Origin of the sequence: Streptosporangium carneum (genome assembly GCF_027922005.1) — a bacterium.
In the GTDB taxonomy this organism is placed as follows: domain Bacteria; phylum Actinomycetota; class Actinomycetes; order Streptosporangiales; family Streptosporangiaceae; genus Streptosporangium; species Streptosporangium carneum.
Genome location: NZ_BSEV01000007.1, coordinates 1 through 227679, shown reverse-complemented (window position 1 = coordinate 227679; position 227679 = coordinate 1). Strand labels below are relative to the sequence as shown.

The 227679-nt window shown below is 71.4% G+C and carries 212 protein-coding genes, 2 pseudogenes and 1 riboswitch (1 of these 215 only partly in view); of the genes and pseudogenes, 111 read left to right on the top strand and 103 right to left on the bottom strand.

What is annotated here, in order from left to right:
* Positions 1–1606 carry the 5' portion of a molybdopterin cofactor-binding domain-containing protein gene (locus PKF00_RS17965; protein WP_271218691.1) on the bottom strand. 638 nt of this gene lie to the left of the window's left edge, so only the first 1606 of its 2244 coding nucleotides appear in the window; it begins with the start codon at positions 1604–1606; its stop codon lies beyond the left edge, outside the window.
* A gap of 454 nt (positions 1607–2060) precedes the next feature.
* Here PKF00_RS17965 and PKF00_RS17960 point away from each other — a divergent pair.
* From PKF00_RS17960 to PKF00_RS17940, 5 genes and pseudogenes are all read left to right on the top strand, one after another.
* Positions 2061–2240: pseudogene (locus tag PKF00_RS17960) on the top strand (helix-turn-helix domain-containing protein); the annotation flags it as partial.
* Positions 2241–2477: 237 nt separating this feature from the next.
* Complete coding sequence (locus PKF00_RS17955) at positions 2478–3770, top strand: helix-turn-helix domain-containing protein (protein ID WP_271218690.1); 1293 nt, start codon at positions 2478–2480, stop codon at positions 3768–3770.
* 149 nt (positions 3771–3919) lie between these two features.
* Positions 3920–4561, top strand: a complete 642-nt coding sequence (locus PKF00_RS17950; protein WP_271218689.1) for a copper resistance CopC family protein — start codon at positions 3920–3922, stop codon at positions 4559–4561.
* Positions 4558–6597: a bifunctional copper resistance protein CopD/cytochrome c oxidase assembly protein gene (locus PKF00_RS17945; RefSeq protein ID WP_271218688.1), complete on the top strand. Its 2040-nt coding sequence runs from the start codon at positions 4558–4560 to the stop codon at positions 6595–6597. Before PKF00_RS17950 ends, PKF00_RS17945 begins: the two co-directional genes overlap by 4 nt.
* Positions 6598–6898: 301 nt before the next feature.
* Positions 6899–7306, top strand: a complete 408-nt coding sequence (locus PKF00_RS17940; protein ID WP_271218687.1) for a sensor histidine kinase — start codon at positions 6899–6901, stop codon at positions 7304–7306.
* Between the two features lie 26 nt (positions 7307–7332).
* On the opposite strand, the gene map is transcribed toward PKF00_RS17940, so the two are convergent.
* Complete coding sequence (gene map / locus PKF00_RS17935) at positions 7333–8181, bottom strand: type I methionyl aminopeptidase (protein ID WP_271218686.1); 849 nt, start codon at positions 8179–8181, stop codon at positions 7333–7335.
* A 45-nt stretch (positions 8182–8226) separates the two neighbouring features.
* On the opposite strand from map, the gene PKF00_RS17930 reads away from it, so the two are divergent.
* Positions 8227–8406: a hypothetical protein gene (locus tag PKF00_RS17930; protein WP_271218685.1), complete on the top strand. Its 180-nt coding sequence runs from the start codon at positions 8227–8229 to the stop codon at positions 8404–8406.
* 270 nt (positions 8407–8676) lie between these two features.
* Positions 8677–8835: a hypothetical protein gene (locus PKF00_RS17925; protein WP_271218684.1), complete on the top strand. Its 159-nt coding sequence runs from the start codon at positions 8677–8679 to the stop codon at positions 8833–8835.
* Between the two features lie 58 nt (positions 8836–8893).
* Here PKF00_RS17925 and PKF00_RS17920 read toward each other — a convergent pair whose 3' ends face one another.
* Positions 8894–9556: a cyclase family protein gene (locus PKF00_RS17920; protein WP_271218683.1), complete on the bottom strand. Its 663-nt coding sequence runs from the start codon at positions 9554–9556 to the stop codon at positions 8894–8896.
* Positions 9553–9822 (bottom strand): CBU_0592 family membrane protein, encoded by a 270-nt coding sequence (locus PKF00_RS17915; RefSeq protein ID WP_271218682.1) that lies wholly within the window; start codon positions 9820–9822, stop codon positions 9553–9555. Before PKF00_RS17915 ends, PKF00_RS17920 begins: the two co-directional genes overlap by 4 nt.
* 103 nt (positions 9823–9925) lie before the next feature.
* Here PKF00_RS17915 and PKF00_RS17910 point away from each other — a divergent pair, with 103 nt between their 5' ends.
* Positions 9926–10876 carry a LysR family transcriptional regulator gene (locus PKF00_RS17910; protein WP_271218681.1) on the top strand — a complete coding sequence of 317 codons (951 nt, stop codon included), beginning with the start codon at positions 9926–9928 and terminating at the stop codon, positions 10874–10876.
* A 129-nt stretch (positions 10877–11005) separates the two neighbouring features.
* Here PKF00_RS17910 and PKF00_RS17905 read toward each other — a convergent pair whose 3' ends face one another.
* Entirely contained in the window at positions 11006–11584 is a 579-nt protein-coding gene (locus PKF00_RS17905; RefSeq protein WP_271218680.1) for a hypothetical protein, read from the bottom strand.
* 122 nt (positions 11585–11706) lie between these two features.
* Here PKF00_RS17905 and npdG point away from each other — a divergent pair, with 122 nt between their 5' ends.
* A complete protein-coding gene (gene npdG, locus PKF00_RS17900) occupies positions 11707–12372 on the top strand; it encodes an NADPH-dependent F420 reductase (RefSeq protein ID WP_271218679.1) in 666 nt (221 codons plus the stop codon).
* A 119-nt stretch (positions 12373–12491) separates the two neighbouring features.
* Here npdG and PKF00_RS17895 read toward each other — a convergent pair whose 3' ends face one another.
* Genes PKF00_RS17895 through PKF00_RS17880 form a run of 4 tightly spaced genes read right to left on the bottom strand, consistent with a single transcriptional unit; the run spans position 12492 to position 15934 of the window.
* Entirely contained in the window at positions 12492–13097 is a 606-nt protein-coding gene (locus PKF00_RS17895; RefSeq protein WP_271218678.1) for a response regulator transcription factor, read from the bottom strand.
* Positions 13094–14194: a sensor histidine kinase gene (locus tag PKF00_RS17890; protein ID WP_271218677.1), complete on the bottom strand. Its 1101-nt coding sequence runs from the start codon at positions 14192–14194 to the stop codon at positions 13094–13096. Before PKF00_RS17890 ends, PKF00_RS17895 begins: the two co-directional genes overlap by 4 nt.
* 10 nt (positions 14195–14204) lie before the next feature.
* The gene (locus PKF00_RS17885; protein WP_271218676.1) at positions 14205–14981 is read right to left on the bottom strand and encodes an ABC transporter permease; all 777 of its coding nucleotides are present in this window, start codon (positions 14979–14981) and stop codon (positions 14205–14207) included.
* Positions 14978–15934, bottom strand: a complete 957-nt coding sequence (locus PKF00_RS17880; protein WP_271218675.1) for an ABC transporter ATP-binding protein — start codon at positions 15932–15934, stop codon at positions 14978–14980. Before PKF00_RS17880 ends, PKF00_RS17885 begins: the two co-directional genes overlap by 4 nt.
* A 196-nt stretch (positions 15935–16130) precedes the next feature.
* Here PKF00_RS17880 and PKF00_RS17875 point away from each other — a divergent pair, with 196 nt between their 5' ends.
* Together PKF00_RS17875 and PKF00_RS17870 are read left to right on the top strand one after the other, a co-directional pair.
* On the top strand, positions 16131–17303 hold the full coding sequence (locus PKF00_RS17875) for a trans-sulfuration enzyme family protein (RefSeq protein ID WP_271218674.1): 1173 nt from the start codon (positions 16131–16133) through the stop codon (positions 17301–17303).
* 97 nt (positions 17304–17400) lie between these two features.
* The gene (locus tag PKF00_RS17870) at positions 17401–18408 is read left to right on the top strand and encodes a DUF2278 family protein (RefSeq protein ID WP_271218673.1); all 1008 of its coding nucleotides are present in this window, start codon (positions 17401–17403) and stop codon (positions 18406–18408) included.
* Positions 18409–18496: 88 nt separating this feature from the next.
* Here PKF00_RS17870 and panB read toward each other — a convergent pair whose 3' ends face one another.
* Positions 18497–19378, bottom strand: a complete 882-nt coding sequence (gene panB / locus PKF00_RS17865) for a 3-methyl-2-oxobutanoate hydroxymethyltransferase (protein WP_271218672.1) — start codon at positions 19376–19378, stop codon at positions 18497–18499.
* A 162-nt stretch (positions 19379–19540) separates the two neighbouring features.
* Between panB and PKF00_RS17860 the strand changes: the two genes are divergently transcribed.
* From PKF00_RS17860 to PKF00_RS17850, 3 genes are all read left to right on the top strand, one after another.
* Positions 19541–20737, top strand: coding sequence for an MFS transporter (locus PKF00_RS17860; protein WP_271218671.1), 1197 nt, complete (start codon positions 19541–19543; stop codon positions 20735–20737).
* Positions 20738–20841: 104 nt separating this feature from the next.
* Positions 20842–22404: an MFS transporter gene (locus PKF00_RS17855; RefSeq protein WP_271218670.1), complete on the top strand. Its 1563-nt coding sequence runs from the start codon at positions 20842–20844 to the stop codon at positions 22402–22404.
* Between the two features lie 7 nt (positions 22405–22411).
* Positions 22412–23026, top strand: a complete 615-nt coding sequence (locus PKF00_RS17850; protein ID WP_271218669.1) for a TetR/AcrR family transcriptional regulator — start codon at positions 22412–22414, stop codon at positions 23024–23026.
* A 95-nt stretch (positions 23027–23121) separates the two neighbouring features.
* Here the strand turns inward: PKF00_RS17850 and PKF00_RS17845 are convergent, their stop codons facing one another.
* The 4 genes from PKF00_RS17845 to PKF00_RS17830 form a co-directional block, all read right to left on the bottom strand.
* The gene (locus tag PKF00_RS17845) at positions 23122–24054 is read right to left on the bottom strand and encodes an alpha/beta fold hydrolase (RefSeq protein WP_271218668.1); all 933 of its coding nucleotides are present in this window, start codon (positions 24052–24054) and stop codon (positions 23122–23124) included.
* A gap of 323 nt (positions 24055–24377) precedes the next feature.
* Positions 24378–24593 carry a DUF1918 domain-containing protein gene (locus PKF00_RS17840; RefSeq protein ID WP_271218667.1) on the bottom strand — a complete coding sequence of 72 codons (216 nt, stop codon included), beginning with the start codon at positions 24591–24593 and terminating at the stop codon, positions 24378–24380.
* Positions 24594–24876: 283 nt separating this feature from the next.
* Positions 24877–25095: a DUF397 domain-containing protein gene (locus PKF00_RS17835; protein ID WP_271218666.1), complete on the bottom strand. Its 219-nt coding sequence runs from the start codon at positions 25093–25095 to the stop codon at positions 24877–24879.
* The gene (locus tag PKF00_RS17830; RefSeq protein WP_271218665.1) at positions 25080–25901 is read right to left on the bottom strand and encodes a helix-turn-helix domain-containing protein; all 822 of its coding nucleotides are present in this window, start codon (positions 25899–25901) and stop codon (positions 25080–25082) included. Before PKF00_RS17830 ends, PKF00_RS17835 begins: the two co-directional genes overlap by 16 nt.
* 315 nt (positions 25902–26216) lie before the next feature.
* Between PKF00_RS17830 and PKF00_RS17825 the strand changes: the two genes are divergently transcribed.
* Both PKF00_RS17825 and PKF00_RS17820 read left to right on the top strand, forming a co-directional pair.
* Entirely contained in the window at positions 26217–27959 is a 1743-nt protein-coding gene (locus tag PKF00_RS17825; RefSeq protein ID WP_271218664.1) for a hypothetical protein, read from the top strand.
* 1 nt (position 27960) lies between these two features.
* On the top strand, positions 27961–28254 hold the full coding sequence (locus PKF00_RS17820; RefSeq protein WP_271218663.1) for a WXG100 family type VII secretion target: 294 nt from the start codon (positions 27961–27963) through the stop codon (positions 28252–28254).
* Here PKF00_RS17820 and PKF00_RS17815 read toward each other — a convergent pair whose 3' ends face one another.
* The 7 genes from PKF00_RS17815 to PKF00_RS17785 form a co-directional block, all read right to left on the bottom strand.
* Entirely contained in the window at positions 28255–28707 is a 453-nt protein-coding gene (locus PKF00_RS17815) for a hypothetical protein (RefSeq protein WP_271218662.1), read from the bottom strand.
* Positions 28708–28799: 92 nt separating this feature from the next.
* Positions 28800–30581 (bottom strand): NAD+ synthase, encoded by a 1782-nt coding sequence (locus PKF00_RS17810; RefSeq protein WP_271218661.1) that lies wholly within the window; start codon positions 30579–30581, stop codon positions 28800–28802.
* Between the two features lie 154 nt (positions 30582–30735).
* A complete protein-coding gene (locus PKF00_RS17805) occupies positions 30736–31635 on the bottom strand; it encodes a hypothetical protein (protein ID WP_271218660.1) in 900 nt (299 codons plus the stop codon).
* A gap of 60 nt (positions 31636–31695) precedes the next feature.
* A complete protein-coding gene (locus tag PKF00_RS17800; protein ID WP_271218659.1) occupies positions 31696–33882 on the bottom strand; it encodes a sensor histidine kinase in 2187 nt (728 codons plus the stop codon).
* Positions 33883–33890: 8 nt separating this feature from the next.
* Positions 33891–35357, bottom strand: coding sequence for a BTAD domain-containing putative transcriptional regulator (locus PKF00_RS17795; RefSeq protein WP_271218658.1), 1467 nt, complete (start codon positions 35355–35357; stop codon positions 33891–33893).
* An 85-nt stretch (positions 35358–35442) separates the two neighbouring features.
* Positions 35443–37422, bottom strand: a complete 1980-nt coding sequence (locus PKF00_RS17790; protein ID WP_271218657.1) for a sensor histidine kinase — start codon at positions 37420–37422, stop codon at positions 35443–35445.
* A gap of 85 nt (positions 37423–37507) precedes the next feature.
* A complete protein-coding gene (locus tag PKF00_RS17785) occupies positions 37508–38905 on the bottom strand; it encodes an MDR family MFS transporter (RefSeq protein WP_271218656.1) in 1398 nt (465 codons plus the stop codon).
* A 47-nt stretch (positions 38906–38952) separates the two neighbouring features.
* Between PKF00_RS17785 and PKF00_RS17780 the strand changes: the two genes are divergently transcribed.
* Positions 38953–39954, top strand: a complete 1002-nt coding sequence (locus PKF00_RS17780) for an ArsR/SmtB family transcription factor (protein WP_271218655.1) — start codon at positions 38953–38955, stop codon at positions 39952–39954.
* 261 nt (positions 39955–40215) lie between these two features.
* Here PKF00_RS17780 and PKF00_RS17775 read toward each other — a convergent pair whose 3' ends face one another.
* From PKF00_RS17775 to PKF00_RS17765, 3 genes are read right to left on the bottom strand one after another with little or no spacing between them, the layout of a single operon-like run.
* Positions 40216–41487, bottom strand: a complete 1272-nt coding sequence (locus tag PKF00_RS17775; protein ID WP_271218654.1) for a terpene synthase family protein — start codon at positions 41485–41487, stop codon at positions 40216–40218.
* The gene (locus PKF00_RS17770) at positions 41487–42032 is read right to left on the bottom strand and encodes an EF-hand domain-containing protein (RefSeq protein WP_271218653.1); all 546 of its coding nucleotides are present in this window, start codon (positions 42030–42032) and stop codon (positions 41487–41489) included. The genes PKF00_RS17775 and PKF00_RS17770 overlap by 1 nt, the downstream gene beginning before the upstream one ends.
* A gap of 35 nt (positions 42033–42067) precedes the next feature.
* Positions 42068–43105 (bottom strand): terpene synthase family protein, encoded by a 1038-nt coding sequence (locus PKF00_RS17765; protein WP_271218652.1) that lies wholly within the window; start codon positions 43103–43105, stop codon positions 42068–42070.
* 601 nt (positions 43106–43706) lie between these two features.
* On the opposite strand from PKF00_RS17765, the gene glnA2 reads away from it, so the two are divergent.
* The 6 genes from glnA2 to PKF00_RS17735 all read left to right on the top strand — a co-directional run bounded on the left by glnA2 (position 43707) and on the right by PKF00_RS17735 (position 52818).
* Positions 43707–45068 (top strand): gamma-glutamylpolyamine synthetase GlnA2, encoded by a 1362-nt coding sequence (glnA2, locus tag PKF00_RS17760; protein ID WP_271218812.1) that lies wholly within the window; start codon positions 43707–43709, stop codon positions 45066–45068.
* 438 nt (positions 45069–45506) lie between these two features.
* Positions 45507–46232: a hotdog fold domain-containing protein gene (locus PKF00_RS17755; protein WP_271218651.1), complete on the top strand. Its 726-nt coding sequence runs from the start codon at positions 45507–45509 to the stop codon at positions 46230–46232.
* Positions 46233–46391: 159 nt separating this feature from the next.
* Positions 46392–47093, top strand: a complete 702-nt coding sequence (locus PKF00_RS17750; RefSeq protein ID WP_271218650.1) for a type 1 glutamine amidotransferase — start codon at positions 46392–46394, stop codon at positions 47091–47093.
* 111 nt (positions 47094–47204) lie between these two features.
* Positions 47205–50174 (top strand): bifunctional [glutamine synthetase] adenylyltransferase/[glutamine synthetase]-adenylyl-L-tyrosine phosphorylase, encoded by a 2970-nt coding sequence (locus PKF00_RS17745; RefSeq protein WP_271218811.1) that lies wholly within the window; start codon positions 47205–47207, stop codon positions 50172–50174.
* 221 nt (positions 50175–50395) lie between these two features.
* Complete coding sequence (locus tag PKF00_RS17740; RefSeq protein WP_271218649.1) at positions 50396–51487, top strand: hypothetical protein; 1092 nt, start codon at positions 50396–50398, stop codon at positions 51485–51487.
* A 452-nt stretch (positions 51488–51939) separates the two neighbouring features.
* Positions 51940–52818: a TIGR03620 family F420-dependent LLM class oxidoreductase gene (locus PKF00_RS17735; protein WP_271218648.1), complete on the top strand. Its 879-nt coding sequence runs from the start codon at positions 51940–51942 to the stop codon at positions 52816–52818.
* A 130-nt stretch (positions 52819–52948) separates the two neighbouring features.
* On the opposite strand, the gene PKF00_RS17730 is transcribed toward PKF00_RS17735, so the two are convergent.
* Both PKF00_RS17730 and PKF00_RS17725 read right to left on the bottom strand, forming a co-directional pair.
* Positions 52949–53545 carry a C40 family peptidase gene (locus PKF00_RS17730; RefSeq protein ID WP_271218647.1) on the bottom strand — a complete coding sequence of 199 codons (597 nt, stop codon included), beginning with the start codon at positions 53543–53545 and terminating at the stop codon, positions 52949–52951.
* A gap of 112 nt (positions 53546–53657) precedes the next feature.
* Positions 53658–54866, bottom strand: coding sequence for a multidrug effflux MFS transporter (locus tag PKF00_RS17725; RefSeq protein ID WP_271218646.1), 1209 nt, complete (start codon positions 54864–54866; stop codon positions 53658–53660).
* Positions 54867–55353: 487 nt separating this feature from the next.
* Here PKF00_RS17725 and PKF00_RS17720 point away from each other — a divergent pair, with 487 nt between their 5' ends.
* The 4 genes from PKF00_RS17720 to PKF00_RS17705 all read left to right on the top strand — a co-directional run bounded on the left by PKF00_RS17720 (position 55354) and on the right by PKF00_RS17705 (position 60720).
* On the top strand, positions 55354–55785 hold the full coding sequence (locus PKF00_RS17720; RefSeq protein ID WP_271218645.1) for a GlcG/HbpS family heme-binding protein: 432 nt from the start codon (positions 55354–55356) through the stop codon (positions 55783–55785).
* A gap of 611 nt (positions 55786–56396) precedes the next feature.
* The gene (locus PKF00_RS17715; protein ID WP_271218644.1) at positions 56397–56849 is read left to right on the top strand and encodes a cytochrome P450 family protein; all 453 of its coding nucleotides are present in this window, start codon (positions 56397–56399) and stop codon (positions 56847–56849) included.
* Positions 56801–57625 (top strand): cytochrome P450, encoded by an 825-nt coding sequence (locus PKF00_RS17710; RefSeq protein ID WP_271218643.1) that lies wholly within the window; start codon positions 56801–56803, stop codon positions 57623–57625. The genes PKF00_RS17715 and PKF00_RS17710 overlap by 49 nt, the downstream gene beginning before the upstream one ends.
* Positions 57626–57924: 299 nt before the next feature.
* Positions 57925–60720 (top strand): AAA family ATPase, encoded by a 2796-nt coding sequence (locus tag PKF00_RS17705; protein ID WP_271218642.1) that lies wholly within the window; start codon positions 57925–57927, stop codon positions 60718–60720.
* A 44-nt stretch (positions 60721–60764) separates the two neighbouring features.
* Here the strand turns inward: PKF00_RS17705 and PKF00_RS17700 are convergent, their stop codons facing one another.
* Both PKF00_RS17700 and PKF00_RS17695 read right to left on the bottom strand, forming a co-directional pair.
* A complete protein-coding gene (locus tag PKF00_RS17700) occupies positions 60765–61484 on the bottom strand; it encodes an alpha/beta fold hydrolase (RefSeq protein ID WP_271218641.1) in 720 nt (239 codons plus the stop codon).
* Complete coding sequence (locus PKF00_RS17695; RefSeq protein WP_271218640.1) at positions 61481–62443, bottom strand: alpha/beta hydrolase; 963 nt, start codon at positions 62441–62443, stop codon at positions 61481–61483. Before PKF00_RS17695 ends, PKF00_RS17700 begins: the two co-directional genes overlap by 4 nt.
* A 369-nt stretch (positions 62444–62812) precedes the next feature.
* On the opposite strand from PKF00_RS17695, the gene PKF00_RS17690 reads away from it, so the two are divergent.
* The 5 genes from PKF00_RS17690 to PKF00_RS17670 all read left to right on the top strand — a co-directional run bounded on the left by PKF00_RS17690 (position 62813) and on the right by PKF00_RS17670 (position 68512).
* Complete coding sequence (locus PKF00_RS17690) at positions 62813–63472, top strand: sigma-70 family RNA polymerase sigma factor (protein ID WP_271218810.1); 660 nt, start codon at positions 62813–62815, stop codon at positions 63470–63472.
* Positions 63473–63731: 259 nt separating this feature from the next.
* A complete protein-coding gene (locus PKF00_RS17685) occupies positions 63732–66497 on the top strand; it encodes an ATP-binding protein (protein ID WP_271218639.1) in 2766 nt (921 codons plus the stop codon).
* A gap of 367 nt (positions 66498–66864) precedes the next feature.
* Complete coding sequence (locus tag PKF00_RS17680; RefSeq protein ID WP_271218638.1) at positions 66865–67632, top strand: SDR family oxidoreductase; 768 nt, start codon at positions 66865–66867, stop codon at positions 67630–67632.
* Between the two features lie 77 nt (positions 67633–67709).
* On the top strand, positions 67710–67880 hold the full coding sequence (locus PKF00_RS17675; RefSeq protein WP_271218637.1) for a hypothetical protein: 171 nt from the start codon (positions 67710–67712) through the stop codon (positions 67878–67880).
* Positions 67877–68512, top strand: a complete 636-nt coding sequence (locus PKF00_RS17670) for an SMI1/KNR4 family protein (protein WP_271218636.1) — start codon at positions 67877–67879, stop codon at positions 68510–68512. Before PKF00_RS17675 ends, PKF00_RS17670 begins: the two co-directional genes overlap by 4 nt.
* Before the next feature lie 299 nt (positions 68513–68811).
* On the opposite strand, the gene glnA is transcribed toward PKF00_RS17670, so the two are convergent.
* Positions 68812–70236, bottom strand: coding sequence for a type I glutamate--ammonia ligase (glnA, locus tag PKF00_RS17665; RefSeq protein WP_271218635.1), 1425 nt, complete (start codon positions 70234–70236; stop codon positions 68812–68814).
* Positions 70237–70549: 313 nt separating this feature from the next.
* On the bottom strand, positions 70550–71578 hold the full coding sequence (locus PKF00_RS17660; protein WP_271218634.1) for a hypothetical protein: 1029 nt from the start codon (positions 71576–71578) through the stop codon (positions 70550–70552).
* Positions 71579–71698: 120 nt separating this feature from the next.
* On the opposite strand from PKF00_RS17660, the gene PKF00_RS17655 reads away from it, so the two are divergent.
* Entirely contained in the window at positions 71699–72163 is a 465-nt protein-coding gene (locus tag PKF00_RS17655) for an RDD family protein (protein WP_271218633.1), read from the top strand.
* A 273-nt stretch (positions 72164–72436) separates the two neighbouring features.
* On the top strand, positions 72437–74920 hold the full coding sequence (locus PKF00_RS17650) for an alkaline phosphatase family protein (RefSeq protein WP_271218632.1): 2484 nt from the start codon (positions 72437–72439) through the stop codon (positions 74918–74920).
* A 419-nt stretch (positions 74921–75339) separates the two neighbouring features.
* Here PKF00_RS17650 and PKF00_RS17645 read toward each other — a convergent pair whose 3' ends face one another.
* From PKF00_RS17645 to PKF00_RS17605, 9 genes are all read right to left on the bottom strand, one after another.
* Positions 75340–76140 carry a class I SAM-dependent methyltransferase gene (locus PKF00_RS17645; protein WP_425582246.1) on the bottom strand — a complete coding sequence of 267 codons (801 nt, stop codon included), beginning with the start codon at positions 76138–76140 and terminating at the stop codon, positions 75340–75342.
* The gene (locus PKF00_RS17640) at positions 76137–76817 is read right to left on the bottom strand and encodes a DUF4191 domain-containing protein (RefSeq protein WP_271218630.1); all 681 of its coding nucleotides are present in this window, start codon (positions 76815–76817) and stop codon (positions 76137–76139) included. The genes PKF00_RS17645 and PKF00_RS17640 overlap by 4 nt, the downstream gene beginning before the upstream one ends.
* A gap of 203 nt (positions 76818–77020) precedes the next feature.
* A complete protein-coding gene (gene lipA / locus PKF00_RS17635) occupies positions 77021–77950 on the bottom strand; it encodes a lipoyl synthase (RefSeq protein WP_271218629.1) in 930 nt (309 codons plus the stop codon).
* A 386-nt stretch (positions 77951–78336) separates the two neighbouring features.
* Positions 78337–79014: a lipoyl(octanoyl) transferase LipB gene (gene lipB, locus PKF00_RS17630; RefSeq protein WP_271218628.1), complete on the bottom strand. Its 678-nt coding sequence runs from the start codon at positions 79012–79014 to the stop codon at positions 78337–78339.
* Between the two features lie 28 nt (positions 79015–79042).
* The gene (locus PKF00_RS17625) at positions 79043–79780 is read right to left on the bottom strand and encodes a Type 1 glutamine amidotransferase-like domain-containing protein (RefSeq protein WP_271218627.1); all 738 of its coding nucleotides are present in this window, start codon (positions 79778–79780) and stop codon (positions 79043–79045) included.
* Between the two features lie 37 nt (positions 79781–79817).
* Complete coding sequence (locus tag PKF00_RS17620) at positions 79818–80714, bottom strand: TIGR01777 family oxidoreductase (RefSeq protein ID WP_271218626.1); 897 nt, start codon at positions 80712–80714, stop codon at positions 79818–79820.
* A gap of 180 nt (positions 80715–80894) precedes the next feature.
* Entirely contained in the window at positions 80895–82355 is a 1461-nt protein-coding gene (gene sucB / locus PKF00_RS17615; protein WP_271218625.1) for a 2-oxoglutarate dehydrogenase, E2 component, dihydrolipoamide succinyltransferase, read from the bottom strand.
* Positions 82356–82391: 36 nt separating this feature from the next.
* On the bottom strand, positions 82392–83804 hold the full coding sequence (gene lpdA, locus PKF00_RS17610) for a dihydrolipoyl dehydrogenase (RefSeq protein ID WP_309298409.1): 1413 nt from the start codon (positions 83802–83804) through the stop codon (positions 82392–82394).
* Between the two features lie 174 nt (positions 83805–83978).
* Positions 83979–85466 (bottom strand): leucyl aminopeptidase, encoded by a 1488-nt coding sequence (locus PKF00_RS17605; protein WP_271218623.1) that lies wholly within the window; start codon positions 85464–85466, stop codon positions 83979–83981.
* A 127-nt stretch (positions 85467–85593) separates the two neighbouring features.
* On the opposite strand from PKF00_RS17605, the gene PKF00_RS17600 reads away from it, so the two are divergent.
* From PKF00_RS17600 to PKF00_RS17590, 3 genes are all read left to right on the top strand, one after another.
* A complete protein-coding gene (locus tag PKF00_RS17600) occupies positions 85594–85941 on the top strand; it encodes a GntR family transcriptional regulator (protein ID WP_271218622.1) in 348 nt (115 codons plus the stop codon).
* A 64-nt stretch (positions 85942–86005) separates the two neighbouring features.
* Positions 86006–86989, top strand: a complete 984-nt coding sequence (locus PKF00_RS17595; RefSeq protein ID WP_271218621.1) for a DUF1648 domain-containing protein — start codon at positions 86006–86008, stop codon at positions 86987–86989.
* Positions 86990–87126: 137 nt separating this feature from the next.
* Positions 87127–88062: a CPBP family intramembrane glutamic endopeptidase gene (locus PKF00_RS17590; RefSeq protein ID WP_271218620.1), complete on the top strand. Its 936-nt coding sequence runs from the start codon at positions 87127–87129 to the stop codon at positions 88060–88062.
* An 81-nt stretch (positions 88063–88143) separates the two neighbouring features.
* On the opposite strand, the gene PKF00_RS17585 is transcribed toward PKF00_RS17590, so the two are convergent.
* Entirely contained in the window at positions 88144–88992 is an 849-nt protein-coding gene (locus PKF00_RS17585; protein ID WP_271218619.1) for an adenosylcobinamide-GDP ribazoletransferase, read from the bottom strand.
* Between the two features lie 185 nt (positions 88993–89177).
* Complete coding sequence (locus PKF00_RS17580; RefSeq protein ID WP_271218618.1) at positions 89178–90374, bottom strand: bifunctional adenosylcobinamide kinase/adenosylcobinamide-phosphate guanylyltransferase; 1197 nt, start codon at positions 90372–90374, stop codon at positions 89178–89180.
* Positions 90375–90505: 131 nt separating this feature from the next.
* Between PKF00_RS17580 and PKF00_RS17575 the strand changes: the two genes are divergently transcribed.
* Positions 90506–90712 carry a hypothetical protein gene (locus PKF00_RS17575; protein WP_271218617.1) on the top strand — a complete coding sequence of 69 codons (207 nt, stop codon included), beginning with the start codon at positions 90506–90508 and terminating at the stop codon, positions 90710–90712.
* 122 nt (positions 90713–90834) lie between these two features.
* Here the strand turns inward: PKF00_RS17575 and PKF00_RS17570 are convergent, their stop codons facing one another.
* Positions 90835–91833, bottom strand: a complete 999-nt coding sequence (locus PKF00_RS17570) for an aldo/keto reductase family protein (RefSeq protein WP_271218616.1) — start codon at positions 91831–91833, stop codon at positions 90835–90837.
* Positions 91834–91889: 56 nt separating this feature from the next.
* Here PKF00_RS17570 and PKF00_RS17565 point away from each other — a divergent pair, with 56 nt between their 5' ends.
* Positions 91890–93260 (top strand): SMI1/KNR4 family protein, encoded by a 1371-nt coding sequence (locus PKF00_RS17565; protein WP_271218615.1) that lies wholly within the window; start codon positions 91890–91892, stop codon positions 93258–93260.
* 215 nt (positions 93261–93475) lie between these two features.
* Here the strand turns inward: PKF00_RS17565 and PKF00_RS17560 are convergent, their stop codons facing one another.
* The gene (locus PKF00_RS17560) at positions 93476–94084 is read right to left on the bottom strand and encodes a DUF3043 domain-containing protein (RefSeq protein ID WP_271218614.1); all 609 of its coding nucleotides are present in this window, start codon (positions 94082–94084) and stop codon (positions 93476–93478) included.
* Between the two features lie 146 nt (positions 94085–94230).
* Here PKF00_RS17560 and PKF00_RS17555 point away from each other — a divergent pair, with 146 nt between their 5' ends.
* The 8 genes from PKF00_RS17555 to PKF00_RS17520 all read left to right on the top strand — a co-directional run bounded on the left by PKF00_RS17555 (position 94231) and on the right by PKF00_RS17520 (position 102319).
* Complete coding sequence (locus PKF00_RS17555; RefSeq protein WP_271218613.1) at positions 94231–95034, top strand: PspA/IM30 family protein; 804 nt, start codon at positions 94231–94233, stop codon at positions 95032–95034.
* Positions 95031–95309, top strand: a complete 279-nt coding sequence (pspAA, locus tag PKF00_RS17550; protein ID WP_271218612.1) for a PspA-associated protein PspAA — start codon at positions 95031–95033, stop codon at positions 95307–95309. Before PKF00_RS17555 ends, pspAA begins: the two co-directional genes overlap by 4 nt.
* 9 nt (positions 95310–95318) lie before the next feature.
* The gene (gene htpX, locus PKF00_RS17545; RefSeq protein ID WP_271218611.1) at positions 95319–96221 is read left to right on the top strand and encodes a zinc metalloprotease HtpX; all 903 of its coding nucleotides are present in this window, start codon (positions 95319–95321) and stop codon (positions 96219–96221) included.
* A gap of 4 nt (positions 96222–96225) precedes the next feature.
* Positions 96226–96804, top strand: a complete 579-nt coding sequence (gene pspAB, locus PKF00_RS17540) for a PspA-associated protein PspAB (protein WP_271218610.1) — start codon at positions 96226–96228, stop codon at positions 96802–96804.
* A 3-nt stretch (positions 96805–96807) separates the two neighbouring features.
* On the top strand, positions 96808–98256 hold the full coding sequence (locus tag PKF00_RS17535) for an alpha/beta fold hydrolase (RefSeq protein WP_271218609.1): 1449 nt from the start codon (positions 96808–96810) through the stop codon (positions 98254–98256).
* A 166-nt stretch (positions 98257–98422) separates the two neighbouring features.
* The gene (locus tag PKF00_RS17530; protein ID WP_271218608.1) at positions 98423–100780 is read left to right on the top strand and encodes a serine/threonine protein kinase; all 2358 of its coding nucleotides are present in this window, start codon (positions 98423–98425) and stop codon (positions 100778–100780) included.
* Between the two features lies 1 nt (position 100781).
* Positions 100782–101531: a maleylpyruvate isomerase family mycothiol-dependent enzyme gene (locus tag PKF00_RS17525; protein WP_271218607.1), complete on the top strand. Its 750-nt coding sequence runs from the start codon at positions 100782–100784 to the stop codon at positions 101529–101531.
* Between the two features lie 68 nt (positions 101532–101599).
* Positions 101600–102319, top strand: coding sequence for an SIMPL domain-containing protein (locus PKF00_RS17520; protein ID WP_271218606.1), 720 nt, complete (start codon positions 101600–101602; stop codon positions 102317–102319).
* Between the two features lie 215 nt (positions 102320–102534).
* On the opposite strand, the gene nadA is transcribed toward PKF00_RS17520, so the two are convergent.
* Entirely contained in the window at positions 102535–103689 is a 1155-nt protein-coding gene (gene nadA / locus PKF00_RS17515; RefSeq protein WP_271218605.1) for a quinolinate synthase NadA, read from the bottom strand.
* Between the two features lie 192 nt (positions 103690–103881).
* Here nadA and erpA point away from each other — a divergent pair, with 192 nt between their 5' ends.
* Entirely contained in the window at positions 103882–104235 is a 354-nt protein-coding gene (gene erpA, locus PKF00_RS17510) for an iron-sulfur cluster insertion protein ErpA (RefSeq protein WP_271218604.1), read from the top strand.
* Between the two features lie 161 nt (positions 104236–104396).
* Positions 104397–105383, top strand: a complete 987-nt coding sequence (locus PKF00_RS17505; RefSeq protein WP_271218603.1) for a carbohydrate kinase family protein — start codon at positions 104397–104399, stop codon at positions 105381–105383.
* Between the two features lie 78 nt (positions 105384–105461).
* Here PKF00_RS17505 and PKF00_RS17500 read toward each other — a convergent pair whose 3' ends face one another.
* Positions 105462–105731 (bottom strand): sulfurtransferase TusA family protein, encoded by a 270-nt coding sequence (locus PKF00_RS17500; RefSeq protein ID WP_271218602.1) that lies wholly within the window; start codon positions 105729–105731, stop codon positions 105462–105464.
* 25 nt (positions 105732–105756) lie between these two features.
* A complete protein-coding gene (locus PKF00_RS17495) occupies positions 105757–106893 on the bottom strand; it encodes a cysteine desulfurase family protein (protein ID WP_271218601.1) in 1137 nt (378 codons plus the stop codon).
* A gap of 216 nt (positions 106894–107109) precedes the next feature.
* Here PKF00_RS17495 and ctaC point away from each other — a divergent pair, with 216 nt between their 5' ends.
* From ctaC to PKF00_RS17475, 4 genes are all read left to right on the top strand, one after another.
* Positions 107110–107859: an aa3-type cytochrome oxidase subunit II gene (gene ctaC, locus PKF00_RS17490; protein WP_271218600.1), complete on the top strand. Its 750-nt coding sequence runs from the start codon at positions 107110–107112 to the stop codon at positions 107857–107859.
* A gap of 65 nt (positions 107860–107924) precedes the next feature.
* Entirely contained in the window at positions 107925–109517 is a 1593-nt protein-coding gene (gene ctaD, locus PKF00_RS17485; RefSeq protein ID WP_271218599.1) for an aa3-type cytochrome oxidase subunit I, read from the top strand.
* Positions 109514–109909: a cytochrome c oxidase subunit 4 gene (locus PKF00_RS17480; RefSeq protein WP_271218598.1), complete on the top strand. Its 396-nt coding sequence runs from the start codon at positions 109514–109516 to the stop codon at positions 109907–109909. The genes ctaD and PKF00_RS17480 overlap by 4 nt, the downstream gene beginning before the upstream one ends.
* A 180-nt stretch (positions 109910–110089) precedes the next feature.
* On the top strand, positions 110090–111286 hold the full coding sequence (locus PKF00_RS17475) for a L,D-transpeptidase (protein WP_271218597.1): 1197 nt from the start codon (positions 110090–110092) through the stop codon (positions 111284–111286).
* Between the two features lie 311 nt (positions 111287–111597).
* On the opposite strand, the gene qcrB is transcribed toward PKF00_RS17475, so the two are convergent.
* Genes qcrB through ctaE form a run of 4 tightly spaced genes read right to left on the bottom strand, consistent with a single transcriptional unit; the run spans position 111598 to position 115796 of the window.
* Positions 111598–113244, bottom strand: coding sequence for a cytochrome bc1 complex cytochrome b subunit (gene qcrB / locus PKF00_RS17470; RefSeq protein ID WP_271218596.1), 1647 nt, complete (start codon positions 113242–113244; stop codon positions 111598–111600).
* Positions 113241–114353 carry a cytochrome bc1 complex Rieske iron-sulfur subunit gene (qcrA, locus tag PKF00_RS17465; RefSeq protein WP_271218595.1) on the bottom strand — a complete coding sequence of 371 codons (1113 nt, stop codon included), beginning with the start codon at positions 114351–114353 and terminating at the stop codon, positions 113241–113243. The genes qcrB and qcrA overlap by 4 nt, the downstream gene beginning before the upstream one ends.
* The gene (gene qcrC, locus PKF00_RS17460; protein WP_271218594.1) at positions 114350–115162 is read right to left on the bottom strand and encodes a cytochrome bc1 complex diheme cytochrome c subunit; all 813 of its coding nucleotides are present in this window, start codon (positions 115160–115162) and stop codon (positions 114350–114352) included. The genes qcrA and qcrC overlap by 4 nt, the downstream gene beginning before the upstream one ends.
* Positions 115163–115178: 16 nt before the next feature.
* On the bottom strand, positions 115179–115796 hold the full coding sequence (gene ctaE, locus PKF00_RS17455) for an aa3-type cytochrome oxidase subunit III (protein ID WP_184714835.1): 618 nt from the start codon (positions 115794–115796) through the stop codon (positions 115179–115181).
* A 195-nt stretch (positions 115797–115991) separates the two neighbouring features.
* On the opposite strand from ctaE, the gene PKF00_RS17450 reads away from it, so the two are divergent.
* From PKF00_RS17450 to PKF00_RS17440, 3 genes are all read left to right on the top strand, one after another.
* Positions 115992–116387: a response regulator gene (locus PKF00_RS17450; protein ID WP_271218809.1), complete on the top strand. Its 396-nt coding sequence runs from the start codon at positions 115992–115994 to the stop codon at positions 116385–116387.
* 39 nt (positions 116388–116426) lie between these two features.
* Complete coding sequence (trpD, locus tag PKF00_RS17445; RefSeq protein ID WP_271218593.1) at positions 116427–117473, top strand: anthranilate phosphoribosyltransferase; 1047 nt, start codon at positions 116427–116429, stop codon at positions 117471–117473.
* Positions 117474–117562: 89 nt separating this feature from the next.
* A complete protein-coding gene (locus PKF00_RS17440) occupies positions 117563–118387 on the top strand; it encodes a sensor histidine kinase (RefSeq protein WP_271218592.1) in 825 nt (274 codons plus the stop codon).
* 92 nt (positions 118388–118479) lie between these two features.
* On the opposite strand, the gene PKF00_RS17435 is transcribed toward PKF00_RS17440, so the two are convergent.
* From PKF00_RS17435 to PKF00_RS17425, 3 genes are all read right to left on the bottom strand, one after another.
* The gene (locus PKF00_RS17435; protein WP_271218591.1) at positions 118480–118767 is read right to left on the bottom strand and encodes an Lrp/AsnC family transcriptional regulator; all 288 of its coding nucleotides are present in this window, start codon (positions 118765–118767) and stop codon (positions 118480–118482) included.
* 46 nt (positions 118768–118813) lie between these two features.
* A complete protein-coding gene (locus PKF00_RS17430; protein WP_271218590.1) occupies positions 118814–120538 on the bottom strand; it encodes a DEDD exonuclease domain-containing protein in 1725 nt (574 codons plus the stop codon).
* A 175-nt stretch (positions 120539–120713) separates the two neighbouring features.
* Positions 120714–120932 (bottom strand): hypothetical protein, encoded by a 219-nt coding sequence (locus PKF00_RS17425; RefSeq protein WP_271218589.1) that lies wholly within the window; start codon positions 120930–120932, stop codon positions 120714–120716.
* A 108-nt stretch (positions 120933–121040) separates the two neighbouring features.
* Between PKF00_RS17425 and PKF00_RS17420 the strand changes: the two genes are divergently transcribed.
* The 5 genes from PKF00_RS17420 (at position 121041) to PKF00_RS17400 (ending at position 126407) form a co-directional block, all read left to right on the top strand.
* The gene (locus PKF00_RS17420; RefSeq protein ID WP_271218588.1) at positions 121041–122240 is read left to right on the top strand and encodes a sensor histidine kinase; all 1200 of its coding nucleotides are present in this window, start codon (positions 121041–121043) and stop codon (positions 122238–122240) included.
* Between the two features lie 136 nt (positions 122241–122376).
* A complete protein-coding gene (locus PKF00_RS17415) occupies positions 122377–123054 on the top strand; it encodes a response regulator (protein WP_271218587.1) in 678 nt (225 codons plus the stop codon).
* A 353-nt stretch (positions 123055–123407) separates the two neighbouring features.
* Entirely contained in the window at positions 123408–124670 is a 1263-nt protein-coding gene (locus PKF00_RS17410) for an NYN domain-containing protein (RefSeq protein WP_271218586.1), read from the top strand.
* A 46-nt stretch (positions 124671–124716) separates the two neighbouring features.
* Entirely contained in the window at positions 124717–125331 is a 615-nt protein-coding gene (locus PKF00_RS17405; protein ID WP_271218585.1) for a hypothetical protein, read from the top strand.
* Positions 125332–125459: 128 nt separating this feature from the next.
* The gene (locus tag PKF00_RS17400; RefSeq protein ID WP_271218584.1) at positions 125460–126407 is read left to right on the top strand and encodes a C40 family peptidase; all 948 of its coding nucleotides are present in this window, start codon (positions 125460–125462) and stop codon (positions 126405–126407) included.
* A 262-nt stretch (positions 126408–126669) separates the two neighbouring features.
* Here the strand turns inward: PKF00_RS17400 and PKF00_RS17395 are convergent, their stop codons facing one another.
* Positions 126670–127122, bottom strand: coding sequence for a MaoC family dehydratase (locus PKF00_RS17395; protein WP_271218583.1), 453 nt, complete (start codon positions 127120–127122; stop codon positions 126670–126672).
* A 383-nt stretch (positions 127123–127505) separates the two neighbouring features.
* Positions 127506–127665: riboswitch (cyclic di-AMP (ydaO/yuaA leader) on the top strand.
* Between the two features lie 37 nt (positions 127666–127702).
* Here PKF00_RS17395 and PKF00_RS17390 point away from each other — a divergent pair.
* The 4 genes from PKF00_RS17390 (at position 127703) to PKF00_RS17375 (ending at position 131781) form a co-directional block, all read left to right on the top strand.
* Positions 127703–128257, top strand: coding sequence for a C40 family peptidase (locus PKF00_RS17390; RefSeq protein ID WP_271218582.1), 555 nt, complete (start codon positions 127703–127705; stop codon positions 128255–128257).
* 316 nt (positions 128258–128573) lie between these two features.
* Entirely contained in the window at positions 128574–129359 is a 786-nt protein-coding gene (locus PKF00_RS17385; protein WP_271218581.1) for a hypothetical protein, read from the top strand.
* A complete protein-coding gene (locus PKF00_RS17380; protein ID WP_271218580.1) occupies positions 129356–130642 on the top strand; it encodes a M48 family metallopeptidase in 1287 nt (428 codons plus the stop codon). The genes PKF00_RS17385 and PKF00_RS17380 overlap by 4 nt, the downstream gene beginning before the upstream one ends.
* On the top strand, positions 130639–131781 hold the full coding sequence (locus PKF00_RS17375; RefSeq protein ID WP_271218579.1) for a glycosyltransferase family 4 protein: 1143 nt from the start codon (positions 130639–130641) through the stop codon (positions 131779–131781). Before PKF00_RS17380 ends, PKF00_RS17375 begins: the two co-directional genes overlap by 4 nt.
* A 105-nt stretch (positions 131782–131886) precedes the next feature.
* On the opposite strand, the gene PKF00_RS17370 is transcribed toward PKF00_RS17375, so the two are convergent.
* A complete protein-coding gene (locus tag PKF00_RS17370) occupies positions 131887–133692 on the bottom strand; it encodes an AMP-dependent synthetase/ligase (protein ID WP_271218578.1) in 1806 nt (601 codons plus the stop codon).
* Between the two features lie 205 nt (positions 133693–133897).
* Here PKF00_RS17370 and PKF00_RS17365 point away from each other — a divergent pair, with 205 nt between their 5' ends.
* The 6 genes from PKF00_RS17365 (at position 133898) to PKF00_RS17340 (ending at position 138961) form a co-directional block, all read left to right on the top strand.
* Positions 133898–134665, top strand: a complete 768-nt coding sequence (locus tag PKF00_RS17365; RefSeq protein ID WP_271218577.1) for a metallophosphoesterase family protein — start codon at positions 133898–133900, stop codon at positions 134663–134665.
* Between the two features lie 144 nt (positions 134666–134809).
* Positions 134810–135247, top strand: coding sequence for an SRPBCC family protein (locus PKF00_RS17360; RefSeq protein WP_271218576.1), 438 nt, complete (start codon positions 134810–134812; stop codon positions 135245–135247).
* Between the two features lie 114 nt (positions 135248–135361).
* The gene (locus PKF00_RS17355; RefSeq protein ID WP_271218575.1) at positions 135362–135820 is read left to right on the top strand and encodes a hypothetical protein; all 459 of its coding nucleotides are present in this window, start codon (positions 135362–135364) and stop codon (positions 135818–135820) included.
* Between the two features lie 22 nt (positions 135821–135842).
* Positions 135843–136787, top strand: coding sequence for an ROK family glucokinase (locus tag PKF00_RS17350; RefSeq protein WP_271218574.1), 945 nt, complete (start codon positions 135843–135845; stop codon positions 136785–136787).
* Between the two features lie 60 nt (positions 136788–136847).
* Complete coding sequence (locus tag PKF00_RS17345) at positions 136848–137531, top strand: endonuclease/exonuclease/phosphatase family protein (RefSeq protein ID WP_271218573.1); 684 nt, start codon at positions 136848–136850, stop codon at positions 137529–137531.
* A 302-nt stretch (positions 137532–137833) separates the two neighbouring features.
* Positions 137834–138961: a hypothetical protein gene (locus tag PKF00_RS17340; protein ID WP_271218572.1), complete on the top strand. Its 1128-nt coding sequence runs from the start codon at positions 137834–137836 to the stop codon at positions 138959–138961.
* A 23-nt stretch (positions 138962–138984) separates the two neighbouring features.
* Here the strand turns inward: PKF00_RS17340 and PKF00_RS17335 are convergent, their stop codons facing one another.
* Together PKF00_RS17335 and PKF00_RS17330 are read right to left on the bottom strand one after the other, a co-directional pair.
* Complete coding sequence (locus PKF00_RS17335) at positions 138985–139461, bottom strand: hypothetical protein (RefSeq protein ID WP_271218571.1); 477 nt, start codon at positions 139459–139461, stop codon at positions 138985–138987.
* 46 nt (positions 139462–139507) lie between these two features.
* Entirely contained in the window at positions 139508–140272 is a 765-nt protein-coding gene (locus PKF00_RS17330; RefSeq protein ID WP_271218570.1) for an alpha/beta hydrolase, read from the bottom strand.
* A gap of 149 nt (positions 140273–140421) precedes the next feature.
* Between PKF00_RS17330 and PKF00_RS17325 the strand changes: the two genes are divergently transcribed.
* Positions 140422–141129: a lysophospholipid acyltransferase family protein gene (locus PKF00_RS17325; RefSeq protein ID WP_271218569.1), complete on the top strand. Its 708-nt coding sequence runs from the start codon at positions 140422–140424 to the stop codon at positions 141127–141129.
* Between the two features lie 38 nt (positions 141130–141167).
* Here PKF00_RS17325 and crcB read toward each other — a convergent pair whose 3' ends face one another.
* From crcB to PKF00_RS17300, 5 genes are all read right to left on the bottom strand, one after another.
* On the bottom strand, positions 141168–141542 hold the full coding sequence (gene crcB / locus PKF00_RS17320; RefSeq protein WP_271218568.1) for a fluoride efflux transporter CrcB: 375 nt from the start codon (positions 141540–141542) through the stop codon (positions 141168–141170).
* The gene (locus PKF00_RS17315) at positions 141539–141883 is read right to left on the bottom strand and encodes a DUF190 domain-containing protein (protein WP_271218567.1); all 345 of its coding nucleotides are present in this window, start codon (positions 141881–141883) and stop codon (positions 141539–141541) included. The genes crcB and PKF00_RS17315 overlap by 4 nt, the downstream gene beginning before the upstream one ends.
* Positions 141880–142353 (bottom strand): fluoride efflux transporter FluC, encoded by a 474-nt coding sequence (locus tag PKF00_RS17310; RefSeq protein ID WP_271218566.1) that lies wholly within the window; start codon positions 142351–142353, stop codon positions 141880–141882. The genes PKF00_RS17315 and PKF00_RS17310 overlap by 4 nt, the downstream gene beginning before the upstream one ends.
* 296 nt (positions 142354–142649) lie before the next feature.
* The gene (locus tag PKF00_RS17305) at positions 142650–144530 is read right to left on the bottom strand and encodes an FUSC family protein (protein ID WP_271218565.1); all 1881 of its coding nucleotides are present in this window, start codon (positions 144528–144530) and stop codon (positions 142650–142652) included.
* A gap of 20 nt (positions 144531–144550) precedes the next feature.
* Positions 144551–145759, bottom strand: a complete 1209-nt coding sequence (locus PKF00_RS17300; protein WP_271218564.1) for an ammonium transporter — start codon at positions 145757–145759, stop codon at positions 144551–144553.
* Positions 145760–146041: 282 nt separating this feature from the next.
* On the opposite strand from PKF00_RS17300, the gene PKF00_RS17295 reads away from it, so the two are divergent.
* From PKF00_RS17295 to PKF00_RS17260, 8 genes are all read left to right on the top strand, one after another.
* On the top strand, positions 146042–146335 hold the full coding sequence (locus PKF00_RS17295; RefSeq protein ID WP_271218563.1) for an urea transporter: 294 nt from the start codon (positions 146042–146044) through the stop codon (positions 146333–146335).
* A gap of 73 nt (positions 146336–146408) precedes the next feature.
* Positions 146409–146714: an urease subunit gamma gene (gene ureA, locus PKF00_RS17290; RefSeq protein WP_271218562.1), complete on the top strand. Its 306-nt coding sequence runs from the start codon at positions 146409–146411 to the stop codon at positions 146712–146714.
* A 2-nt stretch (positions 146715–146716) separates the two neighbouring features.
* Positions 146717–147514, top strand: coding sequence for a sirohydrochlorin chelatase (locus PKF00_RS17285; RefSeq protein ID WP_271218561.1), 798 nt, complete (start codon positions 146717–146719; stop codon positions 147512–147514).
* A gap of 27 nt (positions 147515–147541) precedes the next feature.
* On the top strand, positions 147542–148255 hold the full coding sequence (locus tag PKF00_RS45200) for an urease subunit beta (protein WP_271218560.1): 714 nt from the start codon (positions 147542–147544) through the stop codon (positions 148253–148255).
* Positions 148256–148261: 6 nt separating this feature from the next.
* A complete protein-coding gene (gene ureC, locus PKF00_RS17275) occupies positions 148262–149986 on the top strand; it encodes an urease subunit alpha (RefSeq protein ID WP_271218559.1) in 1725 nt (574 codons plus the stop codon).
* A gap of 7 nt (positions 149987–149993) precedes the next feature.
* Positions 149994–150683 (top strand): urease accessory protein UreF, encoded by a 690-nt coding sequence (locus PKF00_RS17270; protein ID WP_271218558.1) that lies wholly within the window; start codon positions 149994–149996, stop codon positions 150681–150683.
* 27 nt (positions 150684–150710) lie between these two features.
* Positions 150711–151340 carry an urease accessory protein UreG gene (gene ureG / locus PKF00_RS17265; protein ID WP_271218557.1) on the top strand — a complete coding sequence of 210 codons (630 nt, stop codon included), beginning with the start codon at positions 150711–150713 and terminating at the stop codon, positions 151338–151340.
* A gap of 96 nt (positions 151341–151436) precedes the next feature.
* Positions 151437–152534, top strand: coding sequence for an urease accessory protein UreD (locus PKF00_RS17260; RefSeq protein WP_271218556.1), 1098 nt, complete (start codon positions 151437–151439; stop codon positions 152532–152534).
* Between the two features lie 38 nt (positions 152535–152572).
* Here PKF00_RS17260 and mmuM read toward each other — a convergent pair whose 3' ends face one another.
* The 5 genes from mmuM to PKF00_RS17235 all read right to left on the bottom strand — a co-directional run bounded on the left by mmuM (position 152573) and on the right by PKF00_RS17235 (position 159121).
* Positions 152573–153436 (bottom strand): homocysteine S-methyltransferase, encoded by an 864-nt coding sequence (gene mmuM, locus PKF00_RS17255; RefSeq protein WP_271218555.1) that lies wholly within the window; start codon positions 153434–153436, stop codon positions 152573–152575.
* A 267-nt stretch (positions 153437–153703) separates the two neighbouring features.
* Complete coding sequence (locus PKF00_RS17250; RefSeq protein ID WP_271218554.1) at positions 153704–153847, bottom strand: putative ATP-grasp target RiPP; 144 nt, start codon at positions 153845–153847, stop codon at positions 153704–153706.
* A gap of 352 nt (positions 153848–154199) precedes the next feature.
* Positions 154200–155831 (bottom strand): DUF885 domain-containing protein, encoded by a 1632-nt coding sequence (locus tag PKF00_RS17245; RefSeq protein ID WP_271218553.1) that lies wholly within the window; start codon positions 155829–155831, stop codon positions 154200–154202.
* 63 nt (positions 155832–155894) lie between these two features.
* A complete protein-coding gene (locus PKF00_RS17240) occupies positions 155895–158315 on the bottom strand; it encodes a VIT domain-containing protein (protein ID WP_271218552.1) in 2421 nt (806 codons plus the stop codon).
* Positions 158312–159121 carry a helix-turn-helix domain-containing protein gene (locus PKF00_RS17235; protein ID WP_271218551.1) on the bottom strand — a complete coding sequence of 270 codons (810 nt, stop codon included), beginning with the start codon at positions 159119–159121 and terminating at the stop codon, positions 158312–158314. Before PKF00_RS17235 ends, PKF00_RS17240 begins: the two co-directional genes overlap by 4 nt.
* A 114-nt stretch (positions 159122–159235) precedes the next feature.
* Here PKF00_RS17235 and PKF00_RS17230 point away from each other — a divergent pair, with 114 nt between their 5' ends.
* Entirely contained in the window at positions 159236–159703 is a 468-nt protein-coding gene (locus tag PKF00_RS17230; RefSeq protein WP_271218550.1) for a Dps family protein, read from the top strand.
* Between the two features lie 146 nt (positions 159704–159849).
* Here the strand turns inward: PKF00_RS17230 and PKF00_RS17225 are convergent, their stop codons facing one another.
* The 4 genes from PKF00_RS17225 to PKF00_RS17210 are packed head-to-tail and all read right to left on the bottom strand — an operon-like array spanning position 159850 to position 164662.
* On the bottom strand, positions 159850–160617 hold the full coding sequence (locus tag PKF00_RS17225; protein WP_271218549.1) for an SDR family NAD(P)-dependent oxidoreductase: 768 nt from the start codon (positions 160615–160617) through the stop codon (positions 159850–159852).
* The gene (locus tag PKF00_RS17220) at positions 160614–161429 is read right to left on the bottom strand and encodes an aldose 1-epimerase (RefSeq protein WP_271218548.1); all 816 of its coding nucleotides are present in this window, start codon (positions 161427–161429) and stop codon (positions 160614–160616) included. Before PKF00_RS17220 ends, PKF00_RS17225 begins: the two co-directional genes overlap by 4 nt.
* The gene (locus PKF00_RS17215) at positions 161426–163246 is read right to left on the bottom strand and encodes an ABC transporter permease (protein WP_271218547.1); all 1821 of its coding nucleotides are present in this window, start codon (positions 163244–163246) and stop codon (positions 161426–161428) included. The genes PKF00_RS17220 and PKF00_RS17215 overlap by 4 nt, the downstream gene beginning before the upstream one ends.
* Positions 163247–163261: 15 nt before the next feature.
* Entirely contained in the window at positions 163262–164662 is a 1401-nt protein-coding gene (locus PKF00_RS17210; RefSeq protein WP_271218546.1) for an extracellular solute-binding protein, read from the bottom strand.
* A 228-nt stretch (positions 164663–164890) separates the two neighbouring features.
* Here PKF00_RS17210 and PKF00_RS17205 point away from each other — a divergent pair, with 228 nt between their 5' ends.
* The 4 genes from PKF00_RS17205 (at position 164891) to PKF00_RS17190 (ending at position 169522) form a co-directional block, all read left to right on the top strand.
* Positions 164891–166114 carry an ROK family transcriptional regulator gene (locus PKF00_RS17205; protein ID WP_271218545.1) on the top strand — a complete coding sequence of 408 codons (1224 nt, stop codon included), beginning with the start codon at positions 164891–164893 and terminating at the stop codon, positions 166112–166114.
* 243 nt (positions 166115–166357) lie between these two features.
* Positions 166358–167497 carry an ROK family protein gene (locus PKF00_RS17200; protein ID WP_271218544.1) on the top strand — a complete coding sequence of 380 codons (1140 nt, stop codon included), beginning with the start codon at positions 166358–166360 and terminating at the stop codon, positions 167495–167497.
* 315 nt (positions 167498–167812) lie between these two features.
* Positions 167813–168742, top strand: a complete 930-nt coding sequence (locus PKF00_RS17195; RefSeq protein ID WP_271218543.1) for a CPBP family intramembrane glutamic endopeptidase — start codon at positions 167813–167815, stop codon at positions 168740–168742.
* Positions 168743–168919: 177 nt separating this feature from the next.
* Positions 168920–169522, top strand: coding sequence for a YbhB/YbcL family Raf kinase inhibitor-like protein (locus tag PKF00_RS17190; RefSeq protein ID WP_271218542.1), 603 nt, complete (start codon positions 168920–168922; stop codon positions 169520–169522).
* Positions 169523–169622: 100 nt separating this feature from the next.
* Here the strand turns inward: PKF00_RS17190 and PKF00_RS17185 are convergent, their stop codons facing one another.
* Positions 169623–169979: a hypothetical protein gene (locus PKF00_RS17185; protein WP_271218541.1), complete on the bottom strand. Its 357-nt coding sequence runs from the start codon at positions 169977–169979 to the stop codon at positions 169623–169625.
* Positions 169980–170208: 229 nt separating this feature from the next.
* Here PKF00_RS17185 and PKF00_RS17180 point away from each other — a divergent pair, with 229 nt between their 5' ends.
* Positions 170209–171084, top strand: coding sequence for a helix-turn-helix domain-containing protein (locus PKF00_RS17180; protein ID WP_271218540.1), 876 nt, complete (start codon positions 170209–170211; stop codon positions 171082–171084).
* Positions 171084–171311, top strand: coding sequence for a DUF397 domain-containing protein (locus PKF00_RS17175; protein WP_271218539.1), 228 nt, complete (start codon positions 171084–171086; stop codon positions 171309–171311). The genes PKF00_RS17180 and PKF00_RS17175 overlap by 1 nt, the downstream gene beginning before the upstream one ends.
* An 87-nt stretch (positions 171312–171398) precedes the next feature.
* Here the strand turns inward: PKF00_RS17175 and PKF00_RS17170 are convergent, their stop codons facing one another.
* Positions 171399–171980: a GNAT family N-acetyltransferase gene (locus tag PKF00_RS17170; RefSeq protein WP_271218538.1), complete on the bottom strand. Its 582-nt coding sequence runs from the start codon at positions 171978–171980 to the stop codon at positions 171399–171401.
* A gap of 322 nt (positions 171981–172302) precedes the next feature.
* On the opposite strand from PKF00_RS17170, the gene PKF00_RS17165 reads away from it, so the two are divergent.
* A complete protein-coding gene (locus PKF00_RS17165; protein ID WP_271218537.1) occupies positions 172303–172878 on the top strand; it encodes a hypothetical protein in 576 nt (191 codons plus the stop codon).
* Positions 172879–172947: 69 nt separating this feature from the next.
* Here PKF00_RS17165 and PKF00_RS17160 read toward each other — a convergent pair whose 3' ends face one another.
* From PKF00_RS17160 to PKF00_RS17115, 10 genes are all read right to left on the bottom strand, one after another.
* A complete protein-coding gene (locus PKF00_RS17160; protein WP_271218536.1) occupies positions 172948–174156 on the bottom strand; it encodes an MFS transporter in 1209 nt (402 codons plus the stop codon).
* Positions 174156–175166, bottom strand: a complete 1011-nt coding sequence (locus tag PKF00_RS17155; protein WP_271218535.1) for an ABC transporter substrate-binding protein — start codon at positions 175164–175166, stop codon at positions 174156–174158. The genes PKF00_RS17160 and PKF00_RS17155 overlap by 1 nt, the downstream gene beginning before the upstream one ends.
* Complete coding sequence (locus PKF00_RS17150) at positions 175163–175951, bottom strand: ABC transporter ATP-binding protein (RefSeq protein ID WP_271218534.1); 789 nt, start codon at positions 175949–175951, stop codon at positions 175163–175165. The genes PKF00_RS17155 and PKF00_RS17150 overlap by 4 nt, the downstream gene beginning before the upstream one ends.
* Positions 175951–176988 (bottom strand): FecCD family ABC transporter permease, encoded by a 1038-nt coding sequence (locus PKF00_RS17145; RefSeq protein ID WP_271218533.1) that lies wholly within the window; start codon positions 176986–176988, stop codon positions 175951–175953. The genes PKF00_RS17150 and PKF00_RS17145 overlap by 1 nt, the downstream gene beginning before the upstream one ends.
* Positions 176989–177000: 12 nt before the next feature.
* Positions 177001–178299 carry a YcaO-like family protein gene (locus tag PKF00_RS17140; protein WP_271218532.1) on the bottom strand — a complete coding sequence of 433 codons (1299 nt, stop codon included), beginning with the start codon at positions 178297–178299 and terminating at the stop codon, positions 177001–177003.
* A gap of 1 nt (position 178300) precedes the next feature.
* Positions 178301–179635 carry a YcaO-like family protein gene (locus tag PKF00_RS17135; protein ID WP_271218531.1) on the bottom strand — a complete coding sequence of 445 codons (1335 nt, stop codon included), beginning with the start codon at positions 179633–179635 and terminating at the stop codon, positions 178301–178303.
* Entirely contained in the window at positions 179632–181122 is a 1491-nt protein-coding gene (locus PKF00_RS17130) for a CocE/NonD family hydrolase (protein ID WP_271218530.1), read from the bottom strand. The genes PKF00_RS17135 and PKF00_RS17130 overlap by 4 nt, the downstream gene beginning before the upstream one ends.
* Entirely contained in the window at positions 181119–181880 is a 762-nt protein-coding gene (locus PKF00_RS17125) for a hypothetical protein (RefSeq protein ID WP_271218529.1), read from the bottom strand. The genes PKF00_RS17130 and PKF00_RS17125 overlap by 4 nt, the downstream gene beginning before the upstream one ends.
* A 90-nt stretch (positions 181881–181970) precedes the next feature.
* Complete coding sequence (locus PKF00_RS17120) at positions 181971–182162, bottom strand: streptamidine-related RiPP repeat protein (protein ID WP_271218528.1); 192 nt, start codon at positions 182160–182162, stop codon at positions 181971–181973.
* A 192-nt stretch (positions 182163–182354) separates the two neighbouring features.
* The gene (locus tag PKF00_RS17115) at positions 182355–182525 is read right to left on the bottom strand and encodes a hypothetical protein (protein ID WP_271218527.1); all 171 of its coding nucleotides are present in this window, start codon (positions 182523–182525) and stop codon (positions 182355–182357) included.
* Between the two features lie 475 nt (positions 182526–183000).
* Between PKF00_RS17115 and PKF00_RS17110 the strand changes: the two genes are divergently transcribed.
* Positions 183001–183453, top strand: a complete 453-nt coding sequence (locus PKF00_RS17110) for a hypothetical protein (RefSeq protein WP_271218526.1) — start codon at positions 183001–183003, stop codon at positions 183451–183453.
* Here PKF00_RS17110 and PKF00_RS17105 read toward each other — a convergent pair.
* Positions 183417–183986, bottom strand: coding sequence for an AAA family ATPase (locus PKF00_RS17105; RefSeq protein WP_271218525.1), 570 nt, complete (start codon positions 183984–183986; stop codon positions 183417–183419). The genes PKF00_RS17110 and PKF00_RS17105 overlap by 37 nt on opposite strands.
* Before the next feature lie 222 nt (positions 183987–184208).
* Positions 184209–187613 carry a P-loop NTPase fold protein gene (locus PKF00_RS17100; protein WP_271218524.1) on the bottom strand — a complete coding sequence of 1135 codons (3405 nt, stop codon included), beginning with the start codon at positions 187611–187613 and terminating at the stop codon, positions 184209–184211.
* A gap of 197 nt (positions 187614–187810) precedes the next feature.
* On the opposite strand from PKF00_RS17100, the gene PKF00_RS17095 reads away from it, so the two are divergent.
* Positions 187811–188944: an alkaline phosphatase PhoX gene (locus PKF00_RS17095; protein WP_271218523.1), complete on the top strand. Its 1134-nt coding sequence runs from the start codon at positions 187811–187813 to the stop codon at positions 188942–188944.
* Between the two features lie 60 nt (positions 188945–189004).
* On the opposite strand, the gene PKF00_RS17090 is transcribed toward PKF00_RS17095, so the two are convergent.
* The 5 genes from PKF00_RS17090 to PKF00_RS17070 all read right to left on the bottom strand — a co-directional run bounded on the left by PKF00_RS17090 (position 189005) and on the right by PKF00_RS17070 (position 194083).
* Complete coding sequence (locus PKF00_RS17090) at positions 189005–189847, bottom strand: ABC transporter ATP-binding protein (protein ID WP_271218522.1); 843 nt, start codon at positions 189845–189847, stop codon at positions 189005–189007.
* Positions 189848–189917: 70 nt separating this feature from the next.
* Positions 189918–190961 (bottom strand): taurine ABC transporter substrate-binding protein, encoded by a 1044-nt coding sequence (locus tag PKF00_RS17085; RefSeq protein WP_271218521.1) that lies wholly within the window; start codon positions 190959–190961, stop codon positions 189918–189920.
* Between the two features lie 71 nt (positions 190962–191032).
* Positions 191033–191902: an ABC transporter permease gene (locus tag PKF00_RS17080; protein WP_271218520.1), complete on the bottom strand. Its 870-nt coding sequence runs from the start codon at positions 191900–191902 to the stop codon at positions 191033–191035.
* Positions 191899–192981 (bottom strand): LLM class flavin-dependent oxidoreductase, encoded by a 1083-nt coding sequence (locus PKF00_RS17075; protein ID WP_271218808.1) that lies wholly within the window; start codon positions 192979–192981, stop codon positions 191899–191901. The genes PKF00_RS17080 and PKF00_RS17075 overlap by 4 nt, the downstream gene beginning before the upstream one ends.
* Before the next feature lie 202 nt (positions 192982–193183).
* Positions 193184–194083 carry a bifunctional helix-turn-helix transcriptional regulator/GNAT family N-acetyltransferase gene (locus PKF00_RS17070; protein WP_271218519.1) on the bottom strand — a complete coding sequence of 300 codons (900 nt, stop codon included), beginning with the start codon at positions 194081–194083 and terminating at the stop codon, positions 193184–193186.
* A 217-nt stretch (positions 194084–194300) separates the two neighbouring features.
* On the opposite strand from PKF00_RS17070, the gene PKF00_RS17065 reads away from it, so the two are divergent.
* Together PKF00_RS17065 and PKF00_RS17060 are read left to right on the top strand one after the other, a co-directional pair.
* On the top strand, positions 194301–195257 hold the full coding sequence (locus PKF00_RS17065; protein WP_271218518.1) for a lactonase family protein: 957 nt from the start codon (positions 194301–194303) through the stop codon (positions 195255–195257).
* A 58-nt stretch (positions 195258–195315) separates the two neighbouring features.
* Positions 195316–197016: a N,N-dimethylformamidase beta subunit family domain-containing protein gene (locus PKF00_RS17060; RefSeq protein ID WP_271218517.1), complete on the top strand. Its 1701-nt coding sequence runs from the start codon at positions 195316–195318 to the stop codon at positions 197014–197016.
* Between the two features lie 120 nt (positions 197017–197136).
* On the opposite strand, the gene glpK is transcribed toward PKF00_RS17060, so the two are convergent.
* The gene (gene glpK / locus PKF00_RS17055) at positions 197137–198606 is read right to left on the bottom strand and encodes a glycerol kinase GlpK (RefSeq protein ID WP_271218516.1); all 1470 of its coding nucleotides are present in this window, start codon (positions 198604–198606) and stop codon (positions 197137–197139) included.
* A 143-nt stretch (positions 198607–198749) separates the two neighbouring features.
* Here glpK and PKF00_RS17050 point away from each other — a divergent pair, with 143 nt between their 5' ends.
* Positions 198750–199775 (top strand): 6-phosphofructokinase, encoded by a 1026-nt coding sequence (locus PKF00_RS17050; RefSeq protein WP_271218515.1) that lies wholly within the window; start codon positions 198750–198752, stop codon positions 199773–199775.
* Positions 199776–200030: 255 nt separating this feature from the next.
* Here the strand turns inward: PKF00_RS17050 and PKF00_RS17045 are convergent, their stop codons facing one another.
* On the bottom strand, positions 200031–200834 hold the full coding sequence (locus PKF00_RS17045; protein WP_271218514.1) for an MHYT domain-containing protein: 804 nt from the start codon (positions 200832–200834) through the stop codon (positions 200031–200033).
* A 197-nt stretch (positions 200835–201031) separates the two neighbouring features.
* On the opposite strand from PKF00_RS17045, the gene macS reads away from it, so the two are divergent.
* From macS to thiI, 3 genes are all read left to right on the top strand, one after another.
* Complete coding sequence (gene macS / locus PKF00_RS17040; RefSeq protein ID WP_271218513.1) at positions 201032–202153, top strand: MacS family sensor histidine kinase; 1122 nt, start codon at positions 201032–201034, stop codon at positions 202151–202153.
* A gap of 18 nt (positions 202154–202171) precedes the next feature.
* Positions 202172–202801, top strand: a complete 630-nt coding sequence (locus PKF00_RS17035; RefSeq protein ID WP_271218807.1) for a response regulator — start codon at positions 202172–202174, stop codon at positions 202799–202801.
* A gap of 154 nt (positions 202802–202955) precedes the next feature.
* The gene (thiI, locus tag PKF00_RS17030; RefSeq protein ID WP_271218512.1) at positions 202956–204158 is read left to right on the top strand and encodes a tRNA uracil 4-sulfurtransferase ThiI; all 1203 of its coding nucleotides are present in this window, start codon (positions 202956–202958) and stop codon (positions 204156–204158) included.
* 116 nt (positions 204159–204274) lie between these two features.
* On the opposite strand, the gene PKF00_RS17025 is transcribed toward thiI, so the two are convergent.
* Both PKF00_RS17025 and aroF read right to left on the bottom strand, forming a co-directional pair.
* On the bottom strand, positions 204275–204559 hold the full coding sequence (locus tag PKF00_RS17025) for a YiaA/YiaB family inner membrane protein (RefSeq protein ID WP_271218511.1): 285 nt from the start codon (positions 204557–204559) through the stop codon (positions 204275–204277).
* 165 nt (positions 204560–204724) lie between these two features.
* Positions 204725–205762, bottom strand: coding sequence for a 3-deoxy-7-phosphoheptulonate synthase (gene aroF / locus PKF00_RS17020; RefSeq protein WP_271218510.1), 1038 nt, complete (start codon positions 205760–205762; stop codon positions 204725–204727).
* 378 nt (positions 205763–206140) lie between these two features.
* Between aroF and PKF00_RS17015 the strand changes: the two genes are divergently transcribed.
* From PKF00_RS17015 to PKF00_RS45195, 4 genes are all read left to right on the top strand, one after another.
* Positions 206141–206761 (top strand): sulfite oxidase-like oxidoreductase, encoded by a 621-nt coding sequence (locus tag PKF00_RS17015; RefSeq protein ID WP_271218509.1) that lies wholly within the window; start codon positions 206141–206143, stop codon positions 206759–206761.
* Positions 206762–206809: 48 nt separating this feature from the next.
* Complete coding sequence (locus PKF00_RS17010) at positions 206810–207991, top strand: histidine kinase (protein ID WP_271218508.1); 1182 nt, start codon at positions 206810–206812, stop codon at positions 207989–207991.
* A 78-nt stretch (positions 207992–208069) separates the two neighbouring features.
* Complete coding sequence (locus PKF00_RS17005; protein WP_271218507.1) at positions 208070–208828, top strand: LytR/AlgR family response regulator transcription factor; 759 nt, start codon at positions 208070–208072, stop codon at positions 208826–208828.
* 102 nt (positions 208829–208930) lie between these two features.
* On the top strand, positions 208931–209356 hold the full coding sequence (locus tag PKF00_RS45195; protein WP_271218506.1) for a ClpX C4-type zinc finger protein: 426 nt from the start codon (positions 208931–208933) through the stop codon (positions 209354–209356).
* 614 nt (positions 209357–209970) lie between these two features.
* Here the strand turns inward: PKF00_RS45195 and PKF00_RS16995 are convergent.
* Positions 209971–210810, bottom strand: coding sequence for a deoxyribonuclease IV (locus PKF00_RS16995; protein ID WP_271218505.1), 840 nt, complete (start codon positions 210808–210810; stop codon positions 209971–209973).
* A gap of 252 nt (positions 210811–211062) precedes the next feature.
* On the opposite strand from PKF00_RS16995, the gene PKF00_RS16990 reads away from it, so the two are divergent.
* The 6 genes from PKF00_RS16990 to PKF00_RS16965 all read left to right on the top strand — a co-directional run bounded on the left by PKF00_RS16990 (position 211063) and on the right by PKF00_RS16965 (position 215175).
* On the top strand, positions 211063–211185 hold the full coding sequence (locus PKF00_RS16990; protein ID WP_271218504.1) for a hypothetical protein: 123 nt from the start codon (positions 211063–211065) through the stop codon (positions 211183–211185).
* A complete protein-coding gene (gene uraH, locus PKF00_RS16985; protein WP_271218503.1) occupies positions 211182–211493 on the top strand; it encodes a hydroxyisourate hydrolase in 312 nt (103 codons plus the stop codon). Before PKF00_RS16990 ends, uraH begins: the two co-directional genes overlap by 4 nt.
* Positions 211494–211495: 2 nt before the next feature.
* Positions 211496–212386: a factor-independent urate hydroxylase gene (gene pucL / locus PKF00_RS16980; protein WP_271218502.1), complete on the top strand. Its 891-nt coding sequence runs from the start codon at positions 211496–211498 to the stop codon at positions 212384–212386.
* A 2-nt stretch (positions 212387–212388) separates the two neighbouring features.
* A complete protein-coding gene (locus tag PKF00_RS16975; RefSeq protein WP_271218501.1) occupies positions 212389–213318 on the top strand; it encodes an FAD binding domain-containing protein in 930 nt (309 codons plus the stop codon).
* Positions 213318–213794: a (2Fe-2S)-binding protein gene (locus PKF00_RS16970; RefSeq protein WP_271218500.1), complete on the top strand. Its 477-nt coding sequence runs from the start codon at positions 213318–213320 to the stop codon at positions 213792–213794. Before PKF00_RS16975 ends, PKF00_RS16970 begins: the two co-directional genes overlap by 1 nt.
* Before the next feature lie 190 nt (positions 213795–213984).
* Complete coding sequence (locus PKF00_RS16965) at positions 213985–215175, top strand: glycerate kinase (RefSeq protein WP_271218499.1); 1191 nt, start codon at positions 213985–213987, stop codon at positions 215173–215175.
* 199 nt (positions 215176–215374) lie between these two features.
* On the opposite strand, the gene pknB is transcribed toward PKF00_RS16965, so the two are convergent.
* The 4 genes from pknB to PKF00_RS16945 all read right to left on the bottom strand — a co-directional run bounded on the left by pknB (position 215375) and on the right by PKF00_RS16945 (position 219591).
* The gene (pknB, locus tag PKF00_RS16960; protein ID WP_271218498.1) at positions 215375–217318 is read right to left on the bottom strand and encodes a Stk1 family PASTA domain-containing Ser/Thr kinase; all 1944 of its coding nucleotides are present in this window, start codon (positions 217316–217318) and stop codon (positions 215375–215377) included.
* A 76-nt stretch (positions 217319–217394) separates the two neighbouring features.
* Complete coding sequence (locus PKF00_RS16955; RefSeq protein WP_271218497.1) at positions 217395–218153, bottom strand: thiazole synthase; 759 nt, start codon at positions 218151–218153, stop codon at positions 217395–217397.
* 5 nt (positions 218154–218158) lie between these two features.
* The gene (gene thiS, locus PKF00_RS16950) at positions 218159–218359 is read right to left on the bottom strand and encodes a sulfur carrier protein ThiS (RefSeq protein ID WP_271218496.1); all 201 of its coding nucleotides are present in this window, start codon (positions 218357–218359) and stop codon (positions 218159–218161) included.
* Positions 218356–219591, bottom strand: coding sequence for an FAD-dependent oxidoreductase (locus PKF00_RS16945; RefSeq protein ID WP_271218495.1), 1236 nt, complete (start codon positions 219589–219591; stop codon positions 218356–218358). The genes thiS and PKF00_RS16945 overlap by 4 nt, the downstream gene beginning before the upstream one ends.
* Before the next feature lie 335 nt (positions 219592–219926).
* Here PKF00_RS16945 and PKF00_RS16940 point away from each other — a divergent pair, with 335 nt between their 5' ends.
* From PKF00_RS16940 to thiE, 3 genes are read left to right on the top strand one after another with little or no spacing between them, the layout of a single operon-like run.
* On the top strand, positions 219927–221099 hold the full coding sequence (locus tag PKF00_RS16940) for an NAD(P)/FAD-dependent oxidoreductase (RefSeq protein WP_271218494.1): 1173 nt from the start codon (positions 219927–219929) through the stop codon (positions 221097–221099).
* 50 nt (positions 221100–221149) lie between these two features.
* On the top strand, positions 221150–221524 hold the full coding sequence (locus tag PKF00_RS16935; protein ID WP_271218493.1) for an Rv2175c family DNA-binding protein: 375 nt from the start codon (positions 221150–221152) through the stop codon (positions 221522–221524).
* Positions 221502–222146, top strand: a complete 645-nt coding sequence (gene thiE, locus PKF00_RS16930; RefSeq protein ID WP_271218492.1) for a thiamine phosphate synthase — start codon at positions 221502–221504, stop codon at positions 222144–222146. The genes PKF00_RS16935 and thiE overlap by 23 nt, the downstream gene beginning before the upstream one ends.
* Before the next feature lie 86 nt (positions 222147–222232).
* Here thiE and PKF00_RS16925 read toward each other — a convergent pair whose 3' ends face one another.
* A complete protein-coding gene (locus PKF00_RS16925; RefSeq protein ID WP_271218491.1) occupies positions 222233–223300 on the bottom strand; it encodes a polyprenyl synthetase family protein in 1068 nt (355 codons plus the stop codon).
* Positions 223301–223565: 265 nt separating this feature from the next.
* Between PKF00_RS16925 and metF the strand changes: the two genes are divergently transcribed.
* Positions 223566–224498, top strand: coding sequence for a methylenetetrahydrofolate reductase [NAD(P)H] (gene metF / locus PKF00_RS16920; protein WP_271218490.1), 933 nt, complete (start codon positions 223566–223568; stop codon positions 224496–224498).
* On the opposite strand, the gene PKF00_RS16915 is transcribed toward metF, so the two are convergent.
* Both PKF00_RS16915 and PKF00_RS16910 read right to left on the bottom strand, forming a co-directional pair.
* Complete coding sequence (locus tag PKF00_RS16915) at positions 224499–225065, bottom strand: GNAT family N-acetyltransferase (RefSeq protein WP_271218489.1); 567 nt, start codon at positions 225063–225065, stop codon at positions 224499–224501.
* Between the two features lie 235 nt (positions 225066–225300).
* Positions 225301–225780 (bottom strand): YbaK/EbsC family protein, encoded by a 480-nt coding sequence (locus PKF00_RS16910; RefSeq protein ID WP_271218488.1) that lies wholly within the window; start codon positions 225778–225780, stop codon positions 225301–225303.
* A 118-nt stretch (positions 225781–225898) separates the two neighbouring features.
* On the opposite strand from PKF00_RS16910, the gene PKF00_RS16905 reads away from it, so the two are divergent.
* Positions 225899–226684: a L,D-transpeptidase family protein gene (locus tag PKF00_RS16905; protein ID WP_271218487.1), complete on the top strand. Its 786-nt coding sequence runs from the start codon at positions 225899–225901 to the stop codon at positions 226682–226684.
* Position 226685: 1 nt separating this feature from the next.
* Here PKF00_RS16905 and PKF00_RS45190 read toward each other — a convergent pair.
* Positions 226686–227086, bottom strand: a pseudogene (locus PKF00_RS45190) (transposase); the annotation flags it as partial.
* Between the last annotated feature and the right edge of the window lie 593 nt (positions 227087–227679).

The window sequence follows — 227679 nt, the reverse complement described above, 5'->3', positions numbered from 1 at the left end:
CGTAGGACTGCCGGGAGGCCGAGGAGGACCCCGCGGAGCCGACCGTCGTGTCCGCCTGCGCGACCGTCACCCGGTCGACGCCCAGCTCGGTCCTGGCGATCTGCTCCTGGATCGTCACCAGCCCCTGGCCGACCTCGGCCGCCGCCGTGTGCACCAGGACGTGCGGCTCGCCGCCGAGCAGCTCCGCCCGCACCCTGGCGGTCGAGTAGTCGTCGAAGCCCTCGGAGAAGCAGATGTTCTTGATGCCGACGGCGTACCCGACGCCGCGCCGCACGCCCTCGCCCCTGGTGGTCTGCGCGACGCCGCCCGGCATGTCCAGTGGCCCTCCGCCCGAGGCGGCCGGCAGCGGTTGGGCGGCGAGCCCGCGCAGCATGCCGGCCAGCGGGGCGGGGGAGTCGACGACCTGCCCGGTGGCCAGCTTCGAGCCCTGGGAGACCGCGTTGCGGACGCGGATCTCGACGGGGGAGACGCCGCACGCCTCGGCGAGTCTGTCCATCTGCGACTCGTAGGCGTAGCAGGCCTGCACCGCGCCGAAACCGCGCATGGCGCCGCACGGCGGGTTGTTGGTGTAGACGCCGTAGGCGTCCAGGTGGATGTTGGGCACCTCGTAGGGGCCGACGCCGAGCGAGGCGGCGTTGCCGACCACGGCGGGGGAGGAGGAGCAGTAGGCGCCGCCGTCGAGCAGGATCTCCGCCCTGACGTAGAGCAGCCTGCCGTCCTCGGTCGCGCCGTGCTCGTAGCGCATCCTGGCCGGATGCCGGTGCACGTGGCCGAAGAACGACTCCTCGCGGTTGTAGACGATCTTCACGGGCCTGCCGGTGCGCAGCGCCAGCATGCAGGCGTGGACCTGCATGGACAGGTCCTCCCTCGCGCCGAACGCGCCGCCGACCCCGGCCAGCGTCAGGCGTACCCGCTCGGGTTCGAGTCCCAGGCACGGCGCGATCTGGTCGCGGTCGACGTGCAGCCACTGGGTGGCGACGAACAGGTCGACCCCGCCGTCCTCCGCGGGCACGGCGAGCCCCGACTCCGGGCCGAGGAAGGCCTGGTCCTGCATGCCGACCTCGTACTCCCCGGTGACGACCACGGGCGCCCCGAGGTCGGAGCCGACCCGGACCGGCTGGTGGCGCAGCACGTTGCCGCCCTCGTGGACGCTGGGGCACGAGGGGTCGAAGGCGGCCCTGCGCGGGTCGACGACCGCCTCGCGGACCTCGTAGTCGACCACGATCGCCCCGGCCGCCCGTCTGGCCCGCTCGGGATGGTCGGCGGCGACGAGCGCCACGGGCTCGCCCTGGTAACGGACCTGGTCGACGGCCAGCACCGGCTGGTGCCTGAGCTCGAGGCCGTAGAACTTCTCACCGGGGACGTCCTCGTGGGTGAGCGCCGCGAAGACGCCCGGCATGGCCAGCGCGGGGCCGACGTCGACGGAACGGATCCACGCCGACGGGTGCGGACTGCGCAGCGTCACCCCCCAGATCATGTCCGCGAGGTACAGGTCGGAGGAGTAGGCGAACTCACCCGTCACCTTCAGCGTCCCGTCGGGACGCGGCGCGTTCGCGCCGACTCCCCACTCGAGCCGCTGCCGCCAGGTCTGGACATCGCTCACCACAGCAGTACATCAGCCCAGGTCAGAGTGGGGAATGGTGGACACGGCCAAAGATGTGCCGAGCCTCACGGCGGTTCCTGCGGTCCTGCCAGGCAGCGGGTTCGGCCGGCCACACGGTGCGTGACCCGGTCCGGCGCGGGCCTGCGGCGGAGACCCGCAGGAAAGAGGCCGGGCCGGGATCCGAGCCGGAAGCCCACATCGCGTTCGAACGGGCCATGATGGAGGAGGAGGGGCGGGTCGGCGGCGGGCGCGAAGCCGGAGCCGCAGCGGAGAAACACGCGAGGAACCCGGATGAAGCTGGGCAGGGGGAGTCAAGAAAGGGCGCGGAGGGAGCGGTGCCGTCGGCTGAGGACACGACGGGCGAGACACCGGGGCCGGAGCGCGCGCCGGCGGTGGGGATGGCCGGAACCCGGGTTTCGATCGGGGGAGCGCGACGCCGGCGGGTTCGGCGGCGCCGGTGCGGACGCTCGGCGCGTTCCTCGGCCACGGCGGCTCCTGGAACGCCTGCGCCGAACGGCTGCACGCGCACGTCAACACGGCCCGCTACCGCATCCGCAGGGTGGACGAACTCACCGGACGGGATCTCTCCACGATGGCGGACCGTGTCGACCTGTTCCTTGCTTTACAGGCGCACTGACCCGCCCTTAGTCGGGATAGTTCCAGTTGGTCCTGTTCTCCAGGTTGTGCTGCAAAGAATACTGACTGGCAGGCTGTGAGGGGGCAGACGAATCGGCACTAGCGGTCGTAGCATTGCTCGTGGCTGCAAATGTGGCCGTAAATAGTACGGCGAGGGCAGACAAAGCGAGGCGTCGGCGCACGGGGGAGGCTCCTGTCGTGGGTTCTGCTGCTCGAACGATATCTTTCAAGGGGTAACGTGGCTGGTCAAGACTTGGTGGGGCAACGCATCAAGACCGTCCGTCGTCAACGGGGTCTTTCCCAGGCGCAACTCGCCCATCCGGAGCTGTCCGACAGTTATGTCTCTCTGATCGAGAGCGGCAAACGCACTCCCACCCCCGCCGTCCTCGAACTGCTGGCGGAGAAGCTCGACTGCTCCCTCACCTACCTGATCAACGGCGTGACCGCCGAGCAGATGCAGGAGATCGAGCTCGGCCTCGGATACGCCCGGCTGGCCATGGAGAACGGCGAGGTCGGCGAGGCGCGCACGCGCTACGCCGAGCTCCTCGCCGACAGCGGCCTGGCGGGCCTGCCCCAGTTGAGGCAGGACGCCGAGTACGGCCTGGCCCTGGCGACCGAGGCCTGTGGCGACCTGGACGGCGCGCTGGCCCTGCTGAACGGGCTCCGCGAGAACGACCCCGCCACGATGACCCCCGACCGTCACGTCGCCGTCGCCGTCGCGCTCTCGCGCTGCTACCGGGAGCAGGGGGATCTGGCCCAGGCGGTGAACGTCGTCGAGCAGATCCTCGGTGGAGCGGTCCGGCCGGCCTGGAACGACGGCCTGATGAGGCTGGGCGGCCAGCTGCTGGCCGCCTACATCGAGCGCGGCGACCTGCTGCGGGCCCGCCAGTTCTCCGACGAGCTGCTCGCCGCCGCCGAGGCGCTCGGCACCCCGCAGGCGCTCACTCTGGCGCACTGGGGCGCGGCCATCGTCCTGGTCGAGAACGGGCACGGCGACGAGGCGGTCGCCCATGTGGAGCGCGCGCTGGCCATCCAGTCCGAGTACGGCGACCCCCGCAGGCTGGCCACGCTCGGCGGCGACTACGCCCAGGTCATGCTGACCGCGCGGCCCATGCAGGCGGGCGCGTGGCGTGAGCTGCTGACGAAGGTGGAGAAGGAGCTGTCGGAGAGCTACGCCAACCCCATGGCCAAGATGCGCTGCGCGATGAACCTCGCCCGCGCCGAGCTGTTGCTCGGCAACCCCCACCGGGCCGGAGAGCACATCAAGGCCGTCTGCGACATGCTCGACGGGATGCCCAGGATGCTGCAGATGGAGGCGCGCCTCCTGTACGGCCAGACGTTGGCGGAGCTGCACGGCCAGGAGCAGGCCCTGCACGAGCTGGAGGCGGCGACCGAGGCCCTGGACCAGCTGCCCGCGACCAGATCCACCGCCCACTCGTGGCTGACGGCCGCGCGGGTCCTGGAGCGCATCGACGCGCCTGACCGCAGCGTGGACGCCTACAAGCGAGCCCTGGCCTGCGTGGGGCTGTAGAACCGTGTGCCACCCGCGGACCGGGCGCGCGGTCCGCGGGCGGGCACGAGGTGGGACGGCGTCCTCCCAGCGGCGCCGGGCACGTTCACGGCGTGATCGGGGCAGGGAGGTAGGGACCGCATGACGGCGTCGGTAGCCTTGAGGGTGCCATGAAGACTTCCCCTGTCGCGGTAGCTCTCGCGCTCCTCGCCGCCCTCGTCCTCGGTACGGCCTTCGCCTCGCCGGCCCTGGCCCACGACACGCTCAGAAGCAGCGACCCCGCGAAGGGGGCCAAGGTCGAGAGCCTCGACGAGGTGAAGCTGACCTTCAGCTCGAAGGTCCGCTTCCCGACCGTCGTCGTGCACACCTCCGACAACACCGCCTACCAGGACGGAAAGCCGTCCGTCGACGGGGAGGTGGTCACCCAGAAGCTCAAGGGCGACCTTCCGCCCGGCGGATACGTCATCGCCTACCGGGTGGTCTCCTCGGACGGCCACCCGATCGAGGGGGAGATCCCCTTCACCCTGGTCGGCTCGGACAAGCCCACCCCGGCCGAGAGCTCCTCCGAGGCCGGCACGGCTCCGCCCACCGAGTCCCCGGCGTCCCCGGCGTCTCCGTCGCCCTCCGCGTCCCCCGCCTCCACGGAGACCGCGGCGGACGCGTCCCCGGTCGGCCAGGCCCCGGCGGCCCAGGCGTCCGACGCCTCACAGTCATCGGGCGGCGTGCCCGGCTGGGTGTGGCTGGTGATCGGCGGGCTGACCGGCGTCGGCATCGGCCTGTTCTTCAGCCTGCGAAACAAGAAGAACCAGTGAACAGGCAGGAGCAGACGGCCAAGGCCGCGCTGGCCGAGCGCGAGGGGAACGGCAGGACGGCCAAGCTCGCGCTCGCGGCCGTCGCCGCCGCCGTCGCCGCCCTGGTGATCGCCATGATCGCCGGAGGTTCCGCGGCCCCGCGCGTCATTCCCGGCCTGCCCGACGAGGGCGCGCTCACCCGCTGGGGCCTGCCCCTGGCGAAGCTGGCGATGGACGTCGCGGGCGTGCTCACCGTGGGCACGCTGCTGGCCGCCACCGTCTTCCTGCCCAGCGACAAGGGCCTGCTGGGCAAGCCCGCGCTCGTCTACGTCAAGGCCGCCTCCTGGCTCGCGCTCGCCTGGGCCCTGGCGGCGGCCGCGACGATGGTCTTCAGCCTCTCCGACGCGCTCGGCATGCCCGTCCTCGACGTGCTCGGCGGCAACGAGCTCACCAGCTTCGCCAGCCAGGTCTCCCAGGGCATCGCGCTCACCCTCGTGGTGCTGTTCTCCGTGGCGATCGCGCTGTTCGCCCGGGGCGCGATCACCGTGGGCGCGAGCGGCGCGCTGCTGGTGCTGGCCCTGGCCACCCTGCTGCCTCCGGCGCTGACCGGGCACACCGCCTCCTCACCCAACCACGACCTCGCCACCACGGGCGTCGCGGTGCACCTGATCGTCCTCGCCCTGTGGGTCGGCGGTCTGGCCGCGCTCTGCGTCCACGCGCTGCGCGGCCAGTCCTCCCTGGAGATCGCCGCCACCAGGTTCTCCTCGATGGCCCTGTGGTGCTTCGTCGCCGTCGGACTGTCGGGCCTGTTCAGCGTCCTGGCGCGGCTCAGCTCGATCTCCGAGCTGTTCACCTCCGCCTACGGCCTGCTGCTGCTGGCCAAGACCGCGGCGTTCGCGCTGCTCGGCGTCTTCGGCTGGTGGCACAGGAAGCGCACGCTTCCCCAGCTCGCCGCCGGTGTGCCGAGGGCGTTCTTCCGGTTCGCCTCCTGCGAGATCCTCATCATGTTCGCGACCGTCGGCCTGGCCGTCGCGCTCGCCCGCACCGCCCCGCCTCCCGCCCTGCGGGTCGACCCCGTCTTCGACCTGCTCGGCTACCCCATGCCGCCGGAGATCTCCCTGGCCAACCTGGCCTCGCTGTGGTGGTTCGACCTGTTCTCGGGCACGCTCATCGCGCTGCTCGGCGGGTTCTACCTCGCCGGAGTCGTACGGCTCGCCAGGCGCGGCGACTCCTGGCCCGTCGGCCGTACCATCGCCTGGTTCACCGGCCTGCTGATCATGCTGCTCGCCACCCAGACCGGCGTCTCCCGCTACGCCAAGGTGCTGTTCAGCGCGCACATGGCCGAGCACATGACGCTGTCCATGCTGGTGCCGATCTTCCTGGTGCTCGGGGCCCCCGTCACCCTCGCGCTGCGCGCGCTCAAGCCCGCGGCCCGCAGGGGCGACCGAGGCCCCCGAGAGTGGCTGACCACGATCCTGCACAGCAGGTTCGTCCGGTTCGTCTCCCATCCGGCGATCGCCACCGCGATCTTCGTGGTCTCGACCTACGCGCTGTACTTCACCCCGCTGTTCACCTCCGCGATGGAGGAGCACCTCGGCCACATCGCCATGACGGTGCACTTCCTGCTCAGCGGCTGTCTGTTCTTCTGGGTGATCATCGGGGTGGACCCCGCCCCCCACAAGCTGCCGCACGTGGCCCGGCTGATCGTCCTGTTCGTCACGATGCCGTTCCACGCGTTCTTCGGGATCGCGCTGATGAGCATGGGAACCGTGCTCGCCTCCGAATGGTACGACCAGCTCGGCCGCACCTGGGGCGCCTCCGCGATCTCCGACCAGCAGACCGGCGGCGCCATCGCCTGGGGCTTCGGCGAGATCCCGACGCTGATCGTGCTGATCGCACTGGCCTTCCAGTGGTGGCGTGACGACGACCGCAAGGCCCGCAGGGCCGACCGCAGGGCCGACGCTCTCGCGGCCCGCACGGGCGGCACCGGCGACGTGCAGCTCGACGCCTACAACGACTACCTGGCCAAGCTCAGCAAGCGCGACCGCACCGAGTAACCCGTCCGGACCGCCGGGGCGTCCGGCGCGGCGGGCCGGGGCAGGCCCGGGATCCCGGGGGCGGGATCCCGTGGGGAGGCCGGATACCAGCGCCGGACGGCGAAGCCGAGTGGCCCCACCGCCACGCCCTCCTATCTTCCAGCCTCGCCGCGGCCACCTCCCGGTAACCTGTAAGGCAGGGGGTCTGGCATCACCGCAGCGGGTGCAGCGCCTGGTCGTCGCGCGCCACGCCCAGTCACGTACAGGTCACGTGTTCGGTCGGGGGGCCGGTGGCTGCCATCTGCGGCAGGAGGGTTGAGCAGTGGCCAAAGAACTCGACATGCGCGCGGGCCGCAGCCTTGCCCAGGCTCTCGAGGAGCATCTGACCGAGTGGGCGGAGAGCACCGGGATCGTGGTCGAGATCTGGGCGCTGCCCGGCCGCGACGTGCCTGCCAGGATCGCCAGGGCCGTCCTGGTGGCCTTGGGTGAGGCGTTGTCCAACGTCGAGCTGCACAGCAGGGCCCGCGTGGTCTCCGTGGCGGTGACCCTGGGGCCCACGGGGCTGCGCATGACGGTGAGCGACGACGGCGCGGGCTTCTCGGGACAGGCGGCGGGCCGGGGCGTCGCCGCCATGCGCGCCCACTTCGCCGACGTCGGCGGCACGCTCAGCGTCAACAGCGTCCCCGGAGAGGGGACGACCGTCACCGGCGCCGTCCCCCACGCGGGCTAGCCGGCCCCGCCGCCCGGGCGGCGGGGTCAGGGCGACGTCAGGATCTCGTGGCCGGTCTCCGTGACCAGGATGGTGTGCTCGAACTGGGCGGTCCGCTTGCGGTCCTTGGTCACGGCGGTCCAGCCGTCGGGCCAGATCTCGTAGTCGATCGTGCCGAGCGTCAGCATGGGCTCGATGGTGAAGGTCATACCGGGCTCCAGCGTGACCGACAGCGACGGGTCGTCGTAGTGCGGGACGATCAGCCCCGAGTGGAACGTGGTGCCGATGCCGTGACCGGTGAAGTCACGGACCACGCCGTAGCCGAACCGCTTGGCGTAGGCCTCGATGACGCGGCCCGCCACGTTGAGCTGGCGTCCCGGCGCGACGGCCTTGATGGCCCGGTTGGTGGCCTCGCGGGTGCGCTCGACCAGCAGCCTGGACTCCTCGTCCACCTCGCCGACCAGGAAGGTGGCGTCGGTGTCGCCGTGCACCCCGCCGATGAACGCGGTGATGTCGACGTTGACGATGTCGCCGTCGCGCAGCACGGTGTCGTCCGGGATGCCGTGACAGATCACCTCGTTGATCGAGGTGCACAGCGACTTGGGGTAACCCCGGTAGCCGAGCGTGCTGGGGTAGGCCCCGTGGTCGCAGAGGAACTCGTGGCCGATGCGGTCGAGCTCGTCGGTCGTGACGCCGGGCGCGACGTGCCTGCCGACCTCCTCCAGGGCTTGAGCGGCCAGCTTGCCCGCGACCCGCATCCGCTCGATGATCTCGGGCGTCTTGACGTCGGGCTCTCCGGTCTTCGGGGATTTCTTCCCGACGTACTCCGGCCGCTCGATGTGGGCAGGGACCTTGCGAATGGGCGAGATCCGCCCGGGCTGGAGCACTGTCGTCATGGTCCCCCAGTCTAGTTGCGCTTCTCACTGGGCAGGATTGCTCACATGAGCGATCAGTGGTGGTTCTGTCTGACCCATATGGCCGTCGAGCCCGACGAGGGCTGTCCCAACAAGGACCGGATGGGTCCCTACCCCACCCGCGAGGCCGCGGCCAACGCGCTGAAGACCGCGGCCGAGCGCAACGAGGCGTGGCGGGAGGAGGACAAGGCCTGGGACGGCGATTAGGCCCTGTCCCGTAGATCTTCAGTTGCCGACGGCGGGGCCGGCCGGTCGTGGGTGACGGCCGCCAGAGACGCCCCGCCCCGGCCGCCCGCCGCGCTGCGCCGTCGCCACGTCCTTCGAGGACGACGCGATCGACGGCGCGGCGAGAATCCCGCCGCCGGACATTCACCGGGCTGCTCCGACCTCACGGGGCGCCACGTCCTTCCACGCCGAGAAAGACCTGCCCCCAGAAGCCGGAGCACCTGTTTCCAACCGAATTCCCGTTACTCCCTGGTGCTCGATCCTGTCCGCCCCGACGGCGGATACGTCAAGGATCCGGTGCTGAACTTCGAATATCTCGCCGCCGGAGAGGTGGTGCCGGTACACGTGCACTCCGACGAGGAGGTCCCCGTCATCGACGAGGGCGAGGCGGAGGCCTTCCACGACGGGTAGTGGAAGCCGGTGGGGCTCCCCGCCGACGATCCGCGGGACAGGATTGGGGCGGGCGGCGTCAGCGGTCGTCCACGACCGCGTAGGCGCGGACCGGGAAGGTGCCCATGCCCGTGATCATCGGGGGAGCGGCGTGGAAGCGGAACCCGGTGTCGGGGAGCGCGGCCAGGCCGGTCATGTGCTCGACGATCGGGATCCCCGCGCCGAGCAGCAGCGTGTGCGCGGGGCGCTCGCCGCGCGGCGGGGTGTCGTCGATGTTCAGCGAGTCGATCCCGACGAGGGCCGCCCCCTGCTCGGTCAGCCACCGCGCCGCCTCGGGTTCGAGGTAGGGGTGGCCCTGGAAGTACGCCTCGGCGCCGAAGTGCCGGTCCCAGCCGGTCTGGACGAGCACGGCCCTGCCGCGCACGTCCAGACCGGCGAACCGGTCGAGCCCCACGGAGCGCAGCCCCTCGGCCCGCACGACCAGCCCCGGCAGGTCGGCGATCGCCTCGAGCGGCACCCCCGACAGGTCGGGTCCGGCCGGATAGCGGTGGTAGGGGGTGTCGAGGTAGGTGCCGGTGTTGGCGACCAGTTCGACGGTGCCGATGTGGAACTCGGTGCCGGGGGCGTAGACCTCGCGGGAGGCCTCCCGGCTCAGGTGCACCCCGAGCCGGGGGCCGGGAACGCCCGGATAGGTGCGCATGCCGTCGGTGATGCGGTGGCTCAGTTCGATCAGCCGGGTCACGGGAGGCTCACTGTCTTCTTTCTGTTGCGGGCCGTGACCGTCCTCGTGACGGCCACCAGGCCGATCACCCCCCAGACGACGTTGAGGATCGCCGAGGGCCAGGCGGAGTGGTAGGCCGTGTTGATCATCAGGGCGATCGCCCCGACAAGGTTGACGATCTGGTACGGCATGCCGTCCCCGGCCATCCGGGACGAGGACACCATGGCGTAGCCGTACAGCATGAGCGCGGCGCCGGCCCAGCCGAGGAGATCGACGAACAGGGACATCGGATCACCTTTCAGTTCGGAAAGCGCTCATGTCCTCATGGTCCTCAGTCATCACCCTGAAGCGCAAATAAAGTCTTCTAAAGAGGTGCGTAAGCTGAGCTGTATGGAAATCGATCCTCGGCGACTGCTGGTGCTTCACGAGGTCGCACGCCGCGGCGGGGTCATGCGCGCGGCCGAAGCCCTTCACCTGACCGCCTCCGCGGTCTCCCAGCAGCTCGCCCAGCTGGAACGGGAGGTGGGGCTGGCGCTCATCGACCGCTCGCAGCGGCGGGTCGCGCTCACCCCCGCGGGCCGGGTCCTGGCGGGATACGCCGAACGGGTCGAGGAGGAGCTCGGCGAGGCCAGACGGGAGCTGACCAGGTTCACCGAACTGCTGGCCGGGCCGGTGACGATCGCCGCGTTCCCCACGGCCATCCGGCACCTGGTGCTGCCCGCGTTGACGACGCTGGCCGAACGCCACCCCCAGGTCACGCCGCGCGTCCACGAGCTGTACGGCGCGCCCGCGCTGCAGGAGCTCCGGCTCGGCGGGGTCGACCTGGCCATCACCGAGCAGGACGCCGACAGGCCCGCCTCCGCGCAGTCGTCGACCGTCTCCCATCCCCTCTACGTGGACGAGTACCGCATCGTGGCGCCTCCGGGCTGGCCGGACGTCCCGCGCGACGTCACCGACCTGGGCGGCGTGCCCTGGATCGCGGGGCCGTCCGACCAGGCGTGCGGGCACGCGCTGAACAGGCTGGCCGCCCTGCACGGGTTCACCCCGCGCAGGGTCCACGTCATCGAGGAGTTCCCGCCGGCCCTCGCCATGGTCGCGGCGGGACACGGGGTGGCGATCGTTCCGTCGCTGGCCCTGCTGGAGCTTCCCGCGGGTGAGGTCGTGGTCACCGACATTCCGAGTGTCGGCGCTCGCAGCCTCAACGTCGTGACCCGCGTCAGCCGCGCCCGCTCCGGAGAGCCGGGCCCGGTGCAGGCCGTGGTCATCGCCGCGCTCAGGGAGGCGGCGGACGGCCTGGTGGCACGACTGGGGGAGCGCCGGCAGGCCCACGGCGCGGGGTGAGGCACGGTTGTCCGGCGTGTTCGGTGTGTCCGGCGTGTCCGTCAAGGGCCCGGCGCGGTGTCCCTCGCGTGTGTGCGCGGCGGGCGCGGGCGGACCGGCGCGCGGCGCCCGGCGGGCGTTCTCGCGGCGTCAGTCGGGGACCCGGGGGCCGCTGACCCGGTCCAGCAGCCGGGCCAGGCGGTCACGCAGACCCGGGCGCCGGTCGGTCTCGCCCGCCGCCAGGCTGATCAGGTGCTGGGCGCCGTCGAAGGAGAGCGGCCCCCGCTCGGGGATCGCCAGCGCGTCGTGGGCGAGGCCCTCGAGGTCGGGGTCGCCGCCGTCCAGCGCCAGGACGGTCGCCCCGACGCGCCGGGCGTCGCCCACCCGCTCCAGCAGGGGCTCGGGGGCCCGCTCCTCGGTCACGACGAACAGCGTCTCGCCCCGCCTGGCCTGCTCGATCCGTTCCAGCCCGACGCGCAGGTGCGCGGGCGCGTCGGGGGCGGGCGTCCAGCGCACCAGCGTCGGGGCGAGCTGCGGCAGCCCGGCGAGCCTGGCCTCGTCGCTCAGGTGCGCGGTCAGGTGCCAGGGCTCCTCCTGCGGGGTGCCGACCACCAGAAGCCCGCCCGGCGACCGCGTCGCGCGCAGGGCGAGGCCGAACTCACGGGTGCGCTCGATCCAGCCGGTCGAGGCCAGAATCTCACGCAGGAGTGCCACGGAGCGAGCGTCCATGACCCTCATGGTGCCTCAGTCACCCCGGGATGACTCGCGGAACGCGGCCCTGGCATCATCTGGACAGATGACAGGGCCGATCGAGTCCGGCCACACACGGCAGAAATGACGGGGAGCGATCAGTGAGCACTGACATTCCGGACGTAAGCGGAATCTCGATCGGAATCCTGGGCGGCACCGGTGACCAGGGCAAGGGACTGGCCAGGAGGTTCGCCCTCGCGGGGAACCCGGTGCTGATCGGCTCGCGCAGTGCCGAGCGCGCCCAGGAGGCGGCGGCGGGCATCGGCGAGGCGGTCCGGGGCGCGGACAACGCGACCGTGGCGGCCGAAGCCGACGTGGTGATCGTGGCGATCCCGTGGGACGGCCACAAGTCCACCCTCGAGTCCCTGCGCGCCGAACTGGCAGGGAAGATCGTCATCGACTGCGTGAACCCGCTGGGCTTCGACAAGCAGGGCGCGTACGCTCTGCCCGTCGAGGAGGGCAGCGCCGCCCAGCAGGCCGCGGCGGTCCTGCCGGACAGCCGGGTCGTCGCCGCCTTCCACCACGTCTCCGCCGTCCTGCTGCTGGACCCGGAGGTCGACGAGGTCGACCTGGACGTGCTCGTCCTCGGCGACGACCGCGAGGCCACCGACACCGTGCAGGCGCTGGCGGGCCGGATCGCCGGTGTCAGGGGTGTGTACGGCGGTCGCCTGCGCAACGCCCACCAGGTCGAGGCGCTGACCGCCAACCTCATCTCCGTCAACCGCCGCTACAAGGCCCACGCCGGATTCCGCGTCACCGACGTCTGACCCCGCGACCACCTCGGAGCCGGGCCCCGCACCGTCCTCGGCGCTCTCCGCGCCGAGGGCTCCCGGCGGGCCGGCCCCAGGGGCGGCGTCCGGCCCGGCGAGGACTCCGGGCGCGGTGTTCAGATCCAGCCCACGTCCTGGGCGATCCTGATGGCGTCGATCTTGTTGCGGGCGCCGGTCTTGGTGATCGCCCCGGTCAGGTAGTTGCGGACCGTTCCCGCCGACAGGTGCAGTCGCGCGGCGATCTCCTCCGCCGGGGCGCCCCGCGCGGCCTCCCTGAGCACGGTCGCCTCCCTGGGGGTCAGCGGGCTCGCGCCGTACTCGATGGCGGTGGCGACGAGCTCGGGGTCCAGCACCCGCAGTCCCTGGGCGGTGCGGCGGATCGCGTCCGCCAGGCGGTCGCCCGGGGCGTCCTTGACCAGGAACGCCTCGATGCCCTCCGTCAGCGCCCTGCGCACCTGACCCGGCTGGCCCATCGCGGTGAGCACCAGCACCCGGCAGGCGGGCAGCCGCTCCCGCAGCTCCACGGAGGCGGTGATGCCGTCGACGCCCGGCAGTTCGATGTCCAGCACCGCGACGTCCGGGCCGGTCCGCAGCGCCGCGGAGACGATCTCGTCGCCCCGGGTGACCTCGGCGACCACCTCGATGTCCGGCTCGAGCCGCAGCAACGCGACGAGCGCCGCCCTGATCATGTGCATGTCCTCGGCGAGCAGCACCCTGATCACGCGGGCACCTCCATCGCGAACCGGAAACCGCCGCCGTCCGTCCGCTCGGCGCTGACCACGCCGCCCAGGTCGGCCACCCGTTCCCGCAGCCCCGTCAGCCCGTTGCCGCCGGCCGAACCCCCGCGCGCCCGGTCGTTGACCAGTTCGAGCCGGACGACGCCCTCGCGTGCCGAGGTGCTGATCGAGCAGGTCGTCGCGTGGCTGTGCCGTACGACGTTGGTGACCCCCTCGCGCACCGCCCAGGCGAGCGCCTCGTCGACGGGGCGGGACACCGCGAGGTCGGCGAGGTTGGTCTGGCAGCTCACCCCCGAGGCCTCGAGGAGCGCGACCGCCCGGTGCACCTCCTCCGTCAGCGACATCTCCCGGTAGCCCCTGGCCACCTGCCGTACCTCCTGTGCCGCCTCCCTGGCCACGGCGGCCAGCTCGGCCAGCTCCGCCTTCGCCGCCTGCGGATCGCTCTCGACGAGCCTGCGCGCCAGGTCGCCCTTGAGCGCGACGGCGGTCAGGGTGCTGCCCAGGCCGTCGTGCAGGTCCCGCGAGATCCGCAGCCGTTCCCGCAGCACCGCGGCCTCCGCCAGCTCCGTCCTGGCCTGCTCCAGCTCCCTGCTGACGACGACCAGCCGCACCGCCCCGTAGATCACGCCGCCCGTCACCACGACCGTGACCAGGTTGTAGAGGGCCAGCGCGAGATTGCCGTCCGACACCAGGAGCCCGAGCCACACGTCGATCGCGCCGATCACCGCCACGACGGGGACGGCGAACCTCGCCCTCAGTCTGACGAGCACCGCCGCCGCCAGGATCGTCTGCATGCTCGACGCCCAGTTGTAGCCGACGAAGGGCGACAGCGAGGACAGCAACGGGACCGCCGCGTAGGTGACCGCGATCTGGACGATCAGGGCGACCGGGACGCCCCGCCGTTCCCTTCCGCGCAGCGCGTCCCGCAGCTGCAGGTGGTGCGGGACCAGGAAGGCGGCCGCGGCGACGGCCACCGACACGGCCTCCAGCGGGTTCCTGGTCAGGGCGAAGAGCGGGGCGGTGAAACCGATGGAGATGGTGTAGACGACGCCCACGGCCAGGCGCTGGGGGTTCATCCGCATGTCAGAGAATCTATGGCCTTCGGATTTCCCAGCGGAACCAGCGCGCGGTCGCCGCCAGCCCGACCGCCGCCCAGACGGCCAGCTTCAGCGCCGGCACGGCCGCCGCCTGGAGATCGCCGACGAGGCTGCCGTCCGCCGCGTAGGCCACACGGGCCACTTCGGCGACGGCGCTGCTCGGCAGCAGTTCGAAGACCGCTCTCACCCATTCGGGGGCCATCTGCAGGAGCGGGCCGAAGCCTCCCGCGCCGAACCCCGACAGGAGGAAGACCGGCATGCTCATGACGGCGGCGAGCTCGGCGCGCGGGACGGCCGCCGTGAACGCCGTGCCGAGCAGGCACAGCACGGCCGCGCCCGCGACCACGGCCAGCAGGTACAGCAGCGGGTCACGCGGCACCGGCAGGCTCGTCAGCGCGTACAACGCCACCGAGACCACGGCGGCCAGCCCGGTGCCCTGCACGACGAGGTTGGCGACCTCCCCGCCGAGGATGTCGCGGTCGGCCAGCCCGGTGGCCCGCATCCGCTTGAGCAGGAGCTGGTCGCGGCGGGCGGTGAGCGTGATCGTGATCTGGCCGAACGTCGCCAGGACGAGGACCATCGTGAGCACCCCCACATGCTGGTCCACGACGAAGTCCGGGCGCCCCGGCCGCAGCCTGTCCATCAGGAACGGCAGCCCGATGCCCAGGCCGAGGAACAGCCCCACGGAGGTGCTCTGCGCCGCGCGGTCCCGCCAGAACAGGCGGCCGCTGAAACGGGTGAGGACCGCCAGGTCGCGTGCGGACACGGTCACACCACCTCCCTTTCGTTCCTCTCGCCGGACTTCTCGCCGGACCTCTCGTCGTTCTTCTCGTCGGCGGACAGGTCGAGGAACAGGTCCTCGAGCGTCGCGGTACGGACCTCCAGGCCGCGCAGGCGCAGGCCGCGCTCTCCCGCCCAGCCAAGCAGGGTCTGGGCGGCCAGGTCGGGTTCGGTGACGCGGCACACGACGGTGCCGCCCTCCAGCGTGGCGCCGGGAACCGGCAGCTCCTCGACGCCGACCGACAGGGGAAGGTCGAAGGCGACCCGCCCCGTCTGGGCGGCCAGGGTCTCGGCCATGCCGCCGCCCGCGACGATCCGTCCCCGATCCATGATCGCCATGCTGGAGGCCAGCCGCTGGGCCTCCTCCAGGTAGTGCGTGGTGAGCAGGATCGTGGTGCCCTGCCGGGCGAGGTCCAGGATGACCTCCCAGGTCCTCCTGCGGGCCTCGGGATCCATCCCGGTCGTCGGCTCGTCGAGGAAGAGCACGTCGGGCCTGCTCAGGATGGCCAGCGCCAGGTCGAGGCGGCGCTTCTCCCCGCCGGAGAGCTGGCGCACCCTGGTGGCGGCCTTCGACCCCAGGGAGGTCAGTTCCAGCGCCTCGTCGCGTGGTCTGGGCGCGGCGACGAAGTCGCGCCACGCGTCCACGGTCTGCGCCACGGTCAGGTCGGGGAAGAACCCCGCCTCCTGCAGCATGATCCCGACGCTTCTGCGCACTCTGGCCCGATCCCTCACCGGGTCGAGGCCGAGCACGCGCACCGTTCCTCCGCCGGGGCCCCCGTCGGGCGCCTGGAAGCCCGCCAGCACCTCCATCGTCGTCGTCTTCCCCGCGCCGTTGCGCCCGAGCAGGGCGAAGATCTCCCCCTGCGGGACCTCGAACGAGATGTCCCTGACGGCCGTGAAGTCCCCGTAACTCTTTCTGAGTCCGTTCACCTGAATCGCTGCCATGCTTCGAGCATGGAGGCGCGCCACCCGCCCGGACAGTGAGGAATTCACAACCGTGCCCGGGAAGCGGGAGGGATGTGAGGCGTGCGGGGAAAAGGGGCGGGGCGGCGGTCGGCTTTCCGTCCGGCGTTCCCCGCGATGGGTCAAACTCGCGCGCCCCGGTCTGACAGATCCCCGGCGCGCCGGACATCCTTGACGCATGAGTGAACTTCGCCCGGAGACCCGTACCGTCCATCTTCCCCAACCTCCGCTGAACGGCAGCCGCCCCATCGCCGTGCCGATCTACCAGACCTCCGGCTTCGTCTTCGAGGACCCGGCCGTCTTCGCCGACGGGATGGGCCGCCCCGACGGCCCCTTCGTGTACGGCAGGCTCTCCAACCCGACGGTCCGCTCCCTGGAGGAGGCCGTCGCGGACCTCGAGGGCGGAGTGGGCGCGGTCGCCACCGCCTCGGGCATGGGGGCGATCAACTCCGTGCTGTTCGGCCTGCTCAAGCCGGGCGACCACCTGATCGCGCAGAAGCCCCTCTACGGCGGCACCGCCACGGCGATCAACGACCTGGTCCGGAGGTTCCAGATCGGGGTCTCCTACGTCCCCGAGGACGATCCGGCGGCGTTGCGCGCCGCCGTACGCCCGGAGACGAAGCTGGTCTACCTGGAGACCATCGCCAACCCGGTGGCGCAGGTCGCCGACCTGCCGGGGATGTGCGCGGCGGCCCGCGAGGCGGGGCTGGTCTCGGTGGTCGACAACACCTTCGCCTCGCCGATCCTGTGCCGTCCGCTGGAGCACGGAGCCGACATCGTGGTCCACTCGACGACCAAGTACCTGAGCGGGCACACCGACGTGCTCGGCGGCATCGCGGTCTTCGCCTCAGAGGAGCTCTACCGAACGGTGTGGCACTTCGCGGTCGAGCTGGGCGCCACCGCCGATCCGTTCGCCGCCTGGCTCACCCTCCGCGGCATCCAGACCCTGCCGCTGCGCATGGAACGCCACTGCTTCAACACCCGCGAGCTCGCCCTGCGCCTCGACAACCATCCCGCGGTCTCCGCGGTGCACTGGCCGGGGCTGCCGTCCCACCGTTCGCACCCGCTGGCGCGCAGGCTGCTGCCGGACTTCGGCGGGGTCTTCTCCTTCGACCTCGTCGGCGGGCGCGCCGCGGGGGAGAAGTTCATGAGCTCGGTACGGCTCGCGCTGCTCGCCCCCTCACTCGGCGGCGTCGAGACGCTCATCCTGCATCCGGCGACCACCTCCCACCGTTCGCTGACGGTCGAGGAACTCGCCCGGCACGGAATCGGCGAGGGCACGGTCCGGGTCGCGGTGGGCATCGAGCACATCGAGGATCTCTGGGCCGATTTCCAGCAGGCGCTTTCATGATTTTTCCCTGGACGCCCACAGATGGCGTGATCTAGATGCCACTGTGTAGTCCGAAAGGCTCAAGTCCGGAAAGTTGGTCTTTGCGGAAGGCGAACCGATGCCGCTGAAGAGCTACGGGGTCCTCGTGGGAAGAGCCGTCGACAGACGGCGCGAGGGGCGCACCGACAGCCCGCACTACCAGATCCACCTCGTCGACACGGCGGGCGTCTCCTACCGGGTCGCGGTCAACGTCGAGTCCCAGCAGGCGCCCTCCGAACTGCTCCAGTTCGCCGACGAGGATTTCAGGCACCCGCTCACCCAGGCCCTCCCACAGACCGCCGCGGGCTGGACGGGCCTGCCGTCCCGTCCCGGCGGCGCGGCGCTCGACTACATCCGGGGCAACCTGTTCGACCCGGCGGCGGTGCGCCCCCTCCCGCCCGACCTTCCGGGCGTCGACAACGACCTGGCGGACAAGCTCGACCACTACGTCCAGCGGGCCGTCGCCGACCCAGCCGCGCTCGTCTACGCCTTCGGCGAGCGGTGGGGGCCGGAGCCCGGCGTCCCCGACAAGATCTTCGGATTCCGGCCGGGCAACGGCGTCCACGACATCCATATGAACCAGGGCAACTCTGGACGTTTCCGCGGTGACGACGGCGTCTGGCAGGACGGCGGCCTGCTCATCCACTTCCCCTCGGAGTCACGCTGGATCGCGGTCTTCCTGGCCTTCCAGTCCCAGGCGTGGCACACCGACGACATCACGGGACACACCCTGGACGGCGCGCCGACGCGACCCGAGACGGGGCAGGAGAGGGTCCGCGTCGTCGCCGCGCTCGTCAACCCCGTGGGGCCCGCCCCCGAGCGCGAGGTCGTGACCCTGCTCAACGCCTCGGCGGAACCGGTGGACCTCACCGGCTGGCGGCTCGCGGACCGGGGCAAGAACGCCTTCCCGCTGCCCGCGGGCCCGCTCGCCCCCGGTGCCGTCCTCCAGGTCGCCGTCGGCGCCCCCCTCGCCCTCGCCAACGGCGGCGGCGCGATCACGCTGCTCGACGCCGCGGGGCTCAAGGTCCACGGCGTCTCCTACACCTCGGAGCAGGCCGCGAGGGAGGGGTGGACGGTCGTCTTCTGACCGGTCCCGTACGGCGCGCCGGCCGTGCCGTGACGTCCTGGAGATCCGGGGCGTCACGGCACGGGGGTCGCGCCGGCTGTCAGGGGTGTCAGTGGTAGCTGTGCTCGGCGGTGGGGAAGACGCCGGCCGTCACCTCGTCGGCGTAGGCGCGCACCGCCCTGTCCATCTCCCCGGCCAGGTCGAAGTACTTCTTGACGAACTTGGGCGGGTTGGGGTTCAGGCCCATCAGGTCCTGCCAGACGAGAACCTGGGCGTCGGTGGCGGGACCCGCGCCGATGCCGATGGTCGGAATGGACAGCGAGGCGGTGACCCGCTCCGCGAGGTCGGTGGGGACGCACTCCAGGACCACCGCGAAGGCCCCGGCGTACTCCAGGTCCTTGGCGTCCGCCATCAGCTCGTCGCCGGACTGGCCGCGCCCCTGCACCCGGTAGCCGCCGAAGGCGTTGACCGACTGGGGGGTCAGGCCCAGGTGGGCCATCACGGGGATGCCGGCCGAGACCAGGGTCTCGACCTGGGGCAGGACCCTGCGACCGCCCTCGAGCTTGACCGCGTGCGCACCCGCCTCCTTCATGAAGCGGGCCGCCGTCTCCAGAGCCTGCTGAGGCGAGGCCTGGTAGGAGCCGAACGGCAGGTCGGCGACCACCAGCGCGCGTGAGGAGCCGCGCACCACGGCCGCCGTCAGCGGCATGAGGTCGTCCACCGAGACCGGCAGCGTCGAGTCGTAGCCGTACACGACCATGGCGGCCGAGTCGCCGACGAGCAGCACCGGGATGCCCGCCTCGTCGAAGACCTTCGCGGTCATCGCGTCGTAGGCGGTGACCATCGGCCACTTCTCGCCCCGCTCCTTGGCGAGGGCGATGTCGCGGACGGTGATCCTTCGCCCGGCCTTGCCGCCGTAGAGAGCGGTCGGCGAGCCGGCGACGGAGAAGGTCGAGGCGGAGGTCACGGAAGAGGTAACGGAAGAGGGCATGGAAAGCCTCCAACAGAAGTCTCGAGGCGTCCCTGTGACGTCCCCGGACGGTTCTGATGATTGCACGCGTACGCCTCGTTAAACACCCCCGGTCCCGACCGTAATCCGGTGGCGGGCGTGTCAGTGCCATAGGACACAATGCATGCGGAGGTAAGTAATCAAATGGCAATCGAGCCTTACCGTCGCCTGCTGGCCATCCCTGGCGTACGGACGTTGCTGCTGGTGGGACTGGTCGCCAGGATTCCTGCGACGGCGACCGGCATCACGCTGACGCTGCACGTACTCGATGGTTTGGGACTCGATTACATCCAGGCGGGCCTGGCCGCGACGGCGAGCACGGTGGGGATGGCGGTCGGTTCGCCGCTGGCGGGCAGACTCGTCGACAAGCACGGCATGCGTCCGGTGCTCCTGGTGACCACCCTCGCGCAGCTCGCGTTCTGGTCGACGGCCTGGGCCCTGCCGTTCCCGGCGCTGCTGGCCGCCACGGCGCTGGCGGGGCTGTTGAGCCTGCCGGTGTTCAGCGTGATCAGGCAGTGCATCGCGGCGGCGGTCCCGCTCGAGCAGCGCAGGATGGGATTCTCCCTCGACTCCATGCTCATCGAGCTGTCCTACATGGCGGGCCCGGCCATCGGCGTGGCCGGGGTCACCATGCTCGGCAGCATGTGGACGATGTTCCTGGTCGCGGCGGGTCTCGTCGCCTCGGGCGTCGCGCTGCTCGTGCTGAACCCGCCGATCCGCTCCGAGGAGGAGCTGGAGGAGCCGCAGGAGAGGGTGCCGAGGCGCAGATGGCTGACCCCGGGTCTCGTCGGGCTGCTCGGCACCGTGTCCGCCGCGACCTTCGTGCTCACCACGACCGAGCTGTCCCTGCTGGCGACCATCAAGGACGCGGGCGACGTCGAATGGACGGGCCTGGCGATCGGAGTCTGGTGCGCCTACTCGCTGATCGGCGGTTTCGTGTACGGCGGGCTGTCCAGGGGCCTGTCCCCGCTGGTGCTGATCGGCGCGATGGGGGTGCTGACCATTCCGGTCGGTCTTGTCGGCGGCGACTGGCGATGGTTGATGGTGGCCCTCATCCCCGCGGGGGTGCTGTGCGCCCCGGGATTGTCGGCGACGGTTGATACGTTGAGTCGCTGGGTTCCCGCCGGGGCGCGGGGCGAGGCGATGGGCCTGCACGGCACGGCGTTGTTGGTGGGCGGAGCCGCCTCCGCGCCGATAGCGGGGGCGCTGATCGACTCCTACGGCCCCGGCTGGGCCTTCGCCGTGGCGGGCCTGGTCGGAGTGGTGATGGTGCTGGTCGCCCTGCCGTTCTGGCGGCGGACCGGCGGGTCGGTCGACGCACCGGTGTCGGCTTCGGTGTGAACTGACCGAAAACATCCGGCTAATACGAAACGCAACGGTTGCGTATCGTAAAGCGGTCCGATACGGTACTGTTTCGAAACTTTTGCGTATCGAAACGGGGTCTCATGGAACACCAGTCCGGCCACCCGAAACGGTGGCAGATCCTGGGAGTGCTGGTCTTCAGCCTCCTGGCGGTCGTGCTCGACAACACCATCCTCAACGTGGCGCTGAAGACGATCGCCGACCCGCAGGAGGGGCTGGGGGCCACCCAGAGCCAGCTCGAGTGGGCGATCAACTCCTACACCCTTGTCTTCGCCGGCCTGCTGTTCACCTTCGGAGTGATCGGTGACCGGACCGGGCGCAAGCGCATGCTGTTCATCGGCATGGCTCTCTTCGGTCTGGCCTCGCTGGCCAGCGCCTACGCCCAGGACCCGACACAGTTGATCGTCGCGCGGGCGTTCATGGGCGTCGGGGGCGCCGCGATCATGCCCGCCACTCTGGCGATCATCTCCAACGTCTTCCCGCCCGAGGAGCGCGGCAAGGCCATCGGCATGTGGGCGGCGGGCGTCGGCATCGCCGTGGCGATCGGCCCGATCACCGGCGGCCTGCTCATCGAGCACTTCTGGTGGGGCTCGGTCTTCCTGGTCAACCTGCCGATCGTGCTGGTCAGCATGGTGCTCATCGCGCTCGTCGTGCCCGAGTCGCGTGACCCCAAGCCCTCCAGGCTCGACCCGGTCGGCGTGCTCCTGTCCATCATCGGTCTCGTCGCGATCACCTACGGCATCATCAGGGGCGGTGAGCTGGCCACGGTCGCCAGCGCCGAGGTGCTGGTCCCGACGATCCTGGGAGTGGCCGTGCTGGCGGCCTTCATCTGGTACGAGCGTCGCATCGACCACCCGGCCTTCGACGTCCGCTACTTCTCCAACGCCCGCTTCTCCACCGCGGTCGGCATGATCGGCATCGTGTTCTTCGCGATGATGGGCGCGATGTTCTTCCTGATCTTCTACCTGCAGATCGTGCTGGGCTTCACCCCGATGCAGTCGGGCGCGCTGATGATCCCCTTCGCCGCGGCGCAGATCATCTTCGCCCCGCTCAGCCAGCAGATGGTCAGGCGTTTCGGCAGCAAGCTGAGCGCCACCGCGAGCATGGTCGTCGTGGCCGCGGCGCTGGCCTCGTACGCGTTCATGGACCAGAACACCCCGATCCTGGTGATCGAGATCGTCTTCTTCGTCCAGGGAGCGGCGATGGCCAACATCATGCCGCCCGCGACCACCACGATCATGGAGTCGCTGCCCAGGGAGAAGGCCGGCGTCGGCTCGGCCATGAGCAACACGGTCCGCCAGGTCGCGGGAGCGCTCGGCGTCGCCCTGCTCGGCTCGCTGCTGTCGGCGACCTACCGCGACGAGATCGCCCCCTCCTTGACCGCCCTGCCCGAGCAGCTCCAGCACCTCGCGGGCGAATCCCTGACCGGCACGCTCGGGGTCGCCAACGCCCTCGGCGAGCGCGGCGCCGCGCTCATCGAGCCCGCGAAGCACGCCTTCCTCGACGGCATGCACGTCACGGCGCTGGTCTCTGCGGCGTTCGCGCTCCTCGGAGCCCTGGTGGTGCTCAAGTGGCTGCCGGGAAAGAACGCCCCTGAGCCTGTCGTGGATCAGCACGTTGCCGACAGGGAACCGGCAGTAGTGTAGGGACACGATGACCACCACGGATGAGACGCAGGCGGCCCGCCCGGCGGGCCGCCCCCGCAGCGCCCGGGCAGAGAAGGCGATCATCGACGCGACTCTCGACCTGATCGGCGAGAGCACCAGCCTCGGTGAGATCTCGATCGAGGCGATCGCCTCCCGGGCCGGTGTCGGCAAGACGACCATTTATCGGCGGTGGTCCAACAAGGAAGACCTCCTCGTCGACGCCCTCGCCACGCTCAAGGCGCCGCTGCCCCCGCTGGCGGGCAGGTCGCTGCGCGAGGACATGATCGCCTGCGTGGAGGTCTTCCTGCACGAGGCGTGCGACGCGCGGGCGCGATGCGTGATGAACATCGCGATGAACGAGGTCGAGCGTCACCCCCGCCTGGTGCAGCGGATCCGCCAGGCGGCCATCGAGCCGCGCAGGGCGGTGCTGACCGGGCTGCTCCAGCGGGGCATCGCCAGCGGTGACCTCAGGGCCGACCTCGACGTGCCGGTCGCGCTCGCGGCCCTGATCGGCACCGTGGTCTGGTACGTCCGGGGCCTCGAACCCGACCACGGCCCGCTCCAGGAAGGCATCGCCGAACAGGTCGTCGACCACCTTCTGGTAGGTCTGGCCTCCCGCTAGGGCGTGTTTCCCGGCGTGGGGCCTCCAAGCCTCCCCCCGGGAGAAACGCCCTAACAAGCGGCTCGCGTGCTTTCGTGGCATTAGGGCGTCGGTGGTCATCCGGGGAGGCGGGCCTCCAGCTTGGCGGCGAGCCACGGGCGTAGCGTCGGCAGGACGTTGGCCGCCTGCATGGCCCACATGTGGTCGAGGCCGTCCATGACCTTCACGTCCCAGCCGAAGGCCTCCAGCTCCGCCCGTCGGCTCACGACCGGGCCCGCGATGCTCACGTGCACGTCGCCCCAGCGCTCGCCGTACTCGATCTCGTCCGCCGACCCCACGAAGCAGAGACGCGGGCAGCCGACGCGCGCCTGGGCGGCCCGGTCGTCGAACCCCTGCAACGCCTCGTACAGCGTGACGAACTGTCTGGTCTGCGGCTCCGTCAGCGTCATTTCCACCGTCGACCAGTCGATCTCCTCCGACGTCTCTGAGGATTCGGCGGATGTCCAGGAGGATCCGGTGGATGTCCAGGAGGTCTCGGCGGCCTGAGGGGAGACGGACATCTCGTAGGTCGCCATGGTCACGCGCAGCATCTCCTCGTACGGCCCGCCGAGCGGCGGAAAACCGCCCATGACGAGCGCTGAGAGGCGGTCGGTCCGGATCGCCAGTTGGAGGCCGCTCAGCGCCAGCCAGGAGTAACCGTAGTAGGCGAACCGGTCGGCCCCTGCGGCGTCGGCCACGGCGAGCAGGTCGGCGGTGATGTTGGCGGGCGTCAGGGTGTCGGGTTTGGGGAAGGCCAGGACGTGGCCTTCGTAGTCGAAGGCGACCACCCGGAAGGCGTCCTGGAGCCCCTCGATGAGGGAACGGCCCAGTGCCGGGTCGGCGCCCAACTTCCGTATCTCGTCGGCCTGCGGCCCTTCGGACGGTCGAGGGTTGACCGGAAGCAGCAGGGTGGGTCCTTCGCCGTGAACCTCCGCCTCGACCGTGCTTCCGTCATGCAGGGTCACCTTGAGCATCGAGATCATCTCCACTTCGACCGTTGGGGACGGCAACTCTATATGGTGTAAAGAGTTGATGCTCGAGAGAATACCTTATTGCGTAAAGAGTTGTACTCCCGATGTCTTCACCGGGCAGGACGTCGGTCCGCCTCGTGCGGGCCGACCTCGGCGCGGAGGGCAGGCGTCCGGGCAGGCGGGGCGTCACGGGAAGGCGGCCGCGGAACAGGCCAGGCCGGTTCAGGCGGCAGGGAGCGTGGCGTGGGACGCGGCAGGGATCACGGCGTGGGAGGCTCCGGAGGCCCCGGAGGTCACGGCCGGGTTCTCACGCGTCCGCCGCCGCCCCTCGAAGGGCGGCGGCGGATCCTCCGCTCGTCCGGTCAGGAAGTGGTGAGCGGGGTGTTCGTCTGGTCTCCGGCGACCACGTGCGCGTCCGGGCCGGGGAACACCATGGTCTCGTGCTCGTCATGCTCCCAGTGCACCATGTAGGGCGGGGAGCCGTCCTCGTGGACCAACTCCACGATCACGCCGATCCGGCGGGTCTCGCCGTGCCGAGTGCCCTCGACGACCAGCTTGTCGCCTACCGCTGCCTTCATCTGATTCCCCCCTCTTTCCTGGATTGCCGCGGACCGCGGTCGCCTGCGGCCGCCGTACTCGCGGTACCGCGTCGCGCCGCGCCCGGATGACCGCGCGGAGGGGTGACGTGGTCGGCTCATCGCCTCTCGGATCACCGCCGGCCGGCAGTTCAGCCCCCTCCCCGGCCGCCGGTGCGCCTCCCTGCGGTGATACCCACCCCGAGGAGGTCTAGCACGGGCGGGTGAGGAAGGTTCGGAGCCTCGGGATGGCACGGCCCCGGGTGACCGGGCCATCCCGACGGCCTCAGCTGTCGAACTCGCCGAGTTTGACGCCCTCGACGAAGGCGCTCCACCCGGAGGCGGTGAAGAGGAGCTTGGGGCCCTGAGGGTTCTTGGAGTCGCGTACCGCGCGGAGCGACCCGTGGCCGGAGGCGCTCACAAGGGCCACCTCGACGCAGTTGCCGCCGCTGGAGCCGCTCAGGGAGGACTTGTGCCAGGTCACGCCGGTCAGGTCTGCTGCCATTGCGTCATCACCTTCGCTATGAGGTCGGCACTGGCCCGCACGGGCAGGGCCGCCGAGCGGATCGTTTCGTATCGTCTGCAGATCATCGCCACGTCACGGGGGTGGTCGGTGACGTGTCCTACGGTGGCGGACTCCACGAACACACTATCCAAGCTGCCCTCGACGCCCGCAATGACGAAGGCTCCCTCCAAACCCGCTGTCACCGCCGCCCTCGCCGGGACGATCTGGACCGAGACCTGCCGCCTTTCCGAGGCGGTCTGCAAGGCGGCAAGCTGGTCGCGCATGATGCCGGGGCCACCGACGTCGCGGTGCAGGACTCCTTCGTCGATCATGCTCCACAGCAGGGTCTCACCCGCCAGCAGCTTCTGGCGCTCCAAGCGGGCGGTGAGCAGCTCCTCGACGCGCTCGTCGGTTACTCCTGGATCGGCTTCCAGGACCGCACGGGCGTAGCCGGGGGTCTGGAGCAGGCCGGGGATCAGCAACGGGTCCCAGCTCCGCAGGGTCTCCGCGTTCCGTTCGACGTCGATCCACGGGCGAAAGCGCGGCGGGAAGACGCCGTAGGCCAGCAACGGCCAGATCCGGGTGAGCGCGCCCTCGGCATTCAGTGCCTGGTCGCAGCGCTGGACGAAGTCGAGCGACGGGGTGCGCTGAGCTGTTTCGATCATGCTGATCAGGCCGATCGAGTAGGTGATCTGCCGACCGAGCTGGCCCTGTGACCACCCGATCTGCTCGCGTCTGCGGCGAAGCTCGGTGGCGAAGAAGGTGAGCGGGCTGGGGGCACCCTCTGGTTTGCGTGAGGGAGGCATCGCGAGCTCCTGTCCTGGACCGGGCGGCCGGAGGGGCGGCAGTCGAATCACTACGTAAAGTAACGGCGCGTAACTGCGGTAGGAGGCAGATCGCGAAGGTGTGCCAGAAAAAATGCGTCCCCTGACGGGCGATTCCAGCCGGAGCATATTAATCCGTCAGTCGCCACCCCTTTCTGTTAACACCTTCAACTGTGAAGAATGCGGGATAGGCTGTGAAAGCTTTGTTGCTCTGGCATCTCTATCCCGAGGGGACCGGGCGAAATGACGGAGTTCGTTGGCATTGATCCGGCCGGAGCCCGGCGTCTCATCAGTTCCATGGGCGACGCCGTACAGCGCGTTCGCACGCTGAAGCCCTTTCTGGCCGCCTCCATAGCCGAAGCCGGTCCGGACTGGCCCGCCGGCCCCGGCGCAGAGGTGCTCGACAGGGTCGGCAGGTTCCTCGACGAGGCACAGCGGGACCTGACCTGGCGAACGCAGACGATCGAGCGTGTCGAGAACGCCGCGTCGAAGGGTTTTCTGAAGACAGCCGAGTTCGCGTTCGGTGACGCGGCGGCGGCCCGGAGCGCGGGAACGGACGACGGAAAGCGGATCTTGGCGGTCTGGCAGGGCTACCTGAAAGATCCCAGTGTCCAGAACTGGGAGAAGGTCCAGGTGATGCTCAGGCAGGGGCAGGGCAAGACCGCCGACGCCGCCTATTCGGCGGGGCTGCTGACAACCCTGGGCACCGCCGCCTTCAGTGCGATCTTCGTCGCGGTGGGGGTGCGAAACCAGAACGACCCGCGTGGCTACAGCCCCGGGAACATGGACGGAGTCAGGAAGGACCTCGGTCCGCTGGCCGAGGCGTTCGCGTCGTCGGATGCCGCGGGAACTCTTCCCAAGGACCTGCGCGACCACGCGTTGAACGACCTCCCGATCGCGAACATGGCGGCACTGCTCGGACTGGCCCGTCAGTCCCGTGAGTTCGTCCTGAGGGCCGGAGCCAAACTGCTCCAGTACAGCGGATCGCGGGTGGCGGGAAAGGACTGGAACACCTACTGGCTGGTCAAGGCACTGAGCCAGGACGTGGGGGCCACCCAGCGGCTGCTCGCCACCCCTGACGACGCGGCACTGCTGCTGCGATCCGAGGTGGTGAACGGCCTCGAGGGCACGGACTTCGAGAAGCTGCTGGCCGTGGCCCTGGACAGGGCGCTGGCCCCAGGGGCGGGAGACGCGACTCTACGTCGTGATTCCTGGCTCACCGTCATCGACCTGTTCGGCAGGAAGAACTTCTGGCCTTCACTGACCCCCGGTCTCGCCGATGGGGAGTGGCTGTCGGCGTCGGCCCCCTCTCCGGTCGGCCAGGTGCTTGCCACGCACATCTCGCAGTACTTCCCCGAACTCATCGCTGTCTGGAACCGGGGACGTAATCTGCCGGGGCTCGGGGTGGGCGGGGGATGGCAGAAGCTCGACTCGGAAAGGATCTCGAGTTTCTTCGGAGCCTTGCTGCAGGGGCCTGGAACGCTGCCGCCGCTCAGGAAGGGGTACGGCGACTTCTTGCGAAAGCTCGACCTGGGAGAGAGTCATCCATTCGGTGACGCTCCGACCGAGGAGGCCAGGAAAGATCAGCGTGAGGTGTTCCATGGGAAGGTGATCAGTTCGGGGGCGTTGGCGTCGATGCTCTTCAGCGGTCTGCATGAAGCCGATCTGTCCGCTGAGGAAAAAGACAAGATCATCACAGAGCTTCTGCTTCTTCCGTTGGACGTGGTCAGTGCGGGAGCCGTCGAAACAGTGATCGACGCCGGTGTCGTCAAGGAGACGCTGATCGGAAAGGCGGCTGACATAGCCGAGAAAAACGGCCTGAAGGACACGGTTGAAGGCCTTCTCGACAAGGGGGATCCGGGAGAGGCGTCGGACTTGGTCGACGTCCTTGTCAACGCCCAGATATCCGCTTTCAATGCCTCCCGGCAGGCGCATGGGCATCCGCCCCTCGGAGAGTCCGATCTCCGGCAACTCAGGGATCTTTTCTACGGTCGCCTCGAACCCGTGCTGAAGAGCGCGCTCGAGGCGCGAGGAGGATGACGTGGCGGAGTCAGCCGAACTGCTGCGCCAGGCGGAGGGAAAGGAGTTGCTGGCTGATCGGTTCGAAGGTTACGTCCAGAACCTGGAGACCGTCTTCGAACGCATCAGAGTCGACACACCCGTTGACGGCCCCGTCTGGACGGGATCGGCCGCCCGGCGTTTCGAGAGCGACGCCGTTCAAAGGCGCTCGGATCTCACCCGGCTCGTCGAACAGTGTCGTGAGGCGGCGGGAAACCTGAGGCGGACCGCCTCGCGGCTCAGAGAGCAGGCTGACTTTTCCCGGACGCCACTGTGATCAGCGGCCTCCGGGCAGGCAGTCGGTCTTGCCGATGACTTCCACGTTCGGCTGGGATTCCTGAACGAGCACGATGAAAGTGATTCCCGGGTTCTGCTTGCGCAGAATGCTGACGACGCGGCCGGGGCGCGCCCAGCTGGCGTTCCGGTCCATCTCGTAGCCATTTTTTTTAATCTCGTCCAGCAGGAGAAGGCTGAACGACTCGACTCGCTGGGCCGGAGAACTCCGGCCCTCACTGCCGAAGTCGCTGCTGAGCTGATAAGAACGGAGTGCGGTTTCGTTCTTGGCGCAGCTCGCGAAGTCGCTGCCTCCCGTACCGGTCTGGTCGACTACTTTCTTGTTGGTCGCCGGGTAAAGGTGCTCGAGCTTCTTAGCGTCCTGAGCCAGCACCTGGGCCGCCTCGTCAAGGGTCGGGCCGCCGGTGGTGCAGGCGGTGGACAGCAGCAGTATCAACAGGGCACATCCCGCGATATGACGCACCCTGTCGACTCTACTGATCAATCATCTGGGCCGAAGCCCGATGCCCGAACCCTGACGAGGAAAGCTCAGGGCGTCTCGCGCCAGCGGTTGGTGATGGGGAGGCGGCGGTCGCGGCCGAAGTTCTTGGGGGTGATCTTGGGGCCCGGGGGGTACTGGCGGCGTTTGTACTCGGCCAGGTCGACCAGGCGGATGATCCGGGTGACCAGGGCAGGGTCGTGGCCCGCGGCGATCAGTTCGGCGGAGCCCATGTCCTTTTCCACGTAGTCGTCCAGAAGACGGTCCAGCACGTCGTACTCGGGCAGGGAGTCGGTGTCGCGCTGGTCGGGGCGCAGTTCCGCGCTCGGCTCCTTCTCGATGGAGTTCTCCGGGATCGGCGGCGTCGCGAAGCCGTACAGGAACTCGCCCGACCTGCCCGCCTGGGCGTTGCGCCAGCGGGACAGCTCCCAGACCAGGGTCTTGAGCACGTCCTTGATGGGGGCGAAGCCTCCGGCGGAGTCGCCGTAGAGGGTGGAGTAGCCGGTGGCCAGCTCGCTCTTGTTGCCGGTGGTCAGAACCAGGTGGCCGTGCTGGTTGGACAGGCCCATCAGGATCATGCCGCGTACCCGGGCCTGGAGGTTCTCCGCCGCCAGGCCGGACAGCTCGATCCCCTTCTCGAAGGCGTCGACGACGTCGGCGATCGGGACGACCCGGGCGTTGATCCCCTGCCGGTCGACCAGCTCCCTGGCGTCGCTCAGGGAGTGCTCGGAGGAGTATCGGGAGGGCATCAGCACCGCGTGCACCCGGTCGGGGCCGATCGCGTCGGAGGCGATCGTGGCGGTCAGCGCCGAGTCGATCCCGCCGGACAGGCCCAGGATGACCGACTGGAAGCCGTTCTTCCTCACGTAGTCGCGGACCGCGAGGACCAGGGCCGAGTAGACCTCCTCGGTGTCGTCGAGGTGCGCGGCGACCGAGGGGGGTTCGGGATCGTACGGCTCCACGGGGAAGACCGACAGCTCGACCCGCTCCACCGTGATCACTGACCCGTCCCCGGCCTCGACCTCGAAGACGCCGAGACCGCCGAAGCGGGCCTCGGGCAGTTCCAGGTCCGTGACCAGCAGTTCCTCCGCGAACTGCGCGGCCCGCGCGACCAGCTCGCCGGAGGCGGAGACGATGAGGGAGTCGCCGTCGAAGACCAGCTCGTCCTGCCCGCCGACCTGGTTGGCGTAGGCGAGGGCGCAGCCCGCCTCCCTGGCCCGCCGCGAGACCAGTGCGAGCCGCACGTCGTCCTTCTCCCGCTCGTACGGCGAGGCGTTCGGCACGACCAGCAGCCCGGCCCCGGCCTCCGCGACCACGGAGACGGGGCCGCCCTCCTGCCACAGGTCCTCGCAGACGGCGATCGCCACGTCGACCCCGTGAAGCCGGAAGATCGGCAGCCGGTCGCCGCGCACGAAGTAGCGGTACTCGTCGAAGACCCCGTAGTTCGGCAGGTGGTGCTTGGCGGTCCTGACGACCACCCGTCCCCGGTGGAGCAGGGCCGCCGCGTCCAGCGGGGCGCCCTTCGGCTGGCCGACGCGCGGCGCCCGGTTCGCCCGGTCGACGTAGCCGACGACGACCGGGGTCCCGCCCAGTCCCTCGTCGGCCAGCCGCTCGGCGAGGGCTTCGACGGCGGCGATCGACGCCTCGACGAACGAGGTCCGCAGCACCAGGTCCTCGACCGGGTATCCGGTCAGGGACATCTCGGTGAAGACCACCAGGTGCGCGCCGCGGTCGGCGGCGCGCCGGGTCCACTCGACGAGCTTGTCGGCGTTCGCCGCCAGGTCGCCGACCGCGGGATTGGTCTGAGCCAGGGCGATGCGCAGTTGAGCCACGTGCCCTACCTTATTTCGGCTCCCCGATCCGTCGTCGGCAGGGCGGAGCCGACTCCGGCGCGCGACGACGCCGGATCGGGGAGGCACGTGGCTCTGCGGCACCGCGGCCGCTCAGGCCCCGGGACGCCGTCGCACCGCGGCCGGGACCGGTCTGTCAGCCCAGGACGTTGAGCAGGCCGAGGTTCCTGGCCTGCGCGGGCTCGGGCACGCGCTGGCTCACCTTGAAGGTGTCGGGGTCGAGGACGACCCACGTGTTCTCCTTGGCGCCCCTGACCCGGACCACGAGGGTGCCGTCGTACAGGTAGCGGGCGCCGATCAGCGTGCCCCTGACCGGGATGGCGACCTTCCTGCCGGTCCTGGTGTCGTAGAGCGACGGGGTGAAGGCCAGGGGCCAGGAGCCGTCGCCGCCGGGGTCGTTCGCGCTGATCGCGTTCACCAGGACCCGGCTGCCGTCGGGCGACAGGCCGTCCACGTGGTTGACGAGCTTGATCCCGGGGACCTTCCGCGAGGCGTGGGTCCTGGTGTCCAGGAGGTGGACGCCCCTGGCGTCTCCGGCGTAGCCCGCGAGCGTCCTGCCGTCGGCCGACCAGGCGAGGTGGCAGACGCCGAGCGTCCTGCCCGCGGTGACCGGGACGCCGCCCTTCGCGCCGACCACGTTGACGGTCGCGGCCGTGGCCGTGCCCTTCACCACGTAGGCGATCCGCTTGCCGTCGGCGGTCCAGGCGGGGGTCAGGCAAGGGCTGCCGTAGGCGGCGTTCTTGGCGATCACCTTGTCCCCGCTCGCGCTCTTGACGTGCAGGCGGCTCTTGCCGTCGATCCAGGCGATCTTCGTGCCGTCGGGCGCGGCCGCGAACTGCGCGACGAAGCCGCCGCCGCCGGCGCTCAGCTTGCTCCAGCCGCCCTGGTGGGTCGTCACCTCGACTCCCGCGCCCTTGTAGCCGAAGTAGACGGCGCCCGGTGTGGTCGCCGCCCGGGACGAGGCCACTGCGGGAGAGGCGACGGCGGCGGTGGACACGGCGAGTGCGACGCCGACGGCCAAGGCCAAGTGCTTCACAACGAGCTCCTCAGATAAGTTCATCAACGCCTAGTTAGAAACCTGAAAGCCGCAGAAGGTTCACACCTGTCCGGCGGAAATCGGCAGGACGGCTTCGACCACCGTGCCGCCGCCGGGCGCGGAACCGATCACGCACGTCCCGCCGAGTTCGGCGGCGCGCTCCCTCATCGAGATGAGGCCGATGCCCGAACGCGGTCCCGCGGGCAGTCCGTGCCCGTCGTCCTGGACGCGCACCACCAGCGAGTCGCCACGCCGCAACGAGACCACCGCGGAGCGGGCGCCCGCGTGCTTGCGGATGTTGGTCAGCCCCTCCTGCGCGATCCGGTACGCGGCGACCTCGGCGGCGGCGGGCAGGTCGGACAGGTCTCCTTCGGTCTCAACGGCGACCCGGGGCGTGCCCTCGACGGCCAGTGCCCGCACCGCTCCCGCCAGGCCCAGTTCGTCGAGAGTCGGCGGGCGCAGGCCGTAGACCAGCTCCCTGATCTCCTGGCCGACCGCGTCCATGCCGCTGCGCAGCTCGGCCAGAAGCCGGTCGGCGGAGGCGGGGGCGGTGCGCAGGCTGATCCTGGCCATGTTGATCGACATCGCCATGTCGGTCAGCGCGTGACCGAGCCCGTCGTGCAGGTCCCGCCGCAGGCGGCGGCGTTCCTCCTCGCGGGCGGTCAGGATGCGCTCACGGGAGCGCTGCAGGTCGGCGGTCATCATCACGGCGTGCACCACGTCCGCCACGTACGGTGTGACCACGGCGATCAGGCGGTCGTTGTGGGCCGCGGCGAACCTGCGGGGGCCGGGGGAGCCGAGGAAGAGACGCCCGACCAGCTCGCCGTGCCAGATCAGCGGCACCACGCGGGGACTCGGGCCGAGCAGGCCGATCTCCACCCGCCTGGCGCCGGAGTCCCTCACCTCGACCGCGACGCCGGTGACGCCGAGGCCGTCCCTGATCGCGGCGGCGACGGAGGCGAGGGCGTTGGCGGGCTCGGTCTGGCCGACCTCCCTGGCCAGCCGGGCGGCCAGCGCTTCAGGATCGCCGTGCGTGCCGTACATGAGCCGGTCGACCCAGCGCCTCAGCATGTGCCGGAGCGGGTGGAAGAACACCCCGGCGAAGAGCGCGGCGGCCAGGCCGCCGACCCGGTCGTAGCCGGACAGGGCCAGCCCGGCGACCGCGCTCGCCCCGAAGTAGACGACGCTGACGGCGACGATCATCCCGGCGGCCACGAAGGCGCGGCTGATGACCGTGTCGATGCCGTACAGGCGGTAGCGCAGCACGGAGAAGGCGATGGCGACCGGGATCAGCCCGGTCGCGACGGTGGCCGCGGGCACCCAGTCGGCCCCGGCGAGCATGCAGGCGATGTAGATCGCGAACGCGCTCAGCGGCCAGGCGATCTGGCGGCGCGTCACCGGGTCGGCCCTGCGCAGGCGCAGCACCAGCGACAGCAGGGCCACGACGGCGAAGACCATCGTCAGCGACACGATGACCTGCTGCAGCTGCCGGTTGTAAGGGGCGAGCGCCTCGACCGCCAGCGGGTTGGGGATGATCCGGGCCAGCGGGTAGTTCTGCTGCGTCGGCGTCGGGCGCACGACCGTGCGGACCACCTCCACCGCCATCAGCACGAACGCCGCGACCACCACCGGACGCCAGCGCCTGGAGGGCAGCCGCCCGTCGGGGGAGTAGAGCGGCAGCAGGCTGGCCAGCAGCATGCCGCCGACGACCCAGCCGATCCCCGAGGCGTAGCGGTAGTACGCCGCGGCGGTCAGCGCGCCGTCGGCGCCCGAACGGAGCAGCATGGCGTGGCCGAAGACGTTGCTCGCGCATCCCATGCCGCCGAAGCACATCAGCCAGGCCGTGGCCGGGCGCGACCTGTGGGCGAGGAGGAAGGCTCCGACCAGCGTGAAGGTGAGACCGACCGCGTGGTCGGGGGTGAGCGGGGGGTCGGGGCTCCAGTCGGGAGGCAGGCCTCTGGCGATCAGGATCCCGGCCACGGTGAACCCGAACGCCGCGAGTGAGAGCACGACGACCGTCAGCCGCAGCGGGGAGGCCAGCAGGTCGCGCGCGACGGCCGCCGCCGGACGGGGCGGGACTCTCGCGCCCGCGCCCTCGTCCGGTGCGGAGGCGTTCTCCTCCGGTGCGGAGACGCCTTTCTCCGGCACGGAGACGTCCTCCTCCGGTACGGGGACGCCCTTCTCCGGTGCGGAGACGTCCTCGTCCGTGCCGGAGGAGCCCGCGCCCTTACCGGGCCGCGCCCGCATGGACATCGCTACCTGCCCACGTCACCGGGGTTGACCAGGCCCGATTCGTACGCCGCGACGACGAGCTGGGCCCGGTCGAACAGCCCCAGGTGGTCCAGGAGCTTGGTCACCGACTGCGCGACCGACTGCTCGGAGACCGACAGGGTGGCCGAGATCTGCCGGTTGGTGAGCCCGCGCGCGATCAGCTTCATCAGGTCCAGTTCCGTGTCGCCGAGACCCGCGAGCCCCGGGGGAGCCGAGGGGTTGGCGCGCCCGGCGAAGGCCGCGATCAGGCGGGTGGTGACCGCCGGATCGATCAGCGCGTCACCGGCCTGCGCCGCGCGCATCGCGGTGATGAGCTGCTCGGGGGCGGAGGTCTTGAGCACGAAGCCGCTCACCCCGGCCCGCAGCGCCGCGTAGAGGTTGTCGTCGGTGCCGAACGTGGTCATCATGATGACCTTCGGGGGCGCCTCGTCCGCCAGGATCCGCCGTGCGGCGGTCAGGCCGTCGAGACGGGGCATCTGGATGTCCATCAGCACCAGGTCGGGGGAGGTGTCGCGGACGACCGCGATCGCCTGCTCGCCGTCCTGCGCCTCGCCGACGAGGTGGAAGCCGGGCTCGCTGTCCAGCACGACCCGCAGTCCCGTGCGGACCAGCGCCTGGTCGTCGACCACCACGACGCGCAGCGTCGCGGGCTCGGCCGCCCGCGCGGGCGCGGTCTCCCGAGGGGGAGTCGCCTGGACGCGGAGGTCCAGGTGGGCGGCGTGCGAGAGCATGTCCGTCTCCAGGCGCTGGAGGGTGGCGCCCAGGTCGAGACCCAGCTCCTCGCGGAGCGTCGTCCTGGCCCGTCGGAGCGCTCCCAGCGCGTCTCCCTGCCTGCCGCTCCGGTAGAGCGCCAGGGCGAGCAGCCGCCAGGCCTCCTCCCGCAGCGGGTGGGCCGAGACGTGCGCCTCCAGGTCGGCGACCAGCGCGCCCGACTGCCCGAGCGCGAGTCCGGCGTCGGCGCGGCGCTCGACCGCGATCAGCCGCAGCTCCTCTAGGCGGCCCGCCTCGGTCACCGCCCACGGCAGGTCGGAGAACTCGGCCAGCGCGGGCCCGCGCCACAGCGCGAGGGCACGCTCGAGGCGTTCCCACACGGCGGCGGGCTCGCCCTCCGTCTTGACGGCGCTCTCGAACCTCCAGGCGTCCACCTGTTCGGCGTCGGCGCGCAGGGCGTATCCCGGCGGGGCCGAGACCAGCACCTCCGCCTCCTCCCTGGGGGCGCGCCCCGGCTCCAGGGCGCGCCGCAGCCGCGACACGTATCCCTGGATGGTGGACAGGGCCTGGGCGGGAGGTTCGCCCGGCCAGAGCTCGTCGATGAGTATGGTCACGGGAACGGCACGGCCGCCCGCCACGAGGAGACGGGCCAGCACGGCCATCTGGCGTTGACCGCCGAGGTCGAGCACCGCGTCGCCGTGACGAGCCTGGAACGGTCCGAGAGCGCGAAATGTCAGCATTGCAGGGGCAAGCGTAGAGCTGACTGAACTGACGTCATACGGCAATACCCACCATCGTTCGCGTGCTGTAAGAAATAATCGGCGGTCAGGTCTCTACATTCAAGTTCAACGGGAGCACCGCTTCGACCACCGTCCCGCCCTCGGGCGGGGAGGAGATCACGCATGTGCCGCCGAGCTCGGCGGCTCGCTCGCGCATCGACGCCAGTCCGACCCCGGAGCGCCTGTCGGCGGAGAGCCCCACCCCGTCGTCGCTCACCCGGATGTTCAGCTGCTCGTCCCCGCCGGGTTCCGGCGAGACCCGCTCCACCAAGACCCACACCACCTCGGCCCCCGCGTGCTTGCGGACGTTGGTGAGGGCCTCCTGGACGATCCGGTACGCCGCGACCTCGGCGGCGGCGGGCAGCCCGGCCAGCTCGCCGCGCACCTCTACCGTCACACCGGACCCGGCCATCGCGATGAGGGCCCCGGCCAGGCCGAGGTCGTCCAGGGCGGGCGGGCGCAGGCCGTAGACGAGGTGCCTGATGTCGCTGGTCACGGTGTCCATGCCGGAGCGCAGGTCGCTGAGCATGCGCTCGGCGGTCTCCGGGGAGGCGCGCAGCGAGTGCCTGGCCATGTTGATCGACATGGCCATCCCGCTGAGCGACTGACCGAGCCCGTCGTGCAGGTCTCTGCGCAGGCGGCGGCGCTCCTCCTCGCGGGTGGCGACGATCCGCTCCCGGGAGCGCCGCAGCGCGCCGACCAGCCTCACCGCGTGCGCGGCGTCCGCCACGTACGGTGTCAGCGCGGCGATGACCCGCCCGTTGTGCGCGGCGGGCAGCCGCCTGACCCCCGGCGGTCCGATCAGGAGGTTGCCGACGGGCTCGCCGTGCCAGACCAGCCTGACGTCGCGGACCGTCTCCCGAAGCTCTCCCACGGTCACATCGTCGGGCACGCCGTCCCGGAACCGCACGGCGACCCCGGTCACCGCCAGCCCCTCGCGGAGCACATCCAGCGCGGCGGTCAGGCCCCCCACGGGGTCGGTACGCTGCAGCCGGCGCCGCAGCCCCTCCGCCAGGGCCACGGGGTCGCCCTTGCTGCCGTAGAGCAGGTTGTCCGCGCCGCGCTGCAGCACCCGGCGCAGCGGGTGGAAGAACGCCCCGGCGCAGAGCGCGGCCACCAGGCCGCCGATCCGGTCCACGCCGGACAGGAACAGGCTGGAGGCCGCGCCGACCGCCACGTAGACGCCGCCGATCACACCGACCAGGCCCGCGCCGACCAGGGTCCGGGTGATCAGCGTGTCGATGCCGTAGAGCCGGTGACGCAGCACGGAGAGGGTGATCGCGGCGGGGATGAGCAGGATCGTGAACGAGGTCAGCCACCACAGCGGGTTGCCGATCACCCAGGGGATGATGACGGTGGCCATCGCCAGCAGCGGCCACAGGATCTGCCTGCGTTCCTCCGAGCTCGCCCGCCGGAACCGCACGGCCAGCGAGACGAACGCCAGGATCATGGCCGCGTTGGCGAGCTGTTCCAGCAGGAACTGGGCGCGCCAGCCGAACGATCCCTGGTAGGGCAGCCGCATGGGCAGGAACTCGGCGCGCAGCACGTCGACCGTCAGCACGACGACCGTGAACCAGATCAGCGGCCGCCAGCGGGGGGACGGCAGGCGGCCGTCGGGGTAGAGCAGCGGGAGCAGCACGCCCAGGTGCAGGATCGTGAGCTTCCAGCTCGCGCCGACGAGCAGCCAGATCTGCTCCGGAGCCTCGAACCGCCCGGTCTTCAGGCTCAGCATCGCGAGGTTCGCCGACAGGCTGTTCAGCGCCGAGCACAGCCCGCCGACGCAGAGCAGCCAGCCGATGACCAGCCGGGGCCGCTGGAACACCAGCAGGGCTCCGAAGATCGGGAACGCCGTGCCCGCGACGTCCTCGGGCGCGAACGGCAGCGGTGTGTACGAGGGCTGCGGCAGCTGCGCCGTGACCCAGATGTTGACGCACTCCATGGCGACCGAGACGGCGGCGATCAGCACCGCTGCGACCCGCGCCTGGACAGGCGTCACCGTCGGGAAAACCCGGCTCAGCCTGCGCATCGCCCCGGCCCTTTCATTTCGTACTTAAAGGGACCTTAACCGGCACGGACCGCAATCGAATCAACAAGCGTTTGAAGCGACATGTTCACCGGAGATTCACAGCGGTCCCTCCAGGTGACGACTCCCGCGCCGACGCCTCCGCGTGGACCGGCTCCTCCGTGCGCTCCGCCCCCTCCCCACGGGGCGACACTCCCGTCGGCGTCGGCGTCGGCGTCGGCGTCGGCGTCGGTGTCGGTGTCGTACGGCGGCGCAGCGCGGGGCCGATCGCCAGCAGGCCCACGGCGGCCACCAGGTCGACGGCGCCGACGACCGGCCAGAGCGCCCCCGGAGCGGTGTCGAGCAGCCAGGCGCCCAGGAGCGGGGCAAGCATGATCCCGCCCGACCAGGCGAAGCCGTACAGCCCCGAGTAGCGTCCGCGCAGACGGGGCGGGGCGAGCGCGGCCACGATGGCGCCCGCGATGCCCGCGGTGACGATCTCGCCCAGCGTCCACAGGACCACGGTCGCGGTGTACCCGGCGAGATCGGAGACGAAGGCCGTCAGCGCGAGGCCGACGCCGATGATCCCCATGCCCGCGGCGAGCACCGTGCCGTGGTCGCGCCTGCCGAACCAGTCGCCGGTCAGCGGTTGCAGGAGCACGATCAGGACGCCGTTGACGGCGACCACCAGGCCGTAGTCGGTGGTGGAGAACCCGTCGCGGGTCATGGCCAGCGGCAGGGTGCTGAACGCCTGCGCGTAGGCCAGGACGGACAGCAGGGTGATCAGGCAGAAGGCGACCATCAGCCGGTCCTCGAGCACGGCCGCGAAGCCGCCGCGTCCGCGCCGCCCCTCCCGGGCGGCAGGCGTCTCCGGCAGTGTCTCCGGCGGTGTCGTCGGCAGGGTCGTCGGCAGGGTCTCCGGCACCGCCCGCCACACCAGCAGGCCGAAGGCCAGCGAGGCGACGGCGTTGATCGCGAACATCCAGCCGTATCCGGCCCTGGCGAGCCAGCCGCCCGCGACCATCGCCACCGCGAATCCCAGGTTCATCGCCCAGAAGATCAGGCCGTAGGCGCGCGGCCGGTCCAGGGGCGAGACCAGGTCGGCCACCAGGGCGTTGGCCGCGGGACGGTAGACGTCCATGGCCAGACCCAGCGCGAACATGGTGAGGACGAGGGCGGGGAGCGAGGTCGCGTACCCCAGCGCGACCATGGTGACGGCGGTGGAGACCATGCCGCCGACCAGGGTGATCCGCCTGCCGAACCGGTCGGTCAGCCATCCGGCGAGGATCTGCGACAGCAGTGAGCCGACGCCGAACACCGCCATCACCGTCCCCGCCGCGGTGTACGACATGCCGCGCTCCTGCGTCAGGAACACGCCGATGAACGGCTGCACCATCATGCCGACCCGGTTGACCAGCGTGCCCGTCCACAGGGCCCAGAACGCCCTGGGCAGGCCGCCGACCTTTGAACGGAGGAAACCGGGAGGAACAGGATTAGTGCTCGTCATGAACCCAGGGTTGGACAGATGTTCGGTAACCAACCAATCTTTTAGTCGTGCCTAAAAAGAGTGGTCCGAGTACGCCCGAAAGGCCCGGCCGCATTGAGTGGATCTTCGCTCCGGACGACGTGGCCAGGATCCGGTTCGCGTTCTCCCCGATCGGGGAGCTGGTCGCGAGCCTGCGCGTGCTCCGCGACCCGGCCAGGCACTCCTTCCACCTGCCCTGGCTGCGCGCCGTACGGCCCCGGCTGGGCGGGATCGACCTGTCCGAGCTCTTCGCGCTCGTCCCGCTCCACGGCTACATCGTCGACTTCGCGACCCCGACACCCCAGACGCCGATGCCCGACTTCGCCACCGAGCTCGAGCGCGTACGGCGGACGCCCCCGGAGCGCGCGGCCAGGGAGGCGGCCCGCGTGGTCGGATCCGACCCGCGCGCCGTCGAACGGTTCGTGGCCGACCCCGAGGCGGGCGTCGAACGGTTCGCCGACACCCTGGAGCGTTACTGGAAGGCGGCCTTCGCCGAGTTCTGGCCCAGGGTCTACGGCCTGCTGGAGGCCGACGTGCTGCGGCGTTCCCGGCGGCTGGCGGCGGGCGGCGCCCGCGAGCTGTTCGCCGACCTCCACCAGAACGTGCGCTGGCTCGGTGACCGGCTCGTCGTCGCCAGGCGCTGGAGCCACTCGGCGCCGCTGGGCGGCGACGGACTGGTCCTTGTGCCGACGTCCTTCTCCTGGCCGGACGTGACCGTGATGGTCGCGCCGTACCAGCCGACGCTCATCTACCCGGTGACGGGGGCGGGCACGCTGTGGACCTCGGGCCCGCCGCCCGCTCCCGGAGCCCTGGCCGCGCTGATCGGCCGTACCAGGGCGCAGATCCTGATCGCCCTGGCCGACCCCGCGACCACCTCGGCGCTCGCCAGGCGGCTGGCCCTCACCCCCGGAGCGGTCAGCCAGCACCTGAGGGTCCTGGCCGACGGGGGGCTGGTGACCCGCCGCCGTCTCGGCCGCGAGGTCGTCTACCGCCGCACCCCGGTGGGGGACTCCCTGGTCTGCGCCGCGTGACCGCGCCCATGACGACGCGGCCCGTGATCGCGCCTCGTCACCGTGGTCCGTGACCGTGGCCCGTGAACGCGTTTTGTGACCGTGTCCCGTGTCCGTGTCCCGTGTCCGTGTCCCGTGATCGCGGGCCTCATGACGGTGGAGTCTCACGCGGGCGTCCCTGTCAGGGCCGCGCCTCCTTACGGAGGCCGTCCGGGAGGCCGCCGTCGCGTCCGTCCCGTGGACTCCGCGCGAACCGGTGATCCGGCCCACGCGGGGATTACGTCATGAGTCGTATCTGCTGGACTCCAGAAGCCATTCCAGCTGGGCCCTGGGCGCGGTGAGGAACGCGCACGCCACCCTGCTGGCGTTCCTGGCCTGGAGCGGCGAGAGCCCGAACTCGTCGAACAGCCCCGGCAGCCGCCTGGCGGCGGCGCGCAGGTCCTCGGCGCGCTCGGCGATCCGGTCGTTCACCCACGCCACGGCTTCGGCGTCCGGCAGGCCGAACGCGTGGGCGGCGACCGTCACGTAGTTGTGCACGTCGCCGTTCGCGCGCTCCTTGGGATGCGACGCGACGTCGTTGCACCACGCGGTGACGTCGTTGCAGGCGTCGACCAGCGTGCGCCAGGTCGGGCTCTCGCGCAGCTCGACCGGGACCTCGACCCCGAGGCACGGTTCGACCAGGTCGAACAGGTAGGGGCCCGCGGTGCCCCGTCGCAGCGCGGGATACTCCGCCACCGACGGCACCCGCCCCGCGCACCGGTTCTCCGCCTCCGTACGGCAGGCCGCCCCCTGCGCCACCAGCCCGCGGGTGAAACGTTCCCGCCAGCGGGGGCTCATCCGCGGGGCGGTCGCCTCCCACAGGTCGCCGAAGGCCGCCTCGACCGGCGTGACGCCCTCCGGCCTCGGCGCGGCGGCTCTCGTCTGGAACGGCGGGAGTCCCTCGGACACCGGAGCGGAGATCCTCGCTTGAACCGAGGAGAGCCCCTTCGCCTGGAGGGACGACCTGCTCCTCGTGGGGAGCGGTGACGGCCCCCTCGTCTGGCCCGACGCGGGAGGCCTGGGCCTGACCGTGGCGGTCCAGGCCGTCCCCTGGGCCCCCGCCCTGCTGCCCGTCCTGGCGGCCTGCGTCTCCGGCACGCCGCAGGGGAGCACGGCCTCGACGGTGTGCCGAGCGAGGCGGGCGAATGCGGCCTCGACGATCCCGACGGCGCGTCCCGCCGGTTTCTCGTCCCATTCGTCGTCGAAGTGGAACAGCCAGGTCAGCCACTTGGCGAACAGCAGCGTCGAGTCCACGCCGAAGCCGGAGAAGGCCCGGGCCGCCATCCGGTCGAAGCCCGCGGGCGCGGCCGTGTCGAGCCCGACCTCGCGGGTCCATTCGGCGAGCGAGACCGTGATCCGGTCGATCGAGGGGTGCATGCCGCAGGGGGCCGCCATCACCGGGATCCGGTCGATGAGAGGCAGCAGCGACGCCGCGGCCACGGAGGGAGCCCGCTCCCGCGCCGCGTCCGTCTGCGCCCCGCCGGTCGTCCTGGCAGCCGTGTCGATGACAGGCACTACAGCGAACCGAACGACTGGTCGCAGGCCGTGCCCTGATCGGCGCCCCGGTAGTAGGCCCGGGTCGCCTCGACCAGCTCGCCGACCGAGATGCCCCGCTCGAGGTCGTGGTCCAGCAGGTCGAGAGCGGTGTCCGCGTCGTCGTGCGAGGTGCCGAACGCGCTCAGCATGCCCCGGAGCTCGGCGGGCCCGACGACCCCGTCGCCGTCGGTGTCGTACAGCTCGGCGACCGCCTCGGCGGCGGGCCGGAACACCGTGTCGAACCGCTCGTCCTCGGAGAGAACCGAGGTCATGCCGGTCCGGAACTCCTCCGGCGAGATCGCGCCCTCGCAGTCGACGTCGAGCTCGGCGGACAGGGCCCGCCATATTGACTCGAAGCCGTGCAGGACCTTGCTGCCCGCGGCAGAGGTCGGCGACTCGCCGAAGCCGACCAGGATCAGGGCGCCCAGCCCGAGCAGGTCGTCACGCTCGACCTTCCCGTTTCCGCTCGCATCCAGATGATCGAAGGCGCGATCCAGTTTGCGCCTGAGAAGCTCTGTGCTCATCTTGTACCTCCATGTTACCTGAAGAACTCAGGCGGTTACTCTAGGTGACGATAGCGAGGGGATTCCAGAAGTCCCTCCAGGTAAGCCCTGGGAATCGTCAAGAAGGCGCAGGCCACCTGAATCACCTCGCGGGAGGCGGCGAAGTCGAGACCGCACCGCTCGACGAGCACGGGGAGCGCCCTGGCGGAGGCCCAGAGTTCCTCCATGCGGTCCGCCACGCGGTCGGCCGCCCAGCCGACGGTCGTTCCCGCGCCCGCCTCGCCCGCCCGGCCGGGGACGCCTCCCCCGCCCAGGAGGGCCGAGGCGGCCGCCGCGTAACCGCCTCCCGTGGCCAGGTCGTCGCACCACGTCACCACGTCGCCGCTCGCCTCGACCATCGACCGCCACCGGGGGCTCTCCCCGACCTGGGCGGGCACCTCGATCCCGACGCAGGGCTCGACCAGGTCGGACAGGCGCCTCCCGAGTCCCGCCCCGCTCCGTGCGGGTCGCTCCTCGGCGGAAGCCGTGCCGGCCGTTCTCGTGCCGGCCGTGCCCGCGTCGGCCCTGTTCGTGCCGGCCGTTCTCGCGCCGGTCGTGCCGGTCGTGCGGGTCGTGCCGGCCGTTCCCGTGCCCGGTGGTTTCGCGTGCCCGGGGGCGAGGCCGGCCGTCCCGGCGGCGAGCCCGGCGACGAACCGCTCGCGCCACCCGTCGCTCATGGCGGGCGCGCAGGCCCGCCACAGATCGGCGAAGGCCCGCTCGACGGGCGCGGGCCCCGGCTCGCCGCCTCCGGCGACCGCGAGCACCCCCGCGAGCGCGGAAGGCTCGTCGCGCAGCCGGGACAGCCAGGTCAGCCAGCAGGCGAACGTCGTCGCCGTGCCCGTGTCGTGCCGGGCGAACGCCCGCCCCGCCAGCAGGTGCACCCCCGCCGTCGGGTCGGCTTCCAGGCCGGTCCTACGCGCCCAGTCGATGACCGCGGCCTCGATCCGGTGCACGGAGGGGTGCATGGGGCACGGCGCGGACATCGCCGCGAGCCGTTCGCCGAGTCGCTCGCCGAGCGGGGTCCCGCCCCGCGGCGCGTGGAGTTGGGTGCGCATCGTCGTCTTCCCCCGAAGGACGTAGGTTTCCAGGCCCGGTCACGAAAGATCGCCGCCGGTCCCGGTCCGGGGCGCGCCCGGGCCCCCGCCAGGGAGTCCGGTCGCGGCCTGACGGGGGTGTCCCGCCTTGCCGTGTCGCGAGCACCGTGGTCCACCGTGGAGCACTGTGGACCGCCGTGAGTCGCCGCGGACCGCGGGGGATCGCCGCTCACGGACCGGTGGCCCGCATTGTTTCGCCTGGTCATCCGGGGTGCCAGCACCGGTCGTGCCGGGCGTGTCCCAGGGGCCCCGGGTGTCTTCGCGGGAGACGCCCCCGCGGCGCGTCCCGCCGGGCGCCGCCGGCGCTCTCGGACCTCGGAGCCCGTCGCGCCCCCGCGGCCGGGGGCGCGACGACCGCTGGAACGCGAGCGGCCGGGAGGGGCGTCGGCGTGCTTCCTGGTAGGTCCCGGGAATGATGGAATCTGTCAGTGGAGACACGACGGGTTTGATGCGGCATCTCACCGTTCTCCCTCGTAACGTGTGCGAAACACGGAGCGGGCAGACTGGTGATAGGAGGCCGGACGTGTCGCACCACGTCGGCGTCGGCATTGGAGGAGTGGTTTTGGACCGCCAGCAGGAGTTCGTTCTCCGTACGCTCGAGGAGCGCGACATCCGGTTCATCCGGCTGTGGTTCACCGATGTGCTCGGGTTCCTGAAGTCGGTGGCGATCGCCCCGGCGGAGCTGGAAGGGGCCTTCGCGGAGGGCATCGGCTTCGACGGCTCGGCGATCGAGGGCTTCGCCCGCGTCTACGAGTCGGACATGCTCGCCAAGCCCGACCCCTCGACGTTCCAGATCCTTCCCTGGCGCAGCGAGACGCCGGGCGCGGCCAGGATGTTCTGCGACATCCTCATGCCGGACGGCTCACCGTCGCACGCCGACCCGCGCTGGGTGCTCAGGCGGACCCTGGCCAAGGCCTCCGACATGGGGTTCAGCTTCTACACCCACCCCGAGGTCGAGTTCTTCCTGCTGAAGAACCGCCCCGAGCAGGGGAGGCGGCCCGAGCCGATCGACGACGGCGGCTACTTCGACCACACCCCGCACAGCTCGGGTCACGACTTCCGGCGTAACGCGATCATGATGTTGGAGTCGATGGGCATCTCGGTCGAGTACAGCCACCACGAGGGCGGTCCGGGCCAGCAGGAGATCGACCTGCGTTACGCGGACGCGCTCACCACCGCGGACAACATCATGACCTTCCGCCTGGTCATGAAGGAGGTCGCGCTGGAGCAGGGCATCTGGGCCAGCTTCATGCCCAAGCCGTTCACCGAGTACCCCGGCTCCGGCATGCACACCCACATGTCGCTGTTCGAGGGCGACCGCAACGCCTTCTACGAGCCGGGCGCCGAGTACCAGCTCTCCAAGGTCGGCAGGTCCTTCATCGGCGGCCTGCTCGCGCACGCCGCCGAGATCACCGCGGTCTGCAACCAGTGGGTGAACTCCTACAAGCGCCTGTGGGGCGGCGCGGAGGCGATCGCCGGAGCGGGCGGCGAGGCCCCGAGCTACATCTCCTGGGGGCACAACAACCGCTCGGCCCTCGTCAGGGTGCCGATGTACAAGCCTCACAAGAGCGGTTCGACCCGCATCGAGTTCCGCTCCCTCGACTCGGCCTGCAACCCCTACCTCGCCTTCGCGGTGATCCTCGCCGCGGGTCTGAAGGGCATCGAGCAGGGTTACGAGATGCCTCCCGGCGCCGAGGACGACGTCTGGGCGCTGACCTCGGCGGAGCGGCGCGCCCTCGGCATCCAGCCGCTGCCGCAGTCGCTGGACGAGGCCATCGCCGTCATGGAGCGCAGCGAGCTGGTCGCCGAGACCCTCGGCGAGCACGTCTTCGACTACTTCCTGCGCAACAAGCGCACCGAGTGGCGCGAGTACCGCCGCCAGGTCACCGAGTTCGAGCTCGGCCGCTATCTCCCGGTTCTGTAGGGTCCCCGGCGTTCCCCTCGGGGGGCGGGAGCGCGCCGCCGAACGCGTGCGCGCGCTTCCGCCTCACGCGGTAGGGTGCAACGGCGCGTACGGCCCGCCAGGGCCTGCGCGCCGGGTGACCGCCGTCATGCGGGAACGCCCCGGTGTGTCCTGCCCGGCCGTCGCCGGGCGCGGGCCGTCGGCCGTGCGGAACCGCTGGGGGCCGGGTCAGGCGGGCAGGGGTTTCGAAGGCGCGGCGCCGGGCCGGTCGTGGTCGCGGGGCGCGTCGTGGGTGTGGCCCCTGCGGTTCCGCGCTGGACGACATGTGGCAAGGCGCCGTTGGTCCGCGGATCATCGCCCCCTGGTTCGCTGTACGCGCGAGGACTCCGGTAAAATCGGTCGGTCCGTTTAGAGTGATTTTCGAGGATGAATCGCCATAAAGGCGACTGGAGGTGCCGCATGACGACGGCTGCCGAGCTGCAGACCGTGGTGACCGTTCCAGCACGTTTCCGCGGCCCCGAGGGCTCCGCGAACGGCGGATGGATCGCGGGCACGGTCACCGAGGCGTTGCACGGCGCCCGGCACGACTCGGCCGTCGAGGTCACGTTGCACGCCCCCACGCCGCTGGAGGCCGAGCTGTCCCTGCGTCAGCTGGCCAACACCGCGACCCTCACCCACGGTGACACCCTGCTCGTCGAGGCCATCTCGGTCGCCGAGCAGCTCACCGCCCCCGCGTTCGTGCCCTTCAACGAGGCGGCCAGGGCGGAGGGCGGCTTCGCGGGGCTCGCCGACCACGCCTTCCCCGGCTGCTTCTCCTGCGGCCTGCGCTCCCCGGGAGACGGTCTGCGGATCTTCCCCGGCTCCGTGTCCGGCACCGACCTGGTCGCCGCGGGCTGGCGGGTGCCGATGACCGTCACCGACGAGGACGGCGTCGTCCCCGACGCGGTCGTCTGGGCCGCGCTCGACTGCGCCACCGGCTGGGCCCATTTCAAGCCCGGTGAGTTCGCCCTGCTCGGCAGGCTGACCGCGAAGGTCGAGCGGCGGGTCTACCCCGGCGGCACCTACTCCGTCGTCGCCCGCGCCACCGGCCGCGAGGGCCGCAAGCTCTTCGGGGAGAGCGCCGTCTACGAGGTGGACGGCACCCTGGTCGCCGCGGCCAAGGCCGTTTGGATCACCCCCGCCTGAACCGTTCTCTCCGGGGTCGTCGGCGGCACGACGGCCCCGGAGGGAGGCTGATCCCGGCTTCCCGGAAGGCGGAGGTCCCGGATCGCGGGGACTGTCCGTGCACCGGGCGCACCGAAGACCGATATGGGGTCTTGGGTGGTTTTCGCCCATAATTACCGCATGAGAATCACTGTCGTCGAGAACGAGGCCGGAGCGGGCCCCGGGCTCTTCGCCGAATGGCTGGCGGAGGCCGGAGTCGACTGCGAGGTCGTCCGGCCCCATCGGGGAGAGCCGGTGCCGGACCGGGCGGAGGACGGGCTCATCGTGCTCGGCGGCTCGGCGGCGGCCTGGGAGGACGAGCGGTGCCCCTGGCTGCCCGCCACCCGCGCCCTGATCCGCGACTCGGTCGAGACGGGCGTGCCCACCCTGGGGATCTGCCTGGGCGCCCAGCTGATGACGCTCGCCTGCGGCGGCGTCGTCGAACGCGGCGAGCACGGGCTCGAGGTGGGCGTCAAAGAGGTGGTTCCGCTCCCCGCGGCCGAGGAGGACCGGCTGTTCAGCGGTCTCGGCCCGGTTCCCGCCGTGCAGTACCACGGCGACGCGATGACGCGACTGCCCGAGGGCGCGGTGCCACTCGCCACCGGAGACCCCTACCCCAACCAGGCCTACCGTCTGGGGGAGCGGGCGTGGGCGGTGCAGTTCCACCCCGAGGCGAGCGTTGAGATCTTCACCGAGTGGACCCGTGACTCCGCCGACAACCTGACCGCGCTCGGCCACTCGGTGGAGGAACTCAACGCCGGGGCGAAGGAGGCGGAGGAGGGCCTGATCGGCGCGTGGCGGACGGTCGCCGAGCGCTTCGCCGCCGTCGTCACGAACGGATGACGTCTCCACCTCCTCCCGTCCGGCACGCGGCGGGGCTGCCGGGTGAGAGCGGAGCGCCTCACCCATACTTGTGACCGGAGACGAGGGAGGGCGGTGAACGCCGTGCCCCGGATGCGGACGACCGCAGGGCAACTGGCCAGGCTCGGGTTCGCCGACGGGACCAGAGCCGAGCGGCTGCTCGACGAACTCGGCCCGCAGGCGGCCGAGGACCTCGACCTGCTCGACTCGCTGGCCGCGGCGGCCGACCCCGACCTGGCACTCACCTCGCTCAACCGGCTGGCGGAACAGGACCGGGGCGTCCTGGAGACGCTCCGCTCCGACCCCGGCCTGCGGGCCAGACTGCTCGGCGTCTTCGGGGTCAGCGCCGCCCTCGGCGAGCACGTGGTCAGGCACCCCGGACACCTGGACCTCCTGGGCGGAGCCCGGCCCCTGCCGCGGCCGACCGCGCAGGAGCTCCGCGCCGAGCTGCTGCTCGCGGTCGGCGCCGACCCCGAGGACCCCGAACCGCGGGCGGCGGGTGTCGGCACCCCGACCCTGGTCGCGCTGCGGGTGGCCTACCGGGGCCGCCTGCTCCACCTGGCCGCCCGTGACGTCACCGGCGAGGCGTCGCTCGCCGATGTCACCGCCGAGCTCTCCGACCTGGCGGGAGCCGCGCTCGAAGCCGCCCTGGCCGTCGCCAGGGCCGAGCACGCCGACCCCGGCTCCGTACGGCTCGCCGTCATCGGCATGGGCAAGTGCGGGGCGCGGGAGCTCAACTACATCAGCGACGTCGACGTCGTCTTCGTGGCCGAGCCGAGGGAGGGCGCGGAGGAGACCGAGGCCATCCAGACGGCCACCCGCCTGGCCAAGGGCATGATGCGCGTCTGCTCGGCTAGCACCCCTGAGGGGGCCCTGTGGGAGGTGGACGCCGCGCTGCGTCCCGAGGGCAGGTCGGGGCCGCTGGTCCGCACCCTCGCCAGCCACCAGGCCTACTACCGTCGCTGGGCCAAGACGTGGGAGTTCCAGGCGCTGCTGAAGGCCCGCCCCGTCGCCGGGGACCTCGAACTCGGCGAGCAGTACGTCTCGGCGATGAACGAGATGGTCTGGCAGGCCGCGACCCGTGACCGGTTCGTCGAGGACGTGCAGGCGATGCGCCGCAGGGTCGAGGCCCACGTGCGCGGGGACGAGGCCGAACGCCAGATCAAGCTCGGTCCGGGCGGGCTGCGCGACATCGAGTTCGCCGTACAGCTGCTGCAGCTCGTCCACGGCCGCCTCGACCCGCTCCTGCGCCGCCGCGCCACGCTTCCCGCCCTCGCGGCCCTGTCCAGGGGCGGCTACGTCGGCAGGGACGACGCCAAGGCGCTCGCCGAGGCCTACGCCTTCCTGCGCCGGATCGAGCACCTGATCCAGCTGTACCGGCTGCGCCGTACCCACCTGGTGCCGCAGAGCGAGACCGACCTGCGGCGGCTCGGCCGGGGGCTGGGCATGGTCAGCGACCCGGTGGGGGAGTTCACCACCCGGTGGCGGCGGCACGCGATGGAGGCCAGGCGCCTGCACGAGAAGCTGTTCTACCGGCCGCTGCTGCAGGCCGTCGCCCGGCTGCCCGAGTCGGAGGCCCGGCTCTCGACCGCCGCGGCCCAGGCCCGCCTCGAGGCGCTCGGCTACACCGACCCCGCCGGAGCGCTGCGCCACATCAGCGCCCTGACCAGCGGCGTCTCGCGCCGCGCGGCGATCCAGCGAACCCTGCTCCCGGTCATGCTCGGCTGGTTCGCCGACGCCCCCGACCCCGACGCGGGCCTGCTCGGCTTCCGCCAGGTCTCCGACAAGCTCGGCGCGACCCCGTGGTACCTGCGGCTGCTGCGCGACGAGACCGCGGTCGCCTCGCGCCTCACCAGGCTGCTGGGGAGCAGCCGCTACGTGACGGGACTGCTGTTGCACGCCCCCGAGGCGGTGGCGATGCTCGGCTCGGACGCGGAGCTGGACCCCAGGCCCGCCGAGACGTTGCTCACCGAGGCGCGGGCCACCGTCGGCCGCTACCCCGGCGAGGCCGAGATCGCCGTGGCCGCGGCGCGCGGACTGCGGCGCAGGGAACTGGTCCGTACGGCCGCCGCCGACCTGTCGGGGCGCATCGACGTCGAACGGGTCGGCCAGGCGCTGTCCGCGCTCAACGACGTGACGATCCAGGCCGCGCTGGACGCCGCGATCGGCAAGGTCGAGATGGAGCGGCGCGCCCCGCTGGGCACGAGGTTCGCGGTCATCGCGATGGGACGCCTCGGCGGCCTCGAATGCTCCTACGGCAGCGATGCCGACGTGATGTTCGTGCACTCGCCCCTGGCGGGCGGCTCCGAGCGGGACGCCACGGACGCGGCCTTCGCGGTGGCCAACGAGCTACGCCGACTGCTGGCGTTGCCCGCGCCCGACCCGCCCCTGCTCATCGACCCCGACCTGCGCCCCGAGGGCCGCCAGGGCCCGCTGGTCCGCACCCTGGCCTCCTACGCCGCCTACTACGAGCGCTGGTCGTCGCCGTGGGAGTCCCAGGCGCTGCTGCGCGCCCGTTTCTCCGCCGGGGACGCCTCGCTCGGCGCCGAGTTCCTGGGGGTCGCCGACCGGCTGCGCTACCCGGAGGGCGGCATCCCCGACGCCGCCGTGACGCAGATCCGCACGCTGAAGGCCAGGATGGAGGCGGAGCGGCTGCCGCGCGGCGCCGACCCGACCCTGCACACCAAGCTCGGCAGGGGAGGCCTGTCCGACGTGGAGTGGGTCGCCCAGCTCATCCAGCTTCGCCACGCCGGGTCGTCGCCGCCGCTGCGGACCACCCGCACTTTGGAGGCGCTGCGCGCGGCGGTCGCCGAGGGCCTGTTGTCCGAGGCGGACGAGGCCGCGCTCGCCGGGGCGTGGCGGCTCGCCTCGCGCGTCCGCGACGCCGTCATGCTGGTCAGGGGCCGCGCTTCCGACTCCGTTCCGGTGGACGCCCGCGAACGCGCGCTCATCTCCCGCGTCCTCGGCTACCCGCCGGACGGCAGCGGGGACTTCGTCGACGACTACCGCCGTGTCACCCGCCGCGCCCGCCTGGTCATGGAACGCGTCTTCTACGGCGGCTGAGAACCCGCGCCTTCCACGACGACTGGGACCGCTTCCGCGGCGACCGGGACCGTCCGCCCCCTCCACGCCGGTCGAGACGCACGTCCGGCGGGGGACGATGCCTCCGCTATGCCGAATCCCTATGGAAAGCAACCCCATTCCCGCCGAAACCGGACTTTGTTACGGGTGATGCCGTTGCGCTCGCCGGGGCGAACGTGTATCAACGGTGCGGGTGATCTACTGTGATATCCGTTTACGTTGACCTGGCCATCGGGCTGGTGCTGGCCTTCCTGTTGCTGTCGCTCCTGGTGAGCGGGATCAACGAGGCCATCGTCAGGCTGCTCGGCATCCGCAGCAAGTTCCTGTGGGCCTACCTCCGCGACACCCTGGACGGCGGTCCGCGGGAGGGCAGGTCGTGGATCCCTTCGAAGATCATCGACGTTTTCGCCAAGCTGCCCTTCTCCAGGCACGACCCGCGCCCCCGGCACGATCCCGAACCGGCGCCGCCGGTGGTCGAGCCGATGCCGGTCGACCCCAGCGCGGTCCTCGCCGAGAAGGCGCCCGCGCCCCCGATCGACATGACCCGGCGCCTCTACGAGCGTCTCCAGGAGATCGACCACCCCAAGGGATCCAAGACCAGCATCGCCAACATCCCGCCCGAGCGGTTCTCCGGCGCGCTGCTCGAGCTGGTCGCCGCCGAGGAGGGCGGCATCGAGGGCCTGCTCACCAAGCTGGAGGCCATCCGCAGCCCGCTGGCCGGGCACCTGCGGGGCGTGTGGGAGGGCGCCCAGCGGGACATGGGCAAGTTCCGCAAGGGCGTCGAGGACTGGTTCGACGGGGAGATGCAGCGCCTGTCCACGCTATACCGCCGCTACGTCAAATGGGTGGTCTTCACCCTGTCCGTGGCGCTGACCCTGGCGTTCAGCATGGACGCGCTCGAGTACGGCAAGACCCTGCTGCGCGACAACGCCTACCGTGCCGCGGTCGCGGCCATCGCGAGCGGCGGTGAGGACGGCACGCTCGCGCTGAAGGAATCCCTGAAGGACAGGTGCGCGGTGGCGGGCTCCGTCGAGCCGTACTCCTGCGTGACCGAGGTCTTCAGCTCCCCGGCGCTGGTGAAGATCTTCGACCACGCCGTGATGAGCGTGACGATCCCCGCGGACGGCGAGAGCGGTCCGTCCTTCAACTTCAACGGCGGCGCCTGGTGGAGCCGCCTCATCTCCCTCGGCCACTGGCCCGGCTACCTGATCACCATGGCCGCCCTGCTGTTCGGCGCCTCCTTCTGGTGGGACATCCTGCGCAGGCTCACCGGCCTCCGCCCCCACCGCTCCTGACCCGGCGACCGCACGCCCTTCCCCGCCGTCCCCGAGAACGTCCCTCACCGCTCCCGGGAGCGTCCGTGAGTCGGCCTTCCCCCTGGCCGTCTCGGGGAGTGTCCGTGAGTCGGCCTTTCTCCTCGGCCGTCCTGGGGGCGTCGTGACGTCGGCCTTTCTCCTTGGCCGTCCTGGGGGCGTCGTGACGTCGGCCTTTCTCCTTGGTCATCCCGGGAGCGTCCGTGACGCCGGCCTTCTCTCTCGCCGTGGCGGAGTCGTCCGCCGCGCCGGTACGGCGAGCGGTGACGCGGTCCTGATCGGCGCAGCCGGGCGGTGCGTCACCCCTCGAAGGTTCCCCTCACGAGCCTCGTGTCGTGTTCCTCGTTTTCCCGTTGCCAACCGGAGGATGCCTCCGTATTGTTGGCGCTATCCGGAGATGGCCTCCGGTAAATCCTCTGAGGAGCCTGCAGGCGATGAGCGTGAATCTCGGGCGCGTGGGAGTGTGGACCTCCGCCTTCGACGGCCAGCCCGCGACCAGGGTGCGGGAGGCGGCGGCCGAGCTCGACGAGCTCGGCTACGGCGCGATCTGGTTCGCCGAGGCGTACGGCAGGGAGGCGTTCACCCAGGCGGGGCTGCTGCTCAACGCGACCGAACGTCTGGTCGTCGCGACCGGCATCGCCAACGTCTTCCTGCGCGACCCGTTCGCCATGGCCTCGGGGGAACGCGCCCTGGCCGAGGCGTTCCCCGGCCGCTTCCTCCTCGGACTCGGCGGTCACCGCACCGCCGACCAGCCGCCCGGTGTGCTTCCGCACCACGGGCGTCCTGTGCCGACCGTGCGCGCCTACCTGGACGCGATGGACCGCGCGCCCCTGCGGTCTCCGGCCCCCGCCGAGCCGTCCCGCCGCGTCCTGGCCGCTCTCGGCCCCAGGATGCTGGAGCTCGCCGCGGAGCGCACCTGGGGGGCCCACCCCTATTTCGTCCCGGTCGAGCACACCGCCAAGGCCAGGGAGACCCTGGGGGCCGACGCCCTGCTGGCGGTCGAGCAGACGGTCATCCTGGAACGCCCCGACCGGGCTCGCGAGCTCGCCCGCGGGTTCGTCGACGGCTATCTGGGGGCGCACCACCAGGTGGCGAACCTCAGACGGCTCGGTTTCGGCGACGACGACCTGGTCGAAGGCGGCAGCGACCGGCTGCTGGAGGCGTTGTTCGCGTGGGGTGACGTCGAGAGCGTCGCCAGGAGGGTCCGCGAGCACCTCGACGCGGGCGCCGACCATGTCTGCGTCCAGGTCCTGGGGGAGGAGCCGCCCATGCGGCAGTGGCGTGAGCTGGCCCCCGCCCTGCTGGAGCTCTGATCCCGGTCTGACCTCCCTCGCCGTGTCACGCTCCGCACGAGGAGAGGACCGCGGTGCGAAGGGGAACGCGACCGAACGCCGACCGCCTGTGGGGAACGCCGCGCACCAGCGCTGACGGGCGCTCGCCCGACTACAGGTAGCGGAAGTATCCGGCGAACCCCTTGACCGCGCTGAGACGGTCGATCCGGACCTCGGTGCCGGTCCTCAACGCGTTGATCATCCTGTCCTGGCCGATGTAGATGCCCACGTGGTGGGTCTTCGCGCGCTTGCCGACCTTGCCGTAGAACACGAGGTCGCCCGGCCTCGCCGCGGTGACCGGGATCTTCGTCAGACGTCGGAGATGGTCGTTGGTGTTGCCCGGGCCCAGCACGTCCCTGCCGTAGGCGAGCTGGTAGACCCACCTGGTCAGGCCGGAGCAGTCGAGCCCCCTGGTCGTGGTGGCGGGGCAGGGCCTGATCGCGCCGTGGTAGCCGACGCAGGTGCCGAGGGAGGGGCCGGGGCTGTCGTCGTGGCCGCCGCCCCAGGAGTAGGGGATCTCTCCGCCCCGCCAGCCGGGCTGCCGCTGCCCGGCCTCGATCGCGTAGGCGATGGCGGTCACCCGGTTGAGGACGACGGGCAGGATCGGTACCGAGCCGCCGACGGCCAGCGCGGTCCCCGCGAGCACGGCGGCGACGGCCAGCCGACGCCTGAGGGTTCTCCGACGGTCCCCTTCGTCCGAGGAGAGCAACGGCGTCCACCCATCCCGATCAGCAGGCTTGTTCACCACTGTTTCGCCCAAACTACCGCCACTTCGGCTCGCGCGCGGAGATCGCACGGTCACCTGTCACGCCCGTCGGCGCTCAGGTCCGGCGGGACCGTACCCCGAGCGCCGTGATCAGGACGACCAACGCGGCGGTGGAGACGACAGTGATCGCCAGTGTCATGGACAGCGCGTCCGCCCCGCCGAGGGAGAGCAGCGGCGGCACCACCGCGCCGATGAGGAACTGCAGCACGCCCAGCAGCGCCGACGCGGTCCCGGCCCGCTCGCCGTGTGGGGACATGGCCAGCGCGTTGGCGTTCGGCGAGACCAGGCCGATGCTGGAGACGGCGACGAAGAGACCGGGCAGCAGCCCGGGCAGTCCCCAGCCCGCCAGGACGCCCACGAGCGCGGCCAGCGCTCCGGCCAGTCCGGTCACGAGCCCGATCCCCAGCATGCGACGGGCGCCGAAGCGGCCCACGAGGACGCCGTTGAGATTTCCCCCGGCCATGATGCCGAGGGAGTTGACCGCGAAGATCGCGGAGAAGACCTGCGCGGTCACCCCGTAGCGGTCCTGAAGCACGAACGGGCTGAGCGTGATGTAGACGAACAGGGAGCAGCCCGCGAGCGAGAGCACCAGCGCGTAGCCGACGAAGGCGCGGTCCCGGACGAGCACGGCGAACTGCCGTCCCGTCGCGCGCAGCCCGCCGGTGTGGCGGGCGTCCTGGGTGAGCGTCTCCGGCAGGCCCAGTGCCGCCAGGAACAGCAGCAGACCGATGACGGCGAGCGCGACGAACATGCCGCGCCAGTCGGTGAAGCGGGCGAGCTGGCCCCCGACGAGCGGCGCGACCACCGGCGCCAGCCCGCTGACGAGGATGAGCAGCGAGAACACCCGGGCCGCGGCGTCACCGTCGAACAGGTCGCGAACCATCGCTCTGGCGATGACCAGTCCGGCGGCTCCGGCGAGTCCCTGCACGAGACGAAGGCCGATCAGCGACCAGATGTCCGGAGCCAGCGCGCACAGCAGCGAGGCGACCGCGTAGGTCGCCACTCCCACGACGAGCGGACGGCGGCGACCGATCCGGTCGCTGATCGGACCCGCGAGGAGCTGGCCGAGCGCCAGCCCCACCATGCACATCGACATGGTGAGCTGGGCGAGGGCGTCGGTGGTCCGCATGGCCCGGCCGAGTTCCGGCAGGACGGGCAGATAGAGGTCCATCGACAGGGGGCCGAACGCCGACAGGGCTCCGAGCGTGACGAGGACGCGCAGTCGGCGGGTTCCGGAAAGGGCGGGTTGTGTGACGAGGGTCATCGCGGACCGTACGCCCGCGCGCCCTGTCGGCTCTCACCCTGCCGTCGCCCGTGCCGGAGGTCCGGGGCCGGGAGGTCGGCGGCGTGTACGGACACGGCGCCGTCGCCGAGACCGGCGTCCATGCGTCTCCTTCCGTGGGGGTCGTCCGGATTTCGCGCGTCACCCTGGTCCGGGCCGCGCGACGTCGCCGGTGTCGGGGGACTCTCGTCGTGCGGGCCGTCAGAACGCTCCAGCCGGACTCCGCCCGCCGGCGCGTCCGGATGACGGCCACGAACAAGTATCACGACGCCCGCCCGGCCGACGGTCACCGGGGTCCCCGGGCCCGGGAGAAGGCGGACAGGGGAGCCGTACGGGCGGTGTGGGCGGTGTGCGCGCAGGAGGAGAGGCCGGGCACGCCACCATATGAGCACCACGTGGGCGCCGTACGACCGCCGTCATGTGAGCCGTCGTCCACCGAGGGCGGCGGCACAGCGAAGGAGACACATCTGTGACACGGGAACTGAGACTCGACCGGGCACGCGCGGCGGTGGAGGCCGCCCTGGCTCGCGCGGCCCGCGACGACCTCCGGGTCAGCGTCGCCGTGGTGGACGCCATGGGCAGGGACGTGCTCGTCGTCCGCGGTGACGGGGCCACCTGGTTCACCCCCGAGGTGGCACGCTCCAAGGCCCGTACGGCCGCCGCCTTCCGGCGCGACAGCGCCGCCCTCGCCGGGCTCAAGGAGTCCTACCCCGAGGTGTTCGCGCTCGCGGGCGACCAGGTGCCGTTCCGCCCCACCACGCTGCCCGGCGGGATCCTGCTCGAGCTCGACGGCGAGGTCGTCGGCGCGGTAGGGGTCAGCGGCGCGACACCCGCCCAGGACGTGCTGTGCGCCGAAGCCGCCAGGGACGCCTGCGCGGCCTTCGGAACCCGCGAGGGCTGAACCTCCGCACGGGCTTCGGAGCCTGCGAGGGCTGAATCCCCGCGAGGCGCGGCGGATCCGGCGGGCGCGGAGGTCTTCAGGGAACGCGGAGGTCTTCAGGGAAGGTCCCCCGTGAGACCCGGCCCCCGCGCACCCGGCCCCCGTGAGACCCGGCCCCCGCGACACCCGGCCGCCGCACCACGGCTCCCGGACGGCGTCCGCCGCGCCTGACCGGGAGCCGTGGCGGGGTCCCCGGCCGAACCTGGTCGCCGCAGGGCCGTCCTGCCGAGGAACGCTGTGGTGCGGCGCCGCCCCCGCGACTCCGGGGATCGACGCCGATGAGACGCACGTCACATCCGGTTTTCTGTCACGCGTGGCCCGGGCTGCCCGGTCAACCGTGTGGAGAGCCCCGACTCATCGCCGTCGCCAACGCCTGCGGCCGCATCGAGGTCGTCGATCAGCGGCCTTGAGCACTGCGGAACCGGCCGGTTCGGCCAGGACCGCCCCCGGACACGGCCCCCGACAGACCCCGCCGTTCAGCATCGGACCGACGTGGCGCGCCAGAGCGATCCGGTGCGCCCGTAAGGCCCCTTTCCCTCTGCTTCGCCGCTGCGACCTGAAGGAGAAGACGCATGCCCCAGCCGCTCCCGTTCGTCATCGACCCCACCGGTGCCGACCGGCATGCCGAATACCGGGCCCTGCGGGCTCGTGGCCCGGCCACCCCCGTGGACATCCTCGGCCTGCGCGCCTGGGCGGTCACCGACCCCGCCCTTCTCAAGGCTCTGCTCACCAGCCCCGATGTCTCCAAGAACGGCCGCGCTCACTACCCGGCCTTCCAACAGACGATCAGCACGTGGCCGCTCGCCCTGTGGATCGAGGTGCAGAGCATGCTCACCGCGTACGGCGCCGACCACCGCAGGTTACGGCGGATGGTCGCCCCCGCCTTCAGCGCGCGCCGCATCGCCAGGCTGAAGCCGATCATCCGATCCCTGGTCACCGAGTTGGTCGACGACCTTGCCGCGGTGCCCCCGGCCAGGTGGTGGACCTGCGTGAACGGCTGGCCTACCCGCTGCCCATCGCCGTGATCGGCCACCTGATGGGGGTGCCGGAAGACCAGCGGGACGATTTCCGGCAGCTCGTCGACAACGTCTTCGACAGCACGCTCACGCCTGAGCAGGCCAAGGCCAACGCCGCGCGTCTTTTTGAGACCACTGACCAGTTGATCGCCGCCAAGCGCGGCGACCCCGGCGACGACATGACCTCCCTCCTCATCGCGGCACGCGACGAGGAGTCGGACGGCACCGGCTTCACCGACGTCGAACTGCGCGACACGATGATTCTGATGATCAACGCCGGGTACGAAACGACCGTCAACGTCATCGACCAGGCCGTCCTCGCGATGCTGACGTCCCCCGACCAGCTCCACCTCGTCCGTGCGGGCCAGGCCACCTGGGAGGACGTGGTGGAGGAAACCCTTCGTGCCGAGCCCGCCATCAAGTACTTGCCGCTGCGCTTCGCCGTGACCGACATCAGGCTGCCCGACGGGCAGGTCATCGCCGCGGGGGATCCCATCCTCGCTGCGTACGGGGCCGCCAACCGTCACCCGGACTGGCACGGGCCGGACGCCGACGCCTTCGACGTCACCCGCAGGGTGAAGGACCACCTGGCGTTCGGCTACGGCGTGCACTTCTGCCTCGGCGCTCCCCTGGCCCGCCTCGAAGTCGCGGAAGCCCTGCGTCAGCTCTTCGAGCGTTTCCCCGCCATGTCACTCGCGGCGCCGGCCGACGCGTTGCGGCCGGTGCCCACTCTCATCAGCAACGGTCACCAGGAACTCCCCGTGCGCCTGCGCGTCGTCGAGTAGCACGGCCTGGCGTCGGCGCCGGGCGCGCCGAGCGGATCAGTGCCGAGAGGGTCAACGGGGTGCGGGTGTGAGTGCGCGTCAGGGGACGGCCTTCCCGCAGGTGACCTGTGCCCCGCTGTGATCCCCGCCCCCGCGTGTGACGCAATGTCTCTTTGTGGTTACCTTCTGATGTGGATGGACTGCCGGTGAGCGCCACGTCGAGCCGCCCGGTGTCGCCGCTCATGCGTCGCCGACGTCTCGGATAGGATCTGGCGCGCCAAAGGCGCCGAACATCGATGAATCCCAGCGAAGGTGACAGCGTGACAGAGACTGCGCCGCTGCGGGGACGGCATCGCGAGCTGGCGGAGCTGGACGCGCTGGTGGACCGTGTCCGCGCCGGTCACAGCGGTGCGGTGGTCGTCTCCGGCGAGGCCGGCGTCGGCAAGACCGCGCTCTTGGATCACGCGGCGGCGCGCGCCGCGGCCCACGTCCGGGTCGAGCGCGTCGTCGCGTCGGAGTCCGAGATGGAGCTGGCGTACGCCGGCCTTCAGCAGTTGTGCGGGCACATGATGAGCTCGGCCGGGCGCCTGCCCGCCCCGCAGCGCGAGGCGATCGAGGCGGCGTTCGGCCTGCGCCAGGCCTCCGCGCCCAGTCCGTTCCTCGTCGGGCTCGCACTGCTCGGGCTGCTCACCGAGGCCGCGGGCGACCGGGCGCTGCTGTGCGTCGTCGACGACGCACAGTGGCTCGACGAGGCGTCGGCGCGCGCGGTCGCGTTCGCCGCGCGGCGGCTCGACGTCGAGGGGGTCGCCATCGTGCTCGCCATGCGCACGGTCGCCGAGGTGTTCGCCGGGCTTCGGCAGATGGTCGTCGAAGGGGTGGGGCACGACGACGCGCGCGAGCTCCTGCGCCTCTCGGCCCCCGGCGGCCTCGACCGGCGGGTGCGCGACCAACTGATCGCGGAGGCGCGCGGCAACCCACTGGCGCTGCGGGAGCTGCCCCGGTCGCTGAGCCCGGCCGAGATCGCCGGCGGGTTCGCTCTCATCGGCGCGATGCCGCTGGAGAGCCGCATCGAGCAGAGCCTGGTCGCGCAGCTCGAGCCGCTGCCCGAGTCGGCGCGCCTCCTGCTGCTGCTGGCGGCTGCGGACCCGACCGGCGACCCCGGGCTGCTGTGGCGTGCGAGCGCGGCACTGGGTCTGGGGCTGGAGGACTTCGACGCCGCCAAGGACGCCGATGCGCTCGTCGTCGGCACGCGCGTCGGCTTTCGCCATCCGCTCGTGCGGTCGGCGGTCTACCGGTCCGCGTCGCCGCAGGACCGGCGGCGCGTCCACGCCGCGCTGGCCGACGTCACCGGCGTCGATCACGACCCGGATCGCCGGGCATGGCATCGTGCCAGCGCGACGCTGCACCCGGACGAAGAGGTCGCCGCCGACCTCGAGCGGTCCGCGGTGCGCGCGCGGACCCGCGGCGGCGCGGCCGCCGCGGGTGCGTTCCTGGAGCGGGCGGCGGAGCTGACGCCCGAGCCGGTCCGCCGTGGGCAGCGGCTGATCGCGGCCGCCGAGGCCAAGCACGAGGCGGGCGCGCCCGAGGCAGCCCTGCGCCTGCTCGACACCGCCCGCGACCATCCCCTCACCGCGTTGCAACAGGCGCTCGTCGCCCGGCTGCGCGCCCGCGCCGGATACGCGCTGCGGCGCGACAGCGGCGGTGCGCGGCTCCTCCTCGCCGCGGCGCAGGGCCTCGAAGGGCTCGACCCGGTGCTCGCCCGCGACACCTACATCGAGGCGCTGTCGGCCGCGATCTACGGCGGTCGGCTCGGTGACGCCGAGCAGGTGGCCGCCGTCTCGAACGCGATCCTGGAGGCGACCGCCGGCGAGGAGTCCGACCGTGCGCGGGACCTGATCCTGCGCGGCCAGGCGCTGCTCGCCGCCAAAGGGCAGGAGGCCGCGCTCGAGACCCTGCGCCGGGCGCAGCGCGCGTTCCTCGAGCAGGCCCCGGACTCTCTCGAACTGCACTGGATGTGGTTCGCCTCCCGCGCCGCGCAGGACCTCTGGGACGCCCGCGGGCTCCGCGCGCTCGCCGATCGGCAGGTCGAGCTCGCCCGCGCCGAAGGCGTCGTGACGGTGCTGCCGATCGCGCTGAGCCTGCTGATGGTGGCGCAGACGGTCGACGGCGAACTGGACGCGGCCGAGGCCTCCTGCGACGAGATCGACGCCATCAAGGACGTCACCGGCCACCCGCTGCCGCAGTACGGGCGGTTCTTCCTCGCGGCGTACCGAGGGCAGGCCGACGAGGCGGAGCGTCTGGCGGAGCAGATCCGGCCGGACGCGCTCGCGCGGGGCGAGGGATACGGGCTGAGCGCGGTCAATTTCGGGGAGGCCATCCTCTACAACGGCCTGGGGCGTTTCCCTGAGGCGGTGACCTCCGGTCGCCGTGAGCTGCCGTACACGCATGAGCTGAACCACGCGATGCGCACGCTGCTCGAGCTCGTGGAGGCGGCCGCGCACACCGGCGAGCGCGCGCTCGCCGAGGAGGCGTTCGAGAGACTGGCGAGCGTCACGCGGCCGGTGGGGACCAACTGGGCGTTGGCCGTGCTGACGATGGCAGAGGCGCAGCTGCGCGAAGGCGACGAGGCCCAGGCCCTGTACCGGGACGCGATCGAGCGCTTCGAGCGCGAGCGGATTCCGATCATGGTGGGGCGCTGCCGCCTGCTGTACGGGGAGGAGCTGCGCCGCCAGGGCCGGCCCTCCGACGCGCGCGAGGAGCTCCGGGCCGCGTACGAGGTGTTGTCGGGCATCGGCCTGAACGGCTTCGCCGAGCGCGCCGCACGCGAGCTGCGGGCGAGCGGTGAGACCTTGCGCGTGCGCGGGCACGGGTCGGCGGCGCGGCTCACCGACCAGGAGCTCAACGTGGCGCGCCTCGCCCGCGAAGGACTCACGAACCGGGACATCGGCGCGCGGCTGTTCATCAGCGCGCGCACCGCCGAGTACCACCTGCGCAAGGTCTTCATGAAGCTCGGCATCAGGGGACGCGCCGAGCTGAAGTCCGCGCTCGCCGAGCTCGACCACACGGCGCCGGGCGTCGGACGGCCCCTGGTCACGGAACCGATGACGGAATCCTGACCCGCTGTGCCCGCCGTGGTCGTGCGGTCGCAGGCAGGGGAGTGTCACTCCTCGGCGTGGTCGGCGGCGTCGAGGACGGTGGCGGTCACGGCGTCGGGTTGCGAGGCGGCGATCGCATGGGAGGCGCCGGCGACCTCGCGGGTTCCGCGGGAGCCGGCGCGTTCGGCCATGAAGCGCAGCGCCGCGGCCGGGATGTTGAGGTCGCGCCCGCCGTGGACGAACCAGGACGGGATGGTGCGCCAGGCGGGCTCGTCCGCCGTCAGGGCGTCGGTCAGGGCGCGCTCGGTCACCGGCCGCTGGGTCGCCGCCATCAGCGCGGCCTCGCCGGCGTCGAGGTCGGCGCAGAACTGATGATGGAACTTGTCCGCGGCGATGCGGAACTCGTTGCCGCCGGTGGCCACCGGATACGCCTCCAGCGCGCCGGCCAATGTGCTGCCCTCGAACTTGCCGGACAGCAGGAACGCGTTCTCGCCGGGTTCGGGGGCGAAGGCGGCGACGTAGACCAGGGCGCGCACGGCCGGGTTGCCGGCGGCGGCCTGGGTGATCACGATGCCGCCGTAGGAGTGGCCGACCAGGACGACCGGGCGTCCGATGCCGGCGATCACGTCGCGCACGTACGCGGCGTCGCCCTCGACGCCGCGCAGCGGGTTGGCCACGGCGACGGCGGTGAGCCGGTTGCCGTGGAGGCGCTGGACGACGCGGTTCCAGCCGGCCGATTCGGCGAAGGCGCCGTGGACCAGGACGATGACGGGCTGCTCGCTCATGAGTCGGCCTCTCCGGTGTTCAGGGCGGTCTTGAGGAACTCGACGGCTTGGGCGGTGGCGGCGCGCGCGGCGTGGGTGTCGCGGACGGGGGTGAGCATCATGAAGTCGTGCAGCGTGCCGTTGTAACGGACGCTGGTGGTCGGAACACCGGCCGCGGTGAGCTTGCGGGCATAAGCCTCGCCCTCGTCGCGCAGCACGTCGTACTCGTCGACGATGACGAACGCGGGCGGCAGACCCGCCAGGTCCTCCAGACCGGCGCGCAGCGGTGAGACCGTGATCTCCGCCCGCTGGGCGGGGTCGGTGGTGTAGGCGTCCCAGAACCACGCCATCGCCTTGGCGGTCAGGTACGGGCCGTCGGCGAACTCGAGATAGCTGCCGGTGTCCTGGGCGGCGTCGGTGACCGGGTAGTACAGCGACTGGTGCACGAAGGTGACGTCGCCGCGCCGCTTGGCCAGGATGGTCAGCGCGGCGGTCATGTTGCCGCCGACCGAGTCACCCGCCACCGCCAGCCGGGAGGCGTCCAGCCCTTCGTCCGCGCCGTGACGGGTGATCCACCGGGCGGTGGCGTAGGCCTGCTCGATCGCGACCGGGTAGCGGGCCTCGGGCGAACGGTCGTACTCCACGAACACCACCGCCGCGTCCGCCCCGACGGCCAGCTCGCGCACCAGCCGGTCATGGGTGCCCGCGTTGCCCAGCACCCAGCCGCCGCCGTGGACGTACAGCACGGCGGGCAGCACACCCGTCGTCCCGGCGGGTTTGACGATCCGTACCCGCACGTCACCGACCTCGGCCGACACGGTGATCCATTTCTCGTCCACGTCCGGCTTGGCGACCGGAGCGGCCTGGAGGTCGTCCAGCACCTTGCGTGCGCCCTCCGGGCCCAGCTCGTACAGGAACGGGGGCTTGGAGGTCGCCTCGGCGAGCTCCTGCGCCGCAGGCTCCAGGACGTTGTCGTTCATGCGGAACTCTCCGTTTCCATCTCGTTTCTTCGTTCGGACCTTGCGGATCTTCGTGCGCGTCGTCCGCGCGGGCCGTCGGAAGGGGCGGCCAAGGCCGCCGGATCGATTCGCCCACTTAGACCGGGCAGCCCCCGCATCTGTGACACCGGGGATCGAGAGGAGTTGTCACGAACCCGCGCGGTCGTCCGGTCTGAGAGGGCGCGCGAAGCGGCTCGTGCCATGCCCCGGCGCCCACCACGGGGCCCCAGTGGTCCGGGCCAGGGTGTCGACCAGGCTCTCCCCAGGGCGCGATGGAGGGGCTCGGGAAACGACCGTGATCGCAGCGGCATCGCCGGATGCCGGGGTGCGAACGGAGCCGAGATCGTGACCATGAACCTGTTGGAGTCGCACACAGACCACACGGAGCAGACCGGCGACCGGTCGATCAGAAGATGGGACGGAGCCGTTTCGGCGTTCGTCAGCGCCGCGCCCCGGCTCTTCGCGATCGGCCTGCGCGTCCTGCAAGACGTGGGCGAGGCCGAGGACGTGGTGCAGGAGACGTGGCTGCGATGGGCCCGCGCCGACCGCTCCGTCGTCGTCAGCCCGCCCGCGTTCCTTGCGCTGACCACCACCAGGCTCGCCATCAACGTCGTCCAGTCCGCCCGCAGGCGTCATGAGACCTCCGCCGGTCCCTGGCTTCCCGAGACGACGGACCGCGCTGTCAGCCCCGGGACGGCGGCCGAACGCCACGAGGCGGTCGACACCGCGATCCGGTTGCTGCTGGAGAGACTGACCCCCGCCGAACGCGCCGCCTATCTCCTGCGCATGGCCTTCGACTACCCCTACCGCCAGATCTCCGAGATCCTCCACCTGAGCGAAGACCACGCGCGGCAACTCGTGCGACGCGCTCGCGGCCACCTCGCCACTGAGCGATGCCGACCGGTGAGCACCACCGCGCACCGGCGGCTCGTACAGACGTTCCTCGCCGCCGCGCAGACCGGCGACCTCGCCGAACTGGAAGAACTGCTCGCCGCCGGCGTCGCTCGCTAGGTCGTCGGGCCGTCAGCTCCGGGCTTCGGCCCGCTCGCGGATCCCCGGCGGCATCCGCCGCGTCGTCGGGCGACGGTGGGCTCCCGGTTCGTGACGGACCGTCCCCGCACCTGGGCGATCTCAATCGAACCGCGGAGCCGGCAGCCGCCGCCGGCCGCCGTCACTACGAGCGGGCGGCACAGACGAGTCCGGAAACTTGGCCTGGCGTGTGTCCTGGGTGTATGCAGAGTCGTGCAATCAGGACAAAAGGCGAGGGGCCGTGGGCCAACGTAAGCGGAGCGCCGGGCGCGGTGAGAACGTCGGGTTGCTCGGGCGGGGGCCGGAGTGCGCCCTCCTCGATCAGATGATCGCGGCCGTCCGCATTGGGGAGAGCCGCGTGCTCGTGGTCCACGGCGCGCCGGGAGTCGGGAAGTCGGCGCTGCTGGAGTACGCGGAGAGCTTGGCGACCGGCATGCGGGTGCTGCGTGCGGTCGGTGTCGAGTCCGAGATGGAATTGGCCTTCGCCGCATTGCATCAGTTGTGCGCGCCGCTGCTGGATCGACTGGAGAACCTTCCCGCGCCGCAGCGCGACGCGCTCGAGACGGTGTTCGGGATGCGAGGGGGAACGCCGCCCGAACGCTTCCTGGTCGGGCTGGCGGTACTGAGCCTGCTGTCGGACGCCTCGGAGAGGGGTCCTCTGCTCTGCGTGGTCGACGACGCGCAGTGGATGGACCGGGCCTCGGCGCAGATTCTCGGCTTCGTCGCACGGCGGCTGCTGGCGGAGTCGGTCGCCCTCGTCTTCGGCTCTCGCCAGCGGGCTCAGGACCTGCTCGGACTGCCGGAGCTGGAGGTCGCCGGGCTGAAGGCCGCAGACGCGCACGCTCTGCTGAGCTCGGTGACGCACGTCCGGATCGATCAGGACATCCGCGATCGGTTCGTGGCCGAGACCAGGGGCAACCCGCTCGCCCTGCTGGAGCTGCCGCGTGAGCTGGCCGTGACCCGGATGGCGGGCGGATTCGGCCTCCTGGACGCCGACACGCTGCCGAGCCGGATCGAGCAGAGCTTCCTGGCCAGGATCGAAGGCCTGCCCGAGCAGACCCGGTTGCTCCTGCTGATCGCCGCCGCCGAGCCGGTCGGCGACCCCTCGCTGGTGTGGCGTGCCGCCGAACGGCTCGGCGTCACGCCGGTGACGGTCCTGGCGAGCGGGACGGACGGGCTGCTGGAGTTCGACGTACGGGTGATCTTCCGTCACCCGCTCGTGCGGTCGGCCGTGTACGGGTCGGCGAAGGAGGGGGATCGCCGGGCGGTCCATCTTGCGTTGGCGGAGGTCACCGACGCGCAGGCCGACCCGGACCGCCGTGCCTGGCACCTCGCGTCCGCGACGGCCGCGCCCGACGAGGACGTCGCCGCCGAACTGGAACGCTCCGCAGGCCGGGCACAGGCGCGCGGTGGGCTGGCCGCCGCGGCGGCGTTCCTGCAGCGATCCGTGGCACTGAGCGTCGACACCTCGCGGCGCGCCGAACGCGCCCTGACGGCGGCGGACGCCAGCCTTCGGGCGGGCGACATCGAAGCCGCGCGCCGATTCGCCGACATCGCCGACCGGGACGCCCAGAGCGAGTTCCAACGCGTGCGAGCCCACCTGGCAGGCGGTCACATCACGTTCGCGGCAGGCTTCGACAACGAGGCGCCGCTGATGTTGCTGGCGGCCGCGCAGCGGCTGGAGCCCTTCGACATGGACCTGGCGCGGGAGACGTATCTCATCGCCTGGGGTTCCGCGTCGTTCGGCGCCGGAAACCGGGACAGCCTCATGGCCGTCTCTCGGGCGATGAGGGAGCTTCCCGCTCCCGAAGGTCGTCCGCGTGCCCTCGATCTCGTGCTCGAGGGCTACGCGCTGCTCATCACCGACGGCCGGAGCGCCGCGCTTCCCGCGCTGCGAAGGGCGAAGACCGCACTCACGGACCATCCCGTGCAGGACCTCCTGAAATGGGGCTGGGCGGCCTGTGGCGTGAGCGCGTTCCTCTGGGAGGACCGGATCATGCCCGAGACGCCCGCCAGGGCGGTCGAGGAGGTGCGCGCGGCCGGCGCCCTGTCCGAGCTTCCCATCTATCTCCACGCGTTGGGGATACCGATCTCGTTGAGCGGCGAATTCGCCGCCGCGGCCGCGCTCGTCGCCCAATCCGAAGCCGTCGCCGACGCGACGGGCGTGCCCATGACGCAGCACACCCGGCTCCTGCTGACGGCGATGCAGGGCAAGGAGGCCGAGGCCGCGGCGCTGATCGCCGCCACGATCGAGGAGGCCGGCGCCGGCGGTCAGTTGAACGGTGTCGCGTCCGCCCACTGGGCGGCCGCGGTCCTCTACAACGGCCTCGCCCGCTATGGGCTCGCGCTGCCGGCGGCCCAGGCCACCACCCGGAGCGCCAACCTGATCGTCTCCCAGTGGGCGCTGCCCGAGCTCGTCGAGGCGGCGGCACGCGTCGGAGACGACACGGCCGCCCGCGGGGCGCTCGAAGGTCTGACGGACGCGGCGGAACCGTGCGACACGGACTGGGCGCGGGGAATCCTGGCCCGCTGCCGCGCGCTGCTGAGCGACGACGCCGCCGCGGACGACCTCTACCGCGAGGCGATCGAGCGGCTGGGCCGGACGATCCTGCGCCCTGAACTGGCGCGCGCCCACCTGCTGTACGGCGAGTGGTTGCGCCGGGAGCGTCAGCGGGTCGAGGCGCGGGCACACCTGCGTACCGCGTACGAGATGTTCGCGTCGATCGGGATGGAGGCGTTCGCCGAGCGTGCCCGCCGCGAGCTTCTCGCCACGGGCGAGACCGTCCGCAAGCGCAGGAGCGAGGCCCCGACGAGTGATGAGCTGACGGCACAGGAGAAACAGATCGCCCTGCTCGTGCGGGACGGCCTCTCCAACCCGGAGATCGGGGCCCGTCTCTTCCTGAGCCCGCGTACGGTCGAGTGGCACCTCCGCAAGATCTTCGCCAAGCTCGGGATCAGCTCGCGAAGGCGGCTCGGCGACGCCCTGTCCCGCGGCGAGCGTCCATGACGCGGTGAAGGCCGGGGAATGAGCCGTCGGCCGCCGCCGCCGCTGCCGTCGGCGTCGTGGCGCGCGGCTTCACGTGCCCGGATGTCGTCCACATCGTGCGCCGCCGTTCCGGCCGGCACCCCCGCGGTCATGGTGACCAGGCGCCCCACGTCGTGCCTCCAGAGTCGTCGGCCCGTCCGGAATCGGGCCTACGGGAGGCCTCTCGCACCCGTGGCCCTCCCTGGCCCGGGTCGCACCAGTGAGACTCCCTGGTGCGACCCGGCAGCCGGCTGCGCGAGCCTCGTCGTGGCACCCGAGGCCTGTCAGCGAATGATCTGCGGCGACGCCCGCTTCCGCGTCGCCCCCGACCCGAGGGAATGAGGCAGTCATGCACGATCGGCCGCTGGACGGAGCCGTCGCGCTCGTCACCGGCGCCAGCAGCGGAATCGGCGCCGCGACCGCGCGCCGCCTCGCCCGCGAGGGCGCGGCGGTGGCCCTGGTCGCCCGCCGCCGCAGCCGCCTGGACCAGGTCGCGAGCGACATCGCGAAGCTGGGCGGAGAGGCGGTCGCGTTGGAGGCAGACATCACCGAGCCTGAACGCGCCGACGACATGGTGCAGGACGCGCTGGATCGGTTCGGGCGCCTGGACATCCTGGTCAACAACGCCGGGATCATGTTGCTCAACTCGGCGCTGCACACCACCATCGAGGAGTGGGATCGGATGATCTCGCTCAACGTGGCGGCGCTGTTGCGCGTCACGCACGCCGCGATCCCGCACCTGATCTACGCGGCGTCCACCTCTCCGCGGCAGGTGGCGGATCTGGTGAACGTCAGCTCGACGGCCGGGCGGGTCGCCCGGCCGGGGAGCAGCGTCTACGGCCTGACCAAGTCCGGCCTGAACGCGTTCGCCGAATCGCTTCGCCAGGAACTGCTCAGTGAACGCGTCCGGGTCAGTGTGGTGGAGCCCGGCACCGTGGACACCGAACTGGTGAACCATCTCAGCGACACCACCCGGGACGCGGCCCGCAGACAGGTCGACGGCATCGAAGCGCTGCGGCCGGAGGACGTCGCGGACGCGATCAGCTACATCGTCACGCGAGAGCGGCGAGTCGCCGTCAACGAGATGCTGGTTCGTGCCGGCGACCAGAGATGGTAGCCGCGCCCACTCGAGCGCGAGCCCGCGAAGTGTCGCTTCCCTGCTCCCGGCCGGACGCGTGGCTCGGGGAACGAGCGATGGCCGTACGACCCGCACTCGTGTCGGCGACCATCCGCAGAGCTCTCGACCGCGGCTGGGCTCCACACCAGACGGGCAACGCCTTCACTCTCCACCTGACCGAGGACGACCTGACGGAAGCGATGAACGGCCGGCCGCCCTCCTATGTGATTCCCTCCATGCGAAGGTGACCGATCCAAAAGACACCCGCGCTTTGTGCCGCACGTTCAGCAGCCACTCGAAACGGGATATCTTCTTCACCGTGAGTGCCCGGTACGCATGGTCTGAACGCTTCCCCGCAAGGCATCCGGTGATCGAGGGTTCTGATCGCCCGGCGGTCAGTCCACTCGGCGACCTGTATTCCCCGGCTGCCGAAGCAGAGGTCCGTGAGCTTGAAGAGCGGCTGGGTGCGGAGCTGCCGACGAGTTACCGGCGCTTTCTCCTGTTCGCCAACGGATGGGGCAGTGACGACGACTGCCGCCTGCTACGTGTCGAGGAAATCGGCTGGCTCCGGGATGTGGACCCCTCGGTCGCCGAGAGCTGGTCGGCACCCAAGCCCGAGAACTCATGGAGCGTGCCCGACGAGCTCTACTTCGTCTACGGACCGGAGCAGGACTCCATCCATTACAGAGGGGAGTATGTGCCCGACACCCTTCTGGCCGGATACTGGGATGACGGAGTGGCTCTCCTCAACCCCCACGTCAAAACTCCTGAAGGTGAGTGGGAAGCCTGGTATCTCGCGCCATGGCTGCCCGGGGCTATGCGTTACAGGTCCTTCTGGGACCTCGCAATGGACGAGCTGCGAATGCGATACGCAGGTTGATGTCCCTTTCGTAGTTGCGGCGTGACCTACGTTCCGCGTAATTCGTACTTGCTGGAACCGAAGTAGCCCTTGATCAGTTGTGGCCGATCAAGGGCTACGCGGAAAGGTTCATTACCTGGATGCCCAATTCGATGCCAAACTCGAATCCGGCACCCAGCACTGCGCCGACCACTGTTCGATCATCACCCAGAAAGGGTTCTCATCGCCGACTCCGAAGTCGGCATGGAGTCCGCCCAGGGCACTGCCCTGGTCCCGGCGGACCACCCGTCAGGGTTTCCGCAGGTCACGGCCTCAATCGGTCAGACGTCGTAGTACAGCTCGAACTCGTGCGGGTGCGGGCGCAGGCGGATCGGGTCGATCTCGTTCTCACGCTTGTAGGCGATCCAGGTCTCGATCAGGTCCGAGGTGAACACGCCGCCCTCGAGGAGGTAGTCGTGGTCGGCCTCCAGGGCGTCGAGCACCTCGGCGAGCGTGCCGGGGACCTGCGGGATGTTGCGGGCCTCCTCGGGGGGAAGCTCGTAGAGGTCCTTGTCCACGGGCTCGACCGGCTCGATCTTGTTGCGGATGCCGTCGATTCCGGCCATCAGCTGCGCGGCGAAGGCGAAGTACGGGTTGCAGGACGGGTCGGGCACACGGAACTCGATGCGCTTGGCCTTCGGGTTCGAGCCGGTGATCGGGATGCGGATGCACGCGGAGCGGTTGCGCTGGGAGTAGACCAGGTTGACCGGAGCCTCGTAGCCGGGGACCAGGCGGTGGTAGGAGTTCACCGTCGGGTTGGTGAAGGCCAGCAGCGACGGGGCGTGCCTGAGCAGGCCGCCGATGTAGTAGCGGGCGGTGTCGGACAGACCCGCGTAGCCGACCTCGTCGTAGAAGAGCGGCGCGCCGTCCTTCCAGAGCGACTGGTGGCAGTGCATGCCGGAGCCGTTGTCACCGAAGATCGGCTTGGGCATGAAGGTGACGGTGTGGCCGTGCTCCAGCGCCGTGCTCTTGACGATGTACTTGTACAGCATCATGGTGTCGGCGGCCTTGAGCAGCGTGTTGAACCGGAAGTCGATCTCGGCCTGTCCCGCGGTGCCGACCTCGTGGTGCTGCATCTCCACCTCGATGCCCGCCTCGATGAGACGGCGGACCATCTCCGAGCGCAGGTCGGTGAAGTGGTCCATCGGCGGAACCGGGAAGTAGCCGCCCTTGTAGCGCGGCTTGTAGCCGAGGTTGCCGCCGTCCTGGGCCTTGCCGGTGTTCCAGGCGCCCTCGATGGAGTCGATGTGGTAGTAGCTGGAGTGGGCGCTGGTCTCGAAGCGCACGTCGTCGAAGATGTAGAACTCGGCCTCGGGGCCGAAGAAGACCGTGTCGGCGATGCCGGTGCCCTTGAGATACTCCTCGGCCTTGCGGGCGACGTTGCGGGGGTCGCGGCTGTAGGCCTCACCCGTCAGCGGGTCGTGCACGAAGAAGTTGATGTTGAGCGTCTTGTGCTTTCTGAAGGGGTCGAGCACGGCCGTCGAGGGGTCGGGCAGCAGAAGCATGTCGGACTCGTGGATGGCCTGGAAACCACGGATCGACGATCCGTCGAACATCAGGCCGTCGGTGAAGACGTTCGCCCCGAAGTTCTCCGTGGGGAACGTGAAGTGGTGCGTCGTCCCCGGCAGGTCCGTGAACCTGACATCGACGAACTGCACCCCCTCGTCCTTGATGAACTTGAGGACGTCGTCAGCGGAGTTGAACACGCGAACCTCCCAAGGGGCACGGGCTATCAGATCGAACGTAGATCTGCGCCGTTACCGCCCCGTGTCTCTTTTGTTTCACTCGTGTTAAGGAGAAGCCGTCCTTCACGCTAGCTCCGGCGCATCACTGCGCCATGCCGGAAACAGCTTCCTTTGCCCGACTTTCACGTACGGCCCGGCGTGCGGCGGGGCCGGCCACCGGACAGGTCCGCCTCCGGTCGCGGTTCAGCCGCCGGACAGGACCGGGCCCTGGGGCGTCGTCTGACCGGTCACGTACGGCCCGCCCGGTGGCCGCGACCGCCGTACGGTTCGGCGGTCAGCTGCGGGAGGCCGCTCTGCAGCTGTTGTCGTCGCCGGAGTCGTGGTCGAGGTCATAGGGGTCCAGCGGGGCGCCGGTGGCCTCGACCACCTCCTTGTCAGGCGCCGAGTCCTCGTAGAAGGGGTGGACGAAGCCGTCCTGAACATCGCAGCGGACCCCCGTCACGGTGCCGGAGTTCCACTCGACGGGCCACACCACGAGTGCGCCGTTCTCCCGGTAGGCGAGGAGCTCTCCCATGTTGTGGCTGATGACCCGGGTGACGCTCTCGGGCTGTCCGGGGCGTTGGACGGCGTAGACGAACAGGTAGTTCACCGTGATCCGGATTCCTGTTCTGCCGTCCTCACGGAAGGCGGAGTACTTCGTCCGCCCGTTGACCTTGATCACGTCTGTGGCCAGTTCGGCGGCTTTGGGCGCCAGGCTGGTGACCCAGTAGCGGGTGTTGGAGTCGTTCCCGGGCTTCCTGCGGTCCAGGTTCTTCAGGAACCACGGGCGGAGCTCCGGGTCCAGAAGCCTCACCAGCGCCGTCGGCCTGCCGCCCATGAGCGTCCGGCGATCGAGGTGGGAGGCCGCGAGCATGTCCCTGGTGCGCTTCAACGCGGCGGCGACGTCCTTCCGGCTCAGTCCGCCCCTCGTCGTGGCGGGCGGCATCACCAGTCCTTTGACCCCCTCGGCGTAGTCCTTGGCCGGAGACCCCTCGAAGGGGGAGACGGACGGGGGGACGGCGTCCACCGTCATGGTCTCCTCGGGAATCGCGCCGAGGCTCAGGCCGCCCGTGTCGGAGAGCTGTTCGGCGAGGGCGTCGCGGACCTGGGTGACGACCTCGGGCCGGTAGGCGACGACGACTCCGGCGCCCGCGACGAGGACGCACGCGGCCAACACCGTGATCCACCGCCTGCGGCGACGTCTGTTGCGAGGCAGGTTCGACCACTCCTTGGCGGCGGTGTCGCTCATCCTCCGGCGCTCGTCCTGGTCGGTCTGGGAGGCGATGGCCGCGAAGCGTCGGTCGAGGTCATCCGTATCGGACACTGAGGACTCCGAAGAAAAAGAGGACAAGAAGTTTAAAGATCATGATCTCTGTTTTTCGTCGGGTTCGGTAGGGTTTCGGCCGAATGCGGGGGCGACCTCACGGGCGGATACCGTGGAGTCATGAACAGCAGGCAGCAGCCCCGTTGGACCCAGACCTGGCTCGGCGGCGTCAGGTCGGCCGGTGTGGATCTGGGCTATCCGGGGGAGCAGCTCGGGCTGCCCGCCGAGGGCAGCGGAGCGGTGGCCGGATTCGGGCGCAGGATCGGCGCTCTGGTGATCGACTGGTTGATCTGCACCTGGGCCATCACCCAGGGACTGCTGCGGATCGACCCGGTCCAGCAGAGCTGGGTTCCCGTCGCGGTGCTCGCGGTCGAGTACGTCCTGCTGGTCGGCACCATGGGCATGACGTTCGGCATGCGCCTGCTCAACATCCGGGTCGCCGCGCTCGACGGCGGCCGCCCCCGGTTCCTGTCCGTGCTCGTGCGGACCGTGCTGCTGTGCCTGGCCGTACCGCCTCTGATCTGGGACCGCGACCAGCGCGGCCTGCACGACCGCGCGGCGAACACCGTGGTCGTGCGGATGTGAGTCCGGGCGCGTCGCCGTGAGGGCGTGGGGCGAGGGCCCCGCGCCCTTCCTTTTTTCCCGGGGTCGCCCTGATTTTTCGAAGACGTCCCCCGAGGACCGTACCGGTAAATGAAAACAATTGCTCATCGTTATTTCCTATAGCGCTGAACGTGAAATCGAATAGGGCTAATTGGCCGCCCGTTCATTATGTCGTCGCTGTCGATTCACCGTCCTGCATGACGGTTTCCCCGGAACACCCGACAGCTACAGAACGACAGCACAGAACGAAGGCACATGCGCTTCAGGAATGGGTTGGCCCTGCTCGCGGCCGCCACGGTCATCGCGACGCCTCTCGCCGCCGAGGCCCGGACTGCTCAGACCCCGTTGCAGGCCGAGAACTTCGACGGCCTTTCCGGCTCCCTGTCCACCCGGGTCGACGAGTCCGGGATTCCCGCCGACCTCAAGGGATTCACGCACACACCGCCCGCGGGATGGACGGTCAGTCTGGCCCCGGACATGCCGCAGGGCGTGACCGAGTGGCAGGGCTGGTCGTTCACCACACTGCCTTTCTGGACCGCCGCGGAGGGGCAGGGCAGGGAGGGTTTCACCCGCGCCTCCGGCGTGTTCGCCGTCGCCGACCCCGACGAGTGGGACGACAAGGGATCCCCCAGTTCGAAGGGCCGGTTCGACTCGACGCTGACCTCGAACGAGGTGACCCTTCCCCAGGGGAAGGACAAGGTCTACCTCGGCTTCGCCAGCCACTACCGCCGGGAGGCCCCGCAGAAGGGGCAGGTGACCGTGAGCTTCGACGGCGGCGCCCCTGTCGAGATCATGAAGCTGGGCGACGCGGACGCGCTCAACGAGTACTACTCGCTGGAGATCCCCGTCCCCGCCGGCGCCCAGAGGATGAAGGTGAACTGGCGCCTGCACGACGGCGCCAACAACTGGTTCTGGGCTATCGACGACGTCAGGGTCGCCGACGCGCCCATCGAGAAGCCCCCGCTGCCCGAGGCGCCCCCCGAGGTGCCCGACGGCCCCGACGGGACCAAGAAGGACAAGCTCCTGGTCATCGGTCTCGACGGCGCCCTGCTCGACAAGATCGGGGAGGCCGACGCGCCCAATCTCAAGGAGCTCGTCGCCAAGGGCACCGCGGCGCCGAGCCCGCTCTACTCCAGCCCGATGGCGCAGACCAGCTCGGGCCCCGGCTGGTCGACGATCGCCACCGGCGTCTGGCCGGACAAGCACAACGTCAGGGACAACGACTTCACCAGCCCCCGCTACGACGCCTACCCCGACTTCATGACCCGCCTGGAGAAGGCCGACCCGTCCTTCTCCACCTTCGTCGTCGCGTCCTGGGGGCCGATCAACAACACCGTCTTCGGGGCCAAGGTGGACGTGCGCCTCAACGGCGGCGCCGACTACGACGAGGGCACCACACGCAAGGCGGTCTCCTACATCAAGGACAACAGCCCGGACGCCACCTTCGTCCAGCTCGACAACATCGACGGCGCCGGGCACAGCACCGGCCCCGACAGCCCGGCCTACCTCAAGGCGATCAAGGACGCCGACGCCCAGGTCGGCCGGATCCTCCAGGCGGTGCGTTCCAGGCCCTCCTACGCCCAGGAGAACTGGCTGACCATGGTCACCGCCGACCACGGCCACAAGACCGGCGGCGACCACGGAGGCTCCGACCCCCGCGAGCGCTCGACCTTCGTCATCGCCCAGGGCGCGGACATCCCGGCGGGGGCCACCCGTACGGACGTCCGCCTCGTCGACCTCGCCGCCACCGCGCTGAAGCACCTCGGCCAGCCGCTCGACCCGGCCCTCGACGGACGTCCGATCACGACGGCGAGCACCGACCCGTTCGACACCCTGCGCCCGAGCCTGGCCGAGCGCGCCGACGAGACCGGCATCCCCGCCGGGCTGAAGGGCTTCACCCACACCCCGCCGACCGGCTGGAAGGTGGACAACGGCGCGATGGGCACCGGCGGCTACGCCGAGTGGCGGGGCTGGTCCTTCGCCACGGACGAGTTCTGGACCCGCACGGAGCGCGACCAGCGGCGTGAGACCAACGTGCGCTCGCGCGACGTGTTCGCCGTCGCCGACTCCGACGAGTGGACCGACAAGCCGGTCACGGGAGGGTTCGACTCGACCCTGGTCGGCCCGCCCGCGAAGGTCTACCCGGGAAGCACCCTCGACCTGTCCTACGTGACGCACTACCGCACCGACCCGGCCCAGAAGGCCGAGGTCTCGATCTCCTTCGACGGCGCGACCCCGGTCCCCGTCACCTCCTACACCGCCGACGCCGTCGCCAAGACCGAGTCGTTCAAGGTCCAGGTCCCGGCCGGCGCCAAGCAGGCACAGGTCCGCTTCCGCTACGCCTCGACCAAGGAGGGCTGGTACTGGGCGGTCGACGACGTCAGGCTGTCCTCCAAGCCCGCCGAGGGCCTGGTGGTCAGCGAGGCGAAGACCCGCTCCGTCGCGGTCGGCAACCCCGCCCACTCCCCGGCATGGCAGGCCTTCGTGGACCTGACCGTCACCGACCTCGCAGGAAAGCCGGTGCACGGCGCGCTGGTGAAGGGCTCCTGGCTCCGCGAGGGCAAGAACGTCGCGCTGCCCGCCCTCTGCCGGACGGGCGACGACGGCAGGTGCACGCTGACCAGGACGGTGACGCACGCCGAGACGGTCAAGGCCTCGATCAACGACATCCAGCACGCCAGGCTCCCCTACTACCCCGAGGGCAGCGAGGTCACCGAGGTCACGGTCAACCGCCCATAGACGACACCGCTTCTCCGGAACGGCCTCCTCGGCGGCCTCCTGGCCTTCTCCTGAGGCCTGCGAGGTCACCGAGGCGGTCAGCCGGGTACAGGCTGGTTCTGCTCCGGAACGGGCTTCTCAGCGGCCTCCTGGCCTTCTCCCGGGGCCTGCGAGCTCGCCGGGGTCACGGTCGGCCGTTGACGAGGACGGCTGGACTCAGAACCCTCATCGGCGCCGGTACGGCGAGTGGTGACACGGAGCCGGTCGGCGCTGACGAGCGGACACGGCCCGGTGAACGTCGGCGGCCGCCCCACCGGGTGGCCGTGCACGAGCAGGGGCGGGGATCCCATGAGGATCCCCGCCCCTGCTGTCTTCCTTCTCCACGCTCCGTGCGTCGCCTCCCCGCCTCGGGAACGGCGGCGAGGAGTCGCCGAGGACTCCTACGGCCTGACGCAGGTGAAGATCGCCGTTCCTGGAAGGCAGCGGCCCCGCAGCGGGCTCCAGCCGCCCCACTCGCGCTTGTGGCCCTCGGGCCACTCCGGCTCCACCAGCCCGCACAGCACCAGCCCCGAAGCGACGACGTGCCCGATCCAGTCCGCCATCGTGCGGTGGTGCTCGACGTAGGACGGCTGCCCGTCATCGCCGATCTCCACGTACGGCGAGCGGTCGAAGTAGGACCGGTCGGCGATCAGCCCGGCGGGACCCGGGTCGTCGGGGAAGGCCCAGCGGATCGGATGGCTCACCGAGAAGACCAGCCGGCCGCCGGGACGAAGCACCCTGCGGGCCTCGACGAGGACGGCACGGGCGTCCGCCACGAACGGCAGGGCGCCGAACGCCGAGCAGGCCAGGTCGAAGGACTGGTCGGCGAAGGGCAGGAACTCGGCGTCCGCCTGGACCACGGGCAGGTGGGACCCGCCGCCGAGGTCGATCCTGCGGGAGTGCTGGAGCTGCCGGAACGACAGGTCGAACGCGGCGACCCGCGCTCCCTGCCCCGTCAGCCACCGCCCGCACTGCCCGGCTCCGCAGCCGATCTCCAGCACGTCCTTGCCGGCCACGTCGCCCAGCAGGCGCGCGTCGGCCTCGTCGAGCCCCTCGGGACACCAGACGAAGCCCGCGTCACGCAGGAAGTCTCCATGCTCGGCCTGGTATTCGTCCGCGGCGCCGTCCCACCAGCCGCGGTTCGCCCGCGAGGTGTCCGCGGCGTCCACCTGACGCCGGTCGATCCCCGCCACGTCCGTCAACGCATCTTCGGCCGGGGCATCTTCGCGCCACGCGGCAGCGGGCCCTTGGGCATCGGCAGCGTCTGCGGAAGGGCCTTGAGCCTGTTGTTGACCTCGTAGACGGCGGGCTTCTTGAGGTTGCGGGGCAGCTTCATCAGGTGCCGCTGCAGCTTGGCGATGGGAATCTGGCCCTCGCCGTCACCGGACTGGATGTCGTAGACCGGCACGTCGAGAGCGACCCGCTGCACGCGCTTCTTCTCGGCCACCAGCATCTTCTGCACCCGGGAGCCGGGGCCCTCGGAGACCAGGATCACACCCGGGTAGCCGATCACACGGTGCACGATGTCCTGGTCGCGGTTGACCGCGACGGCGGGGGCGACCTCCCACGTGCCGCGCATGCCCTGCAGGATCGCGGCGGCCGCGCCCGGCTGGCCGTCCAGCATGGAGTACTGAGCCTTCTGGGCGAGCTGACCGAACACCACCAGACCGACGGTCAGGGCCAGCATGATCCCGATGAAGAGCAGATACCAGAACAAGCCCGTGACCAGGCCTATCACGACACACAGCGCGAGCGTGCCGAGCGCCGACGCGTAGACGATCGGCATTCCCTTGGGGTTTGCCTGTTTGATGATCTGCGCGATCATGCGGAGCTGCTTGATGCGCCCCGGGCGCTCTTGGTCTTCGGGCTTCTTCGCCATGTCTTGAGGATACAAATCCTGGGGTCAAAAAATGAAAACGTGACCTGCCCGCCGCCGACACGCGACGTCCGCTGACCGGGCGGCCGTCGGAGGAAGCGGTCGAAAAGCGGACGAGAGCCACTTCGCGGGAGCGCCCTCGGGCCGGGCGCGGTGAAACGCCGGGAGCCCCGCGCGCGTGGCGCGGGGCTCCCGGTGAGAACGGATCAGGCGTTCTGGCGAGCCTCGATGGCCTGCTGGTACAGCCGGCCCGCGCGGTAGGAGGAACGGACCAGCGGCCCCGACAGGACCCCGGCGAAGCCGATGGCCTCCGCCTCCTTCTGGAGCTCGACGAACTCCTCGGGCTTCACCCAGCGGTCCACCGGGTGGTGACGCGGGGTGGGGCGGAGGTACTGGGTCACGGTCAGCAGGTCGCACCCGGCCTCGTGCAGGTCGCGCATGGCCTGCACGATCTCCTCGCGCTCCTCGCCCATGCCGAGGATCAGGTTGGACTTGGTCACCAGACCGGCCTTGCGGGCCTTGGTGATCACCTCGAGGGAGCGCTCGTAGCGGAACGCGGGACGGATCCGCTTGAAGATCCGCGGCACGGTCTCGATGTTGTGCGCGAACACCTCGGGCTTGGCCGAGAAGACCTCCTCGAGCTGCTCCTGGTCGCCGTTGAAGTCCGGAACCAGCAGTTCGACGCCGCAGCCCGGCAGCAGCGCGTGGATCTGCCTGGCGGTCTCGGCGTACAGCCAGGCGCCGCCGTCGGGAAGGTCGTCGCGGGCCACACCGGTCACCGTGGCGTAGCGCAGGCCCATCTGCTGGACCGACTCGGCCACCCTGCGAGGCTCGTCGGTGTCGTACTCGGCGGGCTTGCCGGTGTCGATCTGACAGAAGTCGCAGCGACGGGTGCACTGGTCGCCGCCGATGAGGAACGTGGCCTCACGGTCCTCCCAGCACTCATAGATGTTGGGACAGCCCGCCTCTTCGCAAACCGTGTGCAGACCCTCGCGTCTCACCAGCGACTTGAGCTCGGTGTACTCAGGACCGGTCTTCAGCCGGGTCTTGATCCACGGAGGTTTGCGCTCGATGGGGGTCTGGCTGTTGCGGACCTCCAGGCGGAGGAGCTTTCGGCCTTCAGGAGCAACGGTCACGCCATTCAGCTTATGTCCCGCCGGAACGAGGGCGTGCACGAGGTGTTGTGTTGACTGCGACGCCTGGCGGCGTCACGGGCCCGGGCGCCTTCGCGTCGGCGTCCTCCCTCGTCACTCCGTCGCTTCGCTCCTGCTGTCTCACCGCGACGCCGCGCGTCGCGGGCCTGGGCGCTTCCGGGCCGACGCGCCCAGGCCGGGCCTCGGTCCGGACACCGACGCGCCCAGGCCGGAACGAATCCCGGCCGACCGGGAGGTGAGCCGGGTCCCGGGCCAGGCGACGGTGAGGCCCGTTGCCTCGTGACGCCTGGCGACGTCACGGGCTGGGGGCCTGTCCGCGTCGGACCGTGGCCTGGGCGGCGATCGCCGTCTGATCCACAGAACAGGCCCTAGCGGCGGAAGAGGTCCTCCTCCGGCAGGTCGAAGGCCTGCGCGCCGAGGGCCTCGACCAGGTGCTTCTCCGCGTACGGTGTGACCTCGTCGACCACGATCCTGCGTCCCGTCTCCGCCGACAGCGAGGAGACTCCGGCGTCGCTGATCCCGCACGGGACGATCCGGTTGTACCAGCTGGGGTCGTTGGAGCAGTTGAGCGCGAAGCCGTGCATCGTCACGCCCCGGCTGACCCGGATGCCGATCGCGCCGACCTTGCGGTCGGGCAGGCCGTGGGAGGGGTCCCCGGCGACCCAGACGCCGCTGCGTCCCTCGACCCTTCCGGCCTGCACGCCGAAGTCGGCGCAGACGCGGATGAGCGTCTCCTCCAGCAGCCTCATGTAGGAGCTGACGTCCAGGTGCTCTCCGAGCCTGATGATCGGATAGCCGACGAGCTGGCCTGGACCGTGCCATGTGATGCGGCCGCCCCGGTCGACGTCGATGACCGGGGTGCCGTCTGTCGGCCGCTCGTGGGCGGCGGTGCGCTTGCCCGCCGTGTAGACCGGCGCGTGCTCGAGCAGCAGGCAGGTGTCGGGGATCTCCTCGGCCACGCGGCGGGCGTGGATGCGCCGCTGAAGATCCCAGGCCTGCTCGTAGGGGAAGTCAACGCCAAGACGGACGATCGCCAGCTCAGTCACGCATTAAGAGTAGTTGACCCGCTCATGCTCAAGTCGTGAGAAGCCGAGGCTCGATGCGGAACTCCTTGACCCCGTTCTCGCCGTCGTGCTCCACCCGGTAGGCGTAGCCTCTGGGGTCGACGCTCACGGCCTGGATGAACTCGGTGCCCACGTAGTGGAGCGCCACGCCCTCGTCCGCGGCGTAGCCGCCCGGCAGCTCGCCGGAGGCCACCGACGCGTGCAGCAGCTCGCGGCGCTGCGGGTCGGAGTTGTAGTGCACGCCGCACGAGTAGGGGAGCAGGCCCAGGCCGTCCGCCCACACCCGCAACTCGGGCCCGAAGGAGTCGGTGTTGCCGCCCACGTGCCAGCACAGCGCCCCCGCGCTCTGCCCGGACAGCACCACGCCCGCCCGCCAGGCCTCCTCGAAGGCCTCGTCCAGTCCGTGCAGCCGCCACAGCGCCGCGAGGTTGGCCACACTGCCGCCGCTGACGTAGATGACGTCCTGGCTCAGGATCCACTCGCGCGGGTCCTCCACGTTGGGCATCGGGAAAACGGTCAGGTGGCTGATCTCGACGTCCCAGGCGCGGAACGCGCCGTACATCCTCAGCAGCCATTCGGCGTCGTCGCCCGTCGCCGTGGCGAGCAGGCCCAGCCTCGGCCGGTCCTGGCCGGTCAGGTCGAGGGCGTAGCGCAGCAGCGCGCTCGCCTCCATGACCCCCTGGCGCCTTGAGGGGCGGAACGAGCCGCCCCCGATGGCGAGGATGTGAGACTGCCCGGACCTGGCCATATGTGATCTCCCAGTTGCTCCAGCGGAAACAGGGACCCTAGAGTACGGCGGCCAGTGCGTCGCCGAGGCGCATATGCCGGAACGTGTGACCCGCCTCGAGCAGCCGCCGGGGAAGCACCCGCTGGCCGGTGAGCACGCCCTCCTCCGCGAACCCTCCGATGGCGGCGCGCAGCACGAACCCGGGCACGGCCAGCGGCATCACGGGCCGGTGCACGGCCCGGGCGAGTGTCCTGGTGAACTCCGCGTTGGTGACCGGCTCGGGCGCGGTGACGTTGACCGGGCCCGAGATCTCCGGGTCCCGGAGGACGCGCAGCACGGCCTCGACCCAGTCGTCGACGGAGATCCACGACCAGTACTGCCCGCCGGAGCCGAGCGGCGCGCCCAGCCCCATCTTGAACACGGGCAGGATCCTGGGCAGCATGCCGCCCTCTCCGCTCAGCACCAGGCCGGTGCGGAGCAGCGCGACCCGGATGCCGGCCTCACGCGCGGGCTCCGTCTCCGCCTCCCACGGCACCACCACCTCCCGTGCCAGGAAGCCGTCGCCGGGCGGGGCCGTCTCGTCGACCTCGCGGTCGCCGGTGTCGCCGTAGAAGCCGATCGCGGAGCCGGAGAGCAGCGCCCCCGGCCTGGCCCCGGCCTGCGTGAGCGCCTTCACCAGGGTCCTGGTGCCCTCGACACGGCTGCGGGTCACCTCGCGCTTGAAGTCGTCGCTCCAGCGCCGGTCGCCGATGCCCGCTCCCGCGAGGTGGACGACGGCCTCGGCGCCCTCGACGGCCGCCGGGTCGAGAACGCCCCTCGCGGGATTCCAGAACGCCTCGTCGGCCCCTTGGGGCTCCCGCCGCACCAGACGCACCACCCGCGTGCCCTCGGCCCGCAGAGCCTCGACCAGAGCCGACCCCAGCAGGCCGGAGGACCCGGTCACGATGGTCGTCATGTCACCCAATTTAATCGACCTCCCCTGGGGTGTTCGGGAGCGGGGCGGTCGCCGGATTCACGCTCGGGTCCGAGAGGCCTTCGGCGAAGGCGGTGGGGGTGGGGGTGGGGGTGGGGTGGCCGGGGAAACGGACCGGGCCGGCCCGCGAAACGCGGACCGGCCCGGAGGAGAGAACGAGGACTAGGCGTTGAGGCCCAGCTGGTTCTCGAAGCGGCCCTCCTCGAGACGACGCTTGATCGTCGTCAGGAAGCGGGCGGCGTCGGCGCCGTCGACCAGGCGGTGGTCGTAGCTGAGCGCGAGGTACACCATCGAGCGGACGGCGATGACCTCGCCCTCGGCGGTGTCCAGGACGACGGGACGCTTGACGACCGCGCCGGTGCCCAGCATGCCGACCTGCGGCTGGTTGAGGATCGGCGTGTCGAACAGCGCGCCGCGGCTGCCGGTGTTGGTCAGCGTGAACGTGCCGCCGCCGAGCTCGTCGGGGCTCACCTTGTTGGTGCGGGTGCGCTCGGCCAGGTCGGCGATCTTACGGGCGAGACCCGCGATGTTGAGGTCGCCCGCGTCCTTGATCACCGGGACGATCAGGCCGCGCTCGGTGTCCGTCGCGAAGGCCAGGTGCTCGGCGTCGAAGTAGGTGACCTCGTTGGTCTCGCTGTTGATCGTGGCGTTCAGCTTCGGGTGCTGCTTGAGCGCCTCGATCGTGGCGAGCGCGAAGAACGGCATGAACGAGAGCTTGACGCCCTCGCGCCGCTGGAACTCGGCCTTCGCGCGGTCGCGCAGCTGCGCGATCTTGGTGACGTCGACCTCGACCACGGTGGTGAGCTGGGCCGAGACCTGCAGCGACTCGACCATGCGCTTGGCGATGGTCTGACGCAGGCGCGACATCTTCTCGGTACGGCCGCGCAGCGTGGTGTCCACCGCGACCGGCTCGGCGGCCTGGGCGGGGGCCGCGGCGGGCGCCTGGGCGGCCTGCGGGGCGGGAGCCTGGGCCGGGGCGGCCTGCGCGGGAGCGGTCTGCGCGGCTGCCCGCTGGTTGCGGGCGGCCTCGAGCACGTCCTGCTTGCGGATGCGGCCGCCGACACCGGTGCCGGTCAGCGTGTCGAGGTCGACGCTGTGCTCGCTGGCGAGCTTGCGCACCAGCGGGGTGACGTACGGGCTGTCGCCGGAGGGCGCGGGCTCCGCCGCCTGGACGGGCTGCGGGGCGGGAGCCTGCGGCGCGGCCTGGACGGGCTGCGGGGCGGGAGCCGGAGCCGGAGGGGCGGCCTGCGGCGCGGGAGCCGGGGCGGGCGCCGGAGCCGGGGGGGCGGCCTGCGGGGCGGGCTGCGGGATCGAGGAGATCGGCTGGGCCGGGGCGGGCTCGGGCTCGGGAGCGGGAGCCTGGGCGGGAGCGGCGCCCTCGGTGGCGTTCTCGTCGATGATCGCGAGCTCGGCGCCGACCTCGACGGTCTCGTCCTCGCCGACGACGATCTTGGTGAGGATGCCCGCCGCGGGCGACGGGATCTCGGTGTCGACCTTGTCGGTCGACACTTCGAGGAGCGGCTCGTCGGCCTCGACGCGCTCGCCCTCCTTCTTCAGCCAGCGGGTGACGGTGCCCTCGGTGACGCTCTCGCCGAGCTGGGGCATCTGTACGGACTTCGGCATGATGGCTTCTCTCGTGTTCCGAGTGAGGGCTTGGAGTTAGTTGTGGACGTGCAGGGGCTTGCCGGCCAGGGCCAGCATCGCCTCGCCGACGGCCTCCGACTGGGTCGGGTGCGCGTGGATCAGCTGCGCGACCTCGGAGGGCAGGGCCTCCCAGTTGTAGATCAGCTGTCCCTCGGTCACGAGCTCGCCGATGCGGCGGCCGACCATGTGCACGCCGAGGACGGGGCCGTCCTTCTCTGAAATGATCTTCACTGCGCCCTGCGTCTGCAGGATCTGGCTCTTGGGGTTGCCCGCGAGGTCGTAGGTGAACTCCACGATCTCGTGGCCCCGCTCCCTGGCCTGGGCGGAGGTGATGCCCACCGAGGCGACCTCGGGGTCGGAGTAGGTGATCCGGGGCACGCCGTCGTAGTCGATCGGCACCGGGTTGAGGCCGGCGATGTGCTCGGCGACCAGGATGCCCTCCGCGAAGCCCGCGTGGGCGAGCTGCAGGGTCGGGATCAGGTCGCCGACGGCGTACACGCCGGGGACGCTGGTCTGGCAGAACTCGTTCACCGTGACGGTGCCGCGCTCGACGGCGACGCCCACCTCCTCCAGGCCCAGGCCGGAGGAGACGGCGCCGCGCCCGACGGCGACGAGCAGGAGCTCGGCCTCGAGGGTCTTGCCGTTGGCGAGCGTGACGACCACGCCGGTGTCGGTGGTCTTGACGCTCTCGAAGAAGACGCCCAGCTCCTGCTTGATGCCCCGGCGGCGGAAGGCGCGCTCGAGCAGCTTGGAGCTCGACTCCTCCTCCAGCGGGAGCAGGTGCGGCAGGCCCTCGACGACCGTCACCTCGGCGCCGAAGGAGCGCCAGACGCTGGCGAACTCGACGCCGATGACGCCGCCGCCCAGGACGATCACCGAGCCGGGGACCCGGTCCAGCTTGAGCGCGTGCTCGCTGGTGATGATCCGCTCGCCGTCGATGTCCAGGCCGGGCAGCGACCTGGGCGCCGAGCCCGTCGCCAGCACGATGTTGCGGCCCTCGTAGACGTCGGAGCCGACGGCGATCCGGTTCGGGCCGACCAGGCGACCCTCACCCTCGACGATCGTGATGCCCTTGCTCTTGAGCAGGCCCTGCACGCCCTTCCAGGCGCGGGTGACGATCTTGTCCTTGAAGGCGTGGACCGCGGGCACGTCGATGCCCTCGAAACGGGCCTTGACGCCGTAGGTCTCGCTCTCGCGCGTCTCGTCGGCGACCTCCGCCGAGTGCAGGAGGGCCTTGGTGGGGATGCACCCCCGGTGCAGGCACGTGCCGCCGATCTTGTCCTTCTCGATCAGGACGACCGTCTTGCCCAGCTCGGCCGCCCGCAGAGCGCAGGCATACCCACCGCTACCGCCACCCAGGACGACGATGTCGTACGGGCCGCTGCCATCAGCCACAGGAAATCTCCTTGTCGGATTGAAATACCGCATCGCGGTCGCGCCCGCTCCGCGCCTTCGCCGGATCCGTGGATGCCCGCTCGCATCCGCGTCTCCGCCCCCTGGCCACGGCTCGCCGCCGTGGCGGCGCCGGGCCGTCGGCCCGGCACCGCCATCCGCATCTTTTCATCTGTCCATGTCGCTTGTGACCCGCTCGCGCGAGGCCTGTCAGCTCGCGTAACGCTCCGCGAGACCGACGAGGGTCCGGGTGATCGCGCCCGTGCCGCCCTTCGGCGTGTAGCCGTGGGCCTCGCCCTTGTTGAAGGCGGGACCGGCCATGTCGATGTGCGCCCAGCTGACCCCTTCCGGCACGAACTCCCGCAGGAAGAGGGCCGCGGTCAGCATCCCGCCGAACCGCTCGGGGTGCAGGTTGGCGATGTCGGCGACGGAGGAGTCGAGGCCCTTGCGGAGCTCCTCGGGCAGAGGCATGCCCCAGGCGGCCTCGCCCTGCTCGCCCGCGGTCGCCACGACCAGCTCGCGCAGCGCGTCGTCGTTGGCCATGACGCCCGACGTGCGCCAGCCGAGCGCGACGATCTGCGCGCCGGTGAGCGTGGCGACGTCCACGATCACGTCGGGGTTGTCCTGGCCCGCGCGGGCGATGCCGTCGATCAGGACCAGGCGGCCCTCGGCGTCGGTGTCGAGCACCTCGACGGTCTTGCCCGCGAAGCTGGTGAACACGTCGGAGGGGCGCTGGGCGGTGCCGCTCGGCATGTTCTCCGCCAGGCAGAGGTAGCCGACCGCGTTGACCTTCAGGCCCAGCCTGGCGATCGCGAGGAGCGCGCCGAGGACCGCGCCCGCGCCGCCCATGTCTGACTTCATCCAGTCCATCGAGGCCGACGGCTTGAGCGACAGGCCGCCCGAGTCGAAGGTGATGCCCTTGCCGACGAACGCGACGGTCTTGGCGGCCTCGGGGTGGCTGTAGGCGAGACGGACCAGGCGCGGCGGGTTGGCCGACCCCTGGCCGACGGCCACGATGCCGCCGTAGCCGGCCTCCTTGAGGGCCTTCTCGTCCAGCACCTCGACCGACAGGCCCGCCTCTGAGCCGCTCTGCTCGGCGAGCTCGGCGAAGCGGGCGGGCGACAGGTCGGAGGGCGGGGTGTTCACCAGGTCGCGCACCAGGGAGACCGACTCAGAGAGGGTGGCGGCCCGCCCGACCGCGGCCTCCGCGTCGTCCGCGCGGCTCAGCACGGTCAGCTCGTCGACGGGGGAGGGCTGCTCGCCGTCGGTCCGGTACTTGGTGAAGGAGTAGGAGCCCAGCAGGCCGCCCAGGGCCAGGGCTCCGGCCTGCCGCGCGTCCGCGGCGGGCAGGGCGAACGCCACGCGGGCGGTGCCCGTCAGGGAGCGTACGGCCGCGCCCGCGGCGCGGCGCAGGGCCTCGAGGTCGTACTCGCCCTCGGGGGTCTTGCCGAGGCCGACGACGACCAGCAGCGGGGCGGTGATCGCGCCGAAGGTCGGAACCTTGGCGATCTCGCCGGTGTTGCCCTTGACGCCCACGGCGCCGAGGGTGGCGGCGAGCTTGCCGCCGAGTGCTTCGTCCAGCCCTTCCGCGCCGGAAGCGGGGATCGGCCCGCTCTCCCCGGCGTGGACGCCGACGACCAGCGCATCGGTGTCGAACGAGACGACGTTGTCAGTTGAATTCACCCGCACAGTGGTCACGCGCCCGATGCTAGCCGCGCTTGGGCCGTACGCATAAACGAGGGTTCGTCCTATGAATTGGTGAGAGCCGAAATGAAGCTATCTCAAGTGGCATCATCCCGAGGATGATGCTACTGTCAATAGCATCATGTTACTCACCCTGGACCTGAACGATCCCCGGCCGCTGCACGAGCAGGTCGCCGGAACGATCCGCCGCGCCATCGCGGACGGCTCCTACGCCCCGGGTGACCGCCTGCCGCCCGCCCGGGACCTGGCGGACGCGCTGGGCATCAACGCCAACACGGTGCTGCGCGCGCTGCGCGAGCTGCGGGACGAGGGGCTTCTCGAGTTCCGCAGGGGGCGCGGCGTCAGCGTGCTCAGCAGGCCGGACGCCCGGGCGGTGCTGGCGGAGGCGGCGCGCGAGCTGCTCGCCGAGGCCGACCGGTACGGCTACGGCCCGGAAGAAGTGATCCACATCATCAGGGAACTGTCATGACCCCCACGCGACACCGGTTCCCCCCATCGCCCGCGCAGCTGTTCTACCAATGGAAGGAGGCGCGATGATCCTCCGAGGCCGCGCCGCCCTCGCCCTCGCCTGGGGCGCGTTCGTCACCGTCGTCATGGTCGGCGTCCCGCTCGTTCTCCGCGACCGTCTCCCCGACCCGCTCGCGACCCACTGGAACGGCGCGGGCGTCCCCAACGGTCACATGACCTTCACCGTCAACCTCGTGTCCGCCCTGCTCCTGTGGGGGGTCGGGTGGGGCGTCCTGCTGGTCCTCGCGCTGCGGGGCCCGGCGCTGAGCACCCGCCTCGGGCGCGCAGGCTGGTGCGGCTTCCTGTTCGGCTGGTCCGTGCTGGCCGTCGGCGTGCAGGCCTCGACCCTCCACGCCAACCTCGACGTCGCCGACTGGCGTCAGGCCGCGCTGCCCGCCTGGCAGGTCGTCACCGTGGTCGTCGCCGCCGTGGCGGCGGGCGTGCTCGCCGGGGTGCTCGGCAGGGGCGGGCCCGACCCGCGCCACGATCCCGCCGCGCTGCCGACCATGCGGCTGCGGCCGGGCCAGCGCGCGGTCTGGGTGAGCCGCGCCACCAACCACTGGCTCGCCGGCCTGTCCCTCGCGGCCCTGGCCGGCGCGCTGGCCACCGGCGTGCTCGCCGCGACGGGCGTCATGTCCGGCGAGGTCGTCTGGATCAACGTGGCGGTCCTGGCCACGGTGGCGCTGGTCGGGGCCGGCACGTGCTCGGTCCGCGTCCGCGTCGACGCGGAGGGTCTGCGCGTCGGCTTCGGCGCCCTCGGCAGGCCCGCGCGCCACACCCCGGTCGCCGGGATCGAGTCCGCCTGGGTCGAGACGCGCAGTCCCGCCGAGGTCGGCGGCTGGGGCGTGCGGGGCCTGCCCGGCGCGGGCCGGGTCACCTTCATGCTGCGCGGAGGCGAGTGCCTGGTCGTCCGGCGCGTCACGGGAGGCGAGTTCGCGGTCTCCGTCGACGACGCCAGGAACGGCGCCGCCCTGCTGAACGCCTATGTCGCCGAGACCGTGGGCTCCTGACCGGAACCGGCCGTCAGGAAGCCCCCGCCGCGCGCCTGCCGTCCCGTTCGCCTCCGTCCCGGCACCCGTCCCGGCACCCGTCCCCGCCTCCGCCACGCGCGCCGGGCGACGCCCGCACCCTTGAGGAGAGTGATGTCATGCCACGTCGTCACGCCGACCTGTGGCTGTTCCTGATCGTCGCGTTCGGCCTGGCCTGGCTGTTCGCCCTTCCCCTCTGGCTGAACGACGCCTCCCTCGGATCCCCGCTGCTCACGGTGACCGGCGCCGCCATGATGTTCACCCCGTCGCTGGGCGTCCTGGCCGTCCTGCTGTACGGCAGGCGGCGGGGAGAGCCCGGGACGACCTGGCGCGAGTGGGCGAGGCGGACCGGTCTGACCCTGGGGGAGCGCAGAGGCCGTACGGCCCGGCTCTTCGCGGTCGCCTGGTTCGGCACCCCGCTGCTGGTGGTGGCGGCGATCGCGCTCAGCGCCGCCCTCGGGCTCGTCGTCCTCGACCTCGACGGGCTCAGCCTGTACCGCCAGGGCCTGGAGCAGGCGGCCCCGGCGCGGTCCCCCTCGATCGACGTCCGGGTGCTCGCCGGGCTGCAGGCCGTCTCCGCGGTCCTCGTCGCCCCGCTGATCAACTCCGTCGTCGCGTTCGGCGAGGAGTGGGGCTGGCGAGGCTGGCTGCTGCCGCGCCTGATGCCGCTGGGCGTGTGGCGGGCGCTCGTGGTCTCCGGAGTGATCTGGGGGGCCTGGCACGCCCCGCTCACCCTGCGCGGCTACAACTACCCCGAGTTCGGCGCGTGGGCCGCTCCCTTCTTCGTCGTGTTCTGCGTGGCCTACGGAGCCTTCCTCGGCTGGCTGCGTCTGCGCTCGGGCAGCGTCTGGCCCGCGGTCGTCGGCCACGGGGCGCTGAACGCCTCCGCGAGCCTGGTGGTGCTCGTCGGCGACGCGGCCCACCCGCCGAACCCCGCCGTCGCCGGGATCACGGGGCTGGTCGGCTCGGCGCTGCTGGCCGTGCTGTCCGCCCTGCTGTTCACGCGCCGGCCGGTGCGCCCCGTTGTCCACGCCGAGGACCGGCCGGCGGCGTGAGGAGGGAGATCACCGACGAGGCAGCTGGTCGAGGCCGTTGACGAGGCCGCCGGTCGGGGCGCGGCGTGGCCGGCGGGAGGGTCATCCCACGAGCGCCGCGCACACGACCAGCGCCGTCGCCGTGGCGGTCTCGACCAGCGCGCCCAGCACGTCACCGGTGATCCCGCCCAGCCGCCGCACGGCCCTGCGCCGCAACGCCAGGGCGGCCAGCAGTCCCGCGACGACGGCCGCGGGCGGTCCGAGAGACGCCGGCCACGGGCCGGTCGGCGGGTGCGGGGCGAGGACGGCGCAGGCGGCCGCGACGGCCGCCGTCCCGAGGAGCACCAGGGCGGTCACGGCCAGCGCGGGGCCCCGCCGTACGGTGCCCGCGACCATCGCGCCGAGACCGCCGGGCCTGGCCGCGGGGACGCCCGTCCCGCAGGCCCAGGTGAGGGCGAGCCTTCCCGCCGCGCACGCCGTGACCAGCACGACCGGACCCCTTCCCGAGCCGGCCGTCTCGGCCAACGCCGCGACCTGGACCAGCAGGGTGAGGACCAGGGTCACGACGCCGAACGGGCCGATGTCGGACCGTTTCATGATGTCCAGCGCCTGACCGGCGGGTTTGCCGCTGCCCAGCCCGTCGGCCAGGTCGGCCAGCCCGTCCAGGTGCAGTCCGCGGGTGAGCAGCGCCAGCGCCGCTACGGCCAGCGCCGACGCGAGCAGCGGGGTGAGGCCCAGCCACAGCGCTCCCCCCAGCACGACCGCCCCCGCGACGCCGAGCAGCGTCCCCACGAGCGGGGCGAGCGTCATCGCGACCCCTCCGGCTCGGCGGTCGACCACCCCGGGGCGGACCGGGAACACGCTCAGCGTGCCGATCGCCAGGCGCAGTCCGTCGGCCGGAGTCGACCTGGGCTCGGCGGGCGGAGGATCGGAGGACGGCGTTCCGGACATGGTCGACGATCGTAGCTCCGCGCCGCCTGCCCGGCCGTGACCGGGCGTGTGACCGGGCGTGTGACAGGGCAGGAGGGCCGGGACGGGCAGGAGGGCGGGGCGTCGGCGCGAAGGCGGGCAGAGCGCTCGAAAGGGCGGCGAGAAGGTCGCGGGGACCGTAGGGGGCGAGACGGGCGGGCGGCTGGTCAGAGGGGCAACGGCAGGAGGCGGCCCGCCACGACCAGCGCGACCTCCTCCGACTCGGCGGCCAGCCGCTGGTTCAGCCTGCCGAGGACGTCACGGAACATCCGGCCGCTCGACGTGGCGGGCACCACGCCGAGGCCGACCTCGTCGGAGACCGCGACCACCCGGGAGCGGGCCTGCCGCCAGGCCGCGACCAGCTCGTCGCACCGGGCCGCGACCGCGTCCCTGCCGCCCTCGTCCCCGCCGGACCAGGCGTCGCACTCGTCGAAGACCGCCGCGACCCAGGTGCCGAGCCCGTCGACCAGCATCGGGGTCCGCGAGGTCCGCAGCAGCCCGGCCAGGTCGGTGGTCTCGACCGTCTCCCAGTGGGCGGGTCTGCGCTCCCGGTGCGCCCTGACCCTGCGGCCCCACTCGGCGTCGCCGTCGCCGGAGGGACCGGTCGCGACGTAGCGGACCTCGGGCTCGGCGGCCAGCCTGACCTCGGCCTCGGCCGACTTGCCCGAGCGCGTCCCGCCCAGGAGCAGCGTCCTGCGGGGGAGCGGAGGCCGGGCGGGGGCGGGTTCGCCGAGGTCCAGGACCGTCCCGTCGGGCACGACCCGCACCCCCCACAGCAGCGCCCGCCGGGCCAGCTCGTCCTCGGACGGAACCCGGTGGTCGACGTGCACCGCCACGACGTGGGTCCGCTCGGCGACCACGCCCCTGCGACGCAGGTCGCCGAGCAGTTCCGGGCGGTCGAGCACGTCCACCAGCACCAGGTCGCACGCTGGGCCGGACGGCGAGTCGGACACCGGGCCGGGCGGCCCAGGCAGCGGCTCGGTCGGCGAGCCGTTCAGCGGGGTGGGCGGCGAGCCGTTCAGCGGGGCGTCGCCCGTGCGGTCGCCGTCCGCCCGCGACGGCTCCGCGGGCTCAGGCCGGACGGGAACGGGGAAGGACGGCAGGTGCGGCGGGGCCGCGTAGAGGATCCGGTGGCCGTGGGGAGTGGTGAGGAGCAGGCCGTCCTGGCCGGTCGAGACCAGGTAGCCCGGGGGCACGCCGACGCCGGGACCGGGGAGCGGGAGCCGTACCGGACGGCCGGGCTCGCCCAGCACCGCCTCGGCGGGGCGGCGGTGACCAGGGGAGAGACGGGAGCACGAGGCGCATCCGCACCCCTGGACGGGCCATCCGGCCGTTCCTCCCGTGCCGGAGATCAGGACCTTCACCGCCCCAGCGTATGGGCGTGACATCCGGCGGGCGCCGCCCCGCCCCCACGTTCGGGGCGGCCTCGGGCGATGTAGGGTTCGCTGAGCCGTCTGGAAGGCATCGCCTCACCCCGTGAGAAGGAGCGTATGGCATGACTTGGCACTGGCGTTATGAAAACGCGAACGGCGGCGAGGTGACCGAGGGGGTCACGCCCTCCGACGCGTTCCCGAGCCAGGCTGACGCGGAGTCGTGGCTCGGTGAGAGCTGGCGCGAACTGCTGGAGGCCGGTGTCGAGACGGTCACGCTTCTCGAGGACGGCCGGGTCGAGTACGAGAAGATGTCGCTGCGCCCGGAGTGACGCCTCTCCCGCGAACGGACGGCCCCGGGCCTCCCCCGATCGTGAGGGAGGCCCGGGGCCGCGGGATCGCCGGTGACGTCTCGGCGGGAGGCCGTCGGGAACCGGCGCCCGACGCCGGCTGACTAGGGACGCCTCTCCGGGCTGACGGTCTTGGCGGGGTCGCGTTCGACGACCGGGCCGAGAACGTCGTCGATCCTCTTCAGCACCTCGTCGTCCAGCTTCACGCCGGACGCCTTGACGTTGTCGCGAACCTGCTCGGGCCTGGTCGCTCCGACGATCGCCGAGGCCACGTTCGGGTTCTGCAGCACCCACGCCACCGCGAGCTGTGCCATGGTCAGTCCGAGGTCGGCCGCGATCGGCTTCAGGTCCTGGACGCGGGTGAGGACGTCGTCGGCGAGAATCCTGGAGATGAAGCCGCCCCCGGTCGGGTCGGTGGCCCTGGATCCGGCGGGCGGGGGCTGGCCGGGAAGATACTTCCCGGTGAGCACGCCCTGGGCGATCGGCGACCAGACGATCTGGCTGAGACCCTCCTTCGTGCTCAGCGGCACGACCTCGGCCTCGATGACCCGCCACAGCATCGAGTACTGCGGCTGGTTGGACACCAGGCGGTCGAAGCCCATCTCGTCAGCGATCTTCAACGCCCGGCCGATCTGGTCGGCGGTCCACTCGCTGACGCCGACGTAGAGGACCTTGCCCTGCCGTACGAGGTCGTCGAAGGTCTTGAGGGTCTCCTCGAGCGGGGTCTCGTAGTCGAAGCGGTGGGCCTGGTACAGGTCGACGTAGTCGGTCTGCAGGCGGCGCAGCGAGCCGTGGATCGACTCGGTGACGTGCTTGCGGGACAGCCCCCGGTCGTTGGGGCCCGTGCCCGTCGGCCAGTAGACCTTGGTGAAGATCTCCAGGGATTCGCGGCGGACGCCCTTCAGCGCGCGGCCGAGCACCTCTTCGGCCTTGGTTCCCGCGTACACGTCGGCGGTGTCGAAGGTGGTGATCCCCTCGTCGAGCGCCGCCTGCACGCATTCCCTGGCGGCGTCCTCCTCGACCTGGGAGCCATGGGTGATCCAGTTGCCGTAGCTGATCTCACTGACCTTGAGGCCGCTACGGCCAAGGTGGCGGAATTCCATGCCTTCGACCCTATTGGGTGCGATGAAACAGGGGGATTCGGGATAACCTGCCCGGCGTGTTGCGCTTGATCAGTTCTCGATGGGTACGGCTCGCGCTGGCGGCCGCCGCCGCGGCGGCGATCGTCGTGGCGGTCCTGCGCCTGCGCCGTCCCCCGGCCGTCCCCGGGGCGGCCTCCGGCGCGAGAACCGCTCAGGACCCCCGGGTGGAGATCGTCCCGGGAGCCGCCACCTCCCTGGCCGAGACCGGGCCCGGCTCCGAGACGCGATGGCCGCCCGCCCCGGTCCTCGGCACTCCGAGCGCCGAGGTCCTCAGGCGCTACGCCGCCGGAACCCGCCTGCCCGCGTTCCTCTCGCGCGAGGCCGCGCCGAGGAAGCCCCTCGAGCCCGCCGCCCGGCGCGCGCTGACCCGGTGGGCGGCGGCGGCGTGCGCGCTGTGCCTGTTCGCCGGCAGCGCCCAGCTCCTGGAGGGCGCGGTCTTCGCCAAGGAGGAGTACTCCACGTGGGTCGTCACTGAGGGGGGAGGCGGCACCCTCTCCGAGGTCGGCGCGTGCGAGTCGTGGGGTGAGGAGGGACTCACCTGGAGGACGAGCGACACGGGCGAGGCGTTCTGCGTGGAACGTGACGTCGACGGCGTGGTCGGCCGGTGGTCGGCGGACGTCCAGCCCGTCCTTCCCGACGACGTCCCGGACCTGCCGCCCGTCGACCCTCCGCGCCCCGAGGCCTCCGGCGCCGCGCCGACTCCGACTCCGACCGCCTGGACGGACGGCTCGGCCGTCGACGCCGACTGCCACCCCGTGGCGCGCACGCCGAGGGTGCGGCCGATCCGTCCCAGGGTGACCAGGGCGGTCGACCGGCAGTGGACGCGGATCGACAGGTGGCTCAGGGCCAACGCCCCCGAGACCTACCGCACCCTCGCCGCCCCGGCCAGGCCCGGGACCATCGCGGTCGCCGAGGCGCAGATGGGTCTGCGCCTCCCCGACGACCTGCGTTCCTCCCTGCTGCGGCACAACGGCTCGGCGGGGACGGAGGAGGCGTGGGGGTTCGGCCCGATGGGCGAAGAGCTCCTGGGCGTCAAGCAGATCCGTGACACCTGGCGGATGCTGTGCGGGATCGACGGCACGGATGAGGACGCGGAGGGTGCGGAGCCCGATCCGCGTACGGAGTGGTGGGACGGGCGGATGATCCCGTTCTCCAGCGACGGTGTCGGCGGCGGGCTGCTGATCGACTCCGTCAGGCGCGACGTGGGCAAGACCGTGGAGGACGGCCCGATCGGTTTCACACCGGGCGGGATCCGGATCAGGTCGTACTACGCGCTGCTGAAGGCCACCGCCGACGCCCTGGAGACCGGCGGGACGGTCGGCGACTGGAAACCCGTGCTCGTGGGGAAGGCGCTGGAGTGGCGGTTCGTGAGGTCCGGCGGAGCCTGAAGGGCCGGAAAGGGCCCCGGGAGAGCCGGGGCCGGGGAGGCGGACCCTCGGGCGTCCCGAGGAGACGAGCCAGGTCCGGGAGGAAGAGGCCGTGAGGAGCCGCTCCTGTGAGGGCGACCAGGGAGGGGAAAAGCCCGAGCCCCGGCCCCTCCGCTTCGGGGGGCCGGGGCTCGGGGCCGCTTCGGGAGCCGGGGCTCGCGGGGCTCTCGCCTCGCCTACTTCTTCGGCGGGACCGGCCTGCCGCCGGGCAGCACGGCGGGCGGCGGGAAGCGCAGCTTGCGGATCTGCAGCGCGCGCATGGCGGCGTAGAAGCCGACGCCCTTGACGTTGTCGCCGGGGAACTTCTCCGCCGCCGTCTTCTTGACCTTCCAGGACACCCAGACGGAGGTCAGCAGAACGCCGATCATCATGAGCGGCCAGCCGACCGTGATGACCGCGAGGTAGACCTGGCCGCGGACCGCCTCGGGGAAGGGGATCCAGGTCAGCAGCAGGATGAGCAGCGAGAACGGCAGGAAGTACTGGCTGGGCAGGCGGCGGGAGTCGACCCAGTCCCTGGCGAACTTGCGGGCCGGGCCCCGGTCGCGGGCCGGGAAGTAGCGCTCGTCGCCGCGCAGCATGCCCTCGCGCGCCTTGACGCGGTCGTTGGCCTGGCGCTCGCGAAGCTGCTTGTAAGCCTCTTTGCGGTTCTGCGGAGCGTTCACCGGCTGGCGGCGACGGCCTTCGGCGTCCCGGCGCTTGGGTGTGGGACGCCCCTTGCCCGCAGGCTTAGGATCGTTGACGGAGACGGGGGAGTCGTCCGCGGTGGTCTGGGTACGTCGGAACACATCGTCAGCCTACCGGGACTGCAACTTAGTGACGCCCCCGTGCGTTATGCGTAGGGTGAACCTAGGTGGCTCCGGTGCTTTGCTTGGGGAGCTGGACTCACTGGGGTGACCCGAAGGGCATTTGAAGAAGGGGACGGCCGACGCGCATGAGCGTGATGAAAAGACTTTCCATGATCTTCAAGTCCAAGGCGAACAACGCCTTGGACAAGATGGAGGATCCGCGCGAGACCCTGGACTACTCCTACCAGCGCCAGTTGGAGTTGTTGCAGAAGGTGCGCCGTGGCGTGGCCGACGTCGCCACCTCGCGTAAGCGGGTGGAGCTGCAGATCAACCAGATCGAGGCGCAGTCGCGCAAGCTTGAGGAGCAGGGGCGCAAGGCGCTCGGAGTCGGCCGGGAGGACCTCGCCCGCGAGGCGCTGACCCGCAGGTCGAGCCTGCAGACCCAGATCGCGGACCTGCGTGTGCAGCACGACAACCTGCAGGCCGAGGAGGAGAAGCTCACCACCGCCTCCCACCGTCTCCAGGCCAAGGTCGACTCCTTCCGTACGAGGAAGGAGACGATCAAGGCGACCTACACCGCCGCCGAGGCGCAGACGCGGATCAACGAGGCCTTCTCCGGCATCTCCGAGGAGATGGGCGACGTCGGCCTGGCGATCCAGCGGGCCGAGGACAAGACCGCCTCGATGCAGGCGCGCGCGGGCGCCATCGACGAGCTGCTGGCCAGTGGCGCGCTCGACGACTTCAGCGGACAGCGGGGCGACGACATCCAGGCCGAGCTCGACCGCATGGGCGGCGGGCACGACGTGGAGCTGGAGATCGCCCGGATGAAGGCCGAGCTCGGCCAGGCTCCCGCGCCCAAGAGCGCGATCGAGTCGGGCCCGTCCCAGCAGCCCCAGCAGCAGCCGCAGACGCAGACGCAGCAGTTCCGCCAGCAGGGGGAGGGGCTGTGATCGCGCGCATCATGGGCGAGGGGCAGATCGAGATCGCCGAGGCCGACCTCGACGTCCTCAACGCCCTCGACGGCGAGCTGGAGGCGGCCATCGCGGCCGGGGACGAGGAGACCTTCAGGAGCAGGTTGCACGACCTGCTCGACAAGGTCCGCCACGTCGGCAAGGCGCTGCCCGACGACAGCCTGGAGCCGTCCGAGCTGATTTTGCCTCCGGCCGACGCTTCCATGGACGAAGTGCGGGCGATGCTCGGCAACGAGGGGCTGATTCCCGGATAGTTTGGGCATATGGCACACACCCGGTTCGCCCCGGACCGGGGCCTGACCAGCCGCATGGTGCTGACCATGTTCCTGCTGGGATTGCTGTATGTCGTGTTCGTGGGCGCCCTGATCGCGCTGGGCGTCCAGACGGTCGTGGTGCTGCTCGTCGCCGCGGGCACCCTTCTGGCGCAGTACTTCATGTCCGATCGCATCGCGCTGTTCGCGATGCACGGGCGCGTCGTCAGCCCGCAGGAGGCCCCCGAGCTGCACGGTGTGGTCGACCGCCTGTGCGCGATGGCCGACATGCCCAAGCCGCGTGTGGCGATCGCCGACTCGGACGTCCCGAACGCGTTCGCCACAGGCCGCAACCAGAAGAACGCGGTGGTCTGCGCGACCACCGGGCTGATGCGCCGCCTGGACCGCGCCGAGCTCGAGGGCGTGCTGGCCCACGAGATGTCCCACGTCGCCCACCGCGACGTCGCGGTGATGACGGTCGCGTCGTTCCTCGGCATCGTCGCCGGGCTCATGACCAGGGTCGCGCTCTACAGCGGCCTGGGCGGGCGCAGGGACAACCAGAACGGGGCGCCGATCGGCCTGATCGTGATGCTGGTCTCGATCCTGGTCTACGCGGTCAGCTTCGTCCTCACCCGTGCCCTGTCGCGCTACCGCGAGCTGGCCGCCGACCGCGCGGGAGCGCTGCTGACCCAGCGCCCCTCCGCGCTGGCCAGCGCGCTGGTCAAGGTCTCGGGCGAGATGTCCCGCATCCCGACCAGGGACCTGCGCGAGGCCGAGCCGTTCAACGCGTTCTTCTTCGCCCCGGCGCTCGCCGGCCGTTCGGCGCTGACCTCGCTGCTGGCCACCCACCCGCCGCTCGAGCGTCGCCTCGAGCAGCTCAGGGGGATCTCCGCCCAGCTCGGACAGGGAGTGTGAGGCGGTGGCCAGGTGGTGGGACGCGTTGCTCGGCCGTACCGAACCCGTCAAGCCCGATCTCGACGCGCTGTTCGCGCTGCCGTCCGCCGCGGTGACCCTGCAGGCCGCGACCGGGCTCGAGCCGTCGGGGGTCGGCTCCGTCTGCTTCCGCTCCGCCGAGGGCGGGGCGTTCGCCACGCTGGAGCGCGACGTCGTCCAGTTGCTCGCCGCCGGAGGAGGACCGCCGGTCGAGCAGTCGAAGGACTCCTACGGTTACACGTGGCTGGTGGCGCGCCGTGCGCCCGACCAGCCGGGCGACCTGGTCACCGACCTGCACGCCGTCAACTCCTCCCTCGAGGCCGCGGGCTTCGGCCCATCCCTGCTCTGCTCGACGGTGGCCTTCGCCGGCGACTCCTCGGGGGCGCGCGGGCTCGCCCTGGTGTACCTCTACAAAAGGGGCACCTTCTATCCCTTCGCGCCGCTGCCGGGCCAGCGCAGGGACAACGCGCTCGAGCTGCAGGTGCGCGCCGCGCTCGAAGGGGAGCTGCCGATCGAGCCCGACCTCGGCCGCTGGTTCCCCCTCTGGGGCGCCCCCGGGCTGTGAGCGGTGCTCTCCAGGCGTAGGACGACCCTGGTCGCCGCCGGCGCGTTCCTGCTGTCCGGACTGTGTTACGCCGCCTGGGCGCCGCTGCAGTTCCTCAATCCCGGGATCGACAGGTACACGGCGTACGTCAGCGAGCTGGCCGCGGCGGACCAGCCCTGGTCGTGGCCGGTACGGGCCGCGGACGTGCTGGCCGGGGCCGCCTGCCTGGTGGGAGTCGCCCTCGTGCCCGACGAGCGGCCAGGTCGTGCCGGTGCGGCGGGCTGGCTCGGCCTCGCCCTGTTCGGCGTGATGACGGTCCTGGACGCAGGCTTCTTCCCGCTTGACTGCGCCGTGCTGAGCGACCCCTCGTGCGCGGCGGCCGAGGCGGCGGGCAGGGTCTCCGCCGCCCACCGGATCCACACGGTCACCAGCTCCCTGGCGCTCGCGGGAGCGGTCGTCAGCCTCCTCGCGCTGCCGGTGAGCGCGCTGCGGCGGCGCAGGTGGCCGCTCCTGGCGCACGGCGGAGCCGTACTGGCCGTCCTCATGGCCGTCACGACGGCGTGGACGCTGACCCTCGTCGCCGCGCCGGCCACGACCGGGCTCAGGGGGCCCGTCGGGATCGCCCAGCGTCTCCAGGTCGGGGTCGTCGCGTTCTGGCTCCTGCTGGTCGCGACCGCGCTGTGGCGTGACAGGACGCGGGCGGCCCCGCCGAAGTCGCACGTGCTGGTCGAGGGGGCGGGGGCGCCGCCGGTGGTGATCTGCGCGGGGATGGCCGGGGCGTGGTTCCACTGGGAGCGGGTCGCGGGGGGCCTGACCGCACACCACCGGGTGATCCGCTTCGACAGGCCCGGGCTGGGGCTCAGCTCGGGGCACCTCGGCCCGCCGACGCTGCGTGAGGAGGCGGAGCGCATCGCCGCCCTCGCGGAGTCGGCGGTGGTCGTGGGGCACTCGGTCGCGGCCATGCACGCCGAGGCCTTCGCCAGGCTGAACCCGGGGCGGGTCGCGGGCCTGGTCCTGGTCGATCCCAGCTGTGAGCGGGAGGCCGGGGGCAGGGGCGGGCCGTCGGCGGCGCTCGTGCGGGCCGTACAGCGCGCCCTGCCCGCCCTGGGCGGGACGTTCGGCGCCACCGCGCTCGCCGGTCTGACGCTGCCCCTCGCGCACCGTCTCGTCATGGGCCCGCACGACCGCGCCCGTCCGGTGTACGGCAGAGGCCGGGTCCTGGCGGCGGCGCTGGCCGAGTGGCTCGCCTATCCCGACATGGCCGTCGAGCTCGACGAGCTGCGCCGAAGCCGCCCCTTCCCCGAGATCCCGGTCGTCATCCTCAGCGCGGGAGGGGAGGACCCGTGCCACCGGGCCCTCGCCGGACTCCTGGGCGCCCGCCTCGTCCCGCTGCCGGACACGGGGCACGAGGTGCAGCTCGAGCGCCCCGAGGCGGTCGCCGAAGCGGTCAGGACGCTCACCCGGCTCCACTGAGGATCACCCGGAACATGACCCCAATAACCCCTTTCGGCCCGTCTGTCTCATGGATTGATGCACGTGCTGTGACTATTAGCCGTCACAATGGAGCGTAAAAAGTCCCTAAAGGGGGGGTAGGGGTATGCCGGACCTTGTGTCCTTGCGGCCTGGGGATCCCGAGAGGGTGCGGGAGTACAAGCTCACCGCGCGGCTCGGCGAGGGCGGGCAGGGAACGGTCTATCTCGGCGTCTCGCCCACAGGCGCCCGCGTCGCGGTCAAACTGCTCCGTGCAGACCTCGCGCAGGACGAGGAGGCGATGGAACGTTTCGTCCGCGAGGTCAGCACGACCCAGCGGGTCGCGCCGTTCTGCACCGCCGCGGTCATCGACACCGGCGTCGACCAGCACCGTCCGTACATCGTCAGCGAGTACATCGACGGTCCGACGCTGGCCGAGGTCGTGGCCACGGAGGGACCGCGAGAGGGCTCCGCCCTGCACCGCCTGGCGATCGGCACGGTGACCGCGCTCGTGGCGATCCACCAGGCGGGGATCGTGCACCGGGACTTCAAGCCCTCGAACGTGCTGCTCGCCTCGGACGGCCCCCGTGTGATCGACTTCGGCATCGCCAAGGCGCTCGACCGCACCTCGACGCTGACCGCGACGGCGATCGGCACCCCCTCCTACATGACTCCCGAGCAGCTCGCCGGAGAGAACGCGGGATCACCCGCCGACATGTTCTCCTGGGGCTGCACGATGGTCTTCGCGGCCACGGGGCAGCCGCCGTTCGGCACGGACAGCCTGCCCGCGATCTTCAACCGGATCATGAACATGGAGCCCGACCTGCGGGCGATCGCCGATCCGGCGCTGCGCGAACTGGTCGGCCAGTGCCTGTCGAAGGACGCGACCCTGCGTCCCACGGCGGGGGAGGCCCTGCTGCGGCTGCTCGGCCACGCGGGCGGCGGGCCGGGCGTCGCCACGCCGACCGCGCCCAAGGGCATTCTCGCCGAGGGCTCGGCCGCCGCCGCCCAGCAGACGGGGCCCGGCCCCGGCGGCTACCCGTACCTCCCGGCGAGCGGGTACGGCCAGACCGCCCACCTGGAGCACACGGGGCCAGGCGGCCACCCCGGCCCCGGGCAGCCGGGGCAGGGCGGCTACCCCGAGCGGACACGTCCCCAGAACTTCCACGACGCGGGGCCGGGGCAGGCGGGCTACTCCTCGCAGACCATGTACGGGCGCGGCTACCCGCAGGGCGGACCGGGTCATCCCCAGCAGCAGGGGCCCGGTTATCCGCAGCAGGGGGTCCCGCAGTCCCACGTCCCGCAGTCCCACGGGGCCCCGGCGCCCTACCCGGGGCAGGGCGCCTCGCCGTATCCGGGACAGGGCGGCGCGCCGTACCAGGGGCACGGGCGGGAACGGAAGTCGTCCCGGCGCGGGGTCTGGGTCGCGGTCGGCGCGGGGCTCGCGGTCGTCCTCCTGGGAGGCGGAGGGGTCACGCTGGCGCTGCGCAACAGCACGCCCGGCGGCGTGGTGGCCACCGGCGCGACCAGCACCCAGGGGACCAACAGCCAGGGAGACAACAACCAGGGGACGAACAACCAGGGGACGCCGGACGATCCCGTGTCCTCGCCGCCCCCCGAGGTCACCGACCCGCCCGAGGCGTCGAGGAAGATCAAGCTGCCGGGCACCTCGATCACGCTCCACGAGAGCGACGACGACCCGATCAGGCTGACCTCCTACAGCCTCGACTGGGACAAGACCCTCTACGTTCGCGGCCTCAGCGGCGCCTTCACCAAGAACGACAAGTACTTCCAGTACACGGTGAACGCCGCGGGCACCCACGCGCTGGCCACGGACAAGGTCTACGACGCCAACAGCTACGCCGTCGTCTCGATCGTCGACCGGCGGTCCGGCGCGGTGACCAAGATCAAGACCACCAAGGCGCCGGTCTACCCGACCCTTCCCCAGTGGTCCCCCGACGGCAGGCGGGGCCTGGTGACGCTGTACGAGGCGGTCGGCGACACCAGCAAGGAGTACGGCTACGCCGTCATCGACATCGCCAAGAAGAAGGTCAGGGTCGTCCGCGTCAAGGAGAAGGACGCGGGCAAGTGGAGCTACTTCTGGCGGGGGGACGGCCGGGCGGTCGGCACCTGGGCGCTCACCGGCAAGACCCAGCGCATCCGTTTCTACGACCTGCAGGGCACCGTGCTGCAGACCCTGCTGGACGTGGGAACCCCGCTCACCGTCGAAGGTGACGACGTCTCCCCTTCGGGCACACTGATCATGACCTACTGCAAGGGGAACGACGAGGAGGTCTGCATCTGGTCGACCGCCTCCGACGCGGACGCCCAGTTCAGGGTCCCGTTCCCGACCAAGCGGCTCATCGGCTGGTACGACGACCGGCACATCGTGGGCTGGCGGAGCAAGGGGAGCGGCTACGAGGCAGTGGTGATCGACTTTGAGGGCCGGGTGAAACGGGTCCTGGCCACGACCACGAACGCCAAGGAGTACGAGAAGCAGTTCATGCGCTTCACGCGAAAGGGCTGAGATGAGGGACTGGACCCACGAGGAGCACACCGAGGCCACCCGCCGGGAGATCACCCGGATGGCGGAGTCGCTCGCGGGCGGTGACATGTCCACCGAGGTGCGGACCTGCCCCGGCTGGGACCTGGCCGAGCTCACCGCCCACACCGGCGGGGTGCACAGGTGGGCCGCCGCGATGGTGCGCGACCTGGCGGAGCGGCGCTACGACCGCGAGACCATGGAGACGGGCCTGCCCGCCAGGGCGCAGGACCGTCCCGGCTGGCTGGCCGAGGGAGCGACCCTGCTGCCTGAGGCGCTGCTGGCGGCCGACCCCGACGCGCCGATGTGGTCCTGGGGCGGCGACAGGCACGTGCGGTTCTGGTCGCGGCGGCAGCTGCACGAGACCGTGGTCCACCGGATCGACGCCGAGCTCGCGCTGGGGGTTCCGGTCTCGGTCGACGAGGACGTGGCCGAGGACGGGGTCGAGGAGTTCCTGGACATCCTGCCCCACGCGCGCTGGAGTCCCGTGGCCGAGCTGAGGGGAGCGGGCGAGACGATCTCCCTGCAGGCCGACACCGGCGCGGGATGGGTGGTCACCCTCGACCCCGACCGCTTCCACCACGCGCGCTCCCTCCAGCCGGGGACGGTCACCGTCCGCACCTCGACGGCCGCCGACCTGCTGCAGGTCGTGTGGGGCAGGCGCAGCGCCGACGACTACGCCGTCGAGGGCGACGCGGGGCTGCTGGCCTGGTGGCGGGAGCGCGCCGTAATCTGATCTTCAAGACACGGCAGGGCGCGTCGGGCCTCCCCGGCCTCGTCGCCAGGCCGTGGTGCCATGAGCATATGATCAAGTTGTCTCACACCGTGGCCGCGGCCGCGTTCGTCACCATGGGGATGTTCGGCGGGGCCGCGTTCGCCGACTCCGGCTCCGACGTTGCGAGGGTGGTAGTGGACGAAAGCCAAGCCCAGGTGACGGTCACGGGAGAGGGAAGCCTGTCCTCGCCCCCGGACATCATGCGCCTGAACACCGGTGTCGAGGTGCGCCGCGCGACCCCGGGACAGGCCTTCGCCGACGCCCGCAGGGCCGCGGCCAGGTTGACGAAGGCTCTGCTCAAGGCCGGGATCGACGCCAAGGACCTGCGGACGAACGAGCTGGCCCTGGGCCCCGAGTACGACACCTACCCCAAGGTCTCCGGCTACCGGGCCGTCCAGGGCGTCGAGGCGGTCGTGCGCGACGTGGAGAACGCCGACAAGGTCATCGAGGCGGCGGTCGAGGCGGGGGAGGAGGTGCGACTCAACGGCGTCTCCTTCGAGATCTCCGACGGCCGCAAGGTGCTCAGGGCCGCGCGCGAGGTGGCGTTCAAGGACGCCAGGTCCCGGGCTGAGCAGTACGCCAAGCTGGCGGGGCGGGAGCTCGGCCCGGTCGTGACGATCGCCGAGGAGAACGTGACCCCGCCCAGGCCGATGGCGTACGGCGCCGGCATCGCGGCCGACAAGGCCTCGATCAGTCCGGGCCAGCAGAGCGTCTCGGTCAGCGTCCGGGTGGTCTACGGGCTTCGCTGACCCCTCGCGCGTTCACGAGGGCGCCCGGCGGCCGTGCTCACGGGACGGCCGCCACGAGGAGACCGGGGCGTCCGCGGGTCGCCACGAGGAGGCCGGGGCGTCCGCGGGTCGCCACGAGGACGACCCCGCCGCCGCGCTCCCCCCGGCGGCCGGCGGCCGCCGGGGGCGCACTCCGTGACAGGGCGCTCCGCGGGATCCCGTCAGCGGACGGGCGGTCAGGGCAGGGCCAGCATCCGGTCGAGGGCGACCTTGGCCCAGCGGGTGGTCTCCGGGTCCACGGTGATCTGGTTGGCCACCTGGCCCGCCGCGAGGGACTCCAGCGCCCACACCAGGTGCGGCAGGTCGATCCGGTTCATCGTCGAGCAGTAGCAGACGGTCTTGTCGAGGAAGGTCACGTTCTTGTCGGGGAACATCTGCCCCAGCCGCTTGACCAGGTTCAGCTCGGTGCCCACCGCCCAGGAGGAGCCCGCGGGGGCCTCCTGCAGCTTCTTGATGATGTACTCGGTCGAGCCCACGTAGTCGGCCTTGGTGACCACCTCGTGCCTGCACTCGGGGTGGACCAGCACGTTGACCCCGGGGATCCGCTCGCGCACCTCGTCGACGCATCCGGCGGTGAAACGGCCGTGGACCGAGCAGTGCCCCTTCCACAGGATCATCTTGGCGTTCTCGAGCTGCTCCGCGGTCAGCCCGCCGTTCGGCCGGTGCGGGTTGTAGACGACGCAGTCGTCGAGCGACAGGCCCATCTCCAGCACCGCGGTGTTGCGCCCCAGGTGCTGGTCGGGCAGGAACAGCACCTTCTCGCCGCGGGAGAACGCCCAGTCGAGGGCGCGCCTGGCGTTGGAGGAGGTGCACACCGCGCCGCCGTTGCGCCCGCAGAACGCCTTGATGTCGGCGCTGGAGTTCATGTAGGTGACCGGAACCGTCACCTCGGCGATCCCGGCGTCCTCCAGCGCCTCCCAGCACTCCTCCACCTGGTCGAAGGTGGCCATGTCCGCCATCGAGCAGCCGGCCGCGAGGTCGGGCAGCACGACCTTCTGCGAGTCGTTGGTGAGGATGTCGGCCGACTCCGCCATGAAGTGCACGCCGCAGAAGACGATGTACTCCGCGTCAGGCCTGGCCGCCGCGTCCTTGGCGAGCTTGAAGGAGTCTCCGGTCACGTCGGCGAACTGGATGACCTCGTCGCGCTGGTAGTGGTGCCCCAGGACGAAGACCCGGTCGCCGAGCGCGGCCTTGGCCCGCCTGGCGCGCTCGACGAGCGCCGGATCTGAGGCCGACGGCAGCTCGCCGGGACAGTCGACGCCGCGCTCGCTGTGCGGGTCGGTCCCCCTGCCGAGGACGAAAAGCGGAAGCCCGGTCTCGGTGGTCGTCACGACCACACCCCCTTATCGTCGAACTGACGACTAATGATGACACACGCCGTGGGGGGTTTTATTCCGGGGTGGAGGATGGTTGCGGTCCCAGGAATGTGTGGCCGTCCGCGCGTGTTGGTAGCGTCTAAGAAGGACGTCACAAACAGACAGCCGTTCCGAACGGGCGGTTGACGCAGACGCGGGAGTCACCACATGTCGGTTGAGAGCAGTGAGACCACGGCGCAGGGCCTGATCCTCAGTGACGCGGCCGCGGCCAAGGTCAAGAGCCTGCTGGAGCAGCAGGGCGAGGAGGGCCTCCAGCTGCGCGTGGCCGTGCAGCCCGGCGGCTGTTCAGGCCTGCGCTACCAGCTCTTCTTCGACGACCGTTCCATGGACGGCGACGTCGTCTCGGACTTCAACGGCGTCAGCGTGGTCACCGACCGGATGAGCGCGCCGTACCTCGTCGGCGCCACGGTCGACTTCGTCGACACGATCGAGAAGCAGGGCTTCACGATCGACAACCCGAACGCCACCGGCTCCTGCGCCTGCGGCGACTCGTTCAACTAGACGGGTCCGCGCGGACACGTCAGGACGAGTGACACGCGAAGGCCTCGCGGGGTGAGATCTGTCACCCCGCGAGGCCTTCGCGCGTTCACCTGGTCGCGTATTCTTGCGGGGCTCCAATCCCCGTCATATCCAGAGATGCTGACAACGAGGAGAATGATCCCGTGCGCATCGCCGTCACCGGCTCAATCGCGACCGACCATCTGATGACCTTCCCGGGCCGCTTCGGCGACCAGCTCATCGCCGAGCAGCTCGACCGGGTCTCCCTGTCCTTCCTCGTGGACGACCTGCAGATCCGCCGAGGCGGCTGCGCGGCCAACATCGCCTTCGGCATGGGCTGCCTGGGACTGCGGCCCGTCCTGGTCGGCGCGGTCGGCGCGGACTTCGCCGACTACCGGTCCTGGCTGGAACGGCACGGCGTCGACTGTGACTCCGTGCACGTCTCCGAGATCCACCACACCGCCAGGTTCCTGTGCACGACCGACGAGGACCACAACCAGATCGCGTCGTTCTACACCGGGGCGATGGCCGAGGCCCGGCTGATCGAGCTCGGCCCGATCGTCGACCGGCTCGGCGGCCTCGACCTCGTCCTGGTCAGCCCCAACGACCCCGACGCGATGCTCCGGCACACCGACGAGGCCAGGGGACGCGGCATCCCGTTCGCGGCCGACCTCTCGCAGCAGCTCGCCCGCATGCCCGGAGAGGACATCCGGCGGCTCGTCGACGGCGCCGCCTACCTGTTCGGCAACGACTACGAGAAGGGCCTGATCGAGCAGAAGACCGGCTGGTCCGACGAGGAGATCCTCGACCGGGTCGGCGTCCGCGTCACCACGCTCGGCCCCAAGGGCGCCGTGATCGACCGCAAGGGCGAGCCCTCCCTGCACGTCTCGCCGGCCCCCGAACTGGGCAAGGCCGACCCGACCGGCGTCGGCGACGCCTTCCGCTCCGGCTTCCTGGCGGGCGTCGCCTGGGGTCTGTCCCTGGAGCGCTGCGGCCAGATCGGCAACCTCACCGCCACCCACGTCCTCGAGCGGGTCGGCGGCCAGGAGTACGAGCTCGGCCGCGCGTCGTTCCTCGAGCGCTTCGCCGCCGCCTACGGCGCGGAGGCGGCCGCCGAGGTCGAGCCCCTGGTGAAGTGCCACTACGCCTGAGCCCGCCACGCGGGTGAGTCCTCCTCCCGCGGGCCGCCACGAGGGGCCCGCGGGGGATCTCGGCGATCCCGGGGGAGCTCAGTAGTTGCGCCGCACGTGGATGGCCCAGCCGCCGCCGGGAAGCTCGTGGCTGCCCACGTGGTGGTGCGACTTCAGCCTGCACCAGGCGGGGATGTCGGTGAACGCCGCGGGGTCGTCGGCGAGCACGGAGACGATCGCGTTGCGCGGCACGTAGTTGATCTGCTCGGCGAGCATGATGATGGGGATGGGGCACTTCTTGCCCAGCGCGTCGATGGTCAGAGCCGGAGGCTGGGTGGCCCCCTCCGCTGCGGCCTGTGCGGACGTCATGAAGCGCTCACTTCCCGAATATCGATCACGACTTTATTCCCGCGTCCTCACGGATCCTCCTCACCATGTCCGGCAGGACGGCGAGGAAGCGATCGACATCCGCCGAGGACGCGCCTCGGGGCAGCGATACCCGGACGTTCCCATGCGTAAGCACGCCCATGGCCTCCAAAACGTGTGATGGACGAAGCGTACTGGCCGTGCAGGAACTGCCAGACGATACGGCGAATCCTGCCTTGTCCAATTCTGTCAGCAACGCCTCACCTTCCACGTAAAGACACGAAAAGGTGACAATGTGCGGAGCGCGGGCGACCGGATCGCCGATCACCTCGACGTCGGGGACCAGCCGGGGGACCTCTGTCCTGATGCGGTCGACCAGCGCGGACAGGCGCGCCGACTCCCCGGCGGACTCGGCGGCCATGGCGCGCAGCGCGGCGGCCGAGGCGACGATCGCGGGCACGTTCTCGAACCCCGGGACCCTGCGGCGCTCGCGCTCGTCCTCGGGGAGCGGGCTGCGCCACCTGGTGCCCTTGCGGACGACCAGGACGCCGACCCCCGCGGGGCCGCCCCACTTGTGCGCGCTCGCGGCCAGCACCGACCAGCCGCCGGGCAGCGGCATCCGGCCCGCGGTCTGCGCGGCGTCGACCAGCAGGGGCACGCCGGCCTCGGCGCACGCCGCCGCGGCCTCCGCGATCGGCTGGACCGTCCCCACCTCGTGGTTGGCGCTCTGCAGGCAGGCCAGGGCCGTGCCCTCGGCGAGCACGGCCTCCCTGAACGCGGCCGGGTCGACCGCGCCGGTCAGGCCGACGCCGACCGTCTCCACCGAGCCGCCGTCGCGCTCGTGGACCCCGGCGGCGTGCAGCACGCTGGAGTGCTCCACCGCGGAGGTCACCAGGCGGCGTCCGACCCTGCGCCGCCCGTGCAGCGCGCCGAGCACGCCCAGATGCACGGCCTGGGTGCCCGAGGAGGTGAACGAGACCTCGTCGGGACGGGCTCCGAGAGCCTCGGCCACCTCTGTGCGCGCCTGTTCCAGTAACATCCTTGCCCGGCGGGCGGGACCGTACAGTCTCGCCGGGTCGGCCCAGCCGACGTCGAGCGCCGCGATCAGGGCCTCGCGGGCCTGAGGGTGCAGCGGCTCGGTCGAGGCCGCGTCGAAGTACGCCACGTCCCAATCGTCGCATCACACGCGACGCAATCGGGGGCTGCGCGGGGGGGCGAGGGTGGTCCGCGCTAATGTGTCCCCCAGCGTAAAGCTGTGAACTACAAGTTGTGAACATGAACAAACGACCGCCCAGGAGCGACTCCTGGGCTTCATCTGTGGGGTAGGCGATCCGTGAGTCCGACCCGCCGTTCTGCACGGCGTTCGTTGGCCCGCCGCCGGGTGCCACGCGCTGCCGCTCTGGCGCTGCTGCTGGTGTCCGCGACGGCGTGCAGTGCCGAGGAGTGGTCCCGTGGCGGCATGCCCGTCGGCATCACCAAGCAGGCCGATACCGTCCAGAATCTGTGGAACGGATCCTGGATCGCCGCTCTCGCCACCGGTGTGGTCGTGTGGGGCCTGATCCTGTGGTCCGTGGCGTTCCACCGCAAGAGGAAGAACTCGAAGGAGACCCTGCCGCCGCAGGTGCGCTACAACCTCCCGATCGAGATCCTCTACACGGTTGTCCCGATCATCATGGTCGGAGTGTTCTTCTTCTTCACCGCGCGTGACCAGAACTACGTCAACACGCTTTCCGGTCACCCCGACGTGAAGGTCAAGGTCGAGGGCTTCCAGTGGAGCTGGCGCTTCACCACCGACTACAACGGCAAGAAGGTCGAGGTCGTCGGCAAGCCCGCCAGCGACTACACCGGGGGCCCGCAGCTGGTGCTCCCCGTCGGCAAGAAGATCGAGTTCGACCTCGTCTCGCCGGACGTCATCCACTCCTTCTGGGTGCCCTCCTTCCACTTCAAGCGCGACGTCATCCCCGGCGTGACCAACAAGTTCGAAGTGGACACCCTCGACAAGCCCGCCGTCTACGCGGGCCGCTGCGCCGAGCTGTGCGGCACGGACCACAGCCGGATGCTCTTCTCGGTGAAACTCGTTCCCCAGGCCGAGTTCGATCAGTACATCGCTAGTCAGGCGGGTGCCCAGTGACCGCGCACAACGAGTCCCTCCCCCTACCCCCGGCGACCCGCAAGGGATCGGTCGTGGTGAAGTGGATGACGTCCACCGATCACAAGATCATCGGACACCTCTACCTCATCACCTCGTTCGTCTTCTTCCTGATCGGCGGCGTCATGGCGCTGATCATGCGAGCCGAACTCGCGCAGCCCGGCCTGCAGATCACCAGCAACGAGCAGTTCAACCAGCTGTTCACCATGCACGGCACGGTCATGCTGCTGATGTTCGCGACGCCGCTGTTCGCCGGCTTCGCCAACGAGCTCATGCCGCTGCAGATCGGCGCGCCCGACGTGGCCTTCCCGCGTCTGAACATGGTGAGCTACTGGCTGTTCACCTTCGGCAGCACCATCGCCCTGTCGGGCTTCATCACCCCGGGCGGCGCGGCCAGCTTCGGCTGGTTCGCCTACACCCCGCTGTCGAACGCGATCAGCTCGCCCGGCGTCGGCGGTGACCTGTGGATCGTCGGCCTGACCATCAGCGGTCTGGGCACGATCCTCGGCTCGGTGAACTTCATCACCACGATCATCTGCATGCGCGCGCCCGGCATGACGATGTTCCGCATGCCGATGTTCACCTGGAACATCCTGCTCACCTCGATCCTCGTGCTGATGGCCTTCCCGGTGCTGGCCGCCGCGCTGCTGGCCCTGGAGGCCGACCGCAAGCTCGGCGCGCAGATCTTCGCCTCCGAGACCGGCGGCGCCATGCTCTGGCAGCACCTGTTCTGGTTCTTCGGCCACCCCGAGGTGTACATCATCGCGCTGCCGTTCTTCGGCATCGTCACCGAGATCCTGCCGGTCTTCAGCCGCAAGCCGCTGTTCGGCTACATCGGCCTGGTCGGCGCGACCATCGCCATCGCCGGTCTGTCGATCACCGTGTGGGCCCACCACATGTTCCCGACCGGCCAGGTGCTGCTGCCGTTCTTCTCCTTCATGACGTTCCTCATCGCGGTCCCGACCGGGGTGAAGTTCTTCAACTGGATCGGCACGATGTGGCGGGGGCACCTGTCCTTCGAGTCGCCGATGCTGTTCTCCATCGGCTTCCTGGTCACCTTCCTGTTCGGCGGCCTGACCGGTGTCATCCTGGCCTCGCCGCCGCTGGACTTCCAGGTGTCGGACTCCTACTTCGTGGTGGCCCACTTCCACTACGTCGTCTTCGGCACCGTGGTGTTCGCGATGTTCGCGGGCTTCTACTTCTGGTGGCCCAAGTTCACCGGCAAGATGCTCAACGACACGCTGGGCAAGGTGCACTTCTGGACGCTGTTCATCGGCTTCCACACCACCTTCCTCGTCCAGCACTGGCTGGGCGCGGAGGGCTTCCCGCGGCGTTACGCCGACTACAGCCCGATCGACGGCTTCACCGACCTGAACATGGTCTCCTCGGTCGGCGCGTTCCTGCTGGGCGCCTCCACGCTGCCGTTCCTGTACAACGTGTGGAAGACCCACAAGACGGCCCCGAAGGTCACCGTCGACGACCCGTGGGGTTACGGCAACTCCCTGGAGTGGGCGACCTCCTGCCCGCCGCCGCGGCACAACTTCACCTCGCTGCCGCGCATCCGCTCCGAGCGCCCGGCGTTCGACCTCAAGTACCCGCACACCGTCACCACCCCGCGTGAGCTGGAGGAGGTCCGATGAAGGTCCAGGGCTGGTTGTTCATCCTCTGCGGCGTGTTCTTCGCCGCGGTGGACGTCGTCTACTGGTACTGGTCCAAGGAGCCGGTGGGCACGACGGCGATGGCCATCTCGGTCGGCTTCGCCTTCATGATCGGCTACTACCTCATGTACACCGCCCGTCGCATCGGCGACCAGCCGGAGGACGACAAGCAGGGCGAGATCAGCGACGGCGCCGGAGAGCTCGGCTTCTTCAGCCCGCACAGCTGGTGGCCGCTGTTCGTCTGCCTGGCCGTCTCGCTCACCGCGGTCGGCCTGGTCATCGGCTGGTGGCTGTTCCTGATCGGCGTCTTCGCGGTCATCATGAGCATGATCGGGTTCGTCTTCGAGTACTACCGGGGTCACTTCTCGCACTGACCCCTCGGCGCTCCGCGCCGCCCCTCATGCCCGAGAACGGGCCACGGAAGCTTCCGTGGCCCGTTTTTTGGTGTTTATTGGCTGCTCAGAATCGCTGTCATATGTGGCGCTCCGCTTACTCCGGGTAATAACAGGATCACTAGAGCGGTCCTGAACAGGGAAGTACAGGTGGGGCAGGCGATGCGTCGATCGATTCCGGGAGTCGGCCTGCTGGCTCTGGCACTGGTGACCTCGTGTTCGGACGGTTCGACCACCGCCGCGCAGAGCACGGGCGCCGCCGTGCAGTACGCCGACGCCGCCGTCAGCGTGGTCCCCCTGGACAGGGCGGGCAACGTGCCGAGCCACGCGACCGTCCTGGTCGCCGCCAGGGGCGGGACCCTGAAGAGCGTCGCCGTGAAGGGCCCCAAGGGTGCCCTGACGGGCGTGCTGAGCGCCGACGGCACCCAGTGGCACAGCAGGGGCACCGTGCTTCCCGGCACCTCCTACGAGGTCACCGCGACCGCGGTGAACCCGGCGGGGAAGGTCACGCGGACCACCACCTCCTTCTCCACGGCCAAGGTCGACAAGACCTTCGCGATCGAGAGCCTCATGCCCAGCAAGGAGACGACGGGCCTGACGGTCGGGGTCGGCATGCCGGTCATGATCACTTTCGACCAGCCCATCGCCGACCGCGTCGAGGTCGAGCGGAACCTGCTGGTCCGCACCTCCAAGCCGGTCCTCGGAGCGTGGCACTGGTTCGACGACAAGACCGTGCACTTCCGTCCGAAGGAGTTCTGGCCCGCGCACACCAACGTCCGCGTCGACGCCCGTCTGGAGGGCGTCAGAGGCGGCAGGGGCCTGTACGGCAAGCAGAACCAGACCCTGCGCTTCAGGGTCGGCCGTTCCCAGATCACCAAGGGCAGCACCCTCACTCACCACCTGACCGTCAGACGCGACGGCAAGGTCGTCCGGCAGATCCCCATGAGCGCGGGTCAGGGCGGCCAGTGGAAGTACTACACGACCAGCGGGGTGCACCTGGCCATGTCCAGGGAGCCCGTCACCGTCATGACCTCACCCGGCATCGGCCCCGGTTCCCCCGGCTACTACCAGATGACCGTCTACAACACCGTCCGCATCTCCAACAGCGGCGAGTACGTCCACAGCGCCCCCTGGTCGGTCGGCTCGCAGGGGTACGCCAACGTGAGCCACGGCTGCGTCAACGTCAGCCCGAGCAACGCCTCCTGGTTCATCGACAACACGCTGATCGGCGACCCCATCATCATCACCGGCTCGCCCCGCAAGCTGGAGCCGACCAACGGCTGGGGTCACTGGCAGGAGAACTGGAAGGAGTGGCTCAAGTGGAGCAGCGTCAGATACTTCACCACCGACGACCTGTGACCCTCCACGCGGCCACCTTCGTCCTCCGTCGCGCCTGAGGCCCTGTACGGCCTCCTGAGGGGCGTTCGCGCGTTGCCCATGGATGGGTTCCGATGAGGTCCACGCAGGTCAGAGCGGGCCGTACAGGGCCGTTTCCGGGTGGTCGTGCCGTCTCGCCGAGTGGACGCGCGGGCCCCGTGGCACCCGGCGGGAAGCCGGCGCCGTGAGGCGGGGGCTCGGCGGCAGGGCGCGAAGGGGACGCAAAAGGGCGGGGCCCGGACACCGTGTGGTGTCCGGGCCCCGCCTTTGACGGCTTGTGCCTGTCGGGTCGATCAGTGGGTGAGGGACTTGTCGTCCTTGCCCGGGCCGACCTCCGCGTGCTCGCCGTGCTCGTCGCCGTGACCGTGGCCGTCGTCCAGGGCGATCTTCTCGCCGCCGTAGGCCTTGCTCATCTTGGCGCGGAGCTTGCCGAGCGGGCCGCGCATCCCCTTGGGGGGGATGCCGTCGCTGTCGGCGTCGGTTCCGGCGATCATCGGGACCGGCGTCTTGCCGCGGACGTGGGCCTCGATGGCCTCGTTCGGCGGGACGTGGACCTCGATGTACTCACCGTGGGGCAGGCGCTTGATGACGCCCGACTCCACGCCGTGACCGATCACCGCGGCGTCGGCGCGCTGCAGGCCGAGGCAGATCCGGTAGGTGACGATGTAGGCGACCAGCGGGCCGACGAAGACCAGGACCCGGCCGACGTACGTCGTCCAGTTCAGCGAGACGTGGAAGAACGAGGAGATCTCGTCGTTCGCGCCGAGCAGCCACAGGACGCCGTAGAAGGTGATCGCCGACATGCCGATCGAGGTGCGGTGCGGGTTGTTGCGGGGACGCTCGGCGACGTGGTGCTCGCTGCGGTCCCCGGTGACCCACTGCTCGATGAAGGGATACAGGGCGAGTCCCGTCATGATGATGCCCATCGGGACCAGCGCCGGGATCAGCACGCTCAACGGCAGGGTGAAGCCCAGGACGTTGATCTCCCACGCGGGCATCAGGCGGAGCGAACCCTCCAGGAAGCCCATGTAGAAGTCGGGCTGGGAGCCCGCCGAGATGTCCGCCGGCGTGTAGGGGCCGAACAGCCAGATCGGGTTGATCTGGGCGAAGGTGCCCAGCAGCGCGATCACCCCGAACGTGAACATGAAGTACGCGCCCGCCTTGGCCATGAAGGCCGGGTAGAACGGGGCGCCGACCACGTTGGTGTTCGTGCGGCCCTTGCCCGGCATCTGGGTGTGCTTCTGCACCCACATCAGGACCATGTGGGCCGAGATGAGCGCCAGCAGGATGCCCGGGATGAGCAGGATGTGCAGCGAGTAGAACCGCGAGATCACGTCCTCGCCGGGATACTCGCCGCCGAAGAGGAAGAAGGTGATCCACGTGCCGACCAGCGGCAGCGAGATCGCCACACCCTCGGTGATCCGCAGACCCGCGCCGGAGAGCAGGTCGTCGGGCAGGGAGTAGCCGGTCAGACCCTCCAGCAGCGCCAGAGTGAGCAGGCCGACGCCGATGAGCCAGTTCAGCTCGCGCGGCTTGCGGTACGCACCGGTGAAGAACACTCGGAGCGCGTGCACCATCATGCCGGCGACGAACAGCAGGGCGGCCCAGTGGTGCATCTGCCGCATCAGCAGACCGCCGCGCACGTCGAAGCTGATGTGCAGCGACGAGGCGTACGCCTCGGACATCGTGACGTCCTTGAGCGGCTCGTAGGAGCCCTCGTAGACGACGTGCCCCATGGAGGGCTTGAAGAAGAACGTCAGGAAGGTGCCGGTCAGCAGCAGGATGATGAACGAGTAGAGAGCGATCTCACCCAGCAGGAACGACCAGTGGTCGGGGAAGACCTTGCGCAGGTTGCGCTTGAGGAAGTTCCCCGCGCCGAGCCGGTCGTCGAGGAAACTGCTCGTGCCCGCTATGGGCTTCGGAACGGTTCCGGTGCTCATGCGTGGCCTCCGTTCTCACGGACCTCGGCCTCAGCGTCGCCGCGCTCCCAGAAGCTCGGTCCCGGCGGGACGGCGAAGTCGGCCGTGGCGACGAGGTATCCCTCGTTGTCCACGGCGATCGGCAGCTGGGGCAAAGGCCTGGCGGCCGGACCGAAGATGACCTTGGCGCCGTCCGCGGCGTCGAAGGTCGACTGGTGGCACGGGCACAGGATGTGGTGCGTGGTCTGCTCGTAGAGGGCCGCGGGGCAGCCGACGTGGGTGCAGATCTTGGAGTACGCGACGATCCCGTCGTGCGTCCAGTTCTTGTTCGTTCCGGACTTGATCTCTTCCGGGCGGAATTTGATCAGGATCAGTGTGGCCTTGGCCAGGGCGTTGAGGTCGTGCTCGTAACCCTCGGGCACGACGGAGAGGATGCCGCCGGGGGAGTTGAAGTCCGCCGCGCGGATCGGCGCGCCGGTGCCCTCGACGACGAGCCTGCGGTTCTTGCCGTCCTTGGTCTTCTCGCCCCAGACGGTGTGCCGCAGCTTGCTCGGGAAGTCGCTGTAGCGCGGCCCGAGGTCGCGCAGCAGCACCAGCGGGAGCACGCCCAGCGGGGCGGCGGCGAGCAGGAGCGTGCGGCGCAGCAGCGGCCGCTTGGTGATGCCGCTCTCGGCCGCGCCCTGCAGGAAGGTCTCCGCGACGTACTCCCTGGCCTCGGGACCCGAGGCCATCGGGTGACGCTCCTGGACCAGGTTGTACTTCGGCATGACCATGCGGACCCACACCACGATGCCCGCGGCCAGCGCGAGCAACGCCAGGGTGAGGGAGCCGCCCAGGGCCAGGGTGGAGACCTGGGTCGTCTCGACGTCGCCGACCTGGAACGCCACGTAGGAGACGACGAAGGCGACCGCCGCGAGGAAGGTGACGGTGAAGCAGAGGGCGGCGACCCTCTCGCCCTTCCTCGCGGTCTGCTCGTTCTGCGGGATCACGCCGGGGACGTCGGCGACGCCCTCGGCGTGATGCTCGTCGGTCCCGAGCAGGGAAGTGCCCGTGGCTGGGGAGGGGGTGCCGATGACGCGCCGTGGCACGCGTCCGTCGGGCTGTTCGATGTCGTGATTGGTGTCAGTCATTGGTGGGCCTGTCGCTTCTTAGCGGTGATCCAGATGGCGGCGAGGGCGAGCAGGCTGATGCCCACGATCCAGGCGACGAGACCCTCGGTCACCGGGCCGATGCGGCCGAGACCGGCGCCGCCCGGGTTGGGCTCCTCACGCACGCCCACGATGTAGGCGATCATGTCCCGCTTCTGCTCGGGAGTGATGATGCTGTCGTTGAAGACGGGCATCGCCTGCGGGCCGGTGATCATGGCCTCGTAGATCTGCGTCGGAGTGGCGTCGTGCAGCGGCGGGGCGTACTTGCCCTGGGTCAGCGCGCCGCCGGAGCCGACGAAGTTGTGGCACTGGATGCAGTTCGCGCGAAACAGCTCGCCGCCCTTCGCCTTGTCGCCCTTCGCCGGGTCGACCTGCTCGGGGCCGGGGGCGACGGGGCCGCCGCCCAGCGACTGGATGTAGGCGCCGAGTTGCCTGATGGTGTCGTCGTTGACCCAGGGGGCCGTCGGCTTGCGCGGAGCCTGCGCGCCGGGGTTGGCCAGGGGCATACGGCCACTGCTGACCTGGAAGTCCACGGCGGCGGCGCCGACGCCGACGAGCGTCGGGCCGTTCGCGGTGCCCTCGGCGTTGAGGCCGTGGCAGCTGGAGCAGCTCTGCTCGAAGAGTTTCCTGCCCTCGGCGACGTCGTCGGCCCTGCCGGACGCGATGGCCGCGTCAGCCCGCTCGCTCGTCGGGGCCGCGAGGGTGTAGAAGCCCCCCAGCAGTCCCAGGGCAAGAAGCAGGACGGCGTATCTCGCGAGGGGATGCCGCCGCCCAGCGGTGATCCTATTCACAGAGATCCCCGATTCCTTAATGAATGCCGTAGATGGTCACGAAAAGGCCGATCCAGACCACGTCGACGAAGTGCCAGTAGTAGGACACGACGATGGCGCTGGTCGCCTGCTCACGGGTGAAGCGCTTCGCGGCGTACGTGCGTCCCAGCATGAACAGGAACGCGATCAGTCCACCGGTCACGTGAAGGCCGTGGAAGCCCGTGGTCAGGTAGAACACCGAGTCGTACGCGGAGTGCGACAGGGTGTGCCCCTCGTGGACCAGCTGGCTGTACTCGTACAGCTGGCCGCCGACGAACACGGCGCCCATCAGGAAGCTGACGATGTACCAGAAGCGCAGCTTGGCGACCTGGCCCTTCTCAGCCGCCCACACGCCCAGCTGACAGGTCACGCTCGACAGGACCAGGATGATCGTGTTGACCAACGAGAACTGGACGTTCAGGTGAGCCTCCGGCCAGGGAAGTCCCTGGCCGAGGCTCACCGACCGGATGGTGAAGTACATCGCGAACAGCGCCGCGAAGAACATGAGCTCAGAGGACAGCCAGACGATCGTCCCGACGCTGACCAGGTCTGGCCTGCGGGACGAATGCGCTGTCGTCGTCGTTGAGATTGCGGATGCTGTCGCCACGGGCAGCATTATTGCGGCTCTCCTGGTCGGGTCGCCGCACGACCCCCCAATAGGGGACCCACGCGTCCCGCAAAACCGGGCGTATAGGGCAATTGTTTCGGTGATGCGTCTGCCCTGGGTCTCCGGGCGAGCCGACCGGTACCATCCCAGGTGACCATACATCGACAAGGGATAGTGAGCGCCACCGTGAGCACCGACGACAAGATGAGGGTCCTCGTCTACAGCGACGACGCGAGCACCCGAGAGAAGGTGCGGCAGGCCCTCGGCCGGCGTCCCGCCGCCGACGTGCCCCTCGTGGAGATCGTGGAGTGCGCCACCCACGCGAAGGTCGTGCAGCACTTCGACTCGGGAGAGATCGACGTCGCGGTGCTCGACGCGGAGGCCCGGCCCGCGGGTGGCATGGGGGTCGCGAGGCAGGCCAAGGACGAGGTGTACGACTGTCCGCCGATCTGCCTGCTGATCGCCCGCCGCGACGACCGCTGGCTGGCCGAGTGGTCCCGCGCCGAGGCCGTCGTGCCGCAGCCGATCGACCCGGTGGCCCTGGCGGGCACCGTCGCCGACCTGATGCGCCGCCGCCTGTCCACCCGCCTGACCGCCTGACCGCCCGCCAGAACACCTTCCTTCCTTCTGGAGACCTCCATGGACGCGCGCACCACCTGGCCCGCGCTGTTGTCGGCCCTGCTCGCGGGTGAGCACCTCACGGCGGACGAGGCCGCCTGGGCGATGAACGAGATCATGTCCGGCTCGGCGACGTCCGTGCAGATCGCGGGCTTCGCCGTGGCGCTGCGCGCCAAGGGGGTGACGGTCGCCGAGCTGACCGGGCTGACGCGCACCATGCTGGAGCGGGCGACCCCGCTGTCGGTCGAGGGGCCCGTCGTCGACGTCGTCGGCACCGGCGGCGACCGCGCCCACACGGTCAACGTCTCCACGATGGCCGCGATCGTCGCCTCGGCGGCGGGCGCGCGGGTGGTCAAGCACGGCAACAGGGCGGCCTCCTCCCTCTGCGGCGCCGCCGACGTGCTGGAGCACCTGGGGGTCGTGCTCGACCTGACCCCGGAGAACACCGCCAGGGTCGCGGTCGAGGCGGGCATCGCCTTCTGCTTCGCGCCGCACTACCACCCGGCGCTGCGCTTCGTCGGGCCCGCGCGCAAGGAGCTCGGCATCCCGACGGTCTTCAACTTCCTGGGGCCGCTGACCAACCCCGCCAGGCCCCAGGCCCAGGCGATCGGCATCTTCGACCCGGTCATGCTCCCCGTGGTCGCGGGCGTGTTCGCCGAGCGCGGCGTCTCGGCCCTGGTCTTCCGGGGGGACGACGGGCTCGACGAGCTCACCACCGCGACGACCTCGACCATCTGGGTGGTGCGCGACGGCGAGGCCAGGAAGACCGTCTTCGACCCGGCCGTGCTCGACATCCCCAGGTCCGCGCCGGACGCGTTGCGCGGGGGCGACGTGACGTTCAACGCGCAGGCCGTGCGCGACCTGCTCGGCGGCAAGACCGGCCCGGTCCGCGACGCGGTGCTGCTCAACGCCGCGGCCGCGCTGGTCTCCCTCGAGGGCGCGGGCGACGACCTCGACGCCGCGATGGCCGGGGGATACGCCAGGGCCGCGCACGCCGTGGACTCCGGCGCGGCGGAGGCGACCCTCACGCGCTGGGTCGAGGCCAGCCAGGCGCTGAAGTCGTCCTGACCCGGCTGCCCTGCCTCCCCTCACGGGCGGACGCAAGATCCACCCATGAGGGGATGCAGCCCCGCGGGGCGCGGTCCTAGATTGCGCTCATGTGGCGTGTTGACCTTCTGGCCTGGGTGGCGCTCGGCCTGCTCCTTCTCGTGGTTGCCTGCCTGTCCCTGGCGACCGCGAGGCTCCTGCGTGAACGGCGTCGGCTGCTCCTGCGGCTCGAGGTGGAGCAGACCGAGCTCGCCGGGCAGCGGGAGGTCCTGGCGGGGGCCGTGACGACGAGGGAACGCGCCCGCATCGCCGGAGAACTGCATGACGTGGTCGCCCACGGGGTCAGCATGATGACGCTGGGCGTGGGCGCGGGCCGGATGATCATGGAGAAGGATCCAGCCAGGGCCCGCGAGACCCTCCGCGTGGCCGAGGAGTCCGGCCGGCAGACGCTTCTCGAGCTCCAGCGGATCCTGGTCCTGCTGCGCGAGGAGGGCGGCCTCACCGGGGCCAGGACGCCCCAGCCCAAGCTGTCGGACCTGTGCGACCTGCTCGCCGAGGTCCGTACGGCGGGCCTGCGCGTCGACGTGGTCGAGGACGGACGCCCCGTCGAGCTCGGCCTCGCCCTGGAGCTCTCGGCGTACCGGATCGTCCAGGAGGCGCTGAGCAACACCCTCAGGCACGCCAGGGCCAGGTCGGCCCACGTCACGCTGCGCTGGCGTCCCGGCTTCCTCGACGTGCTGGTCCGCGACGACGGCGAGGCCGTCCCCGTGCCCGCCGCGCTCAGCGTGGGGACGGGACTGCTCGGCATGCGCGAGCGCGCCACGATGTTCGGCGGGACCCTGGAGGCCAGGCCCCTCCCCGAGGGAGGGTTCGAGGTGCGGGCACGCCTGCCGACCATGGGGGAGACGCGTCCCGGCGCCCCCCCTTTCGGATGAACGTCCGCGCGCCGGGGCCCGCCGCTCGTCGCGCCGGGCGGGCGGGCGCCGCCGCGCGGCGCGTCACCCGGTGGGCGTCTCCCGGCGCGGTCCTAGTCGGACTCGCCGAGGCCGATCGAGAAGGCGGCCTCGAGGTCGTGCCGGGAGTAGGTGCGGAAGGCGATGTGCGTCTCGGTGTGCAGCACCCCGGAGACCTTGTTCAACCTGCCGGGAATGACCTCGGCGATCTCCTCGTAGGCGGAGACGCGGACCATGGCCAGCAGGTCGTACTCCCCGGTGATGGAGTACACCTCGCTCACCCCGTCGATCTCGGCGATCGCCTGGGCGACCTCGGGGATCCGGTCCACCTCGGCGTTGATGTGCACGATGGCGGTGACCACTGGCTTCCTCCTCGTTGAGAACTGCTCGCACTTTTCCACGAAGTTATCAGCGCAGCGGACGGCCATCGCGGGGCCTGTGCGGCTCGCGGGCCTGGTAGGCGCGATCGATGCGGGCCTTGAGCCGTCCCGCGCCGCCGATCGGCAGGCTCCAGTCGCCCTCGACCTGCACCAGGCGCACGCCGGGGCCCTCCAGCCAGCGCAGCACGCACTCGGTCTCCTCCGCGCTCGCGGCGGGAACCGGGCCGGGGCCGGGCACGACGGTCTCCGCGGTGGCCACGAGGGCGTCCACGAACGGGGTCGGATGGGCGCCCCTGGGCATCACCCCCGCCGAGGCCAGCCTGCCGTGCCTGACGACGTGGATCTCCCACGCGCCGCCGGTGACGGGGGCGGCGGCGACCATCTGCGGCAGCGAGGTCAACGCCCGCAGCCGCTGCATGCGCGCGCAGGTGCGGACGTACGAGGCGAGCCGGTCGCGGTCGGCGGCCGCCTCCTCGTAGCGCTGGTCGAGGGACAGGCGCTCCATCCTGGCCTCGATCGCGGAGAACACCTCGGCCGAGTCCAGCTCCATCGCCCTGCGGGCGGCGGTGACGTGCAGGCCGTACTCCTCGACGCTCTGGCGGCCCTCGCAGGGGGCCCCGCACCTGCCGATCCCCGCGAGCGCGCACGCGGGGCGGCCCGCGCGCGGGGTGATCCTCTCGGTGCACTGCCGCAGCGGGATCGTCTCGTGCAGCGCGGCACGGGCGTCCTCGGCGGCGCGCACGCCGCCGAAGGGGCCGAGGTAGGCCGCGCCGTCGTCCCTGACCTCGCGCACGACGGACAGGCGGGGGAACGGCTCGTCGGTGAGCTTGAGCCAGACCATCTTCTCCGGGAAACGCGACCTGCGGTTGTAGCGCGGCTTGGCCGAGCCGATCAGCCTGAGCTCCCTGACCTCCGCCTCGAGCGGGGTCGCGCAGGTGATCGTCCGGATCCGCTCGGCGAGGCCGACCATCTCGCGGATCCGCGGCCGGGTCTCGGCCGCGGTGAAGTAACTGCGCACGCGGTTGCGGAGGTTGGTGCTCTTGCCGACGTAGAGCGGGTCGCCGCGGTCGTCCTCGAACACGTAGACGCCGGGCCCCGAGGGCACCCCGTCCGCCAGATGCCGCTTGCGGCGCTGCTCGGCGGTCGGCGCGCGCACGAAGCCCTTCAGCTCCTCCAGGGTGTGCACCCCGAACGAGCCCGCCCGCTCCAGCAGGGCGTGGAGCACGTCCACGGTCGCCTGGGCGTCCGCGAGCGCGCGGTGGCAGGGCTCGGTCCTGCTGAAGATCCGGGCCAGCGTGGACAGCTTGCAGTTGGGGGCCTCGTCGCGGGTCAGCAGCCTGCGAGCCAGCACCACGGTGTCGACCACGGGGTGGGCGGGCGGGGGATAGCCGAGGGCGGCGCAGGCCGCCTTGATGAAGGACATGTCGAAGCCCGCGTTGTGCGCCACGAGCGTCGCGCCCTCGGCGAACTCCAGGAACGAGGGCAGCACCGACTCGATCTTCGGCGCCGCCACGACCATGGCGTCGGTGATGCCGGTCAGCACCGAGATGAACGGCGGGATCGGGGAGCCGGGATCGACCAGGGTGCCGAACTCGCCGAGCACCTCACCGCCGCGCACCTTGACCGCGCCGATCTCCGTGATCGCGTGCTCGCCCGCGGAGACCCCCGTGGTCTCCAGGTCGAACACGACGAACGTGATCTGCTCCAGCGGCGTGCCCAGCTCGTCCAGCGTCCCCTGCACGGCGTACTCCACGGTTCACGACCATAAGAGCCTCCACCGACATTTGCCGCTCCGGGTCCGCTTCCGGCCGCCGCCCCCGCGCGCGGCCGGACGCCTCTCCCGCGTCCGTCTCCGAGGTTTCCGCGGAGAACGCCGTGCCACGGCTCCTCACGCCTGTGGCGGAGGTCACCGGGCCCGCCGGTCCCCCTCAGCCCCGCCGGTCCTTTCTCCTCAGCGCCATGCCCGCCGAGCACAGCGCCAGGCCCAGCACGCCCAGCACGATGCCGGCGAAGATCTCGTAGCCGTCCAGGAAGTCCAGATAGTTCACCAGGAACCAGCTGCGCCCGCTGCCCCACAGGTTGTTGATCGTCCCGCCGACGGCCTGGACGACGCAGAGGGTCCCGAGGATCTCAAGGGTCACTTTCATGTCTCGATGCTGAGTGAGGGCACGGCCGCCGCGCGTCGGCCGAAGGTCGCCGAAACACCGACTTTGGTTGGTGTCGCACCGCTTTGGGCGGCCCTACCCTCGTACGGTGTGACGGAGTATCGATGGCTGCTGCCCGCGGTCCTGCACGGTGACTCCGCGGGCGATCGCTCCTCGGTGCGCCGCTCGGCCCGCGACTGGGGCGTCGACATCGTCATCTTCCTCGTGTCCGCGGGGCTGGGGCTGCTCGCGGGGCTGAGCCTGGGCGAGACCGCCGCGCCGCCGCCGCTCGTCGTCGCCGACCAGATCCTCGGGGCCGCCGCGTGCGCGCTGCTGTGGCTGCGCCGTCGCTGGCCGGTCGGGCTCGCCCTCGCCCTCGTGCCCACCGCGCTCGTCTCGACCGTCTCGGCCGGAGCCGTCGTCGCGGCGCTGTTCACCGTCGCCGTTCACCGGCCCTTCAAGGCCGTGGTCATGACGGGCGCGCTGCACGTGGCCGTGCTCGTGCCCGTGCTGTGGTGGCGTCCCGACCCCGAGATGCCCTACCTGGGGTCGCTGCTCGTCTCCGTGCTCTTCTACCTCCTGCTGATCATCTGGGGCATGTTCATCAGGGCGAGGCGTCAGCTCGTGCTGTCGCTGCGCGACCGCGCCGAGCGGGCCGAGGTCGAGGCCGAGCTGCGGGTCGAGCGGGCCAGGCACATGGAGCGCGAGCGCATCGCCAGGGAGATGCACGACGTGCTCGCCCACCGTCTCTCGCTGCTCAGCGTGCACGCGGGCGCGCTGGAGTACCGCCCGGACATCCCGGCTGGCGACGTGGTCCGGGCGGCCGGGGTGATCAGGTCGGGGGCGCACCAGGCGCTCCAGGACCTGCGGGAGGTCATCGGCGTGCTCCGCCTCGGCGGCGAGGGCACGGATCCCGACCGGCCCCAGCCGACCCTCGCCGACCTGGCCGGTCTCGTGGAGGAGTCCAGGCTCGCGGGCATGGAGGTGGCGCTCGACATGCGGGTGAGCGATCCCGGCGGGGCGCCCGCCAGACTCGGCAGGAACGCCTACCGGATCGCCCAGGAGGGGCTGACCAACGCGCGCAAGCACGCCGCCGCCGCGCGGGTCGACGTCACCGTGGCGGGCGGGCCCGGTGACGGGCTCACCGTCGAGATCCGCAATCCCACGACCGTCGGGCAGGCCATTCCCGGCAGCGGGACGGGCCTGATCGGGCTCACCGAGCGCGCCGAGCTCATGGGCGGCCGCCTCGACTACGGCACGTGCGTCGACGGCGGGTTCCGGCTCAGCGCGTGGCTGCCGTGGGCGGTGTGAGGAGGGGTGTCATGGCCGGTCCGGCGGAACGGAGGGGGCGGCGCGGCCGGGTGGCCGCGCGGGTGGCTACGGAGCGGCCTCCGCACGGCGGAGCCCGGCGTTCGGGCGGAGGACGGGCGTGGCTAACGTGATCGACATGAGCTCATCCGCTCCGAGGCCGGAGATCCGCGTGCTGATCGTGGACGACGACGCGCTCGTCCGCGCCGGGCTGTCCATGATCCTCGGCGGGGCCGCCGACCTGGTCGTCGTCGGCGAGGGCGCGGACGGGCGGGAGGTGCCGCACCTGGTGGCCGTGCACCGGCCCGACGTGGTGCTGATGGACATCCGCATGCCCGGGGTCGACGGGCTGAGCGCGACCGAGCGGCTGCGCGCCGCCGGCCCGGCTCCCGAGGTGGTCATCCTGACCACCTTCCACGCCGACGCCCAGGTGCTGAGGGCCCTGCGGGCGGGGGCGGCGGGGTTCCTGCTCAAGGACACCCCGCCCGGCGAGCTCGTCGCCGCGATCCGCAGGGTGGGGGCGGGCGAGCCGATCCTGTCGCCCGCCGTGACCCGCCAGCTCATCGCCCACGTCGCCGACGGCGGCGCGGGGGCGCGCCGTGAAAGGGCCGCGACGCTGCTGGCCGGGCTCAGCGAGCGCGAGCGCGAGGTCGCGCTCGCGGTCGGCAGGGGGAGCTCGAACGCGGAGATCGCCGCCGAGCTCTACATGAGCGTGGCGACGGTCAAGGCTCACGTGTCCCGGGTGCTGACGAAGCTGGAGCTGAACAACCGCGTCCAGATCGCCCTGACCGTCCACGACGCGGGTCACCTGACCTGAGCGGGCCGTGGCGGGGACGCCCGGAGCGGGGTGACACACGGGGCCGGGGGAGCGGAGGGGGCCTTCCGGGGTTTCCCGGTCGGGAGGTGGGGGAGTGTCGGATGGCGGCCGTTCGGCGAGGTGGTCGCGGGCGGGGTCGTACACCTGCCGGACGCCCGTCGTACATCTGGGAGAAGGCGGCTGTCCATGCGGTGTCAACTCGGCGGAGGCGTCCCCCGGCCCGCCGCTCAGGTCGGTGGCGGGGTGCGGTAGCCGTACCCTTGACGTGAAGACCAATCCGAGTAGGGGCCGTGATGAGTTCAGCCGGAGAGGGCCTGTCTCGTCCGTTGCCCGAGCAGGTTCGCTTACATGTCGTGGAGCTGGCATCCCAGATCCTCGGATCGATGTCCTCGGCCGCGGTGCCTCCGCCTCTGAAGGGGATCGCCAGGTTCGATCCCCGTAAACGGGCCAAGCTGGGCGGCGCGCCGATAGCTGCCCAGCTGGAGACCGACAAGAAGTTCCGTGAGCTGGTCGCGGAGGCGCTGGGCGCCGGCTGGCCCGAGCTGGTCGAGAGCCTCGCGGAGGGCGTCGTGCCGCCCGCGGCCGAGCCCGTGCTGGTCGCCGCCGCCGCGTATCTGACCAGGCCGCCCGGCTGGGTGGAGATGGTCGAGGTCGCCCGAGCCGACCTGGAGCAGTCGGCCGCGGCCGCCGAGGGGTCGGCGCAGGAGCAGACGCTCACCAGGCTGAGGGAGCAGCTCGCGGCGCAGAAGGCCGCGGCGAAGGAGGAGTCCGACCGGCTGCGCGAGCAGCTCAAGGGAGCCAGGTCCGAGATCTCCGACCTGCGGCGCAAGCTGCACGACGCGAGGGAGCGGGCCAAGGCCGCCGACGCGCGGGCCGCCGAGATGGAGGAGGCGGCCCAGGAGGCCAAGGCCGTCGCGGCGGCGGCGGGCAGCGCGGGGGAGAGCGAGCTTCGCCGTATGCGCGAGCGGCTGGCCGACGCCGAGCGGCAGCTTGAGGCCACGCGCAGGGCCGCCCGCGAGGGCCGCAGCGTGGAGGACACCAAGGTCCGCATGCTGCTCGACGCGCTCCAGGACGCCGCCGCCGGGCTGCGCAGGGAGCTCGCGCTGCCCTCCAGCATCCACCGGCCCGCCGACTCGGTCTCGTCCGTCGCGCCGGGCAGGCACGGGGTCCAGGCGGTGCCCGCGCGTGCCCTCGCCGACGACGATCCCGCCCTGCTCGACCAGCTGCTCGCGTTGCCGCAGATCCACCTGATCGTGGACGGCTACAACGTGACCAAGACCGGGTACGGCACGCTCACGCTCGCCGACCAGCGCAACCGGTTGCTGACCGGCCTCGGCGCGCTGTACGCGCAGACCCGCACCGAGCTGACCTGCGTCTTCGACGGCGCGGAGCTGAACGGCCCGGTTCCGGTGTCCGCCCCCCGCGGTGTCAGGGTGATGTTCAGCGCCCCGGGGCAGATCGCCGACGACCTGATCCGCCAGCTGGTCCGCGCCGAGCCCCTGGGCCGTGCCATCGCGGTGGTCTCCTCCGACCGCGAGGTGGCCGAGTCGGTCCGGCGGATGGGCGCCCGGCCGGTCCCGTCGGTGTTACTTCTGCGACGTCTGGGACGTGCCTGAACCTTTTGGCTCTATGGTTCATCGGATCACACTGGAGGTTGATTCGATGAAGAAGCTTGTCGCGCTGGTCTGTGCCGCGCTCGTCGCCGGCACGGCCGCGGCCGCCCCCGGCATTCCCAAGGGGTTCCTGCTGTACGAGAAGGCCGCGGCGCAGAAGGACGACGATCCCGAGACGAGCTGGAAGGTCAGCGACTCGCTGAGGACTCCGTTCGCGGTGGACCCCTGCGGCAGGGGAGCGGTGGGGAAGACGGGCAGGACGGCCGTCAGGACGGTGACGTTCGTCGGGGTTCCGGACTTCATGAAGGTCGAGCAGGTCCTGCTGTACGGCTCGCGGAAGGACGCCGAGCGGGCCATGGCCCAGCTCCGCGGCGGGCTGACCGCGTGCGCGTCGAAGGCGGACGCGGGTTCCACCTACCGCTACGCCTCCGCCGCCGTGGCCCGGCTCGGGGACGACGCGCTGAAGGTCTCGGGACAGGTCTACTACAAGGGGAAGGCCGGGGTCGGCGGCGACCGCAGTGTGGTGGTCAGGAAGGGCAACGCCGTGCTGGTCTACCTCTGGGCGGGGGAGTACGCCAAGCCGGTCAAACGCGACTGGGCCGACCAGCTGCGGGACGCCACCCGGATGACCGCGAGAATTTGCGGGGTGGCCGCCTGTCGGTAAAGAACAAAACGGCCAAAAAGGTGAGCTGAACCTTACTTGTTCTGTACTATTTCGCCCCAGGTCTTTGGCGTTGGGGAGGCGGCACGGTGGCCGTGGCGGGTAAGCCGGTTGGGTTTGTGCGGATGCCGATGGCTGCGGGTCTGGCCCTCGCCCTGCTGATGGTGCCGGTCGGTGGCGCGCTCGCCGAGCCGAAGCCGACGATCGCGCAGGCCAAGAAGAAGCTCGACAAGCTCAACGATCAGGCCGATCAGCTCGTCGAGAAGTACAACCAGGCCAGTGAGAAGTGGAAGAAGGCCCGCAAGAAGTACCGAGGCCTGAACGCCGCCCTCACCACGCAGACCGCGAAGGTCGCCGGGTTGCGCAAGGACCTCGTCACCATGGCCGTCACCAGCTACCAGGGCGGCTCCGTCGGCTGGCAGAACCTGGTCGGTCAGGCCAACCCCAACCTCGTGTTGAGCGGTCTGGCCACGGCCGACCAGATCTCCGCCTCCCGGGCCCAGACCCTGAACGCCTTCGACGAGGCCAACAAGGAGCTGCGCGACAACCGCGACAAGGCCAAGGAGGCCCTGGCCGAGGCCGACCAGACGCGTGACGAGCTGGCCGACGAGAAGACCAGGGTCGAGAAGATGATCAAGGCGCAGACGAAGGTCCTGCGCGAGCTCGGCACCTACCGGACCGGCGACCCCAACAGCTCGGGGATTCAGTACAACGGCCCGGCCTCGGGCAACGCCAGGGCCGCGTTGAGCTTCGCCTACGCCCAGATCGGCAAGCCGTACCGGTACGGCGGCACCGGCCCGGACGGCTGGGACTGCTCCGGGCTCGTCCAGGCCTCCTGGCGCAGCGGAGGGGTGAGCCTGCCGCGCACCACCTGGGAGCAGTGGAGCTGGGGCGCCAGCCGTAAGGTCTCGCTGAGCGAGCTCCAGCCCGGCGACCTCCTGTTCAGCCAGGGCCTGGGCCACGTGGGCCTCTACGCGGGCAACGGCAAGATCGTTCACGCTCCGCAGACCGGGGACGTCGTCAAGGAGGTCCCGCTGTCGGCGTACGGCGGCCGCCTGGTCGGAGCCGTCCGCCCCTGATCGTCCCTGAGGCGGTCGCCCCTCGGGACCGGCCGCCTGCCGCCCGCGGGGCCGCTTCGGCCCTCCGTGGCCCTCTGAGGCCCCTGTGGGCCGCTGTGTCCCCCCGGGCGGCGCTCGGCCGCCCGGAGCCCCGCCCCGTGGACGCCGGGCGGAGAGGCTTCGGACGTCGGGGGAGGGGCTCCGGGCGTGCCGGGCACGGAGGGCGCCGGGGACGGAGGCGTCAGGCCGCGCGGCGACCGTCAGGCCGTGCGGAGAAGAGGCCTCAGGCCACGTAGAGCGAGAGGGTCTCCGCCACGCAGGCCGCTCTCTTCTGGCCCTCCACCTCGACGGTCATCTTGACCTTCACCAGCTTTCCCGCGGGGGAGTTCTTGACGTCGGTGAGCTCCGCGCCGCCGCGGACCCGCGAGCCGACCCTGACCGGCGCGGGGAAGCGGACCTTGTCGAGCCCGAAGTTGACGCCCATCGTGATCCCCTCGACCTGGAAGATCTCGGTCATGAGGGCCGGCAGCAGCGCCAGCGTCAGGTAGCCGTGGGCGACGGTGCCGCCGAAGGGGCTCTCGGCCGCCCGTACGGGGTCGACGTGGATCCACTGGTGGTCGTCGGTGGCGTCGGCGAACATGGCGACCTGCTCCTGGGTCACCTCGCGCCAGGCGCTGTAGCCCAGGTGTTCCCCCTTGGCGGCGGTGAGGTCGGCGAGGTCGGTGAAGGATCTCATGCCACCGAATCATGCCCGATCGGCCGACCGCGTCGTGCGGGGGGCGACGCCGCGCCCGGGATCCGGCGGCCGTGGGACCGCGTCGCGAGGGTCGGGACCGGTGTGACGCGTGTGACGGAAGTGACTCCTCCGGGGCCGGACGCGAAGAATGTGACGAGGGTCATATTCGAATGCGGTAAACGCCGCTCGATCAGGTGTTTCGTGAAGGTGAAAATCTTTTTTTGATCTTCGAATTTGACGAACCCTTTGCCTGAACTTTGTAATCGAGGTACCTTCTCGGCGCGGTGAGCAAGCCATGCCGCCGCGTCGAATGCCGGTCCTCCAGGCCGGTGTCCCACATAGAGATCCAGCTGGTCACCGTTTCCCTATGGGGTGCGCCCCACCACGGTGACCTGCCGAGTCCGTGCAGCCAGGAGGCACGGAGCCGGGGAACCAATCGGCCTTAGACATATGGCCAGGGGTGAATCGACATGTCTGTTGTCGTAGGGCGTCTTCCCAGCCCGAATCCGTCAGCTAACCCGGTAGGCATCAGTGGAAGTCCCAAGGAGAAATCCTGTCTACCACCCCGCACAACCCTAGTTTGTCGCGCCTTTTTCGCCTTTCTCTGGGCGGTTTCGCCCTCACACTGACTGCCTCAGCCGGAGCGGTCACGCTGGGATCGACGGCGGCAGGGGCGACGACGGACACCGCGGCCGCCATTCAGGTCAAGAGCACGGCGAAGACCCACGTCAAGCGCACGGCGAAGGCCAAGATGAGCAAGGCCGCACGCCAGCAGGTGAAGGCCAGGAAGGCCGTGGCGACGGCTGAGAAGCAGATCGGCGATCCGTACCGGTGGGGAGCCTCCGGTCCCGGCGCGTTCGACTGCTCGGGGCTCGTCCAGTACGCATGGCGCAAGGCCGGGGTCTCCCTCCCCCGGATCACGCACAGCCAGTACCGCGCCGTCAGGAAGAAGGTCCCGTGGAGCAAGTTGCGCCCCGGTGACCTGCTGTTCTTCTACGGCAAAGGCCACGTCGGCATGTACGTCGGCCACGGCAAGATGGTTCATTCGCCGAGCAGCGGCAAGACGGTCCGGATCGTGAGGCTGAAGGGGTACTACAGGTCCTCCTTCGCCGGAGCGGTCCGTCCCGGCGGCTGACAGCGGTATACGGCCCCGTCCACGCTCCCGGTGGACGGGGCCGTCGCATGTCGACCGGACACGTGCGGCGGAGCCGGTCGGAAACGCACAGAGCCTCTGAGACACCCACAGAACCGGTCAGATGCTCATGGAGCAGCTCAGACAGACATAGAGCAGATCAGACGCTCGCGAAGCATGTCGGGTGCGCACAGAACATGTCGAAGAGCCGCAGGAGCGGCAGGAAGTTCATGGAGTTGGTCGGACAGGTGCAAAGTGATCGCGTGCCGCTCCGGCACGCACCGGGCCGAGACGCGCGGGTCGAGTAGCATCGGCTGACATGTCCGTCCCGCAGGGGCGCCGAGCCATGCTCGCCGGGATGCTGGCGCTGATGGGCGCCGGTCTGGTCACCGGGGCGCGGCCCGCGTCGAGGGCGGTCCGTGACCTGTGGCCCGGCGCCGCGACCGTGGTCCGCGGCGAGCGCTCGCTCGTCGTCGGCCATCGCGTCCCCTCCGCCGAGCTGCGCGATCTGGTGTCGAGGGCCGACCGCGCCTGCCGTACCGTCGCGGAGGTCTGGGGGCCGGTCAGGGCGGTGCTCCTGTTCCCCGCCACGGACGCCGAGGCCGCGACGCTCGCCGGAGCGGGGGCGACCGGCGGCCTGGCCGCGATGGCCACCGCGGACCGGGTGGTCGTCCTGCCGACGGGTTACGCCAGGCTCAGCGCCGCGGGCAGGGACGTGGTGATCACCCATGAGCTCACCCACGTGGCCACGGGGGCGACCAGGGGCGGCCGGGTGCCGATGTGGCTGTCGGAGGGGTTCGCCGACTACGTCGGCTACCGGGACGCGGGGATCGCGGTGCGGGCGGCCGCCGCGGAACTCGCCGAGGAGGTGTGCGCGGGCGTCCTGCCCTCCCGCCTCCCCGAGCCCGCCGACTTCGCCCCCGGCGCGCCGAGGCTGGCGCAGGCCTACGAGGAGGCCTGGCTCGCGTGCCGCTACATCGCGGAGCGCTTCGGCGAGAGGGCGCTGGTGAGGCTTTACGGTAGCGATGTGGGCAGCGTGCTGGGCCTGTCGCGGGCGGAGCTCACCGCAGCCTGGCGCGACCACCTCCGGAGGGAACTCGCATGACGCGGACCGTGACGGACACCTCCCCGGCGCCGGGGGCTCTGCGCGGGGCCGGATGGGCGCTGGCCGTCCTCGGCGCGGCCACGCTGGCGGTCGTCGCGCTCACCACGCCGTGGCGGGCCCTGCCCGAGGGCGCGCCGCCGGTCGCGCCCGATCCCGCCCGCGACTTCACCGCGGCCGAGATCGCCCGTTCCGAGGCCTTCGACTCCGCCGTCAGCGCCCCCGCCTACCTGTCGCTCGGGCTGACCCTGCTCGTCGCCGGGCTGCTGGTGGCGACCCCGCTGGGCGCGCGGGCGCTGTCCCGCCTGCGGGGTCCGTGGTGGGCGCGGGTGCTGCTCGGGGTCCTCGCGGTCTCCGTGGTCGTGGCGATCCTGCGCTGGCCGCTGGGCGTGTGGTCGGAGATCCGGTTGCGCGAGTTCGGCCTGTCGACGCAGACCTGGCCGTCGTGGACCGCCGACCGTCTCAAGAACCTCGGGGTCGGCACCGGGCTGTCGGCGATCATGGTGCTCGCCGTGGTCGCGCTGGCCCGCCGCTACCGCCGCTGGTGGATCCCCGCCGCGGTCGGCGCGTTCACGCTGACCGTGCTCGCCTCCTTCGCCTACCCGGTGGTGGTCGAGCCCCTCTTCAACGACTTCACGCCGATGCCCGCGGGGCAGCTTCGCACGGACCTGCTCGCCATGGCCGCCAAGGACGGCGTGCCGGTCGAGAACGTGCTCGTGGCCGACGCCTCCCGGCGGACCACCGCGCTCAACGCCTACGTCTCCGGGTTCGGCGCGACCCGCAGGATCGTGGTCTACGACACGTTGCTGAAGGCCCCCGCCGACCAGGTCGAGCTGGTCGTCGCGCACGAGCTCGGCCACGCCAAGGCGGGTGACGTGCTGTACGGCACGCTCGTCGGCGGCCTCGGCGCGGCCTGCGGGGCGTGCCTGCTCTATCTGCTCACCTCCGCCGGGCCGGTACGGCGGCGCACCGAGGTGCCCTCGGCCGCGGATCCGAGGGCGGTCGGTCTGATCATGGGGCTGCTGAGCCTGGCGACCGTCCTGTCGGGTCCGGCGCAGAACCTGGTCAGCAGGCACATCGAGACCCGCGCCGACGCGCACGCACTGGACCTGACGAGGAATCCCGTGGTGTTCGGGGCCATGCAGAAACGGCTTGCGGTTACTAATATTTCGGATTTGTCACCTGATGTCGTTGAATATCTCCTTTATGCCTCTCACCCCACGGCGCCGCAGCGCATCGCGATGGCACGTTCCTGGGCCCTGCTGAACGGCGTCGCCGAACCGTGAACCGCACGCTGATCGTCACCAACGACTTCCCGCCCAGGGCGGGCGGCATCCAGTCGTTCGTGCACGGCCTGGCCGCCTGCCGCCCGCCCGGCTCCGTGATGGTCTACGCCCCGAGCTGGCCGGGGTGCGCCGACTTCGACAGGCGGCAGCCGTACCCCGTGGTGCGCCATCCCACCTCCCTGATGCTGCCGACCCGCGCCGTCGCCCGCAGGGCCGCCGAACTGGTCACCGGGTCCGAGTGCGAGACGGTGGTCTTCGGGGCGGCGGCCCCGCTCGGCCTGCTCGCGCCGCGGATGCGCGCGGCGGGCGCGCGGCGGATCGTCATGGTCACCCACGGGCACGAGGCGGCCTGGGCGGGCGTCCCGGTCGCCAGGGGGCTGCTGGCGAGGATCGGCGCTCACGCCGACGCGGTGACCTACCTGGGGGAGTACACCCGGCGTCGCCTCGCGGAGGTCATCCCGGAGGACCGGCTGGTACGGCTCGCGCCCGGCGTCGACACCGGCCTGTTCCGTCCCGGCGCGGGCGGGCAGGGGGTCCGCGCGGCCCTGGGCCTGGAGGACAGGCCGGTCGTGGTCTGCCTGTCCAGGCTGGTGCCCCGCAAAGGGCAGGACATGCTGTTGCGGGCCTGGCCCCGCGTGCTGCGCGCCGTGCCCGACGCCGTGCTGCTGATCGTCGGCGGCGGGCCGTACCGGAGGGTGCTGGAGCGGCTCGCCCGGCCGATGGGAGACTCGGTCAGGATCACCGGTCCCGTGCCGTGGGCGTCCCTGCCCGCCCACCTCGACGCGGGGGACGTCTTCGCCATGCCGTGCCGTACGAGACTGGGCGGCCTCGACGTCGAGGGGCTCGGCATCGTCTACCTGGAGGCCTCCGCCAGCGGGCTGCCCGTGGTCGCCGGCTCGTCCGGCGGAGCCCCCGACGCCGTCCTGCCCGGGGAGACCGGGCTGGTCGTCGACGGCGCCTCACCGGCCGAGATCGCGGCGGCCCTCGTCCGTCTGCTGGAGGATCCGGCGGCGGCGCGGGCGATGGGGGAGCGCGGGCGGGAGTGGGTCGAGCGCGAATGGGACTGGAAGCTGGTCACCGACCGCTTCGCGGGCCTGCTCGAGACGCCGCCGGGCACGGCGGCCGTCGCGGGAACGTGAAACGGGCGGCCGAGGTTCTCCACGGGCCTCGGCGCCCCCTCAGGGCGTGAGTCCCGGGGAGTCCCCGGGGAGTCACGGTCCGAGGACGAGCCGCGCGGGACCCGCTCAGCCGGCCGGGGCGTCGCCGTACAGGGACTCGATCTGCTTGGCGAAGTCGCGCGTCACCAGGTTGCGCTTGACCTTGAGCGACGGGGTGACGTGGCCGCTCTCCTCGGTGATGTCGGTGTCGAGCACCGTGAACCTCTTGATCTGCTCGGCCTTGGAGACCGTCCTGTTGGCGTCGTCGACCGCCTTCTGCACCTCGGCGAGGATCGCCGGGTCGACGCTGAGCTCGGCGACGCTCGCCCCCGTCCTGCCGTTGGCCTTCTTCCAGTGCGCCAGCGCCTCGGGGTCGAGGGTCACGAGCGCCGCGACGTACGGCCTGTCGTCGCCGACCACCATCGCCTGGCTGACCAGCGGGTGGGCGCGGATGCGGTCCTCCAGCGGCCCGGGGGAGACGTTCTTGCCCGCCGCGGTGACGATGAGCTCCTTCTTGCGCCCGGTGATGCGCACGTAGCCGTCACCGTCCAGCTCGCCGAGGTCGCCGGTGTGGAACCAGCCGTCCGCGTCGATCACTTGCGCGGTCGCCTCGTCGTCGTTCCAGTAGCCGCTGAAGATGTGGCGGCCCTTGACCAGCACCTCGCCGTCCTCGCCGATGCCGATCGTGACGCCGGGGAACGGCTTGCCGACGGTGCCGACCTTGTTGGCGCCCGGCTGGTTGACCGCCGAGGGGGCCGAGGTCTCGGTCAGGCCCCAGCCCTCGAAGACCTCGATGCCGACGCCCTTGAAGAAGTGCGACAGCCGCTCGCCCAGGGCGGAGCCGCCGGAGACCGCGGCCGACAGCCTGCCGCCGGTGGCCGCGCGGAGCTTGCCGTACACCAGCCTGTCGAAGAAGGCGTGCCTGAGCTTGAGCCCGAGCCCGGCGCCGCCGGAGGACTCGGCGCGGCTCCAGGCGATGGCGGTCGCGGCCGCCGCGTGGAAGATCTTTCCCTTGCCCTCGGCGGAGGCCTTCTGCTCGGCGGTGTTGTAGACCTTCTCGAACACCCTGGGCACGCCCAGCAGGAACGTCGGCCGGAAGCCCTGCAGGTCGGGGGCGACGTTCTTCATGTTCGGGGTGTGCGCCAGGACCGTGCCGGTCTCGACCAGCACGAGCTGGATCATGCGGGCGAAGACGTGCGCGAGCGGCAGGAACAGCAGCGCGGCGCTCCCCTGGGTGAACAGCGGCTCCAGCGGTCCCGCCGCGACGTTCCTGGCGGTGAACAGCAGGTTGTCGTGGGTCAGCGAGCAGCCCTTCGGGCGGCCCGTGGTGCCGGAGGTGTAGACGATGGTCGCCAGGTCGGCCGCGCCGCGCGCCGTCCTGCGCTCCTCCAGCGTCTCCTCGCTCACCTCGGCGCCGCCCTCGGCCAGCTCGTCCAGGGCGCCGTTCTCGATGTGCCAGAGGTTCTTCGGCTCGGGCAGCTCGGACAACGCCTCGCGCACCGTCTCCTCGTGCGCGTCCAGCTCGACGAAGACGGCCTTCGCGCCGCTGTCGGTGACGATCCACCTGACCTGGTCGGACGAGGACGTCTCGTAGATCGGCACGGTGACGGCTCCCGCGGCCCAGATCGCGTAGTCGATGACCGTCCACTCGTAGCGGGTCCGCGACATCAGGGCCACCCGGTCGCCCGGCTGCACGCCCGCCGCGATCAGTCCCCTGGCCGTCGCCGCGACCTGGTCGCGGAACTCGCCCGCGGTGACGGCGGCCCACTCCCCGCCGACCTTGCGGCGGAGGGTCACGGTTCCGGGCTCTCGTTCGGCGCGCAGGAAGACCGTGTCGGTCAGGTTGGCGGAGGCGGGGACATCCACCAGGACGGGGACGCTGTACTCACGCACGGGTAACTCCTGCGGGACGCGCGGTCGACGGACGCCTGAGGTCGTCGCGACGCACTACGCGCCGGTGATCGTCGCCAGGCGTTCTCGGGGGCGATTTCACGGTATCAGTCCCGCCACGCGAGGCCTCCTGACCGCGCGCAGGGCGCTCGTGTCGCATCCGAGTCGTTATCCGTGTCCGTATTCGTCGAACGATTAGGATGTCGGCATGCGGGTTCATGTCGTCAGCGATGTGCACGGAAGAGCCGACGCCCTGGCCCGCGCGGGAGACGGCGCGGACGCGCTCGTCTGCCTGGGCGACCTGATCCTGTTCGTCGACTACGACGACCACTCCCAGGGCATCTTCCCCGAGTTGTTCGGAGCCGAGCGGACCTCGCGGCTCGTCGCGCTGCGCACCGCCAAGAGGTTCGAGGAGGCCAGGCGGATGTCGGCCGCGCTCTGGGCCTCGCTGGACGGCGACCCCCAGGAGCACATCGAACGCCTGGTGCGCAGGCAGTACGCCGAGATCTTCGCCGCGATGCCGACCCCCGCCTACCTCACCCACGGCAACGTGGACCTGCCGCGCTACTGGCCCGACTACGCCAGGCAGGGCCACCACGTGCTCGACGGGCAGACGGCGGACATCGGCGGCCTGCGGTTCGGCTTCGTCGGAGGCGGGCTGCGCACGCGCTACCGGACGCCGAACGAGATCGACGACGAGGAGTTCGCGCGCAAGGTAGAGGCGGTCGGCGAGGTCGACGTGCTCTGCTGCCACATCCCTCCGGCCGTCCCCGAACTGCTCTACGACGTCGTCGCCCGGCGCTTCGAGCGGGGCAGCGAGGCCACGCTGGAGGCGATCAGGCGCACCCAGCCGCGTTACGCCCTGTTCGGCCACGTCCACCAGCCACTGGCCGCCCGCACCCGCATCGGCAGGACCGAGTGCCTCAACGTGGGGCACTTCCGCGGCAGGGGCGTTCCCTTCGCCCTCGAGTGGTGAGCGGCGTCCCCGCAACGTCCCCGTAGTGTTTCCGCGGCGTCCCCACAGCGTCCCCGCAAGGTCCCCGCAGGGTCCCGCCGCGGCCGGTGAGCCACGAGGCGGCGCGGGAACGACGAAGGGGGGACGAACGAGTACGGTAAGCCCATGGCTGATCGCACCACCTCGAACATCACGATCGGCGCCGACCGGTCGACCGTCATGAAGGTCATCGCCGACTTCGCGGCGTACCCCGAGTGGGCGGGCCAGGTGAAGTCGGCGCGAATCCTGTCGACCGGGGAGGACGGCCTCCCCGCGACGGTCAGGTTCGCCCTGGACGCGGGCGTGATCAACGACGAGTACACCCTCGGCTACACCTGGCACGGCGAGGACTCCGTCGACTGGAGCGTCGTCGAGGCGGGGAAGATGGTCTCCGGGCTCACCGGCAGCTACCGCCTGGCCGAGACGGGCGGCGGCACCGAGGTGACGTACGAGCTCGCGGTCGACCTCAAGGTCCCGATGATCGGCATGATCAGGCGGAAGGCGGAGAAGGTCATCATCGACACGGCCCTGAGGGGGCTGAAGAAGCGCGTCGAGAGCCCGTGAGGCGGCGGGCGGCGCGCCCAGGGGTTCCAGCCGCGGTGCCCGCCCGCAGGTCCGTGGGGGAGAGGGTGCTCCGAGAGGGCCTTCTCCGGGTACGGTTCGAGACGGGAGGGCCTGATGACTGAGAAGACCGCAAGAACCGACGACACCGAGAAGTCGGCCAACGACAGGGACCCGCTGGGCAGCGCGGCCGAAGAGGCGTTCAAGCTTTTCGAGTCGCTCCAGCAGAAGGCGACCAGGGAGCTGCGCAGGAACTTGATCAGGGGCACCGTGAGCGGGTTCGGCAACGCCTTCTCCAGCGGTTTCTCCAGCGGCGGCCGGAGCAGCCAGGACGTGTGGGGGGAGGCGGTCTCCGAGCACGACGAGTACATCTGCCGGGCCTGCCCCGTCTGCCGGGCGATGGCCGCCCAGCGCGAGTCGGGTGGCGTGGTCGCCGACCACCTGATGCAGGCGGGCAGCGAGCTGTTCGCCGCCTTCAAGTCCGCGGTCGACGGGCTTAACCGGCCCTCGCCCGGGCAGCGGGCGCGTGAGCGTGCCCGGACGGAAACCCCCGTGGAGCACATCGACCTGGGATGAGCCCAGGGGGAGAGGACGAGCAATGGCGCTGACCATCGGTGTCGACATCGGCGGCACGAAGATCGCGGCAGGCGTCGTGGACGAGGACGGCCGCATCGTCGAGCATCTTCTGCGGCCGACCCCGGCCAAGGATCCCGAGCAGGTCGCCAAGACCATCGGCGAGGCCGTCGGGGAGCTGGCCAAGGGCCGGGAGATCGAGGCCGTGGGACTCGGCGCCGCGGGGTTCGTCGACGAGACGCGCGCCGTCGTGCGTTTCGCGCCCAACCTCGCCTGGCGTGAGGAGCCGTTGCAGAAGAAGGTCTCCGACCTGCTCGGCCTGCCCGTCGTGGTCGAGAACGACGCCAACGCCATGGCCTGGGGAGAGGCCAGGTTCGGCGCGGGGCGCGGTGAGAGCCATCTTGTGTGCGTGACCGTGGGCACCGGGATCGGCGGCGGCATCGTGTTCGACGGCTCCCTCTACCGGGGCCGCTGGGGCATGGGCGCCGAGCTCGGCCACATGCAGGTCGTCCCCGAGGGGCGTCTGTGCGGATGCGGCAACCTGGGCTGCTGGGAGCAGTACGCCAGTGGAAACGCCCTGGTCACCGAGGCCAGGGAGATCGCCGAAGCCGACCCGGGGCGTGCCGCGAAGCTGCTGGAGATCGCCGGCGGCACGCCGGAGCAGATCGAGGGCCGCGAGGTCACCGAGGCGGCGCGGCAGGGAGACTCGGCCGCGCTGGGCGCGTTCTCCGCGATGGCCGACTGGCTCGCCCAGGGCCTGTGCGACCTCGCCGCCGTCCTCGACCCCGGCTGCTTCGTCCTCGGCGGGGGCGTCTCGAACGCCGCCGACCTGTGGATCGACCAGGTCCGTGAGAGCTTCGCCGCCAACCTGACGGGCAAGGGGCACCGCCCGATTCCCGACATCCGCCTGGCGGAGCTGGGGGCGTCCGCAGGCCTGGTGGGCGCGGCGGACCTCGCCCGGATCCGCTGAGGGAAGGGACGCCTCCTGCGGGGTGAGGGCACGGCGCCGCTCAGGGTCGCCACCTACAACGTGCGCTCCATGAAGGACGACGTCGCGGCCCTGGGGCGGGTGATCACCGCGCTCCGCGCCGACGTGCTCTGCGTCCAGGAGGCGCCCAGGTTCCTGCGCTGGCGTCACAGGCGCGGGCGGCTGGCCGCCTCGGGAGGCATGTCCGTGGCGGCGGGCCGCCGGCTGGGCGGGGTGGCCGTGCTGACCGGTGCCGGCGTGCGGCCGCTGCACGCCGAGGGCCGCCTGCTGACGTTCTTCCTCGGCCTCGAGCAGCGCGCGATCGCGATCGCCGTGGTCGAGCGCGGCGGGCAGCGGGTGGCCGTCGGCTCCGTCCACCTCGATCTCGACGCCGCGGCGAGGGCCCACCACGCGAGACAGGCGCTGACCCTGCTGGAGGCCGTCGCCGCCCGTTTCCGCGCGCTGCCCGTGCTGGCCGGGGACGTCAACGAACGGCCGGGAGAACCGGCCTGGCGGCTGCTGGCCGGGCGGCTGAACGACTGCTACCCGGTCTCGCCGCGCGGCGACGGTCTCACCTTCCCCGCGCGGCGGCCCCACGCGCGCATCGACGCGATCTTCGCCGCCCCCCGGCTCGAGGTGGTCTCCTGCGGTGAGGCCGAGGCCGACCCCCGCGACCTGGCGCTCGCCACCGACCACCTGCCGGTGCTCGCCGAGCTGGCGCTCCCCGGCGGGCCCGCGGACCGCTGACGGGGCAGGGGCCCGGAGCCGGGGTGGTCCGCGTGTTCACAGACCGCCGACCGGGCCGGGAGCGGAACCGGTCGTGGCTCCGCGGGGATCGCGGACAGGCCGGAAAACCGGGATTCCCGGTGGGCCGAGAGCGTCGGAGACGGCCGGGGACGGGGATCGCCCGAGTGCTCAGGGGCGGTGGCGGCGTTCAATCTCAAGGGTCTGGCAGGTCATGGTCGGCGTTCTTCCCGGAGATCTCCATCCGGAGGGCAACTGGGGAAGCTACGCACACAGGCCGCGTTCCGCCCCGTACCATTTGGGACATGACCCGTCGCCTTCCGCGGCGTGTGCTGGCGCTGTGCGCGGGAGGTCTGCTCCTGTCGGTCTTTCATCCGCCTGCCGCTCACGCCGATCCTGTCACCCCGCCCGTGGCGGAGGCGTGGCAGGCGCCGACCAGCGCGAGGTTGAACAGTGACGGATCACTGTCCGACGTGGTCGGGATCTCGAGCTCTGACATCTGGGCGGTGGGCCAGGAAAGCGTCTGGGACATCTGGCAGAGCCGCGGCGCGATCGCCCACTGGAACGGCACCGCCTGGAGCGAGGTGGGCATCCGCAACGACCCCACGGGCGCAGGGCTCCTGCGTTCGGTCGCCGCGGCCTCCCCCGACCGGCTGTGGGCCGTCGGTGAGGGGCATGACGGCATGCCGTACCTCGCCGTGGGCGACGGGTCCGCCTTCGACCGGGTCATCGTCGACAAGCTGCACGTGGGCGACTGGCTGGGCGGGGTCGCGGCCGTGCCCGGCCGGATGGCCGCGGTCGGACGCCGGGACAAGCAGCCGCTGATCCTCGCCGAGACCGGCGGCAAGTGGAAGCTCACGCAGCTCAAGGGCAAGGGCATGCTGTACGGCGTGGCCCTGGCGGGCAAGAGCGACGGCTGGGCGGTCGGCGACAACGGCGGGAGGCCGCTGATCGCGAAGCTGTCCGGCGGCCGGTGGAAGGCCGTCGCGGCTCCGGACATCCCGGGCGGCTATCTGCGTGACGTCCACATCGACACGTCGAAGCGGGTGCTGGCCGTCGGCGGCGTCTACCAGAAGTCGGGGAAGGTCAGCCCGCTGATCCTGTCCTGGAACGGCAAGAAGTGGTCCAGGGTGGCGGCGGCGGGCGGCGACGTCCGCCTGTACGGCGTGACCGGCGACCGCAAGGGGCACTTCTGGATCTCGGGTGTGGACATGGACCGGCCGGGGGAGGCGTTCATGTTCCGTTACGACGGGCGCACGGTCAAGGCGCTGCGCGGCGCCGACGGCGCCGCCCCGCGGACGATCAGGCTCCAGTCCGTGACCTATCTGCCGTCCACGGGAACCGTGCTGACCGTGGGCCACGTGGTGGACGCGAACGGCCGCTACACCGACGTCATCGAGCGGTTCGGCACGCCGGAGCGGACCGAACCGTAGCCGAGGGGCGGTGGCCCCGGCCGTCAGACGACCGCGCCGTCGTCCCAGCCGGAGTCGTTCGGCGGGCCGTCGCCCATCCGCACCACCAGCGCCACGAAGCCGCCGATGAAGGCCGCGACCGCGGTGAACAGCATCCACCCCTGCAGCCGCCAGTTCAGGGCGGCGCTGAGCAGCAGGTAGGCGGGACCGCCGAACAGGGCCAGCCAGGCGATCTTGGTGGCGGTGTCGGTCTTGGGCAGGGGAGGCGGGGGCGGGGGGACGTAGTGACCCTCGTCGTCCTCGTCGGTCTCCTCGCCGTCGCGCTCGCCGACGCCGGTGAACTCCTCCTCGGCACGGGGGAGGGGCTCCTCGTCCGACTGCTTGATCACTCTCCGGGGAGGCTCCGCGGGGAGGTTCTCGCTGTCGGGCCACGGCTGGTCGGCCGCGTCGAGCTCGGCGGTGTCGTTGAAGGAGGCGACGATCTGACGCCAGACCTCGTCCTCATCGCTTTGAGGTGTCACTTAGCTGGCCCGTCCCTCCCGGAGACCGCGCATCCCCCGCTCGCGTTCAGTCTCCCTGCAAGGGTACAGAGGCGTTCGCGTTGATGAACTCCAGGCTCCCCGCAAAGATCCGTTCTGCATCGTTGTCGAGAGTCGCGACGTGGTAGCTGTCGTTGAGCTCCACCACATTAAGATTCCCCCCGGTCAGCTTCTCACGCAAAATACGCAAACTGGTCGGTTTCACCACATGGTCCTGCGGGCTGTGAAAGACCAGCACCGGTTGGACGACCTTGTGCAGCTCCGACTGGGTCAGCGCCCACAGCCGGGGAAGGGTGGCGGCGGCCTTGACCGGGGTGCGTGTGTAGCCCAGTTCGGTCACCCCCTCCTTCTTGATGTCCCCGGCCACGCCCGGCACCGAGGAGATCACCAGGCCGAGGAGCGGCGCGAGCGCCAGCAGCGGGACGTCGTTGGCGATCGACGGGTTGACGATCACGACCCCTCTGATCCCCGCGCCGTGCACCTGGGCCAGTCGCAGCGCCATGCAGCCGCCCAGCGAGAGACCCGCCGCGAACACCTCGTCGCAGCGACCGCGCAGGTCCGCCAGCGCCTTGTCCAGCTCGGCGTACCAGTCCTCCCAGCGGGTGTGGCTCATCTCCTGCCAGGTGGTGCCGTGCCCCGGCAGCCGGGGCAGTGACACGCTCAGACCCGCCTCGGCCAGATGTTCGGCCCATGGGCGCAGCGACTGCGGCGACCCCGTGAATCCGTGACAGAGCAGGACCCCGATTCGTCCACCTTTATGGTGGTACGGCTCCGCGCCTGGCATGACTGGCATCGCAGCTCCTTGTAAGGTTCGCCCGATCGTCGCACGACTGGGGCGTGTTTTGCGAGGGGTCGTTTTGGGTGGTTTGGCGATGTAGGTGGTCCGCCCCGGAGGTGGGAGGATGACTCCAGGTCCCCGCCCGCCGACCGAAGGAGCCTCGCGTGTTCTACTGGGTGGTGAAGGCCATCCTCTGGCCCTTCCTCCATTTCATCTTCCGCCCGTGGGCGGAGGGCGTGGACAACGTGCCGAGGGAAGGGCCGGTGATCCTGGCCGGCAACCACCTGTCGTTCGCCGACCACTTCTTCGGGGCGCTGTTCCTGCCGCGCAAGGTGATCTCCCTCGGCAAGTCCGACTACTTCACGGGACGCGGAGTCAAGGGCCTGCTCAGCCGGGCCTTCTTCAGCGGGGTGGGCACCGTCCCGATCGACCGCTCCGGCGGCAAGGCCAGCGAGGCGGCGCTGCGCACCGGCAAGCGCATCCTGGCCGAGGGCCAGGTGCTCGCGATCTACCCCGAGGGGACCCGGTCCCACGACGGGCGCCTCTACAAGGGCAAGACGGGCGTGGCCAGGCTGGCGCTCGAGGCGCGCGTCCCGGTCATCCCGTGGGCGATGGTCAACACCTTCGAGATGATGCCGCCCGGCCGTCCCCTGCCCAGGCTCGGCATCCGCCCCGGGGTGAAGTTCGGCAAGCCGCTGGACTTCTCCCGCTACTACGGGATGGAGGAGGACCGCCTCGTCCTGCGCGCCGTCACCGACGAGATCATGTACGCCCTGATGGAGCTCTCCGGGCAGGAGTACGTCGACAAGTACGCCGCCAGCGCCAAGGTCGAGGCCGCCCGCGCCGCCAGGGAGGCCGGCAAGCGCCCCTAGCGCCGCGGCGGGGCGCCTCCCACCGGGCCGCGCGGCCCTCACCCGAGAACCGCTTCGGCGAGCGCGAAGCCGATGAACACCGCGCCGAGCCCGGCGACGACCGAGGCGGCCACGTTGGCCACGGCGAGGAACAGCGCGCCCGCCTCGGCCAGCCGCAGCGTCTCGTACGAGAACGTCGAATAGGTGGTCAGCGCCCCGCAGAACCCGGTGCCCAGCAGCAGCTGCGCCTCGGCGCCCACCGCGCCGGCCAGCACCGCCCCGGTCAGCGCGCCGAGGACCAGCGAGCCGACCACGTTGACGGTGAAGGTGCCCCAGGGGAAGACGGTGTCGTGACGGGCCTGCACGGCCCGATCGGTCAGGTAGCGCACCGGCGCGCCGACGGCGCCGCCGAGCAGCACGAGCAGCCAGTTCACGACGCCGCCTGACGGCCGCGGTGGTGGACCACCTCGACCTCGTCCAGGACGGCCAGGCCTTCGATGAGCAGGTCGTCCAGCTGGGGCAGGAAGGCGCGGATCCGCTCCTCGGTGTCAATGATCACGACGGCCACCGGCAGGTCGTCGGCCATCGACAGCAGCCGGGTGGTGTGCACGACCGAGGTGGCGCCGAAGCCCTCCAGGCCGCGGAAGACCGACGCTCCGGCCAGCCCGGCGGCGTGGGCGCGGTGCACGATCTCGGTGTACATGGGGCGGTGACGCCAGGTGTCGGTGTCGTCGACGAAGACGGTCAGCCGCAGGGCGCGTCCAGACATGATCATCGCGTTCTCCTCGCTGTCCTCAACGCCAGCAGGCGGCGGGCGCCCCGCGCGCCGACGGTCACCGCGGTCAGGGCGGCCAGGGCCGTGACGGCCAGGTAGCCGAGCCCGACCTCGGGACGGCCCCCGGACACCAGGCGTTCGATGTCCACGCAGTAGGTGGAGAAGGTGGTGAACCCGCCGAGCACGCCGGTGGCGAGGAACGGCCGCACCCAGGCGGGCGCCGTCCACGCCTCGGTCAGCGTCACCAGGAGGATTCCGATCGCCAGGCACCCCGAGACGTTGACGCCCAGGGTGGTCCACGGGAAGGCGTCGGGCTCGGTCGGCCAGAGCAGGGCCGCCCCGTAGCGGGCGCCCGCGCCGGCCGCGCCGCCGGTCGCGACGGCCGCCAGCACCCGCCCGTGCGAGCGGCGCAGCTCACGACGCCGGCGCGCCTCGGCGAAGGCGGTGTCGGGATCGACGGGATCGCTCACTGTCGGGACTCTAATCTGATCCGAACGCATGTCTCTCCCTACGCGTGGCGTGCACCCGCGGACGCGGGCACGAGATGTCACGAGTAGGGACCGTTGGCGGCAACGGAGTGCCGCGGTTCGGGTACGGCGGGCCCCACCGCCGCGGGCACCCCGCCTGGTTCGGCGGGACACCCTCCTGTCCAGTCTAACGCGGCGGTCACCGGCCGTCGCGGCCGTCGGGCCCGGAGTGTCGTGGAGCCGCTCCGGCGCGTTCCAGGCCCACGGCAGGGCGGGCTGACCGATTCGGGCACGGCGGGTCAGCGGGGTGAGCGTCCGCCCGGCAGGGCCGCCCACGCCGTGCGGACCTCCGCGGCCACCCCGGACAGCGGGCCGGTCTCCGGCAGCGCGCCGCCGGGGGCGTCCTTTTCTGCGGGCTCCCGGCGCACGACCGACGCCAGGGCGCGCAGGCGGGCCTCGACGGCCGCGAGATCGGCCGCTGAGGGAGGCGGGGCTCCCTGCCGGACCTGGACGGCGGCCTCGGCGACGGCGTCGGTGATCCGCTGGACCGCGACGACCTCGGGCCACCAGGCCGCGGTCCTGGTGCTCGCGGGAGGCGGCTCGCTGAGCGCCTGCTGGAAGATCGTGTTCAGGGAGCTGAAGCGCCGGTACACCTCGTGCGGCGTGCGCGTCTCCTGTCCCGCCTCGAACGCCGTCTCCAGATAGCGCTCGGCGGCCGTCACGGTGTCGGCCAGCCTGTCGCGGACCCGCACCCGCCAGCTCCTCGGCCAGAGGGCGTACCCCGCGATCAGGACGATCGCGCAGCCGAGCAGTGTGTCGAACAGCCGGGCGGGCAGCACCTGGCGCAGCGGAGCGGGCGCGGCGGACTCGGCCAGGATCAGGATGAGCGGGGTGATCGCGGTGCTCATCATGGCGTTGCTCCGGTCGAAGCCGATCCGGGCGAGCGCGCCGAGGGCGAACACCACGGGCACCGTCGGCCAGCCCAGGGGGACGAGCAGCAGCAGGACGCCGCCCACGACCACGCCCGCCAGCGTGCCCAGGGCGCGGAGCACCGCACGCACGAACACCGACCCGAAGTCGGGTTTGAGGACGAGCGTCACCGTCATGAGCACCCAGTAGGAGTGCGGAACCCTGACGACGGAGACCAGCGCGGCGGCGATGCCCATGCACAAGGCGAGCCGCAGGGCGTAGCCCCAGGTGCCGGGCGAGGTCAGCACGCCGGGAAGGGTCCGCCGCCACCGCCGGCCCGGTCGGCCGGCGGGCGGTTCGGCGTCACCCCGCAGACAGACGACGGCGTAAGCCAGGGCGCGGTCGAAGTCCCGCTCGCCCGCCGTGACGGGCCGCCACCGCGGCAGGCGGACCTCGCGGGTCCCCGAGGCGACGGCCTCCGCCACGGCCCGCACCGCCGCCCTCGCCCGAGGGGGAGGCCTCTCACCCCGTCTGAGCATGCTCTCCGTCGCCTCCAGCAGCGGCTGCACGGCGTTGAGCATGCCCATCAGCCAGACGCTCTCGGAGTCGCGGTCGGGCATCGAGAGCCGGTGGCCGGCCAGCACGTCGTGGGCGTCGCCGATGACCGGGGGCAGCACCGCCCAGGCGTGTGCGGCGTCGCCCTCGTCCAGCACGGCGGCGATCTCCCGGTACACCCGCGCCACGGCCGCGCGCTCCGCCGTGCCGGCGCGCACGGGCCACGCGGCCAGCGTGAGCGCCAGCACGGTCGCGCCTCCCGCCAGGTAGAGCAGCGGCGGCCACCACCAGGACGCGTGCAGCGGGAGCGCCGACCACATCGACGCCGTCACCAGCATGTTCATTCCGGCGGCGGAGAAGGCGGGGCCGATCGCGCTGATCACGCCCGACACGAGCGCCGTCCCGACGAACGCCGCCACCGTCCACCAGCCGAGGGCATGGAAGAGCACGCCGATCACCGTCCCGGCCGCGCCGCCCAGCACCGCGACCGTGATGTAGACGAAGCGGAGCCGGTAGGAGGGATGCCGGTCCTGGATCGCGGCGGCGAGCGCGCCGGTGGCCAGGAGCATCCCCACCCTGGGGTCGCCCACGACGACGCCCGTCGCGACCCCCGCCGCGATGCCCGTGCCCGCCCGCAGCCCGGCCGCCCAGGCGATCGGAGCCTTCTTCGGCCTGAGGGCGCGGCCGAGCCACCCGCTCGCCGCGCCCGCTCCCACCGGGCCCGTCCCCGCCGTGCTCAGCTCCCGCCGAACTGCAGGTCCGACCCCGCGAGCTGCTCCGCCTCCGTCTCCTTGAGCCGGAAGAACCGGTCGACGACCTTGCCGATCACGTAGGTGACCGCGAAGGAGTAGACGGCCACCACCACGACGGACACCGCCTGTTTGCCGAGGAGCGCGCCGCCGCCGCCGTAGAACAGGCCCGCGGACTTGGTCACGCCGGTCGAGAGGAGCCCGATCAGCAGCGTGCCCACGATGCCGCCCATGCCGTGGATGCCCACCACGTCCAGGGTGTCGTCGTAGCCGAGGACGAACTTCCACTCCACGGCGAAGGAGCACAGCACGGCGGCCACGATGCCGATCACCAGGGCTCCCTCGGCGTTCACGAAGGCGCACGACGGGGTGATGGCCACCAGGCCCGCCACCGCCCCGGTGCCCGAGCCCAGCTTGCTGAGCCTGCGGGCGCGCAGCCATTCCATGAACATCCAGGTCAGCATGCCCGCGCAGCCGGCGATCATGGTGCTCAGGAACGCCGTCACCGCGGTCGGGCCGTCGTTCAGCGCCGATCCGCCGTTGAAGCCGAACCAGCCGAACCACAGCAGGGCCAGGCCGAGCATGACCAGCGGGATGTTGCTCGGCTGGGGAGGCTCTCCTCGCCGGAAACGCACGCCGGGGCCCAGCGCCACGGCCAGCGCGAAGCCCGCCATGCCGGAGTTGAGCTCGACCACCAGCCCGCCCGCGAAGTCGAGCGTCCCCCATTTGTTGATCCAGCCGGAGGTGGCGAAGACCCAGTGCGCGATCGGGAAGTACACCAGGGTGACCCATAGGACGGAGAAGATCATCCACGGCCCCACGCGGGTGCGCCCCGCCACCGAGCCGCTGATCAGCGCGACGGTGATGATGGCGAAGGTGAGCTGGAAGAGCGCGTAGGCGTAGGTGGGGACTGAGCCCGTCAGGTCGGTCGGCTTGATGTTCGCGAAGCGGAAGTCGCCGAAGCCGATCAGGCCGATGCCTCCCGCGTCGGGGCCGAAGACGAGCCCGTAGCCGTAGGCGAACCACAGCACGGTCACCAGACTGATCGACACGAAGCTCATGAAGAGCATGCTGAAGACGTTCTTCGAACGGACCATGCCGCCGTAGAAGAAGGCGAGCCCCGGTGTCATCAGCAGCACCATGGCGGTGCTCACCAGCACCCAGGCGGAATCGCCGGTGTTCAATCCGGTAGGCATCCTCGAACCTCGCTTAGCGCTGCTTCCGATCTGTCGGTTAATGATCTAAATCAAACAGATCGAAACATTAGATTTATTGATTTTGCCGCCAATAAAAGGAGACGGATAAAGAGTGGTAACAAATAGGTATTGATCGTATTAAAAGGGGACTTGTCCAGTAGTTAGCTGGCAAGTCCCGGGAATGGTGATCAGTACGGCTCAACTCGATCAACAACCGCCGAACGGGGAGAATTCGGAGGGGCCGATGTGACGTCGACGACCCCGGCGGAGGCGGCTCCGCCAGTGCGACAACTGAAGCCTCTCGCCTTGCTCGTCGCCGTGATCCGCGGAATCGGGCAGGTCGACTTCATGGCCGGCCCCCGGACCGGGCTCGTCTTCCTCGGCGCGCTGTTCGTCGGCGGCCGGCGCCACGGCCTCTACGGCCTGCCGGGCTCGGCGGCGGTCACCCTCACCGCGGCGCCGACGACCTTCTTCGCCCCGTTCGGCGGCCACCCCCCTACCTGGCCGTTCGTCCTGGTGACCTGGGCCTTTCTTGCGGCCGTCCCGGCGTTCGCCCCGCTCAGACGGGCCGGGTGAGCGCGACGACAGGAAGACCGCGTTCCCGCTCCGCCGGAAGTTCGCACGGACTCTTCGAAAAGGGGGATCTCTCATGAATCTCACACCGCGAGAACTCGACAAGCTGCTGATCTACGTCGTGGCCGACCTGGCGGCCAAACGCAAGGACCGCGGCCTGAAGCTCAACTACAGCGAGACCGTCGCGCTCGTCAGCGCGGCCGTGCTCGAGGCCGCCCGTGAGGGCAAGTCGGTCGCCGACTGCATGCAACTCGGCAAGCAGGTCGTCGGGCCCGCGGACGTCATGGACGGCGTCAGGGAGATGCTGCCGCTCATGCAGGTCGAGGCCACCTTCCCCGACGGCTCCAAGCTCGTCTCCTGTCACGACCCCGTCGGCGCCTGAGCATGCCCGCGCTCCAGCACGCGCGGCCGTTCCCGGCGACGCCCCCCGCGGGGCGACCGGCGGCGCCGCGCCCGCCGACGGCGCGGCGGACGGTGCTGGTCGGCGGGCACGAGAGCCGCTACGGCCTGGCCCTCGGCGACCTCGCCGAATCCGGGTGGGCGGCGGTCACCGCCGTCGGCCGTGACCTGTACGCCCTCACCATGAGCCCGGCCGTCGTGGTCCCCATGACGCTCGGCAGGGACGCGGAGCTCGCCTCCCAGATCGCGCAGGTCCTGCGCTGGAACGGCCGGGACCGCGAGCCTGGCGAACTGCTCCTCGCCCCGCCGCTCGGCACGGCCGCCCACCTGGTCGGCTGGCTCAGGGCGGCGGCGGGGCGCGTCACCCCGCCGGAGCCTCCCGGTCCGTGCGCCGCGGAGCCCGGAGCGGTGCTGGTCACCGCGCCCGCCGCCACCGCGGAGGAGGACGCGGAGCTGTTCCGCGTGGCCCACCTGGTCCGCAGGCACAGCGGGCTCCGCTGGGTCGAGGTCGCCCTCACCGACGGCGATCCCGACGTCGAGGAGGGGGTGTCCCGGTGCCGCCTGCTCGGCGCCCGGCACGTCACGGCCGTCCCCGCCTCCTTCGAACGGCCGCCCCTTCCCGAGGACGTGACCTGGGCGGGCCCGCTGCTCGCCCCCGCCGCCCTGCGGGAGCTGGTCGGACGGCGGGCCGAGGCGGCGCGGGACCGGTGGGAACGGCACGGCGACGACGGCCTCGCCGCCGCGTCCGGCGGACACCACCACCATCACGACCACGGTCACTGACCGACCACCGTTATCGAGGGGAAAACCATGCCACGCAAGATGAGGGACCACGAGTCCCTGCCGCACCACGAACGCTACATATACGGCGAAGGCGACATCGAGATCAACCGGGGGCGCAGGAAAGCCAGCCTGACCGTCCGCAACACCGGCGACCGGGCCGTCCAGATCTGTTCCCACTACCACTTCTTCGAGGTCAACCCGGCGATCTCCTTCGACCGCGACGCCGCCTACGGCATGCACCTGGACCTCCCGGCGGGCAACGCCATCCGGATCGAGCCGGGTGACACCCGCGAGGTCGACCTCGTCGAGTACGGCGGCGGCCACCGCGTCTACGGCTTCAGCGGCCTGGTCGACGGCAGCGTCCGGGCGGGCATGACCCGCAGGGTCGCGTTGGAGCGCATGGACATCCTCGGCTTCCTCGACACCCGGGGAGAGGAGAAGCAGAGCACGAACGGGGAGGCGCGCAAGGCGCCTCAGAAGAAGGCCTCGACCGCGAGGAAGACAGCGGCGGCCCCGGGGGGCAAGGCGGCGTCGAGCAGGACGACCTCGAAGGCCGCCGCCTCCAGCGGGACGACCTCGAAGGCCGCCTCCAGCAGGGCGAGCTCGGCCAAGGCCACGTCCGGCAGAACGGCATCCGGCAGGGCGTCCTCGGGCAGGGCGTCCTCGGGCAGAGCGGCCGCGGACAAGGCGGCCTCGGGCACCACGGCCTCCGGCAAGGCGTCCTCGGGGAAGAAAGGCTGACATCCCATGGTCACCATGAGTCGCAGACAGTACACGGACATGTTCGGCCCCACCGTGGGAGACCGGGTCAGGCTGGCCGACACCAACCTCGTGATCGAGGTGGAGAAGGACTACAACGCCGGGCTCTACGGCGACGAGACCGTCTACGGCGGCGGCAAGACCGCCCGCGACGGCATGGGCTCCGCGCCCAACGCGACCAGTCACAGCGGCGCGCTCGACATGGTGATCACCAACGTCCTCGTCGTCGACCCGGTCCTCGGCATCGTCAAGGGGGACATCGGCATCAGGGACGGCATGATCGCCGGAATCGGGAAGTCGGGCAACCCCAACACCGAGGACGGCGTGGACCCGCGCCTCATCGTCGGCACCGGCACCGAGGTACTGTCCGGCGAGCACACCATCGCCACCCCGGGGGCCATCGACAGCCACGTCCACCTCATCTGCCCGCAACAGGCCGAGGCCGCGCTGAGCGACGGGATCACCACGCTGATCGCAGGCGGCGTCGGCCCCTCCGACGGCTCCCGGGGCACCACGTGCACGCCGGGACCGTGGGGGATCAGCCGGATGCTCCAGGCCTTCGAGGCGCTCCCGATCAACATCGGCCTGATGGCCAAGGGCAACGGCAGCAAGCCCGATCCGCTGAGCGAACAGCTCCTCGCCGGGGCGTGCGCGCTGAAGGTCCACGAGGACTGGGGCACGACCCCCGCCGTCATCGACAACGCGCTGAGGATCGCCGACGAGTTCGACGTCCAGGTCGCCATCCACACCGACACCATGAACGAGAGCGGCTTCCTGGATGACACGATCAGCGCCATCAACGGGCGCGCCATCCACACCTTCCACACCGAGGGCGCGGGCGGCGGCCACGCCCCCGACCTGCTCAGGATCGCGGGCGAGCCGAACGTGCTGCCCTCCTCCACCAACCCGACGCTGCCCTACACCGTCAACTCCGTGGACGAGCTGCTGGACATGGTGATGGTCTGCCACCACCTCAGCCACGACGTCCCCGAGGACCTCGCCTTCGCCGACAGCCGGGTCCGCGCCGAGACCATCTCCGCCGAGACCGTCATGCACGACCTGGGCGTGATCAGCATGGTCTCCTCCGACTCGCAGGCCATGGGCCGGATCGGCGAGTCCTTCACCCGCGCCTTCCAGATCGCCCACCACTGCAAGGAAATGCGGGGCGTGCTGCCCGAGGACTCCGACCGCAACGACAACTTCCGGGTCCTGCGCTACCTGGCCAAGCTGACCATCAACCCGGCCAGGACCACGGGCATCGCCGACGTGATCGGCTCCCTGGAGACCGGCAAGCTCGCCGACATCGTGCTGTGGCAGATGCACAGCTTCGCCGCCAAGCCGTACATCGTCGTCAAGGGCGGCCAGATCAACTGGTTCCAGATGGGCGACCCGAACGCCTCGCTGCCGACGCCGCAGCCTGTCTACTACCGGCCGATGTACGGGGCGTTCGGCAAGGCGCTGCCCGCCACGAACATCACCTTCATGTCGCAGGCGGGCGTCGCGGCCGGGGTGCCGGGCAAGCTCGGCCTGGAGCGGATGATCCACCCGGTGCGGGGCTGCCGCACGCTCGGCAAGCAGGACATGGTCCGCAACGACGCCCTGCCCACGATCACCGTCGACCCGGAGACCTACAAGGTCACGGTGAACGGCGAGCACGCCGCCATCGAACCGGCCAGCAGGCTGCCGCTGACCCAGCTCTACTTCATCGCCTGAGGCCGCGGTGAAGCTCGCCTCGCTGCTGGCCCAGCTCCAGCTGACCGACTCGGCCTTCCCGAGCGGTCTGTACACGCTGTCGCACGGCCTCGAGGGCTACGTCCAGACGGGCCTGGCCGCTCCCGCCGACCTGCCGGGCCTGCTGGCCGACCTGCTCCGCCACTCCGTCGGCCCCGGCGACGCGACGGCGCTGGTGCTCGCGCACCGCGCGGTGACCGGCGGGGACTGGGACCTGCTGGTCGCGGCGGATCGGCGGCTGCACGCCGTCAAGCTCAACCACGAGCTGCGGGTCGCCGCGACCCGGACGGGCCGGCAGGTCCTGGAGACGGCGGGCCGCGTCTTCGGGGGGCCGGCAGTGGAGAGGCTGGCGGCCCTGGTGCGGGAGAGGGCCACGCCGGGCAACCACGCCGTCGTGGTCGGCGCGCTCCACGCGACCCTCGGCGTGTCCGAGGCGCAGGCGGTCGCCGGGGACCTGTACGCCTTCGCCGCCAGCTGGACCGGCGCGGCCGTACGGCTGGGCAGGGTGGACTTCCGGCGGGCCCAGGAGATCCTGTACGGCGCGCACCCCGAGATCGCGCGCGCCGCGGCGATCGCCCTCGCGGCCAGGAGCCCGGACGACGTCCACGGCTCCGTGCCCCTCGCCGACACCGTCTCGGCCGCGCACGAGCGGGCGTCCGCGCGCCTCTTCACGACCTGACCCCGTCACCGGACCGAAGGGACCGCGATGGAGAACGTACTGAAGGTGGGCATCGGGGGCCCCGTCGGCTCCGGCAAGACGGCGCTGATCGAGGCCCTGGTGCCGCTGCTGATCGAGCGGGGGCACACGCCGGGCGTCGTCACCAACGACATCTACACCCAGGAGGACGCCCAGCACGTCCGCCGCTCGCTGGCCGGGGTTCTCGACCCGCGGCGCGTGGTCGGCGTGGAGACCGGGGCCTGCCCGCACACCGCGGTCAGGGACGACCCCACGATGAACCTCGCCGCCGGCGCGGAGATGCTCGACAAGTTCCCCGACACCGACATCCTGCTGTTCGAGAGCGGTGGGGACAACCTGACGCTCACCTTCAGCCCGGCGCTGGCCGACACCTACATCTTCGTGCTCGACACGGCCGAGGGCGAGAAGATGCCGCGCAAGCGCGGCCCGGGCATCACCGACTCCGACCTGCTCGTGATCAACAAGATCGACATCGCGAAGTACGTCCGCACCGACCTGTCGGTGATGGAGCGCGACGCCCACGCCGTGCGCGGAGACAGGCCGGTCCTGCTCACCGACTGCCTGACCGGCACGGGGGTGGCCGAGGTCGCCGACTTCATCGAGGTGCGCGGGGACGTGAGGTGTCCCTCGCCGAGATAGGGACCGGACGGGGGCGCGAGAGGCCCCCGCGAAGCCGGTGAGGGTCGTATCGGAAGGACCTGTGAACGGGGTGGGGTCGTGCCGGAGAGGACATCCGTGAACCTGGTGAGGGCCGTGTCGGCGAGGGCGCCCGTGAACGGGGCGGGGGCCGTGCCGGAGACGACGCCCGTGAACGCGGCGGGATCCGCGGGCCGGAGGGGTCTTCCGATCGCGCAGGAACCAGCGGGCACGACGGGCCCCGGCGTCCCCGTGGACCGGCTGGCCCCCGGCCGCTACACGATCGACGGGATTCCCGAGGCCGTGACCGGTCACGCCGGGGCCGCGGACATGCTGCCGGTGGGAAGCCCGGGCAAGGTGGGGGTGCTGGAGCTGGAGTTCGCCCGGACGGAGCGGCGGACCGAGCTGACCGGCCACTACCAGAAGAGCCCGCTGCAGATCATGCGGCCGCTCTACTACGACGAGCGCCGTCCCGGGACGGCCTACGTCACGCTGATGACGTCCGGCGGAGGCGTCGTCCAGGGGGACCGCTACCGCATGGACCTCACCTGCGGTCCAGGAACGGAGGTGAACCTCACCACCCAGGCCGCCACCAAGATCTACAAGATGGAGCAGGACCACGCCACCCAGCTCGTCACCCTCACGGCGGGCCGGGAAAGCTACGTGGAGTACATCCCGCACGCGACGATCCCGTTCGCGCGCTCCCGGTTCTACCAGCGCGTCCGGCTCGTCGCCGACCCTTCCGCCACGGTCGTGCTGGGTGACAGCATGCTCGCCGGGCGCCTCGCCAGAGGGGAGCGCAACGACTATGACGCGTACTGCTCCGACCTGGAGGTCAGCCGCCCGGACGGGAAGACGGTCTTCGTCGACACCGTGCGGCTGGTGCCCGCGGAAGGCGGCGTGACGGGCCCGGCGGTCCTCGGCGGCTTCGGGGTGATGGGCACGCTGTTCGTGGTGACCGGCGCGGTTCCCGCCCCCGTGCTGGCCGACACCCTGCACGAGGCGCTGACCCCCCTGACCGCGCGGACCCCGGGACGCCTGCGTGCCGGAGCCAGCGTGCTCCCGCACGACTCGGGAGCCTGGGTGCGCATCCTGGGGGAGGAGTCACCCGAGGTCGAGGCGGCGCTCCGCGGCGCCTGGGACGCCGTCCGCCGCCTCCTCGTCGGAGCCCCGGTCCCCGCCCGCCGCAGACCGTGACGTCTCCACGACCCCGGGGTCTTTTCCGGTTCTCTTCCCTAGGCCGTGGTCAGGTGCTCGCGGATCTGACGGATGTGCTCGGGGGTGGTGCGGCAGCAGCCGCCGACGAGGGCTGCGCCCGCCGCGTGCCATCCGGCCGCCGCCGCGCCGTACTCGACGGGGTCGGCCAGACCGTGCCAGCGGCGCTCCTCGGCGTCCCAGGTCTCGCCGGAGTTGGGGTAGACCACGACGGGCTTGCCCTTGATCCGGCCGATGAGGTCGGGGATGTGGCGCGGCGCGGTGCAGTTGACGCCGACCGCGATCACCTGCGGATGGTCGGCGAACAGCGCGGCGGCCTCACTGAGCGGGGTGCCGTCGCTGATCCGCTCCCCGTCGCGGCAGGAGAAGCTCACCCACGCCCGCGTTCCCGGCGTCTCGGCGAGCAGCCGCCTCAGCGCCCGCGCCTCCGGGTAGGACGGGACGGTCTCGCAGGCGAGCAGATCGGCCCCGCTGCCCGCCAGGATGTGCCAGCGGTCCCTGTGCCAGGCGACCAGACCGTCCTCGTCGAGGTCGTAGTCGCCGGTGTACTCGGCGCCGTTGGCCAGGTAGGCGCCGTACGGTCCGACGCTGGCGGCCACCGTGCCCTCGCCGTGGGAGTCTCTCGCCTCGGCTGCCAGGCGGACCGACAGCAGGATCAGCTCCTCGGCCTCGTCCGCGTCCAGCCCCCGGCGGGTGAACGCCGGGATGCTCGCCTGGTAGCTGGCCGTGGTCGCCACCTGGGCCCCGGCGGCGAAGTAGTCGAGGTGCGCCTTGCGGATCACCGAAGGGTCCTCCAGCAGAAGCCGCGCCGACCAGAGATCGTCGCTCAGGTCCGCGCCGAGCGCCTCCAGATGCGTGGCCAGCCCGCCGTCCAGAATCACCATCCTGCCACCCTACGCGGGCGCCGCGACCGGACGACCTGCCTGCATGGGCGCCGCGACTGGACGACTTGCCTATGTGGGGGCGGCGACCGGACGTCTTGGCTCTTCCCCGCCCTTCGCGAGCACGCGGTTCCGTTCTCAGCGAGAAGCCGCCCGTTCTCCGCGAGAAGTCGTCCGTGTCCCAACGAGAAGTCGCCCGTGCGGGCCGGGAAGGCAGACCGCACGGGCGACTTCGATCAGGTCCGACCGGGCGACGCCGGTCGATCAGGCCTAGTTGTTGGTGCCCACCCACTCGGCGGGCTTGCCGCCGATCGTCCAGGAGACGCTCATCCGGCCACCGGACACCTCGCCCAGCTCGGCCTCGGACAGCTCGGCGCCCTCGAACGGGATGTCGTCGATGTTGATCTTGGACATGTCGGTTCCTTTCGGCCGCTCTCGCGGCGATGATCGATCCCCCCGGCCGCCGTGGGGCGGCGGCCTGCTTACACGGATCAAGGTAGGAGCTCCAACTTGGAGGCCGCTTGCGCCTACCTGGGGGCTCACTTGCGTCTCTGGAGCCTCACTTGCAACTGAGAAGGGCTCCGGTCGGGGCTACGCCTCCGGCGTCTCCGGCCGGGGACTCCCGGCGACCGGCCGGGCGGGGAAGCGGGCCGGTCGCCGGGCGGGCGGGATGCGAGCCCGCCCAGCCCTAGGGGACGCGATCCGGTGATGGGGAGGGGGACCTGCCGCGCGGCGGGAGAGCCGGGCCCGCCGCGCGACAACCGGATCAGCCGATCCGGCGCAGGGCCTCGGCCAGGCCGGACAGTCCGACCGGGCCGAGCTCAAGGGCGGCGGTGTGCCAGCGGCGCAGGTCGAAGCCCGCGCCCAGACGCAGCCTCGCCTCGTCCCGCGCGGCGAGCCAGGCCCGCTCGCCGAGTTTGTAGGAGATCGCCTGCCCCGGCCAGCCGAAGTAGCGGACGACCTCGGCGTGGACCCGGTGCGGCTCACAGCGGCCCCGGTCGCGCAACACCTCGCACGCCTTGTCGAAGGTCCACCTGCCCCCTGTCGGGAGCGGAAGGTCCAGGTGGACGCCGATGTCGATGACCACCCTGGCCGCACGCAGGGCCGACCCGCCGAGCATGCCCAGCCGGGTGCCGGGATCGGTGAACCAGCCGAGCTCGTCGGCCAGCCGTTCGGCGTACAGCGCCCAGCCCTCGCCGTGACCGCTCACCCAGGAGATCTTGCCGAAGCGTGACAGGCCGTCCCCGGCCACGCGGGTCGCGCCGAACTGGAGGTGGTGCCCGGGAACGCCCTCGTGGAAGACCGTGGTCAGCTCGGGCCAGATCTCGAAGCGGTTCCTGCCGTTGCCGACGGGCCACCAGGTGCGTCCCGGACGGGACAGGTCCTCACTCGGCGAGGTGTAGTAGGCCGAGCCCGAGGTCGAGCCGACGGCCAGCGTGACGTCCACCCGGCGCAGCGGCTCGGCGATGTCGAAGTGAGTGCCGTGCAACCGCTCGACCGCCTGGTCGTGGCGCTCCTGCAGCCAGCCCCGATAGGCGTCGAGCCCCTCGACGTACTGGCTCTCGTTGAGGATCTCCGTCGCCTCCTCCACCGAGGCGCCCGCCTTCACCTGGTCCGCCTCGGCGATCAGCTCCGCCTCGATGCGCTCCAGCTCGGCCCAGCCCCACTCGTAGGCGTCCACCAGGTCGATGTCGGCGCCCAGGTTGAGCCTGGCGGCCACCGCGTAACGCTCCGCGCCCACGGCGTCGGCCTCCGCGGCGGCGGGGGCGTACTCCTCGCGCAGGTAGCGGGCGACCTCGGCGTAGGCGGCGTGCGCGGCGGCCGCGCCCTTGGCCAGGTCGCTCCGCACCGGCCCTTCGCCGTAACGGGCCACGAGGGCCTCGTGGGTGCCTCCGCTCGCCAGGAGGTCGGCCTGGACCGCCGACTCCAGCGCCTGGCGGCGGGCCGCCCGCAGCCCCGAGTCCAGGCCGTTCTTGAGGCTCGTCCGCCAGCCGTCCAGCATCACGGGCACCGCCGCCAGCCGGGCCGCCACGTCACGCCACTCGTCGTCGTCGCCATGCGGCAGCAGGTCCACGCTGTCGCGCACTTCGCTGAGAAGCCCGAACGGCGCCTGCACCGCGCGGAGCGGCTCGCCGATCTCGTGCCAGGCGAGCTCGGCCTCGAGGCGTTCGCGCAGGTGGGTCGCGGCGCGCAGGTCCGTCTCGCCCAGCGGTTCCAGGGAGGCGAGCCTTCCCAGGGTCTCGCTGATCAGAGCGGCTCGGGCGGCGTGGCCGTCAGGACCGTAGTCTGTGGCCGGGGAGAATTCGACGGCGATGCCCGCCGCTCCGGCGGCGATCGGATCGAGCGCCGCCGAGCGGGAGACATACTCATCACAGAGGGCAAAAATCGGGCTGGTCACGCGGGAACTTTAGCCAACGCGACCTGCGATTTTGTGGAATCTCTTGACTGTTATGGTAAGTAGTTATCGCTTCCAGAACGGGCGACGCCTTCCCGCCCGGCTGAGAGACTCCAGCCCCTCGGCGGCCCTGCGCCACAGGACGTCCAGCTCACCGCCCGTCTGCAGGGCGGCGGCCAGGGCCGTGAGCTCCGCGTGGCCGCCCAGATAGACGGCCAGCGCCGCGAGCCTGCTGCCCAGATCCTCCAGGTAGCGCAGCCGGTCGGCGGCGGGCAGCGACTCCGCCGCGCGCAGCCGTCGCAGCTCCTCGCCGAGCTGGGTCCTGAGCGCCTCCTGCGGCTGCGCGCCGGGCGCTCCCGCCGGCGCGGGGCGGGGCGGCATCGCGGCACGCGGGGCGAAGCCGCCGCCGGGCGCGCCTCCCCCCACGGGTCCTCCTGCCGGGCCTCCCGCGAAGCTCTCCGGCACGCCGCCCCCCGCCCTCGCGGCGAACTTCGGCGCGGCTCCCGGAGCGCTCATGGGAGGGGCGGGCGCGGGGAGACTCATGGGGGCCGCCTGGGCCATCCCGGTCAGCATCATCGGCGCCGCCGTGACGACCGGGGTCTCCCAGCCGCTGGGCAGCTCGACCGGCTGGATCACCCGGTGCCCGGGGCCGCCCTCGGCGACCACCTCGCTGTCGACCGCGACGAACGCGGTGAACCTGCACAGCACGCCGTACCTCAGCGAGACCTCGACGATCTCCTCCTCGAGCGACCGGTCGCCCGCGGCGTAGCGGTCCTCCAGCGTCCGCAGGCGGGCCCGCGCCCAGATCGCCCGCACCGCCGGGTTGTCCACCCGCGTCCCGGTGACCCGCCGCTCCCACGGCCGCCCGGTCGGGTCCACCCCGTGCACGGTCAGCGCCCCGCCGGGGGCTCCCCGGTATCGTCCCTGGACGGTGAGCGGCACGCCCGGGTAGATCGAGCCGAGGCGGCCGACGCTGCCGGGGACGAGGTCGAGCCCGTCCGCCTTGACGGACAGGTCGGTGACCAGGGGGGAGCCGATCCTGCGGTGGATGTGCTCCATCGCCTCGTCGAGCCTGTCCTCCGACTCCACCAGCTCGCAGCGCCCCGCGCCCAGCCCGGCCAGCCTGCCGAGGAACCCGGCGTTGACCGCCCTGTCGATGCCGACCGTGTGCACCCGCACCCCGGCCAGCCTGGCGCCGAGCCGCTCCAGGATCTGGTCCTCGTTGCCGACCTGGCCGTCCGTGACGAGGACCAGGACGCGGTCCCTGACACCGTCGTCCCCGGCGGTGTCGCCGGCGGGGGTGCCGAGCAGCGTCACGGCCCGCTCCAGCGGGTCCAGCATCTCGGTGCCGCCGCGCGCCTCAAGCCGGGCCAGGTGCTCGACCGCGCGGTAGCGGTTGCGGTCCGACGCCTCGGACAGTCCCTCGCCGAGTCCTTCCGGGTGCTCGACCACGGTGTCGAAGGAGAGCACGGCGAACCGGTCGCCGCCGACGAGCGTGTCGACGATGCGGGCCGCCGCGCGCCTGGCCGCGACCATCTTCCAGCCGGTCATGCTGCCCGAGCGGTCCAGCACCAGCACGACGTCCTTCGCCCTGGCCGTGGCCTCGGCCGGGTCGGGGACGACGGTCAGCGTGAACGTGCCCTCCGCCCCTTCCCGCTCGCCGGACTCGCCGCCGGACTCCAGGTCGGGGGCCAGGGCCAGCGAGGTGGAGGCGTCGAAGGACAGACGCAGGACGAAGTCGCGGTCCAGACGCTCGCCCGGCCGCAGCCGCACCGTGTCGCCCTCCTCCTGGACCACGTGCAGGCTGGAGCGGACCTCGCGCAGCTCCAGGCCCGCCGGGTCGACGGAGGCGGCCAGGGACAGGCGCACCGGGTTGGGGAAGCCGGGCAGCAGCACCGGGGGAGTGATCCTGGAGGCGTCGGGCACCGCGTCGGTGTCGGGAGCCCAGCCGTCGCCCGCCTGCTCGCCGTCGAGCGGGGAGCCGGGGATGTAGCGGGGGGCCACGACCAGCGGGAAGCGGAAGGTGGCGGCGCCGTCCTCGTAGGGGAGCGGCTGGTTGAGCACGAGCCGTACGGTGACCCGCTCGCCGGGCACGATGTTGCCGACCCTGATGGTGAAGACGTCGGGACGGTCCTCCTCGGCGATCGCCGCCCGCCTGCCCTCCGAGATCGCCTGGTCGTAGTCGGCCCTGGCCTGACCGCGCTCCTTCAGCACGCCCTCGATGACCCGTCCGTCCGCCTCCATCCTGAAGGAGGTGACGGCGGCGCGGTCGGGCAGCGGGAAGACGTAGGTCGCCTCGAGCGCCACGTCGTGCGGGTTGCGGAAGATCTGGACCACCTTGACTCCGGCGACGAGCCCGGAGAGGTCGGCGGTCACGTCCACGCTCTCCAACGGCAGGTTGCCGCGCTCGGTGACGAGTGCCCCCAGCCCGGCGTCCGGGACCGGCTCGCACTCCTCGGGACGTAGCGTCGTGATCTCGGTGATCATGGCTGGTTCCCTTCCTGGTCCTGCTGATCCTGTGGGTCTGTGGGGGCGAGGTCGTGTTCGCGGAGGACCGCGAGCAGCGTCTTCGCGGCGGCGCCGATCTCGGCGAGCTCCTCCGGTGACGGGGCGCGGCCGCCGTCGAGCAGCAGCGTCACCCCGGACGCCAGCCGTACGCCGTGGACGACGACGGCCGAGGGGGCCGGCCGGGCGGGCGGGGTGGGACGGGCGGCCGGCGCGTGGGGCCGCCGCGCCGTGGCCTGCTGCGGCGCGGGGCGTGGCGTCGGTTGTGGCGCTGATTGGGGCGCCGGGCGCGGTGCGGTTCGTGGGGCCGGCGGTGGCGCGGCTGCACGGACGGCAGGTGAGGCGGCCGGGGGAGCGGTGAGGGGAGCGGCCTGGCCGGGGTCGGCGGGGGCGCTCTCCGCCGTGGCGGCGAGCGGTTCGGCCCAGAACCTGGGGCGCGTGGCCCGGGGAGCGGTCCTTTCCTGCCTGGAGGTCCCTTCGGCGCTCTCGTGGAGACCGGCGATCGACTCGAGGGCCTGGTCGGTCGCGCCGGTCAGCTCGGCCTGGATGTCGGCGATGGTCAGGCCTTCCGCCTGGCGGCGTTTGACGGCGATCAGCTGCAACAGGTGACGCCTGCCGTACAGGGCGACGCGGCCCCGGCGGGCCGAAGGCGGGTCCAGCAGGCCGATCGTGGAGTACCACCGGATGAGGCGCTCGTTGGGCGCGTCCCTGACCCGCCCGTTGAGCTGGGCGGTCGGGGACAGCGCCGCGGAGGCCCGCTCCGCCAGTTCGCCGATGGTCCATTCCATGTCTCTGATAGTGACACTGTCATAATGACACTGTCAACATAAGGGTGGCGTAGCTGGGTAGGGACGTTTCAGGACAAATAGGAAATAGATCATGAAACAGGGGGAGGACACCATATGTCCGCGATCACCAGTCCGCTCAACGCAGAGAACAAGAAGGTCGTCGCCACCGCCCTCCAGGGCTCTCTCGTCGACCTTCTCGAGCTCTCGCTTCTGGGCAAGCAAGCCCACTGGAACGTGATCGGCCACAACTTCCGTTCGCTGCACCTGCAGCTCGACGAGATCGTCGCGGCGGCCAGGGAGCACGCCGACACCGTCGCGGAGCGCGCGGTGGCCCTCGGATGCAATCCCGACGGACGGGCGACCACGCTCTCGAAGACCAGCGAGGTGCCGGAGATCGAGGCGGGCTACATCAACGACGGCAAGGTCGTCGCCGCCATGACGGACATCCTCGGGTCCATCATCCGCCGGATGCGGGAGCGCATCGAGGCCACGGACGAACCCGACCCGGTGACCCAGGACATCCTCATCGAGATCACCCAGGACCTGGAGAAGCACCACTGGATGCTCGAGGCCCAGCGCTAGATCATCCCCGCAGTCCAGAAGGCGCCCCGCTCCGTCAGGACCGGGGCGCCTTCCCGTGCCGGTCGCACGCCTCCCGCCGTCGTGGACGTCCGACGAGCGCCTCGGCCACCGACCCGTCAGCGTCCGCCGCAGCCAGCCTGATACACCTAGAAAAGGGTGAATCCGCCGTCCACCACCACCACTGAGCCTGTCATGAAGCTGGATGCCGGGCTGGCCAGAAAGACCACCGCCGGGCCGAGTTCCTCAGGCAGGCCGTACCGCTTCATCGCGGCGGGCTCGACGCACCATTCGCGGTACTCCGGCTGGTCCACGGGGGACGCCTCGGTGAGGATGTAACCGGGGGCGAGCGCGTTGACCCGTATCCCGTGCGGTGCCCACTCGGCGGCCAAAGCCTTGGTCAGCTGGTGCACCGCCGCCTTGGAAGCCAGATACGCGGGCTGCCATCGGGGCCGGTTGACGATCATGGCCGACATGGAGCCGATGTTGACGATGCTCCCGCCGCCCTGTGCGACCATCCGCGCGCCGACCGCCTTGCTGCAGTACCAGACCCCGTCCAGGTTGGTGGCCAGCACCTCGCGCCAGAGCTCGTCGGGGGTGTCCAGAGCCTCCCGGCCGATACTGATGCCGGCGTTGTTGACCAGTACGTCGATCGGCCCCAGTTGCTCGCTGACCAGCTCCACCATCCGATCGACCTGAACCGGATCGGTCACCTCAAGACCGACCGGCAGTGCCGTGATCCCGGATGCCTGAAGTTCGTCGGCCGCTCGTTCGGCGGCCTCGAGGGTGCGGGCGGTCACCGCGACCGCCGCGCCCGCCTCGCCCAGCGCCTGGGCCAGGGCCCGGCCGATGCCGCGGCTGGCTCCGGTGACCACGGCGACCTTGCCCTGCAACGAAAACGAGTCCAAGACGGTCATGGTGTCTTCCTGTCGGTTGGCTGTCGTACGGTCCAGTGCAGCGTCATCGAGAATCGCAACGGCGCTCCGGGCTCGACGAGCTGATAGTGGTGAGTGTTCAAGCCGTTGACCGGTCCGGACAACGGTTCGACACAGACGGCGTCGGCTTTGGTCTCGCAGACGATCCAGTGGCCGGCCGCGCTGGCGACGGTCAGGTCAAGGGTGGGCCAGTGAAGGACCGGTGAGCTGGCGACGGCGGTGAAGGAGTCATCCCATGGCCGCGGGCCGGTGGAGGCGGACAGGTGCTGCGGGATGCCGTCCTCGTCGCAGACGTAGCGCAGGCCGGGTTCGAAGCGGTAGGCGAGCTCCGGCCCGCCGTCGATCCTGCGCGTGAACCACGGGTGGAAACCGACGATCGCCGGCATGGCGCGGCGTTCGTTGGTCACCGTGGCGCGTACCGTCAGCGCGTCCGGCGTCAGCTCGAACTCCTGCCGCACGGTGCCGCCGAACGGCCATCGCTCGTCCAGTTCGATGTCGATGGCCGCGGCTCCGTCGACGGTCCAGGGGCGGTCGAAGACGAGACCGTGCAGGGCGTGCGGGGCGAGATTCGCCGGTACCGTCCACTCCCGCCCGGCGAACGTGAACCGGGCCCCTTCCAGCCGGCCGACGAACGGCGCCATCAGGAAGCTGCCGTACATGATCCGGTCCAGGCCGGACGGGCCTGCACCGCCGCTGCCCAGCAGCTCCGCGTCGCCGACTCGCAGGGACGTCAGGCGACCGCCGTCGGCGGGGTCCACCCGGATGGCGGCGTTCCCGGCAGTCAACTCGATCATTTGACGCCCCCCGCGGTCAGTCCTCCCACCAGATGCCGCTCGATGGTGATGAACAGCACCACGACGGGCACTGTCGCGATCAGCGAGGCGACGAAGAGGTACTGGTAGTTGGTCTCGTTGAGGCCGACCAGTTGCTGGATGCCGACCGGCAGGGTGACCCGGTCATTGGTCGGGTCGTTGAAGACGGTCAGCGAGATGACGAACTCGTTCCACACCTGGATGAAGGTGAAGACCAGCGCGGTCACCAGACCCGGGCGCACCACCGGCAGCATGATGCGCAGCATCCGGCGCACCGGCCCGAGTCCTTCCATCATGGCCGCCTCCTCGATCGCGAGGTCGACGCCGGCGAACTGACCGTTCATGATCCAGGTGACGAAGGCGAGGTTGAACGCCGCGTTGACCACGACGATCGCCCAGTACTGGTTGACCCCGTCGACGTAGATGACCTCCTGGTAGATGCCGACGACCAGGGCGACCGGGGCGAGGACCTGCGTGACCAGCACAAGGTTCAGGAAGGCCGTCCGGCCGGCGAACCGGTTGCGGGCGGTGTAGTACGCGGCCGGCACCGCGATCAACAGGACCAGCGCGGTCGAGGCGGCCGCGATGATCAGACTGTTGCGCAGCAGCATGGCGAGCGGCAGCACATCCCACACGTTCGCCCAGTTGCTCCATTCCCAGTGCCGCGGCAGGTAGGTGGCGGGCACCGCGTAGAGCTCGGCGCCGTCCTTGAACGAGGCCAGGAACATCACCGCGTACGGGGCCAGGAAGAACGCCGCGACGACCAGCCCGGCCAGCGGCAGCACCACCGGGCGCAGCCGCGGCCACATCCTCCGGCGCGCCCGGTCGGACACCGCCACCGAGACGGGACCCGCCGGACGCCGCCGACCCCATCGTTCGCTCAGCCGGTCGGTCAGCGCCGCCCAGGCGCGGCCCAGCCACGACTGCCGCTCCCGGTCGCCGTTGACCGCACGCAGGTACAGCAGTACCACGACGATGAGTATCAGGACGTTGAACACCGACAGCGCGGCTCCCTCTCCGGTGTTCAGCTGCTGCTGGAAAGCGATCTTGTACGCCCAGGTGAGGGTGGTGTCCGAGAAGTTCCCCGGGTTGCTCCCGGTGATGACCCAGATCACCGGGAACGAGTTGAAGACGTAGATGGTGACCAGGATTGTGGCGATCACCAGGGCCGGGCGGAGCAGTGGCAGGGTGATGTACCGGTATGTCTTCCACGGCCCTGCGCCGTCCAGCTTTCCGGCCTCGTACACCTGCGCGTCGATCGCCTGCAGCCCGGCCAGCAGCACGTAAGTGGTGAACGGGATGGTCACCACGATGCCCACCCCGACCACCGACCAGAAGGCGTACCGGGGATCCTGGTACCAGCCGATCGGTGCGCTGATCACGCCGAGGTCCATCAGGAACCGGTTGACGATCCCGTTGCCGCCCTCGAGCATGTACCGCCACACCGTCGAGGTCATCACCAGCGAGGTCGCCCACGGCACGATCAGCGCCCAGCGCACCAGGCGCCGCCCGAAGAACTGCTTGTTCAGCAGCTGTGCCAGGCCGAGTGCGACAACGATGGACACGCCGACCACGAGCAGCACCCACACCACCGTGTTGCTCACGACGTTGACCAGCGCCGGTTCGGCGAACAGGCGGCGGTAGTTGGCCAACCCGGCGAACCCGTGGCTTACTCCGGTCTCATCGGTGAGCTGCAGCGACGTCCACACCATTCGCAGCGCGGGCAGCGTGATCACCGCGACGATGAGCAGAACGCTCGGCGAGATCCAGGTCAGCGACCGCCATGTGTGGTGCCGCATCCTCGGTGTCACCGCTCAGCCGCCGTTGCCCTGCGTCGCTGCGCTCTGGATCTGGTCCAGAACCGACTTGGTGTCCGCGCCCGGGGTCAGCGCGGTGCCGAGCTGCGCCTCAAGGGTGCCCTGTGCCTTCGGGAAGCTGGGGTCGGTCGACGGGTAGAACTTCGCGATCGGCAGCAGATCCAGATACGGTGCGAAGTTGGGGTCGTCCTTCAGGGCGGTGGACGCCGTCTGTGTGGTCGGCAGGAAACCCTGGCTCGTCAGGAAACGCACATAGTTGTCGGTCTGGTAGAAGAAGTTCAGGAACTTCGACACGGCTTCGGTGTTGCCCGGGTTCTTGAACGACACCAGGTAGTCCTGCACCCCCAGGGTGAACGGCTTGGTGCCGTTGTTCACCGGGATGGGGGCGATGCCGTAGTTGACGGTGGAGTTCCACTGCTTGAACAGGCTGGGAGCGAAGCTGGCACCCATGATCATGCCTGTCTGGCCGTTGGCGAACGGGCGGAAGACCCCGTCGGTGCGGTTCGTCTGACCAGGGTTGGGCTGCGTCACCTTGTAGACGTTGGCGAGGCAGCTGAGGAAGTTCAGGCTCTGAACGTTCCGCTCACTGTTGACGCTCCACTTGTCGTCCGACTTCCAGTCGCCGCCGTTGGACCACATCCACAACGACCACTCGCCCTGGTTCTCCTCGCCGCCCAGCGGCAGACCGTATCCGGTGTACCCGGCCGCCTTGATCTTCTGCGCGGAGGACACCAGCTCGGCCCAGGTGGCCGGGGGCTTGCTGATCCCCACCTTGGCGAAGATGTCCTTGTTGTAGAACAGTGCGCGGGTGCTGGCGATCAGAGGCAGTCCGTACTGGCTGCCCTGGTAGTAGCTGTTCTCCTTGAACGACGGGATGAAGTCGTTCCCGACCGTCGGGGAGACCAGTGAGTCGATCGGCTGGAGCAGTCCGTTCGCGGCCCATCCGGAGAACTTGTTCTGATTGAGGACGTCCGGATACTGCTTGGTCTGGATCATCGTGCTGACCTGCTGGTCGATGTTGTTCCAGTCGATGATCCGGATGTTGACCTTGTATCCCGGGTTGGCCGCCTCGAACTTGCCTGCAAGGTCCTTCCAGTACGCCTCGGTGGTCCCGGTGTAGGCCCCGCCGACGAAACTGATGGTCTTGCTGCGTGCCGTGGCCTTGGGCAGCCCGGTTTCGAGCGATGCCTGCTGGACGTGGAGACTCTGGCCACCTCCGCTCGGCTGCTTCAGCGACGTGCTGGCGCCGGCCGCCGCCCCGCCTGTGATCTTGTCGCAGCCGGCCTGGTCAAGGGTGGTCCCCGAGGCGGAGGAACCGCCCGCCGCACAACTTGTGGCGGTCAGCACCGTGCAGACGCTCATCAGCGAGAACAGCTGAGCCCTACGCCTTACTTTCATGTCACACCGTTTCCTGCTTGAAGCTCTACCTCGCCGGGGGTGGGTCAGAGTCGCGAGGTTAGTTAAGGGTAACTACATACCTAACGCTGTCAATAGGTTTCGGTCCGCCACATTGGAGGGTTTGTGCTCCAACACATCAGGTAGATCGCCTGAGTTGCAGATCCTCGCCGTTCGTGTTCGAATCGGTATGTCAGAAGCCCGTACATACCCAGTGAGGACGGTGGGGCGGTGTGGTCACCCAGCGAGACACCCCGGCCCGAGCAGCCGACCGGGCGGCAGCCGACCGTCCTGATGACCGCGGTCAAAGCCGGGCGCGTCAATCAGGGGCGGGTACTGCAGGCGCTTCACGACCTGGGGCCGCTGTCCCGGGCCGATCTGGCCCGGCTGGCCGGGGTCAGCCGGGCCACCATCGGATCGATCGTGCAGCCCCTCCTTGAGAGAGGGCTGCTCGCGGAGGGCGAACCACAGCGGGGCGCCACCCCCGGCGGCAAGCCGGCCCGGCCGCTGTGGTTCGCTCCGGACAGCCCGCCGCTGGCCGCGGTACACCTGGTGCCCGGCTGGGTGGAGGCCGCACTGGTGAGCGCGGACGGCAGAATACTGGCCGCCGCCAGCGGGCGCTTCCGGGTCACCGCCCCTGCCGCCACGGTGGTCGACTGTGTGGTCGACCGACTCAACGCGGTCCTGGCGGGGAGCGCGGCCCGGGCTCTCGGCGTGGGCATCGCGGTCGGCGGCATCGTCGAATCGACCAGCGGAACCATCGTCGCCTGCAACCTGATGCCGGAGCTTTCCGGCCTTCCGCTCGGTCCCCTGGTCTCCGAGCGGGTCGACCTGCCGGTCCACCTCGATCTGCACCCCCGGGCCCAGGCCATAGGCGACCGCTGGTCCGGCCCCGGCCGAGGCGAACAGTCCTTCGCGTCCATCTACATCGGCGAGGCGATCGGCGCGGGCCTGTTCCTCAACGGCGCCATCCACTGCGGACCGGCCGGGGCCGGCGGCGAGATCGGGCACACCGTCGTCGATGTCCGTGGACGAACCTGCCGATGCGGCCAGCGCGGTTGCTGGGAGACCATCGCCACGCGCGACTGGCTGCGCGAAGAGGCCGCCCGGCTACGTCTACCGGCCGCGCAGGCGATGACCACGGCACTGCTGGCCGGTCTGTCGGCCGCCGGCAACGCCGACGCCAAGGAGCTGTTCGAGCGGTACGCCCACAACCTCGCCCTCGGCGTGGTGAACCTGCAGCAGATCCTCGCCCCAGGCCTGTTCATTCTGCACGGCGACGTGATCGCCGGCGGTGAGGCGCTGCGCGGCCGCGTCGAGCGGCAGGCACGCAGCCAACTTCCGCCGCGATCCGCGGCCGAGCCGCAGATCACCTTCGGCTCCGCTCACGACCGCACCACCCTGCTCGGCGCAGCCGGCCTGGTGCTGTCCCAATCCTTCCCGCTCGTCGGCTGAGCCGACGCCCAGAGGAGGACGACATGTCAGCAGTTGCGTGTCACGACGATCGCCGGCGCGACTCGTATATTGGGGTGCGGGAAAGATCACGCGCAACCACGCCCTCCCTGGGCGCGCCGCATCGGGTGTTCCGTTTGGATCGGGAAGGACTGTAGCGTGCAATCGGAGTGGACGCGCCCGGAGACAACGGCCCCGCCGCCCCGGCCTCACTCGCCGCTGATCACCCCGAACACGGTCAGCCAGGTGAATCGCGCCCGAGTGCTGCAGGCGCTCTACGATGTCGGCCCGCTGTCCCGCGCCGACCTGGCCCGGCTCACCGAGGTCAGCCGGGCGACGATCGGCTCCATCGTGCAGCCGATGATCGACAACGAGATGCTTGCCGAGGGCGATCCCCAGCCCAGCGGCGCGGTCGGCGGAAAGCCGTCGCGCCCGCTGTGGTTCTCCCCCAACAGCCCGCCCATCGCCGCCGTCCACCTGCTGCCCGGACACGTCGAGACCGCGCTCGTCAGCGCGGGTGGCACGATCCTGACCACGGCGAGGCGCGAGTACCCGGCGGACACCCACGACTCCGACCTGGTCGTCGACGCTGTCACCGACGCGTTGGACGAGCTGTTCGCCCCGAACCGGCCGGCCGCCCTCGGCGTGGGCATCGCGGTCGGCGGCATGGTCAACACCGACAGCGGCACCATCGTGCAGGTCAACCTGGCTCCCGGTCTGGCAGGCCTGCCGATCGGTCCGCTCATCGCCGACCGCACCGGCCTGCCCGTCTACGTCGACCTGCACCCGCGCGTCCAGGCTCTCGGTGACCGCTGGTTCGGGCAGGGACGCGGGCTGTCCACCTTCGCCTCGCTCTACGCCGGAGAGGCACTCGGCGTGGGACTGGTACTGAACGGTTCGGTACACCGGGGGCCGGGCGGCGCGGGCGGCGAGATCGGGCACAGCATCGTGCAGGTCGACGGCCTCCCCTGCCACTGCGGTCAGCGCGGCTGCTGGGAGACCATCGCCACACACCGCTGGCTGCGCGATGAGGCGGCCCGGCTCAATCTGCCCTCGGCGTCCACGTTGACGGTCGGACCACTGACCCGCCTCGCCGCCAAGGGCCACCCCGGGGCGGCTGAGCTGTTCGACCGGTATGTCGACAATCTCGCCGTCGGCATCACGAACATCCAGCAGATCCTCGCCCCCGGGCTGTTCATCCTGCACGGCGACGTGGTCGCGGGCGGCGAGGCGTTGCGCGGCAAGATCGAGTGGCGGGTACGTCAGCGCACCGCCGCCCATCCGGGCAGCCAGCCGCAGATCGCGTTCTCCGCCCTGCACGACGACTCCACCCTCCTCGGCGCCGCCGGACTCGTGCTCTCCCACTTCCTCCAACTCACCCCCTGACGCGGCCTCCCGAGACCGAATCCACGAGGACGTCCATGCGGGGGCGCCCGCCGGGCAGCTGATTCCCGCCGAATAGACGTTCAGCCGATCCGTTCGCCCCCGAACCGGCAGCTGCGCACGGCCGTCCTCGCTTCGCGGCTGCTCCACGCGGCGGGCAGCAGGGGGAAGGGCCCCTTTGATCTCCATCGTTCGAAGGATTGCCCTCACTTGAAGTATCTGTTAGATATATCTGGCAGATAGGCGCAGGCGTCGATGGCGCGACGACCCCGGCGAAGCCTCCGCTCTGCTCGGAGGCACCCCCGCGAACGGAGAATCATGATGACCACGTCGGCCGATCTCGTGGACGGCGCGGAGCGGCGCCCGCCGGTCTCGCGTCTCCGGGCCCGGATCAACTTCGCCGTCTTCTCGGCCGTCACCGTCGGTTGCGGCTGGCTCTTCGTCGCGCTGGACCGGGCCGCCGGGGAGGTCACCGGCGCCGGGAGCGTGTCCTCCGCGAGCGGCGGCACGAACGGGCAGGGGCTGTGGATCGCGGTCCCGGCGCTGGTCGCGCTCGCTCTCCACTTCCTCAGCCGGGACGGCGCGGGCCCCCTGGGGTTCACGCTGCGGTTCGCGGGCCGGGCCCGCTGGTTCGCGTTCGCGGTGCTGCTCTCCCCGGTCGTGACCGTCGCCCTGGTGGCGGCGGCGACGGCCACCGGCGCCGCGACGTTCTCCTTCGCCCCGCGCGCCGGAGAGACCCCCCTCCTCGTCGCCGTCGCCGCCGCGCTCGGCTTCCTGCTGGTCAAGAACCTGCTGGAGGAGTTCATCTTCCGCGGCTACGGCACGCGGACCGCGATGGCTCTCGGCCTGCGCGGCGTCGCCCCGCACGTGCTCGTCGGGCTGGTCTGGGGGCTGTGGCACATCCCGCTGTACACGGTCTGGATGTCCCAGGCGGACTTCCGGCAGAGTACGACGCTGTCGTGGTCGTGGTACCTGCCGACCTTCTTCGCGGGCATCGTGGCGGCGGCCGTCCTCTACGGCGAGATGCGCGTGCGGACCGGTTCGATCTGGCCCGGTGTGGTGCTCCACACGGTCGACAACGCCCTCGTGACCCCGCTCCTGCTCAACGGCCATCTGACCTTCGAGGGGCACGGCGACGCGCTGTTCGGCGTCGCCCCGAACTCGGTCGCCTCGATCCTCCTCTTCGGAGGGGCGGGACTCGTCCTTCTCCGCCGCCGGAACCGGAGCGGTGGGCATCTGGAGGTGTGAGCGCGAACGGGCGGCCGGTTCGTTCTCGATCACGTCCGAGGCCCGGACGGCGATACCGCTAAAACGGACGGCAGTAGACATAAATTGCCATCATTACATCATCGCCACGACAGAAGTAAATATCAGGAGTAAAACGGATGGAGCGTCCAGGAACACACTCTCCTTAAGGAGCTCTCTGTGACCAACAAGCGCGCCATGCTGTATGCCCTGCTCGTCACATCGATCAGCCTCGTCACGTGGACCGTCGCCCCCTCGGCCTCAGCCGCCGTCGCGTCGTCGTCTGAGGCGGGGCGCGCCGCGTTCACCCTGACAAGCTCCGCCTTCTCCCCGGGCGGGGTCATCCCGAAGGTCCACGAGTGCACCAGCGGCGGCAGCGATCCGCGCCAGAAGAACGAGTCCCCGCCCCTGACGTGGGCCGGCGGGCCGACCGCCGCCAGGAGCTACGCGATCGTCATGCGCGACCTCGACAACAGGAATCTCATCCACTGGGTCATCTACGACATCCCGGTGAGCGTGACCTCGCTCCCGCAGAACGTCGACCACACCTACCAGCCCTCGGTTCCCTCGGGATCCAGGCAGGTCTACTACCGGGGAAGCGCGAGCCTCTTCGGCTACCAGGGACCCTGCTCGCCCTCGACGGTGAACACCTACGAGTTCGTGGTCTACGCGCTCAACAGGGCGAACCTGTCCGAACTGAACTCCAGCTCCTCGACGCAGACCGCCGCCAGGGTCATCACCGCCGCGTCGGTGGGCTCGGCCAGGCTGTCCGGGGAGTCGTGAGACAGGACGACACCTCGCTGACGCGGGTCGCACCACACCTGCGACCCTCGCCTGTGGCGCCCGGTCCTTGAGGGACCGGGCGCCTTTCCTTTCCTCGCGGCTACGACAGGGGCCCTTCGACGCCGTCCGGCCGTGCGGCGTCCTCCCCGAGCCAGACGAGGTCGGAGCGCAGCCGCCACGCGGCGCTGTGCGGGCTCCTCCAGAGGCCGAACCCGTGGCCGTTCGCGCCGACGGTCGTCGCCGCGCCGCCCGGCAGAGCCAGCCCGTAGGCCACCACCTCGGTCGCGACCTCCTCGTCGTCGCACCCCTGGACCAGGGCGAACATGCGGGGGAGTTCGCCGAACAGCGCCCGCGTGTCCTCGAACGCGAGCTCCAAGGACGTGTCCCAGGGGTGAGGCGCGTCGAGGCTCGGGTCATGGCGGTCGGACGACTGGTCGGAACCGGTGTGACGCTCCATGGTGAGTGCTCCCTTCCGGTGCGGGGCCTGAGCGGAGATCTGATGAACGGTTCCGCCCTGCTCTGATTTCCCTGTGTTTTCAGGTGAATGCAGAGCGTGACTATCGATGCTTCGGTAGCGTGACACTGAATTCAGATTGACGCAAGGTTGCTGAAAAAAGTTATTGATATTGCCCGAAATTGCCAGCAATGGTCGGGAAATGGATGGCGTAGGCCAAAAGGAGGCGGCAGTGAGGGTGAAACGAGGACCGACGCTGAGGGCGCAGTGGCTCGGCAAGCACCTGAGAGAGTTCCGAGAGTCGGCCAAGCTGACCCTCAGGCAGGCGGGCGACTACCTACAGCGTGACGCGGCCACCATCAGCCGCCTGGAGTCCGGCATCATCCCGGCGAGAGCGTCCGACGTGCTGGCGCTGCTCAACCTTTACGGCGTCGGCGACCAGAAGATGCGCGACGGGCTGGAACAGCTCAGTCGCGACATCTGGCGGAAAGGCTGGTGGGACGGCTACGCCACCGAGTCCTTGGGCGGAATGCTCGACCACGCCTGGCTCGAAACTCGCGCGAAAAAGATCTGTTCATACGACGCGATGGTCGTCCCTGGCCTTCTCCAAACCCGCGATTACGCTTTGGAGGTCATCGCGGCGGACGACGCTGACACCTCCAGGGAGCAGATCGAGCGCTGGGTCGAGTTCCGGATGGATCGGCAGCGTGCACTCGACGCGGAGACGGCTCCGATCTTGGAGGTCATTCTCGACGAAGCCGTGCTCCACCGCGTGATCGGTGGTCCGAGGGTGATGTGCGCCCAGCTGGAGCGCCTGACCGATGTCGCGGTGAGACCGAACGTGAGCGTTCAAGTGCTGCCGTTCGCCGCTGGGGCACACGCCAGTCTGGATGGTGCTTTCATGTTCTTCGACATGCCGGAGCCGTACTCCGATGTGGCTCATGTGGACACCCGGGGCGGTGCCGTCTATACCGAAGCAGAGGGTGCCGAAGACTTCGCCCGAGCATACGATTCCATCCAAAGCGCCGCACTCACCCCGGATGAATCCGCAATTGTCATCCGGGCCGCGCTCGACCGTGTCAAACAGGCGAGAGGGAGGAGCACGTGATGGTCACCCCTGAGGAACTGGCGAGCGTCGCCTGGCGCGTCAGCACGAGAAGCGCCAACACCGGCGGGCAGTGTGTCGAGGCGGGGCCGTTGGGGAACGGCAGTGGGCGGGTGGCCGTACGGCACAGCCGTCGTCCCGACGCCGAGGTGATCGTCTACACCCGGGCCGAGTGGGAGGCCTTCGTCGGCGGCGTCAAAGACGGCGAGTTCGACTTCCCCGTCCCCTGAACGCCCCCACCTCTGACCTCCCCCGGAAGCACTGCCGTGCGGTGGAAAGGTGGGGGCGGCCGGGCCACCCGTTCCGGGTCGTGATCGTCACAGGTCCGGCGCACTCCTGTGGCGGGCGAGCCACTGCTGGCGTGTGATGGCGTACTCGACTTCGCCGAGGTCGCTGTCGGGGAGTGGTTCGTCCCATTCCGTGTGGAACGTGCGGACGTACCGCATGCCGACCGCGGCCATCGTCGCGCGGGAGGCGGTGTTGACCGCCATCGTCTCGGCGAAGACGCGGGTCAGGCCGAGGTCCTCGAACCCGTGCCGGAGGAGCTCCCTGGCCCCCTCACTGGCCAGGCCCTGACGCCAGTGGCGGCGCAGGAGCCGGTAGCCGAGCTCGGCCTGCCCTTCGACCGGGCCCTGGTCGGGGCGTTGCGGAGGCCCCAGGATCCACCAGCCGACGAACCGCCCGTCGACGGAACCGGCCCAGTAGCCGAGTCCCGGAACGCGGTCCGCGGCCGTGAGCCGTCGGCGGTGGAAGGGTTCGACCTCCTCACGGGTCCGGGCGCGGCCGGCGAGGTAGCGCATGACCTCGGGGTCGGAGTCGAGTTCGACCTCGTGCTCGAGGTGTTCGTCGGACAGCGGAACGAGCCGGATGCGGGCGGTGCGCAGCGTCGCCTGGGACATGGACGCATTCTCGCGCGTGCCCGCCGGAGCGGGCGACCCCGCTCCGGCGCGATCATCCGCTGAGGGGGCGGGAGGTAGCCCCCGGGGCGGATCGGCGCTCACCCGGCAGAGGGACGACCCGGCGACGCGGCGACGCCACGATGTGATCATCATCCCCTGCGGAGGCCTCCTCCCGGCGCGCGCGGACGACGCGAGGGGCGGGATCGGCGCGCCACCGGCCGGATACGTCGAGGCCCTCACGCTCCAGGGATGTCGTGAGCCGTCAGCACGCGCTCTCGGCGCACACCGAACGACCCGTAACGGAAAGCCGGAGGAGACGAACATGTACAGGAAGGCTCTACCCACCGCGATCGCGGCGGTCGCCCTGGCAGCCCTGGCCGCGGCCCCCGCGTCCGCGGCGACGTCCGCCGCGGAGCCGAAGGTCGACGTCGTGCTCAAGCACATCTCGACCGTGAAGGAGTCGGCGGGCGTCTGGTTCACCTGCCCGGACAACGAGGTGATCACCAGCCGCAAGCACACCGGTGACGAGAACGGCAACACCACGTACTACTGCAGCGCGATCTACATCGACGGCCAGCAGGTCCAGCACACGGTCCTCGGCGCCTGGAGCGGCGCGATAAAGGAGAGCAGGTCTACCTACATCGCCCCGATCAACCAGGCCATCGTCGGCAGATGGCACTCGGGAGACGAGAACGGCTCCACGAAGTACCTCGCCGGCCAGATGTACTGGCAGGGCAAGCCGATCTACTTCGCCGACCCGAGGTGGACCGGGGACATGAAGGAGAGCAACCACTCCTTCACCGCGCCCGCGGGCACGGTCATCACCGGCCGCAGGCACCAGGGGGATGAGAACGGCTACACGAGGTACCAGTACGCCAGGGTCGTGTTCCCCGGCTGAGACCTCCGCTGATCCCTCCCGGCGTCACCCCGCCCACCGGCCTCGCCGGACGGGGTGACGCCGGGGCGTTCAGCCGCGGGGATCGACCGGTTCCCGTCCCCGTCGTGTGCCGCGCAGACGGGCCAGAGCGCGGGCCGGCGGGAGCAGGAGAGTGGTCAGGACGACGCCCGCCGTCGTGAGGAGGGCGGTGCGGGGGGTGGTCAGCTCGGCGAGGGCCCCGGCGAGGGCCGCTCCCGCGGGCTGGCCGCCCCAGGCGATCATCCGGGCGGTGGTGTTGACGCGCCCCTGCAGGTGGTCGGGCGTCTGCTCCTGGCGTTCGACGATCCCGTTGACGCTGACGAGGGTGTTGGCGGCCTGCCAGGCGGCCAGGACGAAGAGCCCGGGGACGAGACGCCCGGTGAACGCCCACACGATCAGGAGGAGCCCCACGGCGGCGAGCGCCGTGAGGGAGATCGAGGGTGTCGTGAAGCGACGGCGCAGGCGGGGTACGGCGAGGCCCGCGAGCAGGGCGCCGACGGCGGTCGAGGCGAACAGCAGGCCGATCGCCGGGTCGGTGGACCGCAGGCCGAACTGCTCCACGGCCACGACGACGAGCAGGCCGAGGACGGCGCCCTCCGAGAGGCTGTTGCCGACGCCGAGGAAGGTCAGCGGCCCGACCACGGGATGGGCGCGGATGTGGCGGATGCCGTCGAGGATCTCGGCGCGCAGACGGCGGCGCGGCTGCGGCGAGGACGGCGGCAGCGCGAGGCGGGCCAGCAGGAGCGCGGCCGCGGCGTAGCTCAGGGCGTCCGCGCTCATGGCGCGGGGCGCGCCGACCGCGGCGACCACGACTCCCGCGAGGGCGGGGCCGACGAGTGCGATCAGGGTGCTGCACGTCATGAGAGCGCTGGTCGCCTGGGCGATGCGGTCGCGTCCGACGAGGGCGGGCAGCGCCCCGAAGGCCGCGGCGTCGAAGAACACGAACGACGCGGAGGTCGCGGCGGCGACGGCGAACAGGTGAGGCGTGGTGAGCAGTCCCGTCGCGGAGGCCAGGGGGACGCTCGCGACCGCCAGCGCGCTGATCACACTGGTGAGCGTGAGGGTGCGGCGGCGGTCCCACCGGTCGGCGAGCGCGCCCGCGGGCAGCCCGAGCAGCAGGTAGGGGGCGGCCTCGAGGGCGGTGAGCAGGCCGGTGAGGGCGGCGTTCCCGGTGCGCTGGTAGAGCAGCACCGGCAGCGCGACGAGGGTGATCGACGACCCCGCCCAGGAGATCACCCGGGCGGCGAGATAGCGGCGCATCAGAACGCGGCGGGGTGCAGGGCCCGAGCGAGCGCCAGGGCGCCGTCGACGGCGCGCAGCCCGGAGTAGTCGGCGGCGGGCGTGCCGATCAGCCGGTTGTCCCTGACCGCCCTGGTCTGGCCGAGGTGGTCGCGGATCCACCTCTCGGCGGCGGCGCGGTCGGCGTCGTCGGTGTGGTGATAGACGATCGTCTCAGGGTCGGCCTTGGCGACGGCCTCGACGGAGACGACCTCGAAGTTCTTGCCCGGGGGGACCTGCCCGTCCAGGACGTTGACGCCGCCCGCGGTGCGGACGATGTCGGAGTACAGGCCGCCCGCAAGGCCGTACAGCTGCCTGTCGAAGATCTGGACCATGGCGGCGCGCACCGGCGTCCGGTCGGCCAGGCGTCTGCGGACGTCGCCGAGGGTCGCGGCGACGGTCTCCTTGGCCCGCGCGGTCCGGTCGGGGACGCCCAGGAGCGCGCCGAGGGCGTCGAGGTCGCGTTCGGTGTCGGCGAGGGTGGCGGTGCCCGTGACGGCGGGACAGAACGCCGCGTCGACGTAGACGGGGACGCCCAGCTCGGCCAGTTCGGCGATGGTCGGGAGCTTCCTGCCGTCGAAGTTGTACTCGCCGTCGGCCAGGATGAAGTCCGGGCGGGCGGCCAGCAGCGTCTCCCTGGACACCTCGCCGCCGGACAGGACCTTCACCCCGGCGTAGTCGGCGGCGTAGGCGGGTTTGGGCGGCGACTGGTCGGCCCAGACCTGGCCGGCGACGCGGTCCTTCACGCCGAGGGCGAGCAGCAGCTCGGTGTTGGAGGGGAAGAACGACACGATCCGCTCGGGCGCCCTGGTGACGCGGACGGTCCGCCCGCAGTTGACGACCTGAGCGGGGAACGCGCCCGCGGCGGCCGGAGCCGTTGCGGCCCCACCCCCGTCGGGGCGGGCGTCGGCCTGTCCGTCGGCGCCGGTCCCGCAGGCCGTCGCCAGTGTGAGGGCCGCCAGGGCGCAGGCGGCGCGGAGCGGAGTTCTCATCGGGGGTCTCCGGTCTCTGTCAGAGGGACGGGGGTCTGTCCCAGGGGGGCGAAGGCGAGGTTCGGGCGGCCGGTGAGCGGGTTGACGCCCAGGTGGGCCCGCACGCCGAACACCTCGGCGAGCAGATCGGGGGTCAGGACGTCGGCGGGGGCGCCGTGGGCGACGATCCGCCCGGCGTCCAGGACGTAGAGCCGGTCGCAGTAGGCGGCCGCGAGGTTGAGCTCGTGGAGCGCGGCCAGGGCCGTGACCCGCAGGGAGCGGATCAGGTCGAGGAGCTCGAACTGCGCGTGGACGTCGAGGTGGTTGGTGGGCTCGTCCAGCACGAGGACGCCGCCCTGCTGGGCGAGGGCTCGGGCGAGCAGCGCCCGCTGGCGTTCCCCGCCGGACAGCGTCGTGTACACGCGGTCGGCCTTGCCGGCCATGCCGACCCGTTCCAGGGCCGCGGCGACGATCCGCCGGTCGGCGGCCGGCGCGCCCCGGTGCGGGGTGCGGCCGGTGGCCACGAGCTCGGCGACGGTGAAGTCGAAGCCGTCGCCGCCGTGCTGGGCGACGACGGCGATCCGCTGGGCCGACCGGCGGGCCGACAGGGTCCGCCACACGTCGTCTCCGCCGACGAGCACCGTTCCGGCCTCGGGGCGCAGCGTCCGGTAGAGGGAACGCAGCAGCGTGGACTTGCCGCTGCCGTTCGGGCCGATGAGCCCGACGAACTCGCCCGGTTCGACGCGCAGGTCCGCCCCGGCGACTCCGCCCAGCGGCAGGTGCAGGCCGGTGAGTTCGACGCGCATCACGTCACCGGGCTTTCGCGGCGCAGCAGCCACAGGAAGAACGGGGTGCCCAGCACGGCGGTCAGCACCCCGAGCGGGAGTTCCAGGGGCGGTGACAGGGTGCGGGCGGCGAGGTCGGCGGCGACGAGGAACAACCCGCCGGTCAGGGCGACGAGGGGAAGGGACAGGCGGTGGTCGGGCCCGACCAGCAGCCGGACCGCGTGCGGGACGACCAGTCCGACGAACGCGACCCCGCCCGCGACGGAGATGACGGCGGCGGTCAGCAGCGCCGCGACGGCCAGCAGCGCCAGCCGGAACCGGTGGACGGCGACGCCGAGCGCGGCGGCGGTCTCGTCGCCCAGCAGCATCGCGTTGAGCCGCCGCCCCTGGAGGGCGAGCCAGGCGGTGCAGGCCACGACGATGACGCACGGCACGGCCAGGTCGTCCCAGCCCGCGCCCGCGACGGAGCCGAGCAGCCAGAACAGGATCCCCGACAGCTGGCCGGGCTGGGCGCGCAGCTGCAGGTAGCTGGTCGCCCCCTGGAGCAGGTAGGACAGGGCGACACCGGCGAGGACCAGCCGGGTCGGGGCCAGGGTGCCCCGCCTGCTGCCGAGCAGGAGGACCAGGGCGAGGGTCGCGCAGGCCCCGGCGAAGGCCGCGCCGGACACGCCGAGTCCCGCGACGCCGCCGAGGGTGATGACCGCGACGGCGGCCAGCGAGGCCCCGGAGGTGACGCCCAGGACGTAGGGGTCGGCCAGGGGGTTGCGGACCACGGCCTGCAGGACGGCCCCGGCGACGGCGAGTCCCGCCCCGGCGACGAGGGCGAGCACGGTCCTGGGGGCCCGCGAGTTCCAGATGATCTCGTCGTCGATGCCGCTGACGTCCGCGGGGCGGCGCCCGGTCGTGAGATGCGCGGTGATCGTGTGCCACACGTCGGCGGCGGGCAGGTCGACGGCGCCGTGACCGACGGCGGCCACCAGGGTGAGCGGCACGGCGGCCAGGAGCAGCGCGACCGCCAGCGGGTAGCGCCACCCGGAGATGAGGTGTGGGGAGGTCAAGGGCGGGATCTCTCAGTGTGGGAGCGGCAGGACGCGGCGCGGACGGCCGTCCAGGGTCGCGGGCAGGCGGGCGCCGCCGAGGAACGGCAGACCGGCGGCGGTGTTGGAGTAGGCGCCGGGCACGAGGGTCCGGACCACGCGCAGCCCGGCGGCCCGCACGTCCGGCGTGGTCACCTCGACGCACAGCGCCCGAGGGCCGAGCCGCCGGGCGAGCTCGCCGAGATCGCGGGGCGGGGCGGCGGGCGGGCGCGCGGCGGGCGCGCGCTCGGTCAGCGCCTGGGCGAGCTCCTCCTCGAACTCCCGCTGGACGGCGGGGTCGAGGAACAGCTGCAGATGGCAGCCGTAGTCGACGACGTCGGCGAGGTCGGCCCGGTAGGACGAGCCGTAGGCGCGGTCGGCCCGCCACGGTTTGAGGGGGCTGCGCGGATCGGCCGCCACCCTGCTGTACGGCCCGCCGGGGTCGTCGAGCCCGGCGACGAACAGCTGCAGCTGCAACGCCTCCCCGTAGGCCTTGACCATCGCCTCCTCGCCGTCCCGCCGCACGCCCATGCCGAGGGTGAGGTAGCCGGTCTCCCGGTCGCGGACCAGCGCCCCGGTCACGTGCAGGCCGGTGGCGGTGGGGAACTCCAGGAACCTGACGTGCAGGCGTCGCCGCGGCCCCGCGGCGAAGGCGGCCAGCCAGGGCGGCGGGGTGAGGGCGCGGAGTCCGGCGCGGCCGTGCCAGGCCAGGGTCATGGCGTCGCGTTCGGCGATCTCGCACAGCCCACCCCGGATCGCGTACTCCCGGGTCGGCCCGGCGGCGAGCCCGGCCTGGATGATCGGGTTGGTGCGGGGGGCGGGCGGGGTGACGTCGGCGGAGAAATAGGACACCCACACCAGCCCGGCTGGAACGAGCAGCTTCTGGCCGCTGTTCAGGTCGGTGGCCTCGGTCCACTCCACCGGCAGGTCGCGGGTGAACGGCGTGAGCGGGAAGCCGGGAGCGGCGTGCTGCTCGGGGGAGTACAGGGCCAGGGTCGCCGGGTCGAGGCCCGCGGGGCCGAGCTCGTCGTGGGCGGCCAGGCGCAGCCCGGGTGGGACGAGGTTGCCGCAGTAGCGTTCGGCGGCCTCGCCGAGCGCCGCGCCGCGGGCGGCCTCGGGATCGGCGAAGGCGTATCCGGCGCCTGCGGAGTCGGCGGGCCACCGGCTGAACCGGGTGGTGTCCGACAGCACCGCGGTGACCAGCTCGAACGAGCCGGGCAGGTGGTCGGGGAGGTCGGCGCGGGCGAGGGCGCGGACGACGCCGGTACGGGGGTCCAGGAGCGAGGAGTACATGTCAGGCCAGGGGGAGAGGGTGGGGGAACAGGTCGGCTTCGTCCAGGACGCGGTCGGTCAGGCCGAGAGTCCGTGGCACCTCGTACAGGCGGGTCCCGCCGCGCAGGGGGAAGGCCGGTGGGGCGTTGCCGACCAGGCCGGGCACCAGGACCCGCACCACGTGCAGCCCTGCCGCGGCGACGTCGGGGGTGGTCAGGTCGACGCTGTAGGCGGTGAGCCCGGCCGCGGCCAGCCGGTCGAGATAGCCCGCGGGGTCGGCGGAGGGCAGATCGGCCAGGGCGGGGCCGGGGGCGGCGCGCAACCGCTCCAGGGGCGCGCCCTGCATGCGCGGGTCGAGGTAGAGCTGGGCGATGGCGGGCAGGTCGGTCAGGTCCCGGTAGTCGGGGCGGAAGGCGTCCCGGTAGGAGCGGTCGGCGCGGAAGGGCCGGAACACGTGCTCCTCCAGCGCGCCGGTCGCGACGGCCTGCCACACCTGTCCGTCGGGGTCGGCGAGCTGGAGGGTCAGGGAGTACAGGCCGTAGGCCTCGACCAGCGCCTTGGTCGCGGCCTGGTGAGGGGTGGCGCGGCAGGCGCCGCCGAACGCCACGATCCCGGTCTCCGGGTCCTCGAGGAACGCGGCCATCACCGGGACGCCGAACGGGGAGGGGACGACCAGCAGCCGGATCAGCGGCCCCTCGTCGCCGAGCGCCGCGATGACCCGTTCCGGGTCGGCGACGGCGTCGCAGGCCGCGCCGCTCGCCCACCAGATCGTGGTGGCGTCCCGTTCGAACAGCTCCTCCAGGGCGGCCCGCTCGGCGCGCTCGCGGGTGCGGCCTGTGGCGATGCCCGAGTACGGCAGCGAGTGGGTGGGCGGCTGGGCGGCGCGGGGACCGTGGAAGTAGTCGAGCCATGCCATGGACGCGGGGACCAGCACCCGTCCGCCGCGGCGCATGTCCGTCGCCGGAGTCCAGGCGATCGGCAGGTCCCGGGTGAGGGGGACGAAGGGGAACCCGGGCTCGCGGTACTGGGCGGCCGAGTACAGCGGGATCGTCTCGGGGTCGAGGGCCGCCTCGGTGAGCCGGTTCCAGGAGGAGACGGGTAGGTCCGCGGGGACGGCGTTGCCGCAGTACCGTTCGATCGCCTCACCGAGCGCGGCGGCGCGCGCGTGCGCCGGATCGCCGAGGGTCGCGCCGAAGCCGTGCCGGTCGGCGGTCCATCCGGCGAACCTGCGGGTGTCGGCGACGGCCGCGCCGTACCCGGTCCACCAGCGGGGCAGCCCGGGACGGCGGGCCTGGGGCCCGAGCGCGGTCAGCACCCCGGTGCGCGGGTCGACCAGCAGGTCTTCTGGGCTGCTCATGAGGTCTCCAGGACGAGGCGTGCGGCGTTCACCCGCTGGTGGACGGTCGCGGTCGCGGTGGTGGTGTACCGGTCGGCCCCGGTGCCGAGCGAGCGGGCCAGGCGGGGGAAGTCACTGCCGGTGATCTCCAGGCGGAGCCGGGAACCCGCGGGCAGGCTCACCCAGACGGGGCTGAGCGCGAGCCGTCCCGAGCCTCCCGTACGGCCGCGGGCCAGCTCGAAGACCTGACCTTCCGCGGTGTGCTCGGCGAGCCGGACGATCCAGTCGACGTCGTCGGCCGGGGCGGCGACGTCCAGGCGGACCCGGGCCGAGGTGAAGGAGAGCGGCGCCGGCAACGGCGGAGTGCCGAACCGCAGCACGTCGGGACGTCCGTCCAGGGGCCGCCGGTCGGCGCCGGGCGCCAGCGAGGGACACGGGTCGGACGGGTCGTAGACGAAGGCGCCCGGCGGCGCGTCCGCGGGGACGGTTCTGAGCGTTCCGTCGGGATGCGCGTGCAGAACGGACTCGCCGCCCGCGGCGGGCCACGACAGCCAGGACCGCCCGCCGACGGGGAGGACCAGGTCGGGGCCGGGGTCGGCGCCCGCCAGGCACGCGCGGATCCACGCGACCTGCGTCGCGCCCAGGTCGAGCAGCGACTGGGGGCCGTGCTCCCGGTCGCCGTGCCGGGTCCGTCCGGTGAAGGCCAGGTCGTGCCCCCACGGTCCGATGATCAGCCGCTGCGGCGGGCGGGGGCTGCGGGCGGCGCCGACCGTCCGCCAGTGCAGGAGCGTCTCGTCGACCAGCAGGTCGTACCAGCCGCCGACGTGGAGCCCGGCGGTCGGGAGGGCGGCCAGGTCCCGCTCGGTGATCTCCTCTTCCGGACGGTGGTCCGGTCCGCGGCGGACGACCTCCGCCCACCGCGGCAGGCGCGTCCCGAGCCGGTCGGGCAGGTCGACCACCGGAAGCCGGGCCAGCGCGCCGGGGTCGCCGCCGAGCAGGAGCGCGGTGAGGCCGTCCCGGCTGACGCGGCCGTCGGCGCGCTCCAGCCACCAGGCCGCGTGCTCGGCCAGCCGCAGCACGCCGTCCTCGAACTTGGTGCGGTGCAGCGCCATCGACGGGCCCATGCTCACCACCGCGGGCACCGACTCCGGGCGCTCGACGGCCAGCGCCCACGCGGTGTATCCGCTGTAGGAGCCGCCGTAGCCGACCAGGCGTCCGTCGCTCCACTCCTGGGCGCGGATCCAGTCGGCGAGGGCGGCGCCGTCGCCGCGCTCATGGCGGTAGCACTCCCAGACGCCGTCGGAGTCGTACCGGCCCCGCACGTCCTGGACCACGTAGCCGAAACCGCGCCGGACCCACCCGGCTCCCTCGGCCAGGTGGTGGCCGCGCCCGTACGGCGTGCGGGTGACGACCGTGGGGACGGGCCACGAGGACGGCTCGGGAAGATGGGCGTCGAGCGCCAGCGAGGTGCCGTCCCAGCCGGGCAGCCGCAGGTTGAACCGGCTCATGCGACCGGCAGCGGCAGCACCGGGTGCCGGTCGACCCGACCGGACGCCGGGTCGACCACCAGCTGGAATCCGGCGGTGGCGGGCAGGCCGCCGTCCCGCCACGTCAGGAGGTCGTTGACGAGCAGGCCCGCGGCGATCGCCACCGCTCCGGCGTTGGGCCAGGGCACCGGCGGGAGCGGCGCCGTGCCCGCGAGGCCGTCGTCGAGGTAGGACCACAGACCGGCGAGCTCGTCGGGCAGCGCCGCCGCGGCGAGCCTGCGGCCCCGCAGGTCCCGGTAGGACGCGGTGCGGCCCGGCACCGTCATCGGCCCGACCACCAACCGGCGGCCCTCGACGTGGCAGCGGTGCCAGACCCCTCCGCCCGCGTCGACGCGCCGCCAGCGTTCGTCAGGCAGCCAGCCCGTGCACTCGACCAGCGCGTCCGCCGTACGGGGGTCGTCGTCGAGAAGCGTGTTCCTGGCCGTCTCCAGCAGCCGTGCGACCTCGACGGCCACCGGCCCGTCCCCGCGAACGCACACCCGCAGCTCGCCCTCGTCGGCGTCCTCGCCGGGGAGGGGGGTGAGCACGCCCCGCTCGCGCAGGACGGCGGCGAGCGGCTCCAGGTCCGGAGCGCTCCCGCCCCGGTAGGCCTGTTCGCGCATCCGCTCCAGCAGGTCCGCCTGGCCGGACAGCCGGGCGAACCGTTCGTTCTCATCGCATGAGCGCCAGGTCCCGTCGGGACCGGTGTACAGGTGATGCCCGGGGGCGATCGACTCCATCTGCTCTCTTCTCGGCCTTCTCGGCGACTTCACGGGGGAACGAGGAGGGGGCGGGCGGCCCGCTCTCCGAGCGGGCCGCCCTGTCGGAACTCAGGAGTTCCAGGCGAACGGGGAGTGGACCAGGGCGTTGGTGCCCGGGCCCTGCAGGGCGGGCAGCGCCGCGGCCGGGGCCAGCTCCTCGAACGCGAACGGGGTGTGGACCAGGGCGTTGGTGCCCGGGCCCTGCAGGGCGGGCAGCGCCGCCGCGGGGGTCAGCTCCTGGAAGCCGAGGGTCGTCTGCATGCGTCTCTCCAATCGGTAGCGAAAACCGTTTTCGTTTTCGCGAGAACCATAGGCGGGCGTATCCGGCGAATGCAAGGGGCAAAAACCGCTTTTGGGTCGTGCTCGGTTGCCGGTGTCCGGGCGGGCTCCGGCCGATCGCCGGGAGGCGGCGCGCGACAGGCGCGGAGGGGACGCGAGGAACGTGGGGACCGTTCACCGGCCCCCGTCGTCCGACGATTCGGCGACCGCGGTGAGCCCGGCCGGTCGGGGATCGGCCGATAATTTCAGGATTTCTTCAGTGAAAAAGATCGGCGTGGTGATATGGCGGCGCGTTGCGTCGAGGTGGCGAACAGCCGACGTCTCCGGTCTGGTTCTCGCGCTCATGCGGAATCGTCTTCTCCGGTGACGTTTCCCGGATCGTCGCTTCGCCGTTCGGGGGTCGTGCGCGCCTTTCTTGTTCGCCCCTCCGCCGTCGTGGACGGGTGGGAGGTCGCGCGTCGCCGGCTGCGGTGAGACCGGGGGCGGGGCCTTTGGCCTCGCATGCCGTCGCGGCTCGCCCTGGGCCGCCTGGCCGCCGCGGAAAGAAAAGCATCCGGATCGTCCGGTAAAGCGATAGTAGAAGGGTGATGTTAGGGTACGCAGAAATCTGCGGCTTATATCACCAGGAAGGAAATCCTTCCCTCGGGGTGGCTGGTGAAAATCCCGGGCGCGCCCTCATTGTTTACTGTGAAGGTGTGGCCCGGCGTGTCGGAGTCACCGTGAACCGCCGTCGCCGTGCGGTGACCGCCCTATGGAAAAACCATGAAAAAGCCGATTTCGGCGAAGTGGCCGTCATATCCGTAACGGAAGGAACATGTCCATGTTGAAGCACATGTTCGCCGCGGTGCTCCTTGCGGCTGTCGCGGCGAGCCCGGCAGCGGCGCGGGCCGACGTTCCGGCGCGGGCCGCGCCCGGAACCCCCGCGGCGACGATCTTCTATGAGAAGTCGGGCGGCTTCGCCGGGATCCACCAGGCGATCACGATAGACCGGTACGGCAGAGCCCACGGCACCAACGGCGACACGACCGCCGACTTCCGGCTCACCCCGGCCGAGTTCCGCGCCCTGCAGCGCAGGCTCGCCTACATCCGGACGTGGTCCTCCTCCCGGGAGGGCTGCGACATCGCCGACCACTTCACCTACACCCTGGTCTACCGCGACCGGCACGCCACCCGCTGCCACGAGCCGCCGTACGACTGGCGGCCCGCGATCGCCCAGTTCGAGGAACTGGTCGCCCGCTACCTCACGGACCCGTCGCCCACGCCCGGCGACTGAGCGCGGACGAACGCGACGCGGGAGTCGACACCGTCCCTGGGCAGGGTGATCAGCTCGTAGCCGTGGCGGGTGTAGGCGTCGACCATCGCGTCGTGGGTGCGGACGGCCTCGGCGAAGTCCTGGGTGCGTTCGCGGTCGTGGGCGTAGATCTGCTGCCAGGGCGGCGCGACGAACACGCGGGGGTGATAGCGGAACAGGCGGGCGGCGGCTGACACGTGCGGTGGGACGGGACGGCCGAGCAGCAGGTGATAGCCGACGACGTCGGGTATCCCGCGGTCGAAGAAGACCGTTCCCGTCTGGCCGGCGGCATGGCGGTACGAACGCATCTCCCAGGCGAGGATGATCTCGGCGAACAGCAGGGAGTCGGCCTGGTGCAGCGCCCGCCCGCCGATCGCCGTCTGGTCGCGGATGATCGCCCTGCCCGCCTCGGGGACGCAGGCGAACCCGTGCCGCCCGAGCGCCTCGATCAGGGTGCTCTTTCCCGCGCCCGGTCCACCGGTGATGACGACGAACCGCTCCGACGTGCTCATCATGCTCCTGTCTCCTGGAATGTCCTGGTGCGTGTGTTTGCCGGGGAGCCGCCTCCGGCCACCGTGGACGCGCGGGGCAGACCGGTCGGACCTCCGAGTCCTGCGGACACGGCTCCCGTCGACCCGCATGGCGCGTCCCGGCCGGGCCGCGAGGTCGGGGCGAGCGGACCGTCAGGGGCGCGGCCCCGCCGACGCAGGGTCCGCGCCCTGGAGGCTCCGAAGGCTCTACAGGAGGTGGCGGGCGAGGTCGGCGATGGGGTGGGGGCAGGACAACAGGTCGCGCAGGGTGTCCAGGTGGGCGCCGTCCCAGGCGCCGTGGCCCGCCAGACCGGCCTCGTGGACGGCCCGCTCCCAGCTCTCGTCGTCGGCCGTGCCCGCCGCGTGTTCGAGGCTCTGCAGCACGGTCGTCCCCCCGACCTCCATGATCAGCAGCGACAGCAGGTGCGGCCAGTGGATGGTCAGCGCCGCGAGCTTGGCGACCTCGGCGTCCGAGGCGGGCGCGGCCCCGGCCAGGGTGCGCCGGTAGGTCAGGAAGGAGTAGAAGCGGAAGACGTTCACGTAGCGCTTGATCTGGCGCGGGTTGAAGAACGTCAGGGCCGGCAGCACGAACTCTATCGCCCGGTAGGCGTTCTCGTCGCTGTAGAGGTCGTCGAAGACCCGGTCCGCCGCCTCGCGCGCCGCCGAGGACAGCCCGCCGATCGTGTCCTGGTTCTCGATGCCCAGGGCCTCCTGCGCGAGTCTGGCCGCCTCGTCCAGGGTCGCGGCCGTGGGCCGCAGCGCCCAGATCGCGTCCTCGAGGCGGCTCACCTGAACCGGGTCCGGCGGCTCGACGGGACGCGGCAGGGGATCGGCTATCGGAACGTCGACCGGGCTGTGTCGCCGGGACCCCGGTCCGGGTCCGTCCGCCCCGCGCCCACGCGTCCGCTTCTCCGGCCCGCGCGCCCGCGCCCCTGACTCGTGCGTCTGCGCTCCCGGCCGGGGCGGGCGCGGGTCCGATCCGCGCGGCCCGCCTCCGTTCTCGTACGGCTGCGCCCCGCCCTCCCCCGCGAGGAGCCCGTCCCGTGACGCGGAGAACCCGTCCTGCGGCGCGGACGACTCGTCCCACGACCGGGACCGCTGGCCGGGAACGCCCCCGCCCCCGCTCTCCCCGCCTCCGTCGGCCCCCGGCGGCCCGGCCGGTTCGGCGAGCTCGGGCATGCCCAGCAGCGCGCGGACGAACGCGGGCAGCCGGTCGGCGTCGTCGAGCAGCGGCACGCTCAGCGGCAGCTGCACGATCTTCTCCAGGAACCGCCAGCCCAGCCCGGAACGCCCGTTGTCCGGCAGCGTCTCGACCAGCTCGCGGTAGGCGGCCTCCACGTGCGCGACGACCACCTCGGGTTCCATGGCCAGCACGAACACGCAGTTGGGGAACTCGCCCGCGAGGAACAGATTGATCGCCTCGATGACCTGGGCCACCGTGCCCGGTGAGCAACGGTCCAGGTCGTCGACGAACACCACCAGCGGCCGTTCCTCGGTGGCCACCAGGTCCAGCACGTGCCGCATGTCGGTCTGCACCAGGTGGAGGAACCCCGTCCTCGACCGGTAGCCGGGGCCGGTCGTGACCTCGGCGGACAGCCCGTCGGCCGCGTCGCGGGCGAGCAGGTCGGGTTGCCGCACCAGGTCGGAGAAGGCGTTGTTCGCCGACTCGCCGAAGAACCTCGCCAGCCGTACGGCCCCGGCCCCGAGCACGCCGACCGAGCCCGCGGAGCCGACGGCGGCGGCGGTGTAGCGCAGGAGGTCGTCGACGGCGGGCAGCAGCGCGGAGGCGGCCAGCAGCGCGCCGGTCATGACCAGCCCGGCGACCAGGCCGAGGGCGAGCGGCGCCAGGCGGGTGAGCGCCAGCTGGTAGGCGCGCTGGCGGACCGCCTCACGGTCGATCCTGGCCAGGTTGAGCTCGAGCCAGAAGCGTTCCCGCTCCGCCCTCGGCAGCCGTTCGGTGACCTGACTGATGATCTCGTGTGCGAGCCCGGCCCAGACCTGCTCGCCGTTCTGGTACATCCACGGGTTGAACCACACGGTGGGCCGCCAGTCGGCCCGCCGTACCGGAAGGACGCCGGGAACCGCGCGCGCCCTGCTCTCCTCGGGCCGCTGCCTCGCCCGGGCCATCACCTCCGCGTTGGTCGGCGTCCTGTCCGCGCGGGCGCCGGAAAGGTGGATCTCCGCCGGGGCGTTTCCCGCCGCCCCCGGATCCAGCATGTCCTGGATCATCCGCATCAGAGATGTCTTGCCGGTGCCCCACGGCCCCTTGACGCCGATGGTGAGCGGCGGGCGGGTCTCCGGATGCCTGACGAACGCGGCGATGGCCTCGGCGTAGAGGCGGTGCCCGAGCTGGTCCTCGGTGGTCCACCGGTCCGCGGTGAGCCGCGCCCTCGGCCGTACGGTCCGCAGCCCGGCCCGCCTGCGCCGCAGCAGCGCCGAGGTCCGGGCCCTCTCGGCGGGGGAGAGGCGCGAGTAGCCGAAGGCCCGCACGTCCGGATGGGCGAACGTGGTGCTCTCGCCGAGCAGCCCCCACTGCCTGAGCTCGCCCGCTTCACCGAAGACCTCCTCGACGGACTCGTCCTCGTCGAGAAGGGAGGCTCTGCGCAGCAGCTGCCTGGCGGGCTCGCTCAGGTGCAGTTCGTAGACGCGCCTGACGACCTCGAGTCCGGAGGCGGGCGGGGTCCGGCCGCCGAGGCGGGCGGCGGCCCGCGCGAGGACGGCGGGGAAGGGGGCCGCGGCGTCCCCCGGCTGGGTCAGCGGGACCTCCGTGACGGCGCCGTAGGCGATCAGGATGGGGGTGCGGGCGGCGGAGGCGGTCGCGTAGTGGTCGAGCGCGTAGGAGTGCAGCTCGCCGACGGTGACGACCCCGTCGCCGTCGAGGTCGGCGGCCCGCGTCGCCAGGCCCTCCGCGATGACGTCGGTCAGGCTGCGCACAGGTCCGGGGAGCGTCTCGTCGAACCTCAACGTCAGGGTGAGCGCCGCCGCGGCCACCCGGGGCTCTCCGGCGACGGCCAGCTGCCTGACCGGGGTCGCGGAGTCATCGAGGGCGCTCCAGCCGAAGTCCACGACCAGCAGCACGGCGGCCGCCAGCGACTCGCCGACCTGCCTGCCGAACGCTCCGATCATGGAGCCGAGCTGCCCCGAGGTCCAGCCGCCGTCCGACGGCAGCCGGATCACCAGCAGGTCCCCCTCCCGCGCCGACCTGAGGAACTCCCACACGCGCTCGCCGTCGTCCCGCGCGCCCCGGCTGTGCTCCGCGTCGACGGCGAACCCCTCGGCGCGCAGCGCGCCGGCCAGCCGCGCGTCAGGCTGGGCGGCGAGGGCCGGCGCCCTCCCGGCCGGGAACGCCGTCCCGCCCGTCGCCTCCTCCGCCGCCTTCCCCGTCCCGCTCGCTGTCCCGTCCGCGGCGGGCGGCGTCCCCCCGGCCCGTTCCGAAGCGGGCCAGGGCGGGGGTGCGTCCGTTCCCGGGGAGACCTGGGCCGTCTCGGGGACGGGCGGCGGCGAGTCGAGGAAGACCAGGGCCCTGCGGCCGCCCACGGCGGGGGCGGCCTCAGAGATCGGCCCGGAGATCGGCCCGGAGATCGGACTGGCGAACGTGAGTCCTTCGCTCAACGGTGCTCCCGCCTGACGACGATGTGATCTCCACTCTGTACGCCCGGACGGCGGCGATTCGGGATCTTGGCGAGAGGGCGACCGGTTTTGGGGAACGCTTGCTCTCCGGTTTCCGCAAAGTTTGGGCGCGGGCAGTCGCCCCGTTCACATGAGTCCGATCGACTGGCCGCCTACCGAGAAGGTGACCAGGAGGAGCCATGCTTCGCCGAACGTTCGTGCGCACCGGGGGACTGGCAGCCGGAACGGCCTTCGCCGGGTCCCTCTGGCAGGGGGCGGCCCACGCCGTCGCGTCCCGCCGTGACAGTCCGTACGGCCCGCTGGGCGCGCCGGACGCCAACGGGCTCGCCCTGCCCTCCGGGTTCTCCGGCAGGATCGTCGCCCGCACGGGGCACCGGGTCGGCGGGGTGCTCTGGCATCCGGCTCCCGACGGCGGAGCCTGCTTCCCCGACGGGAACGGCTGGATCTACGTGTCCAACTCGGAGATCCCCCTGCTCGGCGGCGCGACCGCGATCAGGTTCGGCCCGGACGCGGCGGTCCGCGGCGCCTACCGCATCCTGTCGGGCGCCAACCTCAACTGCGCGGGCGGCGCCACCCCGTGGAACACCTGGCTGTCGTGTGAGGAGACACTGCGCGGACGGGTCTTCGAGTGCGACCCGTACGGCGTGCGCGCCGCGATGCCGCGCCTGGCCATGGGCAGGTTCAAGCACGAGGCCGCCGCGTGCGACCCGGTCCGGCAGGTGGTCTATCTGACCGAGGACGAGCGCGACGGCTGCTTCTACCGCTTCAGGCCCGCCCACTGGGGCGACCTGACGACGGGACGCCTCGAGGTGATGTGCGCCTCCCCGGACGCGGGCGCGGTGACCTGGCGGCGGGTGCCCAACCCCGCCGCGCTGCTTGAGGCGACCCGCCACCAGGTGGCGGAGGCCCTGCACTTCGACGGGGGAGAGGGCTGCCACTACTCGGACGGGGTCTGCTTCTTCACCAGCAAGGGCGACAACCGGGTCTGGGGCTACGACGCGGAGAACGAGCGCCTGGAGGTCGTCTACGACGCGAGCGCCCCGCTGAACGGCGTGGACAACATCACCGGCACCCCCTCGGGGGATCTCTACGTCGCCGAGGACGGCGGGAACATGGAGATCAACCTGATCACCCCGGACCGCACGGTCACCCCGTTCCTGCGGGTCGACGGCCATCCCGGGTCGGAGATCACCGGCCCCGCCTTCACCCCCGACGGCAGCCGCCTGTACTTCTCCTCCCAGCGCGGCCCGCGCGGCGACGCCGCGGGGACCGACGGCGTCACCTACGAGGTCACGGGCCCGTTCCGCCGCTGACCCGGCCCCCTCGCCGTCACGGGCCCGTTCCGCCGTCGCCGTCCGGGTTCTCGCGCCTCGTCACGCGGCGGTTCCGCCACCGGCCGAGGCGGCCTGGCGGACGACGGCCGTCAGCTCCTCGCGCAGCGCGGCGAAGCGGGGGCGGCCGCGCGGCTGCTCCTCGTACGGCAGGTCGGAGGCACGGTCGAAGATCACCTGTCCTGGCCTGCCGCTCAGCGCGAGCACCCGGGTGCCCAGGTAGACCGCCTCGTCCACGCTGTGCGTGATGAACACGACCGTGGTCCCCGCCCGCCGCCACAGCTCGCGCACCTCCTCCTGCATGCGCTCCCTGGTGAACGCGTCCAGCGCGGCGAACGGCTCGTCCATCAGCAGCAGCGCGGGGCCGGGGGCCAGCGCGCGGGCGATCGCCGCGCGCTGCTGCATCCCTCCGGACAGCTCGTACGGCCTGGCACGCCCCACGTCGCCCAGGCCGGTCAGCTCCAGCAACTCGGCGACCCTGGCCCTCCGCTCGGCCTTCGGCGTGCCCCGCAGCCCGAAGCCGATGTTCCCCGCGACCGAGAGCCACGGGAAGAGGCGGTGCTGTTGGAAGACGTATCCCCTGGCGGGGTCGGGCCCGGCGACGGGCCGCCCCGAGGCGGTGATGCGCCCGGTCGACGGCGCGGCGAACCCCGCGACCAGCCGCAGCAGCGTGCTCTTGCCGCACCCCGACGGGCCGACGACCGTGACGAACTCGCCCCTGGCGATCTCCAGGTCGACGGGTCCGAGGGCCGTGACCGTCCCGCCGCGCCCCCGGTAGGAGTGCGAGACCCCCGCGAGGGCCAGCGCCGGACCCCCGGCGACCGCGGCGTCCTTCCCGGTCCCGGGCTCCGCGGCCGCGGTCTTCTCGTCGGTCCCGATGTCCACGCCCACGGCCCCTTCTCCGGCCTCTCCGGTTCCTGATTCCACGACCCCGGCCTGTCTGACGGTCCCCTGGTCAGTTGCCCGCGAACGCATCGGTCAGCTCCTGGGTGGCCAGGCCCTTCTGGAAGACGCCCAGCTCCGGCACCGCGTCCACCTTCTGCTGGGTCTTGAGGAACTCGGCCGCGTTGTGCAGGTTCTCGGCCAGCTTGCCGGGGGCCGACGGCGTGCCGAGGTAGTCGGCCGAGCGCTGTTCCGCGGCGTCGAGCAGGACGAGCTGGTCCAGCTGACGGGCGGCCTCGGCCGGGTCCAGGTTCAGCTGGCGGCCGATCGCCGCGGACGCCGTGGCCTTGTCGCTCCTGACGAGCTTGACCGCGCGGTCCTGCTGCTGGAGCCAGACCTGCAGCGCCTTGGGGTACTTCTGCGCGAACTCGCCGCGCACCACCGCGAGGTCGGCGGTGAGCTTGCCGCGCTGGGCCAGCTCCCTGCTGGTGACCAGCGTCTTGCCGCCGTTCTTCTGCAGCTCGGCCAGGTTGGGCGTCCAGACGTACGCGGCGTCGATGTCGCCGCGCTGCCACGCGGCCTGGATGTCCGGCGGCTCCATGTCGAGGATCTTCACGCCGGACTCGGAGAGCCCGGCCTCGGTCAGCGCGGCGAGCAGGCTGTAGTGCGCGGTCGAGCTGAACGGCGTGGCGATCCGCTTGCCCGCCAGGCCCTTGACGTCGGTCACGCCGCCGCGCGCGACCAGCGCCTCGTTGTCCCCGATCACGTCGAAGATCCACGGGACCTTGTAGGGGATGTTCAGCGGTGCCGACAGGCCGCGGGTGACCGGGCTGCTGCCCGCGAGGCCGATGTCGAGCGAGCCCGCGATCATGGCGGTGTTGACGTCGCCGCCCGAGTCGAACTTGCTCCAGACGATCTTGGTGTTCGGCAGGGCCGCCTCCAGCCACTTCTGGTCCTTGACGATCAGGTCGCCGTTGGGGATCAGCTGGTAGCCGATGCGCAGGGTCGCGGGGGAGCCGTCGGCGGCCGGTTTCGCCTCCTGGGCGCCCGACCCGCACGCGGTCAGCGCGAGGGCGGCGGCCAGGGCCAGGGGCAGGGCCAGGATGGTGCGTTTCATGGTGGCGCTCTTTCTGCGGGCTTCGTTCGGGCACGTCGCGGGCCTCGCTCCGGCGGGGCCGCGGGTTCGGTTCAGGTACGGCCGCGCCAGGGCACCAGGCGGCGGTCGATCGTCTGCAGGAGGAAGTCGATGAGCAGGCCGGAGACGCCGATGACGAGGATGCCGAGCACCACCACGTCCGTCTGGTTGTAGCGCTGGGCGTCGCGGACCATGCCGCCGATCCCGGGCACCCCGTTCACGGTCTCCGCGGCGACCACCGTGGTGTAGGCGACGCCCACGGCGACCCGGACGCCCGTGATGATCTCCGGTAGCGCGCTCGGCAGCACCACCCGAAGCGGCAGCTCGTGCCGCCGGGCGCCGAGCGAGCGGGCCGCGTTCAGGTAGTCCTCGTGGACGCTCCGCACCGCGTCCGCCGTGGCGACCGCGACGGGCGGCAGCGCGGCGAGCAGCAGAAGCCAGATCTTGGGCTCCTCGTCGATGCCGAACCAGATCACCAGGAGGCTGAGGTAGGCCAGCGGGGGCAGCGTCCGCACGAACGTCACCAGCGGGCCCAGCAGCGCCCGCAGGGTGGGGACCATGCCGATCAGCAGGCCCAGCAGGACGCCGCCCGCCACGCCGTACAGGCAGCCGAGGAGGATGCGGCGCAGGCTGGTGAGCAGGTGCTCCTGGAGGGTGTAGCCGCTCACGCCGTCGGTGGTCGTCCGGAGGAACTGCTCCCAGACCGCCAGCGGCTCCGGCACGAAGACCGGAGGCCAGATCCTCGCCATCGCCACGGCCTGCCAGATCGCGACCAGCGCGACGACGGCCCCGGCCCGCAGGGCCAGGGAGCGCCAGAGGCCGCGGGCGGGAGCGGAGCCGGCAGGGCCGGTGGCAGAGCTGTCGGCCGGGCCGCCGACAGGGCCGCCGGTGAGGCCGCCGGTAGAGCTGTCGAGCGCGGTCATGACGCCAGGGCGGGGGCGGCCAGCAGCGGGAGGACGAAGTCGCCCACCCGCCAGGCCTCCTCCAGGTGCGGCCAGCCGGACAGGATGAACTCCGACAGGCCGAGACGGGCGTATTCGCGGATGCGCTCGGAGACCTCCGCGTAGCTGCCGACCAAAGCCGTGCCGGCGCCCTCGCGAACCAGTCCCACCCCCGCCCAGAGGTTGGGTGAGATCTCGAGCGCATCCGCGGAACCCCCGTGGAGCCCGGCCATGCGGCTCTGGCCCACGGAGTCCATCCGGGCGAAGCGCGCCTGGGCGGCGGCGATCCGCTCGGGGTCCATGCCGTCGAGCAGACGTCGGGCGTGCGCCCAGGCCTCCTCGGCGGTGTCACGGGCGATGACGTGCAGCCGGATGCCGAAGCGCAGGTCACGCCCTGCCTCGGCGGCGAGCCGCCGCATCCTGGCGATCCGTTCCGCGATCATCGCGGGGGGCTCGCCCCACATCAGGTACACGTCCGCCTGGGCGGCGGCCACCTGCTCGGCGGCGGGGGAGGCCCCGCCGAAGTAGATCTCCGGGACGTCCAGGAGCGGTGCGGCCAGCCCGCCCCCCGACACCCGGTAGTGGACGCCCTCGTGGTCGAACGGCTCGCCGGTCCAGGTGCGGCGGAGCACGCTCAGGAACTCCTCGGTGCGCGCGTAGCGGGCGTCGTGGTCCAGGAAGTCGCCGTAGGCGCGCTGCTCCTGGGGGTCGCCGCCGGTCACCGCGTTGAGCAGCAGCCGCCCGCCGCTGATCTCCTGGAACGTCTGCGCCTGCTGGGCCAGCAGGGTGGGCAGCGTGAAGCCGGGCCTGAAGGCCACCAGCAGCCTGAGCCGCTCGGTGCGCGCGGCGACGGCGCTGCACGCGACCAGGGGATCGGGGCAGCCCGCCCCGACCGGGGTCAGCACGGCGTCGAAACCGGAGGCCTCCGCGGCCCCCGCCACCTGGGCCAGGTAGTCGAGCGTCGCGGAACGAGCCGCCGCAGCCCCCGCCGCGACCGTGGTCGTGGCGGGTCTGACGTGGTGGCCGTCGCCGGTGGTCGGGAGGAACCAGTGGAACCGCATCATCGCCTCATGCAGGTGGGGGTGCTCTAGATATTAACCAGATAATACCTATCTACAAAGCAGGAATTAAGGCGGGGTGGGCGAGGCCACGACGCGGCCCCGGTCCGGTGGCCGGATTTCCGTGCCCTCGGCGGGCGGACCCGCCCCTCACGAGCCTCGCCGTCCCCGGCTCCCGGCCTTCAGGGATCCCGGGGCCCGGCTCTCACAGGTTCCTGGCCCAGGTCTCCTCCACGACCCCGCCCTCCATCCGCTCCTCGATCCGCTCGAAACCCGCGGCCCGGTAGATCCGCCGGGCGTCGGTCAGCACGTCCCTGGTCCACAGCACCATCCGCCGGTAGCCCGCGGCAGCGGCGAAGCGCAGGCACTCCTCGACGAGCCGCCCGCCGATTCCCATCCCCCTGGCGGAGGGCTCGACCAGCAACATCCTGAGCTGGGCCGTCTCGTCGTCCCTGCGGACGCAGAAGACGCAGCCCGCCTGCGCGCCGTCGACCTCCGCGATCCACCCGGCCTCGCGCAGCGGGTCGTGGTCGTCCGCGTAGTCGGCCACGATCCTGGCGACCATGGCCTCGAAGTCCTGGCCCCAGCCGTACTCCTGGCTGTAGAGCACCCCGTGCCGGTGCACCACCCATCCCAGGTCCCCCGGGCGCGGCGGCCGGATGACGTACGGCGCGGCGCTCCTGTTCCGGGAGAGGACCTCCCTGATCGTCGCCATGCTCGCGACGAGGCGTCGCCCGTCCTCCTCCGTCACCCCCTCCAGCAGGTCCCGTACCCGCGAGGCCGAGCGCTCGTCGACGGCGGCGAACGCGATCCTGCCCGCCTCGCTCAGTTCGACGATCTGCCGCCGCGCGTCCGTGGCCGACCGTTCGCGCGCGATCAGCCCGTCGGCCTCGAACCGTCCGAGCATCCGGCTGAGATATCCGGAGTCCAGCTCCAGCAGCCGCCGCAGCTCGCCGGTCTCCATGCGGTCGCGCAGATGGAGCTCGAACAGCACCTTCACCTCGGCCAGGGAGAAGGGGGTGTTCACGATGTCCCGGTAGAGCGCGCCGAGGACTTCCCGGTAGAAGTGGTTGAACGCGCGGACCTGTGCGACAAGGTTCTCCATGGCTGACACGATCAACTTTTTCGTTGATCGGGTCAATGAAACGTCCCGTGCGGCCCGCCGGGGAACCGCTCCCGGCGGCGGACGCGCGACGGGTGCCGCGTTCGCGCGAAGAACGGGTGTCCAGCGAGCGAGAAACTACGCTAAGTTCGCAGACTGGCTGAGAACGGATGAAGATTTCCGGGTGGCGCGGGCCGCCCGATCCAGTGACGGGAGCATGATGGCTGAGGTCGCGTACATCGGCGGATACACCCCGGACACCGGGGGGTCCGGCACGGGGATCACCGCGGTCGAGCTGGAGGGCCTCACGCGGCTCGGCGTCACGCCGGCCTCCGGGCCCTCCTTCCTCGCCCTCCACCCCCGGCTCCCGATCCTGTACGCCGTGGGGGAGAGCGAGCGCGGCACGGTCGGCGTCTTCGCCGTGGGCGACGGCGCCCCCGCCCCCCTCGCCCAGCGCCCGAGCGGCGGGTCGGCCCCCTGCCATCTGGCCGTCGACCCCTCGGGCACGCTGCTCGCGGTCACCAACTACGGCGACGGCACGGTGAGCGTGCACCGGATCGACGAATCCGGCCTCCTGACCGACGTGTGGACCTTCCCCTACCGCGAGGGCGCCCACGCCCACCAGGCCGTTTTCGGCCAGGACGGCGTGCTGTACGTGACCGACCTGGGGGCGGACGAGGTCCGTCGCTACCTGGTCGAGGGCGGGCCCGCCGGCAGCGGGGCGTCGCCGCACCCCGAAGGCCCGGTACGGCTGGCGTCCGGCATGGGCCCCAGGCACATGGCCCGCTCCGGGGAGCACTGGTACGTGGCGGGAGAGCTGGACGGCACGGTCCGCGTCTACGACGACGGCTGGAACGAGATCGGATCCGTCGCGGCCAGCGCCGCCGAGGACAGGAACCACCCCTCGCACATCGAGGTGTCCGGCGGGTTCGTCTACGTCGCCAACCGAGGCCCCGACACCATCTCCGTGTTCTCCCTCCGCACCCTCGCCCCGGTCGCCGAGGTCGCCTGCGGCGGGGCCTGGCCGAGACACTTCGCGATCGCCGGCGACCGCCTGTACGTGGCCAACCAGCGTTCCGACGGCATCGCCGTGCTGACCCTGAAGGACGGGATCCCGCAGCCGGACCCCACGGTGTTCGCGACCGGCACTCCCACGTGCGTGCTGCCGTTGCCCTGAGACCAAGAACCCGCCAAGTCGCGGGTGCGGGGCCTCGGGCGCGGACAGGATGATCTCCATGTTCCGAGCGTCCACTCATCTGGCGATCACGCTGGCGCTGACCATGGCGATCGCCGGGTGCGCCACCGTCACCGCCACCGTCAGGGGCACCGTCACGGGCGGCGTCGCCGGCGGGGTCCCAGACCTGACCGCGGTGCTGCCCTCTCCCACCGGGTTGCCCTCGCCCACGCTCTCCTCGGCCCCTGAGACGTCCGCGCCCCCCGCAGGCGGGGACGGCTCCACGGCCGCCGAGAACGCCAGGCAGGGCGACCCGCTCTGGCGGGCGAACCACCAGGGCGGCGAGCACGAGATCGAGGGCTTCGCCGACCGGGTGAGCGTGCTGCCGGGAGAGGCGTTCCACCTGTACGTCTCGACCACGGCGGAGCGGTACGCCGTCAGGGCCTTCAGAGTCGGCTGGTACGGCGGAGCGGGCGCCCGCAAGGTCTGGGAGGCGAAGGAGCTGCCCGGCACGAAGCAGGAGCCGCCCAAGGTGATCGGAGCCACCCGGACCGTCACCGCCGCCCACTGGAAGCAGGGACCGGCCGTGGACACCACCGGCTGGCCCGAGGGCTCCTACCTGATCCGTCTCGATGCCGACACCGGAGCGCGGCGTTTCGTCCCGATCACCGTCAGGTCGGCCTCGACCCGGGGACGTCTGGTCATCGTCAACGCGGTCACCACCTGGCAGGCCTACAACCTCTGGGGCGGTCGCAGCCTCTACCAGGGGCCCGGAGGCTTCGAGGACAGGTCGAGGGCGGTCAGCTTCGACCGCCCTTACGACACCTCGGGAGCCAGGCTCTTCCTGGACCTGGAACGCGACGCGGTCGAGGTCGCGGAGCACAGCGGCGTTCCGCTGGCGTACATCACGAACCTGGAGCTCGAAAGGGATCCGCGCATCCTCGACGGCGCGAGGGGGCTGGTCTCGCTGGGGCACGACGAGTACTGGTCGACGCGCATGCGCCGCAACGTCGAGGCCGCCCGCGACCAGGGCGTCAACCTCGCCTTCCTCGGCGCCAACGCCGTCTACTGGCGGATCCGTTTCGCCGCGACGCCGATGGGCCCCGACCGCCTCGTCGTCTGCAACAAGGACGGCAGGCTGGACCCGAGCACCGACCGGTGGCGCGTGACCGAGCCGGAGAGCTCGCTGACCGGCCCGATGTACAACTGCTTCCCCGCCGAGGCCGTCTACGTGGTCCACAGCCCGGACAGCTGGATCTTCGAGGGCACCGGCGTCCGGCAGGGCACGACCTTCCCCGGTCTGGCGGGCGTGGAGACCGACGAGGTCCTCCCCGGCGTGCCACGGCCGATGGAGATCCTGTCGATCTCCCCGGTCGACTGCAGCGGCAGGCCGACCATCGCGCACAGCGCCTACTACACCGCGCCGAGCGGCGCGGGCGTGTTCAGCACGGGCACGATGCGCTGGGTCTGCGCGATGCGCGGCTCACGCTGCGGCCACGGTGTCACCGACCGGACGGCGCTCTTCGTCCGCGCGGCCACGACGAACGTCCTGCGGGCCTTCGCCGAGGGGCCCGCCGGGCTGAGACATCCGGCCAGGGACAACCTCAACGCCCTCGGCCTGGGCGGTCCGCCCCGCGTCACCCCCGACCGCCGCCCCCGGCACCGCGAGGCCGAACACCTCCGCAAGCGCAAGGGAAAGCACGCCTGGAGCCGTCAGGCGCGACACCACCGCGGCCACGCCGCCCGCGGACGGTGGCGATGACCCCGGGGCGGCTCCACGTCGTCCGGAGGGGTTCGCGATCGGACGGCCCGGCCCCGGGGGCGTCTGACCGGGCCCAGCCCGGGAGTGTCCGGCGGGGCCGTGCCGGGGCGTCCGGCGGGGCTACGCCCAGGAGCGGGAGCGGTCGACGGCCCTGAGCCAGCGGGCGTAGGCCTCGCCGTCCTGCTCGCCGGGCTCGAAGCGCCGGTCCAGGTTCCAGGTCTTGCGCAGTTCGTCGGCGGAGGACCACACGCCGGCGCCGAGCCCGGCGAGGAAGGCCGCCCCCAGGGCGGTGGTCTCCTGGATCGCGGGCCGTTCGACCGGAACGCCGAGCTGGTCGGCCTGCAGCTGCATGAGCAGGTCGTTGCCGCTGGCCCCGCCGTCGGCCTTCAGCACGGGCACCCGCAGGCCCGCGTCGCCGGTCATGACCTCGACGACGTCGCGCACCTCGAACGCGATCGCCTCCAGCGTCGCCCTGACCAGGTGGGCGCGGGTGGTGCCCCGGGTGATGCCGACGATCGTGCCGCGGGCGTCCGGGTCCCAGTGCGGCGCGCCGAGGCCGGTCAGGGCGGGCACGAAGACCACGCCGCCGCTGTCGGGGACCGTGCGCGCCAGCGCCTCCGACTCCGGCGCGGTGTGGATCAGGCCCAGCCCGTCGCGGAGCCACTGCACCGCGGCGCCGGTGACGAAGATCGAGCCCTCCAGGGCGTAGGTGATCTCCCCTGAGGGGGTCTGCCAGGCCACGGTGGTCAGCAGCCCGGCCTCCGACCTGACCGGCTCGGAACCGGTGTTGATCAGGACGAAGGAGCCCGTGCCGTAGGTGCACTTGACGTCGCCGGGGGACAGGCACGCCTGACCGAAAAGGGCGGCCTGCTGGTCGCCCGCCATGCCGCTGATCGGCAGGTCGAGGCCGAGGAAGGCGGCGGGGTCCGTCCTGCCCGTCTCGCCGTGGTTGGGCACGATCTCCGGCAGCGCCGCCTCCGGCACCCCGAAGAGCTCGCACAGCTCCGCCGACCACCTCCCCGCCTCCAGGTCGTACAGCAGCGTGCGGGAGGCGTTCGAGGCGTCGGTCACGTGGCGCGCGCCGCCGGTCAGCCGCGCGACCAGGTAGGAGTCCACGGTGCCCACGACGGCCTCGCCCGAGGTCACGGCGGACCAGGAGCGCCGGTCGTGTTCGGCGAGCCAGGCGAGTTTGGTGGCGGTGAAGTACGGGTCCAGCCTCAGCCCGGTCAGCGCCGCCACCCTCGGCTCGTGCCCGGCCTCGCGCAGCCTGGCGCAGACGCCCGCGGAGCGGCGGTCCTGCCAGACGATCGCGGGGCGGGGCGCGGCGAGGGTCGCGGAGTCCCACAGGACGGCGGTCTCGCGCTGGTTGGTGATCCCCACGCAGGAGGGGACGGCGCTCGCGCCGTCCAGCGCGGTGCGGCAGGCCGCGAGCGTGGCCTGCCAGATTTCCTCGGGAACATGTTCGACCCAGCCCGGTTCGGGAAAGTACTGGGCGAACTCCCGGTAACCCCTGGAGTCGATCCGGCCGTCCTCGGTCACGATCAGCGCGGTGACCCCGGTCGTCCCGGCGTCGATGGCGAGAACCGACATATGAGAGACTCCTCCATTTTGGTCTAGACCATTGGCCTTGTCTGAGGGCAGAATGCGTTGCGTCGGCGTCCGAAATCCCTCGCCGGCCGTGTCACCCCATTTAGTCTGGCCGTCTCGCCTCGGAACCACCACCGGAGGATGCCATGCGTATTGGAGTGCTAACCGGGGGCGGCGACTGCCCCGGCCTGAACGCCGTTATCCGCGCCGTCGTACGCAAGGGCGTGAGTGTCTACGGCCATGAGTTCGTCGGTTTCCGCGACGGCTGGCGCGGACCGCTCGAAGGCGACACCATGCCACTGGACGTCCAGGCGGTGCGAGGCATCCTGCCGAGGGGCGGCACGATCCTCGGCTCCTCGCGGACCAATCCGATAAAGATCGACGGCGGCGTTGAGAAGATCAAGGACAACCTGGCCTCCGCCGGGGTCGACGCGTTGATCGCCATCGGCGGCGAGGACACCCTCGGCGTCGCCAAGCAGCTCTTCGACAAGGACGTCAACGTCGTCGGCGTGCCGAAGACGATCGACAACGACCTCAACGCCACCGACTACACCTTCGGCTTCGACACCGCGGTCAACATCGCGACCGAGGCGATCGACCGGCTCCACACCACCGCCGAGTCCCACCACCGGGCCCTGATCTGCGAGGTCATGGGGCGTCACGCGGGCTGGATCGCCCTGCACGCGGGCATGGCGGGCGGCGCCAACGTCATCCTCATCCCGGAGAAGCCCTTCGACATCGACCGGGTCTGCGCCTATGTGGAGTCCCGGTTCAAGACCCGCTACGCGCCGATCATCGTGGTGGCCGAGGGCGCGCACCCGATCGAGGGCCAGATGGCCCTGCAGGCGGGCGAGCTCGACTCCTTCGGGCACGTCCGCCTCGGCGGCATCGGCGAGATGCTCGCGAAGGAGATCGAGAAGCGGACCGGCAAGGAGGCGCGCACCACCGTTCTCGGCCACATCCAGCGCGGCGGCACGCCCACGGCCTTCGACCGGGTGCTCGCCACCCGTTTCGGCCTGCACGCCATCGACGCGGTGCACGAGGGCCGCTACGGCACCATGGTCGCGCTGCAGGGCACCGACGTGGTCACGGTCGGCCTCGACGAGGCGACCAAGGAGCTGAAGACCGTGCCGGTCAGCCGCTACGAGGAGGCCGAGGTCTTCTTCGGGTGACGCCCCGCCGCGCCCGGCCCGGTGTCCTCGGAGCCGGGCGCGGCGTCGAAAAGACCTGGGCCGGTCGCCGGTTCCGGGCGGCGAGTGCGAAAGGCCCGCACCGGGAGGCCTCCTCCGGTGCGGCTCCCATCGTCTTGCAAACGTTCTGCAACCGCGCGGCCCTAACGTGAAGTCACGGATCGGGAGCGGTCCGTCAGCCCCTCCATGTACGGCTTGCGCCTCGCAGAAGCGGCCCACCCGGGCGCAAGCCGTACATCACCCCTCGTTGGCGTCGAACAATGAGGGCCGTCTCTGGGCCTCCGCGGGCGGCGAGGCCGAGACGACCGGCCTGCCCGGCGTCGTCGGCGCGTCCGGCTGGCCGCTTCTGCGGTTCTCCAGGTGCGCCAGGAGCTCGGCGTCCGTGCGCATCTCCTGCTCGGAGGGCGCCAGGATGACGGCCAGCAGCAGGCCGAGCGTCAGCAGGCTGACCACGGCCAGGACGGGCAGCATGAAGTCGACGCCCCGCGCGCCGTCGACGGGCGTCAGGGAGATGCGGGGGTGCACCTCCATCGCGAACATGCCGACGTAGTGCATTCCGCTGACCGCGATCGCCATGATCAGGGCGCCCCCGGCGGCGGTGAGCGCGCCGCCGGTGCGCAGGCTGAACCAGAGCGCCACGGTCGCGGCGGCGATCGCGATCACCACGGAGAGCGCGACCAGTGTCACGTCGTAGTAGATGTTCGCCGACAGGTTCATCGCGAACAGGCCGAGGTAGTGCATCCCCGCCACGCCCAGGCCGGTGATCACCCCGCCGAGCAGAAGCCAGCCGATCTTCTCGCCCCTGGCGGAGACCATGAAGAGGCCGGCGCCGACGATCGCCACCGCCAGCACCATGGAGGCGATCGTCAGGGGGACGTCATAGCGGATCGGATTGCCGCCCACGGTGAAACCCGTCATGGCGACGAAATGCATGACCCAGATGCCGGTGCCCCCAATGGACAGGGCGCCGCCGACCAGCCAGCGCACGCGCGCCGAGCCCGTCGTCGCCCGCGCTTTGGCGGTGAGCGACAGGCCCAGCATGCACCCGATGGCCGAAACGACATAGGCCAATACAGGGGTGAGCAAGCCATATGAAAAGTGGTCTACGTGGGACATGGTCCAATTTCTGTGTTAGTGGGTGATTTGGTGAATTATGGCAGTCAATGGTCGTCAATCGGGAAAAAGCGGGTGACGCATGGGGAAGGAGGGGCGCCGCGCGCGACGGTAGGGTCGGGGGCGTGACGGCGATCGAAGGTCCGTTCTGGCGGGTCATCGCGGTCTTCCGTGTCGCGTCGCTGGTGTACGCGACGGTTCTGCTGCTGCGCGCGGGCGGATACGCCCATCCGGCCACCGGCTGGCTGGTGATCGGTTTCATGGCGCTGTGGACGGTGGCGACGATCTTCGCCTACTCCGACAGGGAGTTCCACGGCTGGCCGCTGCTCATGGCGGACATGCTCGTGACGCTGGGCTGCCTGCTGGCCACCCCCCTGGTGCAGGGCGCCTACCGGGTGGGCAGCCTGCCGGTCACCGGCACCTGGATGGGCGGCGCCGTACTGGCGTGGGGGGTGTACGGCGGGCGGCGGGTGGGGGCCGCGGCGGCCCTGATCGTCTCGCTGGCCGACCTGTGGCTGCACGGCGTGCGCGGGATGAGGTTCGAGACCCTGCCGATCAACGGGACCGTCCTGCTCTTCCTCGCGGGAGTGCTGGTCGGACACGTCGCCAAGCTCGCCAGGCAGGCGGAGGCGCGTCTCCAGCGGGCGATCGAGATCGAGGTCGCGGGGCGGGAGCGGGAGCGGATCGCCAGGGACATCCACGACTCGGTGCTCCAGGTGCTGGCCCTGGTCCAGCGCCGGGGGCAGGAGATCGGCGGTGAGGCGGCCGAGCTGGGCAGGCTCGCGGGCGAGCAGGAGGCCGCGCTGCGCGAGCTGGTCAGGCTCCGTCCCGAGCCGCCCGCCGCGGGGACCGCCGACCTGCGCACCCTGCTCCAGGTGTACGGCTCGGCCTCGGTCACCGTCTCGGTCCCCGCCACCCCGCTGACCCTGCCCGCGGCCACGGCGGGGGAGATGGCCGCGGCGGTCGGCGCGGCCCTGGACAACGTGACCAGGCACTGCGGCCCGCACGCGCCCGCCTGGGTCTTCGCCGAGAGCGACGGCGGCGCGGTCATCGTGACCGTCAGGGACGAGGGGCCCGGCATCCCCGAAGGACGCCTGGAGGAGGCCGCGGCGACCGGGAGGCTCGGGGTCGCCCAGTCCATCAGGGGCCGCATCGCCGATCTGGGCGGCACGGTCACGGTGCTGTCCGCTCCGGGAGAGGGGACGGAGATCGAGATGTCCGTTCCCGTCCTCCTGGCCTCTCACTAGGCTTGGCGGATGCGCGTGATGGTGGTGGACGACCACCCGATGTGGCGGGACGGCGTGGCCAGGGATCTCGGGGAGGCGGGATACGAGGTGGTGGCGGCGGTCGGCGAGGGCGGGCAGGCCCTCCGGGTGGCCGCCGCGGTCAGGCCTGAGCTGGTCGTCCTGGACCTGCGGCTGCCCGACCTGTCGGGGGTCGAGGTGGCCAGGCGGCTGGCCGCGTACGACCCCCAGCCGCGGGTGCTGGTGCTGTCGGCCAGCGGCGAGCAGGAGGACGTGCTGGAAGCGGTCAAGGCAGGCGCGTCCGGATATCTGCTGAAGTCGGCGAGCAAGGAGGAGTTCCTCGAAGCGGTCAGGCGCACCGCGGAGGGCGACGCGGTCTTCACCCCCGGCCTCGCCGGGCTCGTGCTGGGGGAGTACCGCAGGCTGGCGGCCCAGGCGGCCCCCGTGGACAGGCCCCGTCTGACCGAGCGGGAGACCGAGGTGCTCCGCCTGGTCGCCAAGGGCCTGTCCTACCGGCAGATCGCCGAACGTCTGGTCCTGTCCCACCGGACCGTGCAGAATCACGTCCAGAACACGTTGAACAAGCTCCAGCTCCACAACCGCGTGGAACTCGTCCGATACGCCATCGAGCAAGGCCTGGACGGGTCATAGGGCCGACTAAAGTGACACGGTCAAGGCATTGTCCTCACACGCCCACACGTGACACTGGAAGACACCCCGTCCCCGGTGCGCGTCGGCCGTGGCATCGCTACGGCGGCGCCGCACACCCCATGTTCCCCCTCGAAGCTCCACCGGAGGTTGCACCATGACCATGTCCGCCTTGGGCGAGCCCTGCGTTCTGCTCAAACTGGGCGAGGTCGTCCTCAAGGGAAACAACCGCGAGCTCTTCGAACGCAGCCTGCAGGCCAACATCAAGGCCGCCGTCAAGGACCTGGACTTCAAGGTGGACCTGCGGCAGCGTCACGGCGTCATCGCGCTCTTCCTTCCCGAGGGCTCCGGCGTGGAGCGCGCGGACGCGGTCGCCGAGCGCGTCGGCCACGTTCCCGGCCTGGTCTGGATCCACAGGGCGTGGCGGGTCGCCAAGGACCCCTCCGCGGTGACCAAGGCCGCGATCGAACTGCTGGCCGACCGGGAGGACGTCAGGCGAGGCGTCTCCTTCGCGGTCCGCTCCCGCCGCCGCGACAAGCGCTTCCCGCTGACCTCGATGCAGCTCGACCGCTCCGTCGGCGGCGAGCTGAACGACATCTACGGCCTGCCGGTCGATCTGAAGAACCCCGAGCTGGTGGTCTCCATCGAGGTGGACCGCGACGAGGTCTTCGTCTTCACCGGGGGGCAGCCGGGTCAGGGCGGCCTGCCGGTCGGCACCAGCGGCCGCGGGCTGGTCCTGATGTCGGGCGGCATCGACTCGCCCGTGGCCGCCTACCGGATGATGCGCCGGGGCCTGCGGGTCGACTTCCTGCACTTCTCGGGCATCCCGTTCACCACCTCGGAGTCCATCTACAAGGCGTACGCCCTGGTCAAGGCGCTGGACAAGTTCCAGGGCAGGTCCCGCCTCTGGGTCGTCCCGTTCGGCAAGGCCCAGCAGTCCATCAAGGCCTCGGGTCAGGACCGGCTCGCGGTCATCGCCCAGCGACGCCTGATGCTCAAGACCGCGGAGGAGGTCGCCCGCCGCCTCAGGGCCGGTGCGCTGATCACCGGCGACTCCCTGGGCCAGGTCTCCTCCCAGACCCTGCAGAACATCACCGCCCAGGACGACGCGGTCGACCTGCCGATCCTGCGCCCGCTCATCGGCCTGGACAAGACCGAGATCATGGCGGAGGCGCGCCGCATCGGCACGCTGGAGATCTCCGAGCTCCCCGACGAGGACTGCTGCACCCTCCTGGCCCCCCGCAGGGCGGAGACCGCCGCGAAGATCGCCGATCTGAAGCAGATCGAGAGGCGCCTCGACGCAGAAGAGCTCGCCGTCCAGCTGGCCGGCTCCCTCCAGGAGTACAAGCTGGAGGGCTGAGCGCGCCCCGGGCACTCTCGCTGGGCCCTCTCCCCGGGCCCTGTCCCTGTCCCTGAGCGCTGTCTCTGAGCGCTGTCCCGGCGGGGCCCGCCTCCTGGGGCGGGCCCCGCCCGGCGTCAGTCGACCTTGAAGGGGTCGTGCTCGGACAGGAGCTTCTCCAGGCGCGCCTGGTCGACGCGGGTGGCGACGTCGGTGAGCTCCTGACGGTCGCGGACGCACTTGGCCAGGGTGAAGGTCGAGGTGACGACGTAGAGGACGCCGATGGCCAGGAAGGCGCGCACCCAGGTCTCGACCGGAAGATAGACGAGCCCCAGGGTGACCGCCGAGACGGAGACGCCGAAGGACACGATCGACTGGAAGTAGAAGGCGCCGGTGTGCCTCGGATGGATCGCTTTGGTCATACCGCCACGATCCATCCTCCGCCAGGCGTCGCGCCTGAGCTCTCCTACTTAATTACTCATGAGTACGGTATTACTCGTGAGTAGGGTGTGTGGCCTGTGGGGCGTGCCGTGCTCACGTGACACGGACGCCCGCGGCCGGTGGGGCGGGGTCGTGCGCGGCGAGGGTCAGGCGGAGGCCAGGGCCTCGCCGGTCGCGGTCTTGCCGAGCAGTGCGGGGAAGCGGCGCATCACGTCGGCGAGCTCCTCCAGGTCGCCGTCGACCAGAGCCTGGGGACCGTCGCAGAGGGCCTGCTCCGGCTGCGGGTGGACGTCGATGATCACGCCGTCCGCGCCGACGGCGATGGCGGCGCGGGTCAGCGGGAGGACCAGGTCGCGGTGACCGCCGGAGTGGGACGGGTCGATGATCACCGGCAGGTGCGACAGACGCTGGGCGACGGGGACCGCCGAGACGTCGAGGGTGTTGCGGGTCGCGGTCTCGAAGGTCCGGATGCCGCGCTCGCACAGCACGATGTCGAGGTTGCCGCGCTGGGCGATGTACTCGGCCGCCATCAGCCACTCCTCGATGGTGGCGTTCATGCCGCGCTTGAGCATGACCGGCTTGCCGATCCCGCCGACCGCCTGCAGCAGCGCGAAGTTCTGCGCGTTGCGGGTGCCGATCTGCAGCATGTCCGCGTACGAGGCGACCAGTTCGACGTCGTGGGCGTCCACGACCTCGGTCACGACGGGCAGGCCGGTCTGCTCGCGCACGTCGGCGAGGATGCGCAGCCCCGCCTCGCCCAGTCCCTGGAAGGCGTAGGGGGAGGTGCGGGGCTTGTACGCGCCGCCTCGCAGCAGGGTGGCCCCCGCGGCCTTGGCCATCTCGGCCGCCTGGAGGGTCTGCTGCGGCGTCTCGACCGCGCACGGCCCCGCGATCAGGGTGACCGTGCCCGGGCCGATCGGCACGCCGCCGACTCTGATCGTGGACCGCTCGGGATGGTTGTCCCGGCTCACCAGCTTGTAGGGGGCCGTCACCCGGATCACGTCGGCGACTCCGCGCATGCCGCCCAGGTTGAGGGTGCTGAACTGAGCCACGTCGCCCACCAGGCCGATGATCGTGCGGCTCACGCCCCGGCTGACGAACGCGTCGCCGCCCGCCGTGCCGATGATCTCCACGATCGCCTCGACGTCGCCCTGCGTGGCGTCGGGACCCATGACGATGACCATGTCTCTCCTTCGATGCTTCGGTGGTCAGGTGGTTCGGTGCTGGGTGGTGCTGGGGGTTGGGCGCTTCGGTGGAAGGCCCGTGAAAAACGAGAAGGCCCCGAGTCCGTAATCCGGACCCGGGGCCTTCTCGTTCGCCAGGCTGTCAGCGCAGCATCTGGAGGCGAACGGTCCGACCCACGGGTCCGTCGCCATACCAAAACCAGAACGCAGTACGCATCGCGGGCAATAGTAGCGCACCGGTGAGACACGCCGGTGATCCGGGGCGGGACCGCCACGGCGCGTGTGCGGCGAAGCGCGTTAGCAGGTGGCCGCCGCGACGGCGGCGGACACACGATGGCAGGATTGCCCAGTGTGATCGGGGAACCGGCGAGGGGAGTGATGGTGGAGCAGTCCGGACCTCCACAGGAGGAGACCCGCCTGCCTCCTGGCCAGTACGTCCCCAGGGGACGGCCGGTGATCCACTATGGGCGGGTGCCGACGTTCCGCCCCGCGACGTGGCAGTTCCAGGTCATGGGGGCGACGGCCTCCGGCGAGTCGCACAGCTTCACGTGGCAGCAGTTCTCCGACCTGCCGCGCACCACGGTCATCGCGGACTTCCACTGCGTCACCAAGTTCTCGATCATGGGGAACGAATGGCGCGGGGTCTCGGCCGCGACGCTGATGGAGCTGGCCCCTCCCGCCCCGGAGGTCAAGCACGTCATGATCTGGGCCGAGTACGGCTACAGCGCCAACGTGCGGATGAGCGACTTCGCCCGCCCCCACACGCTGTTCGCCCTGGAACTGGACGACAGGCCCATCGCCCCCGAGCGCGGGTTTCCCGTCCGGGTCGTCGTCCCCCACCTCTACGCCTGGAAGAGCGTCAAGTGGGTGCGCGCCGTGGAGTACCTCGTGGAGGACAGGCGTGGCTTCTGGGAGGAGCGCGGCTATCACAACATCGCCGACCCCTGGCGTGAGCAGCGCTACTCCTATCAGGAGGAACCGGGTGAAGGGCCGCCGTGATCGGCGTTCTTGCCTGATTGACAGGCGGGGTTGACTACGGTTTCCCGCATGTCGACCAGTGTCTGGGCGCTCCTGTGCGCCGTCAGGACGCTCCTGGGGTTCGTTGTGCCAGGGCGACGTCCTGTTCCCTCCCGCCACCTGGGCGGCCTGCCGGACGAGGCCACCTTCGCCACCCTGCACGTCGCCGCGCTGGCGGCTCCGTCCCTGCGCGCGGGCCTGACACGCGACTCCGCCCGCAAGGCCGTCCGTCACCTGCGCGCGCTGCTGGGCGCGGACGCGATCGCGGTGACGGACGCCGACGGCGTGCTCGCCTGGGACGGGGAGGCGGACTGCCACCGAGACCACGCCCACGGCCACGCCCGCGCCGTCCTGTCCTCCGGCAGGCCGCGCGTGGTGACCGGGCACACCCTCGCCTGCGACACGCCGGGATGCGCGATCAGGGGGGCGGTGGTGGTCCCGCTCACCGTGGACGGGCGGGTGGTCGGCGCGCTGGCCGCCTACGACACCGAGGTGGGCCCGGCGCTGGTCAGGACCGTCACCGAGGTGGCCCGCTGGGTCTCCTGCCAGCTGGAGCTGGCCGAGCTCGACTCCTCGCGGCGGCGCGCGATGGAGGCGGAGACGCGGGCGCTGCGCGCGCAGATCTCCCCGCACTTCATCTACAACTCGTTGACCACCATCGCCTCGTTCGTCCGCACCGATCCGGAACGGGCCCGCGAGCTGCTGATGGACTTCGCCGACTTCACCAGATACGCGCTGCGCCGCGAACGGGACTTCACCACCCTGGCCGACGAGCTGCACTGCGTCGACCGCTACCTGCTCCTGGAACGGGCCAGGTTCGGCGAGCGGCTCCGCTTCACCGTCAGGGTCGCCCCCGAGGTGCTGTCGGTGCCGGTGCCGTTCCTCTGCCTGCAGCCGCTCGTCGAGAACGCCATCAAGCACGGCATGGGGACCACCGGCGGTTGCGGCGAGGTGCGGGTGCTGGTCTCGGACGCCGGGCCCGAGGCCCACGTCAGCGTGGAGGACGACGGGCTGGGCATGGACCCCGAGCGGGCCAGGCTGCTGCTCGGCGACGACTCGCGCGGCGAGCGGGGCGAGGGCGGGATAGGCCTGGCGAACGTGGACGTGCGGCTGCGTCACATCTACGGCGAGGACTACGGGCTGGTGGTGGAGACCGCGCCCGGCGCGGGCACCAGGGTGCGGCTGCGCCTGCCCAAGCTCTCCTCCCGGTGATAGCTATTTGTAGTCATATCTTTACGTGAAGTTGACCTGCCCCTTGCGGTGGGAGTGGTTTGCGGGCAGCGTGGGGCCATGTTGCGAGTCCTGGCCGTCGACGACGAGGTCCCCGCGCTGGAGGAGCTGGCCTACCTCCTGCGCCAGGACCCCCGCATCGAGCACGTCTCCACCGCCTCGGGCGGAGTGAACGCGCTGCAGGACCTGGTGCAGATGATCGGGGCGGGCGAGCGGCTCGACGGCGTCTTCCTCGACATCCGGATGCCCGGCCTCGACGGCCTCGACCTGGCCCGCCTCATCGGCGGCTTCCCCAACCCTCCCCGGCTGGTGTTCGTCACCGCCCACGAGGACTGCGCGGTCCAGGCCTTCGAGCTGCAGGCCGTCGACTACCTGCTCAAGCCCGTCAGGCCCGACCGTCTCGCGGAGGCCGTACGCCGCCTCGAGTGCGCGGCGTCCGCGACCGGCGAGCCGGAGCTCGAAGACGTCATCCCGGTCGAGCTGGGCGGCCGGACCCGGTTCGTGGCCCAGCAGACGGTCAGGTTCGCCAAGGCGAAGGGCGACTACGTGCGGCTGCACACCGTCGACGGCAACTACCTGGTGCGCATGTCCCTGGCCGCGCTCGAGCGGCGCTGGGCCGCGTCGGGCTTCATCCGCGTGCACCGCAGCACGCTGGTCTCGGCGCGGCACGTGAGCGAGCTGAACTTCGACGGCGGGCGGGTGACGCTGCGGGTGGGCGCGGAGACGCTGCCGGTCAGCCGCAGGCACACCCGGCGGGTCCGGGAGCAGCTCGTCCGCCAGCTGCAGGACCGGCCGCCGTCCTCCGGCGCCCTCAGGTAGGCCTCCCTCCGGCCGCGCGGGCTTGTCAGGCTACCCCTGACACCCTAGGCTCACCGGAGAGCGTGTCAGGGCTGGCCTGACACGCATGCCCTGGAGGGTCACATGCCTGCGCCGTCGCTCGCCGAACAGGAAATCCACTGCTCCTTCTGCGCCAAGTCCAGGAGCCTCGTGGAAAAGATCATCGCCGGCCCCGGCGTGTACATCTGCAACGAGTGCGTGGGGCTCTGCAACGCCATCCTCGACGAGCTCTCGGGGAGCTCGGCGGGCAAGGAGGAGGCGGCGGGCAAGCCGTCGCCGGAGGGGCGGGAGGGCTCGGAGATCCCCGAGATCCCCTGGCCCGAGGGCATGACCGACGAGGAGATCCTCGCCTACCTTCCCCGTGTCGCGGCGGCGAGCGCCAGGGTCGACGCCGACCTGCAGGTCTGGGTCCAGCGGCTGCGCGACCGGGGCGTCACCTGGGCCAGGATCGGCGCCGCCCTGGGCATGGCGCGGCAGTCGGCCTGGGAGAGGTTCTCCGGCGAGGAGTAGGGGAGGGCCGGCGTGACCGGCCGGCGCGCTCCCGGTGCGGGCGGCGTGGCCGCGCCCTCGTCCCGGACGGCGAGGGCGGACGTTTCCCCGTGAACGGCCGGGGCGTCGGCCGGGGCGGGGCGTCCTCCGGGACGCGGTCGACGGTGTGGCCGACCGCTCGTCGTTCCGGGGCCGCCGCTCGTCGTGTCGGCACTCTCCGTACATCGACGACTACGGACCGTTAATCGCGCTGGTCGTCAAGGGCGAGTCGGCCCTCCGGACGTCCCTCTAGTGTTCCTTGCATCGGAGAGCCGAACCCGCAGCACCAGGGGGGACAAGAGCCGGAAGGCTCGAAAGGACCTGGTGCGCGGAACCCTGGGTGACCTCGGGCACGTGGTCACCCGTTGTCGGGCCCTGAACCGGGGGGTCAGGGCCCGGCGATCTCCGGTGTGACGGGACGCCCGCGTTGGTCCGGGGGCTGCCGTGATCCGGCCACACGGGGGCGGCCGGATTACGAGCGGCGGGCGCCCCGTCACACCCGAGGAGCCCTCCTCCGCGGAAGACCTCTCCGCAGCCTCAGGAAACGGCCAGAAGCCTTCCTGCGGGCGTCGGGGAACTACGGTGACCGCCGGAGCTCAGCTGTCGCGGAGCTTCTTCAGCGTCTCGATGTCCTCGCGGTGCTTTTCCACGGGGCCCGGGGTCTCGATGCAGACCGGCACCCCCGCCGCCGCCGGGTGACGCATCAGGTCGCCGAAGGGCAGGGCCCCGATGTGGCCCGCGCCGATGTTCTCGTGGCGGTCCTTCTTCGAGGCGCACACGTCCTTGGAGTCGTTGGCGTGGACCAGCTTGAGCCGCCCGGGGGCGATCGCGTGCAGGGCGTCGAGCGTCTCGCCGACCCCGTCCGCGGTCGACAGGTCGTGACCGGCGGCGAAGGCGTGGCAGGTGTCCAGGCAGACGCCCGCCTTCGGGTGCCAGTCGAGAGTCGCGAGATAGGGCTCCAGGTCCTGGACGGTCGCGCAGAGCATCGCGCCCTGGCCCGCCATCGGCTCGAGCAGCAGGTCGGGGCCGTCGTCGGGGATCTCCTCCAGCAGGGGGAGCAGGTGCTCGTGCAGTTGACGCATGGCGTCGTCGCGGGGCTGGCTCACCGCGGAGCCGGTGTGGACCACCACGCCTCCGGCGCCGATCGCGTGGGCGCGCAGCAGGCAGTGCCGCACGGTGGCCGTCGACCTCTCCAGCGTCTCCGCGCTGGGCGAGCCCATGTTGACGAGGTACGGCGCGTGCACGAAGGACAGCATGCCCGACTCGCGCAGCCTGACGTCCTGGACGGGGTCGCCCGCGGCGAGCGCCCAGCCACGCGGGTTGGTGACGAACACCTGGATCATCTCGGCGCCGATGTCCGCGGCGGACCGCAGACCGCCCTTGGCCAGGCCGCCGGTGACGGAGACGTGTCCGCCGATGAGGGAGAGAGAAGTCATGGTGGAACCATTTTAGGCGCCGCGACCGACGTTCACCGGGAGTCGCGGCGCGGCCCTCCCGGGGGCGTCTGGGCTGTTCCGTCATCTCTCGTGACGTCCCGCGCCCTCCCACGCCGCCCCGCGCGGACCGGGAACCACCAGGTTTCGGACCCCTTTTCCGGGCACGGCCCGAAAACCAGGGGAAAACCTTTGTCGTACCGGGAAGTTCTCGATGCTGGACCCTTCGCGGGCCCGGTGTGTGTACTTGCTCACATGTCTGAGGTGAACCCCGCGCCCGCGGGATCGGCGGCCTTCGACGCGCTCGGCGTCGCGGAGGCGGAACCGGCCGGGATCGCCCGCCCGCGCCCGGCGGAGCTCATGGGAGGAGCGGCGTGAGTCTGTCCACACACGTCCTGGACGCCGCGCTGGGCAGGCCCGCGGCGGGCGTCGCCGTACGGCTCGAGCAGGCGGGGCGGGTGCTGGCCGAGGGCGTCACCGACGCCGAGGGCAGGATCGGCGGCTGGACGCCGGGCGCGGGCGCCAACCGGCTGGTCTTCGACACCGGCGGTTACTTCGCGGCCCGCGCCGTCGAGGCCTTCTACCCGGAGGTCTCGGTCGACTTCACGGTCGGCGACCCGGACGAGCGCTACCACGTTCCGTTGCTGCTGAGCCCGTTCGCATACTCGACCTACCGGGGGAGCTAGGCATGGCCGTCGTTCTCGGACCCAACCGCTACGGCAAGGCGGAGACCAGGCTCGTCCGCGTCGTCAGGGACGGCGGCGTCCACCACGTCAAGGACGTCAGCGTCAGCTCCGCGCTGTCGGGCGCCATGGAGGACGCCCACCTGGCCGGCGACAACGCCGCGGTCCTGCCGACGGACACGCAGCGGAACACCGTCTACGCCCTCGCCAGGAAACACGGCGTCGACCAGATCGAGGACTTCGCCCTCCTGCTGGCCCGCCACTACGTGGACTCCCAGCCCACGGTGCACCACGCCCGCGTGGAGATCGAGGAGTGCCTGTGGGGGCGCATCCGGGACGGCGAGGAGTCCAGGCCGCCCGGCGAACGGCACTCCTTCGTCCTGTCGGGCCCGGAGAGACGCACCTGCGTCGTCCACCACGACCGGGACGGCTCCACGACCGTGACCTCCGGCCTCAGGGACCTGGCCGTGCTCAACTCGACCGGTTCCGAGTTCTTCGGCTTCGCCCGCGACGAGTACACCACCCTGGCGCCGACCCACGACCGCGTCCTGGCCGCCGCCGTCCGCGCCCGGTGGCGGCACGTCTCCGGCGACTGCGACTTCGGCGCGTCATACAGTGAGGTACGGCGATGCCTCCTGGAGGCCTTCGCCGGGACTCACAGCCTGTCGCTGCAGCACACGCTCTACGCGATGGGCAGGCGGGTGCTGGAGACCCGCCGGGAGATCTGCGAGGTGCGGCTGGCCATGCGGAACAAGCACCACTTCCTGGTGGACCTGACACCGTTCGGGCTCGACAATCCGAACGAGGTGTTCTACGCCGCCGACCGGCCGTACGGGCTGATCGAGGGCGTCGTGCTCGACGACGACGCCCCCGCCGCCCGGTTCGCCTGGGAGTGACGATGGAGTTCCTGAGGCCCGTCACGTGGGCGGAGGCGCTGGCCGTCAAGGCCGAACTGCCCGAGGCCGCTCCCATCCAGGGCGGCACCGACATGATGGTCGAGCTCAACTTCGACGTCCGCCGTCCCGTCGCGCTGCTCGACCTGAACCGGGTCGCCGAGCTCGGCCGCTGGAGCGCCGAGGAGGACGGAAGGCTGAGGGTCGGCGCGGGCGTCACGTACACGCGGGTGATCGCCGAGCTGGGAGAGGAGCTGCCGGGGCTGGCGCAGGCCGCGCGCACGGTCGGCTCGCCGCAGATCCGCAACAGGGGCACCGTCGGGGGCAATCTCGGCGCGGCCTCGCCCGCGGGGGACAGCCATCCGCCGCTGCTCGCCGCCGACGCCGTCGTCGAGGTGGAGTCGGCCGCGCGCGGTGTGCGGATGATCCCCGCCGCCGAGTTCTACCTCGGCGTCAAACGGAGCGCCCTCGAGGCGGACGAGCTGATCAGGGCGTTCTGGACGAGACCCGCGGACGGCCCGCAGTACTTCTCGAAGGTGGGTGTCCGCAACGCCATGGTGATCGCCGTCTGTTCGTTCGCGATCGCGCTCCACCCGGCCGAGCGGCGGGTCGGCACCGGCATCGGCTCCGCGGCCCCCACCCCGCGCCGGGCCCTCGCCGCGGAGGAGTTCCTCGCGGCCGAGCTCGACTGGGAGGCCGTGCTCGACGGGGACGACCTGCTCGACGGGGACGCCGCACCCGGCGGGGAGGCGGCGCTCGCGCCCGCGCTGCTGCGCCGCTTCGGCGAGCTGGCCGCCCAGGCGGCCTCCCCGATCGACGACGTGCGCGGCACCGCCGACTACCGCAGGCACGCCATCGGCGTGATGGCGCGCCGCACCCTCACCTGGGCGTGGAACGACCTGCGGTCGGGAACCCCGGACAGGAGGGCGGACTGATGCGCGTCCGGCTGACCGTCAACGGTCGCGTCGAGACGGCCGACGACGTCTGGGAGGGGGAGAGCCTGCTGTACGTCCTGCGCGAGCGGCTTGGCCTGCCCGGCTCGAAGAACGCCTGCGAGCAGGGCGAGTGCGGCTCCTGCACGGTCTACCTCGACGGCCTGCCCGTCTGCGCCTGCCTGGTCGCCGCGGGGCAGGCCGAGGGACGTGAGGTCCGCACCGTCGAGGGGCTCGCGGACGGCGACCGGCTCGACCCGGTCCAGGAGGCCTTCGTCGAGTGCGGGGCCGTGCAGTGCGGGTTCTGCACCCCCGGCCTCGTCGTGCAGGCCCACGACCTGATCGCACGAGTCCCGCTGCCCTCCGACGCCGAGATCCGCGAGGCCCTGGCGGGGAACCTGTGCCGGTGCACCGGCTACGAGAAGATCCTCGACGCCGTACGGCTCGCCGCCGCGCGCAGGGCGGGCACCTCCCGGTGAGCTCCGCCCGCTCGCCGAGGGGATCCGGGCGGCCGTGTCCGGGGCGCGTCCACACGGTCGCGGGCGCTGTCGGCCCGTCGCGAGGCGGGTGTGATGATGGTCGTCCAATCCAGCGGATCTCGGCGGACGCCGTCATCCGTTCGCACCGGACGGGCACGCGCGCCCGGTCCTTTCGCATAGAGGAGCAGGGTTGTCTCAGCTGTCGGGACACGTCGTCATAGCCCCGGACAAGTTCAGGGGGTCGCTGACCGCAGCGGAGGTCGCCGCGCACGTGGCGGCGGGGCTCGGCCCCGGCGTCGCCACGGTCGCGCTGCCGGTCGCGGACGGCGGTGACGGCACCGTCGAGGCGCTGGCGGCGTCCGGGTTCACCCGTGTCGAGGTCGAGGTCACCGGTCCCGTGGGCGACCCGGTCCGCGCCGCGTACGCGTGGCGCGACGCCGGAGCGGGCGAGCCGGGGCCGACGGCGGTCGTCGAGCTGGCCGAGGCGTCGGGCCTGCGGCGACTGCCGTCCGCGGAGGGCGACGTCGGTTTCGCGCCGCTCACCGCCACCACCCACGGCGTCGGCGAGCTGGTCGCCCATGCCGTACGGCGGGGCGCCCGGCGGATCGTGCTGGGGCTCGGCGGCAGCGCCTCGACCGACGGCGGCGCGGGCATGATGCGAGCGCTGGGCGTCCGTTTCCTGGACGCCGACGGACAGGAGCTGCCGCCCGGCGGCGCAGCCCTGCGCGACCTGGAGAAGATCGACAAATCCGGACTTGTCGCCATGGATGATGTCGAGTTCGTCATCGCGAGCGACGTGGACAACCCCCTCCTGGGCCCGCACGGCGCCGCCGCCGTCTACGGCCCGCAGAAGGGCGCGAGCCCCGAGGACGTGGCACTGCTCGAACGGGCCCTCGCCAGGCTCGCCGCCGTCGCCGTCCACACCCACGGCCTGCTGGGCGCCGTCGAGCACGACGGCGTGGTCCGCCCCATGGGCGTCGCCGCCCAGCCGGGCGCGGGCGCGGCGGGAGGAACGGGCTTCGCCGCCCTGGCCTTCCTGCGGGCCGAGTTCAGGCCCGGCATCGAGTACATCCTCGACCTGCTCGGCTTCCACGAGCGGCTCGACGGGGCCCGCCTCGTCATCACCGGCGAAGGCGCCCTGGACGAGCAGACCCTGCGTGGCAAGGCCCCCGCCGGGGTCGCGGCCGCGGCGGCGAAGGCGGGCGTCCCGGTCGTCGCGGTGTGCGGGCTGCTCGCCCTCGACGGCGAGGAGCTGAACGCGGCGGGCATCACGGCCGCGTACGCCCTCGCCGACATCGAGCCGGACCCGGACCTGTGCGTGTCCGAGGCGGGGCCGCTGCTGGAACGGCTCGCCCACGAGATCGCGAAGACGCGTCTGTGACCCGGCCAGGACCGCCCCCGTGACGCGGACGCCGGGAAGCCCGGGAGGGACGACCGGCAGGAGGGACGGGGGTGACGGGCCTGCGGGACGAGGACGTGGCGGACCCGGTCATCCGGTCCGGTGCCGTGCCGCCCGACGGGGAGGGGCCCGGTGAGGAGGTCGTACGGGATCCCTCCTCACCGGCTCTCCCCGAGACGGCTCAGTGCCAGAGGGTCACCTCGGTGCCCGCCGGGGCCTGCTGGCCGCCGGGCGGGCGCTGGGCCAGGACCCTGCCCCTGCCCAGCCCCTTGCGCACACGCACCTTCATCCCCAGCGCGCTCAGCTCCTGGCGGGCCGCCTTGACGTCCTTGTACATCACGTTGGGGATGACGAGGAAGGTCTGGCCGCCGGGGTTCTCGCCGGTCACGCCGTTGTTGATCTCCCACGGCCAGTGCCATCCGCCGTTGTTGCACTGCGACAGGGTCATCCGGATCACCGCGCCCTTGTCGATCTCCGCGTTCGGCTGCGGGTCCTGGGCGATGACCGTGCAGGGCTGGGCGGCGTCGGTCTGCTCGACGAACTCGGGGATGAAGCCCGCGCCGCGCAGGAAGGCGTCCGCCTGGTCGCGGGGCATGCCCTTGACGTCGGGCGCGAGCAGGCCCGCGCTCAACATCAGGCTGACCTTGCTGCCCTCCTTGACGCGGTTGCCCACGGCGGGGACGGTCCGCATCACCTGACCGCGCGGCACGGTCTCGCTGCGCTGCTTGTTGACCTCGTCGACGACCAGTCCCGCCTCGGCCAGCTTCGTACGGGCCTCGGGCTCGCTCAGGCCGACGACGTTGGGCACGGCGACGCGCTTCGGGCCGTCCGAGGCGACGAGGACGAGCTTGGACTTCTCCTCGACCTCGGTGCCCTCGACCGGCTCGGTCCTGATCACGGTGCCCTTGGGGGCCTTCTCGTCGTTCTCCGCCTTGCCGATCTCGACGACGAAGCCGCTCTGCCTGGCCTTCTCCTCGGCGACCTTGATGTTCGTGCCGACGAGCCTGGGCACCATGATGGTGGTGTCCTGGGAGAACAGCCAGCCGGTCACCCCGACCGCGACCACCATCACCACGGCCAGCACCGCCATGAACCACTTGGCCTTGAACCCGCCGGACGCCTTCGGGGCGGGCCGGGCGAGGTCGGCGGCGGGACCGGTGAGCAGGTCGCCGCGCGGCTGGATCAGGGTGTGGTTGGCCGCGGGGGGCGCGACGGGACCGGGCACGGGCCCGCTGGGGACGGGACCGGTGGGGACGGACGGCACGGGGCCGCTGTCCTTGGGCAGCATCCTGTGCGCCTCGACCGCGGCGACCAGCAGCGCGGTCGCGTCGGCGGGTCGCATCGCGGGGTCGCGGGCGGTGGCCTGGGCCACCAGCGTGTCCAGCAGCGGCGGGGAGCCGGGCAGCAGCGAGGAGGGAACGGGCACGGTGTCGTGCACGTGCCGGTAGGCCACCGACATCGGCGTCTCACCCTCGTACGGCTGACGCCCGGTGACGAGCTCGAACAGCATGATCCCGGCCGCGTAGACGTCGCTGCGGGCGTCGGCCGCCCCGGAGGTCACCTGCTCCGGCGACATGTAGCCGATGGTGCCGATCATGACACCGGTGCGCGTCTGGTTCGTCGCCTCGATCGCGCGGGCCAGGCCGAAGTCGACGACCTTGACCCGTCCGTCGTCGGCGAGCAGCACGTTCTCGGGTTTGACGTCCCGGTGGATCAGGCCGGCCTGGTGGGCGGAGCCCAGCGCGGCGAGCACCGGGATCATGACCTCCAGGGCCTCGCGGGCCGGCAGCCTGCCCCGGCTGCGGAGCACGTCGCGCAGGGTGCGCCCCGGGACGTACTCCATCGACAGGTAGACGTTGTCCCCGTCTGTTCCCTGGTCGAAGACGTGCACCACGTTGGGGTGCGACAGGCTCGCCACGGACTTGGCCTCGCCGATGAACCGGCGCACGAACGCGGGGTCCTCGGCGAGGGAGCGGTGCATCACCTTCACGGCGACCGTGCGGTCGAGTCGGACGTCCAGAGCCAGGTAGACGGTCGCCATCCCGCCCCGGGCGATCCGGGACTCAACGCGGTAACGGCCGTCGAGGAGTTTCCCGACCAGGGGATCCGTAAGCGTCGTGTCCACCCGGCAGAGTTTACGGGCGATTTGGCGCTCGCAGGGTCCTCGTGTTCCAAACCGATGCGCAGAAGTTGGCTGTTTTCTACGGAACCATGGGGGAGGACGCCTCGGCGTACCGGCGCCTGGGGATCCGGCCCGCGGCACGGGCGAGACGGCCCGCGACGACCGCGGAGCGCATGGCCTGGGCCATCAGGTCGGGCCGGTGCGCCCTGGTCACCGCGGTCGCCAGCAGGACCGCGTCACAGCCGAGCTCCATCGCCAGGGCCGCGTCGCTGGCCGTGCCGATCCCGGCGTCCAGGATCACCGGCACGTTCGCCGCCTCCACGATCAACTCGATGTTGTGCGGGTTCCTGATGCCCAGTCCCGAGCCGATCGGCGCGCCGAGCGGCATCACCGCCGCGCAGCCCGCCTGCTCCAGCCTGCGGGCCAGGGCGGGGTCGTCGCCGATGTAGGGCAGCACCACGAAGCCGTCGGCGACCAGTCGTTCGGCGGCGTCGAAGGTCTCGATGGGGTCGGGCAGCAGGGTGCGCTCGTCGGAGATGACCTCCAGCTTGACCCAGTTCGTCTCCAGGGCCTCCCTGGCCAGCCTCGCGGTCAGCACGGCCTCCCCGGCGGTGAAGCAGCCCGCGGTGTTCGGCAGGACCTTGATGTCGTGCCTGCGCAGCACGTCGAGCACGGAGCCCCGCGCCGACGGGTCGAGGCGTCGCATCGCCACCGTGGTCAGCTCGGTGCCGGAGGCGACGAGCGCCTGCTCCAGGACGTCCAGCGAGGGAGCGCCTCCCGTGCCCATGATGAGCCGGGAGGAGAACTTCTCCCCTCCGAGGATCAGATCGTCGTTCATGTCCCTCAACCTCCCTGCACCGCGGTGAGCACCTCGACCCGGTCCGCCTCGGTCAGCGGCGTGGAGTCCCACGCGCCACGCGAGACCACCTCGTCGTTGACCGCGACGGCCACGCCGCTGGTGACCCCGGTCAGCCTCTGTACGGCCTGCGCCACGGTCGCCCCCCGGGGCAGCTCGTGGGGCGAGCCGTTGATCGTCACGTTCATCGACGCTCCTGGAAACGCGGTTGCCCATGGAAACGCAGCGGGGAGCAGATCGTCGACAGCTCCTCGTCCGTCTCGCCGAGGCAGAGCTCTGCGGTGAGCGGGGCGAGCAGCACCCCGCCCCTGTGGTGTCCTGTCGCCAGCGACAGGCCGGGCACGGACGTGGGGCCGACCAGCGGAAGGTTGTCCGGGGTGCCGGGGCGCAGGCCCGCGACCACGTCGGCGACCTCAAGCTCGGTGACGCCGGGGACGAGCTCCCGCGCGTCGCGCAGCAGCTCCCACAGCCCTCCGGCCGTCACCCTGGTGTCGAAGCCCATCTCCTCCTGGGTGGCTCCGACGACCACCTCCCCGTCGCCGCGCGGCACCAGGTAGACGGGGGAGCCGTGCACGACGCCGCGCACGCAGTGCCGCAGCATCGGCGAGGGGGAGCGCAGCCGCATGATCTGGCCCTTGATCGGCCGCACCGGCGGCGCCGCCTCGGGCGGCAGCCCCTCCAGCGTCCCCGACCAGGCTCCCGCGGCCAGGATCACACGGGAGGCGGCGACGGTCTCGCCGGTCGCGAGCCGTACTCCGGTGACCCTCAGGACGCCCGCCTCCGCGGCCCCTCCGGCGTCGGACCCCGCGCCCGGCCCCGCGGCAGGTCCCGGGGCAGGTCCCGCGCCCGTCGCGGCGCCCCGTTCCCCGGCCGTCTCCAGTCCGGCCACACGGCAGCGCACCAGCGCGCCTCCCCGCCGTTCCAGCGCGGTCAGCAGCGCCCTGGTCACCCTTCTCGGATCCACCCAGGCGTCCCCGCCGGCCAGCAGCCCGCCGCGCACCGACGGCGCCAGCATCGGCTCCAGGCGGCGGCACTCGCGTCCCGTGAGGCGTTCCGCGGGAAGGCCCAGCTTCTCGACGAACGACGCGAGCTCGTCCAGCGCCGCCAGGTCGTCGGCGCCGAAGGCGACGTCCAGCGTCCCGTCCGCGCGGTAGTCGAGGTCGAGGCCGCCGTCCTCGGCGAGCTCGGCGGCGAAGGCGGGCCATCTCGCGAGGGAGGCCAGCCCGAGGCGCAGGAGAGGCTCCTCGGTGTAGGTGACCTCGCTGACCGGCGCGAGCATGCCCGCGGCCGCGTGCGAGGCCCCCGAGGCGGGGGCGGGGTCGATCACGGCGACCTTCATGCCCCGCCTGGCGGCGCGCCAGGCCACGGAGAGGCCGACGACGCCCCCGCCGATGACAAGCGCGTCGAAGTGGTGTGACATCCGTCGCTCCGCTCCCTTCGCCGGCATGACCCGGATCAGGTTCGTGGCGGTCGAGGGCCCGCTTACGGTCGAGCAGGGGACGGCCACCCCCGGAATTCGTGCGGATCCGCGCCGTACGGCATGGTCTTTTCGCACGTCACCCGGTTCGTACCGGTCCTCGTCGATCCGTAGCCCTCCTCTCAGCCCGATGCGTTCCGGGCTCCCGCGCGTGTTGTTCGCTCCCACCCTAAGGGCTGCGACAACACCCTCACTGCGTTGGATGCGAGCTAAATACCGTTTTCGTTATCAAACAGCTAATGGCAGAGGGTCGGCCTGGCCGCTTAGGCTCGTGAGTTGTGAATCATGTCGTGGTGGTTGGCGCCGGCTTGGCCGGCGTACGCAGTGTCGAGGCGTTACGAGCCCGCGGGTTCGCCGGCACGATCACGTTGATGGGCGAGGAGGCGCACCGCCCCTACGACCGTCCGCCGCTGTCGAAGTCCGTCCTGCTGGGCGAGACCGACTCCACGGTCGTCGACTCCGACCTGGACGCCCTGGAGGTCGACTTCCGCGCGGGCGTGGCGGCCAAGGGGCTGCGCCCGGGCGTGGTGGAGACCACCGAGGGCGAGGTGGCCTACGACGGGCTGGTCATCGCCACCGGGGCCCGCCCGATCCGGTTGCGCGGCGACGGCGAGCAGCACGTGCTGCGCACCATAGACGACGCGCTGGAGCTGCGCGCCCGGCTCGTCGCGGGCAGGAGCGTCGCCGTCATCGGGGCGGGCTGGATCGGGGCCGAGGTGGCCACCGCCGCCCGCAGGGCGGGCTGCGAGGTGACCGTCGTCGAGGCGGCGGACCTCCCGCTGTCGGCCGCTCTCGGTCCCGTGGGGGCGCACACCGCGCGCTGGTACGGCCAGGCGGGCGTCGACCTGCGCCTGGGCACCTCGGTGGCCTCCGTCGACCACGACGGGCTCACCCTGGCCGACGGCTCCAGGGTCGAGGCGGACGTGGTCGTCACCGGCGTGGGCGTGCGGCCCGCGGTCGAGTGGCTGGCGGGTTCCGGCGTCGAGCTCGACAACGGCGTCGTCACCGACGAGCACCTGCGCACCGCGCTGCCCGGCGTGGTCGCCGCCGGCGACTGCGCCGCCTGGTGGTCGCGCCGCTACGGCCGCCGCCTGCGGGTCGAGCACTGGGACACCGCGCTGGGCGCCCCCGAGGTGGCCGCGGCCACGCTCCTCGGCGGCGACGCGGTCTACGACCCGGTGCCCTACTTCTGGTCGGAGCAGTTCGGCCACATGGTGCAGTACGCCGGACACCACGACGGCGAGCGCCTCGTGCTGCGCGGCGACCCGGCCACCGACGTCAAGTGGGGGGCCTGCTGGGTGGCCGACGACGGCAGGCTGGCCGCCGTGCTCGCGGTGAACCGCCCCCGGGACCTCCTCCAGGGACGCCGTCTCATCGAGGGCGGGCAGCGGCTCGACGTCGGCCGCCTGGCCGACCCTGCGGTAGCGTTGCGCGACTGCACGGCGGCGTAACCTCGTCGCCGGGTGTTTGGCGAAGGGCACGATGTGGTAGTGGTGGATTCGTGACGCTTTCTGTTGCGCAGATCGACCGGGAGACAGACCAGCTGGTGGGCGAGTGGCTCACCTTGACCGAGGTGGCCAGAAGGCTGAACCTCAGCGCCGGTCGCGCGAAGCAACTTCTCAAGGACCGCAAGCTCATCGGAGTGCGACGGGGCGGCGGCGAGCCACAGGTCCCCGCCGCCTTCCTCGCCAAGGACGACGTCGTGAAGGGGCTGCCCGGCACGCTCACCGTGCTCCTCGACGCCGGATACGACGACGTCGAGTCGCTCCGCTGGTTGTTCACTCCAGACGAGACCCTTCCGGGGTCCCCGGTGGACGCGATCGTCGCGGGCCGCCACACCGAGGTCAAGAGACGTGCCCAAGCCCTCGGTTTCTGACGCCCGCCTCTACCTCTGCACCGACGGGCGTCGTGACCGGGGAGACCTGGCCGACTTCCTCGACTCCGCCCTGGCGGGCGGGGTGGACATCGTCCAGCTGCGTGAGAAGGGCCTCGAGGCGCGTGAGGAGCTCGCGCTCCTCGAGGTCTTCCGCGACGCGTGCGACCGCCACGGCAGGCTGCTGGCGGTCAACGACAGGGCGGACATCGCCTACGCCGCCCGTCCCGACGTGCTCCACCTCGGCCAGGACGACCTGCCGGTGCGGGTCGCGCGCGACATCCTCGGCGACGACATCCTCATCGGGCGTTCCACTCACGCCCCGCAGGAGGCGTCCGCCGCGGCCGTCGAGCCGGGAGTCGACTACTTCTGCTGCGGCCCGATCTGGCCGACGCCCACCAAGCCAGGGCGGGCCGCCCCCGGTCCCGCGCTGCTCAGGCACGCCGCGGGCCTGGAGACGGAACGCCCGTGGTTCGGCATCGGCGGCATCGACCTGACCAACCTGGACGAGGTCATGTCGTACGGCGTGCGCCGGGTCGTGGTCGTGCGGGCCATCACCGAGGCCGACGACCCGAAGTCGGCGGCCGAGGAGTTCAGAAGACGCCTGGTCGCGGGCCCCGCCTGACCTCCGGGGGGCGAAGGCCGGTGAGCGGCCCCGCCCCCCGCCCCGGGCGTGCGGAGCGTCCCGCCCGTCTCCCCCGGCGGGAGCCGTCAGGTGCGGCGGGACGTCGCGGCCACGGCCAGGTCGGCCAGGGCCGTACGGGCCTCCCCGGTGATCGGGGCGTCGTCCAGCGAGTTCAGGGCGTCGTCGAGGTAACTCTTGATCATGTCCTCGCACGCCGCGAGAGCCCCGGTCTCCTCGATGATCCCCCGTAGCCTGCCGACTCCGGCGGCGTCCAGCCCGGGGTCGCCGAGCATGCCGTCGACGACCTTCACCTGGGCGGGGGAGGCGGCGGCGAGCGTGCGGGCGATGAGCATCGTCCGCTTGCCCTCCCGCAGGTCGTCACCGGCGGGCTTGCCCGTCTCCGCGGGGTCGCCGAACACCCCCAGGATGTCGTCGCGGAGCTGGAAGGCGATGCCGACACACCGGCCGTACGCCTCGCAGAGCCGGTCGATCCACGGCTCGCGCCCCCGCGCGGCCAGCACGAGGCCGAGCCTGAGCGGCTGTTCGACGGAGTACTTGCCGCTCTTGAAGAGGGCGACCCGCAGCGCGCTGTCGAAGGTGTTGTCGGCGTGGGCCTGCTCCAGCAGATCGAGGTACTGCCCGCACATGAGCTCGGTGCGCATGTGGTCGTGGACCTCCTGGGCCGCGGCCAGTGAGGCCTGGGGCAGGCCGCTGCCGCGCCACATCTCGCCGGACCAGATCAGCAGCAGGTTGCCCAGCAGGATGGCCGCGCCCTCCCCGAACTGCTCCGCGGAACCTCGCCAGCCCTCCTTCTCGTGCAGGGCCTGGAACCTGCGGTGCGCCGACGGCATGCCCCGGCGCAGGTCGCTGGCGTCCATCACGTCGTCGTGCACGAGGGCGCTGGCCTGGAGGAGCTCCAGCGACGCCGCGGCGGTGAAGAGCGCGGGGTCGTCGCCGCCGCCCGCGCCGTGCCAGCCCCAGTAGCAGAAGGCGGGCCGCAGCCGCTTCCCGCCCGAGAGGAACTCCTCGGCCGCGGAGATCAGCGGGGCCAGCTCGGGGGCGCTGACCAGGGGGCGCTGCCGGTCGACGAACTCCTTGAGAGAACGGTCCACTTCGGAACGTATGGTGTCGAGCGCGGCTGCGGAAGCGGTCATGTCCCGAGATTATCGGCCCGGTGCGACAATGCCTGTCCCGGATGTCCCGTGGGCTGCTCCGGCGGTCCCCGGCGGCGCGCGGAGGCGCGACGGCGGGCCGGCGGTGAGACCGGCGGCGGCGGTGGCGGCGACGCGACGGTCGGGCCGGAAGGACGCGGCAAGGGCTTCACGCGCAGGGCGGGCGAGGGGCTGCGCACGCGGGGCGGGCAAGGGCCCCTGATCAGGAGGGTGTGGTGGCCCGCCGGGCGACCAGTACCCTAGGGACATGGCTCTGGGTCGCCCGTCAATCCTTCCCGATCGCGTGCCCACCGTCCGCGAACTCCTCGCCGCCGGTGGCCGGTCCTTCTCGTTCGAGTTCTTCCCGCCGAAGACGGACGAGGGGGAGCGACAGCTCTGGCGTGCGATCCGGGAGCTCGAGGCCCTGCGCCCCACGTTCGTCTCGGTCACCTACGGCGCGGGCGGCGGCACCCGTGACCGCACGGTCGAGATCGTCGAGCGGCTCGCCCACGAGACCACGCTGACCCCGGTCGCCCACTTCACCGCCGTCAACCACTCCCTGCGCGAGCTGCGTCACCTGGTCGGCAGGTTCGCGGGGGCGGGCGTGCGCAACATCCTCGCCGTGCGGGGCGACCCGCCCGGCGACGTGACGGGCGAGTGGGTCCGCCACCCCGAGGGCGTGCTGTACGCCGAGGAGCTGGTCCGGCTCATCCGCCAGTCCGGCGACTTCTGCGTCGGCGTGGCCGCCTTCCCCTACAAGCATCCCCGGTCGACCACGGTCGAGGCCGACACCGAGCACTTCGTGCGCAAGTGCCGCGCGGGCGCCGACTACGCGATCACGCAGATGTTCTTCCGCGCCGAGGACTACCTCAGGCTGCGCGACCGGGTGGCCGCCAGGGGGTGTGAGACCCCGATCATCCCCGGCATCATGCCCGTCACCCAGATGAGCACGATCGCCAGGTCCGAGCAGTTGTCGGGCGCTCCGTTCCCGCCCGAGGTCGCGGCCAGGTTCGAGGCCGTCGCCGACGACCCCGCGGCCGTGCGCAGCCTGGGCATCGAGCACGCCGCCGAGCTCTGCCAGACCCTGCTCGACGAGGGCGCGCCCGGCATCCACTTCATCACCTTCAACCGCTCCAGCGCGACCCGAGAGGTCTTCCAGGCCCTCGACGTCGCGCCGAAGGCGGCCTCGCTCACGGCCTGATCAGGGAAGGTCCGGCCCGGTGCCGGCCAGCGGGAGCCCGGCCCCGACGATCGCGTAGCGCTCGTAGCCGCCGGGAAAGACGAACTGGGTGAGCAGGTCGACGAAGCCGACGCCGCGATAGAGACGGCGGGCCGCCGTCGCCTGGTCGCGGGTCGACAGCACAGCGGTGCGCTCGGCCCGGCCCTCGCACAGGCCGGTGACCATGGCGCGGCCGACGCCCTTGCCCTGGTAGTCGGGGTGGACGTGGATCTCGGCCAGTTCGAAGGCGTCCCCGAGCCAGCCGCGCGCCCAGTCCTCGCCGTGCAGCTCGGTCATCGCCCTGCGGACGACGTCGTGCCACCACTGCCCGGGCTCGCCGTGGAAGCCGTAGGCGACGCCCACCGGCTTTCCGTCGGCGCGCTCGGCGAACAGGCAGGTGAATCCGGGATGGACGGCGTGGTTTCCCATGATCGCCTTGCGCCCTGTGAGCTGGTCGGCCGGGGGGCGCATCGCCGCGGTGTAGATGTCGAGGACCGCGTCGAGCCCCTTGGTGAACTCATCGGGGCCGACCCGTCGCAGTCCGATCACGCAACGCACCCTAGCAGGACGGACATCGAGGGGCCTGTTCGAAAGCGCCAAAGTGACGTGCGGGATTTTTCAAACGCTTGGCGCATCTCATACCCGGTGACAGGACTTTCCCCCCGCCCCGGCGGCACTGCGAGGTCTCTTCGGGATCCCCGCCCCGGCGGCCCTCCGCGGTCCGGTCAGGACCCCCTCCCCGGCGAAGCCCGCGGAGGGCCCGGAGCAGGCCGTCAGCCGGAGGTCACCGCTCCACCTCGACCGGGGACCCGCCCGTCACGCGGACGAGCTCGCTGAAGGAGGTCGGGAAGACCGTGTGCGGGTGGCCCGCGGCGGCCCAGACCACCTCGTGCTTGTCGAGCCAGACGTCGACCAGTGTCCTGATCGGGGCGGGATGGCCCAGCGGGGCGACGCCTCCGATGGCCTGGCCGGTGGCCGCGCGGACGAAGTCGGGGTTGGCGCGTCTCACCTTCGCCGCGCCGATCGTCTCCGCGATCAGGGCCGTGTCCACCCGGTGGGCACCGCTGGTGAGCACGAGGAGAGGCTCCCCGTCCGCGTCGAAGATCAGGCTGTTGGCGATGGCGCCGACCTCGCAGCCGAGCTGCGCGGCGGCGGTCGCGGCGGTCGGGGTGGCCTCGGCGAACACGACGATCTCGCCGGTGACGTCGTGCCCTCTCAGGGCGGCGGCGACCTTCTCGATGTTGGGATGCAACTTTTCTGGCACCCGGTCACTCTAAACAGGTTGACCATTGATTACCCCTTCATAACCGTTAGTGGGGCGTGAGAGGTTGGTGCGCTATGGTCCGTGGTCTGGGTATTAGTACTACGAGGGGATGATTTTGATGGGGGTTGGACGGCGGCTCGGAGTGGCCGCGCTGATGACAGCCGGGGCGGTGTTGCTGTCCTCCGCCGGCGTCGCGAGCGCCCAGACCGCCACCGCGGCGGCCCCGGTCGCCGCGGTCAGGGCGGAGACGCCCACGTTCGTCGCGCCGGGCAAGACGCTCAGGCTGGGGGCGAAGGGCACCGCGGTCAAGGCGCTCCAGAGCAGGCTGAGGGAGCTGGGCTACCAGCCCGGCAAGATCGACGGCCAGTACGGCGGGACGACCCTGACCGCGCTCTGGGCCTTCCAGAAGGTCAACGGCATCTCGCCGACGAGCACCGTGACGAGGAGGACCTGGAACGCTCTAGAGGCTCCGCGCGCCCCCAGGGTGCTGGTGCCGAGAGGCAAGCCGACCCGGGTCGAGGTCAATCTCACCCAGCAGGTGATGGTCCTCTACGTCGACGGCCAGGTGAAGCTGATCAGCCACACCTCCTCGGGCAGCGGGATCCCGTACTGCGAGACGGCCACCTGGCAGGGCAAGACCCAGAAGTTCTGCGGCGACGCCCGCACGCCGACGGGCGACTTCAAGACGACCTGGCGCAGGAGCGGCTGGCACAAGTCCTACCTGGGCCAGCTGTACAACCCGATCTTCTTCAACGGCGGCATCGCCTTCCACGGCGCGCTGTCGGTGCCGCTGGCCCCGGCCTCGCACGGCTGCGTGCGGCTGCCGATGCACGTGGCGGCGGTGCTGCCCGGCCTGCTCGGCACGGGGGTGCCCGTGCACGTGCGAGGGAAGTTCGTCCGCTGAACAACGACGCCAGGGTGACCGCGGCCTGGTAGGACTCGGTGGTCCTGTCGTAACGGGTGGCCAGGCCGCGAACCTGCCTGAGGCGGTTGAAGCGGCGTTCACGACGTTGCGGCGTTTGTAGAGGTCGCGGTCGTTGACGTTGCCGCCGGTGAGCACGGAGGCCAAGACCGTCCGGCGCCGTCGCAGGCCAGGTGGATCTTGCTGGTCAGTCCTCCTCGGGATCGGCCGAGGGTGTGATCCGCCTGGGGGAGCGCCCCCTTTTCGGCCACCGGCGGCATGCTGGTGAGCGCGCACGATTGTGGAGTCCACCGCGACCAGCCAGTCGAGGTCGCCTGCCGCGTCGGCGTCGGCCTGGGCATGGCGCAGCATGGCGGTGAAGGTTCGCCGTAGCCTCGGGAGTACCGGGCCCTTATGGCGTCTGAGACCTTGTCGTTCGTCTCAGCTGTCTGCGGCATGATCGCCATTTCACCGCCCCCGGCGATCACGAAAAGACACACATGACCCCCTGGGCGCGCCATGTGCCGGCCCGGATCTCCCTGGAGGGACCCGAGGCGCGGTTCGATCCCCCGTCGCCCCGCAAGTGACCGCCGGATCCCGCTCTTGAGAAAGTCGGTTATGAGCCGGAACTCTGAGCTGACGACGACCGGCACACCCTGACGAGAACCGACGTACGCCGACGCGCAATGCCCGAAGGGCAGACAGCGGGACTCATACGGGAAGCCCGCACCCGGCGGCGTCAGCGGTTCCCCCTCGGCGCGCCCCCGGATCGCATGATCAAGCGGCGAGCAGCGAGCGGATCACGGTATTCCGGGCGGAGGCGGCTTTTCGGTTCCTGAGGGAACCACCACGAACGCCCGAGCGTCGTGCGGGCGGACCGCGGCACGGTCATGACCGGCCACCCGCACGGTGAGGACAGAGACAGCAGGTCCCGCCGTCCGAGGGCGCCCACGTCACACCCACCGCCAGGCGGTGCAGAAACCGTCAACAACAACTGC

Bases quoted from the DNA above. Each gene is read 5' to 3' on its own strand.
- PKF00_RS17950 (WP_271218689.1), top strand. From the start codon at position 3,920: ATGAAGACTTCCCCTGTCGCGGTAGCTCTCGCGCTCCTCGCCGCCCTC.
- map (WP_271218686.1), bottom strand. From the start codon at position 8,181: ATGACGACAGTGCTCCAGCCCGGGCGGATCTCGCCCATTCGCAAGGTC.
- PKF00_RS17930 (WP_271218685.1), top strand. From the start codon at position 8,227: ATGAGCGATCAGTGGTGGTTCTGTCTGACCCATATGGCCGTCGAGCCC.
- PKF00_RS17915 (WP_271218682.1), bottom strand. From the start codon at position 9,822: ATGTCCCTGTTCGTCGATCTCCTCGGCTGGGCCGGCGCCGCGCTCATG.
- PKF00_RS17910 (WP_271218681.1), top strand. From the start codon at position 9,926: ATGGAAATCGATCCTCGGCGACTGCTGGTGCTTCACGAGGTCGCACGC.
- PKF00_RS17905 (WP_271218680.1), bottom strand. From the start codon at position 11,584: ATGGACGCTCGCTCCGTGGCACTCCTGCGTGAGATTCTGGCCTCGACC.
- PKF00_RS17890 (WP_271218677.1), bottom strand. From the start codon at position 14,194: ATGCGGATGAACCCCCAGCGCCTGGCCGTGGGCGTCGTCTACACCATC.
- PKF00_RS17880 (WP_271218675.1), bottom strand. From the start codon at position 15,934: ATGGCAGCGATTCAGGTGAACGGACTCAGAAAGAGTTACGGGGACTTC.
- PKF00_RS17875 (WP_271218674.1), top strand. From the start codon at position 16,131: ATGAGTGAACTTCGCCCGGAGACCCGTACCGTCCATCTTCCCCAACCT.
- PKF00_RS17870 (WP_271218673.1), top strand. From the start codon at position 17,401: ATGCCGCTGAAGAGCTACGGGGTCCTCGTGGGAAGAGCCGTCGACAGA.
- panB (WP_271218672.1), bottom strand. From the start codon at position 19,378: ATGCCCTCTTCCGTTACCTCTTCCGTGACCTCCGCCTCGACCTTCTCC.
- PKF00_RS17860 (WP_271218671.1), top strand. From the start codon at position 19,541: ATGGCAATCGAGCCTTACCGTCGCCTGCTGGCCATCCCTGGCGTACGG.
- PKF00_RS17855 (WP_271218670.1), top strand. From the start codon at position 20,842: ATGGAACACCAGTCCGGCCACCCGAAACGGTGGCAGATCCTGGGAGTG.
- PKF00_RS17850 (WP_271218669.1), top strand. From the start codon at position 22,412: ATGACCACCACGGATGAGACGCAGGCGGCCCGCCCGGCGGGCCGCCCC.
- PKF00_RS17840 (WP_271218667.1), bottom strand. From the start codon at position 24,593: ATGAAGGCAGCGGTAGGCGACAAGCTGGTCGTCGAGGGCACTCGGCAC.
- PKF00_RS17835 (WP_271218666.1), bottom strand. From the start codon at position 25,095: ATGGCAGCAGACCTGACCGGCGTGACCTGGCACAAGTCCTCCCTGAGC.
- PKF00_RS17830 (WP_271218665.1), bottom strand. From the start codon at position 25,901: ATGCCTCCCTCACGCAAACCAGAGGGTGCCCCCAGCCCGCTCACCTTC.
- PKF00_RS17825 (WP_271218664.1), top strand. From the start codon at position 26,217: ATGGGCGACGCCGTACAGCGCGTTCGCACGCTGAAGCCCTTTCTGGCC.
- PKF00_RS17800 (WP_271218659.1), bottom strand. From the start codon at position 33,882: ATGCGGGCGCGGCCCGGTAAGGGCGCGGGCTCCTCCGGCACGGACGAG.
- PKF00_RS17795 (WP_271218658.1), bottom strand. From the start codon at position 35,357: ATGCTGACATTTCGCGCTCTCGGACCGTTCCAGGCTCGTCACGGCGAC.
- PKF00_RS17790 (WP_271218657.1), bottom strand. From the start codon at position 37,422: ATGCGCAGGCTGAGCCGGGTTTTCCCGACGGTGACGCCTGTCCAGGCG.
- PKF00_RS17785 (WP_271218656.1), bottom strand. From the start codon at position 38,905: ATGACGAGCACTAATCCTGTTCCTCCCGGTTTCCTCCGTTCAAAGGTC.
- PKF00_RS17770 (WP_271218653.1), bottom strand. From the start codon at position 42,032: ATGAGCACAGAGCTTCTCAGGCGCAAACTGGATCGCGCCTTCGATCAT.
- PKF00_RS17765 (WP_271218652.1), bottom strand. From the start codon at position 43,105: ATGCGCACCCAACTCCACGCGCCGCGGGGCGGGACCCCGCTCGGCGAG.
- PKF00_RS17755 (WP_271218651.1), top strand. From the start codon at position 45,507: ATGACGACGGCTGCCGAGCTGCAGACCGTGGTGACCGTTCCAGCACGT.
- PKF00_RS17750 (WP_271218650.1), top strand. From the start codon at position 46,392: ATGAGAATCACTGTCGTCGAGAACGAGGCCGGAGCGGGCCCCGGGCTC.
- PKF00_RS17745 (WP_271218811.1), top strand. From the start codon at position 47,205: ATGCGGACGACCGCAGGGCAACTGGCCAGGCTCGGGTTCGCCGACGGG.
- PKF00_RS17735 (WP_271218648.1), top strand. From the start codon at position 51,940: ATGAGCGTGAATCTCGGGCGCGTGGGAGTGTGGACCTCCGCCTTCGAC.
- PKF00_RS17725 (WP_271218646.1), bottom strand. From the start codon at position 54,866: ATGACCCTCGTCACACAACCCGCCCTTTCCGGAACCCGCCGACTGCGC.
- PKF00_RS17715 (WP_271218644.1), top strand. From the start codon at position 56,397: ATGCCCCAGCCGCTCCCGTTCGTCATCGACCCCACCGGTGCCGACCGG.
- PKF00_RS17700 (WP_271218641.1), bottom strand. From the start codon at position 61,484: ATGAGCGAGCAGCCCGTCATCGTCCTGGTCCACGGCGCCTTCGCCGAA.
- PKF00_RS17695 (WP_271218640.1), bottom strand. From the start codon at position 62,443: ATGAACGACAACGTCCTGGAGCCTGCGGCGCAGGAGCTCGCCGAGGCG.
- PKF00_RS17690 (WP_271218810.1), top strand. From the start codon at position 62,813: ATGAACCTGTTGGAGTCGCACACAGACCACACGGAGCAGACCGGCGAC.
- PKF00_RS17680 (WP_271218638.1), top strand. From the start codon at position 66,865: ATGCACGATCGGCCGCTGGACGGAGCCGTCGCGCTCGTCACCGGCGCC.
- PKF00_RS17675 (WP_271218637.1), top strand. From the start codon at position 67,710: ATGGCCGTACGACCCGCACTCGTGTCGGCGACCATCCGCAGAGCTCTC.
- PKF00_RS17655 (WP_271218633.1), top strand. From the start codon at position 71,699: ATGAACAGCAGGCAGCAGCCCCGTTGGACCCAGACCTGGCTCGGCGGC.
- PKF00_RS17650 (WP_271218632.1), top strand. From the start codon at position 72,437: ATGCGCTTCAGGAATGGGTTGGCCCTGCTCGCGGCCGCCACGGTCATC.
- PKF00_RS17640 (WP_271218630.1), bottom strand. From the start codon at position 76,817: ATGGCGAAGAAGCCCGAAGACCAAGAGCGCCCGGGGCGCATCAAGCAG.
- PKF00_RS17625 (WP_271218627.1), bottom strand. From the start codon at position 79,780: ATGGCCAGGTCCGGGCAGTCTCACATCCTCGCCATCGGGGGCGGCTCG.
- PKF00_RS17620 (WP_271218626.1), bottom strand. From the start codon at position 80,714: ATGACGACCATCGTGACCGGGTCCTCCGGCCTGCTGGGGTCGGCTCTG.
- sucB (WP_271218625.1), bottom strand. From the start codon at position 82,355: ATGCCGAAGTCCGTACAGATGCCCCAGCTCGGCGAGAGCGTCACCGAG.
- lpdA (WP_309298409.1), bottom strand. From the start codon at position 83,804: ATGCGGTATTTCAATCCGACAAGGAGATTTCCTGTGGCTGATGGCAGC.
- PKF00_RS17600 (WP_271218622.1), top strand. From the start codon at position 85,594: ATGTTACTCACCCTGGACCTGAACGATCCCCGGCCGCTGCACGAGCAG.
- PKF00_RS17595 (WP_271218621.1), top strand. From the start codon at position 86,006: ATGATCCTCCGAGGCCGCGCCGCCCTCGCCCTCGCCTGGGGCGCGTTC.
- PKF00_RS17590 (WP_271218620.1), top strand. From the start codon at position 87,127: ATGCCACGTCGTCACGCCGACCTGTGGCTGTTCCTGATCGTCGCGTTC.
- PKF00_RS17585 (WP_271218619.1), bottom strand. From the start codon at position 88,992: ATGTCCGGAACGCCGTCCTCCGATCCTCCGCCCGCCGAGCCCAGGTCG.
- PKF00_RS17575 (WP_271218617.1), top strand. From the start codon at position 90,506: ATGACTTGGCACTGGCGTTATGAAAACGCGAACGGCGGCGAGGTGACC.
- PKF00_RS17570 (WP_271218616.1), bottom strand. From the start codon at position 91,833: ATGGAATTCCGCCACCTTGGCCGTAGCGGCCTCAAGGTCAGTGAGATC.
- PKF00_RS17555 (WP_271218613.1), top strand. From the start codon at position 94,231: ATGAGCGTGATGAAAAGACTTTCCATGATCTTCAAGTCCAAGGCGAAC.
- htpX (WP_271218611.1), top strand. From the start codon at position 95,319: ATGGCACACACCCGGTTCGCCCCGGACCGGGGCCTGACCAGCCGCATG.
- PKF00_RS17525 (WP_271218607.1), top strand. From the start codon at position 100,782: ATGAGGGACTGGACCCACGAGGAGCACACCGAGGCCACCCGCCGGGAG.
- PKF00_RS17520 (WP_271218606.1), top strand. From the start codon at position 101,600: ATGATCAAGTTGTCTCACACCGTGGCCGCGGCCGCGTTCGTCACCATG.
- erpA (WP_271218604.1), top strand. From the start codon at position 103,882: ATGTCGGTTGAGAGCAGTGAGACCACGGCGCAGGGCCTGATCCTCAGT.
- PKF00_RS17500 (WP_271218602.1), bottom strand. From the start codon at position 105,731: ATGACGTCCGCACAGGCCGCAGCGGAGGGGGCCACCCAGCCTCCGGCT.
- ctaD (WP_271218599.1), top strand. From the start codon at position 107,925: ATGACGTCCACCGATCACAAGATCATCGGACACCTCTACCTCATCACC.
- PKF00_RS17480 (WP_271218598.1), top strand. From the start codon at position 109,514: ATGAAGGTCCAGGGCTGGTTGTTCATCCTCTGCGGCGTGTTCTTCGCC.
- PKF00_RS17475 (WP_271218597.1), top strand. From the start codon at position 110,090: ATGCGTCGATCGATTCCGGGAGTCGGCCTGCTGGCTCTGGCACTGGTG.
- qcrB (WP_271218596.1), bottom strand. From the start codon at position 113,244: ATGAGCACCGGAACCGTTCCGAAGCCCATAGCGGGCACGAGCAGTTTC.
- qcrA (WP_271218595.1), bottom strand. From the start codon at position 114,353: ATGACTGACACCAATCACGACATCGAACAGCCCGACGGACGCGTGCCA.
- ctaE (WP_184714835.1), bottom strand. From the start codon at position 115,796: ATGCTGCCCGTGGCGACAGCATCCGCAATCTCAACGACGACGACAGCG.
- PKF00_RS17450 (WP_271218809.1), top strand. From the start codon at position 115,992: ATGAGGGTCCTCGTCTACAGCGACGACGCGAGCACCCGAGAGAAGGTG.
- trpD (WP_271218593.1), top strand. From the start codon at position 116,427: ATGGACGCGCGCACCACCTGGCCCGCGCTGTTGTCGGCCCTGCTCGCG.
- PKF00_RS17440 (WP_271218592.1), top strand. From the start codon at position 117,563: ATGTGGCGTGTTGACCTTCTGGCCTGGGTGGCGCTCGGCCTGCTCCTT.
- PKF00_RS17425 (WP_271218589.1), bottom strand. From the start codon at position 120,932: ATGAAAGTGACCCTTGAGATCCTCGGGACCCTCTGCGTCGTCCAGGCC.
- PKF00_RS17415 (WP_271218587.1), top strand. From the start codon at position 122,377: ATGAGCTCATCCGCTCCGAGGCCGGAGATCCGCGTGCTGATCGTGGAC.
- PKF00_RS17405 (WP_271218585.1), top strand. From the start codon at position 124,717: ATGAAGAAGCTTGTCGCGCTGGTCTGTGCCGCGCTCGTCGCCGGCACG.
- PKF00_RS17400 (WP_271218584.1), top strand. From the start codon at position 125,460: ATGGCTGCGGGTCTGGCCCTCGCCCTGCTGATGGTGCCGGTCGGTGGC.
- PKF00_RS17395 (WP_271218583.1), bottom strand. From the start codon at position 127,122: ATGAGATCCTTCACCGACCTCGCCGACCTCACCGCCGCCAAGGGGGAA.
- PKF00_RS17385 (WP_271218581.1), top strand. From the start codon at position 128,574: ATGTCCGTCCCGCAGGGGCGCCGAGCCATGCTCGCCGGGATGCTGGCG.
- PKF00_RS17380 (WP_271218580.1), top strand. From the start codon at position 129,356: ATGACGCGGACCGTGACGGACACCTCCCCGGCGCCGGGGGCTCTGCGC.
- PKF00_RS17365 (WP_271218577.1), top strand. From the start codon at position 133,898: ATGCGGGTTCATGTCGTCAGCGATGTGCACGGAAGAGCCGACGCCCTG.
- PKF00_RS17360 (WP_271218576.1), top strand. From the start codon at position 134,810: ATGGCTGATCGCACCACCTCGAACATCACGATCGGCGCCGACCGGTCG.
- PKF00_RS17355 (WP_271218575.1), top strand. From the start codon at position 135,362: ATGACTGAGAAGACCGCAAGAACCGACGACACCGAGAAGTCGGCCAAC.
- PKF00_RS17350 (WP_271218574.1), top strand. From the start codon at position 135,843: ATGGCGCTGACCATCGGTGTCGACATCGGCGGCACGAAGATCGCGGCA.
- PKF00_RS17340 (WP_271218572.1), top strand. From the start codon at position 137,834: ATGACCCGTCGCCTTCCGCGGCGTGTGCTGGCGCTGTGCGCGGGAGGT.
- PKF00_RS17330 (WP_271218570.1), bottom strand. From the start codon at position 140,272: ATGCCAGTCATGCCAGGCGCGGAGCCGTACCACCATAAAGGTGGACGA.
- PKF00_RS17315 (WP_271218567.1), bottom strand. From the start codon at position 141,883: ATGATCATGTCTGGACGCGCCCTGCGGCTGACCGTCTTCGTCGACGAC.
- PKF00_RS17300 (WP_271218564.1), bottom strand. From the start codon at position 145,759: ATGCCTACCGGATTGAACACCGGCGATTCCGCCTGGGTGCTGGTGAGC.
- ureA (WP_271218562.1), top strand. From the start codon at position 146,409: ATGAATCTCACACCGCGAGAACTCGACAAGCTGCTGATCTACGTCGTG.
- PKF00_RS17285 (WP_271218561.1), top strand. From the start codon at position 146,717: ATGCCCGCGCTCCAGCACGCGCGGCCGTTCCCGGCGACGCCCCCCGCG.
- PKF00_RS45200 (WP_271218560.1), top strand. From the start codon at position 147,542: ATGCCACGCAAGATGAGGGACCACGAGTCCCTGCCGCACCACGAACGC.
- ureC (WP_271218559.1), top strand. From the start codon at position 148,262: ATGGTCACCATGAGTCGCAGACAGTACACGGACATGTTCGGCCCCACC.
- ureG (WP_271218557.1), top strand. From the start codon at position 150,711: ATGGAGAACGTACTGAAGGTGGGCATCGGGGGCCCCGTCGGCTCCGGC.
- mmuM (WP_271218555.1), bottom strand. From the start codon at position 153,436: ATGGTGATTCTGGACGGCGGGCTGGCCACGCATCTGGAGGCGCTCGGC.
- PKF00_RS17250 (WP_271218554.1), bottom strand. From the start codon at position 153,847: ATGTCCAAGATCAACATCGACGACATCCCGTTCGAGGGCGCCGAGCTG.
- PKF00_RS17240 (WP_271218552.1), bottom strand. From the start codon at position 158,315: ATGATCACCGAGATCACGACGCTACGTCCCGAGGAGTGCGAGCCGGTC.
- PKF00_RS17235 (WP_271218551.1), bottom strand. From the start codon at position 159,121: ATGGAATGGACCATCGGCGAACTGGCGGAGCGGGCCTCCGCGGCGCTG.
- PKF00_RS17230 (WP_271218550.1), top strand. From the start codon at position 159,236: ATGTCCGCGATCACCAGTCCGCTCAACGCAGAGAACAAGAAGGTCGTC.
- PKF00_RS17225 (WP_271218549.1), bottom strand. From the start codon at position 160,617: ATGACCGTCTTGGACTCGTTTTCGTTGCAGGGCAAGGTCGCCGTGGTC.
- PKF00_RS17220 (WP_271218548.1), bottom strand. From the start codon at position 161,429: ATGATCGAGTTGACTGCCGGGAACGCCGCCATCCGGGTGGACCCCGCC.
- PKF00_RS17215 (WP_271218547.1), bottom strand. From the start codon at position 163,246: ATGCGGCACCACACATGGCGGTCGCTGACCTGGATCTCGCCGAGCGTT.
- PKF00_RS17210 (WP_271218546.1), bottom strand. From the start codon at position 164,662: ATGAAAGTAAGGCGTAGGGCTCAGCTGTTCTCGCTGATGAGCGTCTGC.
- PKF00_RS17195 (WP_271218543.1), top strand. From the start codon at position 167,813: ATGATGACCACGTCGGCCGATCTCGTGGACGGCGCGGAGCGGCGCCCG.
- PKF00_RS17185 (WP_271218541.1), bottom strand. From the start codon at position 169,979: ATGGAGCGTCACACCGGTTCCGACCAGTCGTCCGACCGCCATGACCCG.
- PKF00_RS17175 (WP_271218539.1), top strand. From the start codon at position 171,084: ATGGTCACCCCTGAGGAACTGGCGAGCGTCGCCTGGCGCGTCAGCACG.
- PKF00_RS17170 (WP_271218538.1), bottom strand. From the start codon at position 171,980: ATGTCCCAGGCGACGCTGCGCACCGCCCGCATCCGGCTCGTTCCGCTG.
- PKF00_RS17165 (WP_271218537.1), top strand. From the start codon at position 172,303: ATGTACAGGAAGGCTCTACCCACCGCGATCGCGGCGGTCGCCCTGGCA.
- PKF00_RS17160 (WP_271218536.1), bottom strand. From the start codon at position 174,156: ATGCGCCGCTATCTCGCCGCCCGGGTGATCTCCTGGGCGGGGTCGTCG.
- PKF00_RS17155 (WP_271218535.1), bottom strand. From the start codon at position 175,166: ATGAGAACTCCGCTCCGCGCCGCCTGCGCCCTGGCGGCCCTCACACTG.
- PKF00_RS17150 (WP_271218534.1), bottom strand. From the start codon at position 175,951: ATGCGCGTCGAACTCACCGGCCTGCACCTGCCGCTGGGCGGAGTCGCC.
- PKF00_RS17140 (WP_271218532.1), bottom strand. From the start codon at position 178,299: ATGTACTCCTCGCTCCTGGACCCCCGTACCGGCGTCGTCCGCGCCCTC.
- PKF00_RS17135 (WP_271218531.1), bottom strand. From the start codon at position 179,635: ATGAGCAGCCCAGAAGACCTGCTGGTCGACCCGCGCACCGGGGTGCTG.
- PKF00_RS17130 (WP_271218530.1), bottom strand. From the start codon at position 181,122: ATGAGCCGGTTCAACCTGCGGCTGCCCGGCTGGGACGGCACCTCGCTG.
- PKF00_RS17125 (WP_271218529.1), bottom strand. From the start codon at position 181,880: ATGGAGTCGATCGCCCCCGGGCATCACCTGTACACCGGTCCCGACGGG.
- PKF00_RS17120 (WP_271218528.1), bottom strand. From the start codon at position 182,162: ATGCAGACGACCCTCGGCTTCCAGGAGCTGACCCCCGCGGCGGCGCTG.
- PKF00_RS17115 (WP_271218527.1), bottom strand. From the start codon at position 182,525: ATGAGCGCGAGAACCAGACCGGAGACGTCGGCTGTTCGCCACCTCGAC.
- PKF00_RS17110 (WP_271218526.1), top strand. From the start codon at position 183,001: ATGTTGAAGCACATGTTCGCCGCGGTGCTCCTTGCGGCTGTCGCGGCG.
- PKF00_RS17105 (WP_271218525.1), bottom strand. From the start codon at position 183,986: ATGATGAGCACGTCGGAGCGGTTCGTCGTCATCACCGGTGGACCGGGC.
- PKF00_RS17095 (WP_271218523.1), top strand. From the start codon at position 187,811: ATGCTTCGCCGAACGTTCGTGCGCACCGGGGGACTGGCAGCCGGAACG.
- PKF00_RS17085 (WP_271218521.1), bottom strand. From the start codon at position 190,961: ATGAAACGCACCATCCTGGCCCTGCCCCTGGCCCTGGCCGCCGCCCTC.
- PKF00_RS17080 (WP_271218520.1), bottom strand. From the start codon at position 191,902: ATGACCGCGCTCGACAGCTCTACCGGCGGCCTCACCGGCGGCCCTGTC.
- PKF00_RS17075 (WP_271218808.1), bottom strand. From the start codon at position 192,981: ATGCGGTTCCACTGGTTCCTCCCGACCACCGGCGACGGCCACCACGTC.
- PKF00_RS17070 (WP_271218519.1), bottom strand. From the start codon at position 194,083: ATGGAGAACCTTGTCGCACAGGTCCGCGCGTTCAACCACTTCTACCGG.
- PKF00_RS17065 (WP_271218518.1), top strand. From the start codon at position 194,301: ATGGCTGAGGTCGCGTACATCGGCGGATACACCCCGGACACCGGGGGG.
- PKF00_RS17060 (WP_271218517.1), top strand. From the start codon at position 195,316: ATGTTCCGAGCGTCCACTCATCTGGCGATCACGCTGGCGCTGACCATG.
- glpK (WP_271218516.1), bottom strand. From the start codon at position 198,606: ATGTCGGTTCTCGCCATCGACGCCGGGACGACCGGGGTCACCGCGCTG.
- PKF00_RS17050 (WP_271218515.1), top strand. From the start codon at position 198,750: ATGCGTATTGGAGTGCTAACCGGGGGCGGCGACTGCCCCGGCCTGAAC.
- PKF00_RS17045 (WP_271218514.1), bottom strand. From the start codon at position 200,834: ATGCTGGGCCTGTCGCTCACCGCCAAAGCGCGGGCGACGACGGGCTCG.
- PKF00_RS17035 (WP_271218807.1), top strand. From the start codon at position 202,172: ATGGTGGTGGACGACCACCCGATGTGGCGGGACGGCGTGGCCAGGGAT.
- thiI (WP_271218512.1), top strand. From the start codon at position 202,956: ATGACCATGTCCGCCTTGGGCGAGCCCTGCGTTCTGCTCAAACTGGGC.
- PKF00_RS17025 (WP_271218511.1), bottom strand. From the start codon at position 204,559: ATGACCAAAGCGATCCATCCGAGGCACACCGGCGCCTTCTACTTCCAG.
- aroF (WP_271218510.1), bottom strand. From the start codon at position 205,762: ATGGTCATCGTCATGGGTCCCGACGCCACGCAGGGCGACGTCGAGGCG.
- PKF00_RS17015 (WP_271218509.1), top strand. From the start codon at position 206,141: ATGGTGGAGCAGTCCGGACCTCCACAGGAGGAGACCCGCCTGCCTCCT.
- PKF00_RS17010 (WP_271218508.1), top strand. From the start codon at position 206,810: ATGTCGACCAGTGTCTGGGCGCTCCTGTGCGCCGTCAGGACGCTCCTG.
- PKF00_RS17005 (WP_271218507.1), top strand. From the start codon at position 208,070: ATGTTGCGAGTCCTGGCCGTCGACGACGAGGTCCCCGCGCTGGAGGAG.
- PKF00_RS45195 (WP_271218506.1), top strand. From the start codon at position 208,931: ATGCCTGCGCCGTCGCTCGCCGAACAGGAAATCCACTGCTCCTTCTGC.
- PKF00_RS16995 (WP_271218505.1), bottom strand. From the start codon at position 210,810: ATGACTTCTCTCTCCCTCATCGGCGGACACGTCTCCGTCACCGGCGGC.
- PKF00_RS16990 (WP_271218504.1), top strand. From the start codon at position 211,063: ATGTCTGAGGTGAACCCCGCGCCCGCGGGATCGGCGGCCTTCGACGCG.
- pucL (WP_271218502.1), top strand. From the start codon at position 211,496: ATGGCCGTCGTTCTCGGACCCAACCGCTACGGCAAGGCGGAGACCAGG.
- PKF00_RS16975 (WP_271218501.1), top strand. From the start codon at position 212,389: ATGGAGTTCCTGAGGCCCGTCACGTGGGCGGAGGCGCTGGCCGTCAAG.
- PKF00_RS16970 (WP_271218500.1), top strand. From the start codon at position 213,318: ATGCGCGTCCGGCTGACCGTCAACGGTCGCGTCGAGACGGCCGACGAC.
- PKF00_RS16955 (WP_271218497.1), bottom strand. From the start codon at position 218,153: ATGAACGACGATCTGATCCTCGGAGGGGAGAAGTTCTCCTCCCGGCTC.
- thiS (WP_271218496.1), bottom strand. From the start codon at position 218,359: ATGAACGTGACGATCAACGGCTCGCCCCACGAGCTGCCCCGGGGGGCG.
- PKF00_RS16945 (WP_271218495.1), bottom strand. From the start codon at position 219,591: ATGTCACACCACTTCGACGCGCTTGTCATCGGCGGGGGCGTCGTCGGC.
- PKF00_RS16925 (WP_271218491.1), bottom strand. From the start codon at position 223,300: ATGACCGCTTCCGCAGCCGCGCTCGACACCATACGTTCCGAAGTGGAC.
- metF (WP_271218490.1), top strand. From the start codon at position 223,566: ATGGCTCTGGGTCGCCCGTCAATCCTTCCCGATCGCGTGCCCACCGTC.
- PKF00_RS16905 (WP_271218487.1), top strand. From the start codon at position 225,899: ATGGGGGTTGGACGGCGGCTCGGAGTGGCCGCGCTGATGACAGCCGGG.